Origin of the sequence: Wolbachia endosymbiont (group A) of Hedychridium roseum, assembly GCF_964028325.1 — a bacterium.
Lineage (GTDB): Bacteria > Pseudomonadota > Alphaproteobacteria > Rickettsiales > Anaplasmataceae > Wolbachia.
This window is the reverse complement of sequence record NZ_OZ034755.1, coordinates 922,745-1,153,430: the sequence shown is the minus strand read 5'-3', so window position 1 is coordinate 1,153,430 and position 230,686 is coordinate 922,745. Positions and strand designations below refer to the sequence as shown.

The window sequence follows — 230,686 nt, the reverse complement described above, 5'->3', positions numbered from 1 at the left end:
TTAGGAGACTATTGTGGAGAAGCTATACCACATTTCTGCATTAGCGGAAGTAATAATGTTTTTGTAAACGGTAAGTCAATATGTAGACAAGGAGACAGTTTTAGTGAAGGAAAAGTAATGATTCAAGTATCAAAAACAGTGTTTGCAAATGGTCTTAGTGTAGGAAGAGTAGGAGATATAGTTTCATGTGGGTTTAAAGTAATAAAAGGCAGTGAAAGCGTCTTTGCAAAATAGAAATGAAGGGTATGGATGGTAAAACAGGAAAAACATTAGAAGGAATAGAGCACTTAAAGCAATCGATAATTGATATACTGACCACTCCTATTAACAGTAGAATAATGAGGAGAGATTATGGGTCAAGATTATTTGAATTAGTGGATAAACCAATTAGTAGAGATTTTACTTTGGAGATCTATGCAGCAACAGCAGAAGCACTGGGGAAATTTGAGAAGAGATTTAAGTTAGAAAAAGTAAAAATTACAGAAGTAAAAGAAGGAAAAGTGATTCTTGTACTTCAAGGTATTTATCTTCCAGAAGGCAAATTCATAGATATTAGAGGAATAGTTGTTTAGAAATGCAGACACCTAATATTATTGAAAAGCTGAGTTATGAAGAAATCTTTTCGAGAATGAAGGAAGAATTGGTCCGTAGAGATGAAACCTTTTCAGCATTAGTTGAAAGTGATCCAGCGGTAAAGATTATGGAGGTAGCAGCATGGAGAGAACTTTTGCTCAGAGAAAGAATAAATGAAGCAGTAGAGAGTAATTTACTGAAATTTGCAGTAGGAGAAGATCTTGATAATTTGGCTGAGTTTTACGGAGTGGAGAGGCAGAAAGAAGAAGAGGATGAAAGATTTAGAAAGAAGGTAAAAGCAAAAATAAAAGGCTGGAGCACATGTGGGAGCAAGGAGTATTATAGGTATCATGCACTGTCAGCAGATAGTAGAGTAAAAGATGCATTAGTAGAATCAACTATACCAGGGAAAGTACAAATTTCAATCTTATCAACACAATTATCCACAACTGGCATAGCGTTAGAAGAGCTACTAGAAATTGTAAAAAAGCAGGTTACTAGAGATGATATAAGGGTTTTAACAGATACAGTAACAGTAATTGGCTGCAATATTATGGAAATAGATATCCACAGCAGAATGAGCATAAGTCCTGTAATATCGAAGGAGGAAATCAAGAAGCAGTTTATTGAGAAGTTTGAATTAGCAAAAAGATTAGGGTGGAGTGTAACAAGATCGTGGATAATAGCGAATCTATTTGTAGATGGTGTAGAAAATGTGGAATTAATAGAGCCAAAAGAGGATGTTGTGGTACTGGGGAATGAGTGTGCAAATTTGCGAAATTTAAAATGCTATTGCCACTAAACGCAACAAAACAAGAAAAAGCATTGGTAGATGCGATAGATTATAAAGTAGATCCAAACTGTATCAGAGGATTTAAGTTTAGTCTTAAAGAAGAAACATTGCCGTGGATAATAGAAGAATATGGTTTAGAAGAGATACTGCGTTGGGTAAAAGATAGAAGAAAAGCCGTAGTAGAAGGAGTAAAATTTCAAAGACTACGTGGAACCCCAGCATCACTCAAAATAGCACTAAAGTGGGCAAATATAGAAGATATTACAATTATTGAAGAGCCACCCGGTAAACACTTTTTTGAGTTGCAAGTAGGGATAAAAGAGGTACCAAATGACTTCTTCGTAGATGCAGTAGTAGAGCTGGCAAAACTATCACTGCCTGTAAGATCCAGATTAATGAGGATTTTTAACGATTATTATAATGTGCAGAGATTTATATTGGATGAGAGTTTATTTGGAGATCTTCTTTCTGATTATTCAGGGGTAAAAATAGAAAAAGATGGACCAGTGTTATCGTTTGGAAGAGTAAATTTTTTCAGGTCTAGTGGTCCAGTTATTAGGATTATAGAAAACTATCTACGCGATCATTATGAACGAGCTTTAAGCAATGATATATATCGCCTAGATGTAGCAATCCTTGGAGAAACCGAGCCTCACACAAGGGATTATAAAGGCATCTATGAAAGAGATCATTTGTGGTACAACTTAAAAGCACTATATCCATTACCACAGAGTTTATTACCATCGATTAAATTTGCAAAAGCGCAGATTGTACTGTCAGATAGCTGGAAATTAGGAGAAATAAATAGCTGTTTTCCGGTTGGTAGAATAGAAGAAGAAGGAAATAAATTTGTATTGGGAAACGATAAACTTTCAGGGCAACATTGGAGTTTAAAACACAAGCCAATTTTAGAAAGGTTTAGCATTACTCACAACTACAAAGTAGAAAATTATACAGATCAGAAGGTCACAAAATATGTTTTAGCAGAGCACAATATTCATTTTGAAAGTGAATTAGATTCAGAGCAAAAAGACTCAATACACGAATTAGAAAATTACATTTTAGTGTTTTACCCAGGAGTACTGAAGTGGCACGAACATCGACATTTGCACAGAAGTTGGAAAAATAGTCAAGTAATATCTATAATAAGTTAAGTACTTATATTTATATCCTCATATATTATATTAATAATAGGTTAAAATATATGAAATAAAAAGAAAAAGACTTGCTTTCTTATGCTAAAACGGACATGACTTGAATAGCGGCAGGTAAATATAAGAAATTTGTCTGGCGCTAGAAAAGCTAATTTTGTGAGGTATGCAATGGGGTTCAACGAAGAAAAGAGAGAATCTTTTAGTAAGTTTTTTAAAGAAGTATCAAGTAACGGGTTTGAAAACATTAATAAAAGAAATGAAGAAGGAGAGACGATATTACACCAAGCAGTGGAAATCTCTGATTACAAAACAGTAAGGTTATTAATAAATAAGGGAGCAAATGTGAATGCAAGAGATAAAAAGGGTTATGCACCACTGCACTGCGCAGTATTTGCGAGAAGTTTAGAAAATGTAAAAGTGCTGATCAGGGGAGGAGGAGAAGTAAATGCTACTCAATATATCAACGGATGTACGCCACTGCACTCTGCATGTAGGCTAGGGGCAGGAATTGCAATAATAAAAGAGCTAGTAAAAGCAGGAGCTGCAGTTAATCAACTGGATAAATATGGTGCAACACCAATGTACTATATCTGGGAAAGTGAAAGGTATGGCCTATGGGATAATGGAGAGAATGAAAAGGCGAGGAAATTTCTGGGAAAGCAAGGCGGAATAACAAAAAGTAGAGAACTGACGTGCTATGGAATAGAGAGGCTAGTGGGAGAAATAGCAGACATGTTGAATAGGAGTTATTTGCCTGAGTTAAAAATAATAGAGATAGGAGAAATAAGGAAGAAAGATAAGTCACTAATAAAGGAAGAATGTAAAAATTTAGCAAGCAAAATAATGAGCCAAGTGAACGAAATGATAGATGAGGTGGTGGAGGCAGACTTAAGCAAGATGTGGTGAGGAGGGAGCTCAAAAAGATGAGCAAAGAGTTTGGTTGCGAAAATTTCAAAGGGAAAGTGAGGTATTTTATGTCAAGGAAAGAAGCAAGGAATGTTTTTGATAGGTTATTGAAAGCATTATCAGAAAACAGGTTTCAACAAATAAATGAAAAAGACGCAGCAGGTTGCACAATATTGCACCGAGCAGCACAGGTGTCAGAGCCAGAAGTAATAAAGTTATTAATAGAAAAAGGTGCAGGTACAAACGATAGAAACAATAGAGGCGAGACACCGTTGCACCTAGCAGCGTTTTTAGGAAGAAGAAAAAATGTGAAAGTGCTGATAGAAGGAGGAGCTACAGTAAATGCAAAATCAAACAATAAAGCAGTACCACTACACTTAGCCTGTTTAGCAAGAAGAATAGGAACAATAGAAGAGCTGATAAATGCAGGAGGAGATCTTGATACAGTAGATAAATTTGGATGTAGCCCACTAAACTATGCAAAAATTTACACGAAAGTGACAAGTTATCTAGAAAAGAAGGGAGTGAATATGAGAGATGTAGAAGTGATGTATGGAGAAGCAAACAAGGCAATAGAGGAGGTAATGGAGAAACGAGACTGAAAAAATGAAGTCACTTAGAAAAGGAGGTATTGTTTAACAGGTTAAATAGATAGACATACATCTTAATATATTATATTAATATTCGAAAAAATGTGTAAATTTAGCAAAAAAAACTTGCTTTTTATGCCAAAACAGCCCTAAGTGAAAAAGTAGCTAGTAAACAAACAAGATTTGCTAAGCACTAAAGTGAGCCAAATTGGAGGCACTTTATATTACATTAATAGCTGAGGAAAGTTATGGTAAAATTTAGTAAAAAAGAAAGAGAAGAGTTTAATAAGGCGTGGAAAGAGGTATTAGATAACTCAATAGAAAATATTAATAAAAAAGACACAAAAGGAAGGACGATATTACATTACGCAGTAGGAATGCCAGATACAAAAAAAGTGAGGTTATTAATCAAAAAGGGAGCAGATGTAGATGCAGCAGATGCCGGGAAATATAGACCACTGCACTTAGCAGTCATGGGACAACGTGTAGAAAATACAAAAGAGCTGATAAAGGCAGGAGCCGATGTAAACGCAGTGGAACGAAGTAGCAAATTTGCTGCGTTACACCTTGCCTGCATGGTAAGTGAGATAAAAATAGTAGAAGAACTAGTAAAAGCCGGAGCGAATATAGAGCAAAAGGATAAATTTGGCAAAACAGCAATGTATTATACGAGAAAAAATAAAGAGATAATAGAAGTGTTAGAGAACGTAAAAATGGCAAATAAACAGAGGGAGTTCATAGAAAAAATAAAAACCGTATCGGAAAGTACGGCAGCAGGTGTAAAAGAAGAGCTTGTGGATGGGAAAGTGCTATAGCGTTTAAAAATTCAGGTGATTATATGGAAAAAAAAGTAGAAAAAGAGGTAGAATATTTAGAGAAAAAAGCGTTGGAAGAGCTGAGGAAAATATGGAAGAAGGTATTTGAGGAAGAGGCACCTAGACATTCAAAGAAGTATCTAATACCGAGGTTAGCATATAGAATACAGGAGAAAGCGTATGGAGAAATATCAAGAAAAGGGGCAAAAAGACTAGAATATCTAGCAGATCGGTTAGAGAAGGGAAAAAGAATAAGTAGTGATAAACTGCCAGTAGCAGGAACAGAGCTAATATTAGAGAGAGGGGAAGAGACGCATGCGGTAATGGTAACAGATAAGGGTTTAATCTACAGAGAAGAGTTTTATACGTCATTGTCAGCAGTAGCAGGGAAAATAATGGGAATGAGTTACAACGGACCTTTATTGTTTGGAATGCGTGATAAAAGTGGAAGTTGAGAATGTTAAAAGAGGTAAGATGTGCAATATATACGCGAAAATCAAATGAAGACGGTCTAGAGCAAAAGTTCAACAGCTTGGACGCGCAACGAGTAGCATGTGAAAAGTACATAAAAAGCCGAGAAGGCTGGGTAGTATTGGCAAAAAGATACGATGATGGAGGATATTCAGGAAAAAATTTAGAAAGACCAGCGATAAAGGAGTTGTTTGAAGATGTAAAGGCAGGAGAAGTAGATTGTGTAGTAGTATATACATTAGACAGGCTATCAAGGGAAACAAAAGATAGTATAGAAGTGACATCATTTTTTAGAAGGCACAGAGTAAATTTTGTAGCAGTAACGCAGATATTTGACAATAATACGCCAATGGGAAAGTTCGTACAAACAGTGTTATCAGGGGCAGCACAACTAGAAAGAGAAATGATCGTAGAGAGAGTAAAAAACAAAATAGCAACATCAAAAGAACAAGGATTATGGATGGGAGGAACTTTACCGCTTGGGTATGATGTAAAAGATAAAGAATTAATAATAAATGAGAAAGAAGCAAAGACAGTGAAGCATATATTTGAAAGATATTTGGAGCTGAAGTCAATGGCAGAATTGGCAAGGGAGTTAAACAGAGAAGGATACCGAACAAAGAGATTTGAAGCAAAATCTGATGGAGGAGAAATCTTAAAAAAAGCAACGGTAAGGAGAGTAATAACAAATCCAATATATATGGGAAAAATAAGGCATTATGAGAAACAATATGAAGGAAAGCATGAAGCGATAATAGAAGAAAAAAAATGGCAAAAAGCGCAAGAATTAATAAAGAATCAACCGTATCAAGGGAAAAAATATGAAGAGGCACTACTAAAGGGAATAATCAAGTGCAAGAGCTGTGATGTGAATATGACACTGACGTATGCGAAAAAGGAGAATAAGAGGTATCGATACTATATATGCAATAACCATTTAAGAGGAAAAGATTGTGGATCAGTGAACCGAACAGTAGTAGCGGGAGAAGTAGAAAAAGAAGTGATGAAGAGAGCAGAGCACCTATACAAAAATTGGCAAGAAAAAGCGGAAGAATGGAAAAATTTAAGTTTCAGAGAACAGAAAGAAGCAATGAAAAAATTAATAAAGGGAGTAATGGTGAGAGAAGATGGAATAGGGGTGAGTTCTGAATCAGAGGAAAAATTTATACCAATGAAGAAGAAAGGAAACAAATGTACAGTAGTAGAGCCAGAGGGGAAAACAAACAATGCACTACTGAAAGCAGTGGTAAGAGCCCATCTGTGGAAACGGCAACTAGAAGAGGGAAAATACGAAAGTGTAAAGGAGCTGAGTGCTAAAATTAATATAGGTACAAGACGTATACAGCAAATTTTGAGGTTGAATTATTTAGCTCCAAAAATTAAAGAAGACGTAGTAAATGGCAGGCAGCCAAGGAGTTTGAAGTTAGCTGACTTGAGGGAAATACCGATGCTGTGGAGTGAGCAACTGGAGAAATTTTATGGATTAGCGGCGTAATTATACCGTTTATAAAAACAACAAAAGGAGAGAAACTATGAAAACACCAAAACTATTGAAAGGTATTGCTGAGAAATAAGAAAGGTAGCCAAATTGCTGCTACTGCAGTTGATATAGAGGAATCAAGGACCTCTGATGTACCAAGAGATCTTGAGGTAAAAGAACAAACTAATGCTGAAAAAGCTACAGGAATCGACACTCAATTATACAAAATATCAATATAAATGATGAAGATTTTAGCATATCAAATGCAATAGTGGTAGAAAATGTATCGAATAAACATCAAATAAACATCAAAAAATTCAATACTCTAAACCCCAGCACACAACTCCAGAAAGTAGTACATGTGGAGCAATCTATAGCCCTTTTTGAATCTGAGAGTGTGCTTGAAAATTGATAAGCGCTAAGTAAACTTTTTAAATAAAATAAATTCTTCTTTAACCATCTAAATAAACTTCCTCCATCATTGCTGTGTAGCAAGTCATATACCGAGCTATGATCCACTTACAGATAGTGACTTATGTTGGTGAGATTCTATCTTTAACTCGTCCATATTACACCTTGGTGAGCTTGAATAGCATTTTGCCAAGACCTTATTTCTACAAAGTAGGGGTTGAAAATGATTACTTCCCTTATTTACTATATGTAAGACATTATTGTCATCATAATCTATCCTATTATACTCACCTGCACTTCTTGATCCTGAACTATCTATTAGTTGATGCAAGTATGGATCTTGTTGCTCATCAGTAGCATTGAATGGATTACTCTCTGCAACATGTAATTTCACACCATACTTACTACAAAGTACTCTGCCCTCGACATCGGAACGTCCCCACAATTCATTCTTTCCAATGCGATTGATATATTGTTTACACGTAATTCCACTATTTACGAACTCACCTTTAATCTCATGAAAGTCATTGACAATTTTACTTATAAACCACTCTGGAGGATTGTCTTGCGCAAACCTCTTACACTCATTCCTTAACTGCTCTATAGTAACTTTGATTCCCTTCTGTTGTTCCAGACTTTGTCTGAATGAATCAAAAAAACAGCTTCCATTACTGATTGCGTGCTCTGCATCAAAGTCATCAGGTATGTTTGATTTTTGCTCTTTATTATCTTGTTTTTCTGCCTTTTCAGTATCTTCTTTCTCTAAATCAAAAATCCCATTCCAATTGAATCTACCTTCTAGTCCCAATCTTTTACTCTCTCTTTCTGCCGCGTTAACTAAATCTATTTTAGAAATATCACCTTTTTCTTCATAGAACCTAGATAAAGTTTTAAAGATGTCTATCAGGTGGGTTTTTATGTCAAAATTCTTCTCCTTTTTTACAATATTAGACTCAATATTGCGTAAATCCTGTAATAGTTGTTGCTTTTTATTTACAGTTTTAGCAGATGAACTAACTGTTTCGGAATATTGACAAAGTTTTCCAGACCTTTCAAAATATCCCTGTTCAATAGCATCGTAGACCCAGCAGTCACCGAGCGCGCAATCATTGCCTAACTCTTCTTCGCGACCTTTGAATTTTTCTAATATTTCTTCTCTATTACTCACTTCTACTATAATCTTGCTTTTATCCTGTATGTCAGGATACAGTCTAAGGTCTATATTTCCCAAACTAGTATAGAAAGTTAATACTATATCGCTGCCTTCTGTAAGATCTGTGTAATACCTTATGCCATTTTCGGTTATAATTTCCACCTCACTTTTGCCAATTTTTATTATATCCCTTCTATATGATTCCTGAATTAGTTCCAGATTTCTTGTTCTATCTGTGATTCTTGCAACATCTATTATACTATCCTCTGAGTATTCTAAGTAAGATACATTATTATCGATTTTTCCATCATATAGTTGACCGCTGGTAGCAGCCTTTGCAATTCTAAAAAATTCCTCAGCATTACTAACATACTCTAAATGAGCACTGATCATATTAGCCTTATGAGCTTTGAACTTTAATTCTATTGTATCAATGACTTTTAAACTTTCTGACCTTTTTAACTTTGCTCCTCTTGATATTAATGTACATACTATATCACTGGCAATTCCATAGCTTCCTTCTAGCTGAGCAATTTTTTCTAGTACGTGATCTGCAAAGTAATAATCTTTGTCTTTAGCAAAATTTAATCTCATTCCAGAAGCTATAATCTCATTTACAACTTCTTGTAATTCAATCATGCTTTTAGCTTTTACTACCTTACTTAAAAACTCATTGCGTTTAGCAAGGTAATTTATTTGATAAATCTCTGATAAAAAACTATCGCATTTTTCATAATTATCTTGTTTTTTACCTATAAAATCAGCTGCTCCTGCTTTTAAGAGCAAGGCTTTTACATTAGGAAATTGACGAGATGGCGAATCAAGAAGTACTGAACTATCATCCTTAACATTTAAAACTATCTTTAAGTCGTTGTCATTTTCATATTGATTTAAAAACTTTCTTAGATTTTCAACCTCTGGATCATAAGCATTATCCCAATCTTCATCAGAACTTGTAGCGAGAAGCATTTTACCTAGTTGCTCTCTTAATTTTTTTTGACTATTAGTTAATAAACATCCTATAATGTTGTCATTATCAATTGCAACTTGCAGTGGAGTTTTTCCATCGTTATTTTTTATGCTTAAATCAGCTCCTTTGCTTATGAGCAAATCCATAGTTTTTCTGCTTTGATCACTACACTTAGCAGCATAATAGTGTAAAGGTGTGTTACCTTTTTCATCTTGTATATTTGGATCAGCTTTTGCATCTAAGAGATACCCAAGATCTTCATATCCACTAGAATAAATAGCAGTATCATGCAAAAGTGTTTTACCTTTATTATCCTGCATATTTAGATCAGCACCAGCTTTGAGAAGAGAAGGAATAACTTCGTCGTATTCGAGAAACACGTTCAATATTGTTGTTCCTAGATGCCCTCTTTTTAGATTAAGAACGTACTTCAGGTCTTTATTTTTCTCGTTACTTTCTAAAAACTGCTTAAGATTTGAAAATGAGTCATAATTTTCCATATTAAAATCTTTTATAATACTATTGAGTAATTTTTGATTTAACTTTTTTTGACTCTCTTCCAGTTTTAAGTTAGGTGCATGAATAAGCCACTCATCTATTAAATTCTCTAAGTATTTTTTATCATCTATCAAACTTCTATCAGCCCAAAATAAATCTCGCTTAATGAATTCATAATAACTATCTACTGGTAATTCAGTTGCTTCTGTTTTTGGGCTACCTATTTCTGAACACTCTTGTCCAGCACTTAGGTCACACTTCAGTTTTTGCTCATCAGTGTGTTTGCTTTGTTCACTGATAGGTTCTGCAATATATTTTACTGACCCTGTACCCATATTACCTGCTAGCTCTAGATATAGAATATATTATATAGAATGTGTAGTATGTGTCAAGCTAATTTCAACATAATCTTTTTACTACTCATATTTTTGTTAAGTTTTTATGGTGAGTACTACTGCTAGGTTAAAAGTTGTTTATTACTGGAAGTTTTAGCCAATTTTACTATAGATCAAAAAAATTGAGAACACCAGCTATATTTAATATTACTATTATAGGAATATGATGCTTTAAAGGAGTACGGAAACTGCTGAAGTTTTTTTTACAACAAACTTGTACGGAGCAACTTCAGCAGAATAAACAAACACATGCCAGTATTAGTAGAGAATTATTTATAAGTCAACTAACTTTTTCAAAAAATATTTTAGTGAAGATACCATGCTAGCTAATGTTATAAAGAATTGAATTATTTACTCCTTCAAAAAAGGTCGTACCTTTGTAAGAACAAGCCACGTAAAGATAAGGTTACAAAAATAGAAGATTTAAATTATTGCAACAAAGTTAGTCAAATTGGTTCATATGTAAGTTTAGCAAAAGTAAGCCAATATAGCTGGTTTTAGCGTATGATAAAATCACCATATTAAAAAGTTCGTATGGTACACATGGTAGACCACGCGATTCCAAGAAAAAATCTTCTCACGCTAGCTGATTTTTGTTGCTGGAAATGGTTGCATCATTTAAATTTATTAATGTTATACACTACCAAATTAATAGTTGCTCATTTAAGAACCTCCTTCAACTTTACCCAACTCGACACATATACTTTTTGAAACATTGCTGCAAGTAGAAAAAAACAGGTTACCCACCTTAACTTCTTTAAATTTGCTCACAATCTTTACTTGATGCATAAGGTTTTTGTTACACTCCTTTCATCTACCGATTACCTCTACTTACCGCCTTTACCTTTGCTAAGGTCAGAAACACGACTAGCTTCAGGACCTTCTAAACTCGACTGTGGCAGGTCACCAAAATTACTGGAATCACTAACACCAAGCGATATAGGTGCTTCTACTAATCCATACCCTCCTCCTACTCTGTGATATCCTAATTCTAGATAAGTACGTAGTAATGGATCAATTTGTTCTCTATTTTGAATGTATGCTTGCAATTGCACATCTTGAAATCCCGGATCATTCCTGAATAATTGTGAAATGCCCACTCTTATGTTCTGAAAGTAATTTCTATCTCTGTTTGGGTGGCCTCTTCCAAGAAAATCGCGTATTATATTTATGATATTCTGCACTTGCCCAACAGGATTTTCGTTTAGAACTCGATTAATATCACTAGCATTTTCTAATGCCCATAAACCACAATTCCAACCATCTGTTTGCTGACTAACAGAAACATTATTAATCCTGATATTATTTCCTAAGTTATTTTGAATGATATCAGTAATACCACCTGGAACAGCAGTAGCAGTTGAATCAGCATAGTACCCAACATAGTTCCCATTTTGACGTTCAATCACTAGTGTAACCCAATGAGTATTATTTAAAGTAATGATTAAAGTTAAACGCTGTTGTTCTTCATTTTCCCTAAATTGATTTAATACTCTAACAATGTGCTCGTTACCGTCATTCCTTGCCAAATTAGCTACTTCAAAAGTGTGATTACCTTCAGTACGAAGCTGATATCGCAATCTTCCAGCGTGAGCTATATCAATTTGTTGAAGCCAGTAATCATAATGTTCATTTCTCGTCGCAAATTCTAGTGTAAGTAGATCATTTACTTCTATCCCTTGATTTCCAAGAATATCTCTTATTTGTCTTCTTATCTCTTGTGCTGTAGGAATGGAATTATCACCTCCCCTTATTCTTGACTTTAATGTTTCTATTACCTGTGCTCTAGTACCTTGCAAGTAACTAAATGGAACGTGCAGATTATCATCTATATCAAGCAAAAAAATAGAGTTCTGTCCTGGTTTTCTTTCCGTGTAAAAGCGCCTGAAATTTTCACGAGTCTGATCTGATAATAGACCCTCTGGTGGATTTTCATCAATAACACTTTCAGGTCCCACTAATCCTCTAGTACTGCGGTCAAGCCTATGTATATATAGTTCTTGTGGAATAGATATAAGATCTTCTACTCTCTGTGCACCTGCATTAAATACAGCAGAAGATAAAACCACCTCATTTCCAGGAGTAATAGGCAAATATCCCCTTTGCTTGTTCATAAGTTCTTTTATTCGATCTTTTGCGTTATTCTCCTTTTGTGCTACTTCTTCTGCATTATCAGCAAATCCTAATACATATACAATCGGGTGAGTATCTGGAGCATTCTCCGTAGATTGTCTTAATAATAAAAGGTCTAATCTCTGTTCTGTAATTCTTGTGAGCATTACCCTTTCTCCTTCTTCTTCCTGCCTCCTTTTCAAACTATATGTTTGACCAATTTTATACATAGCAAGCACTTTATCAGGATCGTCACTAGCATAAAATGTACCATGTAGTATAGAACGAAACTTATCCTCACTATTAACATTTATTGCATCCCTAAGTGGCATCAATGCTCCAGAGATCTCTTGAAATAATCCTCTATGCTGACCTACATTTTTCCAGCCATCATTCATAACCCTTTCTGAAATACCATGTACATTTTCAGCATTAGGTACTTGTACAAGATCACCATCAAGAAAATTATTTGCATTATTATTTTGGTAATCGTGATATAAACCAAGGTCATTTGGTTGATCAATATCTAGCTCAAATTGGTCATTAAGTGTGCATGAAACTTCCCATACATGAACATTATTTCCATTAATATTAAGATTTTCTAAATTGATTGCTCCTTGTTGTTGTGCATCGTGAGCTCTAATATGGAGTATAACTATATCAGAACCTTCAGCATGAAAGACCATAGTCAATGCGCGCTTTCTTAAATTGGGGTCACCATGTATAAATGTGTGCTTTATTATATGTACTTCATCTTCCTCTACACCTTCTAGTTGTAAAGGGTGTATATCAAAAGCACTACTTCCAAAAGTAAAACCAGTTATACAATCAAATACTCTGTTATAATTATCTGCATTTCTTGGTATTTCACCAGGAAGATGTTGAAGCAAGAAATCTCTAATATTCTCTCCAACCTCTTCATCTTCTATATACTCAAACAATCTTTGTACTAAAGGAAATCTATCCTGTTGAAGCCCTACTGTATCAACACTAAAAGGATCTAGATTTAAATTAAAATTTAATCCAACACAAACAGTATGCTCTGATGTGGTATGAATAGGTATAAATGAAGAATTGTGTAACCTTCCAGCGTAGCCTATGGCACAGTTTAATGCAACATCTGACGGTGTGTCAAATATAGCAAGATTAATAACAATAGGAATATTTTCTCTTTCTGCTTGATGACGTACAAGAAAAGCAACATGTGAGCTTCTAGGAGATAAGTCAAGATCGATGCCTATTGTATAGCGATGACTAAAATTTGCTAAAAAACCTAATAAAAACCCGTGACTCTCAAATTTTTGACTGCGATTTTCAATATTATTTTCTAGCGCTTGTCTGCAATTATCATAGATGTCAGTGATGTATGGCAAAACTTCCCTGTGCATTCTACGTTCTACATTTTGTCTTTGGTTATTTGCTAGTATTCCCATAAAGTTGTCAATCCTTTGTTGACCTTGTGCTACCTGTGCAAACTTGACTGATCTATCAAGTTGTCTGAGCTGATTGTAATTGAGTTGTCTTCCTTTTATTTCCTGAATTGTCAATCCGTGATCTCCTAAGAGTTGTCTAAGAAGACTAATCTCAGATGCTGAATACTTGGCAAATTTATCTCTATCTCTAAAATCCTTTTCACGAATCACCTCGAATACTGTTGCAATTGCCTCTCCCTGACTCTTGCCCTTTCCATGCATGCATACTTTGTATTGCTCAAAATTTAAGTCTTCTTCCCTTAAATTTGGATTTTGCCGTCTAATCTCTCGCACTAGAGCATTTCTCTCCCTTGTACTGAACCTCAACCCATCACTATTAGGACGATCAGAAATACTGTAGCATCTGACAACTTGCTGTCCGTCACGATAAACAGCGACTTTTAGATTTCCTGTATTTCTACCACCTGTATCAATACCATGATTATCAAAACGAAAATACACTCTCTCATTTTCATTTAAGATATTAGCATCATGTGCAGTAGAAAACATACTAAAAAAGAATACAGGAAGGAAACGACCTGCACTCACATGATACAAGAAAGATGGACATTGATCTAAAAAAGATTCAAATCCTTGTCTGAATCCTTCAAGATCTCCATCCACCAAACTCCTAATAAATCCATCACCATTACTCATACAAAATACCCCTTATTTACTACGACCAGAAACACCAAGAGTTCATAAGTGGATTACTTATTACCACTAAGCGTAAAGACGCTTTTTTTCTTATAAGAAGAAACACCACTTACACTAGGAGTTCCAAGCTCAGACTGTGGAACATCATCAACTGGCAAAGTTGTTTTCTTACTACCATGAGCTTTAGATCGTGACCGTAAATTATTCCAAGGACCATCACCTACAGGTGGTAAAATTGTTTTCTCTAACTCAGAGAATAATTCTTCTGCAAACAGACCGTAATCTACATTTACTCTTTTACCTTCTCTACCAGATAATCTAAGACTTTTTATTATCCTTCCCTTAAAGAACTCAAATCTTTCAGGAAAGCTATTTTTAGCAAATAACATTATATCTAGTATTTCTTTTTTCTCTATTTCTTTTTCCTCATCAGACTTATAAATGTCTTCTCGTTTCCAGTTAATTATTAACCCTGCAAGCATGTCCTGTATAGGAACTATACAATTAGAAATATTAACAGAAATCTTTCTGTATTCAATAAAGCAGTCACATTTCCAAATCTTCATAATAAGAGATCTAGCTTGAACATTTGATTCAGGATTTTTCAACATTACATTTGAAAGTGAGTAAAGAAGGAGGTCATACTCATCCTGTGAGAGTATTTCCTTTGAATGATCACCTCGTGCTGAAGCTTCCTCATAACACCAGCACTGTACCAAATCATGAACCGTATCAAAAAAACATGACTCTATTAATTCAGCAAGAAGAGCATATACTCCCTTATCTTTCTGCAATAATTTCTGTAAAAGAGTATCTTTATCGACTATCTTATTTACACAAAAATCTAAAATAGGAGCATCTTTCTCAACAGATTGAACGCGGGACAGAGCAATAATAGCTTCTGTAAGTTTCTTTTCCTTATCTTCTTCTTTTAAATGATTATAAAAATACTCTACTCCTTCACTCCACTTAAGTTTTACAGCACTGTCAAAGCCTTCTACTGCATCATACTTCTTTAATTCCCCAGATTCTCTATCGATCCAGAAGTTGAACACACCACCTTTTCTCTTCATGCTATTTAATAGGGAGTTTCGTATGTATTTATCAGTTATAGGATTACCGCTACCATCAAGTGTGCCAGGAGGAAAACTGTTCTTGTAAAATTCAAATCTTTTTTGAAAGAATGGATGAATTTTATCCACTACACAGTAACTACAAGCCATCTCATATTTGCGAAGTGGATTATCTATTCCACCTATTTTCTCTTCAGTAAACCTTTGACCTAAAGCAGCATTATCCAACCTTACACCTGACCAGCAACCTTCATCTTGGAATACATTGTGCAAAAACTTCAACTTATCACCCTTAAAGTATTTTATGTGCTCCATAAAGTTATCTTGAAGGACTCCCACCCATCTCTTGATAGCTGACTTCCTCCCGGCAGCAACTGTTGGATCTGGATGTTTAATAGCTTCCTGTAATTTTTTGGACATCGTAGCCCGAAGCTCTTTCTGTGTTGGCATTAACCCCTCCTATTAAGTATTTATATAAAAAAGGCATTGTACAGACATTAGAATGGATTGCAATATTAAAATTACTAGAATAGAGGGTTTAATAAAAAAAACGTTATGGCTAAAACTTCTTTTCTTGAATTTTCTCAATATAATCAACAGAAAACCCTGTTATTTCAGCAATAACATCAATAGAAACACCCGCCTTGAGTGAATTTTTAGCCACAGCTATTTTAGCCTGTTTTTCGCCCTCTTCCCTGCTTTTTTCATGTCCGATTTGGATGGCTTCTTTATTTATGAGCTATATTAGCTGTGGTATTGTGTAGCAGATTATCCAACCTGGTGCTTCTCTACCTTTTTCCCACTTAGCAAACCTCATCTTTTCTTTTAGGTAATATTCTCTATAGGCTTCTATTGAATTACTACATTTATATCGATCAGGTAACGCTTGTGTAAAAATTTGTATATCAGCTGATTGAAAAATTAGCAAATCCTTATTATTATCACACCAATCTATAACTTCTTCGGATTTATGCGTTCTTTTGTATCGCAAGCTATACTCTATGCACAATTCTTTTCCATGCTTTATCAACCAATTAAAGTTTCCTTTTGAGTGTCTAGCCCATAGAGAACAAGGGTGGTTTTTGTGAGTAAGTTTATATGGAACTTCTATATTCTGGTCTGTGATGCTGACTAAAGGATTTGGCACTTTTAATGCTATTGAAAAAACATTACTTAATAACTGAGCAGTTTCTAATGGCATTTTTACTATATGCTTATCACATAACATTTGTGCCGCAATTGCTGGGTTTTCATCTAGTACAAAGATGTTCATCTAGACACCCAAAGATAGAATTAGCTTAAGTCTTTGACTTCGTTAACTGTAAGACCAGTAGTTTGAGCTATTATATCGATAGAAACCCCTGCTTTAAGTAGGTTTTTTGCGACTTCAATTTCCCTTTCTTTTCTGCCTTTTTCATGACCGATTTGGATGCCTTCTTCTCTGCCTTCTTCTCTGCCTTTTTCAGTAGCATCATCAAGTTTTTGAGCGAGGACAGCCTGTTCATCAAGAATACGTTTTATTTCCTGTTCATAGGCAATAAATTCTTTTTCTGACCAGTTAAATCTATTTAGCTCTTCATAGGCCTTTTTAATTATTACATCACTACCTATTATTTTTTCCAGCTCTTCTTCACTAGTCTCATCTGCATATCGAAAAAAATAAACCCATTTTTCAACTATATTTTCCAACTGATCTTCCTTATTCTTTGGAAATTTTGGCAACTCAATAAATATAAAATAGAAATCTTTTAGATCATGCTCATTAGTGTCTTCATCTCGAATAGTATGCTTTGATTTGTACTCAGATTTATTAGGAAACAGTACACAATCTGCTATAGCAATGAAGATAATTTCCTTAAGGTTATGATACTGGTCACCTTTATCAGCTTGCCTTGAGTAAGCTTTAGCAGCATAGTATTGAGCACGTTTTTCAAATCCTTTAGTTTTAGCGACCTGCATCTCGCAAATGTATTGAGCACCTGTAGAATCTCTACAGAGAACATCAACAATACTTTGCTTTTTAGCGGCGATATCAGGGTCTTGAATAGTACTTAAAAACTCTATATCATTTATTTCATTTTTACCAGTAAAGCCAAGAATATCATTGAGGAAGTGAATAAGGATATCTTTATTTTTTTCAGTACCGAAGATACGCTTAAACGATACATCATTTTTGGGATCAAGAAACTTCGAAAAAGCCATAAGACGTTAACCTAAAAAGCATTAATAATTATACACAATTCTGAAGAAATGTTCAAGTTTTTTATTTTTTTAAGTTTTGAATGCGTTGATGAAAAAAATGTCTCCCATAGGTGGCTTTAGAATACTACTACGCACCTTAGAGGTCCTTTGTAGATCTTTTTATACCCCCCTCATAAAGCGCCTAAAAACCCCGGCAAATGAATTCATGAGCTATAAAGAGCTTTAAAAACACTTATTTTTGGTGCAAGGGCCTAACAAAAGTGCGAGCGTAAGCCTACCATTAGCTCTCACACCTTTCATAATAAAGAGCTTGAAGTCAACATTTTCATGGTAAATTTATGCTCACCTGTGTAATAATGTGTAGTTTATTTCTGTTAGCGGCATGGCAAAACGTACTACTATCTCCATAAGATACGAAATAGCGCAGAATGTAAGAAGCTGGATATTAAAGCGAAAATATACCCAAAAAGATTTAGCAAATAAAACAGGTATAGAATACTATACGCTGCTAAGGTATGTAAAAGGAAAATGTGGCATTCCAACTGAAAAGTTAAAACGTATAGCAAAGGCATTGTCAGTTCCTATTAGTAATCTACTTCCTCCACCAAGAGAAGACAGTTGTTTTGATAAAGATAAGGCGCAAGAGACGTACGATTTCATGGGAAAATACATGAAAACAAAGGGGAGAGGACCGCGCAAGGCAATTAATGCATTAACCAAATTTATTCGAGCTCAAGAGGAAAGTGATGTAAAAGCAGCAAGAATAAGAATGGCAAAAAATATGCTCGAGTTAGAATTTGATGCTGATATTATCTACCAAGCAACAGGCTTATCAATAGATGAATATGATAACAAAGAGCTAGTTGTCTGTAAGCGTCACAAGGAAGGACAAGAGATGAAGAAATGGAGGATAATAAGGGAATATACTCAAGAGGAATTGGCAAAAGAGCTCGGTGTAGCGCATTCACAAATACATAACTATGAACAAGGAAAGAGTACCTTTTTAAGCGAGGTGGCATGTAAGGTTGCAGAAATATTATCAGTGGATGATAAAGATCTAATAACGGAAGAAGATTACTATGAAGACGAGGAAGTAGAAAATGAGCTATTAAGTTCGACGAGAGAATTCAAAAGAATTGATAATCAGGAATCAAGAGATGAACTGAACATACTAATAGAATTTTTATCCCAAAGAAGGCAAATTTACAAAGAAAAGATCGACAAAGCAGAGGGGATCAAAGTTGCAAATAATCTGCTTATATTGGGCATTCCCATCGATATTATCCCCGAGATAACTGGCTTAACTGTAGAGGAACTTGAAACCAAATAGGCATCCATAGCAAGAATTTCATATAGAGCTTATGGTTTCAAAAAAGCTAACAATAACACAAAGTGTGCTACAAGGTATGAAATAGCACAAAAAGTAAGAAGCTGTAGGTTAAAGCGAGGATATACCCAAAAGGACCTAGCAAATAAAATCGGACTATTATTTGTGCCGAGGAAATGACGCAGTAGATACAAGAATTGATCGAGAAGGGTTTATTCTTCTCCCAAGATTAATTTATTAAATTTTTCCTCAGTTAAAATTTTAACACCTAGTTCTAAAGCTTTGTGATACTTTGACCATGGATCTTTACCTACAACCACAAAATCCGTATTTTTGGACACACTAGAGCTAACTTTTACACCTAAAGATTCGGCTTTTGCTTGCGCTTCCTTTCTCTCCCTTGACAGCTTGCCAGTAAAAACCACTATTTTACCGCTGAGCGGGGAATTACTAACATTAGCACTTACAGACAGAATAGTTAATTGATTAGTAAGATCACTTACCATTTCAATATTATCCTCATCAGAGAAAAATTCCTCCAAGGAAGTTATGGTCTCTTCGCCTACGCCTATTATGCTCATTAATTCTTCTTCATCAGCAGAATACCAATTTTCATATGAGCCATAATGTTTTGCTAGTAATTTTGCTACGTGTGGTCCTACGAATCTAATTCCCAAAGAAGATATAAATTTTTCAAGAGTTATGGTTTTTCTGCTATTGATAGAATTCAATAGATTAGATACGGATTTCTCAGCCCATCCATTTAGCTCACTTAAGTTGAAATTTTTGAGTTTTTCTTCGAGAGCAAAAATATCAGATATTTTCCTTATCAAACCAAGGTCATAAAAGAACTCTATTTGCTTATCGCCAAAACCTTTAATGTCAAGAACTTCCACAAAATGTTTTAACTTTCCTATTCGCTGTGCTGGGCAATCATTTCCTCCAGAACATATAGCTATAGTTCCCCAGTCATCAACTCTACTGCCACATTCCGGGCAAATATCAGGAAAAACAAACTTTGGTGTATTACGAGAACGAAACTTTTTGTCCACTTCGACTATCTGAGGAATTGTGTCACCCGCTCGTTTCACTACTACAATGTCACCTTCCCTTATGTCCTTACGCTTGATTTCATCTTTATTATACAGATTTGCTCTAGTAATGATCACCCCACCTACATTTATCGGAGCTAATTTAGCAACAGGATTCAATTTGCCCGTTTTGCCTACTTGTATTAATATTTCAACTATCTTAGTTTTTCCTTGAGCTGCTGGAAACTTGTGTGCTATAGCTCCTCTTGGTGCTTTACTGGTATTACCTAGATGATCTTGCAACTCTAAGTTGTTGATTTTATATACTATGCCATCAATATCATAACCTAATTCATGGCGATTATCGTAGATTTTGTTATAGAACCCCAGCATTTCGTCCACATCTTTTGCTAAGCATTGATGTTCATTTACACAGAATCCAAGCTTTTTCAGCGTATTTAATACTTCAGACTGGGTATTTTCTGTTCCACCAATTAAAGAATAGGCAAAATACTTCAGTGGCCTACTAGCGGTGACCTCTGGATTTAGGTGTCTTAGTGAGCCTGACGCTGTGTTGCGTGGATTTGAGAAATTCTTATTTAATTTTAAAAAGTCGTCATTACTTATGTATGCTTCCCCTCTCACCTCTAATCTACCCTTTACATCAGGTAAAACTTTAGGCAATCCTTCTATAGTTGCAACATTTTTTGTTACATCTTCACCGTAATGGCCATCACCTCGAGTTAAACCTTTAATGAACATACCATCCTCATAAATTGCAGTGAAACTTAAGCCATCAATTTTCAGCTCGCACATTATCTTCAGCTCATCTGTATTTAGGAGTTCTCTGGACTTAGCAATAAATTCTTCAATGTCTTCTTGGCTGTAAACTTTGTTTAACGAGAGCATAGGCACAATATGCTGTACCTTGGAAAACCTATCGTCAGGCGCAGTACCAACGGTTTGAATATCTACCTTTTTTACCAGTTCATCGTACTCTGCATCGGTTATTTCTTGCCTATTTTCCCGATAGTACAACTCGTTGTGGCGTTTTATTTCTTCTTGTAGTTTTAATGTATTTTCAGTCATAATTTTTACCTCAACCACTGTTTCAGTATACAGCGTCAGTTGTAAATTAATTATTAACCATTACGTACGTTTTGCATGTATTTTATAAACAAGATTCTCGCTTTGCTTCTACTTTTATATTCAATATATAATATTTAAATAGAAATAGGAAAGTATTTAATTACGTACATTATGAAGTAGTAAAACTTTAATAAAACTCAATAATACTGTATTATATTTGTTCTGCAATTGTGCAAAAAATGACCACTACTGAAAAGAAAGTTGCTGCTGGCTCTCTAAGTGACCAAATAATTCAAGAGATAAAAAATTTGAGGTTATTAAAAGGATACTCTCAAGCGTATGTAGCAAAAGAAATCGGTGTCTCAAAGAGACAGATGGGAAGATATGAAGAAGGGAGAGATAGCCTTTCGCCTAAAAAATTTGAGGATATCTTAAAAGTATTATCAATTGATGTTGAAGCTACATTTTCTAAATTAATAAAAGAAAATTGTATTAACAGCAAAGATGAGAAAGCATTAAGTGTAGTGCAAAATTTTAAAAAATTTAAGGACCAAGAACTTCGCAATGCATTATGTGTACTAGTCAAGATTTTATCAGAAGGTACTCAAATAAACAAGAGTATAACTGGTACAAAGCCTTTGAGCAACAAAATAAGACAAAAGTTAAAAGATTGGAGGTTTGTACAAGTGTGTACTCAAACGGATTTAGGAGACAAAGCAGGGTTATCACCTCAGCAAATACACAGATATGAGCAAGGAGTAAATGACATATCATTTAACAGGATATCTGAAATGGAAAAAGCATTATCATTGAGTAATGGAGCACTACTGCCAAGATCAAAAGACGAAATTTATTATGAAGATGAAGATACTGAAGGAGAAAAAAAAGTATTAAGTTTTATGAGAGGGTATCAAAATATAAGGAACGAAAGACTACAGAATACCATTTGTTCGTTTTTATCTGAGATTGCAAAAATTTGTGAAGAAGAACAGACACTTTGAGAGACTACAGATAGCAGCGCTAACATATGCGTCAAATGGAGCTATCTTCTCCTTCCCTTATACTTACCCTGGGTTGAAGCTTGAGCTTTTACAAATAGCTCCCAATATCCCTTCTCATCGCCTTCTTCTGCTATCAATTGAACCAAACGCTGCATCAACCCATCATTCAGTATAACCATTTTTGTCCACTTACCCACTGGCTTTACAATATCGACTACTTTTAGATTTTCTTTATAGACCTGGATGTCATGATTCTCAACTTGATCTGTTTTCTTTTCACTCTCTCTCAAATGAAATGTTCTGACGAGGTTTTTGTATATTCCCCTAAAAAAAAGAAATATTTTAATAGCAATAATTAATATTGTACCGTATATAACGATCTGCTCGTAAGACATCTCCACTACTCTAAAATGATTCCATGAAGCATAAATAATTCTATAATTTCTTCGTTTTTATTCGCTTCAGCGTTTTCTAGCGCTGTGTAACCTTCTTCAGAGTTATAAGAACATTTCAGATGAACGTTTGCCTTTTTCTCTAGCAATAATTCCACAATTTCTTTATTGCCATTCATAACAGCAAGATGTAGCGGAGTACAACCATCTCTTCCGATTGCGTTAACATCTGCTCTATTTTGCAATAAAAGCTCCACATGATCTTTTTTATTCAATGAAACTGCAAGGAGAAGAGGAGTACTTCCTTCTATATTTTTAGCTTCGAGAAAAGCTCCCCCTTTTATCAGCAACCCCAACATTACTCCATCAGCATATTGTACAGCCAAATGAAGGGGAGATTTACCTAAACGATTTAGGCAATCAATATCCCCACCACATTGCAACAACTTCTGCATAACTTCCAAATGCTTATACTTTATTGAATAATGTAAAGGAGTATCACCATAAATGTTATGGACATTAATATTTTTAGTCCTTACTACAACAATTCGTACTATTTCTATAAACTCAAGTATGGAAGCAATGTGTAGTATTGTATTGCCTTCTCTATCTGCAGCATCAACGTTAGCACCATGTTTGACAAGGAATCGAATGATATTATAAAAGTTCTTTTCTGCAGCAAAATGTAAAAAACGAACACCCAATCTACTATTTATGATCCATTTGAAGACTGCACTAACTAATAAAGAAAAGAGGCTAGGATTTCTAAACTTATAGATTTTCTTTGATGCTTAATCTAAAATCTTTTCTACTGTCATAGCAACCCCACAAAAAATGTGTTTGTATTAGAGTATGCAGCGATAAATGTTTTGAAATTATTAACCGTTGCGTATGTCTTGCATGCATTTTACAAACGTAATTCTCGCTTTACTACTACTTTTATATTCAATAGATAATATTTAAATAGAAATAGAAAAGTATTTAAGGTAATATATGAATATAGAAATCTATTCCTTAGAAATTTGCTCTGAATTTTCTTTACTTACTGGTTTTTTTGACCGCGATACTGAAACTTGCTATAGTCTTTACTCAAGATTAAAACCTCATTCGATTTTTTTCAGTTGCCCATTCCATAACTCCATTTGGGTTCAATGATGTGGTATTCTGTATACATATCCCGTATTTCCTCACAATCATTATACGATAACATCACGAGTCGACAAAAGTTTCTTCATGGTCAAAATCTCTACCTCTTCTTCCGTATAGTTTTTGATCAATTAAATAAGGAAGATCACAATATATTTGCATGTTTAGGAATACTTTTTTTAAAGTCAGCTAAATCCACAGTAAGATTTTTAATTGAGCAATCTTTCTATTGAACTTAGTGTAAAACGTGGGTGTCCTGGCGCCCGACAATGTTGTACCGCTGAAAGATGAGCGATTTAATGCAAAAAATGCTGCAGCAATTTCAACTCTATCTTTCAAGGTGAAAAATGTTTTTTGTAGGCTATAAAACATGGAAGATGTCATATTTTGGTATTTCCGCACTACCTCTGCAAGACAAGAAGCATCTTCTAAAAGCACCTGCCAAAATTTTACTAATGGTTCAAAGGCGTCATAGCCATAAACTTTTGTTCCTCTGCTGGCTAATGCTAACTCCTCCACCTACAAAAGGAGCACAAAGCGTAGGTAACCCTTTTGGAATATATTTATTAATAATTTGAGAAACGGCACGACTCTTGCCACCAGGATAACGAAGAGGAGACTTTACAAGCAAAATTTGTTTCCTTTTCTTTATTTGCTACACTGAAAATATGTCTGCATTAGAAGTTGCCAATCTATTCTCTGGAAATTTGCTTAGAATTTTCTTTTACTGGTTCAATTGACACATCTTGAATTTCTTCTTCCGGCTTGTTTGGTTCAGCTAGAGTTGACTCTTCTTTAGATACTGCCTCTTTAGATTCTGCTGCTAATTTGCGTTGTTTGATAAATTTCTTCAATGTTTTGACTGCGATAAAGTTTATACTGAAAACACATGCAGAAGTTATTGCTAATGCTGGAAGAGGAGCTAAATTGAACATCGGCAAAATTGCCACAATCGTGCCAGATGTCAGTAAAAATGCTAACTTCTTGCTCCCGATTATCTTGTTTTTCTTAACCTTTATGGGGTTTAATTTTTTTATTTTCCCTTTTAGCTTTTTGAAGCCTTTTTTGAACACGTTGCCCTTTTTCAGCTCTTTTTCTACGGGTTTTGCTTTCTTTGTTTTTAAGCTTTTTATTTTCTCTTTTATTCCTTTTTTATCTTTTTTTACTTTAGAGGTCTTCTCCATCAACTTTAGAGGTTGCTCATGTAGCGGTTTTGGCTTATCGTTTGAAATTTTAGCTTCTTGCCCCTTAGTCACAGTTTTATGCTTTTTGGGCGAAACTATGTTTTTTAAACCTTTCTTTGCTTTGTGATATAATTTCTTTAGTCTGCTTGGCATTTTTATGTAAATTAAGATACGATATCGCAAAATTTATCGATTACTTTTTGATTACCTTCTATCATTGCATTTGCCTCCTGCTGCAGACATTTAATATTTTTAGGTGTTACATTATCCATCTCAGCCGACGCTATTGTCAGTTGTGATTGTATTCTTACGTATCTGTCGTCCATTACGTTACCTAGCTGGTAATTTACTACATCAAGGCTTGATGCAAACATCACATTTAACAGCGGCTTTATCCAGGCTATCTTTCCTAATTTCCTATACTTTATTCGATTAGATAGCCGACCTGTGCCAATTGATACCAGCACTATTTCTTCATTAGGGAAAAGTTTTTTGCTATTTGCATATGCACAAGCCGCTGGGTTATTGGCAAAAACACCGCCATCCACTAGTACTCTTGTATCTTTGTTCACTTCTAAATACTTAGGTGCAAAGTATGTTGGTGCTGCTGTTGTGGCTCTGAGTGCATCTTTCAACTTGATAAAATTTCTGTCTTCTCTCCAGCTTTTGAAGAAAAATGGACAGTTATTGTGAATATCATAACTTGTTATCAGTACCTTGCTTAAAGTATTTTTTAGAATATCCTCACCAAAATACTTATCCAGTACTGATTCGATGTTTTCGTATGGGTATTGTGCGCAGTTAAACCAAGACAGTATTGATTGTCTAAAAAATGAAGACTTGAAAATATATGCTCCATACTCCTGGTAAAGCTCAACTAAATCATTAGCTGAATATTGAGGATTTCCTTGGTTATCCTTTCTTGCATAACCCAGCAACAACAATACCGCCTGTTGATGTACCAGCCACCAGATCAAAGATTTCTGCTACCTTTTTTCTTGATCTTTTTTCTATTTCTGCTAGTATTATCGCTGGTATTATTCCTCTTATGCCTCCGCCATCTACTGAAAGTATATATTTTGTCATGTTTAGATATTTATTAGTTCTGTTGACTTGCTCACTTTTATCAGGATGTGTTCCTTGTCCAAAAGCTACAGTTTGTTTTACACCTAGAGAAAATTGTACTAATCAAATAACCAATGCTATAGATCAAGCTCAAAAATCCATATTAGTTCAGGCATACACGTTTACTTCAAAGCCAATTGTACAATCTTTAATTAGAGCAAAAAAACGTGGTGTTGATATTAAGGTTATCCTAGATGAATCACAGGTCAGATCAAAATACAGTGTCATCAATGAATTATTTGGGCAAAAAATACTGATATACATAGACTATAAACCTGCAATTTCACACAGAAAAATTATGATCATTGATAATCAAAAAATCATAACTGGATCTTTTAATTTTTCCGATGCTGCACAGAAAAAAAATGCTGAGAATCTACTGGTTATAACAGGAAGCCCCTCATTAGTTGAACAATACGTTGAAAATTGGAAAGATCGTCAATCTCAATCTGAGGTTTATATACCATTAGCAGAAAAATAATTACTTGTACTTCGAGTTAGCTTTGAATTCATCCAATTCCTCAGAAAGATTTTTTACCCGTTCTTCCAGGCGATATACCGTAACAGTCAATCCGTTGTTCTGCTCTATAAATTTATCATGCATGTGTACCCGTAAATCTAGCTTGGCAAGCCACCATATCGCCGCTACCGTCTGTATTAACATCGTTACAATTACTGCTAATGGTATTTTTTGATTTTGCATAATGTAATAATTTATTGTAGATAATTGTTGAAAATTTCTACTGTGTGTTGTACGTATGATTTACTGTCCTGGCTTGTACTGCTTTTCTGCGTTATACAATAGATCTATAATTTCTCTGTAGGGCTTATTATTTTTATTGTGCCGTAACATTATAACAGCTAAATCCCTTGGCTTTTTTCCCCTAAATTCTTTGGCATTTGGATTTGCACTATTTTGTAACAGGAATCTGACAATTTCTAAGTTACCATGCTCTGCAGCGTAGTGTAAGGCTGTTCTGTGACTTGAATCACCGCTCGTAGAATTGATATCAACTTTCTCTTCTATCAAAAACTGAATACCTTCTAGGCACTCTTTTTCTGCAGCATATCCTAACAACCTTTCTTCAAAGACTAGGGTATTATGAATATCTACTAAGTTCCTCTCTGTCAAAAATTTCACAACCTCTAAATCACAATTTCTAACAGCAATCGATGTTATCTTTTTATAGTTCTTGGTTGCTTCTGCATTTGCTAATTCAGCCTTTCTGTTAGTATCAAAGACAAAGAAACTTATAATAACTGCAACAACAGCACCAAATGCTATCAACCCAGGTATAATTTCTATCCAATACATCCAATTTTGGTGATAATAGCAATCTTGATGATGACAGTGCTCTTGATAATAACGGCGATTTCTTCTTGGCATACTTTTGTTGCAATACTCTGCCTTGCGTATAGCAATTGTTTGTTGAATTTTTCTTAATTAATTCTGCTTATCGCTGCTTCTATTGTAGTTTGGTATCCCCTATTATCTAAAATATGCTCCGCCCTTTCTATTACCCATTCGCCATCTATTTCTTGGCAAAACCCTGATAAGTTAATTTTAGCTTCTGCAAATAACTCTGGATTGCCAGGTATTGTCACGTTTAATTTTGCTTCATTTTGCTTTAATCGTCTGAGCTTAGCGCTTGCTGCATTGATCGCTGATTCTGCAGTAGGATAAAGCTTATATATCGGATAACTTGGTTCTTCATTGCCTACTTTTTCTTCTATGGTTTCTCCTCTTTCATAGCTGTACCATTTTGCTATAACTGATCCATATTTACTACGTACATTAAAATTTACTTTCCAATTTATTACATCTTTAGGTGTAAGTACTGTTGTACCTAAAACCTTCTCTGTTGCTGATTTTCCTCCTCCTTTGGGAATAAAAATTATGTGTCCTCCTATAGGTTTTACCGTTGCTTCATGTTCATCTCCTATCCTTTTCAAAAAATTCATATCACTTTCATCTGTTTGAGTGATGTGTGATATAAATATATCTTCAAATTTTTGCGCAATTTTAGCTTCATATCCGTGCTTTTTTGTTATCTCTCTTACTAAATCACCTAAAGTAATTTCTTTCCATTCTTTTGATGTTTTTTCTTTCAGCGATCCTCTTAAGTTTGCTGCTTGGCATTTGACCCTTAAAATCTGTGGTGGACTTTGTATAGTGATCTCACTTGCTGTATAAACCCCCATAGACAATAGCCCGGTCTCTTTATACCCCAGAAAAACTTTCAACTCACCCTTGAGTTCATTACTTCCATATTCAAGACATATTTCAGCTTCATCACTCGTTGTCCCTGATTCATCAGTAATATGCAGAGATATTAAGCTACTCCTTAAGGCCTCTGTAATAGAGTTATTTTCTGCTATTATGTTAAAATCTGGCTTCATTAATCTAAAATTTTTACAACAGACTTCTGTGATATCTTTTGAATCTTAGGCAACTTAATTTTCAACCCTGCAGGCAAAAAGCTTCCATACTCTGCAAGTCCAGGATTTTTTTCCAAGACCACTTCCACTGCTCCACTACTGTAACCATAATGCCTCCAACAAATATAATCCAGCATTTCTTTATCCTTGGTAAAATAGTAAATCACTTGTTGTAGCTTTTTAACTTCAATTGAAACTCGATCTTTCTTGGTAGTCCACAAGGAAGATATGATCTCTGTCTTTCTTCTATATGAGTAATCACAAAGTTTCCTAGTACCTCTGAACCATAAACTAAAACATTTGGTTCTTTGATGTCACGCATATTTCTTAGTTGTTCTAAACTACTATTTTGACGATGTGGATAAATCACTCCTGTTAAATCAATATTCTCAATTCCTGAGCCGATATTCTGCAGTGATGTCTTCTCGATACATTCAATTGTATGCCACCTATGCTCTTTACTACGCCTGAGGCTCACTGGATCAAATTTAAATTGCCCAAGTAACACTTAATTTATTTCCTCCACAACATCAAAAAGAGCCCCTCTTGCTTGTTCTCTAAATCTTTCTATTACTGCATCAGCAATGCTACGGGCGCCTTGGTTAGGCTCTGCTTTCACATTTATGTTAAACGTTTGATGAAAGGTTTGGTTGTATGTTTTTAATTCTTTTTTCTCAAATCTACTTTTCTCAAATGCTTTATCAATTTTGTTTTGATTATCTTCTATGGATTTTTTCTCCTCGATAACACTTTTGATTTTTACATTATTCTTGCTCCTCTCAGACATTTCTTTAATCGCACTATTATTTGACAAATTACTAGAAATGCTGCTCTTAAGGGGAGTATGTATTTCAGCAACAATACTTTTTTTTTTCAAATTCTTTCAGTGGACTATTTTCGGCAACCTTTCCAAATATGCTACCAACAGTATTTCCCATCCATGAAAACATTTCTCCGATGGGCTTTATTATCGATTTTATATATTCCCAAAAACTAGCAAAGAAGCTCTTTACTTTTCCCCAGTTACTAATCACAAGTATTGCACCAGATATAAGTAAAGCAATAATAGCTCCTATAGGGTTACTCACTATTGCCGCCGTCAAAAATCTCACTCCTGCTGTGACTGCTGGAATAGCTGATGTTGCTAGGCTCAGAGTCGTAGCTTTTAAAACACTCAGTCCAGTAATTACTGCTGGAATAGCGTATGTCGATAGAACAGAAAATGCTGCTATTGCTTTTGCTGCTAAACTCCAAGCTGTTCCCATAAATAAACTAAGTATGTAACCACCACCTACTAATAGAACTTTAAGACTTATTAGTGCTGCTATGGTACCCATGATTGCTGTAGTTACAGTGGGATATTTTTCTGCAAATGAGGCTATATGTTCACTTACCCATTTTAACCTTTCAGCTATAGGTTTTAAAATAGGTAACATCACTGAACCCAGATTCATTCCTACTTCTGCTATTGAATTTTTTAGCAATCGCAATTGGTTGGCTGTAGTACTCACACGGTCATTAAATTCTTCCTGCAATGAATTTGCACGTTCCCCTTCATCAGCTAATAAATCCAGCACCTTTTCATATACTTTTGAGTTTTCAAGTAGTAGCGCTATATCATCTTCTGCTCCCTGTTGGAAGAGCTTTAGCAGAATGCCAGCCCGATCATGTTTATCTATTTTTTTTAAAATTTCAAAAAAATCTAGTAGTGCTTTGTGAGGGTTTTCCTTGATACTCTCTTCAAGCTCTTCTATATCTATCCCGATTTCTTCTAGTGTTTCTCTAAATTCATCTTCTTGCTTCCCTGCCGTTTGAAGTTTAACCAGCATACCACTTATCATTTCTGCTGCTTTTTTGGGTTGTTTTCCTAAACTAATGAAGGCGTTTAATAAACCAGCTATCTGATCAACATTCAAACCAAACTGTTTTGCTGCCCCGCCAGCTATCGTCATTGCTGCCATCAGATCTTTTGCCTCAACAGTAGTATTACTTGATAGATGATTTATCGTATCTCCCCACTCTTTTAGATCTTCTATTTTTGTTCCAAAAATTTTATAGAGCTTGCTAGCAGCACTTCCTACTTCTTCTGCGGTCATACCAAAATTTACTGCCATTTTCGATACTGTTTCTGTAAATTCTAGAAGATCTTTTTTTTCTTCAATACCAAGTCGAGCACCACTTGTAGTTATTTGTGCTAACTCTGCAGCAGATAGTGGTATTGTACGGGATAACTCCTTTATTCCCTGGCCAAGTTCCATAAATCCTCTATCATTGGCTTCCTTCTCTTTAGAAAATTTTTTCACTGCCCTGATATCAGCCATAACACTTTCAAAATCAATTGCAGCTTTAAATGGAGTTCCAAATGTTAATGCAAGTGCCCCTGTTTCTAGTAATTGTGATTTAAAGTGTGTCCTTTGTGCTGAAAATCTCTGGTATGCTTTGGTAGCAAAGTTTAACTTACTATATTGACTTCTCAGCCTACCTACAGAAGCACCTAGTTTATCTTGATCTCTTATCAAAGACTGTATATTCTTTCCACTTTTCTTAAATTCTTCACTGAGCGCATGTAAAGTGTCTCTCTTCTGTAAGTACGCTGTTTTGGCCTTTATTGCCGATTCCTTAGCCTTATCAAACTGAGCCTTTAAATCTTTACTTGGCTTTGCTGTTGTTTTCATTTGCTTAGCCAAGGACGTTACTTGCACTTCTAAGCCTTTCCAGGATCTCTTGGCAACTAATGTGTTACGACTTAACTCCTTAAATTTTGATACCGATTTCATCGATGCATCAAGTTGCCTTATTGTACCCCCAAGACGGGAAAGTTGAGCACTACTTCCTGCCATTGCGCTATTAAAGCTACCATCTAGTATTGCACCTATTTTTACTGATAATGTTGACATTTAAACTCTCCCGCAGCTTTGGCCCATAAAATAAATTCGTTTATTTCCATCTCAAGTACCTGCTCAATTCCGCCACCTACAACAGAACAGAGCATTAGTACATTTAATCTTAAGTTCTTTGTGTAACCGATGGAAAAAAATCTTTCAACGCTTCCTGTATTTTCATGTAGTCTGCAAAATATAACTCCCAAATTGTTTCTTTTGTTACAGATGCAAGGTTTGCTATTAATCCAACTTCTTTTTCAAAATCACTACTACCGGCACGTTCCATTGCTAGGCAGTCTCTTACTTTGACTGGTCTAAAAGTTAATTCCGAAACCGGAGTTCCATCTACTGTTATTGGGTTATCAAGTTTTACTGTTGTCATGTTTCCCCCTAAAAGTTAATTAAATAAAAGTCTTCGTGGCTTTTACATAACTAATTTTTTACTTGAATTGCAGAAGTTGTGTTTTATTGAAGTGACCACACCTTTTCTAAACTTTTTCAACAAAAAATATATTTAAAGTTTTGGTAGTAAGTCTAACAATCCTGCCCGTTTATAAATGTTATCTCTATGTCCTGCTGTAACGAGAAATACTTTGCGTTTTGGAATATTCACACGATAGATAAGGCGATAGTTATCAAATCTCAGTCTTCTATATCCTCGTAACTTGCCACGTAATGGTTTACCAGCTTTATTTGGGTTAACTTTGAGTTCCTTTTCTATAGCTTCTTCAATACCCAATCTTATTTCTTCTGGTAAAGCTGGAAAATCCTTTTTAGCATACCTCTTTAAGAGTTCAATTTCGTAAATACTTTATCCCCTCTTGAAGTCTTCATACTTAATTGTTTCTGCGCCTGGAACATCACTCTCCTTGACAGTATCAGATAACGCAATCTCCTCTATCTCACATTCAATTCCTTCTATGATTAGCCTTTTTGCTAATTCTTGAATAGGCTCCTTGGTAACTTCAGCTAATCTAGTAAGGTGATGTGAAGTTTTTGGGTCAAGTGCTATGTTAATTCCTAAGTCTGCCATATGTTTTACCAAAATATACCACAATAATTATACAACATTTCTCTGAATTTTTCAATAAAAAAATATGTAAACTACATCAAATTCCTAAAACTGCTTGTAATAAAGCCATCTGGTCAACACCATTAATCTTGCGAATCATATTCTCAGCATCGATTTCGATAAGTTCTCTAGCACCGATAGTAAGTTTGTAATAATGCGCAGCTACGGTACACTTCAGCGTTGCTTTTTCAGCAGGTTTCCAGCTACCAAAATCAAATTCTCTGAATATGCCCCTAAGGTTGATAATTACCCCTTCAATATCATTACTTCCACTGCCTTGTAATCCGCCCCTTAGCGTCAGAGAAACCGAATTCCCATCTATTAAACCAAAAAGCCTAAATAGCTCTGAATCATATTCGGCAAAAGTAAAATCAGCTTCGAGCTTTTCCATGCCCATATCAATATTTATTGGAATATCCATACCACCAGCTCTATATTCTTCTGTTTTTATGGTAAGTTTTGGCAAGGTTACTTCATCTATTTTTCCTGCATAGCCTTTACCATCTACGAATACGTTAAAATTCTTTAAAATCTTCGGTAACATTCTTCTCCCCCTTTTCTCCCCTTTTTACGATATTGCGCCACTCACAAGGTGTGACCTGAAAGTGATCTGTTCTGCTGGATATGGTGGTGTAAACTCAAAATCAAAATACACTTTACCACTTGCAATATTTGCTTGGGTATTAAGCTCTGGATTGGCATAACACCTTCCACTGATAATCGCTCCTTGTGCTTTTAAACTTGCTAGGTAGGAATTAACACTCTCTATCACTTCATCTATATAAGTTTTGGTAATGTTTCGATCAACTGCCCATAGATGAGCTCGCAGTAGACTATCATTGATTAGATCTGCAGTACGCCTAACAGGCAGAAAAGCCCATTTTGGATCGTCTGAACATGTCCTGTTTCCCCATAGTCTGTAGCCATTTTGATGAATGATTGTCGTGACTTCATTTTCATTTAAGTAATTTGCTCTACAACTTGTATCACCGAGCGTAAAATCAATAGCTCTGCTTGTCCCAACAATACCATTTATCTCTTTATTTGAAGGTGATTGCCAAAATCCTTGTTCACTATCTACTTTGGCTATTAAACCAGCTACAAATGGGCTTGATGGTTTTTCTTCCCCTTCAAACACTTTAACCCATGGATCAACGACATAAACTCTTGAGCTACCGATGCTTTTTCTCCATCTTATTGCTTCTTCATCATTAGTATTTGGCCCATCTGCTACTATTATTGCTCTTAGCTTTTCTGCTATAGGAATTAAAGCGCTAACCACTGGGTTTCCAGCATCTCCAGGCAATTGATGAGTAAACTGAGGGGCAATTAGTATTCTTGGGGCAACATGGACTATACTTTCACTGCTGAGGAATGCTTGAATCCCTTGATATTCCCCGGTTTCTTCATCAACTCCTCCAATGATGTTTTTCAGCGTCTCTTCTGATTCCTCAACTCGAATCACTACTACTGTTGCACCAACCTGGGAAAATATTCCATTTACTGCAGAAGGCAAAGTTCCTCTTTTTCCAAGTTTTGCTGCCTCTTTTAAGCTTCCTACTATTAATACTGGACTATTGAGTGGAAACTTTTCCCCGTCAGCATCAGGTGCAGTACCAATTACGCCAATTACCGATGATTTAGCTGTGCGTACTGTCCTTGCACCAGAGGTAATCTCAATAACATTTACCCCATGTAAAAACTGTTCTGTCATTTTTCTCCTTGTAATGTTGAATTTTGGAAAGTGGATAGAGAAAAGGTTTCTTTTTTAACTTTCTAAAACCTTTTGCATTTTTTGCTTAAAATCGTTGAGTAAACTCTGTAGCTCTTCTTTACCCCTGACTTCCTTAATTTTCTTCTTGGCTAAATCTTCAAGCTCTTCGCATTTGATTATTGCTTTTACTGCTTTTTTGGCTTTTTCCTGAATTATTCTTGCCATTTCTACTACTGAAATTCCCCGAACTTTTGCTAAAGGCTCTATAATTTCTGCATCTTTTTCGTCTATAGATTCTGGTGCTGCTAAAATGTTCTCTGCAGCTTTTGCTTGTATTTCGTACGACTTAAGCTTCTGATGAGAATATCCTGCGTATTGGTGAGTATAATTATTAAAATAAACACGGATGCTATCAAGTGCAGAAAATTTCGCATTTTCCAATAATTCCAGCTCAATATCTTCTTTATTCCGCTCAACAATTTTTCCTCCTTCAGTTAAACAATAACTTTTTTGCCAGTCGAAATTCTTTGGCGCTTCGTACCAATCATTCCCAGTTGGCTTGCTTTCAAGCGTTGTTGTTTCAATTTGCTTGTTGTTTTCAAAATGAATATAAATTGGCATTGGTTTTCTCCGTTTTCTGGTATCAATTCCAGATTTTGTGGGTGGCATCTAATCCTGGACATTGCCAAGCTCGTAGCGTTCTTTCTACATCGATTTCAAGCCCTGCAGTTAAAAAGTTGTTACGTATGTTATAAATTCCCCACTGGATAAATTGACCATAGATATGTACATCACCTGAAAGCATACCTTCACTAACTTTTCCTCTGGAATATAGATAAGATGATGTATAAAGTAATACTGCAACTGTTTTTCCTGCTGGAATTTCTACATTGCCGGATCCAGCAAAGCTGCTACTATAACCCGTGTGTACGTAAACATTTTTCCACGTTATCCTTGAAATTCCTGACTTATTAGCATTGGTGTTATCAGGAGTTCCCACAAATAATCCTGCACTTGCATATTCCGCACTCCAAGATGATCCAACAAATTCTATTGTTTTATTTATGTTCGCATTGGTTGTATTTTTTACAAATATTACTCCAAGTGCAGCATATGGGTAGTAATATATTGAATCATGACTACTCGAAAAACTGTTTGTATATAACTCTCCGTAAATAAATGTTCCTTTATTTCCCTCTATAAAACTCAATTGTCTTGGCCGATAAAAACTAACGTAACTTGTATCGTATATATGGCTACCTGCTAGTAGTTGTAGCATGTAGTCGGTTCCACTGTTCCACTTTCCAAGTTCAGTTATGAAAGTTCCATAGCCAAGATAATTATTTTTTCTACTTAGCACACCAAACAAGAAAGGTAATGACCCTGGTTCAACCATATTCCTCTTTTTCACTTCTCTCATAATTGATGAACTGCTAGGCAAATCATTGATGGAGTTAAATTTTGTTGTCAGTGTTTTTAGCTGGTCTTCCCTGGTTTTTACCTCCTTCATAATTGATGAACCGCTTGGCAAATCATTGATGGAGTTAAATTTGGTTGTCAGTGTTTTTAGCTGATTTTCCTGGTTTTTATTTCCTTCATGATCGATGAACCATCTGGCACATCATTTACACCACGAAAATCTTCTACTAAACCTTTAAGACCATCTTTATGATTGTTGCTAATACTGTTTATTGCCGCAATATTCGCATCCTTTCTCGTGTCAAGTAGCGATACATATGAATCTGATGACGCTTTTAAAGTATCCAAGTTGTTAGTTTTTAGCGTATTGATCTCATTTACAGACTCTGTCTTTGCTCCAGTTATCGCTGATATTGAATTTTCTTTGTTAGTATTTATATCATTCAAGTGCGATCTTGCAGCGTTTAGAAGTTCTTTCAACTTTTCATCTGTCATCTGCACAATTTCAGACACTGCACTTTTGTCGACTATTGATTCCAATGCTTTAGCAAGATATGCTAACTGATCTGGTGTACTATTTGCTGCTAAATCCTTAAGCCTTCCTTGTAGTGCATCAATTATTTCTTTTATTGTGGTCATTTGCACAACGTTGGAAATAGCTTTTTTATCTATTATCAATTCCAACGATTTCGCAAGATACGCCAGTTGATCGGGTGTGCTATTTGCTGCTAAATCCTTTATCCTTTGGTGTAATGCTTCTATTGCTTCTTTCATTCCCAAAAATTCAAAAAAGTTTCAAATCTAAATCGTTCAAAATTATTTTTAAGTTCATCTTCTCTTTCACTCATATCTTCATCTATCTTTTCTATGGCTCTGCGTATACGTACTACATCTTCTACAGCTATGTTCTCTGGATGCGGCAAAGGATATCCTCTTTTGGTCTCTTCGTTTGGCATTACGTGATAATTACTCGTAGATTCTTCACCTTTGGACGATAGACAACCGTTCCGCTAAGCACTAATTTTACCCTTGTCTCATTACCATTAAAATTTGATAGCACGTGAGTTCTTTCCACCCAATTTTCTCCGATTGGTTTTCCCGTTGTTAAATTTACTAACTGCCATTTTTCTCCTTTTTCCACCCCCTTCTGCACATATGCTTTAACGTCTGCAGTACCAGGTATCAGCGCATCATAGGTAATTGTTATCTTAGTGTTGGAACCTGCTGTAATGCTCCTAGTTACATAATCTCCGGACTCTGAAATATTCCCCATAACTAGCTGTAACCCAGGGTAGAGAACTGGACTTTTTTTCCCCGATCCTTTGAGCGCTACTTTTACCGTTAATTCTCCACTTATTCTTGCGCGCAGTGCGAGCGGCAAATTATCAGACAGAAAATTTTCTTCTCCTTTCTCATCTGTTAAGATAAATTCTACATTAGTATCAAAACCCACTTTTTCTATGTTGGTTAGAGCGATTAAGTCTGATGTATTATTTGCAGTAACTTTGCCAAGATCAATAACGTGAAAACTTTCAGTAAATTTCGCTGCTAAAAGTCGAAAGGTAAGGTCAAAATTCTGATGCGGTGTCCACGTACTTGCATTGCTCGATGACAGTAATACTCCCACCTGATAAGGCTGACTGGTTACCCAACGGCTGTTTACTGCATCATATTTGCTGAGTTCTGCTATCTTTACCGCTGTATCTGCATCATCAGTCAGTAAAACTATCGCATACTCTTGCCCTCCATGGCAAAATACTGGTGACCAAGTTATACGTGTTGCTGTGCCATCAGTATTGATCTTAGTTGGCTCGATGGAATTTTCAGCGATAACTGTTTGCGAGGGCACTCCAACTGTTGTTTCCCGAATCTGCACAACAACACGTCTTTTGCCGCTATTTGTAAACCATAGCTCTACACCTCCTATATGCCTACTCTCATCCAAGGTAAATGTCTGTGCTAAAGGATCAACACGTTTGCTGGAAAAAACTCTTCTTCGTTCTTCTATGGTAATAGTTTTTTTACCAGTATATGTTGCTTCTCCATAGCTTCCTTTATCCCCATAAAACTGTACTAATTTAGTACCTGCTGGAATATTTGCCGGTACTTTCACCTTTCCCTTTAATTTTCCCTGGTTGTTAGCTTCCACTTTTTTTCCCCCTATGCCACGGGTTGAATGACGATGCCATCGAATTTTATCTCTTTAAGCTTCTCATTTGGCTCAAAACCTTCGATCTCAAAATCTTGTATTGCTTCTCTCATAAACTCTTCCTCTTTTGTACTACTGGATAAAAGTTCAGAAACTTCAGAAGTAGTAAATTCTCTTGTCACTGGACTTGACCAATTGGTCTTTACCTTGGTCCAGTGATCGATGTTTTTGTTCATGGTAACTTTTGCCGGTACTGGATCAAATGCCTGATAAGGATTTATCTTCATCTCTTTAGTTTGTAAAAGCTGCTCAAGCACTGGCTCAAGTTCATACGGCAATAAATAAGGTTCCTTACCTCTTTCAACATCAATAATTTCCACGTTTATCGGCAATATCAGTTCCTTATTTACTATTGCTGCAAACTGAACAATTCCTTGATCGCGCATATCATCATCAAATAAGGGATCGACAAATACTCCTTTTTTAGTGGTAGGCTCTCTTGAATTTGCATCACTGCGTAGACGCTCCTCTGCAAAGAGTGCATAAAGATCTCTTATTCCACTCTTCATTGCTTCCAATTCGTTCATCGGTACTGCATGGATAGCATTATTCACTACTTTTATTTTCCCCTCTTCCCCTTCTTTCCACGTTTGGTGAATGTAGCAAAGTAGCAATTGTCCGCTAGGGGCTTTTGGCATTGATGGTCTCCAAGGGTGGGCAATTCCCTTTATTCTCCTTATCACCCCTTTTGCATCTAGAGTGATTAAATCAAATTAGACAAGCTTTTGCCTAAAAAAACTAAAGCTGAGACTAACAAATATGAGAAATCATGCAGAAAAGGAACTTAGACTTTTTGCGCGACAATATTGATGTTTTTAGACTTTTAGAAGAGGCTGAAATCTATGGCTATGTAGAAAAAAGAAAAGAAGCAACGATTGAGCTCATAAGGCTATTGACAATACAACCTGAGCTGAATTATAGAGGAGATAAATTTATACTAGATCTTATTTTGGATTATATAAAAGTTTTTGGAAAAGAGGTAGAAAGCTTAAAATCTGATATTAATATCTTAATCAACTTGCTGGAAAAAAGTATAGAGAGAAGAGAAATAGAAGAAAACTTAGATTCTGATATCGAAACCCGGATAAAAAAAAGGATAGAAGAAAGTAAAGACAAAAAAGAAGTGGAAAACTTAAAATCTGACACCAATGCCTTCATTGACCTACTGGATAAAAGGATAAAAGGATAAAAGAGTCAGAAGAAAACTTAGAAGAGATTGAAAAATGTAGAAATGAAGTGGAAAAGACTGAAAAAGAAACAATGGATAAAAGAAATAAGGTAGTGGAGCAACTATCAAGATTTAGATTATCTCAAACACCTTTACCAAATTGTGCAATAAAATGATAATTAATACTGAACAAAAAGTTACATTTACTGTATATAACTATTAGGGGGAGGAAACTCAGCTTATTGGGCATTAGCAAGTTTTTGATTGTCAAACAGGCTACTCATAGTTTTAAACAGTAAAATTATAGCAAATGCTAACACTCGACCTCGGCAAACAAACTGGCTGGGCTATTCTTACAGATGGAGTAATTCAAAGTGGGAGCAAAAATTTTCATGGTAGCCGTTTCAGCGGAGGTGGCATGTGCTTCTTAAGTTTTAGTAATTGGCTTAATTCCTTGAAAGACATTTCTGTGGTGTATTTTGAAGAAGTAAGAAGACACCTTGGAACTGATGCTGCGCATTGTTATGGTGGTTTCTTTGCCGTTTTAGCTGCTTGGTGTGAGAGGGAAAAAATTCCATACAAAGGTGTTCCGGTGAAGACGATAAAACGTTTCATAGCAGGCAAAGGCAATGCAAGTAAGGGTGAAGTCATTGAAGCTGTGAAAGGCAAAGGTTTTTTTCCTCAAGACGATAATGAAGCAGATGCTTTGGCATTAATGTTTTACATAATGAGTTTTAGCGAATGCTGTGATATTAATATTTTACATAATGAGTTTTAATACTAATTCTACTATAAATAACGATTTTCATAACAAAGGACCAGAGTGAAATATGGGTCCTTCCCGCCAGCCAGGCTGACTTAGTAGCAAAAAGCCCAAACCTTCTCTAGCGTCAGACGTATTTTGATTATTAACTTTTTAATTAGTTGTTAAGAATTTAAATATAGCAATTTAATAAAATATTAAGAATATGAATTTAGCAATACACTACTATCCTATTGAAAATCTTGTCGAATATGATCGCAACCCTCGCAAGAATGACGATGTAGTAAACAGAATGTGCGCTTCAATTCGGGAGTTTGGTTTTCGTATTCCGATAGTTGCAAAAAGCGATGGCACTGTGGTAGATGGTCATTTAAGGCTTAAAGCAGCAAGAAAACTGGGTATGGAGAGTATTCCAGTGGTGCTCAGTGATAATTTAAGTGATGCCCAAACCAAAGCTTTTCAGTTACTAGCAAATCAATCAGCTAACTGGGCAAAGTGGGACGATGATCTTTTAAAGGTAGAAATTCAAGAATTAGAAGACTTACAGTTTGACCTCAAAATGACCGGATTTGAGCTAGAAAAAGTCCAACGCTTTCTTGATAATCTTGATGGAAGGGAAGAACAAGGGGAAAAGGGAGAAAAATTTTCTGATTTAGCTGGTGATGACAAAAAAGTGGAAATAACAAAACCAGGGGATCTGTGGATTTTAGGTGGTCATCGAATCTACTGTGGTGATAGTTGTCTGGTTGAATCGTTTAAAGCGGTATTAGACGATAAAATGGCAGATATTACGGTGTGTGACCCTCCGTATAACGTAGCATATGGTGACAGTCAAGAGAGAGAAGACAAGAAGATATTAAACGATGATCAAGGTGAAAAATACGAGCTTTTTCTGTATGACATTTGTACTCACGTTTTAGCATACACCAAAGGGGCAATTTACATTTGTGCATCATCATCTGAGCTTTCGACCTTGCAAAAAGTATTTGAAGAAGCAGGTGGAAGATGGTCGACATTCATCATTTGGGCAAAGAATCATTTTACGCTAGGAAGATCTGATTACCAAAGACAATACGAAGCAATACTCTACGGTTGGAAAAACGGCAATAAACGTGAGTGGCATGGAGGACGCAATCAAAGTGACCTACGGTTTTATGATAAGCCAACGTACAACTCGCTGCACCCAACGATGAAACCAGTGGAGTTAATGGAGAGAGCGATAGTAAACAGCAGTAGACCAGGAGACATAGTTCTTGATCCATTTAGTGGTTCTGGGAGTACATTAATTGCCTGTGAGAGGACAGGAAGAATCTGTAGGACGATAGAGCTAGATCCTACGTTTGTAGATGTAACGATAAAGCGTTGGCAGGTGTATACGGGAAGAGATTCCACCCTTTTTGGTTCTGGTAAAACTTTCGCACAAATTCAAGAATCAAGACAGTAAGGGACGAAATAAGGGAAAAAAGAGGGGAAAGAAAGGTGGAAAGAGGAAAAATCACGCAGACGGAATGGGCAAGAGAACTGGGAGTTTCAAAGCAGTACGTCTGTTACTTAGTAAAGAAAGGAATAGTTGAGCTGGAGGATGGTTTGATTGACCGAGAACAAGCAAATAGAGCAATAGAAGCAATTAGAGATCCAAGTCAACCACTGAGGAGAAAAGGTGGAGAAGAAGGGGAAAAAAGAGGAAATAATGAACTTTCCACGATGTTGCTTAAAACCCGGATAAAAAACGAGATGGAGCGGGGAAAACTGCTGGAGGCAAAAGCAAAAGCTGAAATTGGTGAACTTATCTCAGTAGAGGAAGTAAAGACTGAAGCATTTAACGTGGCAAGAGTAGTGAGAAACAATCTCCTCAATATCCCAGACAGAGTATCAGCATTACTAGCATCGATGAACGACACAGAGAAGATCCATAAAACGTTAACAGAAGAGATTACCAATGCACTCGAAGAATTATCGAAAAATACATTTTAATGACTACTGTTAATTTATATTCAAATAATTTAAAATTATTAAAGAAAATTAGTAGACGCCTTATAATAATAGGCTCAATAGCTATAAGCATCTCTATTTCTACAGCATATGCAGGAATAATTGCAGTCATTATTCTAAGTTGTTTTGCTAAAGAATCAACAGATGTCCACTGTAAACAACCAAGTTCTACTTTTACCGATATGGAAGTAGAAAATGTAGCAAAATTTTGGCAGGCAATGGTGTGATGTATAGCAGTAGCTTTTATACAGGGTTAAAGCCAGATCCGCTACTTAAAGTATCAGAGTGGGCAGATAGAAATCGTCAACTTTCAACGATAGCATCATCAGAGCCGGGGAAATGGAGGACAGAGAGAACGCCGTACCTTAGAGAAATAATGGATTCACTATCTTCGTCTTCACCGGCTGAAAAGGTGGTATTCATGAAAGGAGCGCAAATTGGAGGAACAGAAGCTAGAAATAACTGGATCGGTTATATTATCGACCAAACACCAGGCCCTATGCTGGTAGTACAGCCAACAGTTGAAATGGGCAAGCGCTGGTCAAAGGGAAGATTTGCGCCGCTCATTGAAGATACCCCATGTTTAAGGAGTAAAATAAAAGATCCAAGGTCGAGAGATTCAGGCAATACTGTGCAGAGCAAAGAGTTTCCAGGAGGAACGGTAGTAGTAACAGGTGCCAATAGTCCAGTGGGTCTGCGTTCAATGCCGGTAAGATATCTTTTTTTAGATGAAGTAGATGCATATCCAGGAGATTCAGGAGGAGAAGGAGATCCAGTTCTTCTCAGTATCGCGCGAACTAATACTTTTGCTCGTCGAAAGATTTTTTTGGTATCGACACCAACAGTTCACGGAATAAGCAGAATAGAGAAGGAATTTGAGAGTTCAGACAAACGTTACTTTTTTGTACCTTGTCCACATTGTAATTACTATCAGGTGCTAAAATGGCCACAGATAAAGTGGGAAGATAAAGAACCCTCAACAGCCCACTACGTTTGCATAGAGTGTAGGGGAGAAATAAAAAATCATCAGAAAACGGAGATGCTAGCTAGAGGTGAATGGAGAGCTACAGGGAAAGAAGGAAAAAAAGAGGCAAAAATAGGATTCCACCTTTCAAGCTTGTATAGCCCAGTAGGCTGGTATAGTTGGAAACAAGCAGTAGAAGATTATCTACATGCAAAGGAAAATGAACAATTACTGAAAGTTTGGATAAATACAACACTCGGAGAAACCTGGGTAGATAAAGGAGAAGTACCAGACTGGAAGCAACTATTTGAGCGTCGAGAAAATTTTCCGATAGGTACGGTGCCAAAAGGTGGAAAAATAGTGTTAACGGCAGGGGTTGATGTACAAAAAGATCGGTTAGAAGTAGAAGTAGTAGCATGGGGAAAAAACCGAGAAAGTTGGTCAATAGACTACCAGGTATTAGAAGGTGATACTGGAAGTGAAGAAGTATGGGGAAAACTTTCGGAATTATTAAATCATCATTTTATCGGTGAAAATGGTCTTGAATACATGATAAGCATGATGGCGGTAGATGCTGGGTATGCAACACAAGAGGTATACAACTGGGTAAGAGGTCACCAAGGGTCTGGAAGAGTAATGGCAGTAAAAGGAGCAAACAAAGCGCTAGTGCCACTTAGCAGCCCAAGTAGAGTTGATGTAACAGTTAGCGGACAAAAGCTAAAGAGAGGAATGAAGCTGTGGCCAGTTGGGGTATCGATATTAAAGTCAGAGCTTTTTCAGCTACTTAATGTTTTAACAGAAGGGGCGCCGGGGTATTGTCATTTTCCAGAGTATCCACCTGAATATTTTAAGCAGCTAACCGCAGAGCAACTAATTACCAAGGTAGTAAAAGGGTATACCAAACAAGAGTGGCAAAAGATAAGAGATCGAAATGAAGTACTAGATTGCCGAATTTACGCAAGAGCAGCGTCTATTGCCCTGGGGATTGATCGTTGATCAGAGAGTAAATGGGAAAGTTTAGCAGGTGAAAAAGCTAAAAAGTCAAAGAGAGTGAGAAGGAGTCAATGGTTGAGTGAGAAAAGTTGATGTACAACCAAGAATATTTAACTCAAGTAGAAGAAGCGATAAAGAAGCTACAGAGCGGAGAGAGAGTAGTATCAATTGCGTACGGCGATCATGTGGTTAGGTACGGGGAAGTTCAAATAAAGGATTTATTGGAGCTCAGGCAACGAATCAAAGCAGAGTTAAAAGTTGCAGGTGTGAAGCCGAAGAGAAAGATTGTTATTGCAACTAGTAAAGGAGTGGTATGAGAAGTTATATGATGGAAAATGAGTATCCGGACTTTTTAGAGCATTTAAAGTATATTATAGCCACAGGTAATATAGCATCAGGAAAGTTTATAAATGCAGTGGTAGACCTCTCGCATTGGGATAAGAACGTAGATTTCAAATTAGCAAAAGAAGATGGTATAGCTGGCGTCATTCATAAAGCAACGCAAGGACTGAAGTATATTGATCCAACGTATGTAGAAAGAAGAAAAGCTGCTGAAGAAGAGGGACTTTTATGGGGTTCATATCATTTTGGAGTAGGAGAAAACGGAAAAGATCAAGCTAACCATTTTTTAGAAACAGTAGGAGATCATTCTCAAGTATTGCTTGCGCTTGATATTGAAGAAAACCAAAGCGGAAAAAACATAACGCCAAAGCAAGCAGAAGATTTTGTTGATAGAGTTCACGAAGTAACAGGTCGTTTACCACTGATTTATGGAAGCACCTATTTTTTAGAAGATTTTGTCACACCAATTTTGACGAAGTGCCCATTGTGGATTGCAAGATGGGGAGAGGAGCCTGTGTTACCAAAGGGGTGGAAGAAGTGGGCTCTGTGGCAATACACTGACGGCAAAAGCGGAAAAAAACCGCATGAAGTAAAAGGAATCGGCCGATGCGATCGAAATAAATTCAACGGAACATTGGAAGAATTAAAAGATTTTTGGATATCAGGATGTTATTGAAATCATTCAAACAATTATTTCGGAAACCAACAAAACCAAAAAGTTCAGCATGGGATGGAGCTGGATCTGGCAGAAGATTATTGCACTTTCAACCAGAGTCAGGAAGCATAAACAATTTGCTGTCTCAAAGCCTTGAACACCTGCGTAGTCGTTCACGTGACATGGTAAGAAAGAACTCCTATGCGGCAAACATCATCGATACGATAGTAAGTAACTCTGTTGGGACAGGAATAAAACCGCAGTCAAAAGCCAAAGATGCAGAGTTTCGCAAAAGAGTTCAAGAGTTATGGCTGAGATGGACAGATGAAACAGACAGTAGCGGAGTGAGTGATTTTTATGGGTTACAAGCTCTAGTATGCAGAAGTATGATAGAAGGAGGGGAATGTTTTGTAAGACTCCGAACAAGAAAACGAGAAGATGGACTTTGTGTGCCGTTGCAATTACAAGTACTGGAATCAGAGCATTTAGACAATAAGAGTAATCAAACCCTTGCCAACGGTAATGTAATTAGAAACGGGATTGAGTTCAATAGGCTTGGGCAAAGAGAAGCGTATTACCTTTTTCGAGAACATCCAGGTGAAGGCTCGTTTGGTGAATCGGTGAGAGTGCCAGCAAATGATGTTTTACATATCTACAGGCCACTAAGATCTGGGCAGATTCGAGGAGTACCGTGGTTGTCCAGTGTACTGTTAAAGCTTTATGAACTTGATCAATATGACGATGCGGAATTAGTGAGAAAAAAGACTGCAGCGATGTTTGCAGGGTTTATTACCAGACTCGATCCTGAGGCAAATATTTTAGGTGAGGCGCAAGCAAATGAGCATGGAGTAGCACTATCAGGTTTAGAACCTGGGACTATGCAACTTTTAGATCCAGGGGAAGATATCAAGTTCTCGGAACCATCAGATGTTGGAGGAAGTTATGAAGCATTCATGAAACAGCAGCTCAGGGCAATAGCAGTAGGCATGGGGAATAACTTACGAGCAGCTAACAGGAGATCTAAGTGGTGTCAATTATTCATCAATCCGAGCTGGGTTAATAGAGTTTCGCCGGAGGTGCGGAATGTTACAGCATAACATAATGGTATTTCAATTTTGCCGTCCGGTATGGGATAGGTGGTTAGAATTAGCCCTACTCTCAGGAGAACTTGATATAGGCAAAGAATGGACGAAAAAAGGGGGAAAAGAAGAAGTAAAATGGATAGCACAAGGATTTGATTGGGTGGATCCGCTAAAAGACCAGCAAGCACAGCAAATGGCGGTAAGGAATGGGTTTAAGAGTAGGTCAGAGGTGGTTTCGGAACTTGGTTATGATGTAGAAGAAGTCGACCAAGAAATTGCCGAAGATCAAAGACGTGCGAGTGAACTGGGCTTAAATTTTGATTCTGATGTGAATTCTAATGCTGAAATGATATAAAATTCTATTTCTATGACAAATGGGTTTTTATTGCCCCAGACACAAATAAAAAATTTTAAAAACATATGACGACACAAATAAATTGGATGAATAAGCCGATGATGATAGAGCAAAGGAGTTTTGAATTATTGTCATTACATGCTGGAAAACACCCTACGTTTAAAAACATAAAACATGTAACAAGAAATAGTGAAAGGGGAATAAAAGTAATACCAATACATGGAATCTTGACGAAGAATTCAGAAGCTTTTGACGATATTTTAGGGATGACATCATATGAGAAGATACGTGAAGAGATAGAAGAAGCTTTAATAGATAAAGAAGTAGAAACAATAATTTTGGACATAGACAGCCCCGGAGGGGAAGTAAACGGTTTATTTGACCTTTCCGACTTTATTTACGAAGCAAGAACAAAAAAGAGGATTGTGGCGATAGCAAATGATGATGCGTATTCCGCAGCGTATGCAATTGCATCAAGTGCTGAAAAAGTATTGGTAACGAGAACATCAGGAGTTGGAAGTATAGGAGTAATAGCAAGTCATATAGATCAAAGTGGATTTGATGAAAAGCAAGGTATTAAGTACACAACTGTTTTTGCTGGAAGTCGAAAAAATGATTTAAATCCGCATGAGCCAATAACATCTGAGAGTTTGGAAAGCTTACAAAAAGAAGTAGATCGTCTATATGAAATGTTTTTGCAGCTTATAGCAAGAAATAGAGGTCTTTCAACGGAAAAGATCAGATCAACGGAAGCAGGGCTATATTTTGGTGAGAAAGCAATAGAGATTGGACTTGCTGATGGAATCACAACGTTTTCTGAATTTATAGATAATTATAGGAGAAATATGACTAAAACTGAGATAAAAGAACAAGCAATAGATATTGATATTGAGCAAGGAAGATGTTTAGGGTACGAGAGCTGCCGCACGGAAGTATTAGAGGTGATAAGATTATGTAATTTATCAAAGATGCCAGAGAAAATAGGAGAATTTATTGAGCAAGGTGTAAATGCAAAACAAGCCCAAGAGATATTAATGTCAATACTGGCGGAGAGAACGAAGAAGACAGAGATTTTGAGTACAATACCGCAAAATACACCAGAAGACTTGATGATGCAGGTAGCGAAAAGTCGGGGCATTTGATGGTCTTAACCGCGGTATATAATGCTAACATACGCCGCGGTAAATAAGTGTTCAAAACGCGCCACAATTATAACCGCCGCATATAACAACTATAAACACGGCGGTAAAACTAAAGGAAAAAAAGGGGAAATATGACAAGTATAACTGAAACAAATAATTTAGGTGACCTTCTGAAATATGAAGTATATAGAGATTATACAAGAGAGGAAATAACCGTAGCCAAAGGACAAAACCTCAAACTTGGAACAGTTGTTGGCTATGATAAAGATAACATGATTAAGATAATAAATCCAACGGCCACGGATGGAACACAAACAGCGATAGGTGTAATAACAAGTGATGTAAACGCAACGGAAACCACCAAAGCAGTAATCATTACTCGTATTGCAATGTTAGCAGATCATGCAGTGGTGTGGCCAGCAAATATAACAGAAGAGCAAAAAGCTGCAGCAATAAAACAACTTGAAGCACGAGGCGTTATCATCCGCAAGGGAGTTTAACGAGCTACCAGACTCAGCAACTTACATAGAAACAACTTAAAACACACAGCATTAAAGGGAAAGGGGGAAAGAATGCAAAATCCATTTACAAATCCAGCATTTAGTATGACGAAATTAACTAAAGCAATAAACATATTGCCGATAAATTATGGTCGCGTCGAAAATTTAAATTTATTTCCAAGTAGATCGGTAAGATTTCGACATATTACGATAGAAGAGCAAAACGGAGTATTGAGTTTATTACCAACGCAAGTTCCGGGAGCACCAGCAACAGTGGGAAAACGTGGAAAACGAAAAATAAGAACATTTACGATACCACATATTCCCCATGATGATGTAGTGTTACCAGAGGAAGTGCAAGGAATAAGAGCATTTGGGTCAGAGAATGAACTGAAAGCGTTGGCGAGTGTAGTAACAGATCACCTGGAGTTGATGAGAAACAAACATGCGATAACGTTAGAACATTTGCGGATGGGGGCGTTAAAAGGGATTATTCTGGATGCTGATGGCAGTGAGTTATTAAACCTTTACAACGAATTTGAAATTACGCCAAAAGTAGTAAATTTTGCGCTGGGAACAGCAACCACCGATGTCAAGCGTAAGTGTCTGGAAGTATTGAGGCATGTTGAGGACAACTTAAGTGGTGAATATATGACCGGGATTCATGCGCTGGTAAGCCCAGAGTTTTTTGACGCTTTAACTTCTCATACCAAGGTAAAAGAAGCATACGAGAGATGGCAAGAAGGAGCAGCACTCCGGAACGACATGAGATCAGGATTTACGTTCTGTGGAATAACATTTGAGGAGTACAGAGGGCAAGCAACTGACCCTGAAGGAAATGTGAGAAGATTTATAGAAAAAGACACGGGACACTGTTTTCCACTAGGAACAGCAAGCACATTTACTACTTACTTTGCCCCAGCGGACTTCAATGAAACAGTAAATACACTAGGGCAACCGTTATATGCAAAACAAGAGCCAAGAAGATTTGATAGAGGGACCGATTTACATACTCAGTCAAATCCTTTACCAATGTGCCATCGCCCAGGAATATTAATCAAAGTCGTTGCAGCATAACAATACTGGTAGAGCAACTACAAAAGTGGTGAGGCATGAAAGTGCTCTACCAGTATGCCCCTTCTTAGCGTGCATGTAGAGATTAGTGCATAAAGGTAAAGTATGCAAGAAAAAATAAAAAGATTATTGAAAGATTGTTTTGCACATCTAGGGCAGCAAGCGTTGTATGAATCAAAGGATAAGTCATACATGGTGCAGATATTAAAGCAACAGCCAGATAGATTATACGGGATTGGTGAAGGGCAATTTGTAGGAGAAATTTTGACTTTAGAAGTAAGTGTGTTTGATGTATTAAAGCCAATGGTGGGAGATACTTTTTCTATAGGTAGTTGTAGATACAGAGTACACTCACCGCCGCTTAGGGATAATTCAGGAATAATCTGGAAAATTCAAGCATCGGGGGTGTAAATGTGTGTTGAGATTGAAGTGATCGGCAGCATTGAGAAAATAATTCAAAGTATTGAAGCTAGTCAAGCTAAGATAACAAAAGCAACAGTAAGAGCATTAAACAAAACGGCATTGTGGACAAAAGAGCAAGCTACGAAAGAACTAAGTAAAGATACGCAAATAAAACGGCAATTAATCAGAAAAAGATTATGGACAATCAGAGCAACAAGAAATTATCAGAGGGCTCTAGTAAGGATAGGGTTATACGGAGTAAAATCTTCAAAGCTTGGCGATATAAAACAAATGGCAAAAGGAGCAAAAGCAGGAAAACATATGTTTGAAGGAGCATTTATTGCTAAGATGCCAACCGGACATAGAGGTATTTTTAGACGAAGAGGAAGGACAGCCTTGCCAATTTATGAAGTTACCGTACCGATCGGAGAAAATGTACAAAAGATAATAAAAGAAATGGCTAATTATAAAACAGGAAAAGTGTTTGAGGAATATTTTGAGCATGAGTTGAATGTTCTTTTAAAGAAGCAATGAAAGAATTTTGGAAAGGTTTACATGAAGCAATTTGTAAAACGCTAAAAGAAGAAATCCCAGCAATACAAACGTGCGAAGTGTATAGAGCAGAACGTCGGAAAATAATAGCGCCAGCAGTATTTGTAGAGCTTGCAAGTTTAGAACCAGGGAAAGACCCTGGGACAGAGGAACTTGCGCTGAGAGCAAGATTTGAAGCAAGAATTGTAGTTGATGGAACAGTCGAGGATTCCTCGGTAGTTGTAAGGTCATTAGCAGCAGAAGTTGCAAGAGTAGTGAATAAAAACACTTGGAACGTGGAAAATGTTTTGCCGGGAGAATTTTTATCAGCGGAAGTAGACAATTTTAAACCAGAGTTGGATGCATATTTAGTGTGGCTGGTAGAATGGGCTCATGAGATGCACGTAGGGAAGTCAGTGTGGTCAGAAACTGGCGCATATTATAGAGATGGGTAAAGTACATGTTGGATCATAATTTTGCGATTGCAGAGCTAAATAGAAGGCTAGCGAACATTATTCGTATAGGTCTAGTTAAAGAAGTAGATTATGAAAAAGCAAGAGTGCGGGTAAAAATAGGAGAATTTATAACCGATTGGCTTCCGTGGATAACGGCAAGAGCAGGAGAAGATAGAAGTTGGTTTGCGCCGAATATTGATGAGCAAGTAATAGTATTATCGCCATATGGAGAGTTGTCATTAGGGGTGGTGTTACCGGCAATTTATCAGCAGAAGTATTTTCCCTCGGAATGCCGAAAAGACGCGCATATTTTAGAGTTTAAGGATGGAACGAAATTATCGTACGATAAGGAGAATCATCATCTTGAGATTGAAGTAGTAGATAAAATAACGCTAAAAGTTGGAAAATCGAGTATAGAGATGACAAAAGAAGGAATAAAACTTAAGGGAAGGAGAGTTGATCTCAATTGACATGAGAAGAGCTATAGTTTGTATAGGAGATCATTGCATGGGGATACCGGTTCATGTTTGTATGAGTGGTAGTAACGACGTTTTTGTAAACGGTAGATCTGTTTGTCGAAAAGGAGATATCTTAACTCTAGGTGAGAAACTAACGCAAGGGTCAAACAGCGTATTTGTTAATGATATTGGTATTGCACGAGTTGGTGATTTAGCCTCATGTGGTTTTAAGGTAGTAAGTGGAAGTAGCAGCGTTTTTTCTGGATAAAGATATGAAGGGAATGAGTGCTGAAACAGGTAAGGAATTAGAAGATTTGGACCATCTGAAACAGTCAATAGTTGATATTTTGACCACACCAATTGGTAGTAGAATCATGAGAAGAGATTACGGTTCAAGATTATTTGAATTAGTAGATAAGCCAGTAAATCGTGATTTTACGTTAGAAATTTACGCAGCAACAGCAGAAGCACTACAAAAGTGGGAAAAGAGATTTAAGTTAGAAAAAGTAAAAATAACAGAAGTGAAAGAAGGAAAAGTAACGCTTGACCTAGAAGGATTGTACTTACCAATGGGGGAAAAGATTCGCTTTGATGGAGTTGTGGTATAAAGATGGAGCAGCCTAACATTATTGAGCCACTGAACTTCGAAGAAATCTTTTCACGTATGAAGGAGGAGTTGATACGTCGAGACTCAAGTTTTACAGCATTAGTAGAAAGTGACCCAGCAATAAAGATTTTAGAGGTAGCAGCATGGCGAGAACTTTTGCTGAGAGAAAGAATAAACGAAGCAGCAAGGGGCAACTTACTTAAGTTTGCAAGGGGAGAAGAACTTGATGATTTAGCTGAATTTTACGGAGTGGAAAGGGAGAACGGGGAAAAGGATGAACGATTTAGAAAAAGAATCAAGGCAAGAATAGTTGGCTCAAGCACAGGAGGAAATTATCGGTATTATGCATTATCAGCAGATACGAGAGTAAAAGATGCATTAGTAGAATCACCTGTACCAGGAAAAGTACAAGTTTCAATCTTATCCACAGAATTATCCACACTGCCAGAAGAATTACTAGAAATTGTCAGAAATCAGCTAAACAGGGAGGATGTGAGGATTTTAACAGATACAATAGAAGTGGTAAGTTGCAATATTATAGAAATAGATATCCACAGTAAAATTAGCATTAAAAGACCAGATATTATTGAAACGGTGAAGAAGCAATTTATAGAAAAATTTGAAACAACGAAAAGATTAGGATGGAAAGTAACGAAATCATGGATTATAGCCAACCTGTTTGTGGATGGGGTAGAAAACGTAGAATTAATCGAGCCAAGAGAGGATGTTGTGGTACTGGGGAATGAGTGTGCTGCCTTAAGAAGTTTAAATGTTGAGTTGAATTAATGCTATTACCACCAAACGCAACAAAGCAAGAAAAAGCGCTGATTGATGCAATCGATTACAAAGTAGACCCAAGCTGTGTAAAAGGATTTAAATTTAGCCTAGGGGAAAAAATATTGCCGTGGTTGGTTGAAGAATATGGATTGGGGGAAATTCTACGCTGGGTAAAAGACAAAAGAAAGGCGATAAAAGAAGGAATAAAATTTCAGCGTTTGAGAGGAACACCAGCATCGCTGAAAATAGCACTGAAGTGGGCAAATATAGAAGATATTACAATTATTGAAGAGCCACCCGGAGAACACTTTTTTGAATTACAGATAGGGATAAAAGATGTTCCGAACGACTTCTTCGTTGATGCAGTAGTAGAATTAGCAAAACTATCATTGCCAGCAAGATCACGGCTAATGAGGATTTTTAACGATTATTATAATGCGCAGAGATTTATATTGGATGAGAGTTTATTTGGAGATCTTCTTTCTGACTATTCGGGGGTAAAAATAGAAAAAGATGGACCAGTGTTATCATTTGGGAGAGTAAATTTTTTCAGGTCTAGTGGTCCAGTTATTAGGATTATAGAAAACTATCTACGCGATCATTATGAGCAGGCATTAAGTAATGATCTGTATAGGCTAGATGTAGCAATCCTTGGAGAAACCGAGCCTCACACAAAGAATTATAACGGTATTTATGAAAGAAGTCATCAGTGGAATAATTTAAAAACGTTATATCCGCTACCACAGAGCTTATTACCTGAGATTAAGTTTGCTAAAGCGCAGATAGTATTATCGGACAGTTGGAGTTTAGGAGAAATAAACGCATGTTTTCCAGTAAGTAGTATAGAAGAGAGGGGAAAAAGGTTTTTACTAGGAAGTGATAAGCTATCTGAACAACTGTGGAATTTAAAATACAAGCCAATTTTAGAAAGATTTTTTGCCGTTCACCACTATCAAGTAAAGAATTTCTCTACCCCCAAAATAATAAGATTTAGCGTAGCAGAACACTACATTCATTTTGAAAACGAATTGGATTCAAAGCAAAAAAATGCAACATACGAGCTAGAAAACTACATTTTAGTGTTTTACCCAGGTGTACTAACATGGCATGAACATCGACATTTGAACAGGTCCTGGGAAGAAAAACAACCTATATGCTTAATGAATTAAATACATATATTTATATCTTCATATACTACATTAACATTCGGTAAAAATGTGTGTTTTTTGAAAAAAAGAAGTTGCTTTTCCATGCCAAAACAGCTATAAATTAGGTAGGTGTAGGTAAACATAAGAAATTGATCTTGCACTGAAGTGAGCCAAATTGGCGACTTTATGTATGTTTTTATAGTGAGGTAACTAAAATGTTCAATTTAAATAAAAGACTGGAAAAATTAAAGGAGAATTCATTTCGTGGAATAAATGAAAAAGACGCAGCAGGTTGCACAATATTGCACCGAGCAGCACAAGTGTCAAATCCAGAAGTAATAAAGTTATTAATAGAAAAAGGTGCAGGTACAAACGATAGAAACAATAGAGGCGAGACACCATTGCACCTAGCGGCATTCTATGGAAAGGTAGAGAATGTAAAAGCACTGATAGAAGGAGGAGCAAATGTAAATGCTATAGATGATGGAGGATATACGGCATTACATAGTGCGAGCTTAATGAGTTGTGAAAAGACAGTAAGGGAGCTAATAAAAGCAGGGTCGAATGTTAATACTGGGAACTACATAGGAAGGACCCCCCTACATGAAGCAGTATTTATGAGGGAAATAGTGAACGTGAGGGCAATATTAGAAGCGGGAGGTGACGTAAATGCGAAAGACCAAAAAGGATATACACCACTACATATAGCATGCAAGACAGGAGAAACAAAAGAGATAATAAAAGAGCTAGTAAAAGCTGGAGCAAATGTAGAGCAAAAGGATAAATTTGGCAAAACAGCAATGTATTATGCGAGAACTGAAGAGTTGCTAGAAAAACTAAGGGAGTTGTCGGAGCGGACAGTAGATGCGATATTTAGCCTAGATTTAAAAGAAAAAGGAGAAAGAAGGTTTGAAGAAATAAGGGAAAAGTTAGAAGAAGCGCCATTGGTCAAGAAGGCACTGATGGAAGTGGAAAAAGAGCTAGAAGATATGGATGAGAAGATAAAAGGGCTATAAAAAGAGCTTTCTGTAAGAGAAGGGAGTAAAAGGGTTGGCTACAAGATAATAGGAAAAATAGGAAGCCTAAATTTAAAAGAAAAAGCTGACAACAGCAGGAGAGGAACCGCTTATTATTTAACAGATTAAGTATATAGATTTATATCTTAATCTAATATGCGAAAAAAATGTGTATATTTTGTAAAAAAAACTTGCTTTTTATGCCAAAACAGCCCTAAGTGAAAAAGTAGCTAGTAAATAAACAAGATTTGCTAAGCGCTAAAGTGAGCCAAATTGGAGGCACTTTAAATTGCATTAATAACTGAGGAACATTATGGTAAAATTTAGTAAGAAAGAAAGAGAAGAGTTTAATAAGTCGTGGAAAGAAGTATTAGATAACTCAATAGAAAATATTAATAAAAAAGACACAAAAGGAAGGACGATATTGCATTACGCGGTGGGAATGCCAGATCCAAAAAAAGTGAGGTTATTAATCAAAAAAGGAGCAGATATAAATGTGGCAGATGCGGGACAATATAGACCATTGCACTTAGCAGTAATGGGACAACGTGTAGAAAATACAAAGGAGCTGATAAAGGCAGGAGTAGAGGTAAACGCAGTGGAACGAAGTAGCAAATTTGCCGCGTTACACCTGGCATGCATGGTAAGTGAGGTAAAAATAGTAGAAGAGCTAGTAAAAGCGGGAGCAAATGTAGAGCAAAAGGATAAATTTGGCAAAACGGCAATGGATTATGCGAGAAATAATAAAGAGATAAAAGAAGTGTTAGAGAACGTAAAAATCGCAAATAAGCAGAGAGAGTTCATAGAAAAATAAGGGTCGTATCAGCAGCAGGTGTGATAGTGGCAAAAGAAGAGCTTGTGAAAATTTAGAAGGGCTGTGGCTAAGAAAGAGGTGATTATGGAAAAAGGGAAATTTTATCATTAGAGGGAAAAAAGAAGCTTGATGATTTGGGAGAGTGCTCAATTGATGAAAGATAGCGTATGTGTTTCTAAAATTTTGCATAAAAGCTGAGAGAAATAAAGGTTAACAGTTGCGTCTTTTTCGCAAGAGTAATGGATTTATGGAAAAAGGGAGTGCCTGAACTATGAAAACATTTACAGGAGAAATTATGAGAAAGAGAACGTTAACTGTGACCTGTCGATATGAGCCTGATGAGTTAGCAGATAAACATTTATCAGAAGCTTACGAGCAGTTACTAAAGTATTCAGTAAAAAGAAACAACGAAAAGGAGGTAGAAAAAGATGATAACGGTGGCCTTGTATGCAAGAGTTTCATCAGACCGACAAGTGCGGGATCATACAATAGAGAGCCAAATTGCAGAGCTTAAGCGTAGAATTGCTGTAGATGGACATGAGTTATTGGAAGAATATGTATTCACTGACGATGGCCGTAGAGGGTCAAATTTAGAGCGTGAAGGTTTAAAGAAATTACGTGATAAAGTAGCAGAAGGAAAAATTAATAAGATTTATATCTATTCACTAGATCGGTTGTCACGTGATCCTGTAGATCAAAGAGATGTAATAGATGAATTTAAGAGAGCAAGAGTAGAAATAATCTTTTCAAATCATAAGGTTGATGATACACCAGAGTCCGATTTAATGACAGATGTGCAAGGAGCAGTAGGAAGGTTTGAACTGAGACAAATCTTGATACGAAGCATGAGGGGAAAACTGCATGCAGCAAGAGAAGGTTGTGTGAGTGTAATAAGCAATGCACCTTATGGTTATCGATATATAAGAAAGCATGTAAAAGGAGGAGAAAACAAATTTGAAATTAATGAAGAGGAAGCAAAAGTAGTGAGAGAGGTGTTCATGTGGATTGGAGAGGAAAGGATAAGTATTAGAGAAGCGGTAAAGAGACTAAGAGAAGCTTCTGTTAGAACACAAACAGGAAAAGAGGTGTGGCATTCAAGCACCATCCATAAGATGTTAAAAAATCCAGCATACAAGGGGCTAGCAGCATATGGTAAAACAAAGGCGGGCCCAGTAATGCTAGAAGTCAAACCAAAAAAAAGCAACAGCCGGCGAACTCACTCTATTTACAGTACAGATGAGGAGAATTGGATTCATATACCGGTGCCGAAAATAGTTGACGAGGATTTGTTTAATGTAGTACAAGAACAATTGATTGAGAATAAACAGAGAGCAAGAGTGCAGCAAAGAAAAGAGACATATCTGTTGCAAAAGCTAGTTGTGTGTAAGTGTTGTGGACGTGCTTACTGCGGAAGGCGAAATTACAGCAAAGAAAAAAAGATTGTGTATACTTATTACACTTGCCTGGGTACAAGAAATTTTTACGGTAATAAGGTATGCACTAACGGATCTATTCGTGGAGAAGTGTTAGAAACAGGTGTGTGGGAAGAAGTAAAAAGTGTATTAAAAAATCCAGATAGGATGGTAAAGGAGTACCAATGTAGAATTTCAGAACATAAGAATGAATTATTAGATGAAAGGTTTGCAAGACGTGAGAGTCAATTAAAACAAAATATTAAAGAACTTATCAATGATTATTATATTCAAGAGAATACAAGTGAGGAAAAATATATAAGTAAGGAAGACTTTAAGCAGGCAATGAAAAAAATGAAGGAACGTTTAAAAGAGATTGAAGGAGAGAAGAAAAAGGTGATTGATCAAAAGGGACTACAGCAGAAAATGAATCTTATTACAAATAGCATAAAGGGCTTTTATTCTAGTGTTAAATCGGAATTGGAACACCTAGATTGGCAAGCTAAACGTAGTCTTATTAGGACATTAGTAAAAGAAGTCAACATTGATCTTGATGAAGTAAATGTAGTATTTAAGATCAGAGAACTCAACAATCCCGCCCAGAATGGACAAAATCAGAAGTTGGCAGATTGTCTAAGGTGTCTGGGCACTGGGATGACACCCTCTTGGATGGAACCAGCATCAGCTACTTGGATGACGCCTCACCATGTCATTCCAGTGCGTGACACTGGAATCCAGGGGCATATAGATAGATGTCGACAGTTCGTCATTCCGCTACGTGTTAGCGGAATCTATGCTTGAGATACCGCGAATGAATCGCGGTATGACGTAGGGAACTTAGGGTTGCCAATGACTTGTCATTCCAGTGCGTGACACTGGAATCCAGGGGTATATAGATAGATGTCGACAGCTCGTCATTCCGCTACGTGTTAGCGGAATCTCGAAAACTTAAGTTTTATGAAAAAAGAGTGAATAAAATTTATACTAAAAAATATAAAAAAAGTACTTGCACTACAATTTATTTTTAGTATATTAGCTACATAATATTTTTACTGGAGGGTAATATGCCAAATGATAAAAAAAGCAAATCAGGACCTCAACCTGATGGTTCGTGGATTCCAAGTGAAAGGTTAGAATGGATTGGTCCTGATAAGTATAAAAACTACGAGCGGCAACGTGAAAGCAGTAAGCCTAACACACAACTGGGTAGTAGCAGTGCTACTAGTGCCGGTAGTAGTAAAGATAAAGGCAAAAGCAAGTAGTGTTGTTTCTTAACAATTTTTAATAGAGGTAGTTATGGATATAAAAGAGCTGGTTAAAGCGTTTAATTTAAATAATTATACTTGTAATAAGATCAATACTAATTTTACTGTAGAAGGTAAAAAGATTGTTGGTTTATTTGCTAGTAATACTGATACAAAAGAATATCTGCGAGGAATAGGAGAGGAGATAATAAAGCGGCACTATCTTGGTGGAACTGAGGTAGCAAGTAGATATTATAACTTAAACTGTTTCCCATTTGTTCTAGGTGCTAATCCTGATAAAGAGGATTTAGGTAATGGCATAGTGAAAGTGAAGCTTGCAGGCTCTACAAATAATAAAGTGATTCGTAACTTGAAGGTTCATTTTGCTAATGAGTTTGAGAGGGCTGTGGGAGCGAAAGTGGTTGCATGTCTACAAAAAGAAGTAGGGATAACTAAGGAAGAAGCATATGAATGGATGGAAGGAACTGTTAAAACAGGAGCAATAGGTAAGCCTTATTTGTACTGTATAGCTTTTAGCGATGAATACCTTGAGAGGGAATATGATTTAGAGACTTTTGAATTTTTTAAGCAGGCATATATTAAAGAATTTAACTCAAGGTTAGAAAACTGTGGACTGAAGAGCTCGGACTTTTACGAATATAAAGATGATATGTTATACGTCAAAAACGTTAGCGATAAGGTAATCAAGAGTGTAACAGAATATGTTAAAAAGGAAGTAGCATTTGATTTTAGAACTCCAAGCACAGAAGATTCTAAAGTCGAAAATTTTAAAGATGTTCTTGGCGATTTTATTTTTAAATTGACAGGGAAATCAATTAACGCTTATGATTATGATATTTTTACAGACAAAAAGAAAATAGAGAATGGTAATGATTTTGTCCTTGTACCTTTAACAGAAAGATATAGTGGTCAGCTTGAATTTTTAAAGCATAAGGATGTGTACAAAATTAATATAAAATATCAAAATCTTATAAGTGATATCAGAGGCAAGACTGCAGATCCAGATATTACTAATTCTGAAAACCCAATTTATGCTATCTCTAATGAAAGAATTGCTCAGTTACTTCCTGAAATTATGCAGTCTCCAATTGCATATAGTGAAAGAAACGGACGTTTTGAATTTGCAGTGGATCCTGAAAATTTTAAGAGACGTGGCTCGAGTCAATTCTCCTCAACAGTAAATTCTCCTATACATGCAGGACCGAGTGGACTGAGAACACCGCCCAACCAAAGGAAAAAAGATACAGACAGTGGTTATGATAGTAATTCACCTACGAAACCTAAGGATTCTGTTGCACATTCTTCAAGTAGCGATCCAAGATCATCCTTCTTTGAAGAGATACAGGAGCCACAGTCGTGTTTTCCCAGGCGAGGGGTGCTGCCGCATAATGTAGGCGCTGCTGAGGTAGGTGCTGCTGAAAGTGGATCAGCAGGGACTAGTGCTTGGACTCAGCAAACGAACCCTTGTTTATCACAAGGCACGTCCGAAAATAAATGGATATCGTCAATGCAATTTACTGAACCAGGATTTAGTGGTTTATCATGGAAAGGTGCTAATGAAAGCACGTCAATAGGGAATAGTACTTGGTGGTTGCCATCATCGACTTCTTTTCTTATGACAAGGAATGATTCAATGTCCTCAAGTCTTGGGGTTTTTGCAGATTCTCCAAGTGTTAAAGGTAAGGAGAGCATTTTTAGTGTGGAACCTGAAAAACAGCAAGTTACTGATAAAAGTGATCGAGAAAGTAGTGATGAGTGTTCTGAAGCACAGTCACAAGAGAGTGAATCTCCGAAGAAACATGGGGGTGGTTTGTTCTGTAAAAAAGGAATGCCGATACTAGCAAAGTTATCACCTTTTAAGCGACGTAGCGTAGAGCGTGATACGATGTGTTCAAGTAAAAGTGATCTTGTGTATCATGTAACTGAAAAATCATCTGTGTCTAAGCCATTTTTTTCATTCCCAACTAGAATAAAAGCAAAAAGTAATCCACCCTCAGGGGTGACTTCTCCTACGCATGAAGGTGCGTCAGGTGGACTAAAACCTCTTACTAGTGACGAGAGGAAGGAACTACGCCCATTTCTTTCTCCTGAGCTGCAGAAGAAGCTAGACTCCAACTCTTTCTCCCCTGGGGAGGAGCAGCATTTATATTTGACGCATACTCCTTCGGGGAAATGCGAGATAACAAAATCTTTCGAGAGTCCAGAAGAGAACTTAATGCGATGTGTAAACGCACAATTACCGTCATCTGATAACCTTAGTTCTGAAAAAGTTAATAGAAATAGTGGCTTTTGTTCTATTGGATCGGCTTTTCCTGCTGTGCCACATAAGGGAAGTGTCTCTTCAGAGCTTAAACATCCGCAACAGGTAAAGCATATGTCAGAAGCTTTGGGGAAATAAATTTAGGTTTTTAGATATACCTTAACCATCTAAGCGTTTTATTAGGGTTGGGGCCAAAGTCCCTGACCCTGAAAGCACTGGTGTTAATTTTTCTCATCCATTGTAAATATTGTACCGTACTGTCCACCTGATCATCATAACGGGCTTCTGGGAACATTAAAATTTCGTACTCGAAATCGCTGAGCCATACTGCTTGATGCGGCAGAAAAATCCTGCCAGACTCTATAGTCGGAACAATTTGATAAAATCGAGTGAGTTTGTCATTGTGTGGCACTATTTCAATAATCGGTAGATCGCTATTTGCCTTTAGCTCTTGTGTTAATTGCTGACCACTTGTTTTTGCTTCGATCAAAATTGCATGTGGTGCCCATCTTGCAGCTAGTGACAGAACTTGCTCTTTAAGCTTTGGATACTCAAGCTTTGCTCGATATACATCAAGTAAATAGAATTTATTATCTATTTTTGCCCAGGTGGTGCAGACGCTAAAGTCGCTGGAATCGTTTGTTGAAACTGCAGTGTCCCAGCTTTGTGTTACATGTGAGAGATTATCAGGGAAATTTTTATAGCGTTTTAGCCACTCTTGTTTAATTATACCGCTTGAAAGCGGCAGGGGGTTTTGTTGATATTGAGCAGCAAAAGCGTAACTCCCGAGTTCAACTTTTATCATCTCAACTTCTTCTCTTCCTCCCTCCAGGGGATATAATAACTCATTCTCTTCTCTTGAGTATAATACTCTTGCAGGTAGTGTCATTCCAGCACTTGATGCTGGAATCCAGTCTTTTGCGGTTGAATTTTCTGGATCCCAGTGTCTGGGCACTGGGATGACAGGAGGGGGGGTTGGAATGACACCAGTATGGTTATTAATTGAATAAATAACCTCCTTATTTTCAGAAATCATTGGCAAACAAATGTGATGCCATATGTTTTTTGGCTTGGATAAGAGGTGCCCAGTTAAGTCTTCCAGGTGGAGCCTATGCATCACAAGCACAATTACTCCTTTTTTTCTATCGTTGAGTCTCGTTACTAAAGTCTGATCGAACCAGTTTGTAACACGCTTTCTAAACGTTTCACTCAAAGCTTGAGCAGGGTTAAGCGGATCATCCACAATAATAAGATCACCACCTTCACCTGTTAACGTCCCTCCAACTGATGTTGCGATTCTGTATCCTCTCTGCACTGTTTGGAATTTATATTTAGTGTTCTGGTCTTTGGATAATTTTACCTCTGGAAACAGCTCTTTATACCAATCCGATTGCATTACGCACCTGGTGTCAAGCGAGTGCTTTTCGCTGAGCAGCCGAGAATAACTTGCAACTATTATTCTTGCGGTTGGCTGATTTCCCAGTATCCATGCGGGCCACGCAACGCTTATGCACATGGACTTCATTGAACGCGGAGGCATATTGAATATTATGCGCCTTACTTCGCCAGCATTCGCTGCTTTCAGCCTGTCTTCTATGACTTTTATGTACTGATAATCATTATACTCACATCCCGGCACCACCGTTTGAAAGCACAGTTCAATGAATTTTAGGAAGTTGATTTTGTTCATGTGTATATTTTAGTAAATGTTCTTACAAGTAGCTGACACTGGAATGACATCCTTTGGTTTTTATATATGGTTATGCAATAAATCTAATGTAGATTTGATTTATTTGATAAGATTGAAGTAGCTATAATGGCAAACGCTACTGCTTTGTGAATTTAGTAAATAACCTACGAAAAGTGCTATTTCTTTAACTTTATTGAAGTAAAAAACTGATTTCCATTGCGGTAAATGAGCAACATTATTGAATCTTTACCGTTTTTCTTTACTGCTGAATCAACTTGTTTTTGAAAATCATTAGTATTTTCTATATCGGTTCCATCTAATTGGATAATGATGTCTCCTTTTTTAATACCACGCAGCGTGGCATTACTGTTACTATCTACATTAATAACTATCACACCTTTTGTAGGATTACTTTCTTTTGATTCTTTTGGCAGGTTTGAAACAGTTAAACCAGTTATGTAATCGGATGTTGATTTATTTTCTTCTTGATTATTACCTTGACCATCATTTGCAGATTCTTCAATCACAACCTTAATATTGACCTCTTTGCCCTTTCTAAGTAACTTAATTTGTACTTTTTTTCCAGGTTCAGTTCTTGAAACCATTTGAGGCAGTTGTGTCATTCTATCAATTTTTTTATCATCAAATTCTAATAATATGTCACCCACCTTAATTCCACCTTTTTCTGCAGGGCTATCCTTTACTATACTTGCAACCAGTGCACCTTTTGTATCTTTTAAACCCAAAGACTCAGCAAATTCTTTCGTTATAGGCTGAACTTGCACACCAAGCCAACCATGTTTTATTTTTTTGCCACTTTTTAATGTGTCAATAATTGACATAGCTAAATTAGATGGTATAGCAAAGCCTATACCCACGTTACCGCCAGACTCAGATGGGGAATAGATAGCGGTGTTAATGCCTATAACTTTTCCATTTAAATCAAATAATGGCCCTCCAGAGTTGCCTCTATTAATTGCAGCATCAGTTTGAATAAATTCATTCATAGTGCCGATACTAATGTCTCTGGACCTTGCAGATATAATTCCTGTGCTTACAGAGCTACCCAAACCAAATGGGTTACCTATTGCAATAACTGTATCGCCAACCCTTGCTGTATCAGAATTACTAAATGCAACAAAAGGAAGATCTTTATTAGAATGAACCTTAAGCACAGCAAGATCAGTTCTTGCATCATAGCCTAAAACTTCTGCTTTGAAATAAGTATTATCGTTCATAGTAACTGTGATATCTTGGGCGTTTTTAATAACGTGATAATTGGTTACTATAGTTCCACCTTTATCTATAATAAACCCAGAACCAAGCAGCACCACCTCTCTGTTAACACTAGGGCCCCTATCCATAAAAAACTGATCAAAATGCTCAAAAAATTCTCTAAAATCATCAAAGAAATTATTTCTTGGCATAAAAGGGATTTTAGTTCTATTGTTACTTTCTTGTTTGATTATTTGTTCGCTTGAAATATTTACAACCGCAGGAATGAGTTCTTCCACTAAATCGGCAAGTCCTTGATTACAGTTACATGCAGTAGTGCTAGCATCAACGACCTTTTTTGCATTCCAATCAAACATATTAGCGTATGAAGAAAACGCAATTAGAAAATATGCAAATATAGATAAAATAAATGCCTTACTTTTCATAAATTATTTCCATCCTTTGTTTAAAATATCTAAAAAGTTATTGTTTGGTGAAAGTACAAATTTAGTATTATTTTCGGCAAATGATTTACTGTAAGCGCTCATAGAGCGATAAAAGTTAAAAAACTCTTCATCAACCTTAAATGCCTCATTATAAATTCTAGTTGCTTCAGCATAACCACGGCCCCTTATTTCATATGATTCTTTTACTGCACTGGAGATAATTTCCCTTTTTAATTTATCAGCTTTTGATCTAACTTCCTGCCCCGCTTGCTCTCCTTCTGCTCTAATTTCTTTTGCTTCTTTTTCCCTTTCAGTTTGCATACGGCGAAATATTGCAGAACTATTTTCTTCTGGTAAATCTGCTCTCTTAATTCTTACGTCTATTATTTCTATGCCAAATTTTTCAGCTTCAGAATAAACTCCACGCTGAATCAATTGCATAACCTCTGATCTTTTTTCGTTCAACAAACTAATCAACGAAAATCTGCCTATATTTTCTCTTATGTGTGCTTCTATAACCGGATACAATCTTCTAACCAGCCCTGATTCATTCCTCACAGCCTGGTAAAAAGTAACAGGATTTGTTATTTTATATTTTGCATACGCATCTACTATAATACGTTTTTGATCCGCTGTTATCACTTCCCTTGGGATCTTATCAGGACTTAAATCTAAAACTCTTTTATCAAGAAACTCTACACTGTTTATGAATGGTAACTTAAAATATAAGCCACTTTCCCTAACATCTCTTACAACTTTACCGAGTTGTATAACTATCGCTTGCTTTGTTTCTTGCACAACAAATATTGAATTAAATAAAACAATCAATAAAACAACAAATACAGAAACAAAAACAATTTTAATATTACTACTCATGGTTATTTCCCTAAATTTGTAAGAGGTAAATAAGAAAACATACCTTTCAGATCATCAGTTACAACAACTTTGTCTACCTTACTGAAAATATTTTCCATAGTTTCAAGATAAATACGATTCTTAACGAGAGAAGGATTCTGTCTATATTCCTCATAAAGAGATAAAAAGCGATTTGCATTACCTTTTGCTTCATTTATTACTTCATTCTCATATGCCTCTGCATCTAATTTTATCTTTATCGCTTCACCCTTTGCTCGAGGTATAATATCATTATTATAAGCGTATGCTTCGTTTATAGTACGCTCTTTGTCTGCACGAGCACTTTGTACATCTCTAAACGAACTGATTACTTTTTCTGGTGGATCAATTTTTTTCATTTGAACAGATAAAATCTCTATGCCCATTTGGTATCCATCAAGAATCTGCTGCAATAGAATTCTAGTATCTCTAGAAATTTCTGGTCTGCCTTGACCAAGTGCAAAAGAGATCGTGTTTTTACCTATTATTTCTCTCATGGCACTTTCAGCAGCATTTTTAACACTGAAACCGGGTTTGTAATCCCGCACTTTGAATAAATAGTCCTTAGCATCTCTAACGCGCCACTGAACCTCGAAGTTAACGTTGACTATATTTTCATCTCCAGTTAGCATCACACCTTCACCGCGATCTGTGTCTCGCCCATAAGAATTACTTACCCCAATTTCTTCACGATTTACTTCCTTAACATTCACTTTAAAAACCTTGCCAATAGGGTAGGGGAAGTGATAACGCAAACCAGGTGTTTCTGTATTAGAATATTTACCAAAGGTAAGTTCTATACTTTCCTCACTAGGATGGACAATATAAAAGCCAGTGCAAGCATAGAACAGTAAAATAATGAAAATGATGAAATAAGGTTTTTTGCCCCTGTTTCTGGTTAATCCATTAAGAAAGAACCTTACATCAGATACAGCTTTACTTAAAATATCTTCATTATTAGGAGTTTTGTTCCCTACCGGTTTCTTTCCCAGATTCCAAGGATTATTCTCATCAAACATAATGATTGATTCTATAATTAATACGCTAATATTACTTCTTTAATAAGAAAATGCAAACATAAATTGCTATTTTATTTACAAATTAATCATCAGGATGGAAAACATGATCGTACACTTCCTTTTCTCTATGTAGTATGGTCGACTCTATAGAATTTTCTGGCTTTTTTTTGAATTCTTTGTTGTCACTCTTTAAGTGCACTACGTCTTCGTGAAAATGGGAATTATACCTAAATAGTAAAGCTATTATTATTAAAGTTATAACAGCCAAAAAGATGAGTGCCCTTTTTATGCACCTCATAAATACTCCGGCTTCTTGACCTAATTTTCTACGCTTCCAAAAAACACGTCAAGCAGAATTATTCAAAGACAAATGAACATTAACAGCCAAATTAACACTAACTTAAGAATCGAGGGTGTACAATATGAATATATTTAATTAATAGTGAGGTTTAAAATGTTACCTAATAATGAAACAAATTCAAATGTTGTTGAAATACAACAACTTCAACAACAAAATAATTCTACGCCTTCTTCAGAGGATTTATTAAAACAAAAAATAGAATCATTGGGGAAAGAAATAAAATCATTACAAAAGCAGGGTCGATTGGACCGTGGTATTTTTAGGTTGGGAGCAATTGGCTTCATATCTTATCTTGTTGCAACCAACTGGTCAGCAATTGCTTCTGCTTTTTCAACTACAGGAACAGCTACAGTCGCTGCAGGAACAGCTGCTGTACCAATAGCTGGAATTGTAATTGGAGCAGTAGTAGGAGCTATTGTTTTGGTTGGTGCTTCTTATGCAATGTGGAAATATAGAGCACAAATAAAAGAAGGCTTCAAATATGCTGCAGAAAAGACAGTTGATGGGGCGAAGTATATTGGCGGAAAAATTAGAGATGGTGCTGTATATTCCAAAAACAAGGTAAAAGAGGGTTATGAATATTCGGCAGCTTCACTAGAAAGAGGTGTTAGCTTCGTAGGTGAAAAAGTAAAGAAAGGAGCAAGTCGTGTGACTGAGGCAGCGGCAAATAAGTTATATAATGCGGCTGGTAGCGAGAATTATTCAGACAGAATAAATGATGAGCTTGTTCCTGATTCATCACAAAAGAAGAAAATTCAAGAAATAAAAGGGGATCTCAAGGCAATTTTTGCTGACAAAGGAAATAATTCTGGGTTAGTAAAAAATATACTTTCTGGAATATCGTCAGAAATTGATTTAAAAATGGCAGAGGAAGCAAAATTAGGATGGAAAGAGTATACTCCTAAGTGGCAAGTACAGAAAGAATTCATTCATAATTTAAATGAAAAAAGTTTGTATAGCTTGTTAACAAAAAGGTCATTGCCTAAGTATAGGTATTTCATCGACAGTGTTTTCTCTGACCATTATGATGAAATTAAGGAGGTTATTAAAGAATGTAAAGAAAGTCATTTGTATTCAAGCGTAAGCAATATGTTCAACAAAGCTGAGAAAAGAGCTAACAGGCCTTCTTTCAAAAGTTTAACTAGGTCTATATCGTCATCATTGTCTTCACTAGGAAGAAAAGACTCTACACAATCAACTAGCAGTTTATCAGAAAGCAGTTCAATGAGTTCACTAGATTCTGTAAGGACTGACAGTACTATTAGCAACGAAGCGGAATTGTTCAATCCTGCGAAGCATAAAGAAGTGAAAACAACTGCTCCATTTAAAGTGCCATTATGGTTGGGGGGTAAAAAAGCACCAGAAGAAACTACTAATGTTAAATATCAAGTTCTTTCTGAATCAGACACGTTGTCTAGACAAGTAGGAAAGAGCACTTTTTACGTTGATACTCCTATTCCCATTGAAAATACTGGTAAAACTGCAACAGCAGGAGGAAGACTTTCTGGTAAGCAGCCTATTCCAGTTACTCCACCAAAGGTATCAAGAAGCTCTTCTACTGATAGTAGAATGGGTTCTGGTTCTTCTACGCCAAAAAGTCCTTCTCTAGAAGACTTAAGTAAAGCTCGTGCAGAACTGAAAAAAACAGGTTATCTGGGCAAAATGGTGGAACAGCCTTCTACGTGTAAGTCTGAAGTTTACATTGAACCACAGCAGCCAGGAGTTACATCTGGTAAGTAGCATAAACAAAACCACTCACTTTCTCCAAAGGATGTTACTCAATGAGTAACATCCTTTTTTTGTTTTTAAACTATAGAAAAATCCCAGCGTTATGCGCACAAACGTATGAACATTGTGATTTCTCCACTAGGGAAGGTGTCATCCCAGTGCCTTGACTACTTGGATCCAGGAATTTTGTTAAGTTGGGAAGCATAAAAGTAGCCGTTTTATGTTAAAATACAACATTTTGATGATTATGAAAAGGCTGGATTCCAGCGTCAAGCGCTGGAATGACATGGTGAGGCGTCATCCTGCTGCTCCTTTCTTGCCATCCCAGTAGCCTCCTTTTTTTGTCATCCCAATACCCCCTCTTGTCATCCCAGCGCCCTCTCTTGTCATCCCAGTGCGTGACACTGGGATCTAGCCATTTCACGCAATCCCATCGAAAACGCTGTGTTTTAAAAAATGTTAGCCACTTTCATGTTTACCAACTTAGTGCTCAATCAAAATTCCTAGATCCCAGTGTCACGCACTGGGATGACATGGGAAGGAAGCACTGGAATGACAGAAGAGAGCACTCAGATGACAGGGGAAGGAGGCACTGGAATGACAGAAGAGAGTGCTGGAATGACAGAAAAATCTAATCTATTTTCTCTTGATGAATAAACCTAAGTGGAGTATAGTAGAAATGCATTTACGTAGATTCTAATGAATAATTTAGTTTTGATTTATACAACTTTTTCAAGTTTGAAGGAGGCTAAAACTGTTTCTGAGGAATTGTTAAACGAGAAATTAATTGTATGTGTAAATATATTTCCTGAAGTGAATTCTCTGTATTTATGGGAAGGTAAAATTAGTAATAGTTGTGAAGTAGTAGCAATTATGAAGAGCAAAAATGATCAAGTTGATAAAATTGTAGAAAAAATCGAAGCAATGCATTCTTATGATCAGCCAGCTATTGCTGTGATGTCCATAGAAAAAGCAAATAAATCTTTTACTAATTGGGCTAATAGTGTTATTGATGTAAAGTAGTATTGGGGTGTAGCCAAGTGGTAAGGCAGCGGTTTTTGATACCGTCACGCGAAGGTTCGAATCCTTCCACCCCAGCCATATTGAAGTGGGTGTGAAATGATATCACTTTTCTATAAATTAAGATTATTGAATTATATATTAGGTAGTCTAAAAGATATAATTGTGAAACTGTTTCTCTTCACAATGTATCTTTACACATCCAGCATTGTGCTCATGTTTCTCAGCAATGGTTTTTGGTATGCTGTAGAATTTGGCTCTTTCAAAAATGCGTTTTACCATTTATTTCAATATTGCAAGTGGTATTATGAAAATAGGGAAGACCTCGGTTACGGAATTTCTATTCGAATATTAGTAGCATTCCTTACTCCGCATTTTCTCTATAAGTTGTTCCTTAGCACAGGCTGGAAGTCTTTTTTAAAGGAAAAGATAGTGCAGATACTCAGCACAAGAAGAAAAAAGGGTAGTGAGTTCAGTAACAGTAGTAAACCAAGTGGCAGTAGTTATAGTGATAAGAATAATTACAGCAATAACAGTGAGCATCACGCTCAAGATGCAAAGCGGAAAGTAAACATAATAAAGCAGCTATTAATCAAAGATATAGAGGCAACTATAGATAGGAGATTGAATGATATTTTTTTCGGTAAAAGGAGTAAACCTCATTAAAAAGGCTTTATCTAGTAAGGCTTTTTAAGATTGGCTGTATTTTGTTTTTTACGTATACCGGATCACAATCAGCCAATATACATGTGTGTGCAAAATCTTGACTAAAGTCCGATAACCAAGAAATCGCCTTACGTTTCTCTACCAAGCTTTCTGTTTTTTTACAGTGACTTGCTGCATCAGTCATTGCCTGCGCTATTACTGATTTCCACAGCAAATAATACCTTTGTATATCATCTGACGTACTATTTGTTTCATAGTGGTTAAAAAATTCTTTAAAATTGAAGTTGTTTGACATAATGATACCTCTTTGGATTGAAATTTGAAATGATTTGAGTTTATGTCGCCACAGCAGATCCCGCTAACAAGTAGCGGGATGACGATTGTCAGGGTGTCATCCCAGTGCCTCTCTATAATGTCATCCCAGTAGCCCCTATAATGTCATCCCAGTGCCTCTCTATAATGTCATCCCAGTAGCCCCTATAATGTCATCCGAGTAGCTGACACTGGGATCTCATTTCACTCTATAATAGCAGTGCTCCTTTCTTGTCATCCCAGTACTGATTAGCTATAAAATTTAAGAAATTTACCAAATAAAAAAAGGCAAAAGAAGCCCCGTGGTTGGCTAATTACTTACATTATACTTTCAAGTATGGCGTTTTTTTATTCTAAACGCTTAATAACCGCGATTTAGCTGCTTTTTAATGCAACTAACCTTTAGTCATAAATGTTTAAGAAATTTACTAAACAGAAAAAAAGGCAAAAGAAACCCTAGGGTAGCTAGTTATTCACTATCCATTTTTTAAGTTGGCGTTTTTTGATGTTTTAAATGCTTTATAAGCGTATTTCAGCTTGTATAGGTAAAAACCTAGAAATTTGATAAAGACATAGAGTGCACATAGTGCAAAAAATTAAACATGAGACGCCAAATACGTTGAGTTTTTTTGTCATTTAATCTGTACAGAGAAGATAAATAAATAGCTTCATTTTCATAATAAGGGGCTGGCGGAGTTTGTCAAGTAAGTTTTTTCGTTTCTATGTTGTCAGCTACTTGCATGACACCATTTGTTGTAAACTCACTTTTTCTTGATTTTTTGGTTTATCTTGTCTACCTATTTTGCCACTCTGCTAAACGGATACCTACTGAATAACAGTAAGATTTTTCAATCCTGTTCCACAGCAAATTTTAGTGCCATGTGAGTAGTTATAGTGCTGTTAACAATCAAAACGACAAAAATTAACATGGTGATTAGTAGTGTATAAATATTCAAGGACAAATTTTCAAATTGAGTTAGCATTTTAAAATACACAAAGGTTGGCATTATCATTGGCAAAACAAGAATTTGCGATACTCCTGATGCTAAGTTGTTTCGACCAATCATCAATGCATTTCCAGTAGCTGAAATATTAATGATTATCAGCGTATTAAATAATAAAGACACTCCAACTGCTATTGAGTGTTCAATACTATTGCCTAGAACTGCAAAGCTGAATATGGAAGAAACCACTGAAATCGGTAGCCCAAATAATAACCAGTGAGCGAAAATTTTATAAGCAACTATAAGCCTAGAAGAGAGTGGCTGTACAAAGATTTGCTCTAATATTCCATCATGATAATCAGATGTAAACAAATTATTTGTAGAGATCTGCAAAACAAATGTAGCACATATCCATGTTAATGTTAACATAACTTCTTGTTTATTGTTGTTTTCAAGTGTAAATGAAGATAAACTTAACATTATAATAAAAATACATACTATATAGGTAAGGTTCTTACCATCTATTACTAATTTTTTTACTAAGTCGATCATACTAGGCTTTTAAATGTTTATTATAAATTATAGTGTTTACTTTGAGGGTAGTATAATTTTTTGTTCATAAGTTATATAGGTTTTATTATTTTTTTGATAATGCAATTATGGAAAAGTTACCGAAAATAAAGTCACCAGAGGATTATACTCCTTCAGAAGATGAAGAATATATGAGCGTAAAACAACTGGAATACTTCAGCTTAAAGTTACAATCAATACTCGCTGAGTTGGAGAAACAAGAACTAGAAGATAATAGTATTGATACATACTATTCTGATGGAGATAGTGGAAATGAGGAATTAATCAAGCGCCGAAAAGATAGAAAAGAAAAGATTAAGGAGGCGTTAGAAAAAATAAAATTAGGCACTTATGGTTACTGCGATGGAACAGGAGAAGAAATAGGAGTCGAAAGACTTAAAGCTAATCCGCTTGCTATATATTGTATTGAAGAGCAAGAGAGAGTAGAAAAAGAAAAGAACGTGTACAACATTAACGATTAATTTACACATAAGTGGTGAGCCATTGGGCTTCAAGAGGAGCAAGAGGCGGATCAGGACTGAAGTATGTTATGCTATAAAGAAAGTGGAAAATTGGACATTCTCAACTCGACTCCTGCAGATTAAAAATTAAGTTGAATTAAAAATTGGGTTTGACACAGTTTATTTAACACTCCCTAAAAATTTAACGATTAGAATTATAATTACAAACCACAGTAAAAAATAGACTTTTCCATTTGATTTATTTTTAACTTGGATGTTTTCTAATTTTTTATCAGCTATTAGGTTTAATTTTTCTATAAGGCTAAATATCCCTTGGATTGTTTTTACAGGATAAGAATTTCTAATTTTTTCCCTATACCCTATTTTACTTTCATGTTGACTGCTTATCCACGCTTCAACTACTTTCCACATATTGATTTCTGGGTAGATCTTTCTACATGTCCCTTCCAGTAAAATCATAGTTTTCTGCAGCAATAACAATTGTGTTTGAACTTTCATATCAAAATCACCAGTTATTTTTAATAGCTGAGCAAGTAAACTAGCAAATGAAATCTTCTGTATAGGCTGCCCAATAATGGGTTCACCTATTGCCCTGCAAGCTGTGACAAAATTTCTATGCTGTGATGAAACGTAACCAGCTTTAAAGTGCATTTTTGCAACGTGGTCATAATCCCGATTTAAAAAGCCTTTGAGTATCTCTATAACGTAATAGCATGTCTCACGATCTATTCTACCCATGATTCCACAATCCAGGGCAATAATATTGTTATTACTATCAACCATTAGATTTCCAGGATGCATATCAGCATGAAAAAAACAATCCCTGTATACCTGACTACAAAACGATTCTATAAGATTGATAGCTATTTGCTTACGATTATTCAGTTTTTCAACTTCGTATATTGGTGTTGCTTCTATCCATTCTAATGTTAAAACCTTTTTTGCAGTTCTATTCCAATCTATTTCAGGTACATAAAAACCTCTGTCATTTTTTGTGTTTTCCTTTAGTTCTGAAGAGTGAGCAGCTTCAAAACGTAGATCTAACTCTAATCGGCAAATTTCAGCAAAAGTTTTGACTAATTCAATTGGCCTCAGCCTTTTTGATTGTTCGCTAAATTTTTCTGCAATTTCTGCAAGCCAAGAAAGCATTTTTATATCCCTTGAGAATGTTTTCTCAATATTTGGCCTTAAAACCTTCACAGCAACTTCCTTACCCTCAGTTGTAACCGCTCTATGCACCTGAGAAATCGATGCTGCTGCAATTGGCTTTTCAGAAAAGCTTGAAAAAATGTCGCTCAATTTACAATTAAACTCACTTTCTATAGTTTTAACTGCTATTTTATGTGAAAATGATGGCAATCTATCACATATCAATAACAAGTTATTTGTTATATCCTCATTTAAAACATCAGTACGTGATGAGATAGACTGCCCAAACTTAATGAACACCGGACCTAATTTTTCAAGAGCACACTTTAGCTTATGGCCTTGTATTTTATTTATTGATTTCTTTGATGGTGGAAGTAAATAAGGTAATATATTGTAACGTGTCAGCACTGTAGTTATGTGCAGAAGACGCAAAATATTTTGAATCATTTTGCTGCGTAACTGCTAAATATTTCATTTAGGGTTCTATTTTTCATAATCTCATCAGGCTTGCCTTGGCAATAGATAGTATTATTTATACAAATTACGTAATCTGAGGATGGTAGAGCAGAGTTAAGATCATGAGAAGTCATAAGAATCGATACCAATCGTTTTTTTGCTATTTTATTTATAATATCATAAAATTTAGCCCGCGCGTTAATATCCATTGCACTGACTGGTTCATCTAGAATGATCAAGTCAGGTTCTGCAATTAAACAACGTGCAAGCAGCAATAATTGTGTTTGCCCTGCAGAAATTTCTAACACTTGATTCTTCAAAATGTTACCGATACCAACCAACTCTATCGCTTCTGTAATAATGGATTGATTTTTCTTTAGTCTTTTCAAGGAGCTATTTAAAAGGAAATATTCAACTGTTATTGGCATCAAATTATTAATACTAAAATTTTGCGGCATATAGCCAATTTTTATGTTGTCAGCAAATACGATACTACCGGTACAGCTTTTATTTATGCCAGCAATTGCTTTCACTAAAGAGGTTTTACCTCCACCATTTGGACCAAGTATTGTAATTACGTCTCCTCTTTCCATGAACATATTGATATTGTCAAGGATTCTTTTACCATCATATGTGAGAGCAAGATTTTCTATTTTTAGAACACGATTATTGACATTATTTAACTTTTTGGCAAAATTTAACTTCTTCTCAACGTTTATATGAGACATTTACTGCCTTTTTTTCTATTACTTTCATTTACACTATACTATAATATTGCCTTTTCATCCAATTTAAAAGTTGTAGCTACAATCAAACCTATCCACTCACTTGTAGCTTCTGTGACAGAAGGAATTTTAGAACCGGAATTGCTTGGCTATGCAACATCTGCGCATAATTATATATTAAAGCCGTCTGATGCGAGTAATTTGGAATCAAGTGATGTCATATTTTACACTGACGATAACTTAGAGACGTTTGTTCAAACTTTCGCCAAAAATAATAAAGAACTAGTGCAATTGTCAAAGGTAATCAACCTACTTCCTGCTCGGCCACATTCATTTTCTAGAAAAATTACCAATACTCAAGATGAAAAAGACCTACACATTTGGCTGAGTCCCGAAAATGCAAAGAGCATGGTACTTTTTATAAGTGCAACATTGTCTAACATAGATAAAGAAAATTTCCATCGATACAACTCTAATGCAACAAAAGCCATAAAAAAAATAGACCAAGAAGTAAAAGAAATCGTGAAAGAACTGAATGATTTTAAAAATCAAAAATACATCGTCACTCACGATGCTTATCAATATTTTGAAAAATATTTTGGTTTAAATCACCCAAGCGCCATTCTTTCTATAGAAGAGGATTCGTACATAGGTATGAAGAGTTTAATGAAGCTAAAAAAGATAATGAAGGAAGAAAACGTTAAATGTATATTTGCTCATTCACAAGAAGATAGCATAAAGCCTAATGCTCTTTCTAATGACGCAAAAATGGTAGTTCTTGATCCTATTGGATCAGACATAGAGCCTGGAAAAGATGCATATCTAGCTATAATCAATAGCATTGCACAAAATTTCAAATCTTGTTTTGTTGGGTAACAAGTTCTTTTTAAAATGCCTCTGACTTACTGTTTTATTGTTCTGCATTTAAATCACTATTTGTCCTTTACATATTATACAGGTTTAGAATTATGCTTTATTCTTACGTTTATGTCTTGGTCCAATGCAATCAATAAGTTAAGCAAGTATTCTAAGGAAAACCCTTCGATTTTTGACCTATTGATTTGAGATACTTTAGGTTGATCAATCTTTAGAGCGCTTGCTGCTTTTTTCTGTGTTTTGTACCTCTTACTTATTAATTGTGCAATGACCTTTATTAATTTCAGTTTTGTATCTTTTACATCCCCCAACTCTACTATTATAGGATAACTTAATTGTAAATTTTGCATAATAATAAAATTCCTTATAAAAAAACTACTTTAATTTTTCTTCTTTAAATAATACGTGCCTTCTGACTACTGGGTCATACTTCCTAAACTCCAGTTTTCTGGTGAGCTTTTTTGGATTACGCTTTTTTACATAAAAATAGCCAGTTGATTTTTCTTCACCAGTTTTTGTTATCTTGATTGCAGTGCTGACTAACTTAACGAGCAAAGAAGCATTTTTTTTCGCCATACTTATAATGATATAATAAATTCTATGCGAGTTTATTACGCAAAACACTAAAAGTCAACCGAATAATGCAGATCGTAAAATTCTTGACAATCAACAGTGCATTAAGTAGCATGAAGTTAACTTCAGAATGAAAAGCAAACGGTAAATAAGTGGCAAATAATGGCAAAAGGTTATTATTGATAGAAAATTCTGCCTGTTCTAATGAGGTAAGAGTTGCCTTATCAGTTAATAATAAGGTTGTAGAATTTGAACAAGAATTCAAGGAAAAAAAACAATTAAGAGGTAATATATACGTTGCTTATGTAAAGCGTATAGAGCCTTCTTTGCAAGCCGTATTTATTGAATATGGAAAAAACAAGCAAGGTTTTTTATCTTTTTCCGAGATATCTCTAGATTACTTCAATATTCCAGAAAAAGAAAAGGAAATTATCTTTGAGGGCTACTCAAATGACGATTGTACAGAAGAAGCTTCAGCAAATGTTTCTTCAGATTCTGCAGCTAGTAAGAATGTCAACGAGTTAGGTAGTGGTTTTGTAAGAGAGGTACCTTTATATAAAAAATACAAATTACAAGATGTTATTTCAGTAAATCAAAAAGTATTGGTCCAGCTAACTAAAGAGGAACGAGGCAATAAAGGAGCTTCATTTACAACATACATAACTTTAGTGGGTAGATACTGTGTTTTCATGCCAAATTCCATGAGTAAAGGTGGAGTGTCTCGCAGAATTGAAGATGCTAATGTCAGAAAGCAGTTAAAGGATATACTGAGTTCAATAAACTTGCCAAAAAGATCAGGTTTAATAGTAAGAACTGTTGGTTCAGGAAAAGATAAGAAAGAAATTGAGCAGGATTACAATTACTTATCCTCATTATGGCAGAGCATTCAAAAAAATGCCTTCTCTGTAAATGCTCCATCATTAATTTACAACGAAGCAGATGTAATTATGAGATCTGTTCGTGATTTTGGTAGCGATGGTATAGAAGTCATAGTATCTGGGAAGGAAGCTTTTGAAGCAGTGAGACAATATACTAAAAATGCATTAAAAGGTAGTAAGTTGCGTTACAGATTGTATAGAGGTTCTATCCCAATCTTTACTTACTATGGAATCGAAGATCAAATTTCTGAGTTATATAGCAATAGGGTAGAGTTGCCATCTGGTGGGTCTTTGGTAATAACTTTAACTGAGGCGTTTGTTTCAATAGACGTAAATTCAGGAAAGATGACAGGAGAAGATAGCATAGAAGAAACAGCTTATAGAACCAATATGGAAGCAGTACCTGAAATATCAAGACAGGTGAATCTTAGGGGCCTATCAGGATTAATAGTAGTCGATTTTATTGACATGTTGAAATATCAGTATTGCAGAGCTGTTGAGTCTGCTATAAAGCAAGCGTTTAAAGACGATAAAGCTAAAGTTCAATTTAGCTACATAAATGACTTTGGTTTAATGGTATTTTCAAGACAAAGAATTAAACCAAACATACAAGAAATTAATACTACAGAGTGTTTACACTGCAAGGGTATTGGAAGAGTAAAATCGAACGAAGTAATTGTTGCATCGATACTAAGGGATTTACAACACATTGCTCATAGGAACCAAAATAAGTCTTTTGATTTAGTAGCGCATAGTGCGGTTATAGCGCATATTTTTAATAATAAAAGGAATACAGTTTCTACAATCGAAAAAGAGTTTAATATTACATTGAACATTAGTATTGATAACAGTTTAGATGTAAATACATTTGTTTTAAAACAAGGAGATGATGTTAATTCAAACGGTTATAAGCCATTACAGAACTCTGGATACCAAATTGAGGATAGCAGCAATGAAGAAGTTGATAATTCAAATAAACTACGAGGCAATTTTTGGCTGACTAAATGGCTTTCGCGCTTTTTAAGTTCTAATAACTAATTAGAAACCCTAAATTGGGCTTGTAATTAATAAGTCCTATACTTATATATTCTTATATCAGATAATATTTACAATGGGGTACTCATTATGGGAAGAGCAATAGGCATAGATCTCGGAACAACAAATTCTTGTGTTGCAATAATGCAGGGCAAGGATACAAAGGTAATAGAAAATAAAGAAGGGGCAAGAACTACTCCATCTATAGTTGCATTTACTTCGTCAGGAGAAAGGTTGATTGGCGCTCCTGCAAAAAGACAAGCAACCACCAATGCAAGTAATACTTTTTTTGCTACTAAGAGATTAATAGGCCGTCAATACGGTGATTCTGAAATGAAAAATCTAAACGTGCCGTATAAAGTGTTTGCAGCAAAAAATGGTGACGCATGGGTTAAAACCACTGATAATAAAGAATACTCTCCTAGTCAAATTGGTGCATTCATACTACAAAACATGAAAGAAGCAGCAGAAGCTTATCTTGGAGAGGAAGTAAAAGATGCTGTGATAACAGTGCCAGCATACTTCAACGACTCTCAACGTCAAGCAACAAAAGATGCAGGAAAAATCGCCGGATTAAATGTGCTCAGAATAGTAAATGAACCGACTGCTGCAGCGCTTGCTTATGGTCTTGATAAGAAACATGGGCACACAATAGTGGTATATGACCTTGGTGGTGGTACATTTGATGTCTCAATACTTGAAATAGGTGAAGGGGTTTTTGAAGTAAAGGCTACAAATGGTGACACTCATCTTGGAGGTGAAGACTTTGATAACGCAATAGTGAGTTATTTACTAGATGAATTCAAGAAAAGTAATGGCATTGATTTGAAAAATGATCCAATGGCTATGCAAAGAATCAAAGAAGCTGCTGAAAAAGCGAAAATTGAATTATCAAGTGCAATGGAAACGGAAATAAATCTACCGTTTATTACAGCTGATGCAAGTGGTCCAAAACACTTAAATATGAAATTAACGAGAGCAAAACTTGAAAGCTTAGTGAATGGTTTAATCGAAAGAACTATGGCTCCTTGTAAAAAAGCTCTTGAGGATGCTGGTTTGTCTGCTAGTCAAATTGGCGAAGTGGTTCTCGTTGGTGGCATGACTCGTATGCCAAAAGTCATAGAGAAAGTTAAAGAATTCTTTGGCAAAGATCCACATAGAGGAGTAAATCCTGATGAAGTTGTAGCAATTGGAGCTGCAATACAGGCGGGAATCATTCAAGGTGATGTAAGAGATGTGTTACTACTTGACGTGACTCCACTTTCTCTTGGTATTGAGACTCTAGGAGGAGTATTCACTCCACTTATTGAACGTAATACTACTATTCCTACTAAAAAATCTCAGGTGTTTTCAACTGCAGAAGATAACCAAACAGCCGTTACAATTAAGGTACATCAAGGTGAAAGAAAATTGGCGGTTGATAACAAGCTACTTGGTCAGTTTAGTTTGGAAGGGATACCTCCTGCTCCTCGTGGAGTTCCTCAGATCGAAGTAACATTTGACATAGATGCAAATGGAATAGCACACGTTTCTGCAAAAGATAAAGCTACTGGAAAAGAGCAAAAAATACGCATTCAATCTTCAGGTGGTCTATCTGATGATGAAATAAATTGCATGGTAAAAGAAGCTGAAGAAAAAGCGCAAGAAGATGAAAAGCGCAAAAAGTTTATTGAAGTGAAGAATCAAGCGGATAGTTTAGTTCATTCTACAGAAAAGTCTCTGACAGAGTATGGTGATAAAGTTTCACCAGAAGATAAATCTGCTATTGAAAATGCAGTTAACGAATTAAAAGAAGTTAGTAAATCTGATAACATTGATGACGCTGATTCAATCCAGCAGAAAGTTACTAATCTTTCTCAATTATCTATGAAACTTGGAGAAGCTATGTATAATGCCTCACAACAAAATAGTGCTGGAAATGGCTTTTCATCAGAAGGGAATCCAAATGATAAAGAAGAAAAAGTAGTAGATTCTGATTATCAAGACATAGATAATAAGGAAGAGAATAAATAAGGGTGTATTGTTATATCACTTTTCCTGTCATCCCAGTGTCAGCTACTTGGATGACAAGAGGAGCATGTTGTTGCTTAAAGAAACCATTATGGATATTATTAAAACAATAGAAGAAAAGATACGCGATTCGATAGATGTAATTGATATCAACATTGTCGATGAATCAGCAAAGCATGCTGATCATTATTTTGCTTCATCTTCAACATTACCTTCGCACATTAAATTAATATTAATATCTGACGGCTTTATTGGAATGAGTATTCTAAAAAGACATAAGTTGATTTATGAGTTATTGAAGGGTGAGATAGAGCTAATACATGCAATTTCTCTTCACTTGTATACGCAAAACGAGTACAATTTAAAAAATAAATAATAAAAATGTGAAGGAAGAGTCTATATTAGTTAAAGCAGGAAGAAAATTTAATGACTATAAAGGTTCTATGAACCCGCCAGTTTATCATTCTTCTACCATATTATTTCCTACTTACAAGGACTACTTAAATGCAGCAAATGGAGAAAGTATATACGATGTAATCAACGATGGTGTTGCAAGGGATTATAGCTACAGTAATGTTGGTACTCCTACTGTCCATTATCTTTCAAATGCACTGGCTGAAATTGAAGGGAGTGGACAAGCGCTTATTTATCCTTCCGGACTATTTGCACTTACTTTTGCTATTTTGACTTTCACTAAAGCAGGCTCGCACGTTTTAATTCAAGATAATAGTTATTATAGGCTTAGGAGGTTTGCAGAAAATGAGCTACCAAAAAGAGGAACAGAAGTAACTTTTTATGATCCAACGCAGGATATAACTGATTTAATTCAGAGTAATACTTCATTGATAATGATCGAGACTCCTGGTTCTATAATGTTTGAGATTTCGAATATAGAGCATATAGTAAAAGTTGCTAAAGAACATGGAATCGTAACCGTTTGCGACAATTCATGGGCCACTCCTTTGTTATTTAAGCCGCTTGATTATGGAATTGATGTTGCACTATATTCAGTGACAAAGTATCTAGCCGGTCACTCAGATTTAGTTATGGGAGCTATTATTGCTGAAGGTGAAATTTTTAAATTGCTTTATGAGAGCTATAAAAATTATGGAGTAACCATTCAATCGCACGACTGCTACCTTGCACACAGGGGACTAAGAACACTGCACACACGTATGAAAAGGCACCAAAATACAGCAATGGAAGTGGCAAAGTGGCTAGAAGCACAGCAAAAAGTTAGAAAGGTTTTATATCCAGCACTTCCCTCCCATCCTCAACACGAATTATGGAAAAGTTACTTCAAAGGAGCAAGCGGCACATTCAGTATAGCACTGGATAGAGAATATTCATGTGAAGAACTAAGCTGCATGGTTGATCATATGAAAATTTTTAGTATTGGTGCTTCTTGGGGAGGGTGCGACAGTTTGATATTACCAGTAGATCGTAGATCTATGTCAAGATCTGTAATGAATTCAGATTGTGGTGGAAGTTTCGTGCGAATATTTTGTGGACTGGAAGATCCTGAAGATTTAATCTTTGACCTTAATGACGCACTAAAAAGGTTACCATGTTTAGACTTTCAAAACGATGAAGTAGGACGTGAAACTGAGAGAATTACTGCATGATATTGTTGATGTTAACTTTGACGTTGAAATCAAGGGCGTTACATGTAATCCCAAGAGAGTCAAGGAAGGTTATCTTTTCGTTTGTGTGTCTGCGGTGTCATTCCAGCGCGTGACGCTGGAATCTAGAAAACCAGCATGTATCCAGATTTTTCCTACTGAATCCCAGTATCACGCACACGACTGTGTAGACGTTGTCATACAAGGAACCAAAAAAGATGTCATCCCAGTGCTTGACTACTTGGATCCAGAAAATTTAATTGCAAATGAGCACACTAGGCAATTGTATAATAAAAACTGGATTCCAGTGTCACGCACTGGAATGACAGATACTTCGAGCTTTGCAGTGCTTGAACACCCAAATCCTCAAGAAATATACAGCGAAATAGTCAGCAGGTTTTATCAATTCAAACAGCCCAAATATGTTGCTGCTGTAACGGGTACGAATGGTAAAACTTCAGTAGTAGAATTTTGCCGCCAGATCTGGCAAAACTCTGGCTATAATGCTGCGTCTATTGGAACACTTGGAACATGCATCAATAATGGTAGAAAAGGTAATAGCAACAGTCTTACCACTCCAGATGCAGATGACCTTTACGCAACATTGCGTGGTATAAATGTAGAACACTTAGTGTTAGAAGCATCAAGTCATGGGATTGATCAATATAGAATCCATGGATTAAAGTTGAGTGCTGCAGCTTTTACTAATTTCTCGCAAGATCATTTAGATTACCATAAAAATCTTGGTGAATATTTAGAAACTAAAAAAAGGTTATTTTACGAGGTATTACCAGAAGGAAAAACAGCGATTTTAAATGCGGATATAGATGAATACTACGCGTTGCTTAAGATAGCTGAAAAACGCAGCAACAAAATTATCACCTATGGAAAAACAGGCTCTGATATTACTTTATTGGAGCAAACACCAACCCCTAATGGTCAACACCTTACAATAAAAATTGGTGGTGAAATTTATGATACGTTTTTTCCGGTTCTGGGGCAATTTCAAGCATATAATCTGTTGTGTGCAATGGGTATAGTTACCTCGTCTGGACTGAATTACAGAGAAATATGCGTAGAAAAACTCGTTTCTCCACCAGGAAGAATGGAAAAAGTGAAACCTTTTGCATTTGTGGATTACGCTCATACTCCAAGTGCGCTTAAACAAGCCCTATTGTCTTTAAAATGGCACTTCAATAAAAAAATAATTCTAGTTTTTGGTTGTGGTGGCAATCGTGATCAAACAAAACGCGCAGAAATGGGTAAAGTAGCACAAATATATGCAGACAAAGTGATAATCACGGATGACAATCCGCGTGATGGGAATCCTGCAGAAATTCGTCGTGGTATTTTACTACATTGCCCTAATGCGCTAGAGATAGAAGATAGAAGAGAAGCTATAGAGAAAGGAGTAGATATTGCCTATAACGAGGGTATGATTCTGCTAGTTGCAGGAAAAGGACATGAGAAATTCCAAATTGTAGGAAGCCAAACTTTTGAGTTCAGTGATGTTGAGGTTATTAAAAATCATGCCTTAACATACTGATTTTCACAATGGGCTTACCTCCGTATCTGTTCAGGGACGTGGCTAATGTGCGAATATTGAAGCAAAAGTGATGTCATCCCAGTGCTTGACACTGGGATGACATCCTCCTGGTAGACAATGTTCGTACAGCTATGTGCGTAACGCTGGCACTGGAATCTAGAAAAAAATAGATCCAAGTAGTCAAGCTACTTGGATGACACTGACTGCTAATTTTTTATGCAAGAGGTCCAATCATTCACCGTTCTTGCAAGTGATAGCACTCTCACTTCTCTTGCACCGGAGTTTAAAATTTCTTGAGAGCAAGATCTTACAGTTGCTCCGGTTGTTACCACATCATCAACTAATATCACGATTTTATTTTCGATAATTTTCTTGTTGGTTATGCTAAAAGCCTTTTTCAAATTTTTTTCACGCTGTTTAAGTGAAAGACCAGCTTGAGGCGCAGTATGGCGAAGACGTTTTATTGCAAATGGCGTATAGGATAAATTGGACAACTTACTCAACTCTTTTGCAAGCAATGCTGCTTGATTATATTTACGTTTAAACAAGCGCATTTTATGTAACGGTATAGGAATTATGACCTCTGCGTTCTGAAACGTATCCTGATTAGCTTGGTGTATCCACTTTGCATAGATTTTTACGTAATTCAAATTATCAAAAAATTTGAAATTTATAATCATGTTTTTACTATGTTGATCATAAGCAAAAACTGATCTTAATACTTTAAACGGTGGAGGATTGATGATGCACTTACCACACGTATGAATATTGTCTGAGATTACTACGCCACAAACATTGCAGTAATGCTTAGTTAGAAAATTGATTTTTTTGTTGCATTCACTACATAGATTAAGATTTTCATCAATGATATATTCGCAACTTACGCATACGTTCGGAAATATAAGATTTGTAGCTTTTTTTAGTAAGAGAAGGTTCACAATTCATTAAATATATTATAAAATTTATATAGTATAGCTAAAGTAACTTGTGCTTACACTCTTTCACTTTTTATTTCATTTCAATGTAATTCAAACTGAGCCACTGCTGAAAAAGCAGAACTTATAACTTATTAGATAAAAGCTGATGTTTTTCTGGCTCCTGTATTTCACTTAACTTACTTTGCACTTTGTTGCAAGCCCACACAAGTGGCGTTATCATTGACGCGGCAGCCCAAATGATAGCAGCGCAAGCATAACTTACAATCTTGTTAAATACTTCAGCTACTGCACTAGCACAATCTTGCCCAGCACTTAAAAATGCATTTGAATGATCAACTAATGACTTTGTACTTGCTTTTAAACAATAGTCCCCTGTTATTTTTGATAATAACTTAATTGGGAAGTATGACAAATATGCTAGTATCAAACATAAAGGTTGCAATATTATGCTAGCTACTAGAAAAGCACCCCGTTCACAAAGTGGAAACACTTCCTCTGCCCTGTAACCCACGTATTCACATTTATCATTGTTTTTATAATACTTGTTATAATTGTCTTTACTCTCAACTCCACAAATTACATCTTTCACAGGTCCTAGCACATTATCAACGTAATGTACGGACTTATAAAAACTATTTTCTGGAACTAGTGTGCAATCTTCTGCTCTCTTAGCAGGTACAATTCCATGTTTAGCATACCTTTTAAAATATTGATATATTGACATTACCCTCTCCAAATCATAAATATGCAACCTAGCCTAATATAATTAAGAAATAGTTTATAATAAATACGTTTTAAGATACCTGCCTGTAACACTTTCTGGAATTTTTACCACTTCTTCTGGAGTTCCAGTGGCAATCACTTCTCCGCCTTTTATTCCGCCCTCTGGTCCGATGTCTATTATATAATCTGCAGTTTTTATAACGTGCAAATTGTGCTCGATAACTATAACAGTGTTTCCCAGATCGACTAATCTATGGAGTATTTTTAGTAAGTTATTTATATCTTCAAAGTGTAATCCAGTTGTTGGCTCATCAAGAATATACAATGTTCTTCCGGTAAATCGTTTTGATAGCTCTTTGGACAGCTTTATTCGTTGTGCTTCACCCCCAGACAACGTTGTTGACGACTGTCCGAGTTTTATATAGCCAAGCCCCACTTCCTGCAAAGAAACCAACTTTTCTTTTACCATTGGAAGGTTTTCAAAAAAATCACAAGCCTGATCTATCGTCATATCAAGCACATCAGAGATTGATTTTCCTTTATAAGTAACTTCCAATGTTTCACGATTATACCTTCGCCCTTTACACTGCTCACACTTCACATAAACGTCCGGTAGAAAATGCATCTCTATCTTTAAGTGCCCATCACCTTTACAAGCCTCACACCTTCCCCCTCTGGTATTAAATGAAAACCGGCCTATATTATATCCCCTTGCTTTTGACTCCGAAAGACCTGCAAACCAATTTCTTATATGAGTAAACATACCGACATATGTTGCTGGATTTGACGCAGGAGTTCTACCAATTGGCGACTGATCAACTTCTATAACTTTATCTATATATTCAAGGCCTTCTATTCTATCACACCGACCATACCGTGCAGACGAATGATATATCTTATGTGCTGAATATTTATATAACGTTTCTATGACTAAACTTGATTTTCCCCCTCCTGATATTCCAGTAACACAAATAAGATTCCCTATAGGAAATTTAACGTTCACATTTTTTAAGTTATTTTCACATGCATTTATTACTTTTATGAACTGAGTTGCTTGCTTTCTTCTCCTTGGAATTAAAATTTTTTTCTCTCCACTCAAATATTGCCCTGTTATGCTCCCTGAATTTCTTTGCACCTGGTCTGGTGTTCCTTCTGCAATAACTTTTCCACCATTTACGCCAGCTCCAGGACCAATATCAATCGCATAATCAGCAGCCATTATTGTATCTTCATCATGCTCAACAACGATTACAGTGTTACCCATGTCTCTCAAGTCTTTCAGTGTAGCAATTAACCGATCATTATCGCATTGATGAAGGCCTATCGAGGGTTCATCAAGCACATACAGCACTCCTGTTAAACCAGAGCCAATTTGCGAAGCAAGTCTGATCCTCTGACTCTCACCGCCAGAGAGAGTGCTAGATTCTCGATCGAGCGTTAGGTAATTCAACCCTACATTCTTTAGAAATGCTAGCCTCTTGATTATTTCATTTAATATTTTACTTGAGATTTGCTTCTGTTGTTCTGTGAGCTTGTCTGGCAAATTTTCAAACCACTTAAGGGATTTATCGATGCTGAGCCCTGATATTTCACCTATATGTCTGCTATCAATTTTCACTGTGAGTGCTTCTTTTCTCAATCTATGGCCAGTACATTCCTTACAATGAATAACAGAGCAGTATCGCTCAACAAGCGTTTCATCATAATCCATCTGGTTCTCCAAGATACTGATCAAACCTTGAAATTTATTAGAGCCAAAGAGTATCATATCTTTTACTTCTTGATCTATGTTCTTCCACGGAACATCAAGGCTAAATTTACAATTTTCAGCCAGTGATAGAATTGCACTTTTTAGAAATCCATAACTTGTGTGCACTTGACGGAACATTGGTCCTACTGGCTTTAAAGCACCCTCAGATATTGAAAGAGTTTCATCTGGCACTATCAGCTTTACATCAACAGCCAGCTTTTTACCAAGCCCATTACACGAACCACATGCACCGTAAGGGCTGTTAAAAGAAAATAATCTTGGTTCTATTTCCTCAAGAGTGAAACCAGACTCGGGGCATGCAAAATTCTCTGAAAAAGTCAGAATTTGACCATTTTTATACTCGGAATTATGGTTGTCAGGTAGGTTTACTACTTCTACATACATTAGACCATTACCAAGTTTTAGTGCGGATTCTATACTACTTGGCAGTCGATTTCCTATATCGCCCAATATTGATATTCTATCTGCAACCACAAAAATGTTGTGTTTCTTGTTCTTATCAAGTTTAGGCAATTCATCTACATTGTACACTTCACCATCTATTTTGAACCTTACGTAACCTTGTCTTTTAATTTCCAATATCTCTTTGAGATGTTCTCCCTTTCTACCACGCACAACAGGGGCAAGTATATATATTTTAGTTTCTAAAGGTAACGCAATTATAGTATCTACAATTTGAGATACAGTTTGCTTTGTTATCGGTAATCCAGTTGCAGGTGAATAAGGAACCCCTATTCGTGCATATACTAAGCGCAAGTAATCGTAAATTTCGGTAACAGTTCCAACTGTTGACCTTGGATTTTTTGAGATCGATTTCTGGTTGATAGATATTGCAGGGGAAAGACCTGTAATCGACTCAACATCTGGTTTATCCTGAATGTTGAGAAATTGACGCGCGTAAGCTGATAGGCTTTCAACGTATCGGCGTTGGCCTTCTGCATAAATCGTATCAAATGCGAGACTAGATTTACCAGAACCACTTAGCCCAGTTATAACAACTAGCTTATTTTTCGGTATATTGACATCTATACCTTGCAGATTATGTTCCCTTGCACCCTTAACTCTTATAAAATCGTCCATATTATACTATATAACGTATTTTAACCATTATAGCCTTAAAATACATGAATTTACAGTGATATGTTGATTTTCTATTGATTTTTTCAACTGTTACGGAAAATTAGGCAGCGTTTGGTAAATCGTCATTCCGCTACTTGTTAGCGGAATCTATGCTGAGATACCGGGCGGTATGACGTAGGGCTGTACAACTTGTGTTAGAGTCTTAGGGCAAATCTACTACCTATAAATTCTAAACTGTTGTTACGCACCAAATACATCCCCAGGACCCAAAGTCAGTTTAGCTATATCAGAAAACAGGTTATGTGGAAATCTTAAAATACTTCTTGTTTGCCAAGCAAAATAAATACATTCCTACAAACAAGCAGATGCTTAATACTGACGCATAAGAAAACTTAAAAATTAAATCTCTAATATATATTGCTAAGCATTTACCTGCAGAAAATTTGTATAGTAATCCAACACATACAACGGCACTATCAATTACTGATGCCATAATTAAAGTAATGAAATTTGCCATATGAAAATTCAACTTGGACTTCAATTTTTCAAAAACAATTATGCTCGAGAGAAGAGATACTAAAATTGCAGCATATGAAGTCAATATCATCAAACTAAAACTTTGCCATTTTAAAATACAGCATAGCGCTGTACACACTATTAAGCTATACGTAGCTTTTTCTTTGCCATAAAATTCAACCATTGAATTTACAACTAAAGCAGCTCCTATAAATAAAGCAGCACATATCATCAATTTATTTGAAGCGTTGAGTAAAGAAAGACTGATAAATAAGAGTGTCAGTAAAATAGACATAACTACCTACCCAAATTTAATGACATACATTTATTTTAAGTAAATATTGCACATAGTGAAAGAGTTATTTAACCTAATGGAAAAAAAACATTTTAAACTGACATGCTATAGCTACCCAAGAAAGGTTTTCCTACGTCATACCGCCGCGGCCGCTAACAAGCAGCGGGATGACGAGTTTGTCGTTTATCAAATCGTCTGTAAACCTAAGTTACTTTAGCTATATAATAACTATTTCCCAAATCTTTCAGATTTACTTTTAAAACATCCTTTATGTTTAGCACCTTTTTCTCTGTTACTTTGCCAATACATGAATAAGCCGCATCTTCAAACAACGCTTCAAACCTCTGCTGATTTTGTGGTGCAATAGTAACCAAAATTCTACTTTGCGATTCAGAAAACATTATTATCTTGTTTATTATGTCTGTATTTTGTGTTTTTCCTATTGGTACTAGTGAAAGATCGATTTCAGCACCAAGGTCTCCTGCAATTAGCGATTTTGCCAGAGCAATAATTAAGCCGCCTAAGTTTGGTGCAATTGCAGAGGCAATTATGCCATCTTTTATTGCCTGGTTGTAACGCTCATACAACTTCCTAGCGCTCTTTGCATCAACTTTTGGCACGTTGTTATTATCTATTCCACTATATAACTGATATTCAGATCTACCAAGCTCATCGTGGGTTGTACCAAGCACATATATCAAGTCCCCTGGCATTTTCACATCAAGCGATACCGCATTTTCAATATTTTCTATAACTCCAATTGCTGAAATGAGTAATGAAGGTGGTGCAGATATCATCACTTTCTCGCCATTTTCGTCATATCCCTTGAAGTCATTGAACATACTGTCTTTTCCGGATATGAATGGCGTTTTAAATTCAGTTGCAAAGTCGTAACAAGCCTCTGCAGCTCTCTTTAGCTGCCATAGCCTTTCTGGATTATAAGCATCGCACCAGCAAAAATTGTCGAGCAACGCTAGATGATTTATATTTCCTCCTGCAGCTACGTAGTTGCGTATTGCAGTGTCAATCGCACATGCTGCCATGTGATAAGTGTCAATTTCTCCATAACTTGAGCCAAATCCCTGCGATTTTACAACACCTTTGTTTGAAGAAAGGACTGGCCTCGAGACAACAGCTTCACTGCATACTCTTCCCTTGCCTTGCAGTGGTTTCAGTATTGACGACCCCTGAACCTCATGGTCATATTGCACCACTATGAACTCTTTGCTGCATATGTTTGGTCTGCTTAGCATTTTTTTTAATGCAAAGGTGTCATTCCAGTGCTTGACACTGGAATCCATTTCACATTCAATTCCACCGTTGGATGGGTTTTTGCATAAAATGTTTGCAGGCTCAGCCTGCTGGATCCCAGTGTCAAGCACTGGGATGACAGGGAAGAGTGTTGGGATGACAGGAGAGGGTTCCGGAATGACAGCAGGCTCCTTAGACCATGGCTTTGTTTGTAAATGCACTTTGGGATTACCGTCATGCAAAAATTCAGTTTCCATATCCATTATTACTGTCCCTTCAGGACATTTAACAACAGCTTTACCACTCTCATTAAACTCTCCAATCACACAAACCTCCACATCATGTTTTTTCATGATTTGCTTAAACGCAGGAAAATTTTCTTCTGGCACTGCTAAAGTTATTCTCTCTTGTGATTCTGATATCCATATTTCCCACGGAGCCATACCATCGTTTTTAAGGAGAACCTTGCTCAAATCAACTTCAAATCCGTCTTTTCCCATTTCACCAATAGACGATGATAGACCGCCTGCTCCATTATCCGTTATTGCATTATAAAGACCAAGATCTCTTGCTTTTATGACGGCATTGGATAGTTTTTTTTGTGTTATGGGGTCACCAATTTGCACAATCGTTGAAGGGCTGTTTCCCGATAAAGCCTCTGAAGAAAACGTTGCACCGTGAATTCCATCTCTTCCAACTCTTCCACCAATAATTACGATTTTATCGCCATTTTTTGGTCCTTTAATGTGTGAAGGTGCATTATTTATATTGCGTGGAATAATTCCGACACTTCCAACAAAGACTAATGGCTTGCCACAAAATCTATCGTCAAAATATACCGATCCAAGTTGCGTTGGAATGCCAGAACAGTTACCAGCAACATTAACGCCATGAATCACTTCTTTCATTATATATTTTGGCGGTAAGATCTCATCAGTGCGCTCCTTGTCCCTATAAAATTTGCCTTTTGCTTCTTTGGCAAAGCAAAAGTAATAGGTATTCATTATAGGCTCCGCTCCTTTCCCGAAACCCACTATATCACGATTAACTCCAAGCACTCCGGTCATTGCTCCACCAAATGGATCAAGAGCTGAAGGGCTATTGTGAGTTTCAACTTTATCGACAATCAAGTAATCGTCATCAAAAATTATTCCTCCTGCGTTGTCGGAGAAAACTGACACGCATATGTCAGAATTTATCTCACGCGTTGCACGCTTAATATAATGAGCATATAGACCGTCTTTTATTTCATCAATAGGGGAGCAAAAAATATTGTGTTTACAATGTTCAGACCAAGTCTGTGCCAGAGACTCAAGTTCAATATCATATGGATTTCTACCGAGTTTTTTAAAGTAATCCTTTATAGCTTTCATTGCTGCCAGCGAGAGCCCTAAAGTGCCATTACCATCGATTCCATCTCTGCTGATTTTTTCAAGCTCTTGGTCACTCACATTGAGGTCAACAGACTTAGTACTATCCTCTGTCATCCCAACCCTACCTTCTGTCATTCCAGTGCTTGACACTGGAATCCAGTTTGCATTATACAATTGCTTGAAATTTTCTGGATCCCAGTGTCGGGGCACTGGGATGACACCAGGTGTTGTATTCGATTTACCATAATATTTCCAGCTATAGTTCTTACAGATAAGTGTGCAATATTCAGTGATAGGGTTGAATTCTTGCTTTATATCATCTTCGGTTGGCATGCTTCCTTTACCCAAAATCAGCTTTGAACTTCTTGCTTTGATATGAACGCCTTCATCAATGTGGCCCTTGCTAATTAAATACTCTCTAACAATTTGTTTCGCTGTGTTGCCCACATTGTCAGTCATGCCAGGTAAAAAGCTTATTTCCAAGCCCCACTTTGCTTGTGGTTCTATGAAGTCATATTGAAGGTTTTCATTGTAGGAATAATAACGGCAGTCTTGTATGACTTTATTATAAAATAGCCCACAAATTTCTTCATGTAATTTTGATGGTAATTCTTTGCTTATGTAAATCAAGTAAACATTAACTACCCTTCTGCGGCCAACTTGTTCACATTTATTTAAAACTTCTATTCTGATGTTTGCCATGTAATATTGTGAAAGACTTTAATATATCATAGCATAAGAAACTGCGAGCACATTTATATTTTGAGTGATTTCTATATAATAAAATATTGTATTAATTGTTACTGTTAGTGGGAAGAGTTTTTACCGTTAATGTGGATGAGTCCTTTTTCAATGTATTGGTTCAGCACATATTTTCTGAATATGAAAGAGAAAAAATTCCCGAGATAAAGATCATACTTCCCTGCAAAAGGGATGTAATAGCGCTGCTGAGTGCGTTCAAGAATTATAACGCTAAAAAATGCATAATTTTGCCAGAGATAGTTTCACTGGAAAACATTGATGAAGAGGATTTAATATTAAATCTTGATAGAGTTAAAGTTATCAATCCAACAAAGAGGACGCTGCTACTCATTCAATTCATATTGGAGTGGAATAGAAAAAATAATGATAATTTCCCCATTGATTTAGCTTATAGCCTGCCATCATTGCTTGATAAAATTCAATCTACCCAAACAACGGATTGTTATCAATTCGATGAACATTCAAAAAAAATAGAGAATTTCATAAGCTTACTCATTGAGAGTTGGAATAAAATTTTAAAAGATTTAGGAGTAGTAGATATATTAGAACATAAGAGTGATTACATAAACAATATGATAATCTCTTTACAAAAAGACCAACATATAATCTTTGTTGGAATTGGAAAGGATAAGTCGTTAATTAAGGCTATATATGACCTGCCGTTTGGAAAAATAATTTTTCCTAATCTGAATTTGAAAATTAAAGAGAAAGATTGGCAATCACTTGATAAAAAACATTATCAATATTGCCTGAAAGATCTACTCGATTATTTAAATGTAGATAGAAGAGATGTGAGTTTTCTGCCAGAAGCGTGTTCTCCAGTGCCCAGACACTGGGATCCAGAAAACTTAACTTTAAATGAGCGCACCAGGTGGCTGTATAATGAAAACTGGATCCCAGTGTCAAGCACTGGGATGACAGAAGAAAGGGCTGGGATAACAGGAAGTCCTGAGGAATATCTAGATTACATTTTTGATACAACTGCCAATCTAAGCAAAGTTAGTAATGGACATATTGGCAATATTGAAGTTATCACTTGTGATTCCAGAGAGGAAGAAGCACAAGTGACATCATTAATTATAGAGAATGAAGGTTATGAAAACGTTTCTTTGGTTGTCTTTGATAAATTACTTGCAGCTCGTATAGCATGTTTATCAAGGCAACACAGTGCCATACCGGAAAATTATCCTTATATAACACTCCTACTTTATAGTATCGAAGTTTTGACCTCAAATTGGAGCAGTGTGTCATTACTTTCGCTCCTTAAACATAGGCTAGTGACTTTTGGTTACACTCAAGAAGAGTACACTCGGATTTTATCTGAATTTGAAATAGAGATATTACGCAACTTTAGTACAAATGGCCTTAAAGATATTATAGATGCTATTAATACCTATAAAAAGCTAAAACATAAAGAGGATATATTGCTTATTATCAATAGGTTAGAGGCTATACTTAATCTTTTACTTAACTCTATAAATTGCCCTATTTCTGATGTGGTGGCAACTCATTTGCAGTGTATTAATGTGCTATCTGGTATAAATTTTTCAGAGCTAAATAGTGAAATAGGTAATTTCACCTGTAATTTCTTGAATGCATGTGAGGGTATAGAAATTAAGTGCTCCTTAGAGTTATATAGCCAAATTCTGACCTTATTTTTAGAGAAAGAGTTTTTCTCTGTAGCAAATGACTTGAATAAATTCAGCTTATATCACAACAAAGTTGTAATACTCGCTGGATTTAATGAAGCGCCAAGCTTTCAAAGTCCGCTTTTGAATGCACTTACGAGAGAAAAATTTAACCTTCCTTCTGCGCAAGAAGAGCAGGGGTATTTTTTTTATACTTTACACAATTTGTTTTGTGCAAGTAAGGTTTATATTACAAGATCGCTAAGCCATAGAAAACCAATTCTATTGCAGCGTTTGGAAATTCTGCTCAAGGAGGGGAAACAGCCGTATCGCGATTGGCTGAGGATATTAAATACGCCTGAATGTACTGTTCCATGTACTCAGCCTATGCCAAAACCTCAAACCGAAGTTAGAAAAGAAAAAATGCAGGTGATGTCTTGCAGTACAATAGAAAAGCTAATTCGTAATCCTTATTCATTTTACGTTGAATATATACTGGGCCTTAAACAATTAAGAGACTTGAATTTTAAGCCATCGATATTGGAATTTGGCACTATGGTGCACAACATTCTTGCAAGATATTTACGCAACAAAAAGTCGCCAATGAGCATTGCACGAAAAGCATTCTCGACTAGTCAGTTTAATTTTTCAAATATGTGGTGGGTAAGACTGCAAAGGATAATTCAATCTTTTGTCGAATTTGATGAAACTCGAAGCAATTATGTTGAGTTGGAAAAGAGTTTTACCTGTCCGATATTTCATATTCCAGCGCGTGACGCTGGAATCTATATTTCTTGTGATGATGTATCCCAGTATGAAACTGCTTGGATGACAAATAGAGATCTGATCCCACAAGAAATTTTACTGACAGCAAGATGTGATAGAGTTGAGTATCTACCAAGTGGGCAAGTAGCAATTATAGACTATAAACTTGGTTCACCACCTTCCAACGAAGAAGTGATGTCGGGGTTTTTTCCACAGTTAATTTTGCAAGCCTTAGCGGTAGAACATATAACAAAAAGAGAAGTTTCAGAACTTGCTTATTGGAAACTTGATTATGATAAAATAAAAGTTATTTCTATACAAAATTATAGATACAAAATGCAAGAATTAAAAAATGATCTGCCTGGTTTTTTATCTAATTATTTAAGTAATTCCACACCCTTTATTGCCTCTCCATATTTTGATAAATTCCTGAGATTTAATAGCTATAAACAGCTAGAAAGGGTAGGGGAGTGGTTGTAAATGGTGTCATCCGAGTAGCTTGACTACTTGGATTCAGGAAAAAGAATGGTGTCATGCAAGTAGCCTCCTTCTCCTGTCATCCCAGTGCCCCTATGCTGTCATCCCAGTGCCCCGACACTGGGATCCAGAAAAGTTTGCTTGCTTACAAGCAAACTAGCATAGAAAGTGGTTACAACATTTTCGATGAGATTATATGGAAAACTGGATCCCAGTGTCTGGGAACTGGGATGACAGCAGTCCTACGTCATACCGCGATTCATTCGCGGTATCTCTTAACATAGATCCCGCTAACAAGCAGCGGGATGACGGTTGTCAGGGTGTCATCCGAGTAGCCTCTTTTTTGTTATCCGAGTAGCCTCTTTTTTGTTATCCGAGTAGCCTCTTTTTTGTTATCCGAGTAGCCTCTTTTTTGTTATCCGAGTAGCCTCTTTTTTGTTATCCGAGTAGCCTCTTTTTTGTTATCCGAGTAGCCCCTTCTCCTGTCATCCCAGTGCTCTTTTTTTGTCATCCGAGTAGCCCCTTTTTTGTCATCCCAGTGCCCCGACACTGGGATCCAGAAAAGTTTGCTTGTAAGCAAGCAAACTAGCATAGAAAGTGGTTACAACATTTTCGATGAGATTATATGGAAAACTGGATCCCAGTGTCTGGGAACTGGGATGACAGCAGTCCTACGTCATACCGCGATTCATTCGCGGTATCTCTTAACATAGATCCCGCTAACAAGCAGCGGGATGACGGTTGTCAGGGTGTCATCCGAGTAGCCTCTTTCTTGTTATCCGAGTAGCCCTTTCTTGTATCTTGTCAAAAGCATCTAATGTTTTAAGCTTAAGCATTAGGTGGAGAAGGGAGGAACTCTGTGCTTCTTCTTAGATATAAAATCTGTAGAGGAGATAAGAATTCCCTTCTCAAAAGTATAGGCTGGACGGTATCGTAGAAAGACCTGAATGGTTCTAATTCTGTATTCACAAGACTAGCCTTACTTTTCATTTTTAATGGTAACGTATGGGGTTATATATGATCAACAACTTTTTGGGCATAGATATATCAAAAGATCGCTTTGATGTTTTTCTCTCATTTATAAGCAAAAAAGGAAAGCGTGAAACTAGAAAAAGAAGCTTTAAGAACGATGGTTTCAAAGTCTACTGAATTTTCTACACAAACATAATGTAGAAAAAGTAAAAACCTGCATGGAATCTACTGGTTGTTATAGCGAAGCACTGGCTGAATTTCTACACAATGCTGGACATTTTGTAAGTGTTGTAAATCCTTATTGCATAAAATCTTATGCAAGGAGTAAGCTGATACGACAAAAGAATGATCAGACCGATGCAGAAGTTATTGCTGATTATTGCCAAAGACAGGAACCTTCTAGTTGGACACCACCTTCTCCTGAAATGAAAAAATTAAAACATCTTTATCGTTGCTCAGTTGCGTTAAAAGATGAGTTAACATTAGTAAATAACCACTTAGAAAAAAAAGAGAGACTGCCTAAAGAAGTTGCAAATGCTTGGGAAGACCTTGCAATGAATATAGCTCAAAAAATAGAAACAATAAAAAACTCCGTACGTGAACTATTAAATCAACACAAAGAATTGTTGGAAAATTTTCAACTTCTATTGACTATTCCAGGCATAGGAGAAGAATCAGCAATAGCTATTTTAGCTGAAGTTTCTGATATAGAGGTTTTTAGAGATGCCAGGCAATTGGCAGCATATACAGGAGTTATACCACGAAATATGACGTCAGGTTCCTCTGTATATGCCAAACCCAGATTAAGTAAATCCGGTTCACAAACATTACGTAAGGCACTTTTCTTTCCTGCCATAGTAGCTAAGAATCACAATCCTATCATTATGAGCTTTTGCCAAAGATTAAAGGAAAAGGGTAAGCATAATATGGCCATCGTTGGTGCTGCAATGCGTAAGCTACTCCATATCATTTTCGGTATTCTGACATCCAAAAGTGCTTTTGATCCTAACCATATCAAAAACTACAGGGCTAGGAGGTTGACTGAAGGTTTAGTACTTTAAAATCAAAAATGCTTCCTATCTATCTTATGTAAAGTGGTATCTTACACAAATTTATTGAATGTTGTTGGTTAGTGGATATGTTGATAAGTAAATTTCATCTGTTTTGTGCGTATAAAACTAATTTACTTATCAACATATCCACTAACTATAATCTGTGTACTGTTACACAATTGGAAGTATTTTTTGATTTTATGATGCAACTTGGGAAATTTTATAATTTTTTTGTTGACTAACAAGACGGTATCTCCTGTCATCCCAGTGCTCTTTTTTTGTCATCCCAGTGCCCCGACACTGGGATCCAGAAAAGTTTGCTTGTAGGCAAGCAAACTAGCATAGAAAGTGGTTACAACATTTTCGATGAGATTATATGGAAAACTGGATCCCAGTGTCTGGGCACTGGGATGACAGCAGTCCTACGTCATACCGCGATTCATTCCTACGTCATACCGCGATTCATTCGCGGTATCTCTTAACATAGATCCCGCTAACAAGCAGCGGGATGACGGTTGTCAGGGTGTCATCCGAGTAGCCTCTTTCTTGTTATCCGAGTAGCCCCTTTTCCTGTCATCCCAGTGCTCTTTTTTTGTCATCCGAGTAGTCCCTTTTTTGTCATCCCAGTGCCCCGACACTGGGATCCAGAAAAGTTTGCTTGTAAGCAAGCAAACTAGCATAGAAAGTGGTTACAACATTTTCGATGAGATTATATGGAAAACTGGATCCCAGTGTCAAGCACTGGGATGACAAAAAAAGGAGCACTGGAATGACAGCAGTCCTACGTCATACCGCGATTCATTCGCGGTATCTCTTAACATAGATCCCGCTAACAAGCAGCGAGATGAAGATTGTCGTTTAGCTATAAATATTTAAGAAATTTACCAAACGAAAAAAAAGGCAAAAGAAGCCCCATGGTGGTTGGCTATTCACTATGTACTAAAATATCGGCGTTTTTTTTATTCTAAAACGCTTGATTAAGAGCGATTTAGCTGCTTTTAACTTGCAACTAACCTACACCGCAAGTGTTTAAGAAATTTACCAAGCAGGAAAAAAGGCAAAGAAACCCCAGGGTAGCTAGTATTCAAATTCTCCCTTGTCTATTTGACGTTTTTTGCTGTCTTAAACGCTTTATAAGCGCGTTTCGGCTTGTATAGGTAGAAACCTAAAGTTTTATAAAGACATGAGGTGCACATAGTGCAAAAAATTAAGCATGATTTACGCCAAATACATTAAGTTTTTTTGTCATTAATCCACTGTAGAGATTGCGAAGATAAATAAATAGCTTCAGTGTTATGATAAGGGGGCTGGCGGAGTTTGTCAAGTAAGTTTTTCGTTTCTATGTTGTCAGCTACTTGCATGACACCTCTGGGCACTGCCGTCATAAAGGAACCAGTGTTAGCTACTTGGATGACAACCATTGTATTTGAGGCAAAATTGACTATCACTTCTTTTTATAGAGCTTGCTCCAAATTCTATTGTTAGTTAATACAAAAAACACTGTTAAAATTATAAAATACGCCACTACTTTTAATCCAAGTTTATGCCGGCGCTCTAATTCTGGCTCTGCTGCCCATTGTAAAAAATTTATCACATCATACGCCATATTTTCAACTGTGGCTTGTCTTGCACCATCATATTCCACCATTCCTTCAGAAAGTGGTGGCGCCATAGCTAACCTGCCTGTTGAAAAGTAAGGGTTGAAGTATAAATCATTTTCATCGTGCTCGCCGTTTTGATAGCCTGTTAACAGTGAATAGACATAATTTGCACCATCATGCCTTGCTTTAATAATTAACGATAAGTCTGGTGGAACTGCACCATTATTGCTTGCTGCAGCTGCTTCTTTTGTATCAAAAGGTGCAATAAAATAATCCGAAGGTACTCCAGGTCTATCGAACATTTCACCCAAATCGTTCGGACCATCTTTAACTTGATAAGAAGCTGCAATCTGTTTTATATCTTCTTCAGAAAAACCAACATCTTGCAAATTACGAAATGCTATCCTATTCATTGAATGACAAGCAGCACAGACTTCTTTATACACTTTATAGCCTCGTTGAATTGACTCTCTATCGAAAGATCCGGTAATTCCATCAAATTTCCAGTCCATTTTTTTATTTGGTGATGGCTTGAATTCTTCTGCATACACAAAATTAGCAAAAAACAATATGCAAAGTATAGCTAACATACTTCTCATCAGCATTACTTCATCTCCGGCACAGAATCACTTAAGGTTTTTGGTGGTTCTTTTGGCTTTTCATATTTACTAAGCAGTGGTAAAATTATTACAAAATATGCAAAATAATAAAGAGTGGATAGCCTACTCATAGTGATGTAAGGCTCTTTCACCTCTTGTCCTCCAAGCCAGGCAAGAAGTGCAAAATTTATTGCGAAAACCCAAAAAAATTTTTTGAACACTGGGCGATAAGCACCACTTTTAACTTTTGATTTATCAAGCCAAGGTAACAAAAACCAAACTAAAATAGACGCAAACATGGTAAGCACACCAGTAAGTTTATCTGGAATTGAACGTAGCATTGCATAAAAAGGTAAAAAGTACCACTCTGGCACTATATGTACCGGAGTGACCATAGAATCAGCTTCTATATAATTGTCTGGATGTCCAAGATAATTAGGAGCATAGAAAACAAATGCAAACAAAACTACAAAAAACAGACCAAAAGTTATGCAATCCTTGACTATATAATAAGGATAGAGAGGAATGGTATCCTTATCTGATTTTACCTCCACTCCACTTGGGTTACCAGAGCCAAACCTATGCAGAGCTATCACATGAAGCATAGCTAAAGCAATAATAATGAAAGGCAGAAGATAATGCAGAGCAAAAAAACGGTTAAGTGTTGGATTATCAACGGAAAAACCACCCCACAACCATATAACTATTTTATTGCCAATTAAAGGTATAGCTGAAAATAAGTTGGTTATGACTGTTGCACCCCAGAAACTCATTTGTCCCCAAGGCAATACATATCCCATAAAGGCAGTTGCCATCATTGCAAAAAATATAAATATACCAACAAACCACACCATCTCTCGTGGCCTCTTGTAAGATCCGTAATATAATCCACGCATTATATGAACATAGACTACCATAAAGAAGAGCGATGCTCCAACAGCGTGAGTGTAGCGTATTAACCACCCGTAATTCACATCTCGCATTATGCGCTCTACACTATTAAACGCATAATCAACATGCGGAGTGTAGTGCATAGCAAGAAATATACCTGTTATTATTTGTAAAATTAGCGCTATACCAGCCAAAGAGCCAAAGTTCCAAGCATAATTTAAGTTTTTTGGCACTTGGTAAAAAGCAGTGTGTTTCAAAAAAGAAAATATAGGCAATCTATATTCTATCCACCCTAATATGCCTTTTTCTTCTTCTATCGTTGTTTTTTTTTTCTGCATAACTTAAAGCTTTCTCTACCTTTAACTCGTTTTATTGTAGCAACTTATCCTTTACACACAAATAAAAAGTTTAAAGCGATATTAATTACTACCTCTTCAGCAACCTATCACGTGCCGCATTTAATTTCTGTGCAAAATACTCTGAGCCTCCTTTATCTGGATGAACTAATTTCATTAAATTTTGATATGCTTTATTAATTTCATTTTGACTTGCCTCAGGATTCAGCCCCAGTATCTTTAATGCCTCATCTTTGGACATGTTATCACCAGTGTAATTTTCAGTATAACTTCTACTGCTATTAAATTCGTTCAAAAACTTACTCAATATAGAGTTCATCATGAAACTTATGTTATTTTTTTGTCAGGAAAAGAAAAAATACAACAACGCTAGGCAAAACAAATGTAACTACTATGAATACTAAAAAAAGAAAAAAGATGAATGACATGTATATTTTTTTATCATTTTATGATTAAATAGTAACAATTATAATTGTCATGGTAAATAACATGTTCATCCAGATTGAAGAAACACCAAATCCAAACACACTGAAATTTCTCCCTGGATTTGCAATTCTAAACGAAGGAGAAACGGCTGATTTTTCAAATGCAGATGAAATAAAAAACTCTAAGCTAGCAGCAAATCTTTTTCAAATAGAACATGTGGTAAGAGTGTTTTTTGGTCATGATTTTATTTCAGTAACAAAATTGGGTGGAATTAATTGGGATACATTAAAAGTAGAAATTTTAACTACAATCATGTATCACTTTACTTCAGGTGGAAGAGCACTAGATAAAGAAGGAGTAAATGATAATAATATACCGGATGAAGAATTTTTTGATAAAAATGATATAGAAATTGTAAATAGAATAAAAGAATTGATGGAAAGTTATATCAAACCTGCAGTTGCTCAAGATGGTGGCGATATCAAATTTCGTGGCTATAAAGACGGGATAGTCTATGTTGAGTTACAAGGAGCTTGCTCTGGATGCCCAAGTGCTGCAATTACTTTAAAGCAAGGAGTGCAGAATATGCTGAGCTACCACATACCAGAGGTTGCAGGTATAGAGACCACACTATGACTAATCAAACGGTTAGAGGAACAAAAGATCTCCTGTTTGATGAATGGTACAAGTTTAAACACATAGAGCAAACAACAAGCAGAATCTCAAGTCTATATGGCTTTTTGCCTGCTCAAACTCCGATATTTGAATATACGGAAGTTTTCACAAAGACTTTAGGTGATAGCTCAGACATCATCACTAAAGAGATGTACACCTTTAATGATAAAGGGGGAAAGAGCATAACTTTACGTCCTGAGTTCACTGCAGCGGTTGTTAGGCTATTAATTGAAAAAAAACTGCAAACGCCGATAAAATTATTTTCAACAGGGCCTGCATTTCGTTACGAAAGACCGCAAAAGGGAAGACAGAGGCAATTTCATCAGATAAATTTTGAGGTTTTTGGTGTAGAAGATTCAAAAGCCGATGTTGAATTGATATCACTCGCTCAGCACTTACTAACTGAATTTAGCATCAATAAAAATGTAAAGCTGGAAATCAACTCTTTAGGTGATAGTGAAACAATAACTAAGTATAGAGAAGCTTTGATCTTATACTTTACAAAGTATCAAAACGATCTATCAGAAGATAGCAAAAATAGGTTGATCAAAAATCCACTCAGAATACTGGATTCTAAGGATGAGAAAGATAGATTAATAATTTCTGATGCGCCTAAAATCAGTGATCACTATACAAAAGAATCTTCATATTTCTTTGACCAGGTGTTAAATGGACTGCAAGCTCTTGGCATACCTTACACTGTAAATAGCAAATTAGTTCGAGGTCTAGACTATTATTGTCACACAGTATTTGAATTTGTCACAGAAGATTTAGGTGCACAAGGGGCAGTTTTTGCCGGTGGGAGATACGATAATTTAGTATCTTCAGTAGGTGGAAAACACACTCCAGCGATAGGATTTGCAGGAGGTATTGAACGCATAATGGAGTTAATCAATTATTCTCCGAAAGAAGAGCGACCTATTTACCTAATTCCGATCGGCAGAGAGGCTGATGAACATGCTCTAACACTTGCGAATGAATTGCGCAGAAATGGTTTATATGTAGTCTACGAATATAGCGGAGCACTTAAAAACCGAATGAAAAAAGCAAATCAAGCAAATGCTAAAGCTGCTTTAATCTTTGGCGATGAAGAATTGAGTAGTAAAACTTTAAAGATCAAAAACATGGATACAGGTGAAGAAAAAATAATTGCTCGCGATAACACAATAGAAAACATCAATTAAGAGCAATGCAAATGTTTTTCTTAGTCAGCTATAGAAGAAAATTCGTCTGCACAAGAATTTTTCATAGCATTCAATGTATCATAATCTGTAAAATCTAATTTTACTGGTGTGATAGTAATAAATCCTTCTTTTATTTTATTTACACTACCACTGCCTGAGTGCTCTCGAGACCAATTTAAGCTAAAAAAGCCATTCGAATTTTCAGTAAAAGTTAAATCCCCATCAATGTTATATTCACCTTGTTCAGCAAATTCTACTCCTTTTACTTTTTCCGTAGCAGGAAAATTTACACTCATCACTATGTTTTTAGGCCAACCAACCTTAACTAGCTTGGCAATAACCTTTGGTGCAAAAACCTTTGTATTGTGCCAGTCTATTTTATCATGATAAACTTGGCTCAGCGCAATAGAAGGTATAGACCTTGCAGCACCTTCCATTACAGCACCAATTGTTCCTGAATAACAAATATCGTCCCCGACATTTGATCCAATATTTACTCCGGACAATATTAAGTCTGGTTTTTTATTCATAACTTTATTTAGCGCAATAATGACACAATCTGCAGGAGTACCAGACACACTAAATTCCCTTTCACTATGTTGGTTTATTCCAATAGATTGTTTCACTGGATAATCAAGAGATCTTGCAGCCCCGCTTCTATCAGTATCTGGTGCCACTATCCATATTTCTGACGCAAAATTCCGTGCAATCTCTTTGAGTAATTTTATTCCTTCACTTCCAAAGCCATCATCGTTTGTTATCAATATTATCATATACAATACTCAGCTATACAGTTCCAAATTATGTAAATCACTGGCTGTAAATAAACTCATGAGGCTTTAAGTTTCTTTGCATAACTATGAACTGTAACAAAGAACCTGCTGTAAATCAATAGATTTCTTGCACAGGCTATAACTGTCATTACAATAGAAACGAAAAAACCTACTTGACAAACTCCGCCAGCCCCCTTATCATGGTACTGAAGGTATTCAGTTATCTTCATCTGTGCAGATTAAACAGCAAGAAAACAACGTAGTTGGCATCTTATTTTTAATTTTTTGCACTATGTGCACCTTATGTCTTCACAATATTTCTAGGTTTTTACCTATATAAGCTGAAACGCGCTTATAAGTCGTTTAAGACAGTATAGTACGCCAATTTGCAGGATTAGAGAGTGAACACTAATTACCACGGGGTTTCTTTTGCCTTTTTTTCTGCTTAGTAAATTTCTTAAACATTTATGACTAAAGGTTAGTTGCATTAAAAAGCAGCTGAGTCGCGGTTATTAAACGTTTAAAACATAAAAAAACGCCAATACTGAAAATAGACAATGACTAGGGCTTCTTTTGCCTTTTTTTTTGTTTGGTAAATTTCTTAAATATTTATGGCTAAACGACAACCGTCATCCCGCTACGTGTTAGCGGGATCTCTTGTTAGCGGCTGAGATACCGCGAATGAATCGCGGTATGACGGTTAAGTAGGGTGTCATTCCAGTCTGGGATCCAGTCTTTATTATGCAGCCACTTGGTTAAAATTAAGTTTTCTGGATCCCAGTGTCTGGGCACTGGGATGACAAGAAAGAGGCTACTCGGATGACACCCTGACACCCGTCATCCCGCCACGTGTTAGCGGGATCTAGAGATACCGCGGCGGTATGACGGTGTAGATAGTAATTCGTCATCCCGCTGCTTGTTAGCGGGATCTCTTGTTAGCGGCTGAGATACCGCGAATGAATCGCGGTATGACATGTTGCTTGGATCAGCTATAGTATTTCTTAAAATTAATAATAAATTTCTTGGCTAGCAAGAAGCTGTAAATTTTTTTGCGAGACCTAAGCCGCTTTTGATATAGCTAAAGGTTTACTGACAATCGTCTCATTCCACTACCTGCTGACTTACTTTCTGCTTAGCATATCCATCAAATCAGATTCTTTGAGTTTACTATGGTCAACTTTACTGAACTTATTTACCACAGAGCTCATTTGATTATACTGCTTAATCAGAAGATTAACTTCAGTTACACTTGTTCCGGACCCCTTAGAAATTCTAAGTCTTCTTTTGCCATTTAAAATATCTGGATTTTGCCTTTCTTTTTCGGTCATTGAGTTTATGATGGCTATATATTTTTTCACTTTATTGTCATCTGGCACACTGCTACTTAGCTTTTTTGTGAATGAACTAGGGATGAATTTCATTATGTTGCTAATGCCATCCATTTTACTCAGAGTTTTTAACATTCCCACTAGGTCGTTTAGGTCGAATTTACCCTTTTTTACTTTCTTTTGTAACTTATCAATTTCTTCCTGACCAACAATCTCAGCAGCTTTTTCAACCAATGAGACAACATCACCCATGCTAAGTATCCTTTTTGCAATTCTATCGGGATAAAAATCATCGAGGTCACTTAATTTTTCACCACAAGCAATAAATTTAATTGGACAATCGGTGATCATTTTCATAGAAAGAGCAGCACCACCACGTGCATCACCATCAACGCGGGTGAGAATAATGCCGGTTACACCTATTACCTCATTGAATGATTTGGCAATGTTGACCGCATCCTGGCCTATCATTGCGTCGGCTACTAAAATAACTTCTGCAGGTGAAGCTATTTCCTTTACGGCTTTCAACTCATTCATCATATTATTGTCAATATGAAGCCTGCCTGCGGTGTCTAGTATTAATACATCATAATTATCGTTCTTTGCTGCTGCCAGTGCCCTTTTTGTAATTGCAATAGGCCTCTCATTTATTACTGTAGGTAAAGTTTGTACGTCTATCTGTTTACCCAGCACCTCAAGTTGTTTTTGGGCAGCCGGCCTATAAATGTCTAAAGAGGCAAGCATCACTTTTTTCTTTTGCTTTTTTAGCTTTAAAGCAAGCTTTCCTGAGGTAGTTGTTTTACCTGCACCTTGTAAGCCCACCATCATAATCACAGCAGGGGGTTTAACTGCTAGATTTAAGTCACTTTTCTCTGATCCGAGAACTGCAACTAAATTATCCTGCACAATTTTAATTATCATTTGTGCTGGAGAAACACTTTTTATGACTTTTTCCCCAATCACTTTATCTTTAATGTCGTTGATGAATTTTTTTGCAACTTCAAGTGAAACGTCAGCTTCAATTAAGGCTATGCGTATTTCACGCATGGCAAGATTAAAATCATCTTCAGAAATGATCGACTTTCCTCTTAGTTTACTAAATACAGAATTTAAACTTTCAGTTAACGATTTAAACATAATAGCGTTAGTAGAATACTCATTAAAAAGAGAGAAGAAGCTGAAACAAAACTCACTGAGTTATAACCCAGCACTTCTTTAAGTTTAGTAATATTATTAAAGTATAAACTAGTAAGTGAATTAGTCAAGTTTTGCACTACGCTGGCAAATATTTCTCTAGTTTTAGAGACTAACTGATTGAACAGCAAGACAATATAGGGTATGAAAGCTCTAAAAGTCCAATCAACATCCATTTTAAAATTTATTCTCGGGTAAAATAACTTGCGTAAAGGAATAAACAATAAAGTGGTACATAATAACAAATTAAATTGCGACAAAATATTTTTTGTGTTGTACACAAAATCGAAAATCGAAGATTTATTGTAAATAGGTAAGTAAGGATTGCCAGTGATTACGCATATAAATGCTAAAATGATCATAGTCATTTTGCTCCCCCTCTCTGCTAAAGGTTTTGACTTACTTTTTGCAATAAATAAGTAATAAAGAAACTTTAGCCCCACGCTTAAATGAAGCAGCAAATTTAGAACCTTATATAAATTTTTATACCCTTTTAAGGCAACAGTGTTCATTTCAATTTCAGCTGTGATATATGATTTACTGATAAATCCAGCGGTTCCAGGAAATGCAGCCATTGTAAGTATTGCGATTATAGCACACATGCCTTCCACTGACATCAGTTTACCTACTCCATTAAAACTAATTGTTTTTGTTCGTGAAATAATCGAATTGCTGACCACAAACAATAATGATTGATAAACAAGAGAGAAGATTATATGCAGTATCAAAATTGGTATTGCCTTTTCCGAAGGGCTGAGTAAACCTCCTGCAATAATCAGCAAGCCCATTTGTCCTACAATATTATAGCATAAAAATCTACGAATATTTTGCTCAAGAGAAGCAAATATAATGCTGTAAATTGCAGTTATGGCGCCTACAAGCGCTAATATTTCAGTACAATCTTGCCATAGGTTATAAGTGTGTAAAAGCATCACTAAAAAAGAGACTTTAGTGGTAAATAAAGAGAGATATGTAGTGCCATGTAGCGATGCAGCAGGATATGCATCAACAACCCAAAACGAAAAAGGGAAACAAGCGCAGTTTATCAATAAACCTAAAATTATCAGGTTAGTACTTTGCAGTGCCAATCCTGCTGTTAATATAACTCCAACGAAAAAGTGTACACAAGCGTACCTTATTGCAGGTCCACTATCTCTACAGCCAGCTGCGATAGTAAAAAATGCACTGACGGTCATTAATTCACAGAATATTATAACCAATATCATATGTTCAGATAAAACTGCATAAAGTGAACTAATAGTGTAAGCAGCAAAAGATAGCATCTCTGAAAAAGTCAAATTTTGTGCTGGTAGAACAGCTAAAAATGCAACTGATAAAAAAGATATTAGTATGATACGAAAAGATAAATCAAAATCTAGAATTGGGAGAGACCAATTTACTGCAATGCTCAAATTTTCAGGTAATTTTAGGACTATAACTATTAATATAGTCAGTAGGAGTAACAGTGACGATTTACAAAGTTGCACAATAATTTAAACCAATATGGTTTATGCTATCTCAATATATGAATAAAATCAATTTGCATATTAACCACTAATTAAACTAATTATCATATAATTATATCAGAGTTTAGAGGGTTATAGAGAAACCGGTCAGATTAGGTTTTTAATCTAATCTGACCGATAGCTTTAATAGTGAGGTAAGCTTTAATATAGCATTCTTAATTCACAATGCTACACTCGTGCATAATTTATTTTTAATTTGTGCACGAGCGTTAGTAAATTATTTACTTTTTGAAATAAAATTTGGCATCACTTTAATATCCAGACTTAGTAAACCTCAGTTGGGCTTCCAGTTGGACCCATAAGAATTACTTGTTCACCTTCTTTAAAACATTTACATAAATTAGTGGAACCGCCAGTTTCAAGCACAATAGTGGAAATAATTCCTTTTTTTTTGTCTACTTCAGTGCCGGTTACGGCTATACCTTCCATAGCAAGGTTTGTATTATTGGCTTTTCTGCTATTGGTTTCAAAATTTTGCAACCTAAAGAATTGTCCAGGTTTAAAATTCTTTGCCGCAAGTGGTGCTTTGATCACTATTTCCACAACTTTGTCTGTTAAATATTGAACTTTTATAACCTTTGCAGTGAATTGCTCTTTGATTTTATTGAAAAATTCTTTGTTAGCCAGATCTTCAACGCTTGACCACGCATTTTTTTTCTGGATCTCAGTGTCAGCTACTTGGATGACATCTTTTTTGGTGAAAGTTACTCTTACATTACAACATTCATACAATTGTGCATATGACTCCGAGATTCTAGCTGGAGTGACAGAAACGAAGCTATTAACTCTATTCAAAAGCTGGGAAATAATAGGGTAGCCGTTCTTAGCACTTGCCATAGCTTTCACGACGCTGCCGCTATACGAAGGATGAAGATCACCAAAAAAGCTAATTGTTTTATTGCCTTGCTTATATACTAATATTCTGTCTTTATTCTGCATCTTAGGAGAAAATATTGGATCTATTTCTTTTCCTGATGAATTCAAATGAGTAAAATACCCATTGCTTAATTTAAAATGCTTTTTATCTTCTGTTGCAATAACTGTATTTGGCTCAGTACCTGCTGCTATAAAAATAGAACGTGCTTTCATGCATTTGATTTCGCCGGATTTTGTGTCTATTAGTTTTATTGATTCAGCATGATTATATTTATCCGTCACAACTTCAACTGGCTCTAAGTTTTCAATAAAGTAAATCCCTTCTGACAGTGCATTTTGCACCTCTTCGCTATTTAATCGATAACTTGGCGAATCTTTTAGCTCTTTTCTATATACAACTTTCACTCCCCCCAAACTCTGCATTAACTCTAATATTTTTATTTCTCTACTCTCTTTTTTTGCTAACTTTTGCTTTTCTCGGATCAATTGTGCGTGCGATATAAACTCATTCGCAATTTCGCGCTCTTCCTCTGTCCAATCTTTTTCAACATAGTCTTTTCCATATTTACCAACCAATACCTCGTAACGAAGAAGAAATTTTTCTACTTGAATTGGATAATACGCTAAAGCTTCAGTAGCAGTGTCAATTGCAGTAAGCCCAGCCCCTATTACAACTATCGGCATACGAACTTGCAGATTTGCTATAGAATCAAATTTAAGAGCGCCAGTCAGTTGTAACGACATAAGAAAGTCAGATGCCATACGCACTCCACGAGCTAGCATATTCTTTATTTTTATCATTCGAGGCTTACCTGAGCCAAGCGCCAAGGCGATGTGATCAAAACCTAGATTGAAGCTATCTTTCACGGTAATTGTGCCACCAAAACGAATGCCGCCATAAATTGCAAAATTTTCACGTCTTTCTAGTAATAACCTGATAATTTTTAAGTAATTTTTATCCCACCTAGAAGTAATGCCATATTCTGCCACTCCACCAAACCCACCTGCCGTGCGTTCACTCAATTTTTCGTGTTCAAAATCTTTAATTAGCTGGAAATTATCGATTAAAGGTTCAATCTTTAGTCCATCAATGGCGATAACGTTATGCCCATCATTCAACAAATGATGAGCTAAATTAAAACCAGCAGGACCAAGGCCTACAACTAGAACGTTTTTTCCGGTGTTTTCTCTTGGCAATGAACGCTGAAAATTTAAAGGATTCCAACGGCTGAGCAGAGAATATATTTCAAATCCGTACGGTAAACTAAGCACATCATCCAAAATCCTTGTTTCAATCATTGGCACATTCACGGGTTCTTGTTTCTGATATATGCACGAGTTCATGCAGTCATTGCATATTCTGTGCCCAGTAGCCGCACATAATGGGTTATCTATCATCACAATTGCAAGGCTTGCTATGCTGTAACCTTCGCTTTTCACCAGATTCATTTCTGATATTTTCTGTTCTAGTGGACAGCCATGCAGCTCAACTTTTAGTGGGGACTGTTTAAAAGTATTGTCGTTATTAATTAGCCCCTTTGAGCAGCTGTCCTTATTTTGCTTATGACAGAATATGCAGTAGTGAGCGTTATCTAATGCTTTGTTCAAACTCACCTTTTTGCTTGTTAGATCAAAACCATATCGTCTTTTTACTTCATTTGAATACAGCACTTCAACTTTGTCTACTTCTTTTTTAGAAAATGGTATGAGATTTTCATGGTCAATTTTCCTATGGATACTAAAGAGTATACTCCGTTTATTTTTTACTCTCCACACTGCATATTGTGCCGCAAGTTCTATTTCTTCTTTGTGATTTTCTTTATCTTCAAACCAATGCATCACCTGCTCGGCAAAATTTTTTTCTGTTGTTGGCAAAGTGAGAAAATGACTTAGTTTGTTAGTAATATCTATATTCGCCACATTAATGTATTTCTTCAATGCGTAGCGTTGGACAAATAACCTTTTGCATTTATATATCACAGCAAAGTCATTGTGTTTTTTCTTTAGCTCTTCTATTTCTTTTTCAATGTTGAAAAGTTTTGCAATAAACTCGTCAAATAAATATGAGAGGTCTATTATTAACTGGCTATCACCAATCTGATTTTTCCTTGCTTCAATTAATGAACAAAACAAGCTTTCATCACATGATTTAATATAATTCAAAAATGTCTCATCCAATTTTATTAATCCACTGCGAGTATATAAATTTGAAAATGAGATATTAAGCTGCATTATACAGTATGCACACTGTCTTTTGTATATTACGTATTTTGTAGCATAGCTAAAATCGTTGCTTCTGCAACCTTTTCTTCACCAACACACGCAATACACTCAAATTTACATGCACTTAAACGTGCGTTTTTAACATTAGCTTGCAGAATCAGTGTATCCCCTGGAGTGACTGGCTTTCTGAATTTTGCATTTTCAATAGACATAAAGTAAATAGCTTTGTTTTCTATTGTACCTTGACTTTCTTTACCAAGAACACATATAGCAGATGCTTGAGCTAGCGATTCAATTATCAAGACTCCTGGCATTATTGGATGACCAGGGAAATGACCAATAAAAAATGGCTCATTAAAAGTCACATTTTTGATTGCTTTTATACTTTTACCAGGATCACACTCTATAACCCTATCTACTAAGAGAAACGGATAAGAATGTGGTAGTATTTTTATAATATCACTGATATTAAATTGCATAAGCCTACTCAATGCCTTTTAAAGCAAATTCAGGTATTTCCTTGTTTATATTGTTTAATACCATATCCGATAAATCAACTTCATCCATAGAGTATAAAACTTGTTTCTTTTTTGAAATAAATAGTACTAAATCTATGTTGTTTTTTTCTGCCGTTTTTTTAGCAACTTCTTTTATCTTGTTAAAAACACTCTCTACTGCATCTCTATAACTTTCTTCTAAATACAACATTTTTTCAGCGTAAGCATCTCTAGCATTTACAGTATGCTTATTAAACTGTTCTGTCTTTTCCTTTTTTGCTTCTTCTGACAAAAGTTCAAATTCTTCTTTTGATGGCTTAAGTTTTTTTAACTCACTTTCAAATTCTTGTTGTAATCTAGAATTCTGTTCCTTTATTTGTTGTTGTATGTTTCGCAGAGCAAGAGATTCATTGATAACTTTATCACTATCAATAATGGCAGCCTTTGTGTTCTGAGGTTGATATCCTGCAAACTTATACCCCACAAATAAGGAAATAATTAAGGCAATAACTGATATAAATAACTGTATATATTTCATTCAAATCCCCGCTTCAATAGAAAATTTAACATTTGGTGATGGTATTATATCATAAGATTCCTTTACTAAAGGAAACCCAAAATCTAATCTAAGTCTACCAAAAGGAGAAGGCATTGAAAAGCCAAAACCTGGTGACACTCTTATAAGCTTACTATCATTATATGGATCTTTATATTTCTCATTTTTATCATCTAAGCCAAAAAGTGTTGCATAGTCAACAAATAATGAGCCTTTGATACCAGCATAGTCATATAGTTTTGGTAGTGGAAAATCTACTTGCTGTGTTAAATTAAAATAAGTTTTGCCTCCCAATGAGCTTTTATTTTTGTCTTCTGCTCTTGGTCCAATGCCGGAAAGGTCAAACCCTCTAATCTCATTACCCCCTTTAAAAAAGTGCTGGCCAATGTTTAGATCTTCATCGGTATAAGAAAAAATATGACCTGCTGCCATCTTAAAGCGTAGTATTATGCTATCGTCAATTTTACTTAATATAGGATGCGTGTAAAAAGACAAGAACTCAGATTTTAGGAAGTTTACATTCCCTCCCAATCCTGAAATATCCTGACTTAAGCGCAGTAAATACCCTTCTTTTGGAGTATAGAGGTTATCCAGTTTATTATACGCTAATGTGTATCCTACTGATGAAATCTGATGTTCACCTTCTTGCCCCTTTATTATATCAGAGATGTCATTGTCTTTTCCATCCTTATTATCCATATGTATACGGTTATACTTGTAAGAGTAGCGAATGGAATTAGTTAAGTTTTCTATAACTTTGTATGATAATTTTGTTGAAAATCCCATGTCACAACTGTCGAAGCTAGTGTGTGGTTTATCTTGTTTTTCATAAAATACGCCCACACCTAGTGATGTATCAGAATCGTTAAAATTATTTTCAACAACCTCTACATTAGTAGAAAGTGAATATTGATTTTTCTCAAGAGCAAAAGAGAGCTCTTTACCACTACCAAATAAATTACGATCTGTGAAATCAGTTTTTACAAATGCTCCACCAGGAAAGGACATACCTCCTGCTAAAGATAATGAAGCAGTTCTTTTTTCTTTAACATTTAAGTCAAGATTTACTGCATTGTCATTAACTGCGTAACTATTTACTTTCACTGTTTCAAAAAAATCACTACTAATTAGTTTTTTACGTGATTTTTGAATCTCAGATATATTGTATGCATCACCTTCTGCTACACTTAGCTTACTTCTGATCACTTTATCTAAAGTGCGATCGTTACCATCAATTGTAATTTGATTTATATAAATCTTTTTACCCGGCAGCACTCTGTAGGTCACATCTACAACATTGTCACGTTGTGCATACTCTGGATTAACTTTTGCAAATATATATCCTTTCTCATTTAAATACTTGTTTATTTTTTCTACTGTATTATTAATTTTAACTCTATTAAATATCTTATCGTTTTCCTCTGTTATAAAGTCCAATATTTCTTCTTTTAGGCTTAAATACTGAATTTCAGTTTCAATATTAACCTCATTATTTCCAAACAAATATTGCTGTCCTTCGTCAATCAAAAAAGTCAATTCTATCTGATTGTTATTATCAATCTCAACAATCGGTTGAATATTATTTTGAATATATCCCTTAGACGAATAAAAACGATCGAGCAATTCTGTGTTAATCAATAAATATTGTGGTGAATAATGAGTTCCGCCCTTAAACATGGCTCTAAATAACTTACTAAATATGTCATTACTATGCACTTTAATAGCTTGCTCTAGCTCGTTTTCAGAAAAGTTTTTGTTACCTATAAATCTTATATCCTTAATTTTAGAGGTTTTACCTTCTTTTATTTTAAAAATTAGATTGACCCTATTACTATCAAGCTTATTCAGCTCATATGCAACGTTAACACCAACCTTACCGTTATTTCTATAAGTAGTGATTAAATTCATTAAATCGTTTTGCAATTTTGTTTCAGTGAAAATAGTTAGCGATTTTGATTGAATTACATTATTTAGCAGCTCTTTGCTGTTAAATAATTTATTACCCTTTAATATTATCTTGTTAATTAGTGGATTTTCTTGAATTTTTACTACTAAATTTTTTTTATCATCGATATAAGCGTTAACACTAGCAAACAACTTTGTTTTATATAAACCTTTTATAATCGAATCTATATCATCGTCGTCTACATAGCTACCAGGTTCTAACTTTATATAAAACCCTATTGTTTGATTGCTTACTCGCTCATTGCCAATGCATTTGATATCTTTTATCTGTACTTTTTCCTTATTTTCTAAAGCAACAAGTAGAGCGGGAAAGGAGATAAAAATTACTATTAGTATGTAAAATAGCTTTTTCATATTTATTTTAAAAAAGACTCCTAATATCATTCGAAATTGCAATTGCCATCAGCAAGAACAAAATGAAAGCACCAAAGGTAGCCTCATATTTTTGATATTTCAAACTTAAATCTCTACGTATAACTGCTTCTATAATATAACGAAATAAATGCCCACCATCCAGTAGCGGAATTGGTAGCAAGTTAATCGCAGCTAAATTAGCTGAAATAATTGCCATGAGATACACAACCATAATAAATCCTTTTTTGGCTGATTGCCCTGAATATTTTGCAATTTTTATTGGTCCACCTATTTCACTTGCACTTCTCTTACCAACGATAATTTGAAAGATAGCTTTGATCGTTAAGCACATAGTGTGGTAAGTTTCACTTACTGATAAGCTCACAGCCCCAAGAAAAGATGACTGCTTTAATGTATTGACTGAAATAATCCCTATAGTTTCTCTTTCTATTATGTTGCCAAAAACATCTCTACTCTCAATTGTCAATGGAGTCAGGCTAGTTCTACGCTCCTCATTATTTCTGCTATATTTAATTTCCATTCTCGTCTTGGGGTGCGACATTATCACACGTGAAATATCTTCAAAGTATTTTATTTTATGTTCATTGATTTGTGTAATAGTGTCACCTGGTAATAGGCCAGCTTGTTTGGCTGCACTTCCTTCAATTACATCCCTAATCACCGGTGGAGTGCGGTAATAACCTGCCGTGCTAAAAAATATTGTAAAAGCTATAACAGCAAGTATCATATTTGCAAAAGGTCCTGCAAAAACCACTGCTGCTTTTTTATACCGCGGTTTTGTATGAAATGAATACAACTTTTCTTCTTCAGTTAATTCTTTTTGATCAGCTGGGACACTCGCTGCATTAGTATCCCCTAACATTTTAACATAACCACCCAATGGAACAGCGCTTAGTTTCCATCTAGTTCCAGACTTATCGTTAAAACCAAAAATTTCAGGACCAAAACCTATAGAAAAAGATTCAACTTTAACTTTGCATGCTTTGGCAACAACATAATGCCCATATTCATGCACAAACACTATAACAGAAATGATTAAGGCAAATGACAAAAAACAATATATTCCATCGCTAAATTGATGAATAAGATTAGAAATTAATTCCACCTGTATATTTAGATCTTAAACAAATGTTAAGTATATTAAAACGCGCCTCGCTTGACAAGTATTTAGTTTAACTTTTAAATTAAAAAAAAGTTTAATTGTAATGACAGATACCTCACTACTCAGAAGAAAATTGATGTATAGAAGCTGGCATAGGGGTTGCAAAGAAACCGATATACTTTTAGGGCATTTCGCATTGAAATATCTTGATAAATTTTCCTTGAGCGAACTAATCGAATACGAAAAAATAGTTGATCTTGATGATTACGAATTATATTGTTACATAACTCGTAAGACAAACCTCCCTCCTGGCTTAAATAGTCAGATAGTCAATTTAATTGCTTGCTTTATTGAAGCTAATCCTTTATGCACTCAAGATTAGTGATAATCTTATTTACCTTATCTAGTACCTCAATATATTCTATTCTTTTCTCGTTTCTATACTTTTCGCGCTCTTGATTTGCTTCATCCAACCGCTTTGTTAATTCTAAAATTTTATCCTCAAGAATTAGCGCTGCAAGTAAGAAATTTAATGCATCCGAACCCTTACCTCCAGTTTTTTGAGATACAGAACCAACTAGCTTGTCAAAACTATTAGCAAGACGTAATAAATGGCTCTTTTTCCCACTTTCGCAAGATATTTTGTATGTGTTATTACGTATAACTATTTCTACTACTTGCATATGGTGCTAAAAATTTCTATCGTACAGTATAAACTCAAACCCCTACTTTCATCTTATTTATGGTATAAATTTTTATTCATTTATCAAATCAGATAATTTTTTACTGCTACGAAAATATGTTTTAAAGTATTGATTCTTTGTAAACTTCTGTAACATTAAATGGCTTGTTTCTTTCAAGTTATAACTTCTAACTGAAAAAGAACCAAACCCCCTAATTTCAACTCTATTATGATGCTTCAATGTGCTTGAAAGTATCCCAAAAAATCTATCAACTATAGCTGCTATAACAATCTTATCTAAAAAAGGATGTCTTTTTGCTACCCTCGCTATTATATCAGACTTTGTTGCCATTTATATGAAGCCAAAATAAGTAAACCTTATCACTTAGCAGATAATACTATGTTATATTCTTCAACACCCAATACTTCAACTTCTATTTTTTCTGATATAGAGAACTTTTTATTTTCCGGTAAATGCTCTTGATCTATTAGAAGGGTTACATCGTTCTCAACTTCAACGACCAGTCCATTATCTTCTCTCTTACCTACAATAACCTGTATTTTATCGCCTACCTTAACTTTCTTTATCAGTTCTTCAAGAGGATCATACTCTATTTGTTTTATTCCAAGATAAATTCTTGCCCGATTCACGTTAGCCCTTATTACTTTTGCTTCTATTTTATCACCTACATTATACTTCTTTATCTCATCTGAGCTATTTTTAGACCAACTTAAATCTTTCACATATATTGTCCCTTCTACGTTCTCATCTATTTCAGAATCATTGAAAGCAACAGATACATATGAGCCGGTATTATTCTTCACTTCACCAGAAACAATAGAACCAGGAGGATATTTCTTGATAAATACTTGCCAAGGGTTGTCTACACACCTTTTCATGCTTAAACTCATCCTACTCTTAGCAATGTCAATACTGAGAATTTTTACATATACTTCTTGTCCCCTTGTTACAAGACTACTAACTGGTAAATTACTCTTAACCCAAGTTATTTCTGACGAGTGCACTAAACCTTCAATTCCAGGTCTAAGCTCAACAAACAATCCATAATCTTCTATGCTTGTTACATAACCCTTATGCACACTATCAACTGGATATTTTGACTCTGCATCTTGCCAAGGGCTATCTTCTAGCTGCTTCACACCCAAGGAAATTTTAGCATTTTCCTTATCTATTTTTATAATTTTAACTTTTATAGTCTGGCCACAAGCAAAAACTGCAGATGGATGACTCACTCTACTCCAAGAGATATCTGTAATATGTAGCAATCCATCTATAACTCCCACTACATCTGATTCATGAATACCGACAAATACACCGTAATGAGTGATGCTTTTTATTTTTCCTTCTATTATATCGCCTTCATTTAAAGATTCTAAAAATTTAATTTTTTCACCAGCGTGCAATTTTTCTAACACCAGCTTTCTTGATACTACAATATTACCTTGCTTCTTATCCATTTTAAGCACGATGAACTTTTGTTCAGTTTCAATAAGGTGCTTCGCGTCTTTTACTTGCTTCAAATCCACATGACTCAGCGGTAAAAAAGCGCTTATTCCGTCACCAAGATCAACAATAAAACCACATTTAATTGAGCGTTTAATAACTCCGCTTACTTCAGCTCTTGTAACTGTATCTTCTTCCAACTTATTCCATTTCTCGTCTCTAATTGCTTTTTCACGGCTAAGAACAACATTACCATGATAATCTTCAATTCTTTCCACATAAACTCTAATTTTCGAGCCAATAATGATCTCATCATTACAACCGAGTTCCTTGATCAGAATTCTCCCGTCAGACTTTAAACCAATATCAACCACAACGTCGTTAGGGTTTATTCTTGTAATTACACCTTCTACCACATCTCCTTCTTTAATTTTGTTAACAAAAGAATCTTCAAACAAGGCATTATCTTGATCCTCAAATTGGCCTTGACATATCTCTTCTATAAACTTGTTTGATGATAGCTTTCTGATAGTAACCGGTAGATTTACAACTGGATCATTATTATTCATGCAATGTGACCTTTAATTTAAACTTTATTAGAACTAATATATTATATAATATTAATAATTATTGACAAGTAATTTTTCGTTAATTCATTTCGAGAATTGTTTAAGCTATATAAAATATAGTGAGAAAATTATATATGTATCAAGAATATGCTATTTAAGAATAGCAAGTGGATTAGATCGTTCTCCAGAAGGTCCAGGTTAAAACCGGATGTTGATGAAATATTGGAAAAATATTCTATTCAAAACAGCAAGGAATCTATAGAGAAGATTGTAAATTCACGAAAAAGAATATGGGTAGAAATAGGCTTTGGCAACGGTGAAAATATGCTTTACCAGGTGCTCAATGAACCTGATCTATTATTTATAGGATGTGAGCCCTACTTAAAGGGGGTTTCTCGCTTGCTAACAAACATAGAAATACAAAACATAAAAAACATTTTAATATGGACAGAAGATGCAAGAGAATTGATTGCAAATTTTCCTGACAACAGTGTTGAAAGATTCTTTATTCTCTTTCCAGATCCATGGCCAAAAAGAAGTCACAATAAAAGACGATTAATTAATACGGAATTTTTAAATTTATTAGCAAAAAAAATACTTATAACAGGGGAAATATTCATTGCAACCGATCATCAGGACTATGCAGAGTGGATAGCATCACATATAAAGCAGTGTAACTCTTTAATCTATAGGGAAGACGATTTCACAAGTTATACTCTTACAAAATACCACAAAAGAGCGCTCAAAGATCAGCGTAAAGTAAGGTTCTTTAAAGTAAGTGTTATTAATAATTTGCAGACTATGGATCAATAGAGTTTTTGCATATCTCTTTTACGTTAACTATAGATTAAAAATAATAAAAAAAGAGGGAGAAATAGAGTAAATTCCTTTAACTACTTCTCCTTATGAAGGAATAGACTTCTTGCATAACCCAAACTAATACCAATTCTCATTGTTGACCAGTCAAATAGGAGACATTGGTATGACTACTTGGATCCAGCCTTTCCATCCAAGACGGCAGTGCCCTGACTACTTGAATCCAGAAAAAAGAATGGTGTCATGAAAGTAGCTGACACTGGCTTCCATCCAAGAGGGTGTCATCCAAGTAGCCCTTTGTTGTCATCCGAGTAGCCCCTTTCTCGTCATGCCGCCGCGAACCGTCATACCGTCACGGTATCTCTTAGCATAGATCCCGCTAACACGTAGCGGGATGACGAGCTTATCGTCATGCCGCCACGAACCGTCATACCGCGATTCATTCGCGGTATCTCGGCATAGATTCCGCTAACACGTAGCGGTATGACGGTTGTCGTTTAACTATAAATATTAAGAAATTTACCAAACAAAAAAAAGGCAAAAGAAGCCCTAGTCATTGTCTACTTTCAGTATTGGCGTTTTTTAAGTCTTAAACACTGCAATTTAGCTGCTTTTAAATGCAACTCACCTTTGTTTAAATGTTTAAGAAATTTACTAAGCAGAAAAAAAGGCAAAAGAAACCCCGTGTTAGCTAGTTGTCACTCTCTAATCCTGCAAATTGGCGTACTATACTGTCTTAAACGACTTATAAGCGCGTTTCAGCTTATATAGGTAAAAACCCAGAAATGTTGTGAAGACATAAGGTGCACATAGTGCAAAAAATTAAAAATAAGACACCAACTACGTTGTTTTCTTGCTGTTTAATCTGCACAGATGAAGATAACTGAATACCTTCACTATCATAATAAGGGGGCTGGCGAAGGGTGTCAAGTAAGTTTTTTCGTTTCTATTCCCAATAAAAGTTCGTTATATGGTTATGCAAGAAGTCTAATAGCAGATTTTTAAGTTTCTCTTTAACTCTTTAACCAGCAGGCTCCCATGAGGAGAGGAGAGTAAAGATCTTTTTTCATAGATATCTTAACACTTTTTTCTTCTTTTGTAGTTGGCGGACGAGTAAGAAAGTGAACCTTTGGTGCACCACTAATTATTTCCATTGGTGTTTGCTCTGCCCCTTCTCCCATAACTAAAACAGCAGATGTTGCCAGTGCATCAAGAAGATTGACTTGTGTTACTTGCAGTGATTGATTATAAAGATCTGGCTTGCCTATATAGGAATAAAGTGGTTCAAATCCACACCAACCAAGAGCAACGCCCGTAATCCCACGACGCATAGGTGTTACATTACTATCTGTAATCAAAATACCAAGATGTTTTATGCAGTGTTTTGTCTTGAGATAATTCCATATTGACAGAGCTGTTTTCTGAACATCTTTTGGATATAGAATATATACCTCATTACCATTTGATTCATCAATACCAGCGGATGGAATTAAGATATTATCTTTAATCGTTAAACAGATACTGTGAGCCACATCAACAACTGCATCAGCTTCCCTTTTGATTAGCTCTTCTTTAGAACAAGCAGTTTTGCAAACCACTTGTTTTTGACAAATGGAAATGATTTTTGATGTGATAGCAAGAACAACTTCCTCTTTTAACAAATTTGAAACATAGCGATCAAGAACTGCTTCTAATAACTCGCCGCATTCAATACGATGGGTGTAAATTGCTTCAACATGCATATTAACGTGTTAGCCTGCATATAGTATAATCTTTTGTTTGAGCAAGAGCGGTTTTATACCATCCATCAAGAAGTGTTAAGTTGAAATATACATCACCTTTATAAAGTCTGTGAATTTCTGTTATGATAAACTCTGAGATTAGATCATACTCCAAAAAAAGGTGCGCTATTTGTGCTCCACCAATCATAAAGACTTTAGAACTACTTTGGATTGACAAAAACTCTTGCATAGAAGAAATAATAGTGCACTTTATACCTCTATTAAAACAAGAACTTAACTTGTTACGAGAAAAAACAACAGGGATACGATCCTTCAATATGTTTTGGGGTACTATTTCAAATGTTTTTCTTCCCATAACAATAACTTGTTTGTCAGTCACCTGACGAAAATGATCTAACTCACTTGGATAATGCCAGGGCAATCCATTATTTATTCCAATTACCCCCTTGGGATCAACAGCCATAATTCCGATAACTATCATCCCTGTAAAGCAGCTTGAGCTGCAAAAAATCGCATGTGATCACGCACATTATGCACTCGAAGGAAATCAACCTTGTTGTGCAATGCAGATGATAAAGCAATTGTTTCTAAATCTCGGTTAAAGACAGGTTCTGTAGAAAAAGAAGAAATAAATGACTTTCTAGAATGGCCAACCAGAACTTTGCAGCCAAAATTTTGTAACGTTTCTATACTGCGTAAAATCTGGATATTCTGGTACATAGATTTGCCAAAACCAATACCAGGATCAATAATGATCGAGCTTTGATCAAAACCTAGAGCTAGTAATCTATTAATGTTCCTTTCTGCCCAATTATTTATGTTATCAATTGGATCAATGTCACTTGGGATAATGTTGTCTCTATGTGGTGGTATGGAAAGTGAGTGCATAATAACGATGCCACATCCACTGCTAGCAATTGCTTTTAAGGTATTATCATCTAGATCTCCCTTCTGATCGTTTACCCAGGCAATGTTGTAGTGCTCCAAAACGTTCAAAATAACATCTGGCCAGAAACTATCAATGCTGACTTTAATATCGCCAGCTTTCATATAATCGCTAAGATTATCAAGTACTGGCTTTAGACGTGCATACTCTTCCTCTGGGATCTGCATTAAAGATCCAGGTCTTGTTGATTGAGCACCAAGTTCAACTATGCTTGCACCATCTGATAACAGCCGCAGTGCCTGCTTGGTTGCTTGATCTGAATCATAATAAAGACCACCATCTGAAAATGAATCAGGAGTAATATTGACAATACCTACAAGCTCTGGTGAAAGCGTAAAACTCCTTAAAAAGCAATCCTTAATGTTAGGGTTAACAGTACCAAACGTTTTGTTAACTACTGCCATGGGGCTCAGCATTGCCATCAAGTGAAGCAAAAATGGTCTGTTTATCAATTCTGGGTGAGGAATTCTAAGGTAGGGTGTATCGAGCGTTAGATCATCCCATAACAAAATATCCAAATCAATAACGCGAGGTGCCCACTTTTCATAGACCTGCGAACGGCCAATGTCACACTCAATTTGTTTTAGACCTTTTAATAGCTCTTCGGGAGAAGAAGAACAACTTCCATAGACAATCATGTTGAGAAATGGCTTATCCCACTCAGGTGGAGCACCGTTTGGTAAAATGGCCTTAGTTTCTAGAATGATCGAAGACTTTAAATCTTTAAAATAGCGTTCCTTTAGTAACTGAGCAGCCCTTTGTAAATGGGAAAAGCGATTTCCTATATTTGAGCCAATAGAAATATAGATCATTAGTTATCTTCCTGTTCTTGTAATGTATTACAATAAGTAAAGAGAACACCTCCATGCACACCGGGAACGGGTGGTGCAACTTTGTGAGTAGTCACTCTTATGGAAGAAATAATATGTTTTTTTTGCACCAAAAGATTATTAATGGCTCTGTATATATCATGGGTTAAGTGCTCGATTAAATTGAATTGCTTGCTTTGAACGAGAGATTGAATACTCTGAACTACCTCCAAGTAGCATATAGTATCCTCAAGCCGGTCAGTTGTAAGTCCTAAAGGGGGGGATTTAAAGGTAAAATCAATATTAACACTAACTAATTGAGAATGAAACTTCTCTTCTGCACTACATCCTAAATGAACCCAAAGCCGCAGGTCAGATATAAGAAGATTACATTGCATTTTAATATCACTGAGTTTAATCTACTTACAATTAATGACACACACTAGCGTTCATCATCCCGTCAAGAAAACCCCACAAGAGTTTTGCTCCTTTTTTAGCGCCTTGCATGGCTTTCTCTTGCTCTTCTTCGCTTAAGTCTACAATAAGATTTGCACATTCCTCAGAATGCCATTCATCAGCATGCATATGAACCGTAAAAAATTGAAGAGAACGCTCATCACTTATTGAATAGTGTTTTTTTAAACCTTCAATTTTAGACTTAGAAACCTCTGGAGTTTGACGTTCATAAGCATAAAGTGCACCCAAACCGGAAGCAAAGTCTGATCGTACAATATCAAAGTAACCATCAACTAACTCCTGTGTCTCTTTAATCTGTGCATCCTTATGGAGATCAGACCGTGTTACACCAAGCCCTTCAGCAAAACGTTTCCATAACTCTGGGTGATTTTCATCACCTTGTTCTTCTTCTATCAAATTACCAAGCAAAACCTGTCGCATTTTTAGATCTGGGCACAAAAAATGTATACCACTGATATAACGAGGAAACGCAGCAACGTGGTGATAATATTCTTTAGCATAGGTTTGTAAAGCTTGCAAGCTTAAGCTTCCTGTATTCCATGATTGGTAGAATGGATGATTTAGTAAGTGCAACTCATCTAACTTATTATTCAAAGATTTAGTAAATTCCATTATTTCCTCTATTATATCAACATATAATTCATATACTATAGTTTTCTCATTGTTACGATCATGCTAAGATCAACACAATGGTGGGATTGGTAGGACTCGAACCTACGACCAATTCGTTATGAGCGAACTGCTCTAACCGACTGAGCTACAATCCCTTTTATCAATATTTATAATACACACAAAAGCAAATTTGTCTATTAGCTTATTTCACTATCAACCCAACTTAGCAAATCATTTGTTGCACCAATTTTGCGTGCAATTTCCTTACCATCTTGAAATATGATTAAAGTGGGTATAGATTGCACTCCATACTTACTTGGCACTTCAGTCCCTTCATCTATGTCGAACTTGCAGATCTTAATCTTGCCTTTTCTGTCTTTAGCCAACTGTTCAATACGCGGCATTAGACTTTTACATGGCCCACACCATTCTGCCCAAAAGTCTATCAGAACAAACCCTTTATAGTCAGTGACTTCAGATTTGAAATTTTGATCATTTACTGATATAATGTCATCACTCATAAAATACCTAAACTTAGAACGATTGCTTGTAAAATATAGCGCATCAATCAACAGTTAATCAACTAAATTCTTCTGAAAAATTGCCCTAAAGTGTCTTGCACAAACAAAAAACTTCTCACAAATGGTTATATCTGATGATTAAAGATATCCACGTTTTCCCAACCCATTAAGTCTAACTCAATGCGAGTAGGAAGAAATTCAAAGCACTTTTGGGCCAATTCTTTTCTATTTTCACGTTCCAACATTAAATCTAGCTTTTCCTTTATCTTATGGAGATACAAAACATCAGATGCAGCATAATTTTTTTGTTTGTCTGTCAAATTTTCATTTCCCCAATCAGAAGATTGCTGCTGCTTATTTAATTTGGTATCAAGTAGTTCTAAGCACAATTCTTTTAAGCTATGATTATCTGTGTAAGTGCGAACTAAACGTGAAGCTATTTTTGTGCAATAGCACGGAAGTGCCCAAATTTCCAAGTAATAACGTATTATGCTTACATCAAATCGCGCGAAGTGAAATATTTTAGTTATATTTTTATCCTCTAATATTTTTCTCAAATTTGGCGCTGTGTAATCGTTCTTGAGTTGAACTAAGTGAACGTTGCCATCATTAAAAGAGAGCTGCACAAGGCATAATCTATCTCTGCTATGAAGTAGCCCCATTGCCTCGGTATCAACAGCTATAGAACTTATATCATCTGGTATTGAACTAGCTGGCAAGTCGTCTTTATATAAAAATATTCCCATAAAATTAATACATTTTTTGGCACAATTGAAAACCTATGATAATCAAAAATGAGCCTTAAGTATACGAAAAGATCATAGAAGGAACCACGCAAATTTATGGGCTCTCACATTTTTCGTGTACACGGGGTTTACAAATCGCTGTATATGCCTATAATTAAGTAAATTTAGGTTAATTTAATTGCGGGAGTAGCTCAGTTGGTAGAGCGCAACCTTGCCAAGGTTGAGGTCGAGGGTTCGAACCCCTTCTCCCGCTCTTTACTTTCAAAATCATTTCGTCAAAAATCCCTTGACATATTTCGCCAGCGCCCTTATTATGACAATAATGGTATTTATGACTCAAAACTTGTTTTTGACCTGCAGGCTCAATGACAAAATTCAGTAAAAAACTTAGGGTATTTATTGGCGGATTACATAAAATTATAGCGGCTGCATGTCTTTTTTATTTTTTCTACATTCAGCCAAATCGCGCTTATTTTAAGCGTTAGCACATTATTACAGCGCCACTTACAGTAATATAGAGTCAAAACTCGCTACTCGGGGCTTCTTTTGCCTTTTTTTTCATTTGATAAATTTCTTAATGTTTATAGCTCAAAGAGAGGTGTCATTCCAGCACTTGATGCTGGAATCCAGGAATTTTATCAAGTATAAAAGTTATGTTAAAATGCACCATTTATGGAAAACTAGATCCCAGTGTCTGGGCACTGGAATGACATCATAGGGGCCGCTGGGATGACATCATAGGGGCGCTGGGATGACACCCTTTCCTAGATGGAGATAAATTACAATGTTTGTACAGTTATGGGATTGCGCAGTGGATGCAGTTTAACATAAAAAGCTTTGCTTTTTGAAATTTTGGGTTATACTTAGCTTAAGATATTCCAGTAGGAGGTTTATTGTGAATAGAAAGAAAGCTTTAAAAATATTAGGCTTTAGTCCAAGTGATAATCCAAGTGAATACGAAATTAGAAAAGCATATAGAAAATTAGCTCTTGAATATCATCCTGATAAACATTCAAGTGCAAGTGAGGATGTGCAAAAATACAACGAGGAGAAATTTAAAGAATTAGGTGCTGCATATGACCTTCTCACTGGAAAAGATACGGAAGAAGTTACAAAACTGACTGATGAAAATTTAGATGAAATTAATTCTCCTGAAGATTTAAAGTTTTATCTATATGAGGCTATCTCAGAGGGAAATACAGCATTTCTGAAAAAACTTTTTTCCAAGTTCAAGAGCAGTAAAGATGGAAAATTTGGTGATTATATTAATGATAATATATATGCCTATCCAGCACTGATACTTGCTATAAAAGAAGGAGGGAACATTGAAATTATAAAGCTATTCTTGGAAAATGGTGCTAATTGTGACACGCAGGACAAACAAGGTTGTACTGCGTTACACAAGGCCTGTAATAAATGTTATAATGAAATCATAGAATTACTCCTGGAGCGTGGTGCTGACCCTAATAAAAGAGATCAAGAAGGTAAATCACCACTTCATTATGCTATTTATAGTTGTTGTGGCATTGCTCGTCATAAAGCTGTGGAATTACTTTTGGGTAAAGGCGCTCATCTTAATATGCAAGATAATCAAGGTAAGGCATCACTGCACTATTTGTGCAGTGGACATTTTTTCGGCGGTAGCGTTGAAATTGCGAAATTACTTCTAAAAAAAGGGGCTGATCCAGGTTTGAAGGATAAAGATGGCAAAAAACCAGTGGACTGTGTTGCTGGTGCTAGCAGTGATGCTGGAGAAATGTTTGGTGCTATTAATTATGAGAAAGCATTCTGGATTGGGTGTGCTACGCTATTAACTACAGCAGGTAGTATTGCCTTGATTTCTGGGGTTGCAGACGCGTACATAGGTAAAGTTTGGTGTTCTACTCTTGCAGTAGGTATGGCTGCTGTTGCATTATGTAGTGCGTGCTGTGCAATAAAAATTATGTTCTTTTCAAGACCCTCAACTGAGTTTACTGAAGCTAGGGCAGAGTTTCTTAATAGTCAATCACCAAATCCAGCAGGTGCAGCTTAATAATTATAGCTAAAGTAATCTAGGTTTACCGTCATTCCGCTACTTGTTAGCGGAATCTATGCTGGGATACCGCGAATGAATCGCGGTATGACGGTTAAGTAATTCGTCATCCCGCTACGTGTTAGCGGCTAAGAGATACCACGGCGGTATGACGTAGAATTGCTGTCATCCCGCTGCTTGTTAGCGGATGAGATACCGTGACAGTATGACGGTTCGCGGCGGTATGACGTAGGATTGCTGTCATTCCGCTACGTGTTAGCGGGATCTAGAGATACCGTGACGGTATGACGTAGGGGTTGCCGAGAACTTGTCATTCCAGTGCTTGACACTGGCATCCAGTTTTCTTTATAATTTCCTTTGTGAAAGAACAAAAGTGCTTATTTGTAACCATAGCTGGCTTACCAAATGCTGGGAAGTCTACATTAATTAACAGCATCATAGGCAAGAAAATTGCAATTGTTACACCCAAAGTGCAAACAACAAGGACGCAAATAAGGGGTATTGCAACATGCAACAACACACAAATTGTCTTTACTGACTCCCCAGGAATTTTCTCAGCAGAAACAAAACTTGAAAAAGCTTTAGTCAAATCTGCATGGTCAGCAATCAAGGGTGATGACATCACTTTGTTACTTGTTGATGTAAGCAATTATTTGAAAAATATAGAAAGAATTAAGACTATATTTACGCGGCTGCAGCGCACAAAAGGCAGATGCATTTTGGTTATCAATAAAACTGATTTGGTAAAAAGGCCAGAACTCAAGATGGCGCATGAGCATCTGAATTTGCTTTATAAATTTGAAAAAGTTTTTACGATATCAGCATTAAAGAATGATGGACTTTCTGATTTGATGAATTACTTGTCTGAAGTTGCACCGGTGAGCCCTTGGTTTTATGAAGAAGATCAAATAACCGATTCCTCGACAAATTTTTTATCAGCAGAAATTACGAGAGAAAAATTATTCTTGAACTTGCGTGAAGAATTGCCATACTCTACAGCTGTTATAACTGAACAATTTGAGGAAAAAAAAGATAAGAGTTTAGTCATCAAACAGATCATATTCGTGTTGAAAGATAGTCATAAAAAAATAGTGCTAGGGAAAGATGGCAGTAATATTAAAAAAATTAATATCGAAGCACGTGCTGAACTAGAAAAATTATTTGAGTGCAAGGTTCACCTCTTTTTGTTCGTAAAAGTGCGACCTTGGATCGACCGTCCTGAGGAGTATATAGGCAATGCTTAATTCTTTGTTAGTATTTGATATTGAAACTATACCAGATGTAAATTCCTGCAAAAATTTACTCAATATTAGTGATGATAGTAGTGTAGAAGAGAAAAGGGATGCATTAACAAAATACCACCTGGAAATAACAAACGGGCAAAACTCTTTTCTGCGTCAGCCCTTCCACCAAATTGTAGTTATCAGTTTTTTACTTTGCAATATAAGCCACCAGAGCGGTTATGAGGTGTTCACACTGCAAGAAATAAGATCTGGAGGCACACTAAATTCCAGTGAAAAGGAGCTAGTGAAAGGATTTTTTAACTACATATCAGAGAAAAAGCCAAGATTAGTTTCGTTCAACGGACGCACTTTTGATATACCAGTACTGAAGTATCGTGCTATGGTCCATGGCATTCAAGCAGAATACTTTCATAAAGCTGGTGATAAGTGGAATAGTTACAATCAGAGATATAGTAGTGATTGGCATTGTGACTTACTTGAAACCCTCTCTGATTTTGGAGCCTCTGCAAGAGTAAAAATGAACGAAGTTTGTGCAGCATTTAACCTTCCTGGCAAGATTGGAGTTGATGGGTCACAAGTTATGGGCTTATATGATAGCGGCAAGATACAAGAGATTCGAGATTATTGTGAAACAGATGTGATTAACACTTATTTGATTTACTTGAGGTTCATGCATCATCAGGGAAGGATTACTACTGAAAGCTACAACAAAAGCGTGGAAGAGCTGCTTTTAGAGTGCGAAAAAAAAGAACATCTAAAAAAATTTAAAGAGGAATGGTTGTGGTGGAAATTTTTATATTGAATTTAAATGAATAGATGTTATGGAGCAATCTAATAATTGCTCCATAGTAATAGTTATAAACTCCTTGCAGTAGACAAGTAATTCTCATATGCTATCTTGCTTTGCACAACTTCTGCTTGTTCAATCTGAGAAGAATTTTTATTTTTTACTTCTTCGAAAAAATTTGACCCACCAAAAATATAATTTACTGCATTGGCAGCGTAATATTGAGCATTACCTAAAACTGCAGAGTTAATTCGATTTAATATCCTAACAGGATAGTAAAAGAGAGATACGTTATTATTTGATCGAAAATCACTTTCATCCATCCTATAAACGGCCTCATGATAACCATCTATTCCATGCAAATAACTTACTAGACTAGAATATCTTTCTGGTGTCGATACTCTTAATTGTGCACCTACATGAGCATAACCAAACGAACCAGGGCACAATGCTGGCACTGGATCTCGCTGATGGTGAGTGACCCTTATGGTTTTTTCCTGAAGAGCGTCATTATAAATTTCACTGGCAGTCAGGTCAAAAACCCTTGGATCAGCAAAAGTTGCAACATGAACATCTTCAGCGCCTTCTGTTTTGTTGAGGCATAAAGCAGCTATCTTAGCAATAGCTCCTCCCATACTGTGACCTGTGAGATTGATTTTAAAATCTTTGATTTCTGATCCTTGTTTTTCAGCATGAGATTTCAAAATGCCATAAAGATTAGGCCATGAATCTGTAAATGAATTATAAAAACCACGATGAATTCTTCCACCGTCAGGTAAAAGTTCTGAAGTAGTAAAAGATGCATTTAGATCAGTGATTGCATCATTTAAGCCACGAGTACCGTGGTAAGCTATTGTTATTTCTTCACCTTTTATGAAAACATACCCAGCATCTTCTTCGAAACTATTACCAAATGGAATGATTTTATAACCTTCGCTAAAAAGTTCAGCTCTAGTTTTATACATTTTTTTAAATTCAAAAATAATATTCTCAGAAGGATTAGTTTCTTTGTGCATTCTCCCATCTGCTTCAATAGCTATAAAATCTTCCTCACTTACATTTTTACAAGTTAATATATGATGTTTTTTTTCATCTAACTTATCGTCACTATCACCATAGCTTATTTTACAGAAATTACTCATTTCCAATAATTTCTCTTTATCAAACCCTGCAATTTCTGCGATACTTTCATCTATCTGGTAAGCAGAAGGTAAAGAATGTGGTTCATTTGGGTCAGCAGGATTTATAAATTCATAATCTTCAATGATCTCAAACTCATCATCCACCTTATATTTGCCGTTATCTGCTAAGATGGAGCTTGATTGTTCAACATCACCTAATTGTAAATCTATACTACTTGCACTAGTACCTGTGGTGCTAAACCAATTGCGTAAAAAACTAAAATCCATAACTACCTCAATCTACTATCAGCTAAACAATTTATTTAACTATAATGTGGATTGATATTATTGTCAATAGTATTTTCTATAATCTTTCTATTGCTAGAATAAAAAAATTTTACTTCCATAGAATAAATAGTAGAGTTATAATGCACTAGCAAGCAAAAAATATTAACCTTTGTGCTAAATTTTGGTTAATATAAACGTTAGGCATATTAAAAAAGTTGTTTTTAAGGTGTTGCACTTTACTTTTGTTTTCGCTATAAGATTGCTTTAAGTTGAATTTTCAACATTTTTATATATTTACATTTAAGACAATGATTTCGAAATTTTTTGGGGGCACTTCATGAAAAAATCTATTTATACTAGAACTGCTCTAGTTTCTTTATTAACTTTATGTTCTTTCAGCAGTTTTGCAGCTGACTTTCCTGATGAGAGTATGAAGGAAATAAAAAAGCAAGAGAGCACAAAAACTTCTGGAAAAACAGAAGTTATGAAAACATCAAATAAAAAACTGAAAGAAAAGATGGACAGAATATGTAATGCTGATCCAAGAAAAAAAGCTGAAGAGCTTAAGAAAAAAGAGGAGCTAAGATTAGCAGCCGAGCAGAAGAAAAAAGAGGAGATCAGGCTAGCAAATGAGAAAAAAGCAAAGCTTATAGAGGATTCAAAAGCGAAAGCTCTAAATGCTAAGAATTCTAATATAGAAAAAGGTAAAGTTTCAAAAACTAAGGCTTCTAAAACTAAGAATGCTAAAATTAAAGCTAAAGATGTAAAGAAGGATGTAAAAGTTGTTAACAAAAATACAGAGGAAAAAGGTAAGGCAAGTCCTGTTGTTTCAGTTGGTGGAGTTGATATTATCGACACCAACCAAGGAAAAGATGGCTTAAGAATAACTTTTGGTGGTGTTGTTGATGCTCAAAGCTATGGCAAAGCAGGGCCAAGTGGTGAAGAGTATAAACGTTACAACGTTATGCCAAACAGATCTATAGAGTATTATACTGCCCCTCAGGATAAGATACAAGGAGCAAATCCCGTATTCCCTAGTGGAATAGGAAATATTGGTGATTACAGCAACGATATGGGTATGACTGCTGATGCGATATTACACCTCAGAGCAGAAAATAAAAATGAAGATTTAGGTCTTCTTTATGGTGCTGACGTGCAATTTCACGTCCCAGTTACAGAAGGCAAAGGGGCTTCACAGGGTGTTTACGCTGCAAGGAGCAGGAGTGCACATGTATTTTTAAATTCAAAACATGGTGATCTAAAGCTTGGTTATCAATTTGGTCCTGAGGCTCTGATGAGACTTGATGCAACAAGAATTGCAACTGTTGACGGAGCTGCAGATAGTGACTGGTTCAGAAAAGTGAACTTAGAAGGAAGCGCTGCGAGCTTTCCATTTTATGTAACACCACGTCTTTACACTGAAAGTTTTTCGAGTGAAAGTGAAAAATTCTCTTTCCGCATGGCAGGGAAATACAACAAAGATGTTATGACTACACTGCCATTTAGAGTTGCTTACTACTCACCAAATTATATGGGCGCAAGATTTGGTATCAGCTACTCACCTCGTTATGATAGTAGCTTGTTTACTGTAAAAGAAACAGTTCCTTTCAAGGATAGTACAGATAATGATAAAATAAAACATAAGGAAGAGATAAAACATGTCGGTCCAGACTATGAGCACATAATAAGTGCTGGTGCATCATATGAATATGACTTTGATAAATATAAGGTGAAAGTTAAAACTTCTGCAGTTGGTGAGTATGGTCAAGCGAAAAAACCAAGTAAAGATAAGCATCTTTATAAGGAATTTGTAGAGTACAATGACCTTATGGGTGTTAATTTGGGTGTAAGCGCTGATTATAAGATTAATGAGGATCAAGGCATAAAATTTGCTGCCTCTTTTGCATATCTGGGCAAATCTGGTCAACCAAAAGGTATTGAAATACTGACAAAAGATGCTAATAATAAAATTGAAAAATATGAACTGCTTCCTGATGCTAACAAAAGAATGGAAGGGCTGAAAGCTCAATTTGGTGAAGATAGTATGGACACCATGTATTGGACTGTAGGAGCTGGCTATCAATATGAGAATATCTACACAAGTTTGACGTACTTTGGTAGCAGAATGAATGATGGAGATATGCTTCACGATGGCGCACTTGGCGTTCAATATGATCTATCTCCTGCATGCAGTAAGAGCAAATTTGTTCCTTACGCAGCTCTCCATTATTTTATGACTAACGAGAAACAAAACGCAAATCATAAGATTACAAAAGCAGGTAGTACCACAGAAGAGGCACCTTCTAACCAAGGAATTCTCCTTCTTACTGGTGTGAAGTTTTCTTTCTAACCAGCTAGTACACACCACAATTTAATGTGGTGTGTATCTTATTTGTTAGTGTTTATTTGTCAATCAAATAAACATATAGTGTCCTCTCTCCTGTCATCCCAGTGCGTGACACTGGGATCTAAGTTATATACAAAATTATTACGTTTACATACTTGCAAGCAAGAATAATCGAACTTTATATACAGGTATAACATCAAATCTGATTAAACGAATCTGGGAACATAAGAGTAAAGTTATTTCTGGCTTTACATCAAAATACAATGTACATAAATTAGTTCATTTTGAAGAATTTCAAGATATAAATTCAGCTCTTAATAGAGAAAGACTGTTAAAAAGTTGGAAAAGAAAATGGAAGACTGATTTGATCGAAAAAGAAAATCCAAATTGGGTAGATTTATATGATAACATAGTCAGGTAAAATTAGATCCCAGTGTCACGCACTGGGATGACACCCTATGGTTACTGGAATGACACCCTATGGTTACTGGGATGACACTCTATAGCTACTCAGATGACGGGAAAAGAACACACTGGCTTATCTACTAGCCGTATAGCTACTTTCAAATTCAATCAATTAAACAGGAGGCCCCTATGCAAACCACACTAAAAAATCATTTAGCTGGAGAATTACTTACCACTGCTACGTGCTGGAAATTAACGCTTGCAGGTGGAGAAGTAATGGGATTCACTGACTATGATGAAGATTTAAATATTAATAATATACTCTATAAATCTTCAAGTGGATTTACAGCCAGTAGTATAATATTAAACAGCGATTTAAAAACTGATAATCTAGAAATTGAAGGGATATTAAATAGTGGTGATATTAAAGAAGAAGATGTTTTATCAGGAAAGTACGACTTTGCAAATATTGAAATATTTCGTGTGAATTATAAAGACTTGACCCAGGGAACAATGAATCTACATTCAGGAACTTTTGGTAAAGTGACATTAAGTAGTGGAAGATTTATTGTTGAAATTAGAGGGCTCTCAGCAAAGCTTGAGAGAAGCATAGCAGAATTATACTCTCCTGCATGCAGAGCACAATTTTGCGATGATAAATGCAAAGCCGATACTAAAAAATTTAGTAAAATAAGTACAATCACTAAAGTAATAGACGAAAGAAGATTTGAAGACACGAATTTAGCTGAGAGTGATGAATATTATAAGCACGGAGTAGTAAAATTCTTTGGCTCAACAGCATTTGAAGGTGTAGTAAAAGAATATAAAAATAAAGTAGTTACGTTGTTTACTTCGCCTCCATACCAAATTTCTGCTGGGGATAAATATTCAATACTCGCAGGTTGCGATAAAACATTTCCAACTTGCAGAAGCAAGTTTAACAATACTGTAAATTTTCGTGGTGAACCCTATATACCAGGTTTTTATATTGTTTAGCAGCACAATTTTCAATATTATGAATATGCATGGAAAGGTGGCTGAGTGGTCTAAAGCACACGCTTGGAAAGCGTGCACATATGAAAATATGTCGGGGGTTCGAATCCCCCCTTTTCCGCATATTACTTCTAGAATGGTATAAAACCCTCGGTCGCGCGCGCAACTCTATTCCTATAGTGAGTAGCTCCCTCTTATATCATTTATATCATATTTTTAACTTACCCAATAACATAAATTACTTTAGCTATGCTATAGCTAAAGTGACTTAGGTTTACCTACAATTTGAAAAACAACAAATTCGTCATTCCGCTACTAGTTAGCGGCTGAGATACCGCGAATGAATCGCGGTATGACGTAGGGAAACCTTTCTTGGGCTAGCTATATCAATAGCATTGCTTTAAAAAGAGTGCCCATATTTTCAGTCAACCTTAAGAATTCACTAAAGATCCTATTCCTTTGTTCATCACTTGCGCTTTTCATTAAAGCCTGGGTTCTTTCTTTTATGCCAAAAAGATATAAAAATTCTCTTTGAGTTAAAATCTCGCAATCTACGTGTTTTAATGAATCTTTTAATGCTTGAAAGTTCACAAGTGCAGTAATATCACTATTACCAACATTCTCAAGAAAATTAGCATACTTATGTTGTTTTATCGATTGCAAAGTGCTCTTATACGCGGGGTATACATAACCGTAATCTATAATCAAAGCAGCTCCTTTATTATTATGTATCTTCTTCTCAAGTTTTTTTAATATTTCAACCCCAGTTGAACATATTTCCACCACTGCACCATCGAAACTCCCTGTCATGCAAGTAGCTGACACTGGAATCCATGATTCTTTTTTTCTGGATTCCAGTGTCACGCACTGGCATGACACCAAGAGACTGCCATCATCTTGTTTTGTCACCCTATTTTCATACCACCCCTCATCACGATATACAAACTGATCTATCGGAAGAGCGTCAAAGAACTCATTTGCTAAAAAAATGGTTGGTTGTTCTGGTAGGTTGTCAATATCTTTGTGCCAATTAACACCTAAGCCTTTTAATTTTTCCTTTTGTATCTTCCGTAAAGTAGGGCTTATTTCAACTAAGTGGATCAACATTGAATTAAAAAAGCTGCTGTATTTTTTAGTGACTCTTATTATATCGTGAATGAGTGTTCCTTTGCCTGGCCCAAGTTCAACTAGAGAAAATTTTGATGGCTTTCCTAATTTTTCCCATGTATGCATTATCCAAACTGCAATTACTTCACCAAATAATTGGCTGATCTCAGGTGCAGTAGTAAAATCACCATCCTTACCAAGTGGTAATCTACTCGTATAATAGCCGTATTTTTCATGGTACAAAACGGCATTCATGAAATCACTGATGGATATTGATCCTTGACTTTTGTCAATTAATTCGTGTATATAAGTGAGCATGTTATTAATAAATGTTTAACTATAGCGTGCCATAATATAAAATAGTAGAGTATTTATATATATAGTATAAACTTAAGTTTGTGAGTAATAGTGCTTCAGTTATGGACGACAAAAACACCGATTATGTTGCCCTTATACCTCAAGATGATAGTATTGAATACAAATTTGAAGAAGCTGTCAATTTTATAGAAAACAAGGTTATAAATGCTGATGGACTAACTTTAGCGGAAGTGTTTCAAGTGCTAGTTCAAATGCTAGATGGTGATCTAGAATTGGTAAAAAAAGTACTAGCATATGCTAATATTATGGCAAAGCATGGAATGAAGGTAGCAAAAGAGTCGCAATTAAGCAGAGCTGATGTTCGCCGAGCTTTGGAAGGTAAAGAAAGTGTTGTCAATAGACAAGATTTTATAAAGAAACCACCTCTTCCACCTGCTATAAAATCGACCAAAAAGAAAAGTAGAGGTCTTTAGATGGCTGAATCTATAAAAAAATTTACTGTACAATGTGACTTCAAAGGACAAAGTTCACCTTTTGCAATATATATAGGAAATCCAAAAAGTGATGCTCATCCAATTCATCATCAAGATTCCTGGCTTGTAAAAGAACGTGGAGGGAATATCCCTAATAAAGTAAAAGAAAGTCTACAAAAATTATATAAACTATCTCAAGAAAATGGAGTCTCTTTCTCAGAGTTATGTGCGTATGCCATTACTGTGGTTAGTAATAATGATAAAAAAAGTGACGACAAGCAGTGAGATAGTTTAATCCCTCAATATTTCATTTATAGAGGTTTTCGATCTCGTCTTTTCATCCACTTTTTTTACTATAACTGCACAATAGGTTGAAATGTTATTTTTAGATGGAATAGACCCTGGTACCACTACAGAATAAGGTGGCACTTCGCCATAAAATACCTCGCTAGTTTCTCTATCAATAATCTTTGTTGATGCTCCAATAAACACACCCATGCCAAGGACTGATCCTTCTCTCACTACCACACCCTCGGCTACCTCGCTACGTGCTCCAATAAAGCAATTATCTTCTATAATGACAGGTGAAGCTTGAATAGGCTCAAGGACTCCACCTATTCCCACTCCACCGGAAATATGGCAGTTTTTTCCTATTTGCGCACAGCTACCAATCGTTGACCAGGTATCTATCATTGTTCCTGAATCAACATATGCACCAACGTTGATAAAACTTGGCATTAGAACAACATTTGTACCTATATAAGCAGATCGGCGGACAAAACACCCAGGAACTGCTCTAATTTTTAACTGGCGAAATTTCTCCTCATTCCATTCACTAAATTTGTTACCGATCTTGTCAAACCAGCAATTGGTATTGTCTATTATTTTGTTTTCTTCAGTGAGAAAATGTAATAATATTGCCTGCTTTATCCACTTATGTACTACCCATTCTCCACTTGATAGCTTTTCTGCTACTCTAATTTTGCCACTATCAAGGAGCTCAATTACCTCTTTAATTGCTATTCTTGCTGTTTCCTTTAGGTTACAGTCATTAAATTTTTCTCTATTTTTCCAAATATTTTCTATCTCACTTTGTGTTTTTTTTAGTTGCAAACCTTCCATTTGTTATATATATTAATATTAAATTTATAGCTCTGTATCATTTGAGCTTATTACCACTTTATATGTAAGTGCTATGAAAATACAATGTAATAGTTGTACTAAAACTTACTTAGTATCTTCTGAGCAAATTGGTGCATTTGGAAGAAAGGTAAAGTGTACGAACTGCAATCATATATGGCATGAACATCTAGAAGAAGCGTCAAACAAATCGCACTCTGCTAATATACAGGAAAAAAAAATTAGTGGAAGGAATTTTTTACAAAATCTAGCATTTACCACTCTAGCTTTTGCAACAGCTACAGGGTTATGCGTCGTAATTGCTAATGGCATCTTTCCTAGAGAGATGAACAAAGCATACAAAACGATCAGTTCATATAAGGATTCAATAAGCTATAAATTAGGGTACAAAAAAGAACAAACAGAAAATCCAAATGTAAAAAAACTTGTTGTAAATAAGTTTTATCAAGACTACCTTTTTTTATCTAATTTAAGATCTAGTTAAATAGGCATAAATCATCGCCGATATCGGTATCCAGTTCCTATAGCTACTCAGATGATGCAAATAGTATTAGGGTGACAGAGTCTTAAAAATAAGTTATTTTTTAGTAAAAAACAGCTCATGAGTATTAAAATTGCACCTTCTATACTTTCAGCAGACTTTGCAAAATTAGGAGAAGAAGTAAGAAAAATTAGCGATTTAGGTGTAGATTACATACACATAGACGTTATGGATGGGAATTTCGTTCCAAATATTACAATTGGTCCTAGCGTTGTCTCTGCAATACGTAAATATAGCAATCTTCCTTTTGATGTGCATTTAATGGTCAAATCTCCTGGTAACCACATTGAAAGCTTTATAAATGCTGGTGCTGATATTATCACTGTACATGCAGAAGCAGAGATACACCTTGAGATGTTGATAAGAAAGATAAAGTCATACAAAAATGTAAACGACGCAAAAAAAACGATTCAAGCTGGAGTCTCAATTGTTCCTTCAACTTCCCCAAGTGTGCTTGAATACATAATACATGAGCTAGATATTGTGCTGATTATGACAGTCAACCCTGGCTTTGGAGGGCAGGAATTTATTCATTCACAGTTGAACAAGATATCTACTATAAAAAAAATGATACAGGAGCGTAATCTTAAAACACAAATTTCAGTAGATGGTGGAATTAACTTTTCTAACGCAACTGATATAATAAAAGCAGGTGCTGATATTTTAGTTGCGGGATCGGCGATATTCAAGGCTGAAGATATTAAGAAGGCCGTAAATGATCTTAAAAATCCATCGTGGTAATCCTATATAGCTAGTGCAGCCCTACGTCATACCGCGATTCATTCGCGGTATCTCAGCCGCTAACACGTAGCGGAATGTTGGCAAACCTAAGATCTTTAGCTAGTTAACACAAATTATTTCTATTATCTACCAATTTGAAAAAGTCTCTGGTCCAAGTAGTCAAGCTACTTGGATGACAAGAGGTAACGCAAGAAGTTTACTTTTAATAAAAGCCTGATGATGAATCATTATTACCAAATTTCGGCTTATTTCTGTTGCTGAAACCAGAACGAGGACGAGAAGGCTTCTTATGGTAACTTCCTCCAGGTTTTCTATTAAATGAATTATTGTAATAATTATCCCTGTCATTTGGACCATCTTTCCTTTCCTCGTTGTAAAGCTCACCTTCAAAAAACTCTCCCGTCTCTTGATCAACTCGACGTCTTGACAACTTTGGACACCCACCTTTTTCGAAGTCAATTACTAGTGCTTTGAAAGTATCATCTTGTTTAAGTATGCTCTCTATAGAATCTATGTGTTCATTAGCTACTTCACTTATGTGCATTTTTCCTTTTCTGCCATTAAGAAATTCAAGCTCTACAATAGACTTCTCTATTTTTACAACTTTGACATCAACTATAGAACCTTGTTCTAGTTCTGTTATTGAATCAATCATCATACTCTTTGCAATTTCAGCTTCAGTGCCACTCGTGGCAAAAACAGAAACTTTACCATCATCTCCTATTTCAATTTTTGCATTACTTCTTTCACACACACTGCGTATATTTTTTCCTTTAGCACCAATAGCTGCAGAAATTTTGTCTTTATCTATGTAAAATGATAACATCCTTGGTGCATGTTCTTTGACGTCATCACTGTGTTCTGAAATCACTGCATTCATTTTTTCTAAAATATGTAATCTTCCAGCTTTTGCCTGTTCTAAAGATTTTTCAACAATTTCAAAGCTTATACCAGAAATTTTCATATCCATTTGTAGTGCCGTAACCCCTTCACTAGTTCCTGCTACTTTAAAGTCCATATCACCAAGATAATCTTCATCACCCAATATATCGGAAAGTATCACATACTCGTCTTTATCTTTAATAAGGCCCATAGCAACTCCAGCAACAGGGGCCTTTATTGGCACACCCGTATCCATTAAAGCAAGAGAAGTCCCACAAACTGTTGCCATAGAAGAAGAACCATCAGACTCCAAAATTTCGGACACTACTCTTATTGTATAAGGAAATTCAGATTTATCGGGTAAAACAGGATGAATTGCTTTCCAAGCAAGTTTGCCATGACCGATTTCTCTTCTTCCTGGTGCACGTGCAGCAGAAGTTTCTCCAACAGCAAATGAGGGAAAGTTATAATGCAACATGAAATGCTCACGTCTATCCCCTTCAATATCATCCACAATTTGCTCATCTTGAGTAGTACCAAGAGCAGTAACAACCAATGCCTGAGTGTTGCCTCTTGTAAACAGCGCAGAACCGTGAGTTCTGGACAGAATATCAACTTCAACTTCTATCTGACGTATCTCATCATGCTTACGACCGTCTATCCTTACACCTTTCTTCCTAATTATTTCACGTACTAAAGATCTTTCAAAGTTTTTTACTGCATACGTAATTAACTTTTCATCTTTTCCAGTCTCTTTAAGAGTATTCAATATATTCTCTCTGACCGCTTCTAGAGCTTGAACTCGCTCTTGTTTTACTGTTTGCGAATATGCTTTTTCAAAATCTTTACCGTATTTTTCGAGCTCTTGTGTTATATCTGATGTATCAACAGGAGCAAAGCTTTCAGGCTTATTGCCAACTGTATCAGCAAACTCTTTTATGAGCTTAATGACAGGTTTAAGGTGTTCATGGCCAAATTTTATTGCATTAAAAACATTTTCTTCAGAGAGCTCTTTCACTTCTGACTCAACCATTAAAATCGAATTTTCATCACCAGACAAAAACAGATCCAAGCTGCTTGCTTTCATCTCTTGAACAGAAGGGTTGAGTATATAGTTATTATTTTCATCACAACCAACTATCACTCCAGCTATAGTAAAGTGAAAAGGAACACCAGAAATCGCAAGAGCTGCAACAGCACCAATCAATGCTGGCACTTCAGGAGGATTGACTGTATCATAAGTTAATAGATTACACATCACACTAATTTCATCATGAAATCCTTCTGGAAAGAGTGGCCTTACACTCCTATCTATTACTCTTGAGATTAAAGTTTCTCTATCAGATGGCTTGCCTTCCCTTTTAAAAAAACCACCAGGGATCTTACCCATGGCATAGCTTTTTGCGATAAACTGCACATTTAAAGGTAGGAAATCAACGCTTTCTTCCTTCTTTTTACGTACAACAGTTACTAAAACAGAAGTATCACCGTAATTTACAACTACTGAACCATGAGCTTGGCGTGCTATTTTTCCTGTTTCTAAAGATAAGGTACGACCACCCCACTCTATAGATTTTTTTATAATTTTAAACATACTAAATTCCTCGATTATTTTCTAATGCCTAACTTCTCTATTAATTCCTGGTAGGCTTCATTACCAAATTTACGCTTTATATAATTTAAGTGCTTGCGTCTTCTACCTATCAATATAAGTAAACCACGCTTAGAGTGATGGTCATGCTTGTGCACTTTAAAATGCTCAGTTAAGTTACTGATCCTCTCGGTCAAAATTGCACATTGTACAAAAGATGAACCTGTATCATCCTCTTTAATCGCATATATATTTATCAAACCCTTTTTCTTTTCGGATGTTATCGACATCTAAACCTCATTTTAAATATTAAAAACACGAATAGGTTTCATACAACCATAAATAAAACTGCAGATTGCAATAGGTACACTACCCACTATCGTACAACAAATATCATAATTCTTTAAATTACGCAAGTTATTTAATACAACTTCCTGACCTTTTCTGATTTTCCCCGCATCTTCTGGGGAAATTTCAATTTTGAACATCGATTTTAAAGCCGATTCAATGGGAATGATGAAACTTTTTGCATTACTCCCTGTACCTTCTATTACTCCAGTATCACCTTTTGTTATCGGAGAGTAAGTTATTGTGTTTCTTTCAGCGAGCTGTTCAATTGTCACTGATTCGTTTTCTCTAAAGTCACCTACCATAGTTCTTCTTAATTTCGTAATGTGTCCAAAACAATTTAATGCAATGCCAAGATCCCGAGCAATTGATCTCACATATACACCACTACCGCACATCATAGAAAAATTTGCACTATTATTTATGGTGTCCACAGATATCAATTTCAGCTCATGTATTTTGACTTGTCGGTGTTTTATATTTACCTTTTGCCCACTTCTTGCCAATTTATACGCCCTTGCTCCTTTAATTTTTATTGCTGAAAATTGAGGAGGAGTCTGCTTGATCTCACCAATAAAATTTTTAATTGCACAATTTATTTGATTATATTCGGGTTTTATATCGCTAGTTCTAATGATATCACCACCCAAATCATCCGTTGTTCTTTGTTCGCCCCATTTTATTGTAAAATCGTATGCCTTTAAGTCACAAGATAAATACGGTACAGTTTTTGTTGCCTCGCCAAGAGCAATTGGCAACACACCTGAAGCTAAAGGATCAAGTGTTCCCAGATGACCAGCTTTCTTAATTCCAAAGATCTTTTTAACTTGGGTTACAGCTTGTGCAGAACTAATTCCTATTGGTTTATCGAGATTCAGCCAGCCGTGTATCATATGTGAATTATATACAGCTGATGACAGTTTAGGAAGCAGCTTGAAATATATACTTTAAATAATAATGTAAAAAATAGCTTGACTAACATGCATCTATTAACACATACTTAATCCTTTTAAGGGGACTATTATGACTATAAATACAAATAAAAGCATATTGAAGTGGGAAAACACTGCACATATAACAAAGATGAGTATTGAAGGTTTAGTTGCACTTGCATCTTTAGCGGGAGCAATAACGGCAATATTAATTGCTACTAAAGTAATTGCTGGACCTGCATCTTTAGCACTTGTTGCTAGCCCTGCTGGAATTGCAGTTCTATTTATTGCCGCTGTATATTTTGCCGCAGCAGCTTATGCTTCATATCAGCAAATGCAGAAGAATGAAGAAATAGGAGTGAACGGTACAAATGGTAAGGATGGTAAAGATGCAAACTTTGCTACTCTTGTCAAAGATGTGGTAAAGAGTGGTACGATTGTTGAAGAAACAGTTAAAAAAGACGGCGATAACGATGTTCAGCAATTATTCCTGACACTTCCAATTGCTGATTACAAAGAACTAGCAAAAAATAATGAACCAGTTCACATATTATTAGCAGATGGGAAAGTTGTTAAGCTTGCACACGTAGCTCCTGAAAATAATGCTACTGAATATAAGGTGCAAATAACTAAAGTTGCTGAAAAAACAACTGTTGCTGACATGAAAGCAGAGTTAGGTATGACTACTGATTCTAAGCCATCAAAAGTTGCGGTGAGTAATGAAGCTTTGGAAGCTTTAAAAGGTAAAGTAGCAACTAACTTAGCAGATGTTGCATTAGAAAATGCTATATCAAACGCTAAAAAAGTTTAAAGTTAATGAAAGAAGAGGTAGAGGTGGTTCTGCCTCTTTTTTTTCATTTGAGAAGAGTTACGGTAATCTATCCCACATCTCAACTACATCCTTACTAAACTCTATTATCTCTACTTTTTTAAATTGGTAACAGTTGTTGATGGATTGAATTCTTAAATTCCCTATAAAGGGGATGGCATCATTACCTAAAATTTTACCACTGCGGCAGATTATCAGCCTGTCGATTAAACTATGCTTCAGTAGCTCTGTGATTAACACTCCTCCACCTTCAACTAATAGCCTTGTTATACCAATTTCTGAAACAAGTTTTGATGCCATGTCTTTTAGGCAGACTTTATCGATAATGTCAGGCTCCGATGTCATTCCAGCGCGTGACGCTGGAATCCAGTTTTCATTATGCAATTGCTTGAAGTTTTCTGGATCCCAGTGTCTGGGCACTGGGATGACAGGAGAAGGCGTTAGAATGACAGGAGAGTGTGTTGGGGTGACATCTGGAATAACAGGAGGTTTGTGATTTGAATTGACTATCAAATAATTAATGTTTTTTATTTTTCTCTCTATTTCTCTGTTTGTAATCACCCAAGTTATTACTTTATCTGCAGTCTTTGCAATATTATGCTCTTCCTGCAATTTTTCCTGGCTATCAATAATTAGCCTTATTGGCGATCTACTTCCGAGTTCTGGTAATCTGCAAGTTAAGAGTGGATTATCGTTAATAAGAGTATTGCTGCCAATCATAATTGCATCATATTTTGCTCTGAGCTCATGCACCCAATTTCTCGTATCTTCACTTGTTATCCATTTGCTATCGCCTGTAAATGTTGCGATTTTTCCGTCAAGAGTTGTTGCAATTTTGCAAGCTATAAATGGTCTATGAAATTCTTTAGTGGTGAAAAAACCGACATTCAGTTCTTCTGCCTCTTTTTGCATAATACCTTGCTCAACTTCAATTCCTGCTTCTTTCAGAGCTTTAATGCCTCCACCTGAAACTCTGCTATCTGGGTCAATAGTTGCAATTACTACCCTTTTTATTCCAGCTCTTATGATTTCCGCAGTACATGGTCCTGTAACTCCAAAGTGGCAACATGGCTCGAGCGTGATATACATAGTTGCACCATGGGTTAAACCTTCTGCACTTTGCAAAGCAACCACTTCTGCATGTGGGCGCCCACCTACTCCTGTATATCCCTCACCAATGATTATACCATCTTTTACAATAACACACCCGACAGTAGGATTTGACGCAACATTCCCAAGATTTTTTTCTGCAAGCCTTAATGCAATTGACATGAAATGATCATCAGTCATTAGAAAGAAGTCATTTCATATGAAGTGTCGAATATTCTCCTGTGCTCATGTATAGCAAATCTATCTGTCATTCCCGAGATATAGTCGCATATTACTATTGAACGCTGGGATTCACAAGCAAGTTTGCTCCACTCTGTGGGAAGTAATCTTGGATTTTCATAAAAACATTGAAAAAGTTCCTGTATTATGCGTTTCGCTTTGTTCATCGTTCTACTCAGTTTATAGCTTCTGTATATTTTCTCCATGTTGAATCTTTTCATTTCTTTTGTAGCATTCGCAACTTCTGGTGAAAATGTGACTAGCATTTTATTTAGACTTCTTACGTCTTCTACACTTTTTATTTTATGATCTTCAATATTTCTTTCAGTCTGAGAAACAACATCACTTATCATAGTTCCTATAGTTCCACTCAGTGATTCATGTATGAGTTTGCTCTGAGGTAATTCTGAATATCTGCTCCTTATGTCTTTAAACATTTTTTCAATTAAAGGAACATTCAGCAAATCTTCGATGGTTACTAAATTTGCTCTGAGTGCATCATCAAGATCGTGAACACTGTAAGCAATATCATCGGCAATTGAAGCAACTTGCGCTTCAATGCTTGAAAATTCCTCAAGTTTTAGATCATATTTTTCATTATATTCTAATAACAGCTGATTATTTGTAGAAGACTCCGCGTTTTGACCAAGCAAGGGACCATTATGTTTTGCAACCCCTTCAATCACCTCCCAACTTAGATTCATACCATCAAAATCAGCATGTTTTTGTTCAAGATAAGTTAAAATCCTTATAGCTTGAACATTATGATCAAACTCATACTTCTCACTATCAACTTGAACTAGAGCATCCTCACCTGTGTGACCAAATGGGGGATGACCAAGGTCATGTGCAAGCGCTATGCATTCAGTGATGTCCTCATCTAAGCTGAGCCTGCGTGCGATGGATCTTGCAATTTGTGCAACTTCAAGGCTATGAGTCAGCCGAGTGCGATAGTAATCGTGCTCGTAATTGATAAAAACTTGTGTTTTGTACCCCAATTTCCTAAACGCATTAGAGTGAACAATGCGATCCCTATCACGCTGAAAGCAGCTGCGATTCTCATCTTCTGGCTCTTTGAAGTATCTCCCTTTTGTTTTGCTTGGAAAGCATGCATAACTTAATAGAAAATTATTGTTTGACATGTAAAATTTCTACTATAATAAATTATCAATAATAAACGGTGGTTACTATGTCAACAAATTACAACATCAACTTAACTGATAATGCACTAAAAAAAATCCACTTTCTTGCAGAGCAGGAAGGGGATAAGAGTTCCGTTTTGCGGATTGCAGTTTCAGGCGGTGGATGTTCTGGCTTCAAATACAATTTTCTTATGGATCAAATGAATAAAAATCTATCTTTGGATGATGAAGATGATGATTACGATGATGAGTTTGATGACGAAGACAAAGATGATGACTATGAAGAAAGCGAGGACTATAGAAGCCACTCCAATTTTAGCGAAAAAGGTAAAGATATAGTAATTAATGATGAAAATGGAAACCCTGTATTAATGGTTGATAATTGTTCAGCAAAATTTTTAAATAACTCAGTTATAGATTATACTGAGGATCTCAGTGGTTCTGGTTTTCAAATAAAGAATACCCTTGCTAAGTCTCAATGTGGTTGTGGTAACAGTTTTTCGGTTTAATTATTACCAAAATTTAGATGCCTTCCGGGTCTTTTAAACATGGGTGATAATGTAGCTCTAGAACTAACTTCTGTAGATAAAAGCTTCAAGGACAATTCTGCTGTTGTAAAAGACATCAACCTAAGTGTCACAAGAGGGCAAGTAGTAGCGCTGATTGGCAATTCAGGTGCAGGAAAAACAACTATATTGCAAATCGCAGGCTTGTTGGACAAGCCAACTTCAGGTATAGTTACGATAGATGGAATAAATTGCACACAAGCCAATAATAAGCATAAAACCCATGTAAGAAGAAATTTTCTTAGTTTTGTTTATCAATTTCACTATTTGTTACAAGAGTTATCGGTGTTGGAAAATATTATGCTTCCTCAACTTATTGCAGGAAAAAGCAAAGCTGAAGCAAAAAAAAATTCGCAAGCAATGTTGGAAAAATTTGGTCTGGAAAACAAAGCAAGTAGCATGGTATCTGAAGTTTCGGGTGGGGAAAGGCAGAGAGTTGCAATTGCAAGAAGCATTGTAAATTCTCCAAAGCTTTTACTTGCAGATGAGCCAACAGGAAATTTAGATCCAACAAATTCTTTTAACGTGTTTTTACTGCTACATTCATACGTAAAGGAAAATAACAGCTCTATGCTTATAGTAACGCACAATCATCTCCTTGCAGAAAAGGCAGACTGCATTTTCCAATTGAGAGATCGATCATTAGTGAAGTTGTGAATAGGAAAAATAGCACAATTTAAAACTACCTATGCCTTATACTTATCTAACCAATGATCATTAACAGAGTACAACTCGCATGAAACGCTTTCATTGCTTTTTATACACGGACTTTTTAACTTACGCTGTTTACTTAGGGAACACCCCGATAACATAAACACAGCTAAAACAAAAAATAATAGCTTTTTAAACATAACAAAACCTTTTCATTTATATTACTACACTCATTTCTCTTGTTTGTAAAGGTTAGGCATATTCTTTTACCCTTACCTCTTTTTTGACCTTTTGAGAAGAAATAGCTGCACTGTTTAAGCGCAGTTTTATATAACCATCTACGATTTGAGTCACTTCCTCTTCTTTATCCCTTAGAAAGTGATTAGTATCGTCTATTATATGGTATTTCATGTGATCACTTTTTACTGAATTTATTAACCTTTTTGCTAATTCTGTTACATCGCTTTCTTCTGAGATTGTATCGTTACTGCTTTGTATTATAAGCCCAGAAACTGGACAGGGAGAAAGAAAAGAAAAATCGTACTTAGTTACCGGAAGAGAAAGAGCAATAAAACCCACTATCTCAGGGCGACGCATTGTTAGCTGCATAGCCACCCATGCTCCAAAAGAAAAACCAGCGATCCAAATTGGAACGTTGCTAGGATTATGTTCCTGAAGCCAATCAATAGCTACCGCAGCGTCAGTTAATTCTCCTATACCCTTATCAAAAGTTCCGGTAGATTTTCCCACACCACGAAAGTTAATTTTCAATGCAGAAAAATTGTTATCGATAAAAGACGTATATATACCATGTACAATTTTACTACCCATATTACCACCATATTGAGGGTGATGATGTAAAACCAGCACAACCTGCGCGTTGGCATCTTTGCTTTGGTGGTATTCACCTTCTATCTTTCTTGTTGCATTATTCAAAAAAACTTCTACCACGGTAACTCCTAATAAAAACCTGCTTGACAGGTATTGATGACATGAATTATTAATTATGTATTAATTTCGCTGTTTTTGCAATAAATTTTTTATCGTGTTAAAGCTAACGTACATAGTTATGGCTATAGTTGATGGTAAACTTATTTAAGTGACAGATGAGTCCATTCTCTTTAGAAAATAGTGGTTACGTATATGCTGATTACAATGCAACTGCTCCAATTAGTGAGAATGTAAAAAAAAGTATATTTGAGGTCTTGTTAAAACAAACGCTCAATCCATCATCACTACATAAAAGAGGACAAGAAGCGAGGAAGATTCTTCAGGATGCAAGAGATAACATACGTGATGCTCTTGGTGTTCCAAGTGATAAAGAAATAGTTTTTACGTCTGGTGCGACTGAAGCGAATAACCTTGTTATGAGAGGAATAGCAGGCTATCTGCATGTAATTTCAGCTATAGAGCATCCTTCAATTCTTAATTCTGCATGTAATCCATATATAATACCCGTTAATCAGGAGGGCATTGTTGACTTTTTAGAGCTAGAAAAAATTCTAAGCGAACTTAAAGGAAACAAAGCAATAGTTTCAGTTATGGTGGCAAATAACGAAACCGGAGTTATTCAGCCTGTTAAGGAAATAGCTGAAATAGCACACAAATTTGGAGCAATTTGCCACACTGACACTGCTCAAAGTGTTGGAAAAATTAAAGTTAATATGGAAGATTTAGGAGTGGATTTACTCACTTTATCCGCCCATAAATTTGGCGGTGTAGCAGGCAGTGGAGTTTTAATATTCAATAAAGAACTTGCGATAGAACCTATTATAATAGGTGGTGGACAAGAGAAGGGATTTCGTGGTGGTACGGAAAATATTGTTGCGATTGCAGGCCTTTCTGCTGCACTGCAAAATATTCCAGACCTTCTATTAAAAATGGATGAAGTAAAGGAGCTACGTGATCAATTAGAGTGTGAATTATTAAATCTTGCCAGTGATATAAGAATCTTCGGTAAAAACTCTAAGAGGCTGCCAAACACAAGTTTTATTTATATGCCAGGAGTAAAGAGTGATGTGCAGCTCATGCATTTTGATTTGAATCATATTGCAGTTAGTAATGGTTCTGCATGTTCTTCTGGAAAAGTTGAGCCTTCCCATGTTTTGCTTGCAATGGGGGCAACAAAAGAGCAAGCAGAGTGTTCAATTAGAATCAGTATAGGTCCAGAAACTAAACCACAAGACATAAAAAAAATAGTGGATTGTTGGTATAATATCTACAAGAAGAACACCTTGGTATAGATAATACGTGGTATCATGCAGGGAGCTATAAATTAGATGTAAAAACTTACTTGACACCCTTCGCCAGCCCCCTTATCATAACAGTGAAGCTATTTATTTATCTTCGCAATCTCTGCAGTGGATTAATGACAAAAAACTTAATGTATTTGGCGTAAATCATGCTTAATTTTTGCACTATGTGCACCTCATGTCTTTATAAAACTTCTAGGTTTCTACCTATATAAGCTGAAACGCGCTTATAAAGCGTTTAAGACAGTAAAAGACGTCAAATAGACAAGGAAGAATTTGAATACTAGCTACCCTGGGGTTTTTTTGCCTTTTTTTCCGCTCAGTAAATTTCTTAACGTTTATAATTTAGGTTAATCGCATTTAAAAGCGGCTGAATCGTAGCGTTTAGAATAAAAAACGCCAATATTTTGAAGTACATATAAATAACTAGTCACCAACGGGGCTTCTTTTGCCTTTTTTTTCGTTTGGTAAATTTCTTAATATTTATGGCTTAGGTTAGTTACAAATTAAGAGCAATATTCACGGAAATGGTGTCATTCCAGTGCTTGACACTGGGCACTTTAGACAATGTTACAAAAATAATATCATAGAATTCAATAGGATAATTCCTGGTGTACAGTCCCAGAGTGTGATGGTATGATAAAATATGAGAAAACAATACCATCAAAGGAGGAATTATGGGACCATACACCTAGAGGCTGTATTACAAGAATTTTGGGCGAACTTAGTTATATATTATCGCTTCATATGTGTGATGCACAAGGGCCTTGGAACCCAGATCAAATTACTGAGTATCGTTTAAATTTTTCAGTTTTGTTTGGTGTAATGAGCAGAAACTCTATCAAGTACTTATTGCACCAAAAAACTTTCAAGCCCTTTTTAAGCATGCGTGCTAAAGTTAAAATTCGACCAGGGTAGCCACAATAAGGTAGATAAGCCCAAACGCCATCATGTTTTTAGGAGAGTTTGCTAATGGAGGCTCTTAAGTTGACGCCATTGGCTGAACGGATACCTCTTAACTTGACGCGTATGGTTTATTTAACACTCCCAACGGTTACAAATAATTCACCATTTCTTCTGGTTTCACTATCCTTTCAAACTCCTCCTCAGTGAGCAGTTGAAGTTTTGCTGCTGCTTCTTTTAGAGTGATATTTTCTTTATAAGCAAGCTTCGCTATTTTTGCTGCATTGTCATACCCTATATGCGTATTTAATATAGTGACCAACATTAACGACTGATTCAGTAAATCTTTTATCCTCTCTTCATTTGCCTTAATACCAACTACACATTTTTCTGTAAAATTTAAACTTGCATCAGCTAAAAGTCTTATAGACTGCAAAACATTGTAAATTATCACTGGCTTAAACACATTCAATTCAAAATGACCGTTTGAACCACTAATGGTCACAGCAACATGATTTCCCATAACTTGAGTGCACACCATAGTTACTGCTTCACACTGAGTTGGATTCACTTTACCTGGCATAATTGAAGAACCAGGCTCATTTTCCGGTAACATTATTTCCCCAATTCCACATCTTGGACCAGAACCAAGCAACCTTATATCATTTGCAATTTTCATTAAACTGACTGCTACTGTATTGAGTGTTCCACTGAGCTCAACTAAAGCATCGTTTGCTGCTAGCGCTTCAAATTTATTGCCTGCTGAAGTAAATGGAAGATTAGTAATTTCTGCAACTTTGCTTGAAAAACCTTCAGCAAAACCCTTTTTAGTATTGAGTCCTGTGCCAACCGCAGTGCCACCTTGTGCAAGCTCGTATATACCACTTAAAGTTAATTTTACTCTCTCTATCCCCTTTTTAATCTGGGCTGCATAGCCAGAAAACTCCTGTCCCAGTGTTAGGGGCGTTGCATCTTGTAAGTGAGTACGTCCTACTTTTATTATATTTTTAAATTCCTGAACCTTATTATCCAGCACCTTATGCAATTTTTCAAGATTTGGAATAAGCAAGCAGTTTATTTGCTCTGCTGCTGCTATATGCATTGCTGTTGGAAAGGTGTCATTTGATGACTGACCATAATTCACATGGTCGTTTGGATGTATCGGAGATTTACTACCCAAATTACCACCTAAAATCTCTATTGCGCGATTGCTGATCACTTCATTCATATTCATATTAGTCTGCGTTCCGGATCCGGTTTGCCAAACAACAAGCGGAAATTCATTATTAAATTTGCCATCTATTACTTCCCTTGCGGCTGCGCAGATTGCGTCCCCTACCTTATTATCTATGCTACCCTGCTTCATGTTAACACGTGCTGCTGCAAGTTTTACTATTGCTAATGCTTTAATCAGAGGCTCTGGCATTTTTTCTGTGCCAATCTTAAAATTTTCTAAAGAACGTTGAGTCTGCGCTCCCCAGTAATGTTCACTTGGTACTTTTACTTCCCCTAAGCTGTCTGATTCTATTCTCGTTTTTCTATCCATATTTTCCTTCTTAGCGTCATGCAAACTGGTTCACTACATAATTTTTTCATGTCTACTTCTTGGTTAATTAAATCATACTAGATCCAAGTAGTCAAGTGTGACCTTACCCAGAAAAAGTGGAGAGAAAGTTAAGACGTTTTTGGAGTAAAATAAAACGTTTTTTCAAAATATGGCAAATAGTTTATTCTCTTTGTAAAAAACATTCCAAACTTTCTCTCCACTTTTTCTGGGTAAGGTCAGTTCAGCTATAGGCAGCAGTTTTCTGTATTTACTTTAAATTGAAGAAAGCTCAAATGAAAGATCGTGTTTTGCTAAAAATCACAGAATGCAGTCTGGTTACAATTATTTATCACTAGTGCCTAAAGTGATCTCCTTTATCCTCTCATCTGCTAGTATTTTTAATTCCTCACCGTATCTATAATAATTTCGCTTTATAACGTGTAACTCATCAGCAGAAGAAGAATCTAATTTAGGGTAATATTCGTAATCGCAATTTTCTTCGATGTCCTCAATGCTTATAGATGATGCTAAAAGTGGAAATAGAATTAATAGTAAAGTTAGTAGGATTCTTGTACACCACGTCCTGGGTAGCGCGTGACCAGAGAAAAAAAGATATGGATCCAAGTAGTCAGGGCACTGGGATGACAGAAGATAGTGCAAGAAATTTCGTAAAAAGCTTTTCATACCAACTATTTAAACTCAATTGTGTTATAAATATATTAATAGCGAAAAAAGAAAAACAAGGTTTAATTTTCTTTTTTATTTGCGATTTATCTATTAATTAACCGTGAAAGGTTACGTGTAATGCTCCTTCACATAATTATCAATAATTACCTTAAATTCTTCAGAGACATTATCACCTTGTAAAGTTTTGAAATATTTGCCGTCTTTGTAGACTGCTGAAACAGGTTTTTCTCCATATCCAGGCAAGCTGATTCCCAAATTTGCGTGTTTGCTTTCTCCAGGACCATTTACTATGCATCCCATAACAGCAATGCTCATATGCTCTACACCTGGATTTTTTTTCTTCCACATCGGCATATGAGTTTTTATATAGCCATTCACCTCTTCAGTTAATATACGAAAACGATCGCTACTCGTGCGCCCACAACCAGGACATGAATTAACCTGAGGGTTAAAGTGTCGCAAGCCTATAGACTGCAATATTTCCTGACACACCACCACTTCATTAGTACGCGATTCACCAGGACGTTGAGTCAAAGAAGCCCGTATTGTATCTCCAATGCCATTTTGCAATAAATAAGTAAGCCCTGCTGCGGTATTTACCACACCTTTATTGCCCATACCAGCCTCAGTTAAACCCAAATGTAGTGCATAATTGGAAGATTTTGCAAGTGCCATATAAACTAAAATTAAATCTTGTACTTTGCTAACTTTACATGAAATGATTATTTTGTTTGAATTTAGACCAATTTCTTCAGCTTTTTTTGCACTATCAAGAGCAGACATTACAAGTGCTTTGCGCAGTATAACGTCAGAAGGCCTTGAATTACTAAGCGAAGAGTTTTCATCCATCAATTTTTGCAAAAGGTATTTATCAAGACTACCCCAATTTACTCCAATTCTAACCGGAAGATTGTGCATTATTGCATACTCTATAACCCTTTCAAACTTCTCATCACGTTTGTCGCCAAAGCCTATATTGCCTGGGTTTATCCTAATTTTACCCAGCATTTTGATGTTGTCTGGATAATCTTGAACTAATTTATCTAGCTCATACTGACCACAGCCTACCAATATTTTACCGTCAAAACCTTCTTTATTTATCTCTTCTACTATATAAGGTATTGCCCTTGCTACTTCCTCTGAATTCAAGGCAATTCGCACCAATTCTGAACCTGTACGCGCTAGTTCTGTTATCTCTTTTGCATAATGTTTTGCGCTACTTTTTATATTATCAGAATCTATATGCACGCCAAGCGCCATAGATTGTACAACTATAGGATTATTTCCACCTATCTTTACTTTTCCAACTTCCACAACATGAGTTTTGTGCCTGGAAATCGGCAATAATTCATATGCATCATCATTCAATATCAGGTCTTTATCTAGCATATTATTAATGGCCAATATTGTGATACTATTTTACTGTGTCAGCTACGCTGCCAAATGAACTCGAACCATTCAAACTATAAGCATCTACGTTATCCAAATTAGCAATAGAATCATGTGAGCACGTTTTTCTTGATGGATTTTCTTTTATAGTGACATTTATAGGAGAAACTTTTTTTTCTCGTGTTGAAGTAACTTTCTTCCCTTCTTGTTGTTCACTTTCATGCTGCTCGCTTTCATACTGGGAAACTGGCTCTTGATCTATAAATACAGCACCCTTTAAACGTGCGATATTAATACCATGCTGATTTATCATAGCGCTCTCTTCATCGTCGACTATGCACGCTTCCATGTCATTTGGCTCATTATCAAGACTAGCAATTTTTTTCTCTTTTAATTTTTTGATTAGATCTTCTTTATTTATAGCTCGATCTTGTGACTTTTTTTTCTTGAGCAATTCCCTACGCTTCTCATACAGTTTATATGACTCAGCAAAATCCTCATCTGTATGAAAGTTTGCACCACCAGGGTTACCAGGAGGTATGTATCTCTTACTGAGCTTAGATTTAGCTTCAGCACTATGCACAGTAAAAAAGCTAGAAACCAAAAACATTAATATAAACAAAACTTTAGAAAAAACCCTAAGCATATGGTGCTATAGTAAATATCGTGTTTTAAAAGATAGCAATTAACAAACTTTAAGTAAACCAGAATCTTTACTAACTTTACAATACAAATATTTTTCTAAAAAGTGATATACTTACTATCAAAAACCTACATAGGCTAAGAGAAGAGTAAGGTGCTACAAGTTGCATAACACCTTCTCAAGAAGAGTGTTATGCAACTTAGTCTGGCATTTGCATATGCTTCTTTTCATTGCCATCGATAGCATCTACATTATTAAGTTTTGCGTCTGGTGTATCTTTAGACAAGTTCTTTTCTTTCTCCCTTTCACACTTAACTCCCTGATAGATACAGAATGCAACAAAAGAAGTTATCGCTATTGCGGCAACAGCACTGACTATGGCACAAATTAGTAGTGTTTTTTCTTGATCTGCTACTGCTTCTGTGAGTGTTTCCACTTTTTCTTCTAAACCTGTGAAGTTTTCTTGCAAGCCTGTAAACTTTTCTTGCAAACCATTGAATTTATCTGATAGATCTGTTGACAAACCGTCAAATTTACCTGACAACTCTGTAAATCTTTCTGATAAACCACCGAATTTATCTGACAGTTCTGTTACTTGTTCTGGCAAACCTTTGAAGTTTCCTAATAGCTTCTCTAGTTCTTCTACTTGTTCCTGCAATTTTGTTATGTCTGTTATGTCATTGCCAGACAAACTATACCAAGCATTACTCAAAATATTTGACATTTTTACCCCCTAATTAATTAATATATTACTATTGTACGTTCTCAGTACTTAAATTAGTATTAAATCAATTGTCATTATGTATTGATCTTTTAATAATTTTGTTTTACTTGCTTTTTGAAAGTGCAAAAACTTAAGTTAATGTATTACAAGGTTGCTATTCAACCAATATCTCTCTCTTTCCTGAGTAATTTGGAGAGCTGACAATTCCTTCTTTTTCCATTCTTTCAACAATATTTGCAGCTCTGTTATAGCCTATTCTAAGTTGTCGCTGAATGTAACTGGTTGAAACTTTTTGATCTCTTTGAATGATGGCCACTGCTTGATTGTAGAGGTCGTTTTCTTCATCCTCTGTTTCACCTTCTGATTCCACAGAAGAATTTTCATCTTCTTTGGTGATTTCCTCCATATAATTTGGCTCACCTTGCATTTTTAGATGATCAACTATATCTTGCACCTCATTATCACTTACAAATGGGCCGTGAACTCGAATGATCTTACCACCAGAGGCCATATAGAGCATATCACCCATACCGAGCAATTGTTCAGCTCCTTGTTCGCCAAGTATTGTACGGCTATCTATCTTAGAAGTAACAGCAAAACTGATTCTTGTTGGAAAGTTCGCCTTTATCACACCTGTGATCACATCCACAGATGGGCGTTGTGTTGCCATTATGATGTGTATTCCTGCAGCACGAGCCATCTGAGCTAAACGTTGAATAGAGCACTCTATCTCTTTGCCAGCAACAAGCATCAAATCTGCCATTTCATCCACGATCACTACAATATACGGAAATGTCTCCATCTTGATTGGTATTTTTTCAAACAAAGGTTTGCCTGTTGTTGAGTTAAAGCCAATCTGCACAACGCGCTCCAATTCTATTCCACTATTCATCGCTTCTGTGATTTTTTGGTTATAGTTTATTACATTGCGTACATTTAAATACGACATCATGCGATAGCGATTTTCCATTTCTTTCACTATCCACTTAAGAGCGATAACAGCCTTTTTTGGCTCTGTTACTACTGGCGCCATTAGGTGCGGTATTGCATCATATATTGAAAGCTCAAGCATTTTTGGGTCGATCATTATCATCTTACATTCATCAGGACTTAATCGATAAACGAGCGAAAGAATCATAGTGTTAATCGCAACTGATTTACCCGACCCTGTGGTTCCAGCAACGAGCAAGTGGGGCATTTTAGTCAGATCTGCAATAACTGGTTTTCCACTTATTTCTTTGCCAAGGGCAATTGGGAGATTTAAGTTTGCATTCTGGTATTCTGGTGATTCAAGCAAATCACGCAGCATTACAATTTCTCGTTCCTTGTTCGGCAACTCTATTCCCATAGCATTTTGCCCACGAATTATTGAAATACGTGCAGAGAGTGCACTCATCGAACGTGCAATGTCATCTGCAAGGCCAATTACTCTTGCAGATTTCGTACCAGCTTGTGGTTCAAGTTTGTATAAAGTCACAACCGGCCCATAGCATACACTGATAATTTTTCCTTGCACGCCAAAATCACTCAGGACTTGTTCCAGCAGAGATAAATTTTTATTGCTCTCCATTTCATTCAGCTGCTTTCTCTGCAAAGACTCCTCTGCTTTAGAAAGTAAATGAATGCTTGGAAACTCGAACTCACTGGAAGGTTTAAAAATTTCTTCGGTAGCTTTTTTCTGTCTTTCTTTTGGTTGTTGTTTAGTAGTGATTTTAGTTCTATGTTTTTCTTCTACTACTAATGGTGCAACTGAATATTCAGCAGTTTTATGTGATCTGAAGAATGGAACATTTACAAATAAGCAAGCTATTTTTTTACATAAGAAGAATAGAGAGTAAATTGCTCTCTTCCAACCAACCGATCCTACAAGACCTATTGATGTTACTATCACAAATACATAAAATGGGCAGTTATTAACGAGTGCATTCCCTATTATTCCACTGTGTCTGTACCTTGCAGTGATGCCTAGCGAAAGTTGTGGTAATATAGCACATACCCCTAAATTGATTAATATTAAATAGAGAATTTTCAGCAGTATTTTTGCTGGCCTGAAGATCAACAAGTAAACTATGGTTGTAGCTATTGTAACACTAGTTAATCCAAGAAATTGAACCAATATATCAGCTAAATATGAACCTACTATTCCACCTAAATTTGTCACTTCCTTATTTGTAGCCGTGTTTAAGGAAGGATCTTTATAGTTGTAGCTAAAAACTGATATATATACATATATTAAAAGGGATAGATATATTGCTGATTTTAGATATTTTTTTAACATCTACCTAAAGTAGTAAGCTACTGTATATTTTACAAAGTGAATTGTTATTAGCAATATCATTATAGATAAATCTAATCCATTGAACGGTGGTATATATCTTCTAATAATCTTTAGTGGTGGATATGTCAATTGGTTCAAGATGTGCATTATGCTACTGACAGTTTCATTATATATGTTCACCATATTAAGTTTAACCAGCCAGTTTAAGACAACCCAACATATTAGAATGAAGCTATAAAGATCAAGTAACGTGTTGAGTAGATATATAATTGGATGCATGCATATCTATTACACGAAAGTTATAATAAAGACAAGTATTTAGCCTTTTCAAACTCAAAATGTTGTTTTTGCTGAACCAAAAAAAACTTCATTTTTTGAGCTGCACCTAAGGTAGGAGGAAGGAGGGCTGTATAAAATATATTTAATGTTTCAGTAGGTCCAATATTGCCTGCTTGTAAATATTGTCCCTGTGTCCTATTGAAACAATAATTACTATACGTTTTGCAGTATTTACACGATAGACAATACGGTAATCATCAGCAATTTTATTCTTCTATGTCCCTTTAATCTCTTGCGTAGCAACACACCGTTACCAATAGGATCAATCTCAAGATACTTTTTTATTGCGTCTTTAATACTTGGCTTTACATCTTTCGGCAAGAAAGGCAAATTTCTTTTAAGAACATGCTTTAGATATTTAATGGTGTATCGCTTATTTCCAGATGTCTTCACTATCCTCTACTTCTTCTGCATCATCAGCATTTAACTCCCTAATAATTTTGGAAAATGAAATATCTTCCGCTTCAAGTTCGATTGCTTCCTTGACTAGCTTTTCTGTTAATTTTTGAACAGACTGCTTAGTGGCTCTAGCTAGTTCAACAAGATGCTGCGAAGTTTTTGGGTCAAAAGTTATACTAATTCCTGAATCTGCCATAAGTTTTACCGAAGCCTACTACCACAACTATTTTACAACATTTTTCTGAATTTTTCAATAAAGAAAGTTGATGATATGTAAGAAAAATTTTGCCACCTGCGTTAATAAACAATTAAAGATTTAGCATATTTGTCTACGATAGTATTCCTCTATTCTATTACTTAAGTTAGACCACTTTTTTCTATTAATATTTTTTGTTTACAAAGATGAGCAATTACTCATCACGCAGTTGATCTATGGATATAATACTACCGTTTGATAATTTTTCAGTACATTTTTCACTTTTGTATTCTTTATCAGAATCGATACTGATTTTGTCAAATATTAAAACATCTCCTGAAATTTTATCACGAAACTCACTAATAGCAAAAAACGGTATAGTAATTCGCTCTTGTTTTCCTTGAAAACTCAAACTGACGCTAAATTTATCCTCAGAAACTTTTAAATCATAGAATTGATGCTGTAATATAATAAGCATTTGAGTGGGGTATGACTTTTTCAAATGATCTGGCATGGTTACACCATTAAAATATGTGAAAAATAATATTTCTAAATGAGGGATAAAACCATTACCTGATATAACATCTAAAGTCTTTTTGATAACTTGAAACTTAGCAGAATTAAGCAATTTTTTGTAATCTGTTTGCTCCATATAACTTTCACATACATAAATTTTTGGGGAACTTCTGTTACCCGGCGTTCCCTGAACCGTGCTTATAGCAATGAAGTTATAGTGCTTAAATTAAGCAGCTATTGCAACATTGTCTTCAGCAGCAAAATTATCGTTTGCATTTAAATTATGAACTCTTAGCGGTGGTGTCTAACCGAGCAAAACTACCATCTTTACTATGCATGTCGATCCTTATTCGCCCCCATATAAATTAAAAATATGGTGGAGGCGCCGAGTACTGCCCTCGGGTCCAATACACCTATTACAGGGTGATTTTATTGCTATAGTACACAAAATGTACATAGCTATTATATAGCAACATTAAATAAATGTCAAGATATTATGACCTTAAGTTGATTTATTGCTAAGACAAAATTAAGATTTCCAGTAAAAAATTCTGTGACCTTACCCAGAAAAAGTGGAGAGAAAGTTAAGAAAATTTTTTACAAAAAGAATAATGAATCACAATGTTCAGGAATGCAATAATTAATAGCAGAATGCCTACGCTGTTTTTTGTAAAAATTTCTATGTATTCAAATATAGCAGTTCTAGCTTGTTGAACAGAGTGCTTAGGTCCAAAGTGTGATGGTATGATACATAAGAAATTGCCATCGAAGGAGGAATTATGGTTACACCTTTACAACTTTGTTATATTACGCAAAAAGACTCAAAACTCTCAAAACCTTATGAATTTATATGTAACCAGTGGACACAAGCATCCTGAATTATTTATACTAAATCCATACCATCACACTTTGGACCTAGTTCCTTATTCATTCTCACAATCCGTGAACGGTTACAAATACTGGAGTTTACCCTTTTTCTTGTTATTTTTTTAATCTATAGTTAGCATTCAAAACCATATTCGAAAAGTATCTCATATATTTCCAGATTTTTTCAATGCTGTTTGTTTCATCCTCAACATTGTCTCTACCTTTATGAACTAAGTTACAATTTAGCAGCATTAAAAATTATAACGTATTCCTACCTCCAGAGTTGCATCTGGTATTTGTAATGCTTTTATACCACTTAGTTGCCCGCCTGCAGCAATACCAACTGCACCAACTATCTGTGGAGCAATTTCATAATCAACACCGACCTTCAGTTTATAGGAAATAGAACCCAGTATTTTATCTACTACAGATGCCTCCTCTGCAGCAGCTCCAGTAACCTCACCTGCACTCGAAGTAGTGGTAGCTCCTGGATCTTGAGGTTTTGAATCTTTGCTTTTACCACCTTCACCAAAGCCAAAAGGTATTACTTGTAAGTATCCTCCTAAACCTCCACTGACATATAGTTTAACGGGATCAATATCAAGGTCAGGGTAATAACGATAATTTGCCAATAAGCTAGCCCCTATTTTCCTTGTATCCTTATTAGCAATATCACTCATGTTAGCAAGAACCTCAAGTTCAAACTTAGAGTTTTTGTCATGATGATAACCAAAAACAACGCTAGGTTTCATTACAAAGCCACCACCCCATCCAGCACCAAAGTTTAAACCTGCATAGTACTGATCTTCTGACTTACTTGCACTATTATTAGCTGCACCTGCTAGAGATGAAGTAAGCAACACAGCCAAAACGCATAATCTCTTCATTTTCATATAACTCCTCATACAAAAAAATATATAATGCATAAGTATATATCCTTTATATTAAAAAAGATATAACCGCATGTCAAAAAAAGTATACCTACAAAGTAAAGGATGTGCTACTCGGATGTATCCGTTCAGCAGAATGGCAAAATAGGTAGACAAGCTAACGTATTTGTTAAGTTATGTGTAAACAGGAGGTTATGAGAAACTTGTAATAAAGTTGTATAACATAGCTGTTCATAGAGCTCACCCAAATCGGGCATATGCATTTGCAAAAGCCTGCAATCACTTTGCAAAAACCGATAAATTAGATGCAAAACTGTTGGAAAAATATGCTGAATTCATCGCAAAAAACGATGGGGTAAAAGACTTACTATTACCCACAAATAAAAACATAGTATTGTATTTACTCAAATAATTTAATTTTATTAACCTGAAAGCTTATTGGATTAAAATTATTAAACTAAGAGTTATAATTTTAGCAACTAAAAGCTGTAAATTGCACCATATAAACAGTTATTTCAAGCAAAAGTTATGCCATTAAGAGCTATGCAACAAACATTTATATTTGTGGGTAATAGTAAGATCTAAATCCGATAGAGCATTGTTGGCACACCATCAAAAGTCGCCTCAGACCTCTAATGCATCAATGTACAGACTTACACCTTTTAGTTGGTAATACCATTTTAGACGTTTATCATTCGTTTTAGAAAATACTATAGAATCCAGAAAAAAACATGCCTAGACGAGCTATTTGAATGACATTAGTTGTTAGTTATGCAGCTAACAGCTTCACTATTACAACATTTGTTTACTGTTATGTCTGTAAGATACCCTACTATACCACCTAATGCTGCACCTGCAATTCCTAATAATACAGCAGTTGCAACTACTCCAATAGCAACAATCTCAGGTATAATTCCTATTGAAGCTAGTGTGGCTCCTACAGCACCAAATAATAATGCTAAGCCTATAACTCTTGGGGAAATTCCTGAAGCTTGTTTTTGTGGAGAATGATGATTCTTATTATCTGTTATAGGTGGCTGAGCACTTTGCTTTTCCACTGTATGTAAGTTATTGTTAGTTGCTTTTTCTTTGTGTTCATTAAATAATTTTACAAGCTTACTTTTCTTTTTAAAGTCGGCCCAACATGATGCACTGGCGTTTGACTCCCCCTTTTCTTCTTGACCACAAAATTTAGGGTCAGCGTCTGCCTTCAATAGTAATTTTGCAATTTCAATATCATGATCAGTTTCCACACTATCACTGTAAGCAATACATTGTAACATCTTACTTTTTTGCCTATTAGATGCATACGGTAAAAGCATTTCTACTGTACTCTGACTATATTTTGTAATATTGCCGATAATTAACTTTTCTTCTACAGAACCTACACCAATTTCAGCACCGTGTTCAAACAGTACCTTAACAACATCATTTTTGCTTTTTTCTAGAGCATAATACAGCGGTGTAAATTCAGATACACTACATGTATTAGGATCTGCTCCATGCTTTAGAAGCATACTTATGACATCAAGATTACCTAGATCACATGCAATATATAAAGGGGTGCCAATACCTTCCATCAAAATATTAACATCTATTGCGTTAAGTTGTGAGCATAGCTCGACACTGCTATTATGAGCTGATATTGAATTGTTAGCGCTATACTTTGATAAAACTTCTTCAAGTAGCTCTATCCAACCTGATTCAAAATTGCTGCAGGAATTTTTTACAATGTAGTGCAATATTGACTCCCCAGTCCATGAATCAAAAGGTCTGGTTTGTGAATTGATATTTTTGACTTTTTCTAACAAAATTTTTGTCTTGGCTAGATCTTTATCATCAAGAGCCTTAAATAAATCAACCTCTTCTTCACTTAGATGTGAGCCGTAGCGCTCTCTAAGAAATTCTTTTGCCCAGTTTTCAAAATATTCAGCCAAGTTGTCAATCCAATCATCATTAGGCTGTTTGCTAATGAATTCTTCAGTCATCTCGCCTATTGATATTTTATATGCTACTGATATTTCTTTAAACTTTTCTGTTGCTGTCTTTTGCTCTTCTTGGCTTTTATCTGACCATTTGTCGGGATGCCATTTCAATGCAAGCTTGCAATATGCCTTCCTAATCTCTTTTGTGCTTGCACTCTCTGACAATCCTAATACTTTGAATGCCTCTTTACGTATTTTTGGAATCATACTCACTCCCCCAATCAAATTAATTTAGTATAATACTATACCAGTTTAATCCACAAAAATCAAACGAATATTTTCAAAACAGTGCTAAACTTAGGCTGCTATGACAAGAACAGTTGATGTATTACTACCACTTCCAATTGATCAGTTATTTTCGTATGCAATTGAGGAAAATACTGAGATTTTACTTGGAGATTACGTAGTGGTGCCATTTGGCAAAAAACGCTTGATCGGAATAGTTTGGAAATATAGTGACAAGAGTGGTCGAGCATTAAAATTTATTGAGCAAAAAATCGATTTACCAAATATTAGACCAAAATTGATTACATTTGCAGAGTGGGTTGCGCAATACAACTTAATACCTATTGGTATGCTTGCCAAAGTGATAATGGGAGGAGTGTTAAAAGTAAACCAAATAGATAAATTGGTTTGTGCTAAGCAGAAGCAGGAAATAAGTGAAATAAGTTGCCAATTAAACCCTGAACAGCAGATAGCTAGCGATAAAATAATAAGCAGTTTGAATGAGTATTCAGTGACTTTGCTTGACGGTGAGACAGGATCTGGAAAAACGGAAGTTTACTTATCCGCAATTGCAAAATTGGTAGAAACTGTAAACAGTGCACAAATTTTAATCCTCTTGCCTGAAATTGTTTTAACTTCACAATTGGTAAATCGTGTTCGCGGTCAGATATCAAAAAACTTAGCTGAATGGCACTCAGGGCTCACTCCAAAAACTCGCCGGAATAATTGGCTCAATATAGCAAGTGGAAATGCGCAGATAATTATTGGTGCACGGTCAGCGCTTTTTTTGCCTTATAAAAACCTAAAATTGATTATCATTGATGAAGAGCACGACTCATCTTTTAAACAAGAACAGGGAATTATATATAATGCTCGAGATATGGCGATAATCTTAGCCAAATTTGAAAATATTCCGATTATTTTATCATCAGCAACTCCACTGCTTGAAACGATTCATCATGTTAAAAGCGGGAATTATAATCATGTAAAGCTAACCAAGCGATTCGGTGGTGCAGAATTGCCACTCATTAAAGTAGTAGATATGAGGAACAACAAGCAATGGATCTCCTCTGAGCTTTTTGAAAGCATCAAACAAACCATAGAGAAAAAACAGCAGGTTATGCTCTTTTTAAACCGCCGAGGGTATGCACAACTGGCAGTTTGTAAAAAGTGTGGATATAAAATTTCCTGCTTAAATTGTGCTGTTTGGCTTACATATCACAAGAAAAAAAATGCTCTTTTGTGCCATCATTGCTCTTATCAATTAAAACTCCCAGAAAAATGCTCTGATTGCCAGAGTGAACAGTCATTTTCCCTTTATGGCGTAGGAATTGAAAGGTTACTTGAAGAAATGGTGAAATTAATACCAAACGCAAAAACTGCGATGATAAGCAGCGATCAGAAGTCGGTTAGTAACGTAATTGACTTGGTACTGAAAGAAGAGGTGAACATTATAATCGGCACACAAATAATTGCTAAGGGGCACAATTTTCCTAAATTAACTTTGGTTGGAGTAATGAATGCAGATTTGAGTCTCGAAAATTCTGATTTAAGAGCAGCAGAAAAGACGTATCAATTGTTGCACCAAGTTGCAGGCAGGTCAGGAAGGTTCAATGAAAAAGGAATGGTAATAGTGCAAACCAATAATCCTGAAAGTTCAATAATAAAAGCATTGCTACATCAAAAAAGGGACTCATTTTATGAAATTGAACTTAAGTCAAGACGCGAAGCCAAAATGCCACCATTTAGCAGATTAATAGCGCTTATAATTTGTGGTAAGAATCAGATTGCAACACAAAAAGCAGCGAATGAAATAGTAAAATCTCTTCTCTGTCATACAAGTAGCTCAACTACTTGTATTCAGGAAAAAAATGTAAGTGCAGACAAAAAGGAATTTGAAATTCTTGGTCCATCACCAGCAGCAATAAATTTCTTAAATAATAAGTATCGGTATAGGGTGTTGCTAAAAATACACAATAAGCACAGTCTATCTATACAAAAGAAGCTGAAATGTTGGATTAAAAATTGTAACTTGAATTCGAGTATTGCAGTGATAATAGATGTTGATCCTGTGAGTTTTTTTTAACGAGTTCCGTTAAGCCTTCTTGCCAATTACCACAACATTCTCACTGGGAAAAAAATAATCAGGTACAACCATATTTTTTGGTGCAGGTCCCCCAATTACTCGGCCTGATGTGTCATAATATGAACCGTGGCAAGGGCAGAACCAACCGTTACCATCTTTTGTAGCGTGATCAATCGGCACACACCCAAGATGTGTACATATTCCGATCATGATTAACCATTCATCTTTTCCTTCGTATACTCTCTGCTCATCTAATTGAGGATCCCTCAAGCTCTTCACATTCACAGCTCTTGCAGCCTCAATTTCTTGCTTTGTGCGTCTACGAATGAATACTGGTTTACCTTGCCACTTTACTTTTACTCCGTGTCCTTCCTGAATTCCAGACAAATTCACCTCCACTGTGGAAGTTGCTAAAACTTCAGCAGAAGGATTCATAGACTTAACCAGTGGCCAAAGTCCACTTGCAGCTCCTATACCTGCCATAGCGCATGTAGTTAATGTTATAAAATCTCTCCTACTCTTATTTTTAGTAAGATCTTTAACAGGAGGTGTTTTTTTATCCTCTTTATTTGCCAGTGGTTTTTTATTTTTAGTTAAATTTTTGTCCATTGATCTCTACTTAGCCATAAGTATATATTTTAAATTAAATACTGCGTATTAATCAACAAAAACTTGCGCTTTTTGTTTAACCTGTACTACAGCTGAGAAGAGATAGAGTTTTCAACTTCAGAAATACTATCTTCAGTGGAATCAGGATCTTCAATTTTCGCTACTGACACCACCTTTTCTCTACTCTCTGTTTTAAACAGAGTGACTCCTTGAGTGCTACGTCCTGCAATTCTGATATCATTTACTGAAATACGAATTAACTTTCCTTTATCTGTAATAAGCATGATATTATCACCCTGCTCAACTGGAAAACTAGCAACAACATTACCGTTTCTGTTGGTAGTAAGAATATTGGTGATACCAACACCACCCCTGTTAGTTATTCTATACTCATACGCAGAAGTTCTTTTACCAAAGCCATTTTCGGTAATAGTTAATATAAACTCCTCATTCACTGCAAGTTTTAAGAACAATTCGTTATCTATTCCTAAATCATTCAAAGTCTTTTCCAATTTAGAATCAATGGAGTTATTAATTGCAGTCCCCAGTCTTTTTGCAAGTGGAACTTTTAAGTAAAGTTCTTTTGTTTCTGTTGCTACACCTATCCCATTTAATATGGTCATGGATATCACGCTGTCATTCTTTGCAAGTTTGATACCTCTTACGCCATCTGAATTGCGACTTTTAAATTGACGCACATCACTTACAACAAATCTGATACTTTTGCCGAATCTTGTTGAAAGAAAAACATGATCAATTTCATTGCATACTTTAACTGATATTAACTTATCTCCTTCATCGAGCTTGATTGCTATTTTTCCATTGCTTGGAATATAGTGAAAATCCGCTAAAGAATTGCGCCTTATGTTCCCATGAGCAGTAGCAAAAACTATGTTTTGATTTTCGTCATTTTCACTTGGTAATGGCATTATATTAGTTATAGTTTCACCATCGCTAAGCGGGAATATATTAACAAGTGCTCTTCCACGTGCAGTTGGCTCTGCAAGAGGTAACTTATAAACTTTTAATCTATAAACTCGGCCAATATTAGAAAAGAATAAAAGGCTAGTGTGGGTATTCCCAACAAATAATTTTGTGGTTACATCCTCTTCTTTTAATCCTTGTCCTAGCTTTCCTTTTCCACCACGACGCTGAGTTCTATAATGAGAAAGCTTCACACGCTTGATATAACCATTCATAGTTACGGTTATCACCATATCCTCTTGTGGAATTAGATCTTCAGCTTCAATGTCCGTATCTGATTCCTCTATTGAAGTTTTTCGCGGCACAGCAAATCTGTTCTTTATTTCTTGTAGATTGTTTTTTATTTCTTTCATCAACTTCTCTCCTGAGCCAAGAAAAGCGATATATTCTTTTATCAGGTTGATCATTGAACTTAGCTCAGCTTCTAATTTGTCTTTTTCAAGGCCTGTTAAACGTTGCAATTTCATGTCAAGAATAGCTTTCGTTTGCAGCTCAGTTAATCTATACACTCCGTCTTTCAAAAAGCTTGTGCTGTCTGAGATTAATCCAATAATTGTGTTTATCTCAGCTGAAGTTTTCCATTCTTTATTTAAAAGTTCTCTACTTGCTTCCGCAGGATCTTTTGCACCACGGATGATTTTTATCACTTCATCTATGCTCAAGACCGCAATGTAGAGCCCTACATATATATGAGCTTTTTCCCTCGTTTTTCTTAGACGAAATTCTGTTCTCCTGATTAATACTTCTTTTCTAAAATCAACAAAAGCAGCTATGATTTCTTTTAATGACATCAAAGCAGGCCTGTTGTTGTTGAGGACTAAAGTGTTAACACTAAAACTACTTCTTAGTGGAGTTAGTCCCAATATTTGATTAAGTATAAAACTTGCTTCAGCATTTCTTCTGAGGTCAATTACTACTCTAATACCAGACTTATCAGACTCATCCCTAATTTCTGTTATGCCATCAATTCTTTTTTCTTTTACAAGCTCACCTATCTTCTCAATTAATTTTACTTTATTTACCTGGTAAGGTATTTCATCAATCACTATTGCTTGCCTATCTTGTGGCAGGTCTTCCATGTGAGTCTTGCCTTGCACAACAATTGATCCACGACCCGTTGCAAATGCTGATCTTATTCCAGACCTTCCAAGAATCGTTCCCCCAGTTGGGAAATCCGGCCCTGGCATCACTTCAAGTAACTCATCCAAAGTAACTTCAGGATTATCTATATATAACATACAAGCATCTATTATTTCTCCAAGGTTATGAGAAGGAATATTGGTTGCCATACCAACTGCAACACCGCTTGCACCATTTACCAATAGATTCGGAAATTCTGCAGGCAGTACAACAGGCTCTGTTTCATTTCCATCATAGTTTGGCCTAAAATCAACTGTATCTTCGTCAATATCATTTAGTAAGAAGTGCGACACTTTGTGAAGCCTTGCTTCTGTATATCGCATCGAAGCGGGTGGATCTCCGTCTATCGAACCAAAGTTACCTTGTCCATCAACAAGTGGTAAAAGAAGAGAGAAATCTTGGGCCATTCTAACCAAGGAATCGTAAATAGCTGCATCACCATGTGGGTGATATTTCCCCATTACATCCCCTACTATACGAGCCGCCTTTTTATATGGCTTACCAGCATCGTATCCAGCCCTTGACATTGCATATAATATGCGCCTATGAACAGGTTTAAATCCATCTCGCACGTCAGGTATAGCCCGGCTTATGATAACGCTCATTGCGTAGGAGAGATAAGAATCTTCCAGCTCTTTTACTATTGAGATTGGTACTATATTATCCTGCATTTTCTATATTTTGATTGAAGTAATTAATAATATTAACATTCAGTTAAGCAAATGGGCAATGACAGACTTGAACTGCCGACCTCCTCGGTGTAAACGAGATGCTCTACCAGCTGAGCTAATTGCCCCTTTAGATGTAATTCTATAGCTCAATATTATTATTGTAAACAAAAATAGCGATAAATTAGATTTAGGTAAGCTATAAGCTTTTATGAAATCTTTGGGTGCGTGCTGTGGAGTTTTATAAATTTTAGTCTTGCTGTCACTTTGTATAAAGGTATTTTTTCACTCACATCTTTCGAAGTTGTAGCCATGTTCAACAACTTTAAGTAGAATATTGTAGCATTTTTAAAATCTGAAAGTTTATCTAGAATAACAGCTAAATTATAGGTATAAAAAATATTGTTTTCATCAAGGGAAATAGCAGTTGTCATATACTCTTTACCTTTTACATAATCCTCCTTTTTCATATAAATCAGACCTAAATTTGCTAATAAAGGAGCATAATTTTTATGTATATCATACAATTTCAACATTTCACTCAACGCCAGATCAGGATCATATTGTGAGATTATCGTCAGAAAATTTTTTAATATGTAAGGGTTACTAGGGTATTCTTTTAACAGTCTTGTGTAAATCTCTACAGCTTTTTTGTATTCTTTATTAGCGTAATAAATATTTCCCAATCCAATTAAAGCATTTTTATGATAAGGAAACTTTGTGATGATCTGATTAAGGAGAGAAATAGCTGTTTCATTATCTCCTGACTCAAAGGAATCTTTTGCTTTTTTTAAAGTAGAGTATATGTCAAAACTCTTGCCAGAATTCTGCGCAATTTTGATATTAAATTTGTCACTTTTTCTCTCAATAACATCAAGATCTTTATACTTTTTATCAGCTTTTATATGCTTGACAACACTATCAAAGGCCTTCTGTATCTCCAAATTTTCACTAGCATAGGTAACAGAAGACCTCCATAAAATCACAACGCAAATTAACATGCAGACAAACATAGATCCTAGTGTTGTGGCATTGGCTGCAGCGTGTAACCAGTAAACCTTATTTCTTTGAGCTATGCGTAACACATTACAAATTCATAAATGCTAAATTACCTATCTCATACAATAATAAAGATATTATTAATTAGCGATGCTGCGTAGAATGCACTTATCTTTTGTCTTCCATATTTCGCTCTATTAGACTTCTTGCATAACCCAAACTTAAGTAGAAAAAAGGCAAATAGTTATTATGGCTCTAAGTTTACCGACGATAAGAACCGTCATTCAAGTAGCTCCTCCCTGCCATCTAAGTAGCCTTCTACTTGTATCTTGTCAAAAGCATCTAATGTTTTAAGCTTAAGCATTAGGTGGAGAAGGGAGGAACTCTGTGCTTCTTCTTAGATATAAAATCTGTAGAGGAGATAAGAATTCCCTTCTCAAAAGTATAGGCTGGACGGTATCGTAGAAAGACCTGAATGGTTCTAATTCTGTATTCACAAGACTAGCCTTACTTTTCATTTTTAATGGTAACGTATGGGGTTATATATGATCAACAACTTTTTGGGCATAGATATATCAAAAGATCGCTTTGATGTTTTTCTCTCATTTATAAGCAAAAAAGGAAAGCGTGAAACTAGAAAAAGAAGCTTTAAGAACGATGGTTTCAAAGTCTACTGAATTTTCTACACAAACATAATGTAGAAAAAGTAAAAACCTGCATGGAATCTACTGGTTGTTATAGCGAAGCACTGGCTGAATTTCTACACAATGCTGGACATTTTGTAAGTGTTGTAAATCCTTATTGCATAAAATCTTATGCAAGGAGTAAGCTGATACGACAAAAGAATGATCAGACCGATGCAGAAGTTATTGCTGATTATTGCCAAAGACAGGAACCTTCTAGTTGGACACCACCTTCTCCTGAAATGAAAAAATTAAAACATCTTTATCGTTGCTCAGTTGCGTTAAAAGATGAGTTAACATTAGTAAATAACCACTTAGAAAAAAAAGAGAGACTGCCTAAAGAAGTTGCAAATGCTTGGGAAGACCTTGCAATGAATATAGCTCAAAAAATAGAAACAATAAAAAACTCCGTACGTGAACTATTAAATCAACACAAAGAATTGTTGGAAAATTTTCAACTTCTATTGACTATTCCAGGCATAGGAGAAGAATCAGCAATAGCTATTTTAGCTGAAGTTTCTGATATAGAGGTTTTTAGAGATGCCAGGCAATTGGCAGCATATACAGGAGTTATACCACGAAATATGACGTCAGGTTCCTCTGTATATGCCAAACCCAGATTAAGTAAATCCGGTTCACAAACATTACGTAAGGCACTTTTCTTTCCTGCCATAGTAGCTAAGAATCACAATCCTATCATTATGAGCTTTTGCCAAAGATTAAAGGAAAAGGGTAAGCATAATATGGCCATCGTTGGTGCTGCAATGCGTAAGCTACTCCATATCATTTTCGGTATTCTGACATCCAAAAGTGCTTTTGATCCTAACCATATCAAAAACTACAGGGCTAGGAGGTTGACTGAAGGTTTAGTACTTTAAAATCAAAAATGCTTCCTATCTATCTTATGTAAAGTGGTATCTTACACAAATTTATTGAATGTTGTTGGTTAGTGGATATGTTGATAAGTAAATTTCATCTGTTTTGTGCGTATAAAACTAATTTACTTATCAACATATCCACTAACTATAATCTGTGTACTGTTACACAATTGGAAGTATTTTTTGATTTTATGATGCAACTTGGGAAATTTTATAATTTTTTTGTTGACTAACAAGACGGTATCTCCTGTCATCCCAGTGCTCTTTTTTTGTCATCCCAGTGCCCCGACACTGGGATCCAGAAAAGTTTGCTTGTAGGCAAGCAAACTAGCATAGAAAGTGGTTACAACATTTTCGATGAGATTATATGGAAAACTGGATCCCAGTGTCTGGGCACTGGGATGACAGCAGTCCTACGTCATACCGCGATTCATTCCTACGTCATACCGCGATTCATTCGCGGTATCTCTTAACATAGATCCCGCTAACAAGCAGCGGGATGACGGTTGTCAGGGTGTCATCCGAGTAGCCTCTTTCTTGTTATCCGAGTAGCCCCTTTTCCTGTCATCCCAGTGCTCTTTTTTTGTCATCCGAGTAGTCCCTTTTTTGTCATCCCAGTGCCCCGACACTGGGATCCAGAAAAGTTTGCTTGTAAGCAAGCAAACTAGCATAGAAAGTGGTTACAACATTTTCGATGAGATTATATGGAAAACTGGATCCCAGTGTCAAGCACTGGGATGACAAAAAAAGGAGCACTGGAATGACAGCAGTCCTACGTCATACCGCGATTCATTCGCGGTATCTCTTAACATAGATCCCGCTAACAAGCAGCGAGATGAAGATTGTCGTTTAGCTATAAATATTTAAGAAATTTACCAAACGAAAAAAAAGGCAAAAGAAGCCCTAGTCATTGTCTATTTTCAGTATTGACGTTTTTTAAGTCTTAAACACCGCAATTTAGCTGCTTTTAAATGCAACTCACCTTAGTTTAAATGTTTAAGAAATTTACTAAGCAGAAAAAAAGGCAAAAGAAACCCCGTGTTAGCTAGTTGTCACTCTCTAATCCTGCAAATTGGCGTACTATACTGTCTTAAACGACTTATAAGCGCGTTTCAGCTTATATAGGTAAAAACCCAGAAATGTTGTGAAGACATAAGGTGCACATAGTGCAAAAAATTAAAAATAAGACGCCAACTACGTTGTTTTCTTGCTGTTTAATCTGCACAGATGAAGATAACTGAATACCTTCACTATCATGATAAGGGGGCTGGCGGAGTTTGTCAAGGAAGTTTTTTCGTTTCTATTCCCAAGAAAAGTTCGTTATATGGTTATGCAAGAAGTCTATTATATTTCCTTACCCATTTGCTTAACTTTCTCTCTACTTTTTTTGAATAAGGTCACTATTGGCATGACAAACATTCATCGTAGTCAATATCTGTTTTGTGTTGCAATATTTCACTTTTTTTGAATATGTCATGCGAAACCTTGTCAGCTCTCTGCATTGATTGTGATCTGCAGTAATATAAGCTCTTCAATCCTTTTTTCCAGGCAAGCATGTGTATTTTATGCAAGTAACGTTTGTGTATGTTGGCAGGCAAGAACAGATTGACTGATTGAGACTGACAAACATACGGAGTTCTATCACTTGCATGTTCTATAATCCATCTTTGATCAAGCTCGTACGCTGTTTTAAATGTCAATTTTTCATGCTCACTAAGAAAATCTAAATGCTGAACGGAACCCTCGTTTGTCGAAATTGAAGACCATATTTTATCATTGTCTTGATTTTTTTCTGCTAATAGTTTTTGCAAGAATTTATTTCGCACTACAAATGAGCCTGTCAGTGTCTTTTGTATGAATACGTTTGCTGCATATGGCTCTATTCCAGGAGAGGTATTGCCTGCAATAATGGAGATTGAGGCAGTTGGAGCAATAGCGAGCTTGTGTGTAAACCTTTCCATTAGATCAACTTCTTTGGCATCAGGACATGCCCCCTTTTCCTCTGCTAATTTTTTAGAAACTATATCTGCTTGCTCACGTAAATACTTAAATATTTTTTTATTCCATTGTTGTGCTATTACTGATTCAAAAGGAACCATTTTGCTTTGTAAAAATGAATGAAAACCCATCACACCAAGACCAATACTGCGTTCTCTGGCTGCAGAATATTTTGCTCGCTGCATTTCATTCGGTGCTTTATTTATGAAATCTTCCAATACATTATCAAGAAAGCGCATTATATCTTCTATGAAGAGTTTATTGTCTTTCCATTCTTCGTAGTACTCAAGGTTTACGGATGATAGACAACACACAGCAGTGCGTGACTTATTCAGGTGATCATAACCTGTAGTTAAAGTTATTTCACTGCATAGATTTGACATCTTGATGTCTAAGTTGAGCTTTTTGTAAGATTCTGGCTTATTGTTATTTGTTGCATCAAGGAAAATAATGTAAGGTTCTCCAGTTTCAACTCTTGCTGTTAATATTTTGATCCATATATCCCGCGCTTTTACAGTTGAAATAACCTTATTGTTGTGAGGGCTTATTAAATTCCATTCTTGATCATTCTCAACAGCCTGCATAAATTTATCTGTTACTATTACAGCATGATGTATATTTAACGCTTTGCGATTTGGGTCACCGCCTGTTGGCTTGCGCAAATCCAGAAACTCTTCTATCTCCGGATGAGATACAGGAAGATAGACTGCTGAACTTCCTCGCCTTAAGGATCCCTGACTAATTGCGAGCGTTAGAGCATTTTGCACCACAATAAATGGTACAATTCCTGATGTTTTACCACTACCTTTTACACTTTCACCAATTGAACGTAAATTTCCCCAATAACTACCTATGCCTCCTCCACGTGCAGCAAGCCAAACATTTTCATTCCATAAGTCAACTATTCCCTGCAAGCTGTCTTCGGTTTCATTAAGAAAGCAAGAGATAGGCAACCCTCTCTTGGTGCCACCATTGCTGAGTATTGGTGTTGAAGGCATGAACCACAAGTTGCTCATGTAGTCATAAAGACGCTGTGCATGTTCTTTGTTATCAGAATAGTAATTAGCAATACGTGCAAAGAGGTCTTGGTAACTTTCATTTTCTATTAAATACCTGTCTGATAGAACTGCTTTTCCAAAATCGGTTAATTTGCTATCCTTTGCGTAATTAATAGTAATGTTATTCATAAAATTCCTTTTATTCTTTTATTATATATAGATACTTAAAAGCCACTTTGAGCGATTTTTAAGTTAGGTTTTTCGGATTTTCTTGTTGATGCTGTAATGCAAACAAGATACCGTCAACCTGACTGCCATATATTTTACAGTAACTCATATAACTTATCTGCATATTTATTTTTTTTGCAACATGTTGAACATAACTTTCTGAGTGACGAAAATAGTCTCCTTTGTTTACAAAGTCAATACCTTCACCTTCCTTTCTTCTTATTAAACATATAATAACCCCTTTTTTGCTCGTAGATCTTTTTGCTAATTCCAATTCTTCTTGAAAGTCATGTAGATAATGTAGCACTTCAGCAAAGATAATTACATCATACTGCTGGTTTTTCTTTTGTTTAAGAAACTCTTTCATTTCCATATGTATTAATTCATTGTAAACAGGCTTACCTTTTATAAAGCATCCTCTTGCGATATTTAGCATTCTACTTGAAATGTCAATTCCTGTTATGTGGCTTCCAGTACTATTTATTTTCAAGAAATGACCACATATTCCAGTCCCACAACCAAGGTCAAGTATATTGAGCTCAGAAGTGGAGTTGTTGAAGATTTTTGTAATTATCATGTGTACAAGTTCATGCCCTCTATACTGTTTAGCAATCAACCAATGCTCAACAAAATATTCACCTGTGTAATCAAAATATTGTCTTATGAGGTTTTTTGGCAATTCTGTAATAGGCGCTGAGTTTGTCATTTTTTTTATATAGTAAGATGCCTCCTCGTGATCACTATCTAATTTTAGTGTCTGTGTTAAATAATTATAAGCTTTATTAGTATTCCCTACCGCAAAATGACACCTTCCGATGTTATACCAGACTATGGGTAAATGGGGGTAAAATATGCTAATTAACCAAAATCGTAACTTTGCATCTGATATGCTACCTTTATAAAAGTGATATAAACCGATTTCAATGTTGGTATTTAACAGGTTCTTAGATTTTTTAAGAAGCACTGTCATTTCTTTATGAAGAGTATTATATTTATTCACAATGAAGTGTTTTACTTTCTTAATATTTAATACACCAATGAGCTTAGACATACAATTTAAAGCAACGTTTTTTATAAAAGAGAGATTACTTTTCATACATGAGAAATACTCCGAATGTTCATTATCATTTTTAGGCAATTGATTTTAACACATTTTATCTTACAAAATATCTTTTTTATTAATTTTTACTGTATATATAAGTTTACCGCATATTTCTCAGATTGTACTGTTTAGGATTGCTAGTATATTGTTGTTGATAATATAAGTAAATGTTTTGTGCAAAAAGGCGTTGACATATTATTTATTAGGTTATAATATAAAGATTAATTTAGTTTTTAGATGTTTGACAAGTTTTATGGTAGAGATTAATTTAATCTCAATTGAATTTTAATAATATTTAACTCTGCATATTCTGCATATAGTCGGATAAATAAATTATTAAGAGCACTTGATGGATGCCTTGGCGTTAAGAGGCGATGAAGGACGTGGCAGGCTGCGATAAGCTGTGGGGAATTGTCAACAAATTTTGATCCGCAGATTTCCGAATGGGGAAACCCAACTAGCTTGGCTAGTTATTACATACTAAGTATGTAAAGCAAACTTGGTGAACTGAAATATCTAAGTAGCCAAAGGAAAAGAAATCAACCGAGATTCTGTTAGTAGTGACGAGCGAAAGCGGAAAAGGCTAGTGATTTAAGAATAAGAATTAGAATACTCTGGAAATAGTAACCATAGAAGGTGATAGTCCTGTATAAGTAGAAAGTTTTTAAATCCTTGAGTAGAGCGGGGCACGTGAAATCCTGTTTGAATATGGGGGGACCATCCTCCAAGCCTAAATACTCCTTAACGACCGATAGTGAACAAGTACCGTGAGGGAAAGGTGAAAAGAACCCCGGGAGGGGAGTGAAATAGAATCTGAAATCAAGTGCTTACAAACAGTTGGAGCTCTATATCAATTTATTGATATTTAGAGTGACAGCGTACCTTTTGCATAATGGGTCAGCGAGTTAATCTATGAAGCAAGCTTAAGCCGTTAGGTGTAGGCGTAGCGAAAGCAAGTCTGAATAGGGCGTTTTAGTTTTATGGGTTAGACCCGAAACCAAGTGATCTAGTCATGACCAGATTGAAGGTGTGGTAAAACACACTGGAGGATCGAACCAGTTAATGTTGCAACATTATTGGATGAGTTGTGATTAGGGGTGAAAGGCCAATCAAACTTGGAAATAGCTGGTTCTCCGCGAAATCTATTTAGGTAGAGCGTTGTATGTATGTTGTTGGGGGTAGAGCACTGGATAGACTAGGGGGATTCACCGTCTTACCAAATTTAACTAAACTCCGAATACCAACAATTAATTATACAGCAGGCACACTACGGGTGCTAAGTCCGTGGTGGAAAGGGAAACAACCCAGATCACTATCTAAGGTCCCAAAATTACAGCTAAGTGGGGAAGGAAGTAGAAAAACCATTACAGCTAGGAGGTTGGCTTGGAAGCAGCCATCCTTTAAAGAAAGCGTAACAGCTCACTTGTCTAAATAAGTTTTTCTGCGCCGAAAATGTACCGGGGCTAAAGCTGTATACCGAAGATGTGAGTGCTTATTGATTTCGATCAATAGGCGCGGTAGCGGAGCGTTCCGTAAGTCTGTGAAGGTGGTTTGTGAAAACTGCTGGAGATATCGGAAGTGAGAATGCTGACATAAGTAGCGTAAAAGAGTGTGAAAAACACTCTCACCAAAAATCTAAGGGTTCCTACGTTAAGTTAATCTGCGTAGGGTTAGTCGGTTCCTAAGGCGAGTCCGTAAAGGAGTAGTCGATGGCAATTAGGTTAATATTCCTAAACCTCTTAAGTGTGACGGGTTTCGTATTTGTATAGATCTTATTGGATTGATCTATGCTTAAAAGAAGCTCCAGGAAATAGCACTTATATTTATGAGGCCGTACCGCAAACCGACACTGGTGGATGAGTAGAGTATACTAAGGTGTTGAAAGAATGATGTTGAAGGAACTCGGCAAATTATACCTGTAACTTCGGAAGAAGGGTAACCTGCTTTTAGGCAACTATGAGTAGGTGGCACAAAATAGGGAGTAGCGACTGTTTACTAAAAACACAGGACTCTGCAAACACGTAAGTGGAAGTATAGGGTCTGACGCCTGCCCGGTGCTGGAAGGTTAATAGGAGGGGTGCAAGCTCTAAATTGAAGCCCCAGTAAACGGCGGCCGTAACACTGACGGTCCTAAGGTAGCGAAATTCCTTGTCGGGTAAGTTCCGACCCGCACGAATGGCGTAACGATTTCTCCACTGTCTCCAACATCACTTCAGCGAAATTGAATTCCCCGTGCAGATGCGGGGTACCCGCGGTTAGACGAAGAGACCCCGTGCACCTTTACTATAGCTTTACATTGCTATTAAAAGTGTGATGTGCAGGATAGGTGGGAGACTTTGAAGTTATGGCGCTAGCTATAATGGAGTCAACCTTGAGATACCACCCTTTACACTTTTGATATCTAACTATGTTTCATTATCTGGAACTAGGACATTGTATGGTGGGTAGTTTGACTGGGGCGGTCGCCTCCTAAAAAGTAACGGAGGCGTGCGAAGGTAAGCTAGAGCTGGTCGGAAATCAGCTTGATAGTATAATGGCATAAGCTTGCCTGACTGCGAGGCTGACAAGCCAAGCAGAGACGAAAGTCGGTCATAGTGATCCGGTGATTCTGTATGGAAGGGTCATCGCTCAACGGATAAAAGGTACGCCGGGGATAACAGGCTGATGGTGTTCGAGCGTTCATAGCGACGACACCGTTTGGCACCTCGATGTCGACTCATCACATCCTGGGGCTGAAGAAGGTCCCAAGGGTTCGGCTGTTCGCCGATTAAAGTGATACGTGAGTTGGGTTTAGAACGTCGTGAGACAGTTCGGTTTCTATCTGCCGTGGGTGAAGGAAATTTGAGAAGGTCTGACTCTAGTACGAGAGGACTGAGATGGATATACCTCTGGTGTACCAGCTGTTATGCCAATAGCATCGCTGGGTGGCTATGTATAGATGGGATAATTGCTGAAAGCATATAAGCAAGAAACCCTCTTCAAAAAGATTTCCCAATTAAGGCCGTGGAAGACTACCACGTTGATAGGCTAGGTGTGGAAGCATGGTAACATGTGAAGCTAACTAGTACTAATAGCCTGATTGATTTATTTGCTTTCTATATGTGTGTATGCAGTGTTAAATATTAAGTTAAAATTGTTAAGTTAGAAATTTTTATTGACTTGGTGGCTATAGCAAAAATGAACCACCCGATCTCATCTCGAACTCGGAAGTGAAACTTTTTAGCGCTGATGGTACTTGAAAAGGGAGAGTAGGTCGCCGCCAAGTTTATAAAAATTTCTTTTTATCGCCTTTTAATAATTCTTTTATTACGAGAAGTTGCTTCTATATTCAAATCTAATAATTGTGGTCTAGGCTTATTCTTATTCTGCTCTAAGTATCGACTTTGCTCAAATGCTAATTCCCATTGTGTACGATAATTAGATTCTTTATATTCATAAAAATCTTCTTTAACATTATTTGTATTTATATTGAGATTTTTATCTTGTTCTTTTCTACTCTCTACCATTAAACACCCACACCCGTTAATTTATTTTAAAAATTTTACTTATGTTATCATAAAAAATATAGTTGTAAATACCTTAATTGAGATTTTTTTTATTTTATCTTTTTTAAGCAAATAGTTAGATCTTTTTGTAAGTTTTTATAATTTGCTTGCATAATGTTTCTATGAGTTAGTATTATGTAGTAGTGCCCTATATTGCTTATATTTAAAATGCTAATTTTAGCAAGCATTCGTAATTGCCTTTTTATTTTATTTCTTTTTGCTGCTTTTCCGGCTTTTTTACTGATAGCCAGACCTACTCTAATAGTATGAGTGTACTTTTCAGGTTCTCTTTCTTTTATGGCGTACAGTGATATATAAAGCCCACGATAAAAAAGACTGCTGAGTGCTAACTTATTTTTGAAAGCAAAGGAAAAATCTTTTTTTTTATACTTACTATGCGCATAATTTGTTACACCCTAATGAACGGCGCCTATTAAGGATTTTTCTTCCAGCTCTTGTTGCCATACGTGAACGAAATCCATGTCTGCGCTTTCTTATCAAATTTTTTGGTTGAAATGTTCTCTTCATTGTTTTTATATTAATATAATTATTTATTTTAAATTGTTTTACTTTATTGTCAAATGATGGTGAACTTGTATGACATTTTCGTAGAATAAAATTTGATGCATGGGAAAATGAATTCGGTGATAGTCATACCTGTCCTACTAATCCTTTTATTTTGTTTTAGTAGGTTTCAAGAAGTAAATAAGGTTAAATCTTATCTATATCTTAGTTGTGTATGGATGCTAACTTGGTTGTTAGTACTCTATAATAATTGTTTTGTAACTTTTATTTCTATAGCGTTACTTTTTTTCATGCTTGCTTTTATCTTTAAAAATAAAAGAAATAAGATAATAAAACTTTCGTTATTTGTGGCTTTGGCCATATCATTTTTTATCACTTTATTTATAATGCTATCTATTTTTATTCAATCCATTAATTTTTTTAATAAAGTAGCTATTTCAGAATTCTTGTTTTGCTTGAAATGGGGCCACAATGTAGTCACTGTCAATGAAGAGAAGATAGGATATTTTGGTATAGCGCCGCTTTTAGTAGGTACATTACTTATAACTATTATAGCAATGTTAGTTGTCGTTCCGCTTGGTTTATTTTCTGCAATATATATTAGTGAATATGCGAGTGAGAAAGTGCGTTATATTGTTAATACAACTTTGCAAGTTTTATCTGCTATTCCTACGGTTGTATATGGATATTTTGCGGTTGTGTTCTTGTCTTTCTTTATAAAGCAGGTAGCAAATTTTTTTGGTTTAAGTATACACTCAGAAAGTGCCTTAGTTGCCGGTTTATCGATTGGGATAATGATTCTTCCTTTTATTATTTCTTTACTCGAAGATGCCATAAGATCTGTTCCAAAAAGCTTGCGTTATGGCTTCATGGCACTTGGCGCAACTCCAGCGGAAACTATATGGCATATAACAATACCTTATGCAATGCCTACAATTTTAAGTGCAATTTTATTGTCAATTTCAAGAGTGATAGGTGAAACAATGATTGTGCTAATGGCTGTGGGAATCAACGCAAATTTGACTTTTAACCCTCTTAATTCAGTTACTACCATTACCGTGCAGATCGCTACATTACTTACCGGAGATCAGGATTTCAATAGTGTACAAACTCTTGCTGCTTATGCGCTTAGTTTAGTATTGTTTATTATTACTTGGCTATTAAATGCATTTGCATTGTTTGTAATGAAGCGTAACTAGTAAGCGTTTTAATGTTGCAAAATTTCTATTAATAATATAAGATTTATTTTCTTTAGAAGTTCTTTTATGGAATTATAGTGTTGGGTGATAAAAATAAAGAGATGAATATAGGTAGAGCGATTAAGGTAACTCAAGCAGTTGTTGATATAAAATTTGAAGGTGAATTGCCTAAAATATTTAATGCTTTAAAAAGCAAACTAAAATATAAGGATAAGGAGCTGGTTTTAGAAGTTTCGCAGCATATAGGTGACAATATAGTTCGTTGTATTGCTATGGATAGCACAGATGGCATGTCAAGGGGGGATGAATTTGTTGATACAGGCGCACCAATATCAGTTCCGGTTGGGCGTTCAACTTTAGGAAGGATTTTTAATGTTGTTGGAGAGCTTATAGATGAGTGTGGTCCACTGAAGGGAAAATATAACTTAGAGCCTATACATAGAGCACCTCCAAGTTTTACTGAACAGAGAATACAGGAAGAAGTTTTAGTTACGGGAATAAAAGTTATAGATCTTCTTGCACCTTATCTTAAAGGAGGAAAAATTGGCTTATTTGGTGGAGCCGGTGTTGGTAAAACAGTCCTGATAATGGAATTAATTAATAATATAGCAAAAGCTCATAAAGGATTTTCTGTGTTTGCCGGGGTAGGGGAGAGAACGCGTGAAGGTAACGATCTTTACCACGAGATGATCACTTCAAATGTAATAAATATAAATGAGCATGAAAAATCTCAAGCTGTTTTGGTTTATGGTCAGATGAATGAGCCTCCTGGAGCAAGGGCTAGAGTTGCTTTAACAGCACTTACTATGGCAGAGTATTTTCGTGACCGTGAAAACCAAGATGTTCTATTTTTTGTGGATAATATCTTCCGTTTTACACAAGCTGGTTCTGAAATTTCTGCTTTACTTGGAAGAATACCGTCAGCTGTTGGTTATCAGCCAACCCTTGCAACTGATATGGGTGCAATGCAAGAAAGAATAGCTTCAACAACTTCTGGCTCTATTACTTCTGTGCAAGCTATATATGTTCCTGCGGACGATTTAACTGATCCAGCCCCAGCAACTACATTCTCTCATCTTGATGCCACCACAGTGTTGTCAAGGCAAATAGCTGAAATGGGAATATACCCTGCTGTTGATCCACTTGATTCAACTTCTCAGTCTTTATCTGCTGAAATCATTGGTGAAGAACATTATAAGGTAGCTTCTGAGGTGAAACGTATATTGCAAACTTATAAATCACTGCAGGATATTATCGCAATACTTGGTATGGATGAGCTATCTGATGAAGATAAAATTATTGTTGATAGGGCTCGTAAGATTCAGAAATTTCTTTCTCAACCTTTTCACGTTGCAGAAATATTTACTGGTATGCCTGGTAAATTTGTTTCACTTTCTGATACTGTTTCCAGTTTTAAAGAGATTGTTGAAGGTAAATATGATCACTTACCAGAGGCTGCTTTTTATATGGTGGGGAATATAGATGAAGCAATAAAAAAGGCTGAATTAATACAAGCTGAAGCTAAATAAAAGTTAAAGATTATGAATACTTTTAAAGTGCAATTTTTCTCTCCTGATGATCAAATTTCATTCAGTGGAGTGGTTTCTCTTTCAGTAACTGGGCTCGAAGGGGAGCTTATGATTTTAGCTCACCATGCTCCTTACTTAATTTATTTATTGCCTGGTATGATTACTGTTAAAATGAGTAACCAAACAGAAAAGAAGGTTGTAATTGATAGTGGCGTATTAGAAGTTGCAAATAATAATTGTAGCATTATAACAAGTCAAATTCAGGTTTTTGATCGTGCAATTCATGATGAGAAATCGTTTAAAAATAAGAGAATTAGTATATATTTAAGTTATCTTGATGAGAAATTTCTTTCTTAGTTATTTTAGGCAAAAAGTCGGTCTTGTCATCCAAGTAGCCCAACTTTTGTCATCCAAGTGCTTTTTTTTCTGTCATTCAGTATTCTCTTCCCTGTCATCCCAGTATTCATCTTTGTCATCCCAGTGCGTGACACTGGGATCTAGGTGTAAAAATATTTGTAAATTATGCAATGGGTAATAGATTCTAGGAGCATATAATGTTCATAATAAAAAAAAGATGGATCCCAGTGTCAGCTACTTGGATGACAAAGGAGGGCGTTTGGATGACAAGATTTTGCAAGGGTATTTTTTTTATGGGAGATTAATATGGAAATTTTTCTTGATAGCGTTGATTTAAATGAAATTAAAGAACTAAAGGAGTTCATTGACGGCATAACAACTAATCCTTCTTTAATAGCAAAGTCCGGGCGTAAAGATAAATACGAGGATTTAGTGCGTGAAATATGCTCTATTATCAAGGGGCCTGTTAGTGTTGAAGTTGTTGCAAATAACCATGCAGATATGGTTAAAGAAGGCCTTAAGTTAGCGAAAATCGCTGATAATGTTGTGGTAAAATTGCCCCTTACATATGAAGGATTAATTTCTTGTAAAAAGTTGTGGACAGAGCATAAAATACCTGTTAACATCACATTATGTTTTTCTCCTGGACAAGCACTGCTTGCCGCTAAGGCCGGTGCTTGTTTTATTTCTCCCTTTGTTGGTCGCCTTGATGATATAAGCTATGATGGCTTATCGCTAATAGAAGATATATGTACTATATATTCTAATTACGGTTTTGATACTAAAGTTCTTGTTGCATCAGTGAGAAGCCCAGCACATGTAATAGAAGCTGCAAGGCTTGGTGCTGATTCAATTACTGTGCCAGCAAAAGTACTTAGACAATTAATTAATCACCCACTTACTGACCAAGGGCTAGCAATATTTGAAAAAGACTGGGGTGCAAAATAATAAACGGTCACTACTCTGAATCGGTTGACAAATTGGACGCTTGATAAGCGTAATTTGGAGCTTCTTGTGTAATTACTACATCATGAGCATGACTCTCTCTTAATCCTGATGCAGTAATAGTAACAAATTTACAATTTTTTTTCATCTCTTCTATATTCCTATTACCAGTATACCCCATTGCAGCTTGCAATCCGCCAATCAACTGATGGATTACTCCTGAAGCTGGACCTTTGAATGGAACTCTTCCTTCCACTCCTTGTGGAACTAATTTTAGTTTTGAATCTTTATCTTGAAAATAACGGCTAGCTGAACCTCGTTTCATTGCACTAATAGATCCCATTCCTCGATAGCCTTTATATGCTCTGCCCTTATACATGATAATCTCACCTGGGCTTTCGTCAGTGCCAGCAAAAATCGAACCAATCATCACAGAGTCAGCACCAGCTGCAATAGCTTTTGCAACATCTCCTGAGTATTTTACCCCACCATCAGCAATTAGTCTGACGTTTCTTGCTCTACACGTCTCTGCAACATTCTTGATTGCAGAGAATTGTGGCACACCAACACCTGTAACTATTCTGGTTGTACAGATTGATCCTGGTCCTATTCCGACCTTCACTGCATCAACACCCGCATCAATCAACGCTTCAGCAGCCTCCTTTGTTGCAATGTTTCCGCCAATTAATTGCGTATTAGGATACATCTTTTTTATTTCCCTAATGGTATTGATAACGTTTTCGGAATGACCGTGAGCAGTATCCACAACAACTACATCAACTTCTTCTCCGATCAAAGCTTCACATCTTTCTATACCATCTTTTTTACCAGTGCCAATTGCAGCGGCAACTCTGAGCCGCCCTTTACTGTCTTTACATGAATTTGGGTATCTATTGTATTTTTCAATGTCTTTAACCGTAATTAAACCTATACAACAAGAATTTTCATCTACGACCAAAAGCTTTTCTATTCTATTTTCATGCAACAATTTCATTGCTGAGGCACTATTCACTCCCTGCTCCCGCACTGTCACTAACTTATCTTTTGTCATCACTTCGGAAACTTTTACATTCATGTTCTGGTCTTCAATAAACCTCACATCTCGGTTAGTTAAAATTCCAACTAACTTGAGTTGATCGACTACAGGAATGCCAGAATAATTGTGCTCTCTCATTAATGAAATTGCTTCCGCAACTGTTTTATCTGGTGAAATCGTAATTGGGTTATACACGATCCAACTTTCATATTTTTTCACCCTTCTTACTTCTAAAACTTGTTCATCTATTGATAAATTCTTATGTATGCAACCTATCCCTCCATGTTGGGCAATAGCTATTGCAAAGCCCGATTCAGTAACAGTATCCATTGCAGAGGATATGAGAGGGATATTTAGTTCTATATTATTTGTTAAATAAGTTTTTGTATCTGCATCGCAAGGCAATATATTAGAATAGGCTGGCAAAAGAAGTATATCGTCAAACGAATAACAAGCTTCCATTTTTTTCATAGGCTTTATTTAAAGCTTATACGCCAATTAATTAAATTGCAATAGGACTTTTGCAAAATAAGCATTCTACATTATTTGCCAGCAAACAAAACTGCTCAATAGTTAAGTTTTCTGGACGTTCGTTTCCACTCAATTTAGCGTTTTCAAGGACAGTTTCAGCGTGGTTCGTTATATTTTGCAAGCTATTTCTCAGCATCTTTCTTCTTTGAGCAAAAACGGCACGTGTTAATCTTGTTAAGGTTTCCAAATTTACTGCAAACTTTGGGGTAGGCAAAGGATTTACTGTAATTACTGAAGAATGTACTTTTGGACTTGGAAAAAACTCTTTAGGTTCAATATCAAATTCCTTTTTTATATCACATAGTAACTGGCTTAGCACTGATAAGGAACCATAATCTTTAGAATTGGGTCTTGCCGTGATGCGATCTGCTACCTCTTTTTGAAACATTAATGTCAAGTTCGTAAAAAATTTTATATTATTTAACCAATTTAAAAATAACGCTACCGAGATATTGTAAGGCAAGTTAGCAATAACTTTGACTGGGCGCTCTATCAGCTCTTCTTCTATAAAATGCAGTGCATCCGCTTCTATAATTCTATACTTTCCTTGATGCTCATTTAGCAGTTGGTCATGGTGTTTTACTAAATCTCTATCTTTTTCTATAGAAAGTAGAGACTTTGGATTATGCACCAATATTTCTCTTGTTAATGCACCATATCCAGGACCAATCTCAATGACGTTAAAATTCTCTAGATTGCCAGCTAAAACGACTATTCTTTTTATTATCTCACTCGATAAAATAAAATTTTGCCCTAGACTCTTTTTTGGCTTCAGTAAAAATTTTCTCATATTATTTTCATTATACAGTATTTTAAAAATCAGTTGACTAAAATCCATTGATAATTGTATATTATTAATGTGTTTAACGCCGGCTTAGCTCAATTGGTAGAGCAACTGACTTGTAATCAGTAGGTTGTCAGTTCAAGTCCGACAGCCGGCACTCTCGCCCATATAAGTAAAGTTGATGTCCTTTTTAATAGTAGCAAATTGGAAGATGAATGGAACACGGTCTTCATTTGTTGACTTTATAGGCAAACTTAATAACAAGAACAATGAGATTACTTCTAGACTAGTGATTTGTCCACCATTTACCGCATTTTCAGACAGTATAGAGTTGAGCGATAATATTAATATAGGAGCACAGAATTGCCATTATAAAAAATCTGGTTCTTACACAGGTGAAATTAGCGCAGAAATGTTAAAGGAATTAGGGTGTACTTACGTAATACTTGGGCATTCTGAAAGGGCTAACGAAACAGATAGTGAAATAAAACTTAAGTCGGAAATAGCAATAGAATCAGGCTTACACCCAATTATCTGTGTAGGTGAAAATTCAGAAGATTATAAGAATGAAAAAACAAAAGAAGTAATAGAATATCAATGCAAAAACCGTTTGCCAACACACGGTGAATATACCGTAGCATATGAGCCAATATGGGCAATAGGCACAGGTCATGTGCCAAATAATGATGCAATTGCTGAGGTGATAGAGGTAATAAAATTGTGTACTGGTAAAAAACACATTACATATGGTGGTTCAGTCAGTTCAGAAAATATAGAAAATTTGTTAAATATTTCAAATTTATCAGGAGTTTTAATTGGCAGTGCAAGCTTAGATTTCGATCACTTTTATAAAATCATACAACAAGTTGAAAAAAAGTTTTCTCTTATCAATTCTAAAATCAGCAACTAAGAATCCTATAGCAAATGGCATCATTCCAGTGTCAAGCATATATCTGTACGAACATCTAGTAAAACGACATACTGACCTATAGCTAAAGTGACTTAGGTTTACCGATAATTTGAAAAACAAAAATTCGTCATTCCGCTACTTGTTAGCGGAATCTATGCCAAGATACCGCGGCGGTATGACGTAGGAAAACCTTTCTTGGGTTAGCTATAGCTAAAGTAATCTAGAAAATTAACGATATTTTATTCCCCGGTGAACGCTCTATTTTGTTTTCCAACTCTAGTTCTAAAAGAGCCATTAGAGCTATGTTGGCAGAAAGTCCGCTTGCTAATATAAGTTCATCTATATCAACAGGTACAGAGTTAATATGATCAACTATAACAGATTTTGCCTGTTGTAATTTTTCTTGTTTTTGGTTAACAGCATAGTGCTCAACATTAAATAGGTTTTTTTGCTGCGGAGGTAAACTAAACCTAACACTTTCTATTATGTCATCAGCGGACTCGATAAGCTTAGCACCGTTTTTAATTAAATAATTACTACCACTACAGCGTGAATCTAAAGGGAAACCAGAAACTGCAAATACCTCTCTCCCTTGATTTAAAGCAAAATCTGCTGTTATTAGAGAGCCAGAACGTTTCGATGCTTCAATCACTACAACACCCAGCGATAGACCAGATATAATTCGATTCCTTTGAGGAAAATACTGAGGCTTTGGTTTAGTAGCAAATGGAAGCTCAGTAATTACTAAACCACCGTTCCCAGTGATTTTTTTGTATAGATCAAAATTCTCTTTTGGATACACCACATCAATTCCGCTTGCTGTAACAGCAATAGTGGGATGATTTTTGTATATTACACTGTTTGCTGCGGTATCGATTCCTTTTGCAAGTCCAGAAACGATAACAAAACCAGCTTCGCTTAAATCAAGTGCTAGTTTACTGGCAAAATTTCTTCCATTCATCGAAGAGTTGCGCCCACCGATTATTGCAATTATCTCACGGCTTAATAATGATATATTACCAAACGCAGTTATTATAGGAGGACAACTAGAGATATTTCTTAAAAGATCAGGGTAATCTGGGTCACATGCGGGTATAATTTTAGCTCCAATTCTTTCTGCATTATTGATTTCTTCTCGTGCATCTTGAATGCCATACACCTTATTATTAGCCACCCTATTGAGATATTTTAGCACCTCATCTAGCGATCCATGTGTTCTTAGTATACTAAAAAACTTTATTGGTCCTATAGTTCTAGTCAAGCTTAACCATACTTCTAATTCTTTGTTGTTCAATTTATTTATCTTCATAAAAGGCTTGAATTTCTTATCAATTTAGTGTACCCAAGATAATACAAATATACAGTGTTTTATGACGCATTTTGTTACAGATAAATGCATAAAATGTAAATATACGGACTGTGTGGAAGTATGTCCCGTTGACTGCTTCTATGAAGGTAAAAACATGCTCGTGATTAACCCAGATGAATGTATTGATTGCGGAGTGTGCATACCTGAGTGTCCAGTAGATGCAATTGTAACTGATGATTCCATAAAAGATATTTTAGAATTAGATGAAGAATTACTGAGCAGCGAACAAAAAACTTTCAAGTTATTTTACGATATAAATGTAGAATACTCACAAAAATGGCCAAACATTACAGCTAAAAAGCAACCTCTCTATACTGCAGAAGAGTATAAGGAAAAAAAGGATAAAACAGCTTATTTTGATGAAAATTTAGAGTAATACTGCTGAAGAGGAAGAAACTTCTTTTATATCTTATCCTGTTTGTCTTTGGTTATTGAAAATGGTCGCATTATTTAGGTTTTTAGTAATATTTAATATTAGATTAATAATAATCTACTTGGAAACAACGAAAGATTATGTTAAATATAGAATTAACGAATTATTATATAACTTTTAGTAGGATGACAGTATTATAAAATTTAGAGGCATCAAAATGGAAAATCACGCTAAAGAGAGTATAAACCCAACAAAGCATAAAGTAGTATTACCAAACTCAAAAACAATCAATATTGAAGGAACAAAATTTAAGTATGAAATACATTACGATCAATTAGATGAGAAAGATCTCCTTACGATTGAAAAATACGCTAATTATATTTTTCATGCCTACCAAGAGAGATATGATTTAGATATGAACACAGATCATACTGTTAAAGGCTTTACATATAACAACTTAGCAAATTTGTCTGACGATGATTATGATTCTATTACCGCGGATTATCACGAATACCATTATCACAGTGAGTCTATAGCTAATGATTTGACAACAATGATTTATGTTACTCTAAATTTGTATAATGAGAAAAATTACGGCACTTCTTTCCCAAGAGGAGAATTTATAAGAGATGTAGCAGAAGAATTAAAAAACATTGGATTAGACGATAATCAAGGAGAGTTAAATACAGAAGAGAGACCTAAAACAACAATTAATCAGGAGAAACAGGAAAAAGAATTAAAGGAATCTGATCAACAAGATGTTATAACAACTACTGATCACCCGCTAGATGATTATAATCATGATTATCACTTAATAGGCTAGCAAGTAGCGCTAGCAAAAATTAATCAGGAAAAAGGGTTAGAGGGAGCAAGATGTTATCTGATCACTCACCAGATGAATTATAGTCGTGAGAACCTGTTCATAATCTTTTGAGGATAGGTATACAGATTCCAAAATGAACGGTTCTCACAACCTTTAGTTTTTATTGCTGAAAATAATCATAATGTTAAGTTTTTAACATTATTTAATACTAAGTTAATATTAATTCATTGATAAATTTTTAGCTATAGAAGCAGGTTTTTATTGAAGATAAAAGTATCTTCTATATGCTATATAGCAAAACATAGAATGCCCATGATTCCAACTATAGCAATTTTAAGTGGTGGATTTTCTTGCGAGAGAGAAGTGTCGCTTATGAGCGGAAAAGCCGTAAAGAAGGCACTTGATAGCCTTTCATATAATGCAATAGAAATAGATGTTGACAGCAACATTGTTGAAAAGCTTAAAAAGATTAATCCGGGCCTTACTTTTATTGCTCTGCATGGACCTTATGGTGAAGATGGTTGCATTCAAGGTTTATTGGAAATCTTAGGTATAAAATATACACACTCAGGAGTTATGGCTTCTGCTGTTGCTATGAATAAAGTGATGTCAAAGCATATATTTCGATCCCTTAGTATCGACACTCCAAAAGGTTATGTAATTAGCCAAGAAGATCTACTAAAAAATAATATTAAAATCGATTATCCGTACGTCTTAAAACCAATTAACGAAGGTTCTAGCATCGGAGTGCATATTGTTTCCTCATATGAAGACCATTTAAAATTTAAAAATGACGCTATCATACTTGATGTCATTCAAGTAGCTGACACTGGAATCCAGAAAAAAGAACCAGTGTCAGCTACCTCTATGACAAGAGACTTGATGATCATAGAAGAATATGTCCCAGGAATAGAGTTACATACTGCTGTATTGCTAGATGAAGCAATTGGCACTATGGAAATACGACCAAAAAATAAATTCTATGATTATGAAGCAAAGTATACAGATGGATTTGCAGAACATATATTTCCTGCTGAAATTCCTGACAATATATATAAAATGACCTTGGAACACGCACTGAAAATTCATCAATTTTTAGGCTGTAAAACTATTTCCCGCTCAGATTTCCGTTATAATCCCAAAAATAACACTTTAAAAATGCTTGAGATTAATACACATCCTGGCTTTACTGAGTTATCGTTAGTGCCAGAAATTGCAAAATTGGCAAAAGGAATCAATTTTAATGAATTAGTTAAAATTATTATTGAAGATAGTTTGCAGCACAAAAATATTAGGGATTTAAGTCATGTTGAGCAGTATTACTAGAAGCCAAAGGAGTTTTTTGCGCAAGTGCGCTTTCGTTATTATAACTGCGCTTTTTTTTACATTAGTACTTTATAGTTCACTTGATAAAATAATAAATCGATTTAATTACTACTTTACTTGGTGTAATGAGTGCCTATCCAGTTTATTACTCAGCAATGGATTTTCAATCGATGAAGTAGTCGTGAGCGGCAACAAATTTACAAACAAAAAGGACATTCTAAGTTTGACAGATAGAACGCAACCTATCCTGTATATATCACTTTCAAAACTTGCCGGTAACATACAATCCGTAAGCAGATGGATAAAATACGTAGGAGTTCACAGAATTTTGCCCAATACCCTACATATTAATATAGATGAGCATAAACCGTTTGCTCTCTGGAAAGATAATAACAAAACCTCGGTAATTGATTTCGAAGGCAAAGTGATCGTAGATGACTATCCAGTAGATGATCTTGTTGTAATTACAGGACAAAACTCGTTATCAAACCTAGAATTTGTTAGAGATGTGTTAGAGAGTAAAACTCAATTAAGTAACCACATTTCTTCTTTTGCTTATATAGGGAATAGAAGATGGAATATCATACTTGATAACGATTCCACAGTGAAACTGCCTGAAGATAACCCTTCTAGTGCATGGGACTATTTAAACCACTTGCACAATACAACTGATTTTACTTTCAGCGATTGGAGTATTATTGATATGCGTATTACTGATAAAATTTTTGTGAAGAGGTGATCTGCTGTCATCCAAGTAGCGGGATGACGAGCTTATCGTCATGCTGCCGCGAACCGTCATACCGCCGCGGTATCTCTTAGCCGCTAACACGTAGCGGGATGACGAGTTACTATACCGCCGCGAACCGTCATACCGCCGCGGTATCTCTTAGCCGCTAACACGTAGCGGGATGACGAGTTACTATACCGCCGCGAACCATCATACCGCCGCGGTATCTCTTAGCCGCTAACACGTAGCGGGATGACGGTTGTCGTTTAGCTACAAACATTAAGAAACTTACCAAATGGAAAAAAAGGCAAAAGAAACCCCGTGGTAATTAGTGTTCACTTCCTAATCCTGCAAATTGGCGTACTATACTGTCTTAAACGACTTATAAGCGCGTTTCAGCTTATATAGGTAAAAACCTAGAAATGTTGTGAAGACATAAGGTGCACATAGTGCAAAAAATTAAAAATAAGACGCCAACTACGTTGTTTTCTTGCTGTTTAATCTGCACAGATGAAGATAACTGAATACCTTCATTGTCATAATAAGGGGGCCGGCGAAACTTGTCAAGCAAGTTTTTTCGTTTCTATAAATCTGGATTTCAGCGTTATGCGCTGGAATAACAACGTAAGGTAAATTTTTCAACATCCCAAAATTACAGAATTTAGTCTGTTTAATTAAGTGTGAAAGGTTACGATCATGCTGAGTCATTAGGAAAGATTAGAATATACAGCAGCTATAAAAACTGTTTAATAGCCACCCAAAACCCTTATTTCCCACTCAAGTTCAACATTAAATTTATCCTTCACTGCATCTTTTACTCTGTTGCCAAGGTTTTCCAAGTCAGATGCAGTTGCATTATCGTAATTGAGCAAGAAGTTACAATGTTTCTTAGAGATTCTAGCTCCACCAATATTTAACCCTAGGCAGCCAGATTTATCAATTAACTCCCATGCTCGGTAGTTTTTTGGATTTTTGAATATGCACCCAGCAGTTTTTCCTCTTATTGGCTGGCTTTTATTTTTTTTCTCAACAATTTCTTTTAACCTTTGCAATATAAGCTCATGCTCTGAGTTTACTCCTTTAAACTCAGCTTCAACAAAAATCCAATTTCCTTTTAAGCTATGTCCACGATAAAAATATCCCATTTCTTTGCTGGAGAACTCATATAGGTTTCCATCCTCTAGGTTCACTGCTTTTATGGATTGTACAACGCTTGCGATGTCACTACCATACGCACCTGCATTCATTTCTATTCCGCCACCAACTGTTCCTGGAATTCCAACTAGAAACTCGAGTCCACTAATTTGTTGCTCTCCTGCAAAGTAAGCAAGGTTCCTGAGCAGCGCAGCACCACCTGCAACAATGGAGTTGTTACCCTTACTTTTAATATATGCAAACTCCTTACCTAATTTTATTGTTATTCCTCGAATGCCACTATCTCGTACTATTATGTTGGATGTTGCACCAATAACGCTAACTGGCAGTTCAGTATTTTTAATCAAGTATGTTAAATCTTTAATATCACATGGTTTAAATAACACATCAGCTCGTCCACCGACGTTTAACCACGTCGCTTTAGACATTAAGATGTCATAACGATAGATTCCACGTACTTTAGGTAAGCTTATAAGCATTTTGATTTCAACTCTAGTCCTGCATCCATACCCATTTTCTCCGCATCTTCTATAAATGAAGTGCGCTCAGTGAAGTATATATTTTTTCCACTTGCTAACATACAACAAAGGTGTAGCATATTTTCGTTCACATATTCAGCCAAAGCTGCAAGTGGTGTAAAACATGAACCATTCACTGTCTTCATAAAACTGCGCTCTGATTTCACTCTTATAAAAGACATATTATTATTAATTTTCTCTACAAGATCGATAATTTTTACATCATTCCTTCTACATTGAATACAAATCGCTCCCTGTCCCACTGCACTTAACATAACTTTTGGTGGCAATACCTCTGTAATTAATTGATTCTTTTCTAATCTTATGAGTCCTGCTTCAGCTAGAATTATTCCATCAAAACTTTGATTTTGCAATCTAGTTGTTACATTTCCACGTAGCGATATTATATTTAGATCTGGTCTAACATTTAACAACTGAACTTTTCTTCTTATTGAAGAAGTGGCAATAGTAGCCTGCTGTGGCAAAGACTCAAGGCTATTGTGTTTATGAGAAATAAACGCATCGCATGGACTTAGCCTTTCTAAAACACAAGGAATTGTTAAACCCCCTGAGAAAAACGCAGGCACATCCTTTAGCGAATGAACTGCCATATCTATATTATTTTCGAGCAATTCAGCCTCAATTTCTTTAATGAATAATCCTTTACCTCCTATTTCAGCAAGATTTGCGTTTGCATACTTATCTCCAGAAGTTTTTATCTTAACAATTTCAATAGATAAGTTAGGAAAAGAGTCCAGCAACTTTTGTTTTGCTTCCAAAGCCTGGGCAACTGCAAGCTTGCTTCCTCTGGTACCTATTTTGACTAGCATATGTATGACTGTTTGAATACCAAACCTTAACCTAATTAATTATTTAAACACTTTGGTAGCGTGTATCGCATGAACTTCGGTTACCATCTCTCTGATGTCATCCGAGTAGCTGACTACTTGGATCGAGTTTAATTCATCATATGAGCCTTTGCATTTATTGTACTTTAACTTAAAACCAAAAGCAACTTTGCCTTTACAAAATAATAACCTTTTATATGCATAAATAAGCTTACTGGATTCTAGTACTTGCATGACAGCAGTCCTACGTCATACCGCCGCGGTATCTCACATAGATCCCGCTAACAAGCAGCGGGATGACGATTGTCAGGGTGTCATCCAAGTAGCCTCTTTCTTGTCATCCCAGTGCCCAGACACTGGGATCCAGAAAACTTAATTTTAACCAAGTGGCTGCATAATAAAGACTGGATCCCAGACTGGAATGACACCCTACTTAACCGTCATACCGCGATTCATTCGCGGTATCTCAGCCGCTAACAAGAGATCCCGCTAACACGTAGCGGGATGACGAATTACTATCTACACCGTCATACCGCTGCGGTATCTCTTAGCCGCTAACACGTAGCGGGATGACGAGGCTTATCGTCATGCCACCGCGAACCGTCATACCGCGATTCATTCGCGGTATCTCGGCCGCTAACAAGAGATCCCGCTAACACGTAGCGGGATGACGAATTACTATCTACACCGTCATACCGCTGCGGTATCTCTTAGCCGCTAACACGTAGCGGGATGACGAGGCTTATCGTCATGCCACCGCGAACCGTCATACCGCGATTCATTCGCGGTATCTCAGCCGCTAACAAGAGATCCCGCTAACACGTAGCGGGATGACGAATTACTATCTACACCGTCATACCGCCGCGGTATCTCTTAGCCGCTAACACGTAGCGGGATGACGAGCTTATCATCATGCCGCCGCGAACCGTCATACCGCGATTCATTCGCGGTATCTCTAGATCCCGCTAACAAGCAGCGGGATGACGGTTGTCGTTTAGCCATAAATATTTAAGAAATTTACCAAACGAAAAAAAAGGCAAAAGAAGCCCTAGTCATTGTCTACTTTCAGTATTGGCGTTTTTTAAGTCTTAAACACTGCAATTTAGCTGCTTTTAAGTGCAACTAACCTTAACTAAAATGTTTAAGAAATTTACTAAGCAGAAAAAAAGGCAAAAGAAACCCCGTGGTAATTAGTGTTCACTCTCTAATCCTGCAAATTGGCGTACTATACTGTCTTAAACGACTTATAAGCGCGTTTCAGCTTGTGTGGGTAAAAACCTAGAAATGTTGTGAAGACATAAGGTGCACATAGTGCAAAAAATTAAAAATAAGACGCCAACTACGTTGTTTTCTTGCTGTTTAATCTGCACAGATGAAGATAACTAAATACCTTCAGTACCATGATAAGGGGGCTGGCGGAGTTTGTCAAGGAAGTTTTTTTGTTTCTATAGCTACTTGGATAGGTTATTTGGGCAATAGAGAATTTTACAAAAATCTATTTTTAACTTACACTGCAATTTTAAACCTACAACTTATGTACAACAGGCTTATAGTCAAATCTTTTTCAGTATTATGCATCTGTTTATTTGCTTTATACATAACACTGCCAAATTTCTTTGATAATAAGCTTTTTATTTCGAAAAAAAGAATAAACTTAGGCCTTGACCTGAAAGGAGGGGCATCTTTGCTTCTAAACATAGACTTAGACTTCTATTTTAAGGAAAAGCTAGGCATGCTAGCAGGTGAGATAAAAGAGACATTGCTAACAAAAAATATTGAATCTAACGTACAAAATAGCGAACAAGTAATTGTAACTTTAAATAATATTGATGATTATAAAAAAGCATCTGTGTTGATTAATGCGATAAATCCAAATTTAGAGCTAAATAGAAAAGATTCTTCAATTCTCATTTCGTATAAACCCCATTATAAAAATTCTTTGATCAGTGAAGTAGCTGCAGAATCAATAAACAATGTCCAGCGCCGTTTGGACAAACTTGGCACAAAGGAAGTCAGCGTTCAAAAACAAGGGCAGAATAAAATATTAGTGCAGGTGCCTGGAGTAGAAGACACCGAGCAGATAAAATCTCTGCTTGGCAAAACTGCTAAGCTAGCTTTTCATTTGGCAAACACTAACATAGCCAAGGTGCAGGATATAGATCACGAAACTACTGTCATGCTCAAGGATTCTTTAGGTAATTCTTATCCAATATTCCGCAAAACTGAAATAGGTGGCGATTCGCTGGTTAACGCATCAGTTAGATTTGGTCACTTAGGTAAACCAACAGTGCATTTTAAATTTGACAGCATAGCGAGTAAAAGATTCGCGAAAATCACTAAAGAAAATGTGGGAAAACCTTTTGCAATTGTTCTGGATAACACAGTCTTAACAGTACCTACAATACGTGAGCCAATTTTAAATGGAGAGGGAGAAATTAGCGGTAATTTCACTGAAAAACAAGCAAGCGAACTTGCAATACTTTTAAAATCTGGAGCACTGCCAGCACCACTTAAAATAATTGAAGAAAAAAACATTGGCCCAAGCCTTGGAGAAGAATCAATAAAGGCAGGGGAAATGGCAGCAACAATCTCTATTATAGCCGTGGCTTTATTTATAATTATCACTTACGGCAAATTAGGTATATTAGCTTCTGTTGCGCTTTTTTCTAATGTAATTCTTATATTATCAATTCTCACTCTGCTTGAAGCAACTCTAACTTTACCTGGAATTGCAGGTATTGCACTCACTGTCGGTATGGCGGTGGATGCAAATGTTTTAATATTTGAGCGAATTCGCGAGGAAATCAAATCTGGCAAGAGAGTGGAACGTGCTATTGAAGAAGGGTTTAAAAACGCTATAAAGACAATACTGGATTCAAATATCACAACACTCATTGCTGCAGGAATAATGTTCATTATTGGCAGCGGAGCAATTAGAGGCTTTTCTGTCACTTTATCAATAGGAATTTTATGTTCGATGTTTTCTGCAATCACAGTCACAAAACTCCTGATAGAGTTGTGTATGAACCCGAAGGAACTAGTGCTTTGTTAGTCAACCACCTTCATTCCCACAACGTTATATCCTGAATCGACGTGCAAAATTTCTCCAGTAGTGCCACTACTTAAGTCGCTTAATAAGTATAACGCTGCCTTGCCAACATCCTCTATTGTAACATTGCGTCTAAGCGGAGAATTATTTCTATTCCATTCTGATATGAAGTGAAAATCGCTTATTCCAGAAGATGCTAAAGTTCTGATTGGACCAGCGGAAATTGCATTTACTCTGATATTTTGTGGCCCGAGATCACATGCTATATATTTTACACTTGCTTCAAGTGCTGCTTTACATAAACCCATAACGTTATAATTTGGCATAACTTTTTCAGCGCCATAATAAGATAAAGTAAGTAAACTACCACCACCTGACATCATTTTTTCAGCTCTTTGCGCTAAAGCAGTGAAAGAATAGCACGATATATGCATTGCATTGAGGAAGTTATTCAGTGAAGTATTGACATATTTACCATCTAACTCATTTTTATCGGAGAATGCTATTGCATGCACCAAAAAGTCAAGAGTACCCCATTTTTTCTCTATTATTTCAAAAGCGTTATCTATGATTTTTTCATTTGAAACGTCACAGTGTAATATTAGCTCCACATTTAATTCATCTGCTATTGGTGATAGTTTTTCTTTTATTATTTCATTCTGGTAGGTGATTGCAAGTTCTGCCCCGTGCTCTGAGAGAGCTTTTGCTATACCGCATGCTATCGATCTCTTATTTGTTATTCCAGTTATTAACCCCTTTTTGCCTTGTAATAGACTTGTCATCATAGAACTATCTGTTTTTTATAATTTGGAGTATTAACTAGATAAAGTCAATTATGTTTTAAAACATTTTTTGCAGTAACTTGAAGTCTAATACCACTGTTAACAAAAAGGCAGCGATGAGAGTTTCTATAGGGAGAGTAGACCAGCGGACCTTCCCCGCCAGCCTCTCACAGAACTGTGCATGAAGTAGAGTGGGCAGCCAGCGAGTTACTTGTTAAGTACTTTTCCAACAACCCCTCTCCGAACCACGCATGATCGTTTCCGTATCACGTGGCTCTCCAATAATCTAACGTTTTAAGGAGTCACCATCATATTTTCCATATTGGATTTTCTTATGGCATTCATGACAAACAACAAGAGTCTTCCTCTGTCGTTCAATCATTCTCTTTTTCCATTTCGGTAGCTCAGTATTACGTTTACCTAGCAAATCAGCAAGTTTACGTACGTGATGTACTTCAATCTGCTCTTGTGATTTACATAATTCACAAGTTTGTGCCAATAGTCTTTGCTCTATTTCACTACGCTTATTCCATATTGGTATAAGGTTATCACTTATACTTACCCATTTATTCCATTTTAGTGACACAGCACCAAAGTGTGTAATTAATGGTATCTTTGATGGTAAACGATCTACTCTGACTTGGATGACTTTTCGTTTTTCACCTTCGTCGTTTTCAATCATTGCACCAAATTTTCTATAAATTTTCCTGCAAGTTGTTTTGTATTTAGATGCTAAAGTCTTTACTAATGATACTTCCATCACATACTTCAAATAACTTAGTGTGTGAAGGTTGTAGGCCATTTTGTAATATTATACAATTCCTCGATATTCAGTTTGATACTGAGCAACAATACTGTAAGCTGTATCAAGTGTACGTTGAGGTAAATGTATAGGCTTTCCACAACGCATATATTCAGAACACTTTTTCTGCTTTATATGATGTGGTACACGTAACCCAATACTACCGTTAATACATCGTTGTGTCCGATGATCATGTTTATCATCTGCATGCAAGACGTGTATTTTATAACCTAAAAAATTGGCTTTGCTATCACACGCGTGTGTAATAAGCGTTTTATCTTCATTAAGCATAAGTTTGAGCTCCTCATTGAGGAATTTAGCAATCTCATTTTTAATTTGTTCAGCTTCATTTTTTGGTCCTGCAAACCCTACCAGAATATCATCAGCATACCTAACATACCAAAGACGTCGATAATTTAGATCACAAGAATCCTTAGATGGCATACCCTGCACTAATTGACGCAGTTGTTTTGCTTGATCCCAGTTCCCTTGTTTTCTCATCATCGATACTTGCATGGTTAACCTTAAATATTTTGGATTTGTCTTTCTTCGCTTACCTCGGTTATTTGCTGGTATTAGTATATGTTCCACATGTTTATCTAACCGATCGAGTAATATGTTACTCAAAATTGGACCAATAATAGAACCTTGTGGTACCCCACTATGACTCTTATTGTACTTCCAATTTTCCATATATCCTGCTTTTAGCAGTCGATTGATTAGCTGAATAAAACGGTTATCTTGGAAGCTTTCACTCAGTATTTTCAACAACATAGTATGATCAATTGAGTCATAACATGCACTGAGATCTCCCTCTATAAACCATTTTGTACCTCTGCCTTTTTGCATTACTGCTCTTAATGCAGTGTGGCATCCACGTTTTGGTCGAAATCCATGTGAACATTCACTAAATTTAGGCTCATAGTAGGCTTCCAATATTAATCGGATTACTTCTTGAAGTAACTTATTTGACCATGTTGGCAATCCTAACGGCCTGCGTTTACCACTCTTCTTTAAAATATAGATACGTTTTACTGGTGTCCACCGATATCGCTCATAGCGTAAATCCTCTATGATTTTATCGATTTTCTCCAAAGACATACCATCAACTGTTTCAGTTGTCACACCTTCTGTCATAGCACCTTTATTACGACAAAGTTTGCCATACGCTCGAAGGTAAAGATCACGCTGATAAAGTAGGCGATATACGTTTTTAACCGGCAAATTTCTTTGTCCACGTTCACGTATAATGTTAAGTATTGTTTCAGCTTTCCGCATCTTGCGTACCTCCCAATTTCAACATTCAATTATCTGTCACCCTTTGCCCTGTATGTGGCTTTCCCACGCTCCCCGGTGATTCGTTACTTTCACGACTACTACGATGACTCCGTAACCATAGAACTCGCGTTCCTTAGGTCATCCCATGTTCCGTCACTAAGAACTGTTCTAGATCAACTTAGGTTTTCCATTCATCCTCTTAAATAAGTTCACTACTTATCGTTCTACAGCCAGAATGTCACACAAACGAAAGTTTAATCTGTGCTTACCGTAGACATGGGGTTTTAAATGCGATACCCATGGATGTGAAGTCCCACCCCTGAAGATTAGAATTCAAGCAGTTTAGCTTTAACCATATTGATCAGGTGTTGCAAGCCGTTATCTTACACATCTTCAGATAACTCTCGCTTTACATACATGCTCTTGTCCTCCTTCCCTTTCGGGTTAAAGTTAGTTGTTCACCTCGAGGCCATTTATTCTGAACCCCGCTTAGCTCTGCTAAGTATTTCTTAATGCGTACCACGGCGCACACTCGCGTCTCACACAGCTCCCATTATTCGGCCCTTGCTACTAATTATAGCATAATCAAGGACTCTGTTTTAATCAATTGCTCATCCCATTTCTGGTTGACAAAACAATTAAAACTAAATCCCTTCGCTCCATTTCCATTACAGAGACTTCTTCACTACTACGCGCCCCTGTTTTTCGCATCGGTACTCTCACCCTTGGAGTTTAGCTCCTTGGATTTCTCCCTTATCATCGAAACGACAGGTTCCCGCAGTTCCACGCAATAGCCCAAAATAGATTCACGCCACCTCTATGCCGGACGCCACCTATCCGGTAAACAAGCTCCCGATAGATTTATCCCAGGTTAAGTTAGACCCCTGGTTTTGACGTCATTTAAAAGGTTTCGACACTTCATCAGTGGTTCACTTTCGTTCATCTCTCCATTCCTTACATGACATATAATTGTGCCTTTTCCATAACGCTCACTACCTTGCCAAAGCAGCTTATAGTTGTTTGAAGCCTGCTCTTGTAAACCGGCTCCGAGGGGCCCACCCTCATCTATTGCGTAGCTTTTGCACTTAGTTTGCTCTTACTTGAACATTCTTTGTGTCTCTACGGCACACCTAACCCAAGAAAGGTTTTCCTACGTCATACCGCCAAGGATAGATTCCGCTAACGAGTAGCGGAATGACGAATTTGTTGTTTTTCAAATCGTTGGTAAACCTAAGTCACTTTAGGTATAGATTTACTTTTTGAGTTATTTTGTTAACATTAATTATTACACCAAATCAATTGCACAAAATGAAAAAGGTGAAACTTGGGATACTAATTTCAGGCAGGGGATCAAATATGCAGGCCTTGATAGAGGCATGTCAAAATCGTAATTTTCCTGCAGAAGTTGTGTGCGCTATCACAAATAATAGCGAAGCTGCTGGCCTAAAAATAGCAGAACAAGCAGGAGTGCCAGCGTTTATTGTTAGAGATAAACCACTTGATGCTGATAAAATTCACGAAATATTTGTTCAACATAAGGTTGATTTAATTTGCCTTGCAGGGTTTATGAGAATCCTGCAAGCTAATTTTCTCAGTAAATGGAATAACAAGGTGATAAATATTCATCCCTCTCTACTTCCGTCCTTTAAGGGCCTAAATGCTCAAGAGCAAGCTCTAAAAGCAGGAGTAAAAATCGCAGGCTGTACTGTACATTACGTCACTCCTGAAATTGATGCTGGAGCCATAATTGCTCAAGTTGCTGTGCCAGTGTTACCAGCTGATGATATTCAAAGCCTCTCAGAACGCATTCTAGCTGAGGAGCATAAGTGTTATGTAGAAGCAGTAAGATCAATAGCAGAAAATATTAATTATTGACCTTAAGTGTTTCTCCCAACTTCAACAAAAAATAAATTTTCGGGTTCCAGTAAAGAGCTTGCCAGTTCGTTTACTTTCTCTAATTTAACGTCATTAATATAGCTCACAAAATCATTTATATGGTTAATATCGCGGTTGTTTGTCTGAATATTATTTAGTTTTGCAACTATGTTGTTATTATTAAACATAGAGAAAACATAGGAATTTACCATACTAATTTTTGTATCCCGAAACAACTGCTCATCAATTCCTTCCTTTTTTATCCTGCTAAATGTATCTTTTACCGCTGATATTGATTGACTGGCAGTAGAACTATCAGTACTAAGAATTCCAATCATAATGTTCCCATGTTTATTGAGAATAATACTCGCATAAACACCATAAGTAATGCCTAAGTTTTGCCTCAGTTCTTTCATTAATATTGAATTCAGCCCCATGCTGCCAAGCGCATTAATCAAGACTTGAGCATTATAGTAGTCTGGATCTTCATAAGCTATGCCTTTTTGAGCAAAAAATATTACACTCTGTGGTATATCCATAAAAATGTTTTTATTCTCTGCAGGACCAAAATCATTTTTCACAGGTATTTTTCTAACTTTTGATCTTTTTGACGGCAATTTAGATAAATATTTATCTAATAATGTAATAATTTCTTCTTTTTTTGCACAACCAGCAACACTGATAACTATGTTATCTTTAGCAAAATTACGCTTTATGTATGTTAAAACATCATCTCTAGTAATGCTCATTACAGTGTCAAGAGTTCCATATTCACTTTTTGAGTAAGGATGTTTTTTAAACAATAACGTATTCAATTCTTTTCCAGCAACAAAAAAAGGATTTTTTTCAAGATTATTAAAATCAACTTTGGCTTTCTCGAAAACTCTATTCAACCCTTCAGGGTCAACTTTAGGACGCATTATAGCGTCGCTCAATAATGAAATACCTTCTTCAAGATTTTCTGATAAAGCATCTAATGAAACTCTAAATGCTTCTAAACCAGCAATAAAATTTAAACTAATCCCTTTATCTTCTAGCCTTTTTGCAAAATCTTTGGCATCATTTTTTCCTGCCCCTTCTTGAATTATAAGAGAAGTAAACCAGGTAAGTCCTTGTTTTTCTACATTTTCATATGCATAACCTGCATCTTTGAATGATATATTAAGTGAAATTTTTGGTAAATCGTGGTTTTCAACAAATAGAAACTTAAATCCTTTACGGGTAGTGACCTCCTCTATATTTAGGTTACCACTTGCTTGTAAATTAAAGCCTAGACAGAAAAAAAATAGGAGTACAAATTTACTTATTCTCATTATCATCTCCTTTTGGCAACAAACGACCAATTAACTTATTAGCAGAAAAAATAGCACAGATTTTATTATTTACATCCTCTAGATTGACATCATTAATCTTGCTATATGAAATATCTATTTCATCAAGTGGAATACCAAGCGCTAAGTGTGAGCCATAAAAAAATGCTATACTATTTAAACTGGATAAATTGTCAAACTGTGCTGCCTTGTAACTATACTTCGAGTTTTGCAATTCCTCGCTTGTTATTCCTGTGGACATAAAATTATTAATAGAATTTTCTAATTCTCTTTCAACAGTGCCTAAATTAACCCCACTTTTTGGAATGACCTGAATATCAATATAGCCATCACTAAAAGTTAAACTATTGTAATAAGCAGATACTGATACTGCCACATCTTTATCTAGAACCAAATCTTTATACAGTTTGCTGGATTTGCCGCCACCTAAAATGTCAACCGCTAAATGAGCAGCAGAGGCTTCATTTATGTGATCAAATAAGGGAACACGATAACGAAAATATAAAACTGGTTCTTTTACTTCAGTGCTCTCTAAAATCACCGATAAGCCTGCATTATGCACTGGATCCTGATTTGGATAATGCCTAATTACTGCCTTAGACTTAATGTCACCATATTTTTCTTCTGCTAGCTTCACAACTTCATCAAATTCCACATCACCAACAATCAATAATATTGCATTGCCGGGGTGATAATAGTTATTATGAAACCTCACTATGTCATCCTGATTGTAAGTTTTAATATCGCTCTCCCAGCCAATAACAGATCTACCATAGCCATTACGGTAAAATGCACTATTCATTTCTTCCCGTAATAAGTTGTTAGGATGATTATCAAATCTCATCTTCCTCTCTTCCAGTACAATGTTTTTTTCTCTTTCTATTTTATCTTGAGTAACATTAAAATTGCCCATTCTGTCTGCTTCAACTTCCATTGCCAGTGGTAAGTCATTTTTAAGGGCTAATTCGTAGTAACAGGTATATTCCTTAGTAGTAAACGCATTAAACTGGGCCCCAATGCTACTCATAGTGGCTTCTATATCTGTGAACTTCCCTGTAGTTTCAAACATTAAATGTTCAAAGTAGTGAGCCAATCCTGCTTTGCCAATTGGATCATCCATTCCCCCAACTTTGTATATTACTGCATGTAAAACGGCTGGAATCCGATGATTAGGAACAACATAGACATCTAGTCCGTTACTGAGTTTAGCATGTTTTATGTCGTGCTCTATGCTTAAAGCCTTCAAAGAAATTGGGTAAGTAAAAAAGAGTGCAGGTAGTATAAGAAAACTAAAAAACTTATGAAGCATTATTTCGACCTAATATAAAAACAATTATTTTATTCCTCATTTTGTTTGGAAATAAACATATCGTATATATACCACTTATATAACAATGTAAACATTCCACAAACTATAGATAAATCCGCTAAATTAAAAGCTGGCCAATACCAATCATCAATATGAAAATATATGAAATCATATACAGCTCCCCAATAAATCCTATCAACTACGTTTCCGATTGCTCCACCAATCATCAGAGAAAACCCAAGGTAAGTTGACTGATCATCAGACTTGTATATCAAGTATGCAAGTATACCAATTATTAGTATTGAAAATGCTGAAAAAAAGAAACCGCCATGCGGTAAAGCGCTACACATTCCAAAACTAATGCCTGAATTCCAAACTTCAACTAGCTTTATAAAGCTAGCGATCTCAATTGATTCTCCCTCATCAATCAATGAGTTTATGTACAATTTGCTCGTTTGGTCAATCAATACTATAATTAATATAACAATTAAGCATAACTTTTTCATAAATTTGCCTTTAACCTATAAATTTTAAGTATATCATAATTTATCTGTTTTGTTAACTCCTCAATACTATGGAATTTTTTTTCTGACCTTATGAATTTTAAAAGTTGTATATTAACTTTATGATTATATAAGTCTTCATCAAAATCGAATATGTGCATTTCTATTATAGGCTTTTTCAGATCCTTAAATGTAGGTCTCATACCAATATTGACTACTCCATATAACCAGTTTGGGTTATTATAAGAAAACATCACTTTAGCGTAATATGTACCAAATTTTGGTTTTATCATGCAATCTTCTATAGGAATATTTATGGTTGGGAATCCTATTTCTCTACCTCTACACGCACCCTTTGTCACAACACCAGAAACTTGATAAGGTCTACCAAGTAATCTATTAGCAATGTCTATTTCACCTTTCTGTACATACTCTCTGATTGAAGAAGAAGAGCAAATTTTGCCGTCAATTATTAATGGCTCTAATTTAGTCAAAGAGTATCCATATGTTTCAGAATATTTCTCTAGAGTTAATATATCACCCAATCGTTTATGACCAAAAGTACAATTTTCTCCGACAATTATGTGTTTAGCGCCATATTTATCTATTAAAATCTCACTGATAAAGTCATCGCAGCTAACCTCAGAAAAACCTCTACTAAAATTAATAATATACAAGTAATCTATACCATAGCTGCTGATTAGTTCCTTTTTTTGTTCTTGGTCTATTAACCTAAAATTGTTTCTACCAAATAAAACAGTTGATGGGTGAGGCTCAAAAGTTAAAACTGCAGAGGGTAATCCTCTTTCTTGTGCTACCTTCTTTAGAGTGGAAATTGCAAATTCATGTCCTAAATGAATGCCATCGAAATTTCCGAAGGTTAGTGCTATATTATTTTCTATCCCTTGCTCACAATTATAAATAATTTTCATACAATTTGATGTTTTTACATGTTTCTTATATATAATAACTATATTTTAGCAAGCTACGGAGATAAATTGTGAAAAATACTAAAGGAAAAGTTATAATATATGTAAAGCATCACTGCCCATTCTGCAAAAAAGCAAAAGAGTTACTGGATAAAAAAGGGGTGAAATATGAAGAAATCGATGTGCTCAAAAACTCAGATCTATTTAACGACATAAAATCAAAGTATAACGTTAGAACAGTTCCACAGATCTTTATTAACGATAAGCACATTGGGGGGTGTGACAAATTGATGGATCTTGAAAAAGAAGGAAAGTTGGATGATATGCTAAATAATAATGACAATCACACTGATGTCACAACCTACACAAACAGCAATGATGAATGTGGAGAGTGTGTTATACCACATGATGATTTTATGTAACTTTTTATCTTGTTTTGTCGTGTAATACGTAAATGAAAACTAGTATGCTCACTTTAAACAATTCTTAATGAATTAAAAATACAATTCATTTAGTGAGTTTTTTTAGTGGGAAAAAATGACAAAAAATATTTCAATTATTAGCAGAAACTTAATTAGTATCGAATTAGTTAACAAACAAGATTTAGAGAATTTCATCAAGATTTTCACAGTGCTTGATAAACATATAGCAGCTAAAACACTTTTTACAGAAGAAGTGAGAATAGAGTATAAACAGCACAACGGCGGAGAAGTTGTTGAATTGCTAAAAGATACAGACTTTACATATCATGAGGTTGAAAATGTATTGAACCACCTGAGTAAACATGAAATGAAGGTGCCCAGCAGTGTTATAGCACATACCCTTTTTGCTGCATACAATCACGCACTTGAATCTAAGAATGTAGCATTTTCTTTTTCTGAAGGCTCTCCACAATTTAACATCAGAGTAAATAAGAATACCTTTATAATAACTCCTATGAGTGAAGAGAATTTGGAATTGAATTCACAAAATAGCAGAACGCTTATAGAGTCATTAAAGAGCGAAAAAAGTATTTATGATTGTATAGTAGAGGAAAATACTATTAAAGTTATAGTGCATTCTGAAATACATCAAGCTATAAATTTGATTATAAAATCACTGATAAAGTCCCGCCTTTTAGCAAAAGAGGAAGAAGGAAAATTCAAAGAGAAATTGAGACAACTTGCTTTTAAGGATCAAGCTTTTGTTGAGTATTCTAGCATCAGAACCATCAATAGGTATCCACATAATCATCCTCTGAGGAAGCATGAAAGTGTTACTAAGGATATAGAAAATATTTTATGTGATTTCATAGCAAATGAGAACAGCGAGTTTGCTATAGAACGGTTAAATAGGCTGAGCTCAGCAGTTTCTCCGGATACTCCAAGAATCATCACTAAAACTATAGATAAACTTGTTAAGTTTCACTAAGGTATACGAGAGCCAATAGATTTCTTGTATTACCTTTTGTCATCCAAGTAGCCAAGCTACTTGGTTCTTTTTTTGGTTCCAGCACTATGTACATAGCTGTACAAACATTGTAGCCGTTATTCAGTAGCCCTCAGAAACGAAAAAACTTACTTGACACCCTTCGCCAGCTCCCTTATCATGGTACTGAAGGTATTCAGTTATCTTCATCTGTGCAGATTAAACAGCAAAAAAACAACGTACTTGGCGTCTTATTTTTAATTTTTCGCACTATGTGCACCTTATGTCTTCACAACATTTCTAGCTATATAAGCCGAAACGCGCTTACAAAGCGTTTAAGACAGTAGAGAACGCCAATTTGCAGGATTAGAAAGTGACAACTAGCTAACACGGGGTTTCTTTTGCCTTTTTTTCTGCTTAGTAAATTTCTTAAACATTTAAACAAAGGTGAGTTGCATTTAAAAGCAGCTAAATTGCAGTGTTTAAGACTTAAAAAACGCCAATACTGAAAATAGACAATGACTAAGGCTTCTTTTGCCTTTTTTTTCGTTTGGTAAATTTCTTAAACATTTATGGCTAAACGACAACCGTCATCCCGCTACTTGTTAGCGGCTAAGAGATACCGCGGTGGTATGACGGTTCGCGGTGGCATGACGATAACCTCGTCATCCCGCTACTTGTTAGCGCCGCGGCGGTATGATGTCTTCCTTGGATCAGCTATAGATTACCTGGTCTCACCATCTTTCCAATCACTTTATACATAATTCTCGGATTTTGAAAACTTACTTTGAGTGAATTGCTCATATTCTTTATCCTCTAGTTCTTCAAAAATCTCAGGATAATGTTCACTGGAACGAGTAATTATTGAAATTAGCTCTTGCTTTGTTTTTTTAAGTAAAAACCTTTCAAAGAGAGTCTGTTCATCTGGGCGCGCAGACGACCGATACTCCTCTCTGTCAAGATCAATCAAAGCAAAACCTGTTGCAGCCATATGCTTACATGGACCAAAGTAACAGAATGCAGGGCAGGAACATGTTCCACTGAAAAGAGGACCATCGTGCTTTAGTGTTACTCGATATACATTTGATCCAACTACCTTTGATTTAGCTTGAGATTCATTAACAGATATAATCTGTACCTTTCCTTTGTTAAAATAATCTCTTCCGCTAGAGAGGTAGGGTTCTTTGATAAGACCTGTGATATCTTTATAATACAGTCTCATTTTTGCCTCCTTATTTCATATATGAAGCCCTCAATTTTCTAATATATCTTTTCTTCCATAAAAATTTATTAACCCACCACAACTTTTATATGGCCCTGCGGACAACTTTATAGTGCTATAGCTAACTCAAGAAAGGTTTCCCTACGTCATACCGCGATTCATTCCACAACTGTACGAACGTTGTAGTTTGGGCCACCAGTGGGGTGTCATCCCAGTGCCCAGACACTGGGATCCAGCTTCTATGCAACTTAATTAAAAACGTTTGTTTTAGCGTAAGACAACTACCTTTAGCTCATCAGCTCAGTTATAAGCAAAATTCCTGGATTCCAGTGTCAAGCACTGGAATGACACCATTTGCTGTGCAATTTACCTTCAAAAATGAATGTTCGTACAGCTATGGATTCATTCGCGGTATCTCAGCATAGATTCCGCTAACGAGTAGCGGAATGACGAATTTGTTGTTTTTCAAATTGTAGGTAAACCTAAGCCACTTTAGCTATATATAATAGAATTTCGCTTTCTACTATCTTTCCAATCGCTTTATACATAATTCTCGAATTTTGAAAATTTGCTCCATGTTATACGGTATGGTTGGGTTACTGATCAGCCAGCTCTCAATAAATTGTTTATGCTTTTCTATTTTATAGCTTCCAAGGTGTTCTGGCTCAATTTTTTCTTCCTCTGTCAGTTTTAATAACATGTTATTTCCTGGAAAAGTTATGTCAATAATTCGGCTTTCGTAACGAAGATAGCAATGCATTTCTGGAATGTGTAGTAAGTTATACTCATTTAGAATTGCAGAAGCTTTCGGAGTGTTCACTTTATTCATCATAAAGACAGCTATGTGTAGCGTTATGTCGATTTCACATTCGCAACCTAACTTATAAATCAGAGCATGTTTTGTACTACACGTTCCTCGTCTTTCATTGAATACTGATATACAATCTGTGCGGTCAAAATTGCGTCCATAAGGCAGCTCATGTACATATTCTAATGCTTCACGTAACGTAATAATATCCAAATTTAAAAAGAGATTCGATATAGGCTTATGATTAGATAAATATATTTGATTTAAGTCATTCATATCATCATTATCTAATTTCTCACTTGTATAAAATTTGTTTTCTTACTTCGAGACCTAATCTACCACAACTTTAATATGGCGCTTCTTTCCTGCAGATAATTTTATAAATGGCTGACCTTTAAAGCTCTCGAAATTTATTATATAGTTAACGTCATTTATAATATTATCATTAACTTTGCACCCGTTGCCCTGTATTAAACGCTTTGCTGCGCCTTTTGAAGGTTCAAAACCGGTGTCACGCAGTAGGTTTACTAAGGATATGCCGCTTGCAACTTGTGCTTTTTTTATGATGTAATCAGGAAGTAGTGAGCTATCTTCATTCTCAAAAGCAGAGACTGCAGCAGATAGTGCAAGTTCCGCTTCTTTGTCACCATGACATATTTTTGTCACCTCTGTTGCTAAAACTTTTTTTGCTTCATTTATTTCCTGATCTTTTAAGGATTCTAACTTTTTGATCTCATCAATTGACACATCAGTGAGCAATCTCAAAAAACGTCCAACATCTTGATCATCAACGTTGCGAAAATATTGCCAGTAGTCGTAAGGCTTTAGCATATTATCATCAAGCCACACTGCTCCACTTTCAGTTTTGCCCATTTTTACCCCTTGAGCATTCAATAAAAGAGGAGCAGTAAGGCCAAACAGCTCAGGTAAATTCAACTTTTTTCCAAGCTCAATTCCGTTTACTATATTTCCCCACTGGTCTGACCCTCCAATCTGCAGACGACAGCCATGCTTTTTATTCAACTCAACAAAATCATAAGCCTGCAATAGCATGTAATTAAATTCCAGAAAGCTTAAGGTTTGCTCTCTATCCAGCCTGGTTTTCACACTATCAAAACTTAGCATACGATTTACAGAAAAATAAGCTCCTATATCACGCAAAAAATCTATGTATTTTATGTTATCCAACCAATCTGCGTTATTTACTATCATTGCACCAGTCTTGCTGTCATTAAAAGACACCATTTTCTCTAATATTCTCCTTATGCTGGATGTATTTTGATTGATGTTCTCTACGGGCAAGATGCTTCTTGCTTTATCTTTGAAGGATGGGTCACCAATTTTTGTTGTGCCACCTCCAAGTAAGACTATCGGCTTATAACCAAATTTCTGCAGGTGACGGAGCATCATAATCTGAATTAGGTGACCAGCATGAAGACTTGGTGCTGTGCAATCAAACCCAATGTATGCGACTATATAATTATTTTCGGATAATAGCTGATCTAACTCTTCAATATTTGTACATTGGTATAGGTACCCTCTTTCTTGGATAAAATTTAAAAACTCGGACTTGTGTTTCATTTTATAAACCCCAGTCTATCCTGTCATTAATGCCGAAGGTAACCCTAATAGGGAAAGATGTCATCCAAGTAGCCAACACTGGGATCCAGAAAACTTAATTATAAACAAGCACACTATACAACGTTTTCGATGAAATTGCATGAAAAACTGGATTCCAGTGTCAGCTACTTTCATGACACCACTACCTGTGCAGGAGTTGCCTTCAAAATTACAACGTTTGTGCAGTTGTGCACCAGCTATCCAGGCAATCAGTTCCATAACTCTTCTATTTTATAATACTCCCTTACTTCTGACCTGAATATGTGAACCATTATGCCTTGAAAATTCAAAATCACCCAATTGCCTTCATCCATACCTTCTACATCTATTTTATCATGTCGCTCGAGACTTTTTATTACGTGTTCAGCTAACGCTTTCACATGGCGACTTGAATCACCAGATGCAATAATCATATATTTTGCAATAATGGTTCTATTCTGCACATCGAGAGTAACTATATCGTGACCTTTATTTTGATCTATTATACTTACAATCATGCTTTTTATTGATTCTGTATCACTGGATACATTAGTCATCATCTTAAATTATTTAATTTACTTATAATTATACACTCAAAATCTCTAAATATGAACTATTTTCAACGCGACTGTTCGTTAAAAAGGTATTACCTGCATCTATTTTATCATCATGTTTTTAGCATGTACAATGATATACTTTTATATATAATTGAAAATAGCTTTCTACTAGTATTCATTATGGACAAGACTCTCATCTACTTAATCGGCTTTCCAGGCAGTGGTAAGTTTACTACTGCAAAGGAACTGTGTAAAATCATTGATGCAGTAATAGTAAGCAATAATCTATTCAATAATATTATATTTGATATTGTTAAATTGCAGGATGCTGAAGTTCCAGATGAACTATGGGAAAAAATTTTTGCAGTTAGGGAAAATATATTAGCAATACTAGAAAAACACTACATAAAATCAAAACATTATATATTTACAAATGAATTGATAGAGGGTGACCCCTATGATCAGAGAATATACAACTCTGTGGTAAATTTAAGTAAAAAAATGGATATGGAAATTCTTCCTGTAGTGTTACATTGTAATGACGAAGAACTAGCAAGGCGTATTCACTCAAAGGAGAGATGCCGGAAAAATAAAATTATTGATTCGGATTTTGTTATGAAAAGAATTGAAGGGAAAAGGCTATTTATACCGGAAGGTACACTTGAAATTGATAACTCAAACTTAAGTGCAAAGGAAGTTGCAAAGAAAATTGTTGAAGAGATGAAGGAAGAAAAAAATGGAAAATTAATTAAAACTTCTGTAACAAATCATTTAAAAACAGAGCGTACTCGTGGTTGAGCAGAAAGATAAGTATCGTCCTTGTGTTGGCATAATGCTATTTAACAGACAAGGACATGCCTTTATTGGAAAACGCTTTGATAGCGACTCTTACTGGCAGATGCCACAAGGAGGTGTTGATGATGGTGAGGAACTGGAACAAGCAGCGTTACGTGAGTTGCTAGAGGAAGTTGGTACTAATAAAGTAAAGGTTATAACTAAAAGCAAGGATTGGATATACTACAACTTGCCTGAAGAAGTTATACCAAAGTGCTGGAATGGGAAATATTCTGGTCAAAAGCAAAGGTGGTTCTTAATGAAATTTTATGGAGAGGATAAGGATATTGATATTAATTATACTGATCATCCAGAGTTCAAAGAGTGGCGTTGGCAAAGTATAGATGATTTAGTAGCCAATGCTATATCATTTAAAAAAGAAGTTTATAAGACAGTGATAGAAGAGTTTTCTTCTATAATAAAAACCTCTATTATTGAGTAAAATTTACAATAAGCTCATGATAGTAGATTCTCATTGCCACTTGATTTATTTTTCCGATGATGAAATACCAAAAGTAATTTCAAGGGCAGAGCAAAATGGTGTAAAAATTTTGCATAACATATGCGTAAGCATTGATGATATCCCTAAATTATTAAAAATTTCTTCATCCTACGATCAAGTCTACTTCTCTGTTGGTATACATCCACTTGATGCTGCTATAGAAAACGGTGAGTGTATACATGCTGATGAATTAGTTGAATTTACTAAGAATCAAAAGGTAATTAGTATCGGTGAAACCGGGTTAGATTTTTATAAATCTGACAACAAAGACAATCAGAAAAAAAGTTTTGCATCACACATAGAAGCAGCAAGAATAACAGGGTTACCTTTAGTTATTCACACTAGGAGTGCTGATAGTGAGATGATCGATATGTTAAAGTCAGAAATGAAAACCTGTGCTTTTAGTGGAGTAATGCACTGCTTTGCTTCCTCTAAAGAGCTTGCTTATCAATCTATAGATTTAGGGTTATATATTTCATTTTCTGGAATCATTACTTTTAAAAATGCGAGCTTACTCAGAGGAATTGCACAAGGTGTACCACGCGAACGTGTTTTGGTTGAAACTGATGCACCGTATCTATCACCTGAGCCTTACAGAGGAAAAAAGAACGAACCAGCAATGGTAAAATATGTTGTGGATTGTTTGGCAGAGTTATGGAATAAGTCACCCGACAAAGTAGCAGAAATAACCACAAGCAACTTTTTTAGGCTGTTTACGAAACTTGAGCTACAAGGAAGTTCTATAAAACCATTGATTTGCTTATGAGCCTAAATAGTTCTTTCACTGCATTCACAGATTTATCGAACATTTCTCGTTCACTATTATCCATCTTAACTTCTAGGACCTTTTCAACTCCATTTTTTCCAATAATTACAGGAACACCAATAAACAAATCTTTTACACCATATTCACCATTAAGGTAAGCAGCACATGGTAATATACGCCTTTTATCTTTTAAATATGACTCTAACATGCATATAGCTGAAGATGCAGGAGCGTAGTATGCAGATCCAGACTTAAGCAGATCAACTATTTCTTTACCGCCATTGCGAGTGCGTTCAACTATTTCATCAACTTTTTTCTGCGTAATGAGACCCATATCGATAACTTGGGTAAGTGGAATGCCAGCGATAGAAGTGCAATTAATGAGTGGTACCATAGTGTCACCATGTCCTCCAAGCACAAAAGCAGATATATCTTCAACTGAAATATTTAATTCACTTGCAAGAAAATAACGGAAACGGGAAGAATCAAGCACTCCTGCCATTCCAACAACCATATTAGCTGGAAGGTTTGAAAATTTATGCACCACTGAAACCATGGCATCCAAAGGGTTGGTAACCACTATTACAAACGCATTTGGAGAATACTTCTTAATATTTTCACCAACCTCCTTCATTACTTTAGCATTGGTTTGCAGGAGGTCATCCCTGCTCATTCCAGGTTTTCTAGCAATGCCTGCTGTTATGATGATTGCATCAGAATTTTCTATATCTTTGTATTGATTAGTTCCAGTTAAACCAGAATTAAATCCATCAATAGGGGATGATTCTGCTATGTCGAGTGCTTTACCTTGCGGTATTCCATCACTAATATCAAGTAAAACAACATTGCCGAGTTCCCTTAGTGCAATCATATGGGCAAGAGTTCCACCGATATTTCCTGCACCGATTAAAGATATTTTTTTTCTTTGTACTGTCATTTTCTACTCCTTTGTATTTACTTTTATGGTTTTACCTTCCCAAGGCGATAGGCTATCAAGCATACGAAAATCTTGCGATAAATCTATAGGATTATATACAACCTTTTTTGCCTCTATATCGTATCTTACTTCCTCATAACCAGTGAGAGGGAAATCTTTTAACATTGGATGACCTTTGAATCCATAGTCTGTTAGAATCCTACGCAAATCAGGGTGATCAGAGAATTCTATTCCATACATATCAAACACTTCACGCTCAAACCACGAAGCTGTGCTAAATACCTTTGCTATGCTTGGAGGCATATCGCCCTCACATAATTGAAGTTTTATGTGTACTCTAATATTATGCACAATGCTGAGTAAATTGTACACTAACTCAAAGCGCTTTTCTCGATCTGGATAGTCAACCCCAAAAATATCAACTAATAGTTCAAACCTACACTTTTCATCATCACGTAGAAAGGATAGGTGCTTTTCAATTTCATCTAAAGTTGAATATATTACAATAATGCCATCATCTTTTTGAATGCACTCACACTTGGTCTTTTTTTGTATATGCCTTGCAGTTTTATCCATGCTTTATATTCTGAGTTCGTTTTATTTTGTTTTGTAGGCATAGCATTCCATATAGCAACGCCTCAGCGGTTGGTGGGCATCCAGGGACATACACGTCAACTGGCACAATTCTATCACAGCCTCGGACTACTGAATAAGAATAATGGTAATAACCACCACCATTTGCACAACTTCCCATAGAAATAACATACTTCGGGTCTGCCATTTGATCATAAACCTTGCGCAATGCTGCTGCCATTTTATTAGTTAGTGTGCCAGCAACAATCATCACATCTGATTGACGTGGGCTTGCACGAAACATTATGCCATATCTATCAAGATCATAACGGCTGGATGCAGTATGCATCATCTCAACTGCGCAACATGCAAGACCAAATGTCATTGGCCACAATGAACCAGACCTTGCCCAATTCATTACATAATCTATTAAATCACCAAATTTAGTAACAAGAAACCCTTCTTTTTTATAACGACCCCAGTCATCATTAGATAGAATTTGATTTGTCATAAACTACTCCCACTCTAATGCACCTTTACACCATTCATAGATAAAACCTATAGTGAGTATTGCAAGAAATACCATCATAGACCAAAATCCACCATAGCTTATCTTAGATAAAGAAACAGCCCAAGGAAAAAGAAAAGCGATTTCTAAGTCAAATATTATAAATAATATTGAAACTAGGTAAAATTTAATGTCAAAATTTTTTCTTGCACTGGATAGTGGATTGAAGCCACACTCATATGTGGAAAGTTTTTCACCATCTGGCTTACTCACTGCAAGAAACATAGGCAATATACCTAAAGCAAAAGATACTACAATTGATACGCAGATAAAGATTACTATGGTTAGATATTCGCTCATTTAACAAAACATATAACACTATGAGTTTACATGCTTTCCTAACTTTTTACCACCTAAAATATGCACGTGAAAGTGTGGTACAACCTGCTCTCCATTTTCACCGTAGTTAGTGACTAATCTATATCCTGTTTTTTCTAAATTATATTTATGTGCTATTTCTCTGACAATTTTGAAAAAACTTACTATCTCCTCTTCAGAAGCTTTTAGAATAAAATCATCGTATGAAATATATTGATTTTTTGGTATAACTAAAATGTGAACTGGTGCGTCAGGGTACTTATCACGAAAAGCTAGTACATTTTCATTTTCATGTACCTTCTCACAAGGTAACTCACCTCTTAATATTTGAGCAAAGATGTTATTGCTATCATAAACTTCATTGCTCATATTTTAAGAGCGACCTTTCCCTCTTCCTTTATTTCTTTCTACATCAGGCGTAGATAGTAGTTTTATTACTTCACAAGAGGCATCTTCAAAATTCAAAAAAGTACTTCCCAATCCTTCTGCTTGCTTTTTGATATCTCGTTCTGATAACTGCATATTTTTTATAGGAGAAATAGCTTCTTTACTTTTACCAAAAGGAAACTCGTTAGGATTAGTAATGTTAAAAGATTTTACTAATTCATCTGTACTTGTAACAGTTTCTGAAGACTGCCCTGGTGACTTTCCAGTTTGTGCTGGCCCTGGAGTTTTTGATGGTTTGTTCTGGTTATCATATTCTCGATACAATTTTTCTGCAATACCATTCAGCAATTTTAAGTCTGTATGAATTTTAAATTCTCCACCAGTAATTCCTGCAAGCTTCTTAAGGTCTTCGTCAACTTTATTAGCAATTCCTTTAAGAACAAGCTCTTCTATTTCTTTCTTGCTCTTGCCTTTATTATCAGGATTAGTTTTAATAGTGTTAGCTATTTCCTCAACGTTAATTTCAATTACAATTTTGTTTTCTTCTCTAAAAATAGTTACATTTGGCAGGTTTTTCTTTATTTGACCTAATTGTTCATCGTTCAAATAAGGTATATCTCCCGTCAGAGTCCTTGACGCTAAAAAAGCTACCTTTCCTTTCCCTTTCTTTTGCTCTGTTATTTCTACACCAAGATTCTCACTAGCTTGTGTGGTTTCTATAGGTGGGTCATACTCTTCAAGTGGGCTGCCAATAATATAACGCCCGCCATTTTTTATGTCGTGCCACATTTCGCCCCGAGACTTAAACCAGTTTTTTGGCTGTATAGGATATATTATACCCCCAAATAGAGCTCCTATACCTCTACCCAGAAAATTTCCTACTCCCGAAGCTGCATTACCAACTTTAGATTCTTCATTTTGGTCGTTTTTTGGCATACACACCTCCAAGTTACTTTCTACAACTAAATACATTTTAATTATAGACGAAAAAATTTAAACTTCTATATCCATTATAAGATAGAATTATAGGGATTGCAACCATTATTTATACATTGTCTAAAACATGTGGTATTTGCTACTTTATTCAATTTACTTTAAAGAGTACTCTCTAAATTATGTTTAAATGGAATACAAATAATATCATTGATGCAACTGGCGGAAGAGGCGTAAATGGTTGTAATTGGACACATAGCTCAAATATTTCAACGGACACAAGAAGCATAAAAAAAGGTGATTTATTTATTGCACTCAAGGGAAAGAATTTTGATGGCCATAATTTTTTGCATGAAGCGTTTTTAAAAGGGGCTGCCGCTGCAATAGTAAGTGAGGGTAAATATAAAAATTTCCCTCTCATTATTGTACAAGATACCCTGAAAGCTTTGCACGATATGGCATCATACTATATTAGAAATATTCTTGTTGATGCTAAAATTATTGCAATTACAGGCAGTGTCGGGAAAACCACTACAAAGGATATGCTGCACACTGTTTTATCGCAATATGGAGTGTCCCATGCAAACAAAGGTAACTTAAATAATAATATAGGATTGCCTTTGACAATTCTAAAAGCTCCAAAAAACTGCCAGTACTTAATCCTTGAAATGGGAATGAATAAAGCTGGTGAAATAAAAGAATTATCAAAGATTAGTAATCCAAATATTGCAGTTATTACCAACATCGAACCTGCACATACTGAAAATTTTTCATCACTATTTGACGTTGCACAAGCGAAGTTAGAAATTCTATATGGTATGAAAAGTAATGGTACTTTGGTCTTGAACAGAGATAATAAATATTATGATTATCTCTCATCACGCGCCAATAGAAATGTAATAAGCCTCGGTAAAGATAAAAATGCTGAAGTTTGTTTACTAAACTTAATAAGAAACGATGAATCTTCTGTCATTTCAGCACTATCTTCTGTCATCCCAGTGCCCAGACACTGGGATCCAGGAAGTTCAATTGCAAATGAGCATATCAGACGGTTGTATAATAAAGACTGGATTCCAGTGTCACGCGCTGGAATGACATCAAACCGAGTTGCTAATAGATTAAGTTTAAAAATCAGGCTGAGTGATAATCAAATTATAAACTGTAATTTACGTGTACAAGGTGAGCATTTTGCTTATTCGCTACTTGTTGTTGCAGCAGTTGTGCAGAGCCTAGGACTTGATTTATCAAAATTACCACTTGCACTTAAGAATTTTAGTGTAACGAAAGGTAGAGGCAATATTCATAAGGTCAAATACAATAAAAAATATATACATTTAATTGATGACTCCTATAACGCCAGCCCTGCTTCGATGAAAACTGCAATAAAAACTTTGAGTACATATTCTAATCAGAGAAAAGTAGCTTTGCTTGGTGATATGTTGGAACTTGGTGATAAAAGCATAGAATTTCATACAGATTTGGTTAAGATTGTCACAGAAAATAATATAGATAAAATTTATACAGTTGGTAAATTTATGTTAGAATTGCATGAGCTTTTGCCAGATAATATAAGAGGCGCGCATTTTAATGATTCTAATCAATTGAAAAGTGATTTAGCTAACATTATTCAGAATAATGACGCAATTCTAGTTAAAGGCTCACGAAGAATGAAAATGGATCTTATTGTACGGGAATTCATAATAGAATATTAAGCAAAATCATTGTATTAATTTACAGTAACAAATTATTAGGAACTTTAATCGTGACAAAACGTGTAGTTATTTTTGGTGGAACGGGGTTTATAGGGAAACACATCGTAAGACGCTTGGCAGCAGAAGGATATTTAATAAAGATATTCACTCGTAATCAGGAAAAAGCTGCTTGTTTAAAATTGTGTGGCAATTTGGGACAAATATCAATATTTAAAGGCGATTTTTTTGATGAAAAATCAGTTCTAGAGGGTATGGAAGAATGTGATGTAGCCATAAACTTAGTGGGAATATTATGTGAAGCAAAAAAGCACGATTTTTACGCTGTTCACGTTAAAATAGCTGAAAGGATAGCAAAAGCTGCAAAAATGAAAAATGTACCTATGATGATACATTTTTCCGCTATGGGAATAGAAAATAGCAAGTTGTCAAAATATGCCAAAAGTAAATTGGAAGGTGAAAAAGCTGTAACTTCAGCATTTCAAGAAGCAATAATAATTAGGCCAAGCCTTGTATTTGGTAAAGAAGATAACTTCTTTAATAAATTTGCAAGATTAGCAACTGTTCTTCCTTTTTTGCCGCTAATTGGCAATGGAACGACTAAATTTCAGCCAATATGTGTAACAGACTTAGCTGAAGTGGTATATCGTATTATCAGTTTTAATAAGCAAGACAAGAAAATTTATAACATGGGTGGACCAAAGGTTTACTCTTTCAAAAGCTTATTGAAGTTTATTCTGAATGTTACTAACAGAAAGTGTTTGTTGATCAATGTATCTTTTCCAATGGCAAAGTTAATAGCTTTCTTTTTAGAAAATAAAATTATTTCTATGCTGCTAAAACCAATAACTGGAGATACGAACCCTGTGCTTACTCAAGATCAGGTGAAAGTTATGATGAATAGCTCAATCGAAAAGTCAGATGACCTTGAAACAATGAAGGTTCGACCATTAGCAATTGAAAATGTGGTGCCAGAATACTTGAAGATTTATAGAAAGTATTGATAGAAGAGTGTGCCCGGTAGGATTCGAACCTACGACCCACAGCTTAGAAGGCTGTTGCTCTATCCAGCTGAGCTACGGGCACACAATATATATAAAATGCTTCTTAGTACAAGTGAAGTCAAGTATTTCGTGTGAATATGATGTTTGTGGTAATATCTTACAACACCTTGTCATTGCAGTTGTGTGTCATGCGCTGCCGAAATTGGATGCGAGAAGTCCATTTATTTTAGAAAATATTATATAGAAAGTTGCTTGACAAACTCCGCCAGCCCCCTTATTATGACAATAAGGGTATTTATGACTCAAAACTTGTTTTTGACCTGCAGGCTCAATGACAAAATTCAGTAAAAAACTCAGGGTATTTTTTGGCGGATTACATAAAATTATAGCGGCTGCATGTCTTTTAAATTTTTTCTACATTCAGCCAAATCGCGCTTATTTTAAGCGTTAGCACATTATTACAGCGCCACTTACAGTAATATAGAGTCAAAACTCGCACCACGGGGCTTCTTTTGCCTTTTTTTTATTTGGTAAATTTCTTAATGTTTCTAGCTAAAGCAATTTAAGAGACCGAAAATGGTGTCATTCCAGCGCGTGACGCTGGAATCTAGTCTTTATTATGCAGCCACTTATTTAAAGTTAAGTTTTCTGGATCCAAGTAGTCAAGCTACTCGGATGACACCTTGACGATTTGAAGAATCGTCGTCCCGCTGCTTGTTAGCGGCTAAGAGATACCGTGAATGAATCACGGTATGACGGTTCGTGGTGGTATGACGGTTCGCGGTGGTATAGTAATTCGTCATCCCGCAGCGGGATCTATGTCAAGAGATACCGTGACGGTATGACGGTTAATTCACGGCGGTATGACGGTTCGCGATGGTATGACGTAGGACTGCTGTCATTCCAGTCTGGAATCTAGTTCTTATTGTACATTTACTTGGTGTAGAGTTAAGTTTCCTGGATCCCAGTGTTGGCTACTTGGATGACATCATAGGGGCGCTGGAATGACACCCTGACAATTGTCATCCCGCTACTTGTTAGCGGGATCTAGAAATACCGCGGCGGTATGACGGTTCGCGGTGGTATGACGTAGGACTGCTGTCATTCCAGTGCTTGACACTGGAATCCAGCTTCTATGCAACCTCATCAAAAACATTCATTTAGTATAAGATCAGCTACTTTCCATGCTAGTTTGCTTATAAACAAGCAAACTTTTCTGGGTCCCAGTGACCTTTGTTGTATTGCCAAAGAGATGGGTCGTTGAGCGCTCTTTTGCTTGGTTGGAAAAGTGTAGGCAGTTGTGGAAAAATTGCGAACGTAAACTCAATACCAGCTTGCAAATGATTGTCCTTTCCTTCATTTCTCTCCTATTACGAAGATTTTAAACAGGTTCTTAAGAAAGTTTTAAATTTTTGCAGACCATACCTAACAATAAACAACTTTAGGTTTAAATTTATGAAATCAGTTGTTATATATATCAGCAAATACGAATTTAACTGGTGTTATGGACTTAAATAAATTTACCGAAAAAGCAAAAAGTCTAATTCAAAGTGCTCAGATGAAAGCGTTGGGAGCTGGGCATCAGATTTTTATGCCTGAGCATTTACTCAAAGTGATGCTTGAGGATGAATTAGGTTTAGTTCAGGATTTGATAAACGCTTGTGGTGGAAATGTGCAAAGTATTTCTGATGCTGTGGATAGCGCAATAAAAAAGTTGCCAGTAATTGAAGGTCCAGGAAGTGGGGGCCTTCAACTTTCAAGAGAAATAGCAAAAGTTTTTGAAGATTCAATTGGTATTGCAAAGAGAAATAAAGATTCATTTGTTGCTGTTGAGCGTTTACTGCAGGGCCTCACTGCACAAAAAGATGATACTGTAGGCAAAATTCTGGCAGAGAATGGTGTTACACCGCAAAAATTAAATTCAGTTGTTACAGACATGAGGAAAGGTAGCAGTGCAGACTCGCCAAACAGTGAGGAAAAATTGAACGCGGCTAAGAGATATACAAAGGATATTACAGAGCTTGCTATGCAAGGCAAGCTTGATCCTGTAATTGGTCGTGATGAAGAGATCAGAAGAACTATGCAGGTATCACTGAGGCGGACAAAAAATAATCCAGTGCTGATCGGTGAACCTGGTGTTGGAAAAACTGCAATAGTTGAGGGGCTTGCAAATAGAATCGTTGCAAATGACGTGCCACTTGGTTTGCGTGATGCAAAAGTTTTAGCCCTCGATCTTGGCGCATTAATTGCTGGAACAAAATTTAGAGGAGAATTTGAAGAAAGGTTAAAAGCAGTTATTAATGAGCTTTCGAAAGCGGAGGGAAAAGTTATCTTGTTTATAGATGAGCTTCATACTTTAGTTGGAGCAGGAGCAATAAGTGGTGCAATGGATGCTTCAAATTTGCTAAAGCCTGCTCTTGCGCGTGGAGAAATTCGCTGTATAGGAGCCACAACTTTAGATGAATATCGTCAGCATATAGAAAAAGATCCTGCACTTGCAAGGCGTTTTCAGCCTGTGTTTATCTCTCAACCAACTGAAACTGATACCATTTCAATACTCAGGGGTTTGAAGGAAAGATATGAAGTGCATCATGGTATAAGAATTACAGACGGTGCAATAATTGCTGCTGCAACGTTGTCCAATAGATATATAACAGATAGGTTTTTACCTGATAAAGCAATTGATTTGATTGATGAAGCAGCAAGTAGGGTGAGAATTGAAATGGATAGCAAGCCTGAAGTTATTGATGAACTTGAGAGAAAGGTTATACAGCTAAAGATTGAAGCAGAAGCTCTAAAAAAAGAAAGTGATGAAAATTCTAAACAGCGTTTAAAAAAGATAAATGAAGAGATCGAAAATCTAAACAGTAAATTTGCTGACTTGAACAGCAAATGGCAGATGGAAAAGAATAAAATAGCTAGAATACAAGAAACAGTTGAAAAATTAGATAACGCCAGAAAAGAGCTGGAATTGGCTCAGCGGAGTGGAAATTTAGGAAAAGCAGGAGAGCTGATGTATGGTGTGATCCCTCAGCTTGAGAATGAATTAAAAAATCAGGAAAAGGTTACTGATAGTTTCTTAAAGAAAGAAGTGACTGGAGATGATATTGCAAACATTGTTTCAAAGTGGACAGGAATTCCAGTTGATAACATGATGCACAGCGAAAAGGAAAAACTTCTTAACATGGAGAATGAAATAGGAAGAAGAGTAATAGGGCAAAAAGGCGCGATAGAAGCAATAAGTAATGCAGTTAGGCGCTCTCGCTCTGGTGTGCAAGATACTAATCGACCTTTCGGTTCATTTTTATTCTTAGGCCCAACCGGGGTTGGAAAAACAGAACTGGCAAAAGCCCTTGCTGAATTTCTGTTTGACGATCAATCAGCGCTTTTGCGTTTTGATATGTCAGAATATATGGAAAAACATTCTGTTTCAAAGCTAATTGGCGCGCCTCCAGGGTATGTTGGCTATGAGCAAGGTGGCAGATTAACCGAAGCAGTAAGAAGAAGGCCATATCAGGTTATTCTGTTTGATGAAATAGAGAAGGCAAATCCAGATATATTTAATCTATTGCTGCAAATCTTGGATGAGGGTAGACTCACTGATAGTCATGGCAAATTAGTTGATTTTCGCAACACCATACTGATCTTAACTTCTAACCTTGGTGCAGAGATAATGCTTAAGGGAGTTACAGAAAATGAGACTCTACCTCCTGTCATCCAAGTAGCTGACACTGGGATCCAGATGCAGATTCCAGCTTCACGCGCTGGAATGACATCGGAAGGAGGAGTTGCTAACTCTGTAAAAAGCGAAGTGATGCAAATAGTTAAATCAGCATTTCGTCCAGAATTTTTAAACAGGCTGGATGAAATTATTATATTCCACAGTTTAACCAGAGATGACATCTATAAAATTATAGATGTTCAATTTTCTTATTTACAAAAAACACTTGCTAAGCGTAAACTGAGTATAAGTTTGTCGCAGGAAGCTAAAGAACTAATAGCACAAACTGGCTATGACCCTGAATATGGAGCAAGGCCCCTAAAAAGGGTTATACAAGAGTGTATTCAAAATAATTTAGCTAAATTAGTTTTATCAGGGGAAGTAGTAGAAAATGATGAGCTAATAGTGTACGCTCTTGATAATGAAATCTTAGTTAAAAAGGTTTAAGTTCACTGTGTATTTTTGTTAAAAAAATGTGTATAGATCATAATGTTGACACTGAGTTTTTATTTGAGTTAGTTGATCAAGAAAATCAGCAAGATAAAGAAAAAATTAAAAAATTTATTAAGTATTTTTATAGTTTTGTTTATAAAAGTGACCTAAAAGCCAACGATAAGTTTTTGCTATATATTGTAAACGATGCTTACAATTTTGTTTCTCAAAAAGAGAAAGATGAAAGTAAGTTAGTAGTAAGCAATATAGATGATATACCAGGAATAGAAGGCGATTTTACCACGATTAAGATAACAAACGATGATATGCCATTTTTGGTTGATTCTGTTATTGCAACTATTAAATCGCACAATTTAACCATATGCTATTACAGCAACAGCATAATTAACATTAAAAGAAAAGATGGCCTAATAGATGAGATTTACTCCTTGGAAGAAAGCAATGGAGTCAAAGAATCAGTTATATATGTAATTATCAAAGGTATAAGTGACAGTTTTGTTGATACATTAAAAGAATCTCTACAAAAAACGCTGAAAGCAGTTAATTGCGTTGTGAAAGATTGGCACTTAATGCTCAAGAAACTTGATGAAGCAAAAAGTCTTCTTTTTGCCATCGAGCAGCCAGCGTCGAACGCTGGAGTGACACCAGGAAAAGATTTCTTAGATTGGCTAAAAAACAATAATTTTGTATTTCTAGGTTATCAAGAATATATTGCTGGTAAAGATGAAAAACTCGTCTGTGATAGCAAAAAGGACCTTGGCCTGATAAGAGTAGGTCAAAGTACGTTGATTCCTTCTGCAAACCTTGATTCCCTATACATATTGAGATCAGATCTAATCTCAATAGTCCATCGGCGTACATACATGAATTGTATAGGAGTAAAAGAATTTGATGACCAGGGTAATGTAGTAAAGGAACGGCGTTTTTTCGGGCTATTTACTTCTGTAGCGGAGGTCCAAGATATTCGAACTATTCCAATAATAAGAGATAAAGTTAAAGTTATAGAAAAAAATGCAGGGTTTGTAACCGGGGGCCACAATAACAAAGCTTTAATTTCTATTTTACAAGCATTCTCTTGTGATGAATTATTCCAATCAAATGAAGACGAATTATTTAAAATTTGCATTTCGATCATGTCTCTTGCGATTAGGCCAAGGGTCAGATTATTTTTAAGAAGAGTAAGGGATTTTATTAGTTGCATAGTGCTGATACCAATGCGTTATGCTAGCGCTAGGCTAATGTTCAAGATACGTGACATATTGAAGGATGAGACAAGTGCAGAAAGTTCAGATATTTATAACAATCACATTATCAATGAATATGATTTGATGAAATTGCATGTAGTGCTAAAGACCAAAAATGCTAGTGTTCCTGATGACGAAGTTTTACGTATCGAAAACAAATTGAGGAACATTACGGAAAAGTGGGAAGATCGTTTTATAGACAATTTATATAATACTTTTAGTACTGTTGAGGATATATTCATCCGTTATTGCAAGGTATTTCCAATAAGCTATCAAGAGAGTTTCGAACCTCATGACGCATATTACGATATGAAAAAATTGGAGATAGTGAGGAAAAAAGGAGTTAGCGAGGTCGATTTAAGACTTACTTGTGATAATCTTAATTATCAATTAAAGGTTTATACTCCAAGCAATAGAGGCCTTGAATTATCGAAGATATTAAGGATCACTAAGAATTTGGGAGCTAAGATTCTATCTCATAATGGCTATTACATAGAAATTAACGGCGGAATATGGATACACCATTTTGTGTTGTCAAGAGTCGATGAATTAATAGACAACATTACTCTAAAAGAGCAATTTGAAATAACACTTGCGAAAGTGTTTAGAAAGGAAATTAAAAATGATTATTTCAATAGTTTGGTCATTATTGCTGGACTGGAGTGGAAAGAAGTGCTTCTGGTTAGAGCGCTCAGTGCTTACCTAAAGCAGACGTCATTTAACTACAATCCAGAATATATCCAAAAGGTAGTCTCAGAGTATCCAAAAATAGTAAAGTATTTGATACAACTATTTCATGCAAGATTTGATCCTAGCATAGACATTGATAGAGCAGAAACCACGGACATTTTCATAGAAAAAATTGAGGAACTTCTAAAAGAGATCAGCAATGTTTCACATGATTACGTTTTGCGCTCGATATTTAACTTGATAATGGCTATTTTAAGGACCAGTTATTATCAAGACGATAAACCATATTTATCTACAAAATTTGACTCAAATAAAATAAATGGTTTGCCTGATCCTCGTCCATATCGTGAATTGTATATTTATTCAAATCTTTTTGAGGGAATACATCTAAGAGGAGGGAAATTGGCCCGTGGTGGCTTAAGGTGGTCGGATAGGACGGAAGATTTTCGCACTGAAGTTTTGGGGCTCATGAAAGCTCAGATGACAAAAAATGCGGTTATTGTACCTGTTGGCGCAAAGGGTGGGTTTGTAATTAAGCAAGTTTATAAAGACAAAGATATTTTAAGAGAGAAAGGTGTTGAATGCTATAAGAGTTTTATCAGGGGAATGCTTGACATTACTGATAATGTAGTTAATGGCAAAATAATTCCACCAGAGAATGTGATTAGGTATGATGAGGATGATCCATACTTGGTAGTTGCAGCAGATAAAGGCACTGCTTCTTTTTCTGACTATGCAAACCAAATAGCCTCTGAATACAATTTTTGGCTTGGCGATGCATTTGCATCTGGTGGATCAGCAGGTTATGATCACAAAAAAATGGGTATTACAGCCAGAGGTGCATGGATTGCAGCGCAGAGGCATTTTTGGAAAATGAATAAGGATATTTACCAAGATGCAACTGTTATTGGAATTGGAGATATGGCTGGCGATCTATTTGGAAACGGTATGCTGCTTTCAAAAAATATACATTTAATCGGCGCATTTAACCATATGCATATTTTTATTGATCCAAATCCTAGTGCAGAAAAGAGTTTCACAGAGCGTAAACGTCTCTTTGAGTTACCATTTTTAACTTGGATGGATTATAACAAAGATTTGATTTCTAAGGGTGGAGGAGTATTTGAGCGTAGCAGCAAGCAAGTAAACATTTCTCAAGAAATAAAAAAATGCTTTGATATAACAGAAGATATGCTACCTCCAAGTGATTTGATTAGATATCTACTCAAAGCAGAAGTGGACTTCATATGGAATGGAGGAATTGGCACGTTTGTTAAGGCAAAGAGTGAAAATCATAGCATGGTCGGTGACAAAGCAAACGATGAGTTAAGAGTAAATGGTAAAGATATTAGAGCTTCTATGTTTATAGAAGGCGGAAATTTGGGATGCACACAGCTTGGAAGAATAGAATATGCTGAAAGAGGTGGATATATAAATGCAGATTTTGTTGATAATTCAGCCGGAGTGATATGTTCGGACCTTGAAGTTAACATCAAGATTGCATTTGTTTCAGCTATGAAAGCAGGGGGTGTTTCTTTAGAAAAAAGGAATGAAATACTGGCAAGTATGGTGGACGAAGTTGCATCCAAAGTGCTTGAGAACCACAACAGAATTGAAACAAAAGCATTACTTCTTGAGTGTTTGCAAGCTAAAGAGAGATTGGAGCAGCACCACAGGTTACTGCTCAGTTTAGAAAAATCTGGGCTGTTAAACCGAAGCGTAGAATTTCTTCCAACTGAAGAAGAGATAGCAAGGATGTTAACTGGTGCAGAAGGTTTCAGTTCTCCTCAGCTTTCTATTCTAATGTCTTATGCTAGAACGGCAATAAAAAATGACATTATACATTCCGATCTGCCTGAAAAAGATCTTATATCTAATGACTACTTGCTAGGTTATTTTCCTAAAAAGATGATAACAAAGTTTAAGGATTTCATATTAAAACACCAACTTCGTAGAGAAATTATCTCTACTTGCATTGCAAATGATGTAGTGAATAGAATGGGCTGTATATTCATCAATAATTTGGCTGAGAACACTGGAATTAAGGTACAAGAAGCGGTTAACATATATATTGTTGTTAACCACCTGTATGATTTAAACAGCCTGTGGCAGAAAATTGATGAATTGGATGGAAAAATTGATGTTAACTCATACTTACAAATAGTGAGGAACGTGCAGAAATTTATTGGCAGAGTATCGTTTTGGTTAGTGAAAAATCTTGGCAAGCTTAGCTTTGTAGAGTTGGATGATGTTACAAAATTTAAAGATGCAATTGAAACTTTAGGCCAGAACTTAACTGATGTTTTAGATGAACACCTATTAAAGGTCTGTAGCCATGGATCAACTTCTTTAGTAGAACTTAATATAAATAAAGATCTAGCAAAAAAAGTTGCTGATCTATACGTTCTTGCTTATGCACTGGACATTATATCTGTTGCTGAACAGACATCTTTGTCCATTCTTGATGCTGGTAAAATATACTTTGAGTTAAAGTCGCTGTTAAGATTCGATCTGATTAGAACAATTGCCATCAAGATGAAAAGCCGCTCTTCTTATTGGGATCGCAGCTTAGTTAATGATTTATTGGACGATTTAAGCAATTACCATCACAAGCTAGCTGTTAAAGTCATAAAAGCTACTGATAACCCCGAAGATAAGGTTCAAACCTGGGCTTGTAATGATAAGGACTACATAGAACGTTATAATAGTTTTTTAGATGAGATAGTTGCTTCTAAACTTGATTTAAGCAAATTAATATTTATAATCAGGAGGATTAAAGTACTTGCTTCATAGGAAAAATGTTTAATATAGGTCTTTCAGAAATTTTGGTCGTTGCTTTAGTGAGCATAATTGTTCTTGATAGAAATAAGGTGCCTGTATTTATTGATCTTATTAGGAATACATATAGGTATCTTATGATTATAAAATCAAAAGCTAGGAGGTTATTGAAAGACGCAGGAATTGAAGACTTATATAAAGAGTGTAATACTGAGAAAGTAAATTACATAGTTGGTAAAAATGGTAAGCTTTATCCTACTTACGATATAGATAATACATCTAAAGATAATGACAGCGAAGATTCTAGTAGTAGATGATGTACTATCTAATGTCAAGCTTTTAGAAGCTCGACTAAAAGCAGAGTACTATACGGTTATCGTAGCTCATGATGGTGAAGAAGCTATAGATTTAGTAGCAAAGCAGCAGCCTGATATTATATTACTTGATATCATGATGCCAAAGATGAATGGCTTTCAAGTTTGTAAGGAGCTAAAGAGTGATCCCTTGACAACCCATATTCCAATAATTATGGTAACTGCACTGCATGATACTCACAATAGAGTACAAGGCATTAATGCTGGTGCAGATGACTTTCTGACTAAACCAATAAACGAAACTGCTTTATCTGCGAGAATTAAGTCTCTCACACGCTTAAAGATGATTATCGACGAATTGCGTTTGAGAGGAGAAACCAACGCTGAGATTGGCGGAGTAGCAGGAAACAGTATTATGGATTATTCTAATCAGATTTTTGATGCTAACATACTTGTTGTAGATGAAGATGTCTTTCAAGCAGAGCAGATATATAATGTACTAAAGCACCGCTTTAGGTCAATTAAAATACTGAGTGATCCAGTGGAGGCATTAAAGGTTGGTATTAAGAATAATTACGACCTGATCATTTCTGATATGCAGTTTTCAAAAACTGACGGCCTGCGTTTGTGTTCTGAGTTTCGTAGTAAAGTAGAAACACGCTATACACCAATTCTGATTCTTTCTGAGGATTATGATAAAAACAATTTAGTAAAAGCACTTGATGTAGGTGCTAATGATTATTTAACAGTACCTTTGGATGAGGGTGAGTTAATAGCAAGGGTTAATTCGCAAGTAAAACGCAAAAGATATCAAGATGCCTTGAGAATGAATTTATTTAATAATGCGGAAATGTCTATAAAGGACCCATTAACTAACTGTTATAATAGAAGATATTTTGATGCACACTTAAGAAACATTGTTAAGGACTCTGTGGAAAAGGATAGAAGGTTGTCTCTTATGATACTTGATATAGACTATTTTAAGATGGTGAATGACAGTTTTGGGCATAGTGCTGGAGATGAACTTTTAAAGCAAGTACAGAAAAGAATTTCTGAAAATATCAGAGTGACAGATTTACTAGCTAGGTTTGGTGGTGAGGAGTTTGTTGTTGTAATGCCAGATACCAATGTATCAGATGCGTACACTATTGCGGAGAGAATACGAAAAATTATTGCTAAAGAACCTTTTATACTTGCGGACAAAAATACAACCCATAACATAACTGTTAGCATTGGAATTGCAGAAATGCAAGGATCTGACCTTGACGATATTAAAAAATTTATAGTACGTGCTGACAAATATTTATATAAGGCAAAAAACAGTGGTAGAAATAGAGTGGTTACTGGCTATAGCTAAAGTGGCTTAAGTTTACCGACAACCGTCATTCCGCTACTCGTTAGCGGAATCTATGCTGAGATACCGCGAATGAATCGCGGTATGACGTGTTGCTTGGGTTAGCTATAGATTTCTGAAATGATTTCAAAAAAATGATAACTAAGGTTAAAGCGACAACATGAGGTTTCTCAGCTCTGGAAATTTCATGTTTAACTGTAAAAATAGATACTTATTTAAAAAATATCCTGTGATTTTCAGTCCTAACTGAAATTCTTGGAATGAGTAGCTGTTTTGTAGGTTATTATTGTATACATCATGCAACATTTGTGGAAAAGGTAGGAGTTTATCTGCATAATAATCTCCTGCTTTTTTTGACACTGCTCTACCAGTTTTTGGAGAAATAAATTGTAAGTTTTCCTTAACACCTGTTACAGCACATTTGGATAAGTCTAACTTGAATCCCAATTGCGTAAGAAGAAGAAGCTCTAAGTTAAGATAATGGCTTTGCCAAGACTGATTGTTGTGTTTAATTACATCGATGAAATATCGAAAATTGTCATACAGCATGGCACAGGGTTCACTTTCTGGAAGCACTTTTTCTAAAATAGAGGAGAAAGAGACAATAGTAATGCTTTTTAACCTATCTTGAAAGAAATGATGGAATGGAGATTCGATTAATTCGCACTTTAAAAAACCCAGATTTTCAGGTAACTTAGCACTCCATTCTGCATGTAATAGATTACTTATCTGAAACTTATAATTGCTATTGTTTGTTAGCTTAGTTAATCCCCTGCGCTTTCCATGATTTTTTGTAAACAGAGAAAGAATTAAGTTTTTATCGCCGTATTTTTTAGCAGCTATAATGATGCCTTCATCTTTCCATCTCATTTAGAGTATATTGACCGTATGATATTATAGAAATAGTAAAATTAGTACAGCAAAAACTACGTCTTTGAGCTTAAATCAATTAAAATATATTGACTTTATGTGCAATATTAGCTTTAAACCAGTAAAACAAACTGCTTAACATATGCGTTTTTTCTATTCTAATTACATTCTTTTTTTATCTTTATGTTGTTTTCTGCTTTTTTCGTTACCTTCAACAAAAGCCCAAACGAATGATACGTCAGTTGTTCCTATACCACAAAGGAAAAAAGAAACAGTTGAGCACACTGTTGTAGCACAACCGAGGCAAATTATCGAAATGCAAGAAGAAGTCATTATTAACGAGGGTAAAGAATTCATTCCAGTTCCAAAAAGAAAAAAAAGTGTAGGGAAGAAACTAAGAAGGGATGTTAGAGAGGCAAAAAATGAAATAGGAAACGAAAAAAGCGTTGAGAATAAAAAGGATGAATTAGTTGTAACAGAAATTATTAACTCTATAAGAGACAAACTTACAAAATGCTGGAGCATTCCTGAAAGCATAGCTTACAAAGAAAATTTTAATATAAAAATTAACTTATTATTATCCAGTCAAGGCGAGATAATTATGGCCGATGTAGCAGACAGTGATTCCTATCGAAATAATCCACTTTTCAGGTCGATAGCAGATAATGCAATGCGTGCAGTATATAAATGTAGCCCATTGACTGGCTTGCCTACTCAGCACCACCACATTTGGCGTGAAGTAACACTAGACTTTATTCTAAATGGGTAAAATCTTACAATAGACCTCTTATATTACCTTCTGTCATCCAAGTAGTCAGGCTACTTGGATGACAGAAGTAGACACTTCACATTATCATTCCAGCGCTCCTTTCTTGTCATGCCAGTGCGTGACACTGGCATCCAGAAAAAAAATAGATCCCAGTGTCTGGGCACTGGGATGACGTAATACGGTTCTTGGATGACAAAGAAGGGCGGGAAAAACTCTGTAGTCAGCAGATTTTCAATCAGGAACAGCCAAAGATCTCTCTAAGATGTCAGTTTCTTTTGTATCTGCAACTTTACCGTCCTGATCGAATGAAATTTGCAGGGACTTACTGCTATACTTCCTTTTTCCTAAGAAGTTAGCTTGTTTAATTTTATATGAGACATAGTACCAAACATTGTCATCGAACTTTGATACTAATATTGGTGATCCTAAAGTGTGAACCACTTTTTCTTTATCGTCACCTGCTTTTATCTTGCTCCACAATTCAACACTAATGCCAGGAGCTCCGTGGTTGTGAATAGTGTGTGTGCAGCTCACTGTAAATAATAAAATAAAAGATATTAATACTCGCATTTCTGTTGATAAATTACTTGAAGCTATAATACACTAATAAATTACCTGCCGTCAAATTTCAAAAAGTTAAATTGACTGATTCTCAATATCACTTAATATAATATTTACTTTAGAAAATAATAGGTGTCTTATGTCATTGT

At 35.8% G+C, this 230,686-nt stretch carries 221 protein-coding genes, 7 tRNA genes, 2 rRNA genes, 1 other RNA gene and 13 pseudogenes (2 of these 244 cut by a window edge); 118 read left to right on the top strand and 126 right to left on the bottom strand.

The features are described from left to right. The 10 genes from ABWU23_RS05695 to ABWU23_RS05650 form a co-directional block, all read left to right on the top strand. Window positions 1–234, top strand: the 3' portion of a protein-coding gene (locus ABWU23_RS05695) for a PAAR domain-containing protein (protein ID WP_250295033.1). It extends 21 nt beyond the left edge of the window; only the last 234 of its 255 coding nucleotides appear in the window; the start codon falls outside the window, past its left edge; the stop codon is at window positions 232–234. 2 nt (window positions 235–236) lie between these two features. Continuing rightward, window positions 237–572, top strand: a complete 336-nt coding sequence (locus ABWU23_RS05690; protein WP_264328559.1) for a GPW/gp25 family protein — start codon at window positions 237–239, stop codon at window positions 570–572. 2 nt (window positions 573–574) lie between these two features. Beyond that, entirely contained in the window at window positions 575–1,375 is an 801-nt protein-coding gene (locus ABWU23_RS05685; RefSeq protein ID WP_353270587.1) for a baseplate J/gp47 family protein, read from the top strand. Continuing rightward, window positions 1,360–2,520, top strand: a complete 1,161-nt coding sequence (locus ABWU23_RS05680; RefSeq protein ID WP_353270586.1) for a phage tail protein — start codon at window positions 1,360–1,362, stop codon at window positions 2,518–2,520. The genes ABWU23_RS05685 and ABWU23_RS05680 overlap by 16 nt, the downstream gene beginning before the upstream one ends. 168 nt (window positions 2,521–2,688) lie before the next feature. Further along, window positions 2,689–3,426, top strand: coding sequence for an ankyrin repeat domain-containing protein (locus tag ABWU23_RS05675; RefSeq protein ID WP_264328563.1), 738 nt, complete (start codon window positions 2,689–2,691; stop codon window positions 3,424–3,426). Between the two features lie 68 nt (window positions 3,427–3,494). Continuing rightward, window positions 3,495–4,028: an ankyrin repeat domain-containing protein gene (locus ABWU23_RS05670; RefSeq protein ID WP_353270585.1), complete on the top strand. Its 534-nt coding sequence runs from the start codon at window positions 3,495–3,497 to the stop codon at window positions 4,026–4,028. Window positions 4,029–4,264: 236 nt separating this feature from the next. Continuing rightward, window positions 4,265–4,831, top strand: a complete 567-nt coding sequence (locus ABWU23_RS05665; protein WP_353270584.1) for an ankyrin repeat domain-containing protein — start codon at window positions 4,265–4,267, stop codon at window positions 4,829–4,831. Window positions 4,832–4,854: 23 nt separating this feature from the next. Then, window positions 4,855–5,286: a DUF2924 domain-containing protein gene (locus ABWU23_RS05660; protein ID WP_265037894.1), complete on the top strand. Its 432-nt coding sequence runs from the start codon at window positions 4,855–4,857 to the stop codon at window positions 5,284–5,286. 2 nt (window positions 5,287–5,288) lie between these two features. Continuing rightward, complete coding sequence (locus ABWU23_RS05655; RefSeq protein ID WP_353270930.1) at window positions 5,289–6,797, top strand: recombinase family protein; 1,509 nt, start codon at window positions 5,289–5,291, stop codon at window positions 6,795–6,797. 65 nt (window positions 6,798–6,862) lie between these two features. Continuing rightward, window positions 6,863–7,021 carry a hypothetical protein gene (locus tag ABWU23_RS05650; RefSeq protein WP_167471216.1) on the top strand — a complete coding sequence of 53 codons (159 nt, stop codon included), beginning with the start codon at window positions 6,863–6,865 and terminating at the stop codon, window positions 7,019–7,021. Between the two features lie 269 nt (window positions 7,022–7,290). On the opposite strand, the gene ABWU23_RS05645 is transcribed toward ABWU23_RS05650, so the two are convergent. From ABWU23_RS05645 to ABWU23_RS05625, 5 genes are all read right to left on the bottom strand, one after another. Further along, the gene (locus ABWU23_RS05645) at window positions 7,291–10,149 is read right to left on the bottom strand and encodes an ankyrin repeat domain-containing protein (protein ID WP_353270929.1); all 2,859 of its coding nucleotides are present in this window, start codon (window positions 10,147–10,149) and stop codon (window positions 7,291–7,293) included. Between the two features lie 887 nt (window positions 10,150–11,036). Then, the gene (locus tag ABWU23_RS05640; RefSeq protein ID WP_353270928.1) at window positions 11,037–14,450 is read right to left on the bottom strand and encodes a cytoplasmic incompatibility factor CifB; all 3,414 of its coding nucleotides are present in this window, start codon (window positions 14,448–14,450) and stop codon (window positions 11,037–11,039) included. Window positions 14,451–14,503: 53 nt separating this feature from the next. Next, window positions 14,504–15,973 carry a cytoplasmic incompatibility factor CifA gene (locus tag ABWU23_RS05635; protein WP_353270927.1) on the bottom strand — a complete coding sequence of 490 codons (1,470 nt, stop codon included), beginning with the start codon at window positions 15,971–15,973 and terminating at the stop codon, window positions 14,504–14,506. 289 nt (window positions 15,974–16,262) lie between these two features. Beyond that, a complete protein-coding gene (locus tag ABWU23_RS05630; RefSeq protein ID WP_353270926.1) occupies window positions 16,263–16,796 on the bottom strand; it encodes a pyrimidine dimer DNA glycosylase/endonuclease V in 534 nt (177 codons plus the stop codon). 20 nt (window positions 16,797–16,816) lie between these two features. Further along, window positions 16,817–17,725: an Rpn family recombination-promoting nuclease/putative transposase gene (locus tag ABWU23_RS05625; protein WP_264688169.1), complete on the bottom strand. Its 909-nt coding sequence runs from the start codon at window positions 17,723–17,725 to the stop codon at window positions 16,817–16,819. Window positions 17,726–18,107: 382 nt separating this feature from the next. On the opposite strand from ABWU23_RS05625, the gene ABWU23_RS05620 reads away from it, so the two are divergent. Continuing rightward, window positions 18,108–19,055 carry a helix-turn-helix domain-containing protein gene (locus ABWU23_RS05620; RefSeq protein ID WP_353270925.1) on the top strand — a complete coding sequence of 316 codons (948 nt, stop codon included), beginning with the start codon at window positions 18,108–18,110 and terminating at the stop codon, window positions 19,053–19,055. Window positions 19,056–19,264: 209 nt separating this feature from the next. Here the strand turns inward: ABWU23_RS05620 and ligA are convergent, their stop codons facing one another. Then, window positions 19,265–21,172, bottom strand: a complete 1,908-nt coding sequence (ligA, locus tag ABWU23_RS05615; RefSeq protein WP_353270924.1) for an NAD-dependent DNA ligase LigA — start codon at window positions 21,170–21,172, stop codon at window positions 19,265–19,267. A 239-nt stretch (window positions 21,173–21,411) separates the two neighbouring features. On the opposite strand from ligA, the gene ABWU23_RS05610 reads away from it, so the two are divergent. After that, on the top strand, window positions 21,412–22,173 hold the full coding sequence (locus tag ABWU23_RS05610) for a helix-turn-helix transcriptional regulator (RefSeq protein ID WP_253308909.1): 762 nt from the start codon (window positions 21,412–21,414) through the stop codon (window positions 22,171–22,173). 41 nt (window positions 22,174–22,214) lie between these two features. Here the strand turns inward: ABWU23_RS05610 and ABWU23_RS05605 are convergent, their stop codons facing one another. From ABWU23_RS05605 to ABWU23_RS05585, 5 genes and pseudogenes are all read right to left on the bottom strand, one after another. Beyond that, complete coding sequence (locus ABWU23_RS05605; protein WP_265016460.1) at window positions 22,215–22,568, bottom strand: hypothetical protein; 354 nt, start codon at window positions 22,566–22,568, stop codon at window positions 22,215–22,217. Window positions 22,569–22,573: 5 nt separating this feature from the next. Further along, complete coding sequence (locus ABWU23_RS05600; RefSeq protein ID WP_353270923.1) at window positions 22,574–23,269, bottom strand: ankyrin repeat domain-containing protein; 696 nt, start codon at window positions 23,267–23,269, stop codon at window positions 22,574–22,576. 631 nt (window positions 23,270–23,900) lie between these two features. After that, a complete protein-coding gene (locus ABWU23_RS05595) occupies window positions 23,901–24,230 on the bottom strand; it encodes a hypothetical protein (protein WP_253308912.1) in 330 nt (109 codons plus the stop codon). Between the two features lie 173 nt (window positions 24,231–24,403). Beyond that, complete coding sequence (locus tag ABWU23_RS05590) at window positions 24,404–25,048, bottom strand: hypothetical protein (RefSeq protein WP_253308913.1); 645 nt, start codon at window positions 25,046–25,048, stop codon at window positions 24,404–24,406. 11 nt (window positions 25,049–25,059) lie between these two features. Beyond that, window positions 25,060–25,981: pseudogene (locus ABWU23_RS05585) on the bottom strand (patatin-like phospholipase family protein). Here ABWU23_RS05585 and ABWU23_RS05580 point away from each other — a divergent pair. After that, window positions 25,980–26,501, top strand: a complete 522-nt coding sequence (locus ABWU23_RS05580; RefSeq protein WP_353270922.1) for a phospholipase D family protein — start codon at window positions 25,980–25,982, stop codon at window positions 26,499–26,501. The pseudogene ABWU23_RS05585 and the gene ABWU23_RS05580 sit on opposite strands and share 2 nt — an antisense overlap. Here ABWU23_RS05580 and ABWU23_RS05575 read toward each other — a convergent pair whose 3' ends face one another. The 17 genes and pseudogenes from ABWU23_RS05575 to ABWU23_RS05490 form a co-directional block, all read right to left on the bottom strand. After that, window positions 26,502–26,723, bottom strand: coding sequence for a hypothetical protein (locus ABWU23_RS05575; protein WP_264688177.1), 222 nt, complete (start codon window positions 26,721–26,723; stop codon window positions 26,502–26,504). Window positions 26,724–26,783: 60 nt separating this feature from the next. Then, window positions 26,784–27,407, bottom strand: coding sequence for an ankyrin repeat domain-containing protein (locus ABWU23_RS05570; protein ID WP_265016457.1), 624 nt, complete (start codon window positions 27,405–27,407; stop codon window positions 26,784–26,786). Window positions 27,408–27,460: 53 nt separating this feature from the next. Next, window positions 27,461–28,420 (bottom strand): phage late control D family protein, encoded by a 960-nt coding sequence (locus ABWU23_RS05565; RefSeq protein ID WP_264688179.1) that lies wholly within the window; start codon window positions 28,418–28,420, stop codon window positions 27,461–27,463. Then, window positions 28,420–28,626: a tail protein X gene (locus tag ABWU23_RS05560; RefSeq protein WP_373457537.1), complete on the bottom strand. Its 207-nt coding sequence runs from the start codon at window positions 28,624–28,626 to the stop codon at window positions 28,420–28,422. Before ABWU23_RS05560 ends, ABWU23_RS05565 begins: the two co-directional genes overlap by 1 nt. Further along, on the bottom strand, window positions 28,623–28,967 hold the full coding sequence (locus ABWU23_RS05555; RefSeq protein ID WP_264735750.1) for a phage tail protein: 345 nt from the start codon (window positions 28,965–28,967) through the stop codon (window positions 28,623–28,625). The genes ABWU23_RS05560 and ABWU23_RS05555 overlap by 4 nt, the downstream gene beginning before the upstream one ends. Then, entirely contained in the window at window positions 28,968–29,246 is a 279-nt protein-coding gene (locus ABWU23_RS05550; protein ID WP_353270921.1) for a hypothetical protein, read from the bottom strand. It abuts the gene before it with no gap. 64 nt (window positions 29,247–29,310) lie between these two features. Next, complete coding sequence (locus tag ABWU23_RS05545) at window positions 29,311–31,356, bottom strand: phage tail tape measure protein (RefSeq protein ID WP_353270920.1); 2,046 nt, start codon at window positions 31,354–31,356, stop codon at window positions 29,311–29,313. Window positions 31,357–31,465: 109 nt separating this feature from the next. After that, window positions 31,466–31,723 carry a phage tail assembly protein gene (locus ABWU23_RS05540; RefSeq protein WP_264688181.1) on the bottom strand — a complete coding sequence of 86 codons (258 nt, stop codon included), beginning with the start codon at window positions 31,721–31,723 and terminating at the stop codon, window positions 31,466–31,468. A 132-nt stretch (window positions 31,724–31,855) separates the two neighbouring features. After that, a complete protein-coding gene (locus ABWU23_RS05535) occupies window positions 31,856–32,140 on the bottom strand; it encodes a type II toxin-antitoxin system RelE family toxin (protein WP_264688488.1) in 285 nt (94 codons plus the stop codon). 12 nt (window positions 32,141–32,152) lie between these two features. Continuing rightward, entirely contained in the window at window positions 32,153–32,374 is a 222-nt protein-coding gene (locus ABWU23_RS05530; RefSeq protein WP_236514454.1) for a hypothetical protein, read from the bottom strand. A 76-nt stretch (window positions 32,375–32,450) separates the two neighbouring features. After that, window positions 32,451–32,957, bottom strand: a complete 507-nt coding sequence (locus ABWU23_RS05525; protein WP_265045254.1) for a phage major tail tube protein — start codon at window positions 32,955–32,957, stop codon at window positions 32,451–32,453. Between the two features lie 24 nt (window positions 32,958–32,981). Beyond that, window positions 32,982–34,127 carry a phage tail sheath subtilisin-like domain-containing protein gene (locus ABWU23_RS05520; RefSeq protein WP_265045255.1) on the bottom strand — a complete coding sequence of 382 codons (1,146 nt, stop codon included), beginning with the start codon at window positions 34,125–34,127 and terminating at the stop codon, window positions 32,982–32,984. Between the two features lie 54 nt (window positions 34,128–34,181). Further along, entirely contained in the window at window positions 34,182–34,748 is a 567-nt protein-coding gene (locus ABWU23_RS05515; protein ID WP_265017329.1) for a hypothetical protein, read from the bottom strand. A 22-nt stretch (window positions 34,749–34,770) separates the two neighbouring features. Beyond that, window positions 34,771–36,320, bottom strand: a pseudogene (locus tag ABWU23_RS07285) (hypothetical protein). Then, window positions 36,317–36,502, bottom strand: a complete 186-nt coding sequence (locus ABWU23_RS05500; protein WP_264688187.1) for a hypothetical protein — start codon at window positions 36,500–36,502, stop codon at window positions 36,317–36,319. Before ABWU23_RS05500 ends, ABWU23_RS07285 begins: the two are co-directional and overlap by 4 nt. Further along, the gene (locus ABWU23_RS05495) at window positions 36,502–37,695 is read right to left on the bottom strand and encodes a hypothetical protein (RefSeq protein ID WP_265045260.1); all 1,194 of its coding nucleotides are present in this window, start codon (window positions 37,693–37,695) and stop codon (window positions 36,502–36,504) included. The genes ABWU23_RS05500 and ABWU23_RS05495 overlap by 1 nt, the downstream gene beginning before the upstream one ends. A gap of 11 nt (window positions 37,696–37,706) precedes the next feature. Beyond that, window positions 37,707–38,468 (bottom strand): annotated as a pseudogene (locus ABWU23_RS05490) (DUF4815 domain-containing protein); the annotation flags it as partial. A gap of 56 nt (window positions 38,469–38,524) precedes the next feature. Between ABWU23_RS05490 and ABWU23_RS05485 the strand changes: the two are divergent. The 26 genes and pseudogenes from ABWU23_RS05485 to ABWU23_RS05360 all read left to right on the top strand — a co-directional run bounded on the left by ABWU23_RS05485 (window position 38,525) and on the right by ABWU23_RS05360 (window position 60,068). Then, window positions 38,525–38,944, top strand: a complete 420-nt coding sequence (locus ABWU23_RS05485; protein ID WP_353270917.1) for a hypothetical protein — start codon at window positions 38,525–38,527, stop codon at window positions 38,942–38,944. Between the two features lie 289 nt (window positions 38,945–39,233). Further along, window positions 39,234–39,701, top strand: a complete 468-nt coding sequence (locus tag ABWU23_RS05480; RefSeq protein WP_265016578.1) for a crossover junction endodeoxyribonuclease RuvC — start codon at window positions 39,234–39,236, stop codon at window positions 39,699–39,701. A 190-nt stretch (window positions 39,702–39,891) separates the two neighbouring features. Then, a complete protein-coding gene (locus ABWU23_RS05475; RefSeq protein WP_353270916.1) occupies window positions 39,892–41,130 on the top strand; it encodes a DNA modification methylase in 1,239 nt (412 codons plus the stop codon). A 35-nt stretch (window positions 41,131–41,165) separates the two neighbouring features. Continuing rightward, on the top strand, window positions 41,166–41,660 hold the full coding sequence (locus tag ABWU23_RS05470; RefSeq protein WP_265045264.1) for a hypothetical protein: 495 nt from the start codon (window positions 41,166–41,168) through the stop codon (window positions 41,658–41,660). Continuing rightward, window positions 41,660–41,905 (top strand): hypothetical protein, encoded by a 246-nt coding sequence (locus ABWU23_RS05465; RefSeq protein WP_253308919.1) that lies wholly within the window; start codon window positions 41,660–41,662, stop codon window positions 41,903–41,905. Before ABWU23_RS05470 ends, ABWU23_RS05465 begins: the two co-directional genes overlap by 1 nt. Beyond that, window positions 41,902–43,728, top strand: a pseudogene (locus tag ABWU23_RS05460) (phage terminase large subunit family protein). The gene ABWU23_RS05465 and the pseudogene ABWU23_RS05460 overlap by 4 nt, the downstream one beginning before the upstream one ends. Further along, window positions 43,728–43,952: a gpW family protein gene (locus tag ABWU23_RS05455; RefSeq protein WP_264688199.1), complete on the top strand. Its 225-nt coding sequence runs from the start codon at window positions 43,728–43,730 to the stop codon at window positions 43,950–43,952. Before ABWU23_RS05460 ends, ABWU23_RS05455 begins: the two are co-directional and overlap by 1 nt. Continuing rightward, entirely contained in the window at window positions 43,949–44,653 is a 705-nt protein-coding gene (locus ABWU23_RS05450) for a glycoside hydrolase family 25 protein (RefSeq protein ID WP_265045267.1), read from the top strand. The genes ABWU23_RS05455 and ABWU23_RS05450 overlap by 4 nt, the downstream gene beginning before the upstream one ends. Beyond that, window positions 44,644–46,069: pseudogene (locus ABWU23_RS05445) on the top strand (phage portal protein). The gene ABWU23_RS05450 and the pseudogene ABWU23_RS05445 overlap by 10 nt, the downstream one beginning before the upstream one ends. Before the next feature lie 65 nt (window positions 46,070–46,134). Next, the gene (locus tag ABWU23_RS05440; RefSeq protein ID WP_353270915.1) at window positions 46,135–47,211 is read left to right on the top strand and encodes a S49 family peptidase; all 1,077 of its coding nucleotides are present in this window, start codon (window positions 46,135–46,137) and stop codon (window positions 47,209–47,211) included. A 131-nt stretch (window positions 47,212–47,342) separates the two neighbouring features. Beyond that, entirely contained in the window at window positions 47,343–47,711 is a 369-nt protein-coding gene (locus ABWU23_RS05435) for a head decoration protein (RefSeq protein ID WP_353270914.1), read from the top strand. Between the two features lie 72 nt (window positions 47,712–47,783). Then, window positions 47,784–48,788 carry a major capsid protein gene (locus tag ABWU23_RS05430; RefSeq protein ID WP_353270913.1) on the top strand — a complete coding sequence of 335 codons (1,005 nt, stop codon included), beginning with the start codon at window positions 47,784–47,786 and terminating at the stop codon, window positions 48,786–48,788. 102 nt (window positions 48,789–48,890) lie between these two features. Then, window positions 48,891–49,196 carry a hypothetical protein gene (locus tag ABWU23_RS05425; protein ID WP_353270912.1) on the top strand — a complete coding sequence of 102 codons (306 nt, stop codon included), beginning with the start codon at window positions 48,891–48,893 and terminating at the stop codon, window positions 49,194–49,196. Next, entirely contained in the window at window positions 49,197–49,721 is a 525-nt protein-coding gene (locus tag ABWU23_RS05420) for a phage tail protein (RefSeq protein ID WP_264688204.1), read from the top strand. Continuing rightward, window positions 49,718–50,173, top strand: coding sequence for a hypothetical protein (locus ABWU23_RS05415; RefSeq protein ID WP_406719579.1), 456 nt, complete (start codon window positions 49,718–49,720; stop codon window positions 50,171–50,173). The genes ABWU23_RS05420 and ABWU23_RS05415 overlap by 4 nt, the downstream gene beginning before the upstream one ends. A 5-nt stretch (window positions 50,174–50,178) precedes the next feature. After that, on the top strand, window positions 50,179–50,643 hold the full coding sequence (locus ABWU23_RS05410) for a phage baseplate assembly protein V (protein WP_264688205.1): 465 nt from the start codon (window positions 50,179–50,181) through the stop codon (window positions 50,641–50,643). A gap of 1 nt (window position 50,644) precedes the next feature. Continuing rightward, the gene (locus ABWU23_RS05405) at window positions 50,645–50,899 is read left to right on the top strand and encodes a PAAR domain-containing protein (RefSeq protein WP_264688206.1); all 255 of its coding nucleotides are present in this window, start codon (window positions 50,645–50,647) and stop codon (window positions 50,897–50,899) included. 4 nt (window positions 50,900–50,903) lie between these two features. Then, a complete protein-coding gene (locus ABWU23_RS05400; protein WP_264736424.1) occupies window positions 50,904–51,239 on the top strand; it encodes a GPW/gp25 family protein in 336 nt (111 codons plus the stop codon). 2 nt (window positions 51,240–51,241) lie between these two features. Then, window positions 51,242–52,024 carry a baseplate J/gp47 family protein gene (locus ABWU23_RS05395; protein WP_253308960.1) on the top strand — a complete coding sequence of 261 codons (783 nt, stop codon included), beginning with the start codon at window positions 51,242–51,244 and terminating at the stop codon, window positions 52,022–52,024. Further along, window positions 52,024–53,184 carry a phage tail protein gene (locus ABWU23_RS05390; protein ID WP_264688208.1) on the top strand — a complete coding sequence of 387 codons (1,161 nt, stop codon included), beginning with the start codon at window positions 52,024–52,026 and terminating at the stop codon, window positions 53,182–53,184. Before ABWU23_RS05395 ends, ABWU23_RS05390 begins: the two co-directional genes overlap by 1 nt. A gap of 194 nt (window positions 53,185–53,378) precedes the next feature. Continuing rightward, window positions 53,379–54,179, top strand: a complete 801-nt coding sequence (locus tag ABWU23_RS05385) for an ankyrin repeat domain-containing protein (protein ID WP_265016401.1) — start codon at window positions 53,379–53,381, stop codon at window positions 54,177–54,179. Window positions 54,180–54,492: 313 nt separating this feature from the next. After that, entirely contained in the window at window positions 54,493–54,993 is a 501-nt protein-coding gene (locus ABWU23_RS05380; RefSeq protein WP_264688210.1) for an ankyrin repeat domain-containing protein, read from the top strand. 271 nt (window positions 54,994–55,264) lie between these two features. Continuing rightward, the gene (locus tag ABWU23_RS05375; RefSeq protein ID WP_253309514.1) at window positions 55,265–55,507 is read left to right on the top strand and encodes a hypothetical protein; all 243 of its coding nucleotides are present in this window, start codon (window positions 55,265–55,267) and stop codon (window positions 55,505–55,507) included. Then, a complete protein-coding gene (locus tag ABWU23_RS05370; protein ID WP_353270911.1) occupies window positions 55,467–57,206 on the top strand; it encodes a recombinase family protein in 1,740 nt (579 codons plus the stop codon). The genes ABWU23_RS05375 and ABWU23_RS05370 overlap by 41 nt, the downstream gene beginning before the upstream one ends. Before the next feature lie 263 nt (window positions 57,207–57,469). Continuing rightward, complete coding sequence (locus tag ABWU23_RS05365) at window positions 57,470–57,667, top strand: hypothetical protein (RefSeq protein WP_253309710.1); 198 nt, start codon at window positions 57,470–57,472, stop codon at window positions 57,665–57,667. Window positions 57,668–57,701: 34 nt separating this feature from the next. Beyond that, on the top strand, window positions 57,702–60,068 hold the full coding sequence (locus ABWU23_RS05360; protein ID WP_353270910.1) for a hypothetical protein: 2,367 nt from the start codon (window positions 57,702–57,704) through the stop codon (window positions 60,066–60,068). 10 nt (window positions 60,069–60,078) lie between these two features. Here the strand turns inward: ABWU23_RS05360 and terL are convergent, their stop codons facing one another. The 5 genes from terL to ABWU23_RS05335 all read right to left on the bottom strand — a co-directional run bounded on the left by terL (window position 60,079) and on the right by ABWU23_RS05335 (window position 65,492). Then, window positions 60,079–61,620 carry a phage terminase large subunit gene (gene terL / locus ABWU23_RS05355; protein WP_265017484.1) on the bottom strand — a complete coding sequence of 514 codons (1,542 nt, stop codon included), beginning with the start codon at window positions 61,618–61,620 and terminating at the stop codon, window positions 60,079–60,081. A gap of 176 nt (window positions 61,621–61,796) precedes the next feature. Then, a complete protein-coding gene (locus ABWU23_RS05350; protein WP_253309713.1) occupies window positions 61,797–63,281 on the bottom strand; it encodes a DegQ family serine endoprotease in 1,485 nt (494 codons plus the stop codon). Window positions 63,282–63,284: 3 nt separating this feature from the next. Further along, on the bottom strand, window positions 63,285–64,157 hold the full coding sequence (hflC, locus tag ABWU23_RS05345; RefSeq protein ID WP_010962867.1) for a protease modulator HflC: 873 nt from the start codon (window positions 64,155–64,157) through the stop codon (window positions 63,285–63,287). A gap of 2 nt (window positions 64,158–64,159) precedes the next feature. After that, complete coding sequence (hflK, locus tag ABWU23_RS05340; protein WP_264687825.1) at window positions 64,160–65,194, bottom strand: FtsH protease activity modulator HflK; 1,035 nt, start codon at window positions 65,192–65,194, stop codon at window positions 64,160–64,162. Window positions 65,195–65,276: 82 nt separating this feature from the next. Continuing rightward, window positions 65,277–65,492, bottom strand: a complete 216-nt coding sequence (locus ABWU23_RS05335; RefSeq protein WP_264687826.1) for a hypothetical protein — start codon at window positions 65,490–65,492, stop codon at window positions 65,277–65,279. Window positions 65,493–65,648: 156 nt separating this feature from the next. On the opposite strand from ABWU23_RS05335, the gene ABWU23_RS05330 reads away from it, so the two are divergent. Continuing rightward, window positions 65,649–67,295 carry a hypothetical protein gene (locus ABWU23_RS05330; RefSeq protein WP_353270909.1) on the top strand — a complete coding sequence of 549 codons (1,647 nt, stop codon included), beginning with the start codon at window positions 65,649–65,651 and terminating at the stop codon, window positions 67,293–67,295. 211 nt (window positions 67,296–67,506) lie between these two features. Here ABWU23_RS05330 and ABWU23_RS05325 read toward each other — a convergent pair whose 3' ends face one another. Next, window positions 67,507–67,707 (bottom strand): hypothetical protein, encoded by a 201-nt coding sequence (locus tag ABWU23_RS05325; protein WP_353270908.1) that lies wholly within the window; start codon window positions 67,705–67,707, stop codon window positions 67,507–67,509. An 89-nt stretch (window positions 67,708–67,796) separates the two neighbouring features. On the opposite strand from ABWU23_RS05325, the gene ABWU23_RS05320 reads away from it, so the two are divergent. From ABWU23_RS05320 to ABWU23_RS05305, 4 genes are all read left to right on the top strand, one after another. Further along, a complete protein-coding gene (locus tag ABWU23_RS05320; protein WP_353270907.1) occupies window positions 67,797–67,940 on the top strand; it encodes a hypothetical protein in 144 nt (47 codons plus the stop codon). A 42-nt stretch (window positions 67,941–67,982) separates the two neighbouring features. Further along, window positions 67,983–68,306 carry a divalent-cation tolerance protein CutA gene (cutA, locus tag ABWU23_RS05315; protein ID WP_353270906.1) on the top strand — a complete coding sequence of 108 codons (324 nt, stop codon included), beginning with the start codon at window positions 67,983–67,985 and terminating at the stop codon, window positions 68,304–68,306. A gap of 3 nt (window positions 68,307–68,309) precedes the next feature. Next, window positions 68,310–68,384: transfer RNA gene (locus ABWU23_RS05310), tRNA-Gln, on the top strand. 18 nt (window positions 68,385–68,402) lie between these two features. Beyond that, window positions 68,403–68,969: a hypothetical protein gene (locus tag ABWU23_RS05305; RefSeq protein WP_265016699.1), complete on the top strand. Its 567-nt coding sequence runs from the start codon at window positions 68,403–68,405 to the stop codon at window positions 68,967–68,969. A gap of 7 nt (window positions 68,970–68,976) precedes the next feature. Here ABWU23_RS05305 and ABWU23_RS05300 read toward each other — a convergent pair whose 3' ends face one another. Together ABWU23_RS05300 and ABWU23_RS05295 are read right to left on the bottom strand one after the other, a co-directional pair. After that, window positions 68,977–69,264 carry a hypothetical protein gene (locus ABWU23_RS05300; RefSeq protein ID WP_264687830.1) on the bottom strand — a complete coding sequence of 96 codons (288 nt, stop codon included), beginning with the start codon at window positions 69,262–69,264 and terminating at the stop codon, window positions 68,977–68,979. An 865-nt stretch (window positions 69,265–70,129) separates the two neighbouring features. After that, window positions 70,130–70,777: a heme exporter protein CcmB gene (locus ABWU23_RS05295; RefSeq protein ID WP_253309720.1), complete on the bottom strand. Its 648-nt coding sequence runs from the start codon at window positions 70,775–70,777 to the stop codon at window positions 70,130–70,132. A gap of 107 nt (window positions 70,778–70,884) precedes the next feature. Here ABWU23_RS05295 and ABWU23_RS05290 point away from each other — a divergent pair, with 107 nt between their 5' ends. Beyond that, window positions 70,885–71,277, top strand: coding sequence for a TraR/DksA family transcriptional regulator (locus ABWU23_RS05290; RefSeq protein ID WP_253302608.1), 393 nt, complete (start codon window positions 70,885–70,887; stop codon window positions 71,275–71,277). 159 nt (window positions 71,278–71,436) lie between these two features. On the opposite strand, the gene ubiB is transcribed toward ABWU23_RS05290, so the two are convergent. Both ubiB and ABWU23_RS05280 read right to left on the bottom strand, forming a co-directional pair. Continuing rightward, window positions 71,437–72,873, bottom strand: a complete 1,437-nt coding sequence (ubiB, locus tag ABWU23_RS05285; RefSeq protein ID WP_253309721.1) for a 2-polyprenylphenol 6-hydroxylase — start codon at window positions 72,871–72,873, stop codon at window positions 71,437–71,439. Beyond that, window positions 72,870–73,610 (bottom strand): metal ABC transporter ATP-binding protein, encoded by a 741-nt coding sequence (locus ABWU23_RS05280; protein WP_353270905.1) that lies wholly within the window; start codon window positions 73,608–73,610, stop codon window positions 72,870–72,872. Before ABWU23_RS05280 ends, ubiB begins: the two co-directional genes overlap by 4 nt. On the opposite strand from ABWU23_RS05280, the gene ABWU23_RS05275 reads away from it, so the two are divergent. Continuing rightward, window positions 73,602–74,483, top strand: a complete 882-nt coding sequence (locus ABWU23_RS05275; RefSeq protein ID WP_353270904.1) for a zinc ABC transporter substrate-binding protein — start codon at window positions 73,602–73,604, stop codon at window positions 74,481–74,483. The genes ABWU23_RS05280 and ABWU23_RS05275 overlap by 9 nt on opposite strands. A gap of 74 nt (window positions 74,484–74,557) precedes the next feature. On the opposite strand, the gene ABWU23_RS05270 is transcribed toward ABWU23_RS05275, so the two are convergent. Together ABWU23_RS05270 and rpmG are read right to left on the bottom strand one after the other, a co-directional pair. Then, a complete protein-coding gene (locus tag ABWU23_RS05270; protein WP_264687833.1) occupies window positions 74,558–74,833 on the bottom strand; it encodes a helix-turn-helix domain-containing protein in 276 nt (91 codons plus the stop codon). 25 nt (window positions 74,834–74,858) lie between these two features. Beyond that, a complete protein-coding gene (gene rpmG / locus ABWU23_RS05265) occupies window positions 74,859–75,059 on the bottom strand; it encodes a 50S ribosomal protein L33 (protein ID WP_064124823.1) in 201 nt (66 codons plus the stop codon). 149 nt (window positions 75,060–75,208) lie between these two features. Here rpmG and ABWU23_RS05260 point away from each other — a divergent pair, with 149 nt between their 5' ends. The 5 genes from ABWU23_RS05260 to ABWU23_RS05240 all read left to right on the top strand — a co-directional run bounded on the left by ABWU23_RS05260 (window position 75,209) and on the right by ABWU23_RS05240 (window position 82,147). Continuing rightward, entirely contained in the window at window positions 75,209–76,972 is a 1,764-nt protein-coding gene (locus ABWU23_RS05260) for a ribonuclease E/G (RefSeq protein ID WP_353270903.1), read from the top strand. An 87-nt stretch (window positions 76,973–77,059) separates the two neighbouring features. Beyond that, window positions 77,060–78,982 (top strand): molecular chaperone DnaK, encoded by a 1,923-nt coding sequence (gene dnaK / locus ABWU23_RS05255; protein WP_353270902.1) that lies wholly within the window; start codon window positions 77,060–77,062, stop codon window positions 78,980–78,982. Window positions 78,983–79,070: 88 nt separating this feature from the next. Then, entirely contained in the window at window positions 79,071–79,355 is a 285-nt protein-coding gene (locus ABWU23_RS05250) for a BolA family protein (RefSeq protein WP_253309613.1), read from the top strand. Window positions 79,356–79,362: 7 nt separating this feature from the next. Next, on the top strand, window positions 79,363–80,604 hold the full coding sequence (metC, locus tag ABWU23_RS05245) for a cystathionine beta-lyase (RefSeq protein WP_353270901.1): 1,242 nt from the start codon (window positions 79,363–79,365) through the stop codon (window positions 80,602–80,604). After that, entirely contained in the window at window positions 80,579–82,147 is a 1,569-nt protein-coding gene (locus tag ABWU23_RS05240; RefSeq protein WP_253309615.1) for a UDP-N-acetylmuramoyl-L-alanyl-D-glutamate--2,6-diaminopimelate ligase, read from the top strand. The genes metC and ABWU23_RS05240 overlap by 26 nt, the downstream gene beginning before the upstream one ends. Before the next feature lie 206 nt (window positions 82,148–82,353). On the opposite strand, the gene ABWU23_RS05235 is transcribed toward ABWU23_RS05240, so the two are convergent. The 5 genes from ABWU23_RS05235 to ABWU23_RS05215 form a co-directional block, all read right to left on the bottom strand. Then, entirely contained in the window at window positions 82,354–83,085 is a 732-nt protein-coding gene (locus tag ABWU23_RS05235) for a ComF family protein (protein ID WP_253309616.1), read from the bottom strand. 121 nt (window positions 83,086–83,206) lie between these two features. After that, window positions 83,207–83,809, bottom strand: coding sequence for a hypothetical protein (locus tag ABWU23_RS05230; protein ID WP_253309617.1), 603 nt, complete (start codon window positions 83,807–83,809; stop codon window positions 83,207–83,209). A 54-nt stretch (window positions 83,810–83,863) separates the two neighbouring features. Next, window positions 83,864–86,659, bottom strand: a complete 2,796-nt coding sequence (gene uvrA / locus ABWU23_RS05225; RefSeq protein WP_353270900.1) for an excinuclease ABC subunit UvrA — start codon at window positions 86,657–86,659, stop codon at window positions 83,864–83,866. Between the two features lie 298 nt (window positions 86,660–86,957). After that, window positions 86,958–87,470: a hypothetical protein gene (locus tag ABWU23_RS05220; RefSeq protein WP_253309619.1), complete on the bottom strand. Its 513-nt coding sequence runs from the start codon at window positions 87,468–87,470 to the stop codon at window positions 86,958–86,960. Window positions 87,471–87,673: 203 nt separating this feature from the next. Then, window positions 87,674–90,796 carry an AIR synthase-related protein gene (locus ABWU23_RS05215; RefSeq protein ID WP_353270899.1) on the bottom strand — a complete coding sequence of 1,041 codons (3,123 nt, stop codon included), beginning with the start codon at window positions 90,794–90,796 and terminating at the stop codon, window positions 87,674–87,676. A gap of 107 nt (window positions 90,797–90,903) precedes the next feature. Between ABWU23_RS05215 and ABWU23_RS05210 the strand changes: the two genes are divergently transcribed. The 6 genes and pseudogenes from ABWU23_RS05210 (at window position 90,904) to ABWU23_RS05185 (ending at window position 96,500) form a co-directional block, all read left to right on the top strand. Continuing rightward, window positions 90,904–93,729 (top strand): WPE palindromic element domain-containing protein, encoded by a 2,826-nt coding sequence (locus ABWU23_RS05210; protein ID WP_353270898.1) that lies wholly within the window; start codon window positions 90,904–90,906, stop codon window positions 93,727–93,729. 53 nt (window positions 93,730–93,782) lie between these two features. Beyond that, window positions 93,783–94,010: a hypothetical protein gene (locus tag ABWU23_RS05205; protein ID WP_353270897.1), complete on the top strand. Its 228-nt coding sequence runs from the start codon at window positions 93,783–93,785 to the stop codon at window positions 94,008–94,010. A 243-nt stretch (window positions 94,011–94,253) separates the two neighbouring features. Then, window positions 94,254–94,439: a hypothetical protein gene (locus ABWU23_RS05200; protein WP_264732356.1), complete on the top strand. Its 186-nt coding sequence runs from the start codon at window positions 94,254–94,256 to the stop codon at window positions 94,437–94,439. A gap of 304 nt (window positions 94,440–94,743) precedes the next feature. Then, a pseudogene (locus ABWU23_RS05195) lies at window positions 94,744–95,759 on the top strand (IS110 family transposase). Window positions 95,760–96,028: 269 nt separating this feature from the next. Further along, window positions 96,029–96,232: a hypothetical protein gene (locus tag ABWU23_RS05190; protein WP_353270876.1), complete on the top strand. Its 204-nt coding sequence runs from the start codon at window positions 96,029–96,031 to the stop codon at window positions 96,230–96,232. Window positions 96,233–96,365: 133 nt separating this feature from the next. After that, complete coding sequence (locus ABWU23_RS05185; RefSeq protein ID WP_265017381.1) at window positions 96,366–96,500, top strand: hypothetical protein; 135 nt, start codon at window positions 96,366–96,368, stop codon at window positions 96,498–96,500. Window positions 96,501–97,194: 694 nt separating this feature from the next. On the opposite strand, the gene ABWU23_RS05180 is transcribed toward ABWU23_RS05185, so the two are convergent. From ABWU23_RS05180 to ABWU23_RS05170, 3 genes are all read right to left on the bottom strand, one after another. Beyond that, window positions 97,195–97,956, bottom strand: coding sequence for a cytochrome c1 (locus ABWU23_RS05180; protein WP_406833358.1), 762 nt, complete (start codon window positions 97,954–97,956; stop codon window positions 97,195–97,197). After that, the gene (locus tag ABWU23_RS05175) at window positions 97,956–99,179 is read right to left on the bottom strand and encodes a cytochrome b (protein ID WP_353270896.1); all 1,224 of its coding nucleotides are present in this window, start codon (window positions 99,177–99,179) and stop codon (window positions 97,956–97,958) included. Before ABWU23_RS05175 ends, ABWU23_RS05180 begins: the two co-directional genes overlap by 1 nt. A gap of 88 nt (window positions 99,180–99,267) precedes the next feature. After that, window positions 99,268–99,519 (bottom strand): DnaJ domain-containing protein, encoded by a 252-nt coding sequence (locus ABWU23_RS05170; RefSeq protein WP_264329184.1) that lies wholly within the window; start codon window positions 99,517–99,519, stop codon window positions 99,268–99,270. Between the two features lie 167 nt (window positions 99,520–99,686). Here ABWU23_RS05170 and ABWU23_RS05165 point away from each other — a divergent pair, with 167 nt between their 5' ends. Further along, window positions 99,687–100,259: a NifU family protein gene (locus ABWU23_RS05165; protein WP_353270895.1), complete on the top strand. Its 573-nt coding sequence runs from the start codon at window positions 99,687–99,689 to the stop codon at window positions 100,257–100,259. Continuing rightward, window positions 100,256–101,482: a histidine--tRNA ligase gene (gene hisS, locus ABWU23_RS05160; RefSeq protein ID WP_253309703.1), complete on the top strand. Its 1,227-nt coding sequence runs from the start codon at window positions 100,256–100,258 to the stop codon at window positions 101,480–101,482. Before ABWU23_RS05165 ends, hisS begins: the two co-directional genes overlap by 4 nt. Window positions 101,483–101,502: 20 nt before the next feature. Here the strand turns inward: hisS and surE are convergent, their stop codons facing one another. From surE to rseP, 9 genes are all read right to left on the bottom strand, one after another. Further along, window positions 101,503–102,255: a 5'/3'-nucleotidase SurE gene (gene surE, locus ABWU23_RS05155; protein WP_253309702.1), complete on the bottom strand. Its 753-nt coding sequence runs from the start codon at window positions 102,253–102,255 to the stop codon at window positions 101,503–101,505. 56 nt (window positions 102,256–102,311) lie between these two features. Further along, window positions 102,312–102,485, bottom strand: coding sequence for a hypothetical protein (locus tag ABWU23_RS05150; RefSeq protein WP_353270894.1), 174 nt, complete (start codon window positions 102,483–102,485; stop codon window positions 102,312–102,314). Between the two features lie 891 nt (window positions 102,486–103,376). Further along, window positions 103,377–104,720 (bottom strand): signal recognition particle protein, encoded by a 1,344-nt coding sequence (gene ffh / locus ABWU23_RS05140; protein WP_353270893.1) that lies wholly within the window; start codon window positions 104,718–104,720, stop codon window positions 103,377–103,379. After that, window positions 104,705–106,264, bottom strand: a complete 1,560-nt coding sequence (locus ABWU23_RS05135; RefSeq protein WP_265016690.1) for a proton-conducting transporter membrane subunit — start codon at window positions 106,262–106,264, stop codon at window positions 104,705–104,707. The genes ffh and ABWU23_RS05135 overlap by 16 nt, the downstream gene beginning before the upstream one ends. A 303-nt stretch (window positions 106,265–106,567) precedes the next feature. Then, window positions 106,568–109,411, bottom strand: a complete 2,844-nt coding sequence (locus tag ABWU23_RS05130) for an FAD-dependent oxidoreductase (RefSeq protein WP_265017471.1) — start codon at window positions 109,409–109,411, stop codon at window positions 106,568–106,570. A gap of 29 nt (window positions 109,412–109,440) precedes the next feature. Then, window positions 109,441–109,881, bottom strand: coding sequence for a 3-hydroxyacyl-ACP dehydratase FabZ (gene fabZ / locus ABWU23_RS05125; protein ID WP_253309601.1), 441 nt, complete (start codon window positions 109,879–109,881; stop codon window positions 109,441–109,443). 4 nt (window positions 109,882–109,885) lie between these two features. Continuing rightward, complete coding sequence (locus ABWU23_RS05120) at window positions 109,886–110,437, bottom strand: OmpH family outer membrane protein (RefSeq protein WP_353270892.1); 552 nt, start codon at window positions 110,435–110,437, stop codon at window positions 109,886–109,888. Then, window positions 110,438–112,774 (bottom strand): outer membrane protein assembly factor BamA, encoded by a 2,337-nt coding sequence (gene bamA / locus ABWU23_RS05115; protein ID WP_353270891.1) that lies wholly within the window; start codon window positions 112,772–112,774, stop codon window positions 110,438–110,440. It lies immediately after the preceding gene. Between the two features lie 7 nt (window positions 112,775–112,781). After that, window positions 112,782–113,900, bottom strand: a complete 1,119-nt coding sequence (gene rseP, locus ABWU23_RS05110) for an RIP metalloprotease RseP (protein WP_253309598.1) — start codon at window positions 113,898–113,900, stop codon at window positions 112,782–112,784. A 100-nt stretch (window positions 113,901–114,000) separates the two neighbouring features. Here rseP and ABWU23_RS05105 point away from each other — a divergent pair, with 100 nt between their 5' ends. Beyond that, window positions 114,001–114,279, top strand: a complete 279-nt coding sequence (locus tag ABWU23_RS05105; protein WP_182158663.1) for a succinate dehydrogenase assembly factor 2 — start codon at window positions 114,001–114,003, stop codon at window positions 114,277–114,279. On the opposite strand, the gene ABWU23_RS05100 is transcribed toward ABWU23_RS05105, so the two are convergent. The 3 genes from ABWU23_RS05100 to ABWU23_RS05090 form a co-directional block, all read right to left on the bottom strand. Beyond that, window positions 114,254–114,580, bottom strand: a complete 327-nt coding sequence (locus tag ABWU23_RS05100; RefSeq protein ID WP_182183710.1) for a cell division protein ZapA — start codon at window positions 114,578–114,580, stop codon at window positions 114,254–114,256. The genes ABWU23_RS05105 and ABWU23_RS05100 overlap by 26 nt on opposite strands. Window positions 114,581–114,652: 72 nt before the next feature. Further along, window positions 114,653–114,931, bottom strand: coding sequence for an HU family DNA-binding protein (locus ABWU23_RS05095; RefSeq protein ID WP_010963035.1), 279 nt, complete (start codon window positions 114,929–114,931; stop codon window positions 114,653–114,655). Window positions 114,932–114,960: 29 nt separating this feature from the next. Continuing rightward, window positions 114,961–116,613 carry a 30S ribosomal protein S1 gene (locus tag ABWU23_RS05090; RefSeq protein ID WP_264687904.1) on the bottom strand — a complete coding sequence of 551 codons (1,653 nt, stop codon included), beginning with the start codon at window positions 116,611–116,613 and terminating at the stop codon, window positions 114,961–114,963. A 147-nt stretch (window positions 116,614–116,760) separates the two neighbouring features. On the opposite strand from ABWU23_RS05090, the gene trmB reads away from it, so the two are divergent. After that, complete coding sequence (trmB, locus tag ABWU23_RS05085; RefSeq protein ID WP_253309594.1) at window positions 116,761–117,426, top strand: tRNA (guanosine(46)-N7)-methyltransferase TrmB; 666 nt, start codon at window positions 116,761–116,763, stop codon at window positions 117,424–117,426. A gap of 876 nt (window positions 117,427–118,302) precedes the next feature. Further along, window positions 118,303–118,434, top strand: a complete 132-nt coding sequence (locus ABWU23_RS05080) for a hypothetical protein (RefSeq protein ID WP_353270890.1) — start codon at window positions 118,303–118,305, stop codon at window positions 118,432–118,434. Window positions 118,435–118,442: 8 nt separating this feature from the next. On the opposite strand, the gene ABWU23_RS05075 is transcribed toward ABWU23_RS05080, so the two are convergent. From ABWU23_RS05075 to ABWU23_RS05040, 8 genes are all read right to left on the bottom strand, one after another. Beyond that, window positions 118,443–119,171 carry a putative folate metabolism gamma-glutamate ligase gene (locus tag ABWU23_RS05075; RefSeq protein ID WP_353270889.1) on the bottom strand — a complete coding sequence of 243 codons (729 nt, stop codon included), beginning with the start codon at window positions 119,169–119,171 and terminating at the stop codon, window positions 118,443–118,445. A 1-nt stretch (window position 119,172) separates the two neighbouring features. Further along, complete coding sequence (locus ABWU23_RS05070) at window positions 119,173–119,652, bottom strand: dihydrofolate reductase (protein WP_264687902.1); 480 nt, start codon at window positions 119,650–119,652, stop codon at window positions 119,173–119,175. Then, window positions 119,649–120,929 carry a dihydropteroate synthase gene (gene folP, locus ABWU23_RS05065; protein ID WP_253309582.1) on the bottom strand — a complete coding sequence of 427 codons (1,281 nt, stop codon included), beginning with the start codon at window positions 120,927–120,929 and terminating at the stop codon, window positions 119,649–119,651. The genes ABWU23_RS05070 and folP overlap by 4 nt, the downstream gene beginning before the upstream one ends. Then, complete coding sequence (locus tag ABWU23_RS05060; protein WP_253309583.1) at window positions 120,929–121,324, bottom strand: dihydroneopterin aldolase; 396 nt, start codon at window positions 121,322–121,324, stop codon at window positions 120,929–120,931. The genes folP and ABWU23_RS05060 overlap by 1 nt, the downstream gene beginning before the upstream one ends. A 31-nt stretch (window positions 121,325–121,355) precedes the next feature. After that, window positions 121,356–122,015 (bottom strand): CADD family putative folate metabolism protein, encoded by a 660-nt coding sequence (locus ABWU23_RS05055; protein ID WP_341814325.1) that lies wholly within the window; start codon window positions 122,013–122,015, stop codon window positions 121,356–121,358. Between the two features lie 78 nt (window positions 122,016–122,093). Next, a tRNA-Ile gene (locus tag ABWU23_RS05050) sits at window positions 122,094–122,170 on the bottom strand. A 42-nt stretch (window positions 122,171–122,212) separates the two neighbouring features. Then, window positions 122,213–122,536 carry a thioredoxin gene (gene trxA, locus ABWU23_RS05045; protein WP_253309585.1) on the bottom strand — a complete coding sequence of 108 codons (324 nt, stop codon included), beginning with the start codon at window positions 122,534–122,536 and terminating at the stop codon, window positions 122,213–122,215. Between the two features lie 125 nt (window positions 122,537–122,661). Further along, window positions 122,662–123,282 carry a ribonuclease D gene (locus tag ABWU23_RS05040; RefSeq protein WP_264687899.1) on the bottom strand — a complete coding sequence of 207 codons (621 nt, stop codon included), beginning with the start codon at window positions 123,280–123,282 and terminating at the stop codon, window positions 122,662–122,664. 180 nt (window positions 123,283–123,462) lie between these two features. Between ABWU23_RS05040 and ABWU23_RS05035 the strand changes: the two genes are divergently transcribed. From ABWU23_RS05035 to ABWU23_RS05015, 5 genes and pseudogenes are all read left to right on the top strand, one after another. Beyond that, window positions 123,463–123,535: transfer RNA gene (locus ABWU23_RS05035), tRNA-Gly, on the top strand. A 324-nt stretch (window positions 123,536–123,859) separates the two neighbouring features. Continuing rightward, window positions 123,860–124,000, top strand: coding sequence for a hypothetical protein (locus tag ABWU23_RS05030; protein WP_264736007.1), 141 nt, complete (start codon window positions 123,860–123,862; stop codon window positions 123,998–124,000). Between the two features lie 177 nt (window positions 124,001–124,177). Further along, window positions 124,178–125,314 carry an ankyrin repeat domain-containing protein gene (locus ABWU23_RS05025; RefSeq protein ID WP_353270888.1) on the top strand — a complete coding sequence of 379 codons (1,137 nt, stop codon included), beginning with the start codon at window positions 124,178–124,180 and terminating at the stop codon, window positions 125,312–125,314. Window positions 125,315–125,673: 359 nt separating this feature from the next. Continuing rightward, complete coding sequence (gene era / locus ABWU23_RS05020; protein WP_253309588.1) at window positions 125,674–126,558, top strand: GTPase Era; 885 nt, start codon at window positions 125,674–125,676, stop codon at window positions 126,556–126,558. Beyond that, window positions 126,551–127,370, top strand: a pseudogene (locus ABWU23_RS05015) (3'-5' exonuclease). Before era ends, ABWU23_RS05015 begins: the two are co-directional and overlap by 8 nt. Before the next feature lie 43 nt (window positions 127,371–127,413). On the opposite strand, the gene ABWU23_RS05010 reads toward ABWU23_RS05015, so the two are convergent. Next, window positions 127,414–128,754, bottom strand: coding sequence for a lipase family protein (locus ABWU23_RS05010; protein WP_353270887.1), 1,341 nt, complete (start codon window positions 128,752–128,754; stop codon window positions 127,414–127,416). 337 nt (window positions 128,755–129,091) lie between these two features. On the opposite strand from ABWU23_RS05010, the gene ABWU23_RS05005 reads away from it, so the two are divergent. The 4 genes from ABWU23_RS05005 to ABWU23_RS04990 all read left to right on the top strand — a co-directional run bounded on the left by ABWU23_RS05005 (window position 129,092) and on the right by ABWU23_RS04990 (window position 132,620). After that, on the top strand, window positions 129,092–131,104 hold the full coding sequence (locus ABWU23_RS05005) for a porin (RefSeq protein WP_353270886.1): 2,013 nt from the start codon (window positions 129,092–129,094) through the stop codon (window positions 131,102–131,104). 127 nt (window positions 131,105–131,231) lie between these two features. Then, window positions 131,232–131,522: a GIY-YIG nuclease family protein gene (locus ABWU23_RS05000; RefSeq protein WP_253309591.1), complete on the top strand. Its 291-nt coding sequence runs from the start codon at window positions 131,232–131,234 to the stop codon at window positions 131,520–131,522. A gap of 173 nt (window positions 131,523–131,695) precedes the next feature. After that, window positions 131,696–132,502: a DUF2163 domain-containing protein gene (locus ABWU23_RS04995; protein ID WP_353270885.1), complete on the top strand. Its 807-nt coding sequence runs from the start codon at window positions 131,696–131,698 to the stop codon at window positions 132,500–132,502. Window positions 132,503–132,533: 31 nt separating this feature from the next. Then, window positions 132,534–132,620: transfer RNA gene (locus ABWU23_RS04990), tRNA-Ser, on the top strand. 260 nt (window positions 132,621–132,880) lie between these two features. On the opposite strand, the gene ABWU23_RS04985 is transcribed toward ABWU23_RS04990, so the two are convergent. Continuing rightward, the gene (locus ABWU23_RS04985) at window positions 132,881–133,924 is read right to left on the bottom strand and encodes a class I SAM-dependent methyltransferase (RefSeq protein WP_253309925.1); all 1,044 of its coding nucleotides are present in this window, start codon (window positions 133,922–133,924) and stop codon (window positions 132,881–132,883) included. A gap of 101 nt (window positions 133,925–134,025) precedes the next feature. Here ABWU23_RS04985 and ABWU23_RS04980 point away from each other — a divergent pair, with 101 nt between their 5' ends. Then, on the top strand, window positions 134,026–134,397 hold the full coding sequence (locus tag ABWU23_RS04980; protein WP_353273101.1) for a hypothetical protein: 372 nt from the start codon (window positions 134,026–134,028) through the stop codon (window positions 134,395–134,397). Continuing rightward, the gene (locus ABWU23_RS04975) at window positions 134,398–134,682 is read left to right on the top strand and encodes a DUF2610 domain-containing protein (protein ID WP_007549418.1); all 285 of its coding nucleotides are present in this window, start codon (window positions 134,398–134,400) and stop codon (window positions 134,680–134,682) included. It abuts the gene before it with no gap. Between the two features lie 6 nt (window positions 134,683–134,688). Here the strand turns inward: ABWU23_RS04975 and dapD are convergent, their stop codons facing one another. Further along, a complete protein-coding gene (gene dapD / locus ABWU23_RS04970) occupies window positions 134,689–135,519 on the bottom strand; it encodes a 2,3,4,5-tetrahydropyridine-2,6-dicarboxylate N-succinyltransferase (RefSeq protein ID WP_253309923.1) in 831 nt (276 codons plus the stop codon). 73 nt (window positions 135,520–135,592) lie between these two features. On the opposite strand from dapD, the gene ABWU23_RS04965 reads away from it, so the two are divergent. Then, the gene (locus ABWU23_RS04965) at window positions 135,593–136,021 is read left to right on the top strand and encodes a zinc-ribbon domain-containing protein (RefSeq protein WP_264731275.1); all 429 of its coding nucleotides are present in this window, start codon (window positions 135,593–135,595) and stop codon (window positions 136,019–136,021) included. Window positions 136,022–136,138: 117 nt separating this feature from the next. Further along, complete coding sequence (gene rpe / locus ABWU23_RS04960; RefSeq protein WP_353270884.1) at window positions 136,139–136,819, top strand: ribulose-phosphate 3-epimerase; 681 nt, start codon at window positions 136,139–136,141, stop codon at window positions 136,817–136,819. A 202-nt stretch (window positions 136,820–137,021) separates the two neighbouring features. Here rpe and pnp read toward each other — a convergent pair whose 3' ends face one another. From pnp to truB, 3 genes are read right to left on the bottom strand one after another with little or no spacing between them, the layout of a single operon-like run. Further along, window positions 137,022–139,295, bottom strand: coding sequence for a polyribonucleotide nucleotidyltransferase (pnp, locus tag ABWU23_RS04955; protein ID WP_353270883.1), 2,274 nt, complete (start codon window positions 139,293–139,295; stop codon window positions 137,022–137,024). Window positions 139,296–139,309: 14 nt separating this feature from the next. Then, entirely contained in the window at window positions 139,310–139,582 is a 273-nt protein-coding gene (gene rpsO / locus ABWU23_RS04950; RefSeq protein WP_264705878.1) for a 30S ribosomal protein S15, read from the bottom strand. Between the two features lie 12 nt (window positions 139,583–139,594). Then, window positions 139,595–140,530, bottom strand: a complete 936-nt coding sequence (gene truB, locus ABWU23_RS04945) for a tRNA pseudouridine(55) synthase TruB (RefSeq protein WP_353271045.1) — start codon at window positions 140,528–140,530, stop codon at window positions 139,595–139,597. 133 nt (window positions 140,531–140,663) lie between these two features. On the opposite strand from truB, the gene ABWU23_RS04940 reads away from it, so the two are divergent. Beyond that, a complete protein-coding gene (locus tag ABWU23_RS04940; protein ID WP_265045367.1) occupies window positions 140,664–141,383 on the top strand; it encodes a hypothetical protein in 720 nt (239 codons plus the stop codon). 57 nt (window positions 141,384–141,440) lie between these two features. On the opposite strand, the gene ribD is transcribed toward ABWU23_RS04940, so the two are convergent. Further along, on the bottom strand, window positions 141,441–142,691 hold the full coding sequence (gene ribD / locus ABWU23_RS04935) for a bifunctional diaminohydroxyphosphoribosylaminopyrimidine deaminase/5-amino-6-(5-phosphoribosylamino)uracil reductase RibD (RefSeq protein ID WP_353270882.1): 1,251 nt from the start codon (window positions 142,689–142,691) through the stop codon (window positions 141,441–141,443). Next, window positions 142,691–143,872 (bottom strand): deoxyguanosinetriphosphate triphosphohydrolase, encoded by a 1,182-nt coding sequence (locus ABWU23_RS04930; protein WP_264687883.1) that lies wholly within the window; start codon window positions 143,870–143,872, stop codon window positions 142,691–142,693. Before ABWU23_RS04930 ends, ribD begins: the two co-directional genes overlap by 1 nt. 47 nt (window positions 143,873–143,919) lie before the next feature. Here ABWU23_RS04930 and ABWU23_RS04925 point away from each other — a divergent pair, with 47 nt between their 5' ends. Together ABWU23_RS04925 and ABWU23_RS04920 are read left to right on the top strand one after the other, a co-directional pair. After that, on the top strand, window positions 143,920–144,381 hold the full coding sequence (locus ABWU23_RS04925; RefSeq protein WP_353270881.1) for a HesB/IscA family protein: 462 nt from the start codon (window positions 143,920–143,922) through the stop codon (window positions 144,379–144,381). Between the two features lie 39 nt (window positions 144,382–144,420). Further along, window positions 144,421–145,095 (top strand): ABC transporter ATP-binding protein, encoded by a 675-nt coding sequence (locus ABWU23_RS04920; protein ID WP_253309781.1) that lies wholly within the window; start codon window positions 144,421–144,423, stop codon window positions 145,093–145,095. A gap of 246 nt (window positions 145,096–145,341) precedes the next feature. Here the strand turns inward: ABWU23_RS04920 and ABWU23_RS04910 are convergent, their stop codons facing one another. Further along, a complete protein-coding gene (locus tag ABWU23_RS04910) occupies window positions 145,342–146,040 on the bottom strand; it encodes an alpha/beta hydrolase (RefSeq protein WP_265045363.1) in 699 nt (232 codons plus the stop codon). Between the two features lie 155 nt (window positions 146,041–146,195). Here ABWU23_RS04910 and ABWU23_RS04905 point away from each other — a divergent pair, with 155 nt between their 5' ends. Both ABWU23_RS04905 and ABWU23_RS04900 read left to right on the top strand, forming a co-directional pair. Continuing rightward, the gene (locus tag ABWU23_RS04905; protein WP_353270880.1) at window positions 146,196–147,332 is read left to right on the top strand and encodes a cysteine desulfurase family protein; all 1,137 of its coding nucleotides are present in this window, start codon (window positions 146,196–146,198) and stop codon (window positions 147,330–147,332) included. Window positions 147,333–148,029: 697 nt separating this feature from the next. Further along, a pseudogene (locus tag ABWU23_RS04900) lies at window positions 148,030–148,314 on the top strand (IS4 family transposase); the annotation flags it as partial. A gap of 81 nt (window positions 148,315–148,395) precedes the next feature. Here the strand turns inward: ABWU23_RS04900 and fumC are convergent. From fumC to ssrA, 12 genes are all read right to left on the bottom strand, one after another. Beyond that, window positions 148,396–149,790 carry a class II fumarate hydratase gene (fumC, locus tag ABWU23_RS04895; RefSeq protein ID WP_253309912.1) on the bottom strand — a complete coding sequence of 465 codons (1,395 nt, stop codon included), beginning with the start codon at window positions 149,788–149,790 and terminating at the stop codon, window positions 148,396–148,398. Window positions 149,791–150,132: 342 nt separating this feature from the next. Next, a complete protein-coding gene (locus tag ABWU23_RS04890) occupies window positions 150,133–150,474 on the bottom strand; it encodes a hypothetical protein (protein ID WP_264687880.1) in 342 nt (113 codons plus the stop codon). A gap of 111 nt (window positions 150,475–150,585) precedes the next feature. Further along, complete coding sequence (gene ispG, locus ABWU23_RS04885; RefSeq protein ID WP_264687879.1) at window positions 150,586–151,866, bottom strand: flavodoxin-dependent (E)-4-hydroxy-3-methylbut-2-enyl-diphosphate synthase; 1,281 nt, start codon at window positions 151,864–151,866, stop codon at window positions 150,586–150,588. A gap of 25 nt (window positions 151,867–151,891) precedes the next feature. Then, window positions 151,892–152,512 (bottom strand): TRP75-related protein, encoded by a 621-nt coding sequence (locus ABWU23_RS04880; RefSeq protein ID WP_253309909.1) that lies wholly within the window; start codon window positions 152,510–152,512, stop codon window positions 151,892–151,894. A 196-nt stretch (window positions 152,513–152,708) separates the two neighbouring features. Next, the gene (locus ABWU23_RS04875; RefSeq protein WP_253309908.1) at window positions 152,709–153,233 is read right to left on the bottom strand and encodes a GAS domain-containing protein; all 525 of its coding nucleotides are present in this window, start codon (window positions 153,231–153,233) and stop codon (window positions 152,709–152,711) included. A 154-nt stretch (window positions 153,234–153,387) separates the two neighbouring features. Continuing rightward, window positions 153,388–155,511: an FtsK/SpoIIIE family DNA translocase gene (locus ABWU23_RS04870; RefSeq protein ID WP_253309907.1), complete on the bottom strand. Its 2,124-nt coding sequence runs from the start codon at window positions 155,509–155,511 to the stop codon at window positions 153,388–153,390. Beyond that, window positions 155,512–155,790 carry a YggT family protein gene (locus ABWU23_RS04865; RefSeq protein WP_006279515.1) on the bottom strand — a complete coding sequence of 93 codons (279 nt, stop codon included), beginning with the start codon at window positions 155,788–155,790 and terminating at the stop codon, window positions 155,512–155,514. A gap of 142 nt (window positions 155,791–155,932) precedes the next feature. Next, window positions 155,933–156,037 (bottom strand): type II toxin-antitoxin system RelE family toxin, encoded by a 105-nt coding sequence (locus tag ABWU23_RS04860; RefSeq protein WP_353271044.1) that lies wholly within the window; start codon window positions 156,035–156,037, stop codon window positions 155,933–155,935. Beyond that, window positions 156,022–156,243 carry a type II toxin-antitoxin system RelE/ParE family toxin gene (locus ABWU23_RS04855; RefSeq protein ID WP_353270879.1) on the bottom strand — a complete coding sequence of 74 codons (222 nt, stop codon included), beginning with the start codon at window positions 156,241–156,243 and terminating at the stop codon, window positions 156,022–156,024. The genes ABWU23_RS04860 and ABWU23_RS04855 overlap by 16 nt, the downstream gene beginning before the upstream one ends. Further along, window positions 156,224–156,445: a hypothetical protein gene (locus ABWU23_RS04850; protein WP_353270878.1), complete on the bottom strand. Its 222-nt coding sequence runs from the start codon at window positions 156,443–156,445 to the stop codon at window positions 156,224–156,226. The genes ABWU23_RS04855 and ABWU23_RS04850 overlap by 20 nt, the downstream gene beginning before the upstream one ends. Window positions 156,446–156,659: 214 nt before the next feature. Next, window positions 156,660–157,097, bottom strand: a complete 438-nt coding sequence (locus tag ABWU23_RS04845) for a ClpXP protease specificity-enhancing factor SspB (RefSeq protein ID WP_265016675.1) — start codon at window positions 157,095–157,097, stop codon at window positions 156,660–156,662. Window positions 157,098–157,119: 22 nt separating this feature from the next. Further along, window positions 157,120–157,455, bottom strand: a transfer-messenger RNA (tmRNA) gene (gene ssrA, locus ABWU23_RS04840). 311 nt (window positions 157,456–157,766) lie between these two features. On the opposite strand from ssrA, the pseudogene ABWU23_RS07280 reads away from it, so the two are divergent. Next, window positions 157,767–157,954 (top strand): annotated as a pseudogene (locus tag ABWU23_RS07280) (hypothetical protein); the annotation flags it as partial. Window positions 157,955–158,079: 125 nt separating this feature from the next. Here the strand turns inward: ABWU23_RS07280 and ABWU23_RS04835 are convergent. Beyond that, a complete protein-coding gene (locus tag ABWU23_RS04835; protein WP_264687874.1) occupies window positions 158,080–158,721 on the bottom strand; it encodes a hypothetical protein in 642 nt (213 codons plus the stop codon). 211 nt (window positions 158,722–158,932) lie between these two features. Between ABWU23_RS04835 and ABWU23_RS04830 the strand changes: the two genes are divergently transcribed. Then, a complete protein-coding gene (locus tag ABWU23_RS04830; protein WP_253309883.1) occupies window positions 158,933–159,130 on the top strand; it encodes a hypothetical protein in 198 nt (65 codons plus the stop codon). A 346-nt stretch (window positions 159,131–159,476) separates the two neighbouring features. On the opposite strand, the gene ABWU23_RS04825 is transcribed toward ABWU23_RS04830, so the two are convergent. Then, window positions 159,477–160,910: an ankyrin repeat domain-containing protein gene (locus ABWU23_RS04825; RefSeq protein ID WP_353270877.1), complete on the bottom strand. Its 1,434-nt coding sequence runs from the start codon at window positions 160,908–160,910 to the stop codon at window positions 159,477–159,479. 100 nt (window positions 160,911–161,010) lie between these two features. Here ABWU23_RS04825 and priA point away from each other — a divergent pair, with 100 nt between their 5' ends. Next, window positions 161,011–163,014, top strand: coding sequence for a primosomal protein N' (priA, locus tag ABWU23_RS04820; RefSeq protein ID WP_253309901.1), 2,004 nt, complete (start codon window positions 161,011–161,013; stop codon window positions 163,012–163,014). A 9-nt stretch (window positions 163,015–163,023) separates the two neighbouring features. On the opposite strand, the gene petA is transcribed toward priA, so the two are convergent. The 4 genes from petA to ABWU23_RS04800 all read right to left on the bottom strand — a co-directional run bounded on the left by petA (window position 163,024) and on the right by ABWU23_RS04800 (window position 167,500). Then, window positions 163,024–163,623, bottom strand: coding sequence for a ubiquinol-cytochrome c reductase iron-sulfur subunit (gene petA / locus ABWU23_RS04815; protein WP_253309900.1), 600 nt, complete (start codon window positions 163,621–163,623; stop codon window positions 163,024–163,026). Between the two features lie 86 nt (window positions 163,624–163,709). Continuing rightward, window positions 163,710–166,418, bottom strand: coding sequence for a DNA gyrase subunit A (gene gyrA / locus ABWU23_RS04810; protein WP_265045356.1), 2,709 nt, complete (start codon window positions 166,416–166,418; stop codon window positions 163,710–163,712). Between the two features lie 52 nt (window positions 166,419–166,470). Further along, window positions 166,471–166,543, bottom strand: a tRNA-Val gene (locus ABWU23_RS04805). Window positions 166,544–166,624: 81 nt separating this feature from the next. Next, window positions 166,625–167,500: a tetratricopeptide repeat protein gene (locus tag ABWU23_RS04800; RefSeq protein WP_253309898.1), complete on the bottom strand. Its 876-nt coding sequence runs from the start codon at window positions 167,498–167,500 to the stop codon at window positions 166,625–166,627. A gap of 459 nt (window positions 167,501–167,959) precedes the next feature. Between ABWU23_RS04800 and ABWU23_RS04795 the strand changes: the two are divergent. The 4 genes and pseudogenes from ABWU23_RS04795 to ABWU23_RS04780 all read left to right on the top strand — a co-directional run bounded on the left by ABWU23_RS04795 (window position 167,960) and on the right by ABWU23_RS04780 (window position 170,370). Further along, window positions 167,960–168,975: pseudogene (locus ABWU23_RS04795) on the top strand (IS110 family transposase). A 269-nt stretch (window positions 168,976–169,244) separates the two neighbouring features. Beyond that, window positions 169,245–169,448: a hypothetical protein gene (locus tag ABWU23_RS04790; protein WP_353270876.1), complete on the top strand. Its 204-nt coding sequence runs from the start codon at window positions 169,245–169,247 to the stop codon at window positions 169,446–169,448. A 133-nt stretch (window positions 169,449–169,581) separates the two neighbouring features. Then, complete coding sequence (locus tag ABWU23_RS04785) at window positions 169,582–169,716, top strand: hypothetical protein (protein ID WP_265017381.1); 135 nt, start codon at window positions 169,582–169,584, stop codon at window positions 169,714–169,716. A gap of 486 nt (window positions 169,717–170,202) precedes the next feature. Continuing rightward, on the top strand, window positions 170,203–170,370 hold the full coding sequence (locus ABWU23_RS04780) for a hypothetical protein (protein WP_353270875.1): 168 nt from the start codon (window positions 170,203–170,205) through the stop codon (window positions 170,368–170,370). Between the two features lie 5 nt (window positions 170,371–170,375). Here ABWU23_RS04780 and ABWU23_RS04775 read toward each other — a convergent pair whose 3' ends face one another. Together ABWU23_RS04775 and ABWU23_RS04770 are read right to left on the bottom strand one after the other, a co-directional pair. Continuing rightward, window positions 170,376–172,160, bottom strand: coding sequence for a ribonucleoside-diphosphate reductase subunit alpha (locus tag ABWU23_RS04775; protein ID WP_253309154.1), 1,785 nt, complete (start codon window positions 172,158–172,160; stop codon window positions 170,376–170,378). 58 nt (window positions 172,161–172,218) lie between these two features. Next, window positions 172,219–173,295, bottom strand: coding sequence for a methyltransferase domain-containing protein (locus ABWU23_RS04770; protein ID WP_264329070.1), 1,077 nt, complete (start codon window positions 173,293–173,295; stop codon window positions 172,219–172,221). A gap of 332 nt (window positions 173,296–173,627) precedes the next feature. On the opposite strand from ABWU23_RS04770, the gene ABWU23_RS04765 reads away from it, so the two are divergent. Both ABWU23_RS04765 and rrf read left to right on the top strand, forming a co-directional pair. Beyond that, a 23S ribosomal RNA gene (locus tag ABWU23_RS04765) occupies window positions 173,628–176,393 on the top strand. 66 nt (window positions 176,394–176,459) lie between these two features. After that, a 5S ribosomal RNA gene (rrf, locus tag ABWU23_RS04760) occupies window positions 176,460–176,566 on the top strand. A gap of 16 nt (window positions 176,567–176,582) precedes the next feature. Here rrf and ABWU23_RS04755 read toward each other — a convergent pair. The 3 genes and pseudogenes from ABWU23_RS04755 to rpmH all read right to left on the bottom strand — a co-directional run bounded on the left by ABWU23_RS04755 (window position 176,583) and on the right by rpmH (window position 177,374). Then, complete coding sequence (locus ABWU23_RS04755; protein ID WP_253309152.1) at window positions 176,583–176,807, bottom strand: hypothetical protein; 225 nt, start codon at window positions 176,805–176,807, stop codon at window positions 176,583–176,585. A gap of 89 nt (window positions 176,808–176,896) precedes the next feature. Beyond that, window positions 176,897–177,220: pseudogene (rnpA, locus tag ABWU23_RS04750) on the bottom strand (ribonuclease P protein component); the annotation flags it as partial. Between the two features lie 19 nt (window positions 177,221–177,239). Next, window positions 177,240–177,374 carry a 50S ribosomal protein L34 gene (rpmH, locus tag ABWU23_RS04745; RefSeq protein WP_006279898.1) on the bottom strand — a complete coding sequence of 45 codons (135 nt, stop codon included), beginning with the start codon at window positions 177,372–177,374 and terminating at the stop codon, window positions 177,240–177,242. Between the two features lie 107 nt (window positions 177,375–177,481). Between rpmH and pstC the strand changes: the two genes are divergently transcribed. From pstC to fsa, 4 genes are all read left to right on the top strand, one after another. Continuing rightward, window positions 177,482–178,570 carry a phosphate ABC transporter permease subunit PstC gene (pstC, locus tag ABWU23_RS04740; protein ID WP_264688474.1) on the top strand — a complete coding sequence of 363 codons (1,089 nt, stop codon included), beginning with the start codon at window positions 177,482–177,484 and terminating at the stop codon, window positions 178,568–178,570. A gap of 101 nt (window positions 178,571–178,671) precedes the next feature. After that, window positions 178,672–180,099, top strand: a complete 1,428-nt coding sequence (gene atpD / locus ABWU23_RS04735) for a F0F1 ATP synthase subunit beta (protein ID WP_253309946.1) — start codon at window positions 178,672–178,674, stop codon at window positions 180,097–180,099. A gap of 12 nt (window positions 180,100–180,111) precedes the next feature. After that, the gene (locus ABWU23_RS04730; protein ID WP_006279902.1) at window positions 180,112–180,456 is read left to right on the top strand and encodes a F0F1 ATP synthase subunit epsilon; all 345 of its coding nucleotides are present in this window, start codon (window positions 180,112–180,114) and stop codon (window positions 180,454–180,456) included. Between the two features lie 306 nt (window positions 180,457–180,762). Then, window positions 180,763–181,404: a fructose-6-phosphate aldolase gene (gene fsa, locus ABWU23_RS04720; protein ID WP_253309151.1), complete on the top strand. Its 642-nt coding sequence runs from the start codon at window positions 180,763–180,765 to the stop codon at window positions 181,402–181,404. A gap of 10 nt (window positions 181,405–181,414) precedes the next feature. On the opposite strand, the gene guaB is transcribed toward fsa, so the two are convergent. Beyond that, window positions 181,415–182,908: an IMP dehydrogenase gene (gene guaB, locus ABWU23_RS04715; protein WP_253309150.1), complete on the bottom strand. Its 1,494-nt coding sequence runs from the start codon at window positions 182,906–182,908 to the stop codon at window positions 181,415–181,417. A gap of 31 nt (window positions 182,909–182,939) precedes the next feature. Further along, window positions 182,940–183,758, bottom strand: a complete 819-nt coding sequence (rsmA, locus tag ABWU23_RS04710; protein WP_353270874.1) for a 16S rRNA (adenine(1518)-N(6)/adenine(1519)-N(6))-dimethyltransferase RsmA — start codon at window positions 183,756–183,758, stop codon at window positions 182,940–182,942. A 78-nt stretch (window positions 183,759–183,836) separates the two neighbouring features. Between rsmA and ABWU23_RS04705 the strand changes: the two genes are divergently transcribed. Both ABWU23_RS04705 and ABWU23_RS04700 read left to right on the top strand, forming a co-directional pair. After that, window positions 183,837–183,909 (top strand) — tRNA-Thr (locus tag ABWU23_RS04705). Window positions 183,910–183,933: 24 nt separating this feature from the next. After that, on the top strand, window positions 183,934–184,662 hold the full coding sequence (locus ABWU23_RS04700) for a triosephosphate isomerase (protein WP_265016707.1): 729 nt from the start codon (window positions 183,934–183,936) through the stop codon (window positions 184,660–184,662). A gap of 220 nt (window positions 184,663–184,882) precedes the next feature. Here ABWU23_RS04700 and dprA read toward each other — a convergent pair whose 3' ends face one another. Then, the gene (gene dprA / locus ABWU23_RS04695) at window positions 184,883–185,971 is read right to left on the bottom strand and encodes a DNA-processing protein DprA (protein WP_353270873.1); all 1,089 of its coding nucleotides are present in this window, start codon (window positions 185,969–185,971) and stop codon (window positions 184,883–184,885) included. Window positions 185,972–186,032: 61 nt separating this feature from the next. Here dprA and ABWU23_RS04690 point away from each other — a divergent pair, with 61 nt between their 5' ends. From ABWU23_RS04690 to ABWU23_RS04670, 5 genes are all read left to right on the top strand, one after another. Further along, window positions 186,033–186,407, top strand: a complete 375-nt coding sequence (locus ABWU23_RS04690; protein ID WP_010082601.1) for a ferredoxin family protein — start codon at window positions 186,033–186,035, stop codon at window positions 186,405–186,407. A 214-nt stretch (window positions 186,408–186,621) separates the two neighbouring features. Continuing rightward, window positions 186,622–187,227 (top strand): hypothetical protein, encoded by a 606-nt coding sequence (locus ABWU23_RS04685; protein WP_253309146.1) that lies wholly within the window; start codon window positions 186,622–186,624, stop codon window positions 187,225–187,227. A gap of 306 nt (window positions 187,228–187,533) precedes the next feature. Further along, window positions 187,534–188,553 carry a D-alanine--D-alanine ligase gene (locus tag ABWU23_RS04680; protein ID WP_253309944.1) on the top strand — a complete coding sequence of 340 codons (1,020 nt, stop codon included), beginning with the start codon at window positions 187,534–187,536 and terminating at the stop codon, window positions 188,551–188,553. Next, a complete protein-coding gene (locus ABWU23_RS04675) occupies window positions 188,534–189,292 on the top strand; it encodes a cell division protein FtsQ/DivIB (protein WP_253309145.1) in 759 nt (252 codons plus the stop codon). Before ABWU23_RS04680 ends, ABWU23_RS04675 begins: the two co-directional genes overlap by 20 nt. Before the next feature lie 498 nt (window positions 189,293–189,790). Beyond that, window positions 189,791–189,913 carry a hypothetical protein gene (locus tag ABWU23_RS04670; protein ID WP_353270872.1) on the top strand — a complete coding sequence of 41 codons (123 nt, stop codon included), beginning with the start codon at window positions 189,791–189,793 and terminating at the stop codon, window positions 189,911–189,913. A 113-nt stretch (window positions 189,914–190,026) separates the two neighbouring features. Here the strand turns inward: ABWU23_RS04670 and murB are convergent, their stop codons facing one another. The 3 genes from murB to ABWU23_RS04655 are packed head-to-tail and all read right to left on the bottom strand — an operon-like array spanning window position 190,027 to window position 192,035. Next, window positions 190,027–190,914, bottom strand: a complete 888-nt coding sequence (murB, locus tag ABWU23_RS04665; RefSeq protein WP_353270871.1) for a UDP-N-acetylmuramate dehydrogenase — start codon at window positions 190,912–190,914, stop codon at window positions 190,027–190,029. Continuing rightward, window positions 190,905–191,783, bottom strand: a complete 879-nt coding sequence (gene hemC, locus ABWU23_RS04660; RefSeq protein ID WP_353270870.1) for a hydroxymethylbilane synthase — start codon at window positions 191,781–191,783, stop codon at window positions 190,905–190,907. Before hemC ends, murB begins: the two co-directional genes overlap by 10 nt. A 39-nt stretch (window positions 191,784–191,822) precedes the next feature. Then, window positions 191,823–192,035, bottom strand: a complete 213-nt coding sequence (locus tag ABWU23_RS04655; protein ID WP_253309142.1) for a hypothetical protein — start codon at window positions 192,033–192,035, stop codon at window positions 191,823–191,825. A 1,300-nt stretch (window positions 192,036–193,335) separates the two neighbouring features. On the opposite strand from ABWU23_RS04655, the gene secD reads away from it, so the two are divergent. Then, complete coding sequence (gene secD, locus ABWU23_RS04645) at window positions 193,336–194,853, top strand: protein translocase subunit SecD (protein ID WP_265016790.1); 1,518 nt, start codon at window positions 193,336–193,338, stop codon at window positions 194,851–194,853. Here secD and ABWU23_RS04640 read toward each other — a convergent pair. Both ABWU23_RS04640 and ABWU23_RS04635 read right to left on the bottom strand, forming a co-directional pair. After that, complete coding sequence (locus ABWU23_RS04640) at window positions 194,850–195,635, bottom strand: enoyl-ACP reductase (RefSeq protein WP_253309140.1); 786 nt, start codon at window positions 195,633–195,635, stop codon at window positions 194,850–194,852. The genes secD and ABWU23_RS04640 overlap by 4 nt on opposite strands. Before the next feature lie 283 nt (window positions 195,636–195,918). Next, window positions 195,919–197,712: pseudogene (locus ABWU23_RS04635) on the bottom strand (reverse transcriptase domain-containing protein). Between the two features lie 1,308 nt (window positions 197,713–199,020). Between ABWU23_RS04635 and purN the strand changes: the two are divergent. Next, the gene (gene purN, locus ABWU23_RS04630) at window positions 199,021–199,587 is read left to right on the top strand and encodes a phosphoribosylglycinamide formyltransferase (protein WP_187297655.1); all 567 of its coding nucleotides are present in this window, start codon (window positions 199,021–199,023) and stop codon (window positions 199,585–199,587) included. A gap of 2 nt (window positions 199,588–199,589) precedes the next feature. Here purN and ABWU23_RS04625 read toward each other — a convergent pair whose 3' ends face one another. The 4 genes from ABWU23_RS04625 to ribF are packed head-to-tail and all read right to left on the bottom strand — an operon-like array spanning window position 199,590 to window position 203,662. Then, entirely contained in the window at window positions 199,590–200,900 is a 1,311-nt protein-coding gene (locus ABWU23_RS04625; RefSeq protein ID WP_353270869.1) for a M16 family metallopeptidase, read from the bottom strand. Beyond that, window positions 200,887–202,227, bottom strand: coding sequence for a M16 family metallopeptidase (locus ABWU23_RS04620; RefSeq protein WP_353270868.1), 1,341 nt, complete (start codon window positions 202,225–202,227; stop codon window positions 200,887–200,889). Before ABWU23_RS04620 ends, ABWU23_RS04625 begins: the two co-directional genes overlap by 14 nt. 29 nt (window positions 202,228–202,256) lie before the next feature. Beyond that, window positions 202,257–202,733, bottom strand: a complete 477-nt coding sequence (gene lspA, locus ABWU23_RS04615) for a signal peptidase II (protein WP_096617753.1) — start codon at window positions 202,731–202,733, stop codon at window positions 202,257–202,259. Continuing rightward, the gene (gene ribF, locus ABWU23_RS04610) at window positions 202,730–203,662 is read right to left on the bottom strand and encodes a riboflavin biosynthesis protein RibF (protein WP_353270867.1); all 933 of its coding nucleotides are present in this window, start codon (window positions 203,660–203,662) and stop codon (window positions 202,730–202,732) included. The genes lspA and ribF overlap by 4 nt, the downstream gene beginning before the upstream one ends. Before the next feature lie 68 nt (window positions 203,663–203,730). On the opposite strand from ribF, the gene grxC reads away from it, so the two are divergent. Continuing rightward, window positions 203,731–204,081 (top strand): glutaredoxin 3, encoded by a 351-nt coding sequence (grxC, locus tag ABWU23_RS04605; RefSeq protein WP_164224674.1) that lies wholly within the window; start codon window positions 203,731–203,733, stop codon window positions 204,079–204,081. A gap of 115 nt (window positions 204,082–204,196) precedes the next feature. Then, window positions 204,197–205,069 carry a hypothetical protein gene (locus tag ABWU23_RS04600; protein WP_264688001.1) on the top strand — a complete coding sequence of 291 codons (873 nt, stop codon included), beginning with the start codon at window positions 204,197–204,199 and terminating at the stop codon, window positions 205,067–205,069. A 751-nt stretch (window positions 205,070–205,820) separates the two neighbouring features. On the opposite strand, the gene ABWU23_RS04595 is transcribed toward ABWU23_RS04600, so the two are convergent. Beyond that, window positions 205,821–206,288, bottom strand: coding sequence for an SWIM zinc finger domain-containing protein (locus tag ABWU23_RS04595; protein ID WP_253309578.1), 468 nt, complete (start codon window positions 206,286–206,288; stop codon window positions 205,821–205,823). Between the two features lie 203 nt (window positions 206,289–206,491). On the opposite strand from ABWU23_RS04595, the gene ABWU23_RS04585 reads away from it, so the two are divergent. Then, window positions 206,492–206,713 carry a hypothetical protein gene (locus tag ABWU23_RS04585; protein ID WP_264688003.1) on the top strand — a complete coding sequence of 74 codons (222 nt, stop codon included), beginning with the start codon at window positions 206,492–206,494 and terminating at the stop codon, window positions 206,711–206,713. Window positions 206,714–206,811: 98 nt separating this feature from the next. On the opposite strand, the gene ABWU23_RS04580 is transcribed toward ABWU23_RS04585, so the two are convergent. The 4 genes from ABWU23_RS04580 to rsfS are packed head-to-tail and all read right to left on the bottom strand — an operon-like array spanning window position 206,812 to window position 209,252. After that, window positions 206,812–207,372, bottom strand: a complete 561-nt coding sequence (locus tag ABWU23_RS04580) for a hypothetical protein (protein ID WP_253307172.1) — start codon at window positions 207,370–207,372, stop codon at window positions 206,812–206,814. A 54-nt stretch (window positions 207,373–207,426) separates the two neighbouring features. Continuing rightward, window positions 207,427–208,677: a tyrosine--tRNA ligase gene (tyrS, locus tag ABWU23_RS04575; protein WP_353270865.1), complete on the bottom strand. Its 1,251-nt coding sequence runs from the start codon at window positions 208,675–208,677 to the stop codon at window positions 207,427–207,429. Between the two features lie 60 nt (window positions 208,678–208,737). After that, the gene (locus ABWU23_RS04570; RefSeq protein WP_265017553.1) at window positions 208,738–208,935 is read right to left on the bottom strand and encodes a hypothetical protein; all 198 of its coding nucleotides are present in this window, start codon (window positions 208,933–208,935) and stop codon (window positions 208,738–208,740) included. Then, on the bottom strand, window positions 208,926–209,252 hold the full coding sequence (rsfS, locus tag ABWU23_RS04565) for a ribosome silencing factor (RefSeq protein ID WP_253309997.1): 327 nt from the start codon (window positions 209,250–209,252) through the stop codon (window positions 208,926–208,928). Before rsfS ends, ABWU23_RS04570 begins: the two co-directional genes overlap by 10 nt. A 180-nt stretch (window positions 209,253–209,432) precedes the next feature. On the opposite strand from rsfS, the gene ABWU23_RS04560 reads away from it, so the two are divergent. From ABWU23_RS04560 to ABWU23_RS04550, 3 genes are read left to right on the top strand one after another with little or no spacing between them, the layout of a single operon-like run. Next, a complete protein-coding gene (locus ABWU23_RS04560) occupies window positions 209,433–210,050 on the top strand; it encodes an AAA family ATPase (RefSeq protein WP_253307174.1) in 618 nt (205 codons plus the stop codon). Then, window positions 210,043–210,528, top strand: a complete 486-nt coding sequence (locus ABWU23_RS04555) for an RNA pyrophosphohydrolase (RefSeq protein ID WP_253307175.1) — start codon at window positions 210,043–210,045, stop codon at window positions 210,526–210,528. Before ABWU23_RS04560 ends, ABWU23_RS04555 begins: the two co-directional genes overlap by 8 nt. 16 nt (window positions 210,529–210,544) lie before the next feature. Further along, the gene (locus tag ABWU23_RS04550; RefSeq protein WP_353270864.1) at window positions 210,545–211,354 is read left to right on the top strand and encodes a TatD family hydrolase; all 810 of its coding nucleotides are present in this window, start codon (window positions 210,545–210,547) and stop codon (window positions 211,352–211,354) included. Here the strand turns inward: ABWU23_RS04550 and mdh are convergent. Genes mdh through ABWU23_RS04520 form a run of 6 tightly spaced genes read right to left on the bottom strand, consistent with a single transcriptional unit; the run spans window position 211,329 to window position 215,073 of the window. Further along, window positions 211,329–212,291 (bottom strand): malate dehydrogenase, encoded by a 963-nt coding sequence (gene mdh, locus ABWU23_RS04545; RefSeq protein WP_253307177.1) that lies wholly within the window; start codon window positions 212,289–212,291, stop codon window positions 211,329–211,331. The two genes, ABWU23_RS04550 and mdh, sit on opposite strands and share 26 nt — an antisense overlap. Window positions 212,292–212,294: 3 nt before the next feature. Further along, complete coding sequence (locus ABWU23_RS04540; protein ID WP_253307178.1) at window positions 212,295–212,867, bottom strand: NADH-quinone oxidoreductase subunit C; 573 nt, start codon at window positions 212,865–212,867, stop codon at window positions 212,295–212,297. Continuing rightward, window positions 212,860–213,375 carry a NuoB/complex I 20 kDa subunit family protein gene (locus ABWU23_RS04535; protein WP_164224545.1) on the bottom strand — a complete coding sequence of 172 codons (516 nt, stop codon included), beginning with the start codon at window positions 213,373–213,375 and terminating at the stop codon, window positions 212,860–212,862. Before ABWU23_RS04535 ends, ABWU23_RS04540 begins: the two co-directional genes overlap by 8 nt. Window positions 213,376–213,378: 3 nt before the next feature. Beyond that, window positions 213,379–213,732: an NADH-quinone oxidoreductase subunit A gene (locus tag ABWU23_RS04530; protein WP_006279576.1), complete on the bottom strand. Its 354-nt coding sequence runs from the start codon at window positions 213,730–213,732 to the stop codon at window positions 213,379–213,381. Between the two features lie 18 nt (window positions 213,733–213,750). Continuing rightward, window positions 213,751–214,119: an HIT domain-containing protein gene (locus tag ABWU23_RS04525; protein ID WP_164224547.1), complete on the bottom strand. Its 369-nt coding sequence runs from the start codon at window positions 214,117–214,119 to the stop codon at window positions 213,751–213,753. Between the two features lie 3 nt (window positions 214,120–214,122). Then, on the bottom strand, window positions 214,123–215,073 hold the full coding sequence (locus tag ABWU23_RS04520) for a hypothetical protein (protein ID WP_353270863.1): 951 nt from the start codon (window positions 215,071–215,073) through the stop codon (window positions 214,123–214,125). A 179-nt stretch (window positions 215,074–215,252) separates the two neighbouring features. Here ABWU23_RS04520 and ABWU23_RS04515 point away from each other — a divergent pair, with 179 nt between their 5' ends. Together ABWU23_RS04515 and ABWU23_RS04510 are read left to right on the top strand one after the other, a co-directional pair. Continuing rightward, the gene (locus ABWU23_RS04515; RefSeq protein WP_353270862.1) at window positions 215,253–216,782 is read left to right on the top strand and encodes a UDP-N-acetylmuramoyl-tripeptide--D-alanyl-D-alanine ligase; all 1,530 of its coding nucleotides are present in this window, start codon (window positions 215,253–215,255) and stop codon (window positions 216,780–216,782) included. Window positions 216,783–216,832: 50 nt separating this feature from the next. Then, on the top strand, window positions 216,833–217,783 hold the full coding sequence (locus ABWU23_RS04510) for a complex I NDUFA9 subunit family protein (protein ID WP_353270861.1): 951 nt from the start codon (window positions 216,833–216,835) through the stop codon (window positions 217,781–217,783). 8 nt (window positions 217,784–217,791) lie between these two features. Here ABWU23_RS04510 and ABWU23_RS04505 read toward each other — a convergent pair. Further along, window positions 217,792–217,865 (bottom strand) — tRNA-Arg (locus tag ABWU23_RS04505). A gap of 1,147 nt (window positions 217,866–219,012) precedes the next feature. Between ABWU23_RS04505 and ABWU23_RS04500 the strand changes: the two are divergent. The 5 genes and pseudogenes from ABWU23_RS04500 to ABWU23_RS04480 all read left to right on the top strand — a co-directional run. Next, a pseudogene (locus ABWU23_RS04500) lies at window positions 219,013–219,168 on the top strand (transposase); the annotation flags it as partial. 119 nt (window positions 219,169–219,287) lie between these two features. Further along, window positions 219,288–221,951 (top strand): ATP-dependent chaperone ClpB, encoded by a 2,664-nt coding sequence (clpB, locus tag ABWU23_RS04495; RefSeq protein ID WP_253309998.1) that lies wholly within the window; start codon window positions 219,288–219,290, stop codon window positions 221,949–221,951. Between the two features lie 26 nt (window positions 221,952–221,977). Continuing rightward, on the top strand, window positions 221,978–226,684 hold the full coding sequence (locus ABWU23_RS04490) for an NAD-glutamate dehydrogenase (RefSeq protein WP_353270860.1): 4,707 nt from the start codon (window positions 221,978–221,980) through the stop codon (window positions 226,682–226,684). Window positions 226,685–226,689: 5 nt separating this feature from the next. Further along, a complete protein-coding gene (locus ABWU23_RS04485; RefSeq protein WP_253307184.1) occupies window positions 226,690–226,986 on the top strand; it encodes a hypothetical protein in 297 nt (98 codons plus the stop codon). Then, on the top strand, window positions 226,958–228,340 hold the full coding sequence (locus ABWU23_RS04480; protein WP_264688012.1) for a PleD family two-component system response regulator: 1,383 nt from the start codon (window positions 226,958–226,960) through the stop codon (window positions 228,338–228,340). Before ABWU23_RS04485 ends, ABWU23_RS04480 begins: the two co-directional genes overlap by 29 nt. A gap of 144 nt (window positions 228,341–228,484) precedes the next feature. Here ABWU23_RS04480 and recO read toward each other — a convergent pair whose 3' ends face one another. Then, window positions 228,485–229,207, bottom strand: a complete 723-nt coding sequence (gene recO / locus ABWU23_RS04475) for a DNA repair protein RecO (RefSeq protein ID WP_353270859.1) — start codon at window positions 229,205–229,207, stop codon at window positions 228,485–228,487. 142 nt (window positions 229,208–229,349) lie between these two features. On the opposite strand from recO, the gene ABWU23_RS04470 reads away from it, so the two are divergent. Together ABWU23_RS04470 and ABWU23_RS04465 are read left to right on the top strand one after the other, a co-directional pair. Next, complete coding sequence (locus ABWU23_RS04470; protein ID WP_253307187.1) at window positions 229,350–229,976, top strand: hypothetical protein; 627 nt, start codon at window positions 229,350–229,352, stop codon at window positions 229,974–229,976. Window positions 229,977–230,030: 54 nt separating this feature from the next. Next, window positions 230,031–230,153 (top strand): hypothetical protein, encoded by a 123-nt coding sequence (locus tag ABWU23_RS04465; RefSeq protein WP_264688014.1) that lies wholly within the window; start codon window positions 230,031–230,033, stop codon window positions 230,151–230,153. A 54-nt stretch (window positions 230,154–230,207) separates the two neighbouring features. Here the strand turns inward: ABWU23_RS04465 and ABWU23_RS04460 are convergent, their stop codons facing one another. Further along, complete coding sequence (locus ABWU23_RS04460; RefSeq protein WP_253307201.1) at window positions 230,208–230,546, bottom strand: outer membrane protein assembly factor BamE; 339 nt, start codon at window positions 230,544–230,546, stop codon at window positions 230,208–230,210. A gap of 130 nt (window positions 230,547–230,676) precedes the next feature. Here ABWU23_RS04460 and ABWU23_RS04455 point away from each other — a divergent pair, with 130 nt between their 5' ends. Then, window positions 230,677–230,686, top strand: partial view of a ribonucleotide-diphosphate reductase subunit beta gene (locus tag ABWU23_RS04455; RefSeq protein WP_253307200.1) — the beginning only. Its footprint extends 980 nt past the window's final position; the window shows 10 of its 990 coding nt (coding positions 1–10); its start codon is at window positions 230,677–230,679; its stop codon lies off the right edge, out of view.

Excerpts from the sequence above, each read along its gene's own strand:
- ABWU23_RS04530 (WP_006279576.1), bottom strand. The coding sequence starts at position 213,732 with ATGAGCGAATATCTAACCATAGTAATCTTTATCTGCGTATCAATTGTA.
- ABWU23_RS04460 (WP_253307201.1), bottom strand. The coding sequence starts at position 230,546 with ATGCGAGTATTAATATCTTTTATTTTATTATTTACAGTGAGCTGCACA.
- ABWU23_RS04905 (WP_353270880.1), top strand. The coding sequence starts at position 146,196 with ATGAGTCCATTCTCTTTAGAAAATAGTGGTTACGTATATGCTGATTAC.
- ABWU23_RS04685 (WP_253309146.1), top strand. The coding sequence starts at position 186,622 with ATGGAAAATCACGCTAAAGAGAGTATAAACCCAACAAAGCATAAAGTA.
- ABWU23_RS04690 (WP_010082601.1), top strand. The coding sequence starts at position 186,033 with ATGACGCATTTTGTTACAGATAAATGCATAAAATGTAAATATACGGAC.
- ABWU23_RS04770 (WP_264329070.1), bottom strand. The coding sequence starts at position 173,295 with ATGAAAAGTAATCTCTCTTTTATAAAAAACGTTGCTTTAAATTGTATG.
- atpD (WP_253309946.1), top strand. The coding sequence starts at position 178,672 with ATGAATATAGGTAGAGCGATTAAGGTAACTCAAGCAGTTGTTGATATA.
- ABWU23_RS05070 (WP_264687902.1), bottom strand. The coding sequence starts at position 119,652 with ATGATAGTTATCGGAATTATGGCTGTTGATCCCAAGGGGGTAATTGGA.
- ABWU23_RS04680 (WP_253309944.1), top strand. The coding sequence starts at position 187,534 with ATGCCCATGATTCCAACTATAGCAATTTTAAGTGGTGGATTTTCTTGC.
- dprA (WP_353270873.1), bottom strand. The coding sequence starts at position 185,971 with ATGAAGATAAATAAATTGAACAACAAAGAATTAGAAGTATGGTTAAGC.
- ABWU23_RS05280 (WP_353270905.1), bottom strand. The coding sequence starts at position 73,610 with ATGTCTCATATAAACGTTGAGAAGAAGTTAAATTTTGCCAAAAAGTTA.
- ABWU23_RS04655 (WP_253309142.1), bottom strand. The coding sequence starts at position 192,035 with ATGCAAGTACTAGAATCCAGTAAGCTTATTTATGCATATAAAAGGTTA.
- ABWU23_RS05690 (WP_264328559.1), top strand. The coding sequence starts at position 237 with ATGAAGGGTATGGATGGTAAAACAGGAAAAACATTAGAAGGAATAGAG.
- uvrA (WP_353270900.1), bottom strand. The coding sequence starts at position 86,659 with ATGGACGATTTTATAAGAGTTAAGGGTGCAAGGGAACATAATCTGCAA.
- hisS (WP_253309703.1), top strand. The coding sequence starts at position 100,256 with ATGACTAATCAAACGGTTAGAGGAACAAAAGATCTCCTGTTTGATGAA.
- recO (WP_353270859.1), bottom strand. The coding sequence starts at position 229,207 with ATGAGATGGAAAGATGAAGGCATCATTATAGCTGCTAAAAAATACGGC.
- ABWU23_RS04470 (WP_253307187.1), top strand. The coding sequence starts at position 229,350 with ATGCGTTTTTTCTATTCTAATTACATTCTTTTTTTATCTTTATGTTGT.
- petA (WP_253309900.1), bottom strand. The coding sequence starts at position 163,623 with ATGGACAAAAATTTAACTAAAAATAAAAAACCACTGGCAAATAAAGAG.
- ABWU23_RS05450 (WP_265045267.1), top strand. The coding sequence starts at position 43,949 with ATGAGAAGTTATATGATGGAAAATGAGTATCCGGACTTTTTAGAGCAT.
- ABWU23_RS05605 (WP_265016460.1), bottom strand. The coding sequence starts at position 22,568 with ATGTCTTACGAGCAGATCGTTATATACGGTACAATATTAATTATTGCT.
- ABWU23_RS05660 (WP_265037894.1), top strand. The coding sequence starts at position 4,855 with ATGGAAAAAAAAGTAGAAAAAGAGGTAGAATATTTAGAGAAAAAAGCG.
- ABWU23_RS05215 (WP_353270899.1), bottom strand. The coding sequence starts at position 90,796 with ATGGCAAACATCAGAATAGAAGTTTTAAATAAATGTGAACAAGTTGGC.
- rpsO (WP_264705878.1), bottom strand. The coding sequence starts at position 139,582 with ATGTCGATAACATCCGAAAAGAAAAAGGGTTTGATAAATATATATGCG.
- ABWU23_RS05625 (WP_264688169.1), bottom strand. The coding sequence starts at position 17,725 with ATGGCTTTTTCGAAGTTTCTTGATCCCAAAAATGATGTATCGTTTAAG.
- ABWU23_RS05480 (WP_265016578.1), top strand. The coding sequence starts at position 39,234 with ATGCTAACACTCGACCTCGGCAAACAAACTGGCTGGGCTATTCTTACA.
- ABWU23_RS04580 (WP_253307172.1), bottom strand. The coding sequence starts at position 207,372 with ATGAATGACTTAAATCAAATATATTTATCTAATCATAAGCCTATATCG.
- ABWU23_RS05545 (WP_353270920.1), bottom strand. The coding sequence starts at position 31,356 with ATGTCAACATTATCAGTAAAAATAGGTGCAATACTAGATGGTAGCTTT.
- ABWU23_RS05390 (WP_264688208.1), top strand. The coding sequence starts at position 52,024 with ATGCTATTACCACCAAACGCAACAAAGCAAGAAAAAGCGCTGATTGAT.
- ABWU23_RS05335 (WP_264687826.1), bottom strand. The coding sequence starts at position 65,492 with ATGAGGTGCATAAAAAGGGCACTCATCTTTTTGGCTGTTATAACTTTA.
- ABWU23_RS05100 (WP_182183710.1), bottom strand. The coding sequence starts at position 114,580 with ATGCAAGTAGTAGAAATAGTTATACGTAATAACACATACAAAATATCT.
- fumC (WP_253309912.1), bottom strand. The coding sequence starts at position 149,790 with ATGGATAGAAAAACGAGAATAGAATCAGACAGCTTAGGGGAAGTAAAA.
- ABWU23_RS05080 (WP_353270890.1), top strand. The coding sequence starts at position 118,303 with ATGAAGATAACTGAATACCTTCACTATCATAATAAGGGGGCTGGCGAA.
- ABWU23_RS04975 (WP_007549418.1), top strand. The coding sequence starts at position 134,398 with ATGGCTGAATCTATAAAAAAATTTACTGTACAATGTGACTTCAAAGGA.
- ABWU23_RS04600 (WP_264688001.1), top strand. The coding sequence starts at position 204,197 with ATGACAAAAAATATTTCAATTATTAGCAGAAACTTAATTAGTATCGAA.
- ABWU23_RS05670 (WP_353270585.1), top strand. The coding sequence starts at position 3,495 with ATGTCAAGGAAAGAAGCAAGGAATGTTTTTGATAGGTTATTGAAAGCA.
- ABWU23_RS05570 (WP_265016457.1), bottom strand. The coding sequence starts at position 27,407 with ATGCCAAGAAGAAATCGCCGTTATTATCAAGAGCACTGTCATCATCAA.
- ABWU23_RS05440 (WP_353270915.1), top strand. The coding sequence starts at position 46,135 with ATGACGACACAAATAAATTGGATGAATAAGCCGATGATGATAGAGCAA.
- ABWU23_RS05150 (WP_353270894.1), bottom strand. The coding sequence starts at position 102,485 with ATGAAGATAACTGAATACCTTCAGTACCATGATAAGGGGGCTGGCGGA.
- ligA (WP_353270924.1), bottom strand. The coding sequence starts at position 21,172 with ATGACTGAAAATACATTAAAACTACAAGAAGAAATAAAACGCCACAAC.
- ABWU23_RS05030 (WP_264736007.1), top strand. The coding sequence starts at position 123,860 with ATGTTTATAGCTCAAAGAGAGGTGTCATTCCAGCACTTGATGCTGGAA.
- rsmA (WP_353270874.1), bottom strand. The coding sequence starts at position 183,758 with ATGAGAAAATTTTTACTGAAGCCAAAAAAGAGTCTAGGGCAAAATTTT.
- ABWU23_RS05465 (WP_253308919.1), top strand. The coding sequence starts at position 41,660 with ATGACTACTGTTAATTTATATTCAAATAATTTAAAATTATTAAAGAAA.
- ABWU23_RS04700 (WP_265016707.1), top strand. The coding sequence starts at position 183,934 with ATGTCCTTTTTAATAGTAGCAAATTGGAAGATGAATGGAACACGGTCT.
- ABWU23_RS05365 (WP_253309710.1), top strand. The coding sequence starts at position 57,470 with ATGCCAAATGATAAAAAAAGCAAATCAGGACCTCAACCTGATGGTTCG.
- ABWU23_RS05410 (WP_264688205.1), top strand. The coding sequence starts at position 50,179 with ATGTTGGATCATAATTTTGCGATTGCAGAGCTAAATAGAAGGCTAGCG.
- gyrA (WP_265045356.1), bottom strand. The coding sequence starts at position 166,418 with ATGCAGGATAATATAGTACCAATCTCAATAGTAAAAGAGCTGGAAGAT.
- ABWU23_RS05620 (WP_353270925.1), top strand. The coding sequence starts at position 18,108 with ATGGCAAAACGTACTACTATCTCCATAAGATACGAAATAGCGCAGAAT.
- folP (WP_253309582.1), bottom strand. The coding sequence starts at position 120,929 with ATGATCTATATTTCTATTGGCTCAAATATAGGAAATCGCTTTTCCCAT.
- priA (WP_253309901.1), top strand. The coding sequence starts at position 161,011 with ATGACAAGAACAGTTGATGTATTACTACCACTTCCAATTGATCAGTTA.
- ABWU23_RS05435 (WP_353270914.1), top strand. The coding sequence starts at position 47,343 with ATGACAAGTATAACTGAAACAAATAATTTAGGTGACCTTCTGAAATAT.
- ABWU23_RS05395 (WP_253308960.1), top strand. The coding sequence starts at position 51,242 with ATGGAGCAGCCTAACATTATTGAGCCACTGAACTTCGAAGAAATCTTT.
- dnaK (WP_353270902.1), top strand. The coding sequence starts at position 77,060 with ATGGGAAGAGCAATAGGCATAGATCTCGGAACAACAAATTCTTGTGTT.
- ABWU23_RS05205 (WP_353270897.1), top strand. The coding sequence starts at position 93,783 with ATGCAAGTAGCCTCCTTCTCCTGTCATCCCAGTGCCCCTATGCTGTCA.
- ABWU23_RS04520 (WP_353270863.1), bottom strand. The coding sequence starts at position 215,073 with ATGCCAAAAAACGACCAAAATGAAGAATCTAAAGTTGGTAATGCAGCT.
- ABWU23_RS05515 (WP_265017329.1), bottom strand. The coding sequence starts at position 34,748 with ATGCCAATTTATATTCATTTTGAAAACAACAAGCAAATTGAAACAACA.
- ABWU23_RS04570 (WP_265017553.1), bottom strand. The coding sequence starts at position 208,935 with ATGGAACTGATTGCCTGGATAGCTGGTGCACAACTGCACAAACGTTGT.
- ABWU23_RS05420 (WP_264688204.1), top strand. The coding sequence starts at position 49,197 with ATGTGTGTTGAGATTGAAGTGATCGGCAGCATTGAGAAAATAATTCAA.
- ABWU23_RS05270 (WP_264687833.1), bottom strand. The coding sequence starts at position 74,833 with ATGCAAAATTTACAATTAAGTTATCCTATAATAGTAGAGTTGGGGGAT.
- ispG (WP_264687879.1), bottom strand. The coding sequence starts at position 151,866 with ATGCTAGATAAAGACCTGATATTGAATGATGATGCATATGAATTATTG.
- ABWU23_RS04880 (WP_253309909.1), bottom strand. The coding sequence starts at position 152,512 with ATGCTTAGGGTTTTTTCTAAAGTTTTGTTTATATTAATGTTTTTGGTT.
- ABWU23_RS05095 (WP_010963035.1), bottom strand. The coding sequence starts at position 114,931 with ATGGCAACAAAGTCTGATATAATAGCGAGGGTAGCAAAAAGACATCCT.
- ABWU23_RS05565 (WP_264688179.1), bottom strand. The coding sequence starts at position 28,420 with ATGAAGCCAGATTTTAACATAATAGCAGAAAATAACTCTATTACAGAG.
- ABWU23_RS05180 (WP_406833358.1), bottom strand. The coding sequence starts at position 97,956 with ATGCTGATGAGAAGTATGTTAGCTATACTTTGCATATTGTTTTTTGCT.
- ABWU23_RS04780 (WP_353270875.1), top strand. The coding sequence starts at position 170,203 with ATGAAGATAACTGAATACCTTCACTATCATGATAAGGGGGCTGGCGGA.
- ABWU23_RS05090 (WP_264687904.1), bottom strand. The coding sequence starts at position 116,613 with ATGAATAATAATGATCCAGTTGTAAATCTACCGGTTACTATCAGAAAG.
- ABWU23_RS04515 (WP_353270862.1), top strand. The coding sequence starts at position 215,253 with ATGTTTAAATGGAATACAAATAATATCATTGATGCAACTGGCGGAAGA.
- ABWU23_RS04890 (WP_264687880.1), bottom strand. The coding sequence starts at position 150,474 with ATGAAAAGCTTTTTACGAAATTTCTTGCACTATCTTCTGTCATCCCAG.
- ABWU23_RS04980 (WP_353273101.1), top strand. The coding sequence starts at position 134,026 with ATGGACGACAAAAACACCGATTATGTTGCCCTTATACCTCAAGATGAT.
- guaB (WP_253309150.1), bottom strand. The coding sequence starts at position 182,908 with ATGAAAAAAATGGAAGCTTGTTATTCGTTTGACGATATACTTCTTTTG.
- ABWU23_RS05300 (WP_264687830.1), bottom strand. The coding sequence starts at position 69,264 with ATGTCAAACAACTTCAATTTTAAAGAATTTTTTAACCACTATGAAACA.
- ABWU23_RS05010 (WP_353270887.1), bottom strand. The coding sequence starts at position 128,754 with ATGGATTTTAGTTTTTTACGCAATTGGTTTAGCACCACAGGTACTAGT.
- ABWU23_RS05075 (WP_353270889.1), bottom strand. The coding sequence starts at position 119,171 with ATGCATGTTGAAGCAATTTACACCCATCGTATTGAATGCGGCGAGTTA.
- ABWU23_RS04835 (WP_264687874.1), bottom strand. The coding sequence starts at position 158,721 with ATGAAAATGAAGAGATTATGCGTTTTGGCTGTGTTGCTTACTTCATCT.
- ABWU23_RS04775 (WP_253309154.1), bottom strand. The coding sequence starts at position 172,160 with ATGAATAACATTACTATTAATTACGCAAAGGATAGCAAATTAACCGAT.
- ABWU23_RS04995 (WP_353270885.1), top strand. The coding sequence starts at position 131,696 with ATGCAAACCACACTAAAAAATCATTTAGCTGGAGAATTACTTACCACT.
- ffh (WP_353270893.1), bottom strand. The coding sequence starts at position 104,720 with ATGTTTAAATCGTTAACTGAAAGTTTAAATTCTGTATTTAGTAAACTA.
- rpe (WP_353270884.1), top strand. The coding sequence starts at position 136,139 with ATGAGTATTAAAATTGCACCTTCTATACTTTCAGCAGACTTTGCAAAA.
- ABWU23_RS04620 (WP_353270868.1), bottom strand. The coding sequence starts at position 202,227 with ATGCTTCATAAGTTTTTTAGTTTTCTTATACTACCTGCACTCTTTTTT.
- ABWU23_RS05330 (WP_353270909.1), top strand. The coding sequence starts at position 65,649 with ATGTTACCTAATAATGAAACAAATTCAAATGTTGTTGAAATACAACAA.
- ABWU23_RS04535 (WP_164224545.1), bottom strand. The coding sequence starts at position 213,375 with ATGACAAATCAAATTCTATCTAATGATGACTGGGGTCGTTATAAAAAA.
- ABWU23_RS05655 (WP_353270930.1), top strand. The coding sequence starts at position 5,289 with ATGTTAAAAGAGGTAAGATGTGCAATATATACGCGAAAATCAAATGAA.
- hflK (WP_264687825.1), bottom strand. The coding sequence starts at position 65,194 with ATGTTTGATGAGAATAATCCTTGGAATCTGGGAAAGAAACCGGTAGGG.
- ABWU23_RS05005 (WP_353270886.1), top strand. The coding sequence starts at position 129,092 with ATGAAAAAATCTATTTATACTAGAACTGCTCTAGTTTCTTTATTAACT.
- purN (WP_187297655.1), top strand. The coding sequence starts at position 199,021 with ATGAAAAAGGTGAAACTTGGGATACTAATTTCAGGCAGGGGATCAAAT.
- pstC (WP_264688474.1), top strand. The coding sequence starts at position 177,482 with ATGAATTCGGTGATAGTCATACCTGTCCTACTAATCCTTTTATTTTGT.
- terL (WP_265017484.1), bottom strand. The coding sequence starts at position 61,620 with ATGAACAAAATCAACTTCCTAAAATTCATTGAACTGTGCTTTCAAACG.
- ABWU23_RS04625 (WP_353270869.1), bottom strand. The coding sequence starts at position 200,900 with ATGAGAATAAGTAAATTTGTACTCCTATTTTTTTTCTGTCTAGGCTTT.
- fsa (WP_253309151.1), top strand. The coding sequence starts at position 180,763 with ATGGAAATTTTTCTTGATAGCGTTGATTTAAATGAAATTAAAGAACTA.
- bamA (WP_353270891.1), bottom strand. The coding sequence starts at position 112,774 with ATGAAAAAGCTATTTTACATACTAATAGTAATTTTTATCTCCTTTCCC.
- ribD (WP_353270882.1), bottom strand. The coding sequence starts at position 142,691 with ATGACTGATGATCATTTCATGTCAATTGCATTAAGGCTTGCAGAAAAA.
- ABWU23_RS05500 (WP_264688187.1), bottom strand. The coding sequence starts at position 36,502 with ATGCCAAACGAAGAGACCAAAAGAGGATATCCTTTGCCGCATCCAGAG.
- ABWU23_RS05290 (WP_253302608.1), top strand. The coding sequence starts at position 70,885 with ATGGAAAAGTTACCGAAAATAAAGTCACCAGAGGATTATACTCCTTCA.
- ABWU23_RS05540 (WP_264688181.1), bottom strand. The coding sequence starts at position 31,723 with ATGACAACAGTAAAACTTGATAACCCAATAACAGTAGATGGAACTCCG.
- ABWU23_RS04940 (WP_265045367.1), top strand. The coding sequence starts at position 140,664 with ATGACTATAAATACAAATAAAAGCATATTGAAGTGGGAAAACACTGCA.
- ABWU23_RS04490 (WP_353270860.1), top strand. The coding sequence starts at position 221,978 with ATGTGTATAGATCATAATGTTGACACTGAGTTTTTATTTGAGTTAGTT.
- ABWU23_RS05400 (WP_264736424.1), top strand. The coding sequence starts at position 50,904 with ATGAAGGGAATGAGTGCTGAAACAGGTAAGGAATTAGAAGATTTGGAC.
- ABWU23_RS05635 (WP_353270927.1), bottom strand. The coding sequence starts at position 15,973 with ATGCCAACACAGAAAGAGCTTCGGGCTACGATGTCCAAAAAATTACAG.
- ABWU23_RS05380 (WP_264688210.1), top strand. The coding sequence starts at position 54,493 with ATGGTAAAATTTAGTAAGAAAGAAAGAGAAGAGTTTAATAAGTCGTGG.
- ABWU23_RS04480 (WP_264688012.1), top strand. The coding sequence starts at position 226,958 with ATGACAGCGAAGATTCTAGTAGTAGATGATGTACTATCTAATGTCAAG.
- ABWU23_RS04755 (WP_253309152.1), bottom strand. The coding sequence starts at position 176,807 with ATGGTAGAGAGTAGAAAAGAACAAGATAAAAATCTCAATATAAATACA.
- ABWU23_RS05675 (WP_264328563.1), top strand. The coding sequence starts at position 2,689 with ATGGGGTTCAACGAAGAAAAGAGAGAATCTTTTAGTAAGTTTTTTAAA.
- secD (WP_265016790.1), top strand. The coding sequence starts at position 193,336 with ATGTACAACAGGCTTATAGTCAAATCTTTTTCAGTATTATGCATCTGT.
- ABWU23_RS04850 (WP_353270878.1), bottom strand. The coding sequence starts at position 156,445 with ATGGCAGATTCAGGAATTAGTATAACTTTTGACCCAAAAACTTCGCAG.
- ABWU23_RS05165 (WP_353270895.1), top strand. The coding sequence starts at position 99,687 with ATGTTCATCCAGATTGAAGAAACACCAAATCCAAACACACTGAAATTT.
- rsfS (WP_253309997.1), bottom strand. The coding sequence starts at position 209,252 with ATGACTAATGTATCCAGTGATACAGAATCAATAAAAAGCATGATTGTA.
- mdh (WP_253307177.1), bottom strand. The coding sequence starts at position 212,291 with ATGACAGTACAAAGAAAAAAAATATCTTTAATCGGTGCAGGAAATATC.
- ABWU23_RS04865 (WP_006279515.1), bottom strand. The coding sequence starts at position 155,790 with ATGCATCCAATTATATATCTACTCAACACGTTACTTGATCTTTATAGC.
- ABWU23_RS05220 (WP_253309619.1), bottom strand. The coding sequence starts at position 87,470 with ATGTCTATTTTACTGACACTCTTATTTATCAGTCTTTCTTTACTCAAC.
- ABWU23_RS04675 (WP_253309145.1), top strand. The coding sequence starts at position 188,534 with ATGTTGAGCAGTATTACTAGAAGCCAAAGGAGTTTTTTGCGCAAGTGC.
- clpB (WP_253309998.1), top strand. The coding sequence starts at position 219,288 with ATGGACTTAAATAAATTTACCGAAAAAGCAAAAAGTCTAATTCAAAGT.
- ABWU23_RS05040 (WP_264687899.1), bottom strand. The coding sequence starts at position 123,282 with ATGGGAATATTTTTATATAAAGACGACTTGCCAGCTAGTTCAATACCA.
- lspA (WP_096617753.1), bottom strand. The coding sequence starts at position 202,733 with ATGAAAAAGTTATGCTTAATTGTTATATTAATTATAGTATTGATTGAC.
- murB (WP_353270871.1), bottom strand. The coding sequence starts at position 190,914 with ATGCTTATAAGCTTACCTAAAGTACGTGGAATCTATCGTTATGACATC.
- ribF (WP_353270867.1), bottom strand. The coding sequence starts at position 203,662 with ATGAAAATTATTTATAATTGTGAGCAAGGGATAGAAAATAATATAGCA.
- ABWU23_RS04825 (WP_353270877.1), bottom strand. The coding sequence starts at position 160,910 with ATGATTCCAAAAATACGTAAAGAGGCATTCAAAGTATTAGGATTGTCA.
- ABWU23_RS05665 (WP_353270584.1), top strand. The coding sequence starts at position 4,265 with ATGGTAAAATTTAGTAAAAAAGAAAGAGAAGAGTTTAATAAGGCGTGG.
- ABWU23_RS05060 (WP_253309583.1), bottom strand. The coding sequence starts at position 121,324 with ATGCAATGTAATCTTCTTATATCTGACCTGCGGCTTTGGGTTCATTTA.
- ABWU23_RS04845 (WP_265016675.1), bottom strand. The coding sequence starts at position 157,097 with ATGGAGCAAACAGATTACAAAAAATTGCTTAATTCTGCTAAGTTTCAA.
- ABWU23_RS05645 (WP_353270929.1), bottom strand. The coding sequence starts at position 10,149 with ATGGGTACAGGGTCAGTAAAATATATTGCAGAACCTATCAGTGAACAA.
- ABWU23_RS05630 (WP_353270926.1), bottom strand. The coding sequence starts at position 16,796 with ATGAACATCTTTGTACTAGATGAAAACCCAGCAATTGCGGCACAAATG.
- ABWU23_RS04965 (WP_264731275.1), top strand. The coding sequence starts at position 135,593 with ATGAAAATACAATGTAATAGTTGTACTAAAACTTACTTAGTATCTTCT.
- trxA (WP_253309585.1), bottom strand. The coding sequence starts at position 122,536 with ATGAGTGATGACATTATATCAGTAAATGATCAAAATTTCAAATCTGAA.
- ABWU23_RS04920 (WP_253309781.1), top strand. The coding sequence starts at position 144,421 with ATGGGTGATAATGTAGCTCTAGAACTAACTTCTGTAGATAAAAGCTTC.
- ABWU23_RS05430 (WP_353270913.1), top strand. The coding sequence starts at position 47,784 with ATGCAAAATCCATTTACAAATCCAGCATTTAGTATGACGAAATTAACT.
- ABWU23_RS04870 (WP_253309907.1), bottom strand. The coding sequence starts at position 155,511 with ATGTTAAAAAAATATCTAAAATCAGCAATATATCTATCCCTTTTAATA.
- ABWU23_RS05130 (WP_265017471.1), bottom strand. The coding sequence starts at position 109,411 with ATGCAGCTTAATATCTCATTTTCAAATTTATATACTCGCAGTGGATTA.
- ABWU23_RS04525 (WP_164224547.1), bottom strand. The coding sequence starts at position 214,119 with ATGAGCAATGAAGTTTATGATAGCAATAACATCTTTGCTCAAATATTA.
- ABWU23_RS05120 (WP_353270892.1), bottom strand. The coding sequence starts at position 110,437 with ATGAAATATATACAGTTATTTATATCAGTTATTGCCTTAATTATTTCC.
- ABWU23_RS05530 (WP_236514454.1), bottom strand. The coding sequence starts at position 32,374 with ATGGCAGACTTAGGAATTAACATAGCACTTGACCCAAAAACTTCACAT.
- ABWU23_RS05575 (WP_264688177.1), bottom strand. The coding sequence starts at position 26,723 with ATGCAAAATCAAAAAATACCATTAGCAGTAATTGTAACGATGTTAATA.
- fabZ (WP_253309601.1), bottom strand. The coding sequence starts at position 109,881 with ATGCAATTTAATATCAGTGATATTATAAAAATACTACCACATTCTTAT.
- ABWU23_RS04930 (WP_264687883.1), bottom strand. The coding sequence starts at position 143,872 with ATGTCAAACAATAATTTTCTATTAAGTTATGCATGCTTTCCAAGCAAA.
- ABWU23_RS05170 (WP_264329184.1), bottom strand. The coding sequence starts at position 99,519 with ATGATGAACTCTATATTGAGTAAGTTTTTGAACGAATTTAATAGCAGT.
- ABWU23_RS04670 (WP_353270872.1), top strand. The coding sequence starts at position 189,791 with ATGAAGATAACTGAATACCTTCATTGTCATAATAAGGGGGCCGGCGAA.
- ABWU23_RS05350 (WP_253309713.1), bottom strand. The coding sequence starts at position 63,281 with ATGAAAAGTAAGGCATTTATTTTATCTATATTTGCATATTTTCTAATT.
- ubiB (WP_253309721.1), bottom strand. The coding sequence starts at position 72,873 with ATGATTCAAAATATTTTGCGTCTTCTGCACATAACTACAGTGCTGACA.
- ABWU23_RS04640 (WP_253309140.1), bottom strand. The coding sequence starts at position 195,635 with ATGATGACAAGTCTATTACAAGGCAAAAAGGGGTTAATAACTGGAATA.
- hflC (WP_010962867.1), bottom strand. The coding sequence starts at position 64,157 with ATGAGTAGTAATATTAAAATTGTTTTTGTTTCTGTATTTGTTGTTTTA.
- ABWU23_RS05610 (WP_253308909.1), top strand. The coding sequence starts at position 21,412 with ATGACCACTACTGAAAAGAAAGTTGCTGCTGGCTCTCTAAGTGACCAA.
- ABWU23_RS05405 (WP_264688206.1), top strand. The coding sequence starts at position 50,645 with ATGAGAAGAGCTATAGTTTGTATAGGAGATCATTGCATGGGGATACCG.
- ABWU23_RS04560 (WP_253307174.1), top strand. The coding sequence starts at position 209,433 with ATGGACAAGACTCTCATCTACTTAATCGGCTTTCCAGGCAGTGGTAAG.
- ABWU23_RS05230 (WP_253309617.1), bottom strand. The coding sequence starts at position 83,809 with ATGTCAATATATCAATATTTTAAAAGGTATGCTAAACATGGAATTGTA.
- ABWU23_RS05415 (WP_406719579.1), top strand. The coding sequence starts at position 49,718 with ATGAAAGAATTTTGGAAAGGTTTACATGAAGCAATTTGTAAAACGCTA.
- ABWU23_RS05525 (WP_265045254.1), bottom strand. The coding sequence starts at position 32,957 with ATGTTACCGAAGATTTTAAAGAATTTTAACGTATTCGTAGATGGTAAA.
- ABWU23_RS05520 (WP_265045255.1), bottom strand. The coding sequence starts at position 34,127 with ATGACAGAACAGTTTTTACATGGGGTAAATGTTATTGAGATTACCTCT.
- tyrS (WP_353270865.1), bottom strand. The coding sequence starts at position 208,677 with ATGAAACACAAGTCCGAGTTTTTAAATTTTATCCAAGAAAGAGGGTAC.
- rpmH (WP_006279898.1), bottom strand. The coding sequence starts at position 177,374 with ATGAAGAGAACATTTCAACCAAAAAATTTGATAAGAAAGCGCAGACAT.
- ABWU23_RS05455 (WP_264688199.1), top strand. The coding sequence starts at position 43,728 with ATGTACAACCAAGAATATTTAACTCAAGTAGAAGAAGCGATAAAGAAG.
- ABWU23_RS04875 (WP_253309908.1), bottom strand. The coding sequence starts at position 153,233 with ATGTCAAATATTTTGAGTAATGCTTGGTATAGTTTGTCTGGCAATGAC.
- ABWU23_RS05295 (WP_253309720.1), bottom strand. The coding sequence starts at position 70,777 with ATGATCGACTTAGTAAAAAAATTAGTAATAGATGGTAAGAACCTTACC.
- ABWU23_RS05475 (WP_353270916.1), top strand. The coding sequence starts at position 39,892 with ATGAATTTAGCAATACACTACTATCCTATTGAAAATCTTGTCGAATAT.
- surE (WP_253309702.1), bottom strand. The coding sequence starts at position 102,255 with ATGATAATATTGATAACAAACGATGATGGCTTTGGAAGTGAAGGAATA.
- dapD (WP_253309923.1), bottom strand. The coding sequence starts at position 135,519 with ATGGAAGGTTTGCAACTAAAAAAAACACAAAGTGAGATAGAAAATATT.
- ABWU23_RS04540 (WP_253307178.1), bottom strand. The coding sequence starts at position 212,867 with ATGGATAAAACTGCAAGGCATATACAAAAAAAGACCAAGTGTGAGTGC.
- ABWU23_RS05685 (WP_353270587.1), top strand. The coding sequence starts at position 575 with ATGCAGACACCTAATATTATTGAAAAGCTGAGTTATGAAGAAATCTTT.
- ABWU23_RS05360 (WP_353270910.1), top strand. The coding sequence starts at position 57,702 with ATGGATATAAAAGAGCTGGTTAAAGCGTTTAATTTAAATAATTATACT.
- ABWU23_RS04730 (WP_006279902.1), top strand. The coding sequence starts at position 180,112 with ATGAATACTTTTAAAGTGCAATTTTTCTCTCCTGATGATCAAATTTCA.
- trmB (WP_253309594.1), top strand. The coding sequence starts at position 116,761 with ATGCTATTTAAGAATAGCAAGTGGATTAGATCGTTCTCCAGAAGGTCC.
- ABWU23_RS05055 (WP_341814325.1), bottom strand. The coding sequence starts at position 122,015 with ATGGAATTTACTAAATCTTTGAATAATAAGTTAGATGAGTTGCACTTA.
- ABWU23_RS05375 (WP_253309514.1), top strand. The coding sequence starts at position 55,265 with ATGAAAACATTTACAGGAGAAATTATGAGAAAGAGAACGTTAACTGTG.
- ABWU23_RS05105 (WP_182158663.1), top strand. The coding sequence starts at position 114,001 with ATGACAGATACCTCACTACTCAGAAGAAAATTGATGTATAGAAGCTGG.
- rpmG (WP_064124823.1), bottom strand. The coding sequence starts at position 75,059 with ATGGCGAAAAAAAATGCTTCTTTGCTCGTTAAGTTAGTCAGCACTGCA.
- ABWU23_RS04485 (WP_253307184.1), top strand. The coding sequence starts at position 226,690 with ATGTTTAATATAGGTCTTTCAGAAATTTTGGTCGTTGCTTTAGTGAGC.
- ABWU23_RS05275 (WP_353270904.1), top strand. The coding sequence starts at position 73,602 with ATGAGACATTTACTGCCTTTTTTTCTATTACTTTCATTTACACTATAC.
- ABWU23_RS05175 (WP_353270896.1), bottom strand. The coding sequence starts at position 99,179 with ATGCAGAAAAAAAAAACAACGATAGAAGAAGAAAAAGGCATATTAGGG.
- ABWU23_RS05680 (WP_353270586.1), top strand. The coding sequence starts at position 1,360 with ATGCTATTGCCACTAAACGCAACAAAACAAGAAAAAGCATTGGTAGAT.
- ABWU23_RS05640 (WP_353270928.1), bottom strand. The coding sequence starts at position 14,450 with ATGAGTAATGGTGATGGATTTATTAGGAGTTTGGTGGATGGAGATCTT.
- ABWU23_RS05485 (WP_353270917.1), top strand. The coding sequence starts at position 38,525 with ATGCAGAAAAGGAACTTAGACTTTTTGCGCGACAATATTGATGTTTTT.
- ABWU23_RS04550 (WP_353270864.1), top strand. The coding sequence starts at position 210,545 with ATGATAGTAGATTCTCATTGCCACTTGATTTATTTTTCCGATGATGAA.
- pnp (WP_353270883.1), bottom strand. The coding sequence starts at position 139,295 with ATGTTTAAAATTATAAAAAAATCTATAGAGTGGGGTGGTCGTACCTTA.
- ABWU23_RS05425 (WP_353270912.1), top strand. The coding sequence starts at position 48,891 with ATGCAAGAAAAAATAAAAAGATTATTGAAAGATTGTTTTGCACATCTA.
- ABWU23_RS05550 (WP_353270921.1), bottom strand. The coding sequence starts at position 29,246 with ATGTCTGAGAGGAGCAAGAATAATGTAAAAATCAAAAGTGTTATCGAG.
- cutA (WP_353270906.1), top strand. The coding sequence starts at position 67,983 with ATGAATAATTTAGTTTTGATTTATACAACTTTTTCAAGTTTGAAGGAG.
- ABWU23_RS05385 (WP_265016401.1), top strand. The coding sequence starts at position 53,379 with ATGTTCAATTTAAATAAAAGACTGGAAAAATTAAAGGAGAATTCATTT.
- ABWU23_RS05590 (WP_253308913.1), bottom strand. The coding sequence starts at position 25,048 with ATGCCAAGCAGACTAAAGAAATTATATCACAAAGCAAAGAAAGGTTTA.
- ABWU23_RS05250 (WP_253309613.1), top strand. The coding sequence starts at position 79,071 with ATGGATATTATTAAAACAATAGAAGAAAAGATACGCGATTCGATAGAT.
- ABWU23_RS04595 (WP_253309578.1), bottom strand. The coding sequence starts at position 206,288 with ATGAGACTGTATTATAAAGATATCACAGGTCTTATCAAAGAACCCTAC.
- ABWU23_RS04925 (WP_353270881.1), top strand. The coding sequence starts at position 143,920 with ATGTCAACAAATTACAACATCAACTTAACTGATAATGCACTAAAAAAA.
- ABWU23_RS04985 (WP_253309925.1), bottom strand. The coding sequence starts at position 133,924 with ATGCTCACTTATATACACGAATTAATTGACAAAAGTCAAGGATCAATA.
- ABWU23_RS05305 (WP_265016699.1), top strand. The coding sequence starts at position 68,403 with ATGATATCACTTTTCTATAAATTAAGATTATTGAATTATATATTAGGT.
- hemC (WP_353270870.1), bottom strand. The coding sequence starts at position 191,783 with ATGCTAGTCAAAATAGGTACCAGAGGAAGCAAGCTTGCAGTTGCCCAG.
- ABWU23_RS05580 (WP_353270922.1), top strand. The coding sequence starts at position 25,980 with ATGTTTAGATATTTATTAGTTCTGTTGACTTGCTCACTTTTATCAGGA.